Annotated in this window: 189 protein-coding genes, 1 pseudogene and 1 riboswitch (1 of these 191 cut by a window edge); of the genes and pseudogenes, 60 read left to right on the forward strand and 130 right to left on the reverse strand. The window is 50.9% G+C overall.

Features of this window, described 5'->3' with window-relative positions:
• Positions 1-162: 162 nt before the first annotated feature.
• Both AC0LWN_RS17600 and pnpS read right to left on the reverse strand, forming a co-directional pair.
• Positions 163-891 (reverse strand): response regulator transcription factor, encoded by a 729-nt coding sequence (locus AC0LWN_RS17600; protein WP_458963008.1) that lies wholly within the window; start codon positions 889-891, stop codon positions 163-165.
• 390 nt (positions 892-1,281) lie between these two features.
• A complete protein-coding gene (gene pnpS / locus AC0LWN_RS17605) occupies positions 1,282-3,075 on the reverse strand; it encodes a two-component system histidine kinase PnpS (protein WP_474667497.1) in 1,794 nt (597 codons plus the stop codon).
• A 203-nt stretch (positions 3,076-3,278) separates the two neighbouring features.
• On the opposite strand from pnpS, the gene AC0LWN_RS17610 reads away from it, so the two are divergent.
• On the forward strand, positions 3,279-4,286 hold the full coding sequence (locus AC0LWN_RS17610) for a LacI family DNA-binding transcriptional regulator (protein ID WP_474667499.1): 1,008 nt from the start codon (positions 3,279-3,281) through the stop codon (positions 4,284-4,286).
• A gap of 308 nt (positions 4,287-4,594) precedes the next feature.
• On the opposite strand, the gene AC0LWN_RS17615 is transcribed toward AC0LWN_RS17610, so the two are convergent.
• Positions 4,595-4,945 (reverse strand): cupin domain-containing protein, encoded by a 351-nt coding sequence (locus AC0LWN_RS17615; RefSeq protein ID WP_474667501.1) that lies wholly within the window; start codon positions 4,943-4,945, stop codon positions 4,595-4,597.
• A 24-nt stretch (positions 4,946-4,969) separates the two neighbouring features.
• Positions 4,970-5,290, reverse strand: a complete 321-nt coding sequence (locus AC0LWN_RS17620) for a cupin domain-containing protein (RefSeq protein ID WP_474667503.1) — start codon at positions 5,288-5,290, stop codon at positions 4,970-4,972.
• A gap of 160 nt (positions 5,291-5,450) precedes the next feature.
• Here AC0LWN_RS17620 and AC0LWN_RS17625 point away from each other — a divergent pair, with 160 nt between their 5' ends.
• Complete coding sequence (locus AC0LWN_RS17625) at positions 5,451-6,113, forward strand: Crp/Fnr family transcriptional regulator (protein ID WP_474667505.1); 663 nt, start codon at positions 5,451-5,453, stop codon at positions 6,111-6,113.
• Positions 6,114-6,251: 138 nt separating this feature from the next.
• Here AC0LWN_RS17625 and AC0LWN_RS17630 read toward each other — a convergent pair whose 3' ends face one another.
• Entirely contained in the window at positions 6,252-9,227 is a 2,976-nt protein-coding gene (locus AC0LWN_RS17630) for an alpha-amylase family glycosyl hydrolase (RefSeq protein ID WP_474667507.1), read from the reverse strand.
• Positions 9,228-9,616: 389 nt separating this feature from the next.
• The gene (locus AC0LWN_RS17635; protein WP_474667509.1) at positions 9,617-11,269 is read right to left on the reverse strand and encodes a fumarate hydratase; all 1,653 of its coding nucleotides are present in this window, start codon (positions 11,267-11,269) and stop codon (positions 9,617-9,619) included.
• Between the two features lie 104 nt (positions 11,270-11,373).
• Here AC0LWN_RS17635 and yfbR point away from each other — a divergent pair, with 104 nt between their 5' ends.
• Positions 11,374-12,009, forward strand: a complete 636-nt coding sequence (yfbR, locus tag AC0LWN_RS17640; RefSeq protein ID WP_474667512.1) for a 5'-deoxynucleotidase — start codon at positions 11,374-11,376, stop codon at positions 12,007-12,009.
• A gap of 371 nt (positions 12,010-12,380) precedes the next feature.
• Here yfbR and thiH read toward each other — a convergent pair whose 3' ends face one another.
• From thiH to AC0LWN_RS17665, 5 genes are all read right to left on the reverse strand, one after another.
• Positions 12,381-13,481 (reverse strand): 2-iminoacetate synthase ThiH, encoded by a 1,101-nt coding sequence (thiH, locus tag AC0LWN_RS17645; RefSeq protein WP_474667515.1) that lies wholly within the window; start codon positions 13,479-13,481, stop codon positions 12,381-12,383.
• A complete protein-coding gene (locus tag AC0LWN_RS17650) occupies positions 13,468-14,268 on the reverse strand; it encodes a thiazole synthase (protein WP_474667517.1) in 801 nt (266 codons plus the stop codon). The genes thiH and AC0LWN_RS17650 overlap by 14 nt, the downstream gene beginning before the upstream one ends.
• A gap of 38 nt (positions 14,269-14,306) precedes the next feature.
• Complete coding sequence (gene thiS, locus AC0LWN_RS17655; protein ID WP_474667519.1) at positions 14,307-14,510, reverse strand: sulfur carrier protein ThiS; 204 nt, start codon at positions 14,508-14,510, stop codon at positions 14,307-14,309.
• On the reverse strand, positions 14,507-15,181 hold the full coding sequence (locus tag AC0LWN_RS17660; protein WP_474667521.1) for a thiamine phosphate synthase: 675 nt from the start codon (positions 15,179-15,181) through the stop codon (positions 14,507-14,509). Before AC0LWN_RS17660 ends, thiS begins: the two co-directional genes overlap by 4 nt.
• A gap of 104 nt (positions 15,182-15,285) precedes the next feature.
• Positions 15,286-15,388: riboswitch (TPP riboswitch) on the reverse strand.
• Positions 15,389-15,543: 155 nt separating this feature from the next.
• On the reverse strand, positions 15,544-16,410 hold the full coding sequence (locus AC0LWN_RS17665; RefSeq protein WP_474667524.1) for an SDR family oxidoreductase: 867 nt from the start codon (positions 16,408-16,410) through the stop codon (positions 15,544-15,546).
• 320 nt (positions 16,411-16,730) lie between these two features.
• Here AC0LWN_RS17665 and AC0LWN_RS17670 point away from each other — a divergent pair, with 320 nt between their 5' ends.
• Complete coding sequence (locus AC0LWN_RS17670) at positions 16,731-17,156, forward strand: NUDIX hydrolase (RefSeq protein WP_474667526.1); 426 nt, start codon at positions 16,731-16,733, stop codon at positions 17,154-17,156.
• Positions 17,157-17,419: 263 nt separating this feature from the next.
• Here AC0LWN_RS17670 and AC0LWN_RS17675 read toward each other — a convergent pair whose 3' ends face one another.
• The 4 genes from AC0LWN_RS17675 to citZ all read right to left on the reverse strand — a co-directional run bounded on the left by AC0LWN_RS17675 (position 17,420) and on the right by citZ (position 21,429).
• Complete coding sequence (locus AC0LWN_RS17675) at positions 17,420-17,845, reverse strand: hypothetical protein (RefSeq protein WP_458962985.1); 426 nt, start codon at positions 17,843-17,845, stop codon at positions 17,420-17,422.
• A 120-nt stretch (positions 17,846-17,965) separates the two neighbouring features.
• A complete protein-coding gene (gene mdh, locus AC0LWN_RS17680; RefSeq protein ID WP_474667529.1) occupies positions 17,966-18,907 on the reverse strand; it encodes a malate dehydrogenase in 942 nt (313 codons plus the stop codon).
• Between the two features lie 28 nt (positions 18,908-18,935).
• Positions 18,936-20,231, reverse strand: a complete 1,296-nt coding sequence (gene icd / locus AC0LWN_RS17685) for an NADP-dependent isocitrate dehydrogenase (RefSeq protein ID WP_458962983.1) — start codon at positions 20,229-20,231, stop codon at positions 18,936-18,938.
• Between the two features lie 85 nt (positions 20,232-20,316).
• The gene (gene citZ / locus AC0LWN_RS17690; protein ID WP_474667532.1) at positions 20,317-21,429 is read right to left on the reverse strand and encodes a citrate synthase; all 1,113 of its coding nucleotides are present in this window, start codon (positions 21,427-21,429) and stop codon (positions 20,317-20,319) included.
• Positions 21,430-21,809: 380 nt separating this feature from the next.
• Between citZ and ytvI the strand changes: the two genes are divergently transcribed.
• Positions 21,810-22,925, forward strand: a complete 1,116-nt coding sequence (gene ytvI, locus AC0LWN_RS17695; protein WP_474667534.1) for a sporulation integral membrane protein YtvI — start codon at positions 21,810-21,812, stop codon at positions 22,923-22,925.
• Between the two features lie 80 nt (positions 22,926-23,005).
• Here ytvI and AC0LWN_RS17700 read toward each other — a convergent pair whose 3' ends face one another.
• From AC0LWN_RS17700 to AC0LWN_RS17710, 3 genes are read right to left on the reverse strand one after another with little or no spacing between them, the layout of a single operon-like run.
• Positions 23,006-23,404, reverse strand: a complete 399-nt coding sequence (locus AC0LWN_RS17700; RefSeq protein WP_458962980.1) for an FxsA family protein — start codon at positions 23,402-23,404, stop codon at positions 23,006-23,008.
• Positions 23,401-23,937 carry an acyl-CoA thioesterase gene (locus AC0LWN_RS17705; RefSeq protein ID WP_474667537.1) on the reverse strand — a complete coding sequence of 179 codons (537 nt, stop codon included), beginning with the start codon at positions 23,935-23,937 and terminating at the stop codon, positions 23,401-23,403. Before AC0LWN_RS17705 ends, AC0LWN_RS17700 begins: the two co-directional genes overlap by 4 nt.
• Positions 23,938-23,975: 38 nt before the next feature.
• Entirely contained in the window at positions 23,976-25,157 is a 1,182-nt protein-coding gene (locus tag AC0LWN_RS17710; protein ID WP_474667539.1) for an MFS transporter, read from the reverse strand.
• Positions 25,158-25,273: 116 nt separating this feature from the next.
• Here AC0LWN_RS17710 and AC0LWN_RS17715 point away from each other — a divergent pair, with 116 nt between their 5' ends.
• Entirely contained in the window at positions 25,274-26,017 is a 744-nt protein-coding gene (locus tag AC0LWN_RS17715) for a G1 family glutamic endopeptidase (RefSeq protein ID WP_474667541.1), read from the forward strand.
• A 152-nt stretch (positions 26,018-26,169) separates the two neighbouring features.
• Here AC0LWN_RS17715 and tnpB read toward each other — a convergent pair whose 3' ends face one another.
• From tnpB to AC0LWN_RS17750, 7 genes are all read right to left on the reverse strand, one after another.
• Entirely contained in the window at positions 26,170-27,249 is a 1,080-nt protein-coding gene (gene tnpB, locus AC0LWN_RS17720) for an IS200/IS605 family element RNA-guided endonuclease TnpB (protein ID WP_474667543.1), read from the reverse strand.
• A 311-nt stretch (positions 27,250-27,560) separates the two neighbouring features.
• Positions 27,561-28,985 carry a pyruvate kinase gene (gene pyk / locus AC0LWN_RS17725; RefSeq protein WP_474667545.1) on the reverse strand — a complete coding sequence of 475 codons (1,425 nt, stop codon included), beginning with the start codon at positions 28,983-28,985 and terminating at the stop codon, positions 27,561-27,563.
• Between the two features lie 348 nt (positions 28,986-29,333).
• Positions 29,334-30,350, reverse strand: a complete 1,017-nt coding sequence (locus AC0LWN_RS17730) for an acetyl-CoA carboxylase carboxyltransferase subunit alpha (protein ID WP_474667548.1) — start codon at positions 30,348-30,350, stop codon at positions 29,334-29,336.
• 1 nt (position 30,351) lies between these two features.
• Positions 30,352-31,245: an acetyl-CoA carboxylase, carboxyltransferase subunit beta gene (accD, locus tag AC0LWN_RS17735; RefSeq protein WP_458962973.1), complete on the reverse strand. Its 894-nt coding sequence runs from the start codon at positions 31,243-31,245 to the stop codon at positions 30,352-30,354.
• Between the two features lie 75 nt (positions 31,246-31,320).
• On the reverse strand, positions 31,321-31,509 hold the full coding sequence (locus AC0LWN_RS17740; protein WP_019912039.1) for a hypothetical protein: 189 nt from the start codon (positions 31,507-31,509) through the stop codon (positions 31,321-31,323).
• Positions 31,510-31,654: 145 nt separating this feature from the next.
• On the reverse strand, positions 31,655-32,155 hold the full coding sequence (locus AC0LWN_RS17745) for a phosphatidylglycerophosphatase A family protein (protein ID WP_474667551.1): 501 nt from the start codon (positions 32,153-32,155) through the stop codon (positions 31,655-31,657).
• A 74-nt stretch (positions 32,156-32,229) separates the two neighbouring features.
• Positions 32,230-35,898 (reverse strand): DNA polymerase III subunit alpha, encoded by a 3,669-nt coding sequence (locus AC0LWN_RS17750; RefSeq protein WP_474667553.1) that lies wholly within the window; start codon positions 35,896-35,898, stop codon positions 32,230-32,232.
• A 144-nt stretch (positions 35,899-36,042) separates the two neighbouring features.
• Here AC0LWN_RS17750 and AC0LWN_RS17755 point away from each other — a divergent pair, with 144 nt between their 5' ends.
• From AC0LWN_RS17755 to AC0LWN_RS17770, 4 genes are all read left to right on the forward strand, one after another.
• Positions 36,043-36,366 carry a YtrH family sporulation protein gene (locus AC0LWN_RS17755; RefSeq protein ID WP_474667555.1) on the forward strand — a complete coding sequence of 108 codons (324 nt, stop codon included), beginning with the start codon at positions 36,043-36,045 and terminating at the stop codon, positions 36,364-36,366.
• A 7-nt stretch (positions 36,367-36,373) separates the two neighbouring features.
• Positions 36,374-36,877 carry a sporulation membrane protein YtrI gene (locus AC0LWN_RS17760; RefSeq protein WP_474667557.1) on the forward strand — a complete coding sequence of 168 codons (504 nt, stop codon included), beginning with the start codon at positions 36,374-36,376 and terminating at the stop codon, positions 36,875-36,877.
• A 69-nt stretch (positions 36,878-36,946) separates the two neighbouring features.
• Positions 36,947-37,258, forward strand: a complete 312-nt coding sequence (locus tag AC0LWN_RS17765) for a YtpI family protein (RefSeq protein WP_458962969.1) — start codon at positions 36,947-36,949, stop codon at positions 37,256-37,258.
• Between the two features lie 101 nt (positions 37,259-37,359).
• Positions 37,360-37,842 carry a leucine-rich repeat domain-containing protein gene (locus tag AC0LWN_RS17770; protein ID WP_474667559.1) on the forward strand — a complete coding sequence of 161 codons (483 nt, stop codon included), beginning with the start codon at positions 37,360-37,362 and terminating at the stop codon, positions 37,840-37,842.
• Positions 37,843-37,924: 82 nt separating this feature from the next.
• On the opposite strand, the gene AC0LWN_RS17775 is transcribed toward AC0LWN_RS17770, so the two are convergent.
• On the reverse strand, positions 37,925-39,259 hold the full coding sequence (locus AC0LWN_RS17775) for a DRTGG domain-containing protein (RefSeq protein WP_474667561.1): 1,335 nt from the start codon (positions 39,257-39,259) through the stop codon (positions 37,925-37,927).
• Between the two features lie 152 nt (positions 39,260-39,411).
• A complete protein-coding gene (locus AC0LWN_RS17780) occupies positions 39,412-39,699 on the reverse strand; it encodes a hypothetical protein (protein WP_474667563.1) in 288 nt (95 codons plus the stop codon).
• A 175-nt stretch (positions 39,700-39,874) separates the two neighbouring features.
• Here AC0LWN_RS17780 and AC0LWN_RS17785 point away from each other — a divergent pair, with 175 nt between their 5' ends.
• Positions 39,875-40,450 carry an LURP-one-related family protein gene (locus AC0LWN_RS17785; protein WP_474667565.1) on the forward strand — a complete coding sequence of 192 codons (576 nt, stop codon included), beginning with the start codon at positions 39,875-39,877 and terminating at the stop codon, positions 40,448-40,450.
• Between the two features lie 124 nt (positions 40,451-40,574).
• On the opposite strand, the gene AC0LWN_RS17790 is transcribed toward AC0LWN_RS17785, so the two are convergent.
• Positions 40,575-40,919, reverse strand: coding sequence for a YlbF/YmcA family competence regulator (locus AC0LWN_RS17790; protein ID WP_474667567.1), 345 nt, complete (start codon positions 40,917-40,919; stop codon positions 40,575-40,577).
• 235 nt (positions 40,920-41,154) lie between these two features.
• On the opposite strand from AC0LWN_RS17790, the gene AC0LWN_RS17795 reads away from it, so the two are divergent.
• Genes AC0LWN_RS17795 through AC0LWN_RS17820 form a run of 6 tightly spaced genes read left to right on the forward strand, consistent with a single transcriptional unit; the run spans position 41,155 to position 47,860 of the window.
• Positions 41,155-42,522, forward strand: a complete 1,368-nt coding sequence (locus AC0LWN_RS17795; RefSeq protein ID WP_474667569.1) for a YheC/YheD family endospore coat-associated protein — start codon at positions 41,155-41,157, stop codon at positions 42,520-42,522.
• A gap of 10 nt (positions 42,523-42,532) precedes the next feature.
• Positions 42,533-43,699, forward strand: a complete 1,167-nt coding sequence (locus AC0LWN_RS17800) for a YheC/YheD family endospore coat-associated protein (RefSeq protein ID WP_474667571.1) — start codon at positions 42,533-42,535, stop codon at positions 43,697-43,699.
• 13 nt (positions 43,700-43,712) lie between these two features.
• Positions 43,713-45,086, forward strand: a complete 1,374-nt coding sequence (locus tag AC0LWN_RS17805; protein ID WP_474667573.1) for a YheC/YheD family endospore coat-associated protein — start codon at positions 43,713-43,715, stop codon at positions 45,084-45,086.
• On the forward strand, positions 45,083-46,195 hold the full coding sequence (locus AC0LWN_RS17810; RefSeq protein WP_474667575.1) for a YheC/YheD family endospore coat-associated protein: 1,113 nt from the start codon (positions 45,083-45,085) through the stop codon (positions 46,193-46,195). Before AC0LWN_RS17805 ends, AC0LWN_RS17810 begins: the two co-directional genes overlap by 4 nt.
• A 31-nt stretch (positions 46,196-46,226) precedes the next feature.
• Complete coding sequence (locus AC0LWN_RS17815) at positions 46,227-46,748, forward strand: GNAT family N-acetyltransferase (RefSeq protein ID WP_474667577.1); 522 nt, start codon at positions 46,227-46,229, stop codon at positions 46,746-46,748.
• Positions 46,730-47,860 (forward strand): YheC/YheD family endospore coat-associated protein, encoded by a 1,131-nt coding sequence (locus AC0LWN_RS17820; RefSeq protein WP_474667579.1) that lies wholly within the window; start codon positions 46,730-46,732, stop codon positions 47,858-47,860. Before AC0LWN_RS17815 ends, AC0LWN_RS17820 begins: the two co-directional genes overlap by 19 nt.
• Positions 47,861-48,024: 164 nt before the next feature.
• On the opposite strand, the gene mprF is transcribed toward AC0LWN_RS17820, so the two are convergent.
• The 3 genes from mprF to AC0LWN_RS17835 are packed head-to-tail and all read right to left on the reverse strand — an operon-like array spanning position 48,025 to position 52,198.
• Positions 48,025-50,673, reverse strand: a complete 2,649-nt coding sequence (gene mprF / locus AC0LWN_RS17825; protein ID WP_474667581.1) for a bifunctional lysylphosphatidylglycerol flippase/synthetase MprF — start codon at positions 50,671-50,673, stop codon at positions 48,025-48,027.
• A gap of 47 nt (positions 50,674-50,720) precedes the next feature.
• Positions 50,721-51,482, reverse strand: coding sequence for an ABC transporter permease (locus AC0LWN_RS17830; protein WP_474667583.1), 762 nt, complete (start codon positions 51,480-51,482; stop codon positions 50,721-50,723).
• Positions 51,479-52,198 carry an ABC transporter ATP-binding protein gene (locus AC0LWN_RS17835; RefSeq protein WP_474667585.1) on the reverse strand — a complete coding sequence of 240 codons (720 nt, stop codon included), beginning with the start codon at positions 52,196-52,198 and terminating at the stop codon, positions 51,479-51,481. Before AC0LWN_RS17835 ends, AC0LWN_RS17830 begins: the two co-directional genes overlap by 4 nt.
• A 411-nt stretch (positions 52,199-52,609) precedes the next feature.
• Here AC0LWN_RS17835 and AC0LWN_RS17840 point away from each other — a divergent pair, with 411 nt between their 5' ends.
• On the forward strand, positions 52,610-53,467 hold the full coding sequence (locus tag AC0LWN_RS17840) for an alkaline phosphatase family protein (RefSeq protein ID WP_474667587.1): 858 nt from the start codon (positions 52,610-52,612) through the stop codon (positions 53,465-53,467).
• A gap of 21 nt (positions 53,468-53,488) precedes the next feature.
• Here the strand turns inward: AC0LWN_RS17840 and bacA are convergent, their stop codons facing one another.
• The 11 genes from bacA to AC0LWN_RS17895 form a co-directional block, all read right to left on the reverse strand.
• On the reverse strand, positions 53,489-54,307 hold the full coding sequence (bacA, locus tag AC0LWN_RS17845) for an undecaprenyl-diphosphate phosphatase (protein WP_474667589.1): 819 nt from the start codon (positions 54,305-54,307) through the stop codon (positions 53,489-53,491).
• A 108-nt stretch (positions 54,308-54,415) separates the two neighbouring features.
• Complete coding sequence (locus tag AC0LWN_RS17850; protein WP_474667591.1) at positions 54,416-55,354, reverse strand: hypothetical protein; 939 nt, start codon at positions 55,352-55,354, stop codon at positions 54,416-54,418.
• A 107-nt stretch (positions 55,355-55,461) separates the two neighbouring features.
• A complete protein-coding gene (locus AC0LWN_RS17855; protein WP_474667593.1) occupies positions 55,462-56,664 on the reverse strand; it encodes an MFS transporter in 1,203 nt (400 codons plus the stop codon).
• Positions 56,651-57,835: an MGDG synthase family glycosyltransferase gene (locus AC0LWN_RS17860; protein ID WP_474667595.1), complete on the reverse strand. Its 1,185-nt coding sequence runs from the start codon at positions 57,833-57,835 to the stop codon at positions 56,651-56,653. Before AC0LWN_RS17860 ends, AC0LWN_RS17855 begins: the two co-directional genes overlap by 14 nt.
• Positions 57,836-57,937: 102 nt before the next feature.
• The gene (locus tag AC0LWN_RS17865) at positions 57,938-58,693 is read right to left on the reverse strand and encodes a COG4705 family protein (protein WP_474667597.1); all 756 of its coding nucleotides are present in this window, start codon (positions 58,691-58,693) and stop codon (positions 57,938-57,940) included.
• A gap of 2 nt (positions 58,694-58,695) precedes the next feature.
• Positions 58,696-59,445 (reverse strand): DUF2705 family protein, encoded by a 750-nt coding sequence (locus AC0LWN_RS17870; protein ID WP_474667599.1) that lies wholly within the window; start codon positions 59,443-59,445, stop codon positions 58,696-58,698.
• Positions 59,420-60,175, reverse strand: coding sequence for an ABC transporter ATP-binding protein (locus tag AC0LWN_RS17875; protein WP_474667601.1), 756 nt, complete (start codon positions 60,173-60,175; stop codon positions 59,420-59,422). Before AC0LWN_RS17875 ends, AC0LWN_RS17870 begins: the two co-directional genes overlap by 26 nt.
• Positions 60,176-60,361: 186 nt before the next feature.
• Positions 60,362-61,051: a response regulator transcription factor gene (locus AC0LWN_RS17880; protein WP_474667603.1), complete on the reverse strand. Its 690-nt coding sequence runs from the start codon at positions 61,049-61,051 to the stop codon at positions 60,362-60,364.
• Positions 61,048-62,514, reverse strand: a complete 1,467-nt coding sequence (locus AC0LWN_RS17885; protein WP_474667605.1) for a sensor histidine kinase — start codon at positions 62,512-62,514, stop codon at positions 61,048-61,050. The genes AC0LWN_RS17880 and AC0LWN_RS17885 overlap by 4 nt, the downstream gene beginning before the upstream one ends.
• 86 nt (positions 62,515-62,600) lie before the next feature.
• Complete coding sequence (locus AC0LWN_RS17890; protein ID WP_474667607.1) at positions 62,601-63,215, reverse strand: DedA family protein; 615 nt, start codon at positions 63,213-63,215, stop codon at positions 62,601-62,603.
• 20 nt (positions 63,216-63,235) lie between these two features.
• Positions 63,236-63,670, reverse strand: coding sequence for a divergent PAP2 family protein (locus tag AC0LWN_RS17895; RefSeq protein ID WP_474667609.1), 435 nt, complete (start codon positions 63,668-63,670; stop codon positions 63,236-63,238).
• Between the two features lie 281 nt (positions 63,671-63,951).
• Between AC0LWN_RS17895 and AC0LWN_RS17900 the strand changes: the two genes are divergently transcribed.
• Positions 63,952-64,464 (forward strand): C40 family peptidase, encoded by a 513-nt coding sequence (locus tag AC0LWN_RS17900; protein WP_474667611.1) that lies wholly within the window; start codon positions 63,952-63,954, stop codon positions 64,462-64,464.
• A 62-nt stretch (positions 64,465-64,526) separates the two neighbouring features.
• Here the strand turns inward: AC0LWN_RS17900 and AC0LWN_RS17905 are convergent, their stop codons facing one another.
• Entirely contained in the window at positions 64,527-65,900 is a 1,374-nt protein-coding gene (locus tag AC0LWN_RS17905) for a HAMP domain-containing sensor histidine kinase (protein ID WP_474667614.1), read from the reverse strand.
• Positions 65,897-66,595: a response regulator transcription factor gene (locus AC0LWN_RS17910; RefSeq protein ID WP_474667616.1), complete on the reverse strand. Its 699-nt coding sequence runs from the start codon at positions 66,593-66,595 to the stop codon at positions 65,897-65,899. The genes AC0LWN_RS17905 and AC0LWN_RS17910 overlap by 4 nt, the downstream gene beginning before the upstream one ends.
• 184 nt (positions 66,596-66,779) lie before the next feature.
• Between AC0LWN_RS17910 and AC0LWN_RS17915 the strand changes: the two genes are divergently transcribed.
• Complete coding sequence (locus AC0LWN_RS17915) at positions 66,780-67,355, forward strand: undecaprenyl-diphosphatase (protein WP_474667618.1); 576 nt, start codon at positions 66,780-66,782, stop codon at positions 67,353-67,355.
• A 49-nt stretch (positions 67,356-67,404) separates the two neighbouring features.
• Here AC0LWN_RS17915 and AC0LWN_RS17920 read toward each other — a convergent pair whose 3' ends face one another.
• Complete coding sequence (locus tag AC0LWN_RS17920; protein ID WP_474667620.1) at positions 67,405-68,433, reverse strand: glycosyltransferase; 1,029 nt, start codon at positions 68,431-68,433, stop codon at positions 67,405-67,407.
• Between the two features lie 207 nt (positions 68,434-68,640).
• Here AC0LWN_RS17920 and AC0LWN_RS17925 point away from each other — a divergent pair, with 207 nt between their 5' ends.
• The 4 genes from AC0LWN_RS17925 (at position 68,641) to AC0LWN_RS17940 (ending at position 72,350) form a co-directional block, all read left to right on the forward strand.
• Positions 68,641-68,967: a hypothetical protein gene (locus AC0LWN_RS17925; protein ID WP_474667623.1), complete on the forward strand. Its 327-nt coding sequence runs from the start codon at positions 68,641-68,643 to the stop codon at positions 68,965-68,967.
• A gap of 207 nt (positions 68,968-69,174) precedes the next feature.
• Positions 69,175-69,657, forward strand: coding sequence for a class F sortase (locus AC0LWN_RS17930; protein WP_474667626.1), 483 nt, complete (start codon positions 69,175-69,177; stop codon positions 69,655-69,657).
• Complete coding sequence (locus AC0LWN_RS17935; RefSeq protein WP_474667628.1) at positions 69,657-70,787, forward strand: amidase domain-containing protein; 1,131 nt, start codon at positions 69,657-69,659, stop codon at positions 70,785-70,787. The genes AC0LWN_RS17930 and AC0LWN_RS17935 overlap by 1 nt, the downstream gene beginning before the upstream one ends.
• Before the next feature lie 81 nt (positions 70,788-70,868).
• Entirely contained in the window at positions 70,869-72,350 is a 1,482-nt protein-coding gene (locus AC0LWN_RS17940; RefSeq protein ID WP_474667630.1) for an oligosaccharide flippase family protein, read from the forward strand.
• Positions 72,351-72,365: 15 nt separating this feature from the next.
• Here the strand turns inward: AC0LWN_RS17940 and AC0LWN_RS17945 are convergent, their stop codons facing one another.
• Both AC0LWN_RS17945 and AC0LWN_RS17950 read right to left on the reverse strand, forming a co-directional pair.
• Entirely contained in the window at positions 72,366-73,040 is a 675-nt protein-coding gene (locus tag AC0LWN_RS17945) for an HAD family hydrolase (RefSeq protein WP_474667632.1), read from the reverse strand.
• Positions 73,041-73,169: 129 nt separating this feature from the next.
• On the reverse strand, positions 73,170-73,424 hold the full coding sequence (locus AC0LWN_RS17950; protein ID WP_020428768.1) for an AbrB/MazE/SpoVT family DNA-binding domain-containing protein: 255 nt from the start codon (positions 73,422-73,424) through the stop codon (positions 73,170-73,172).
• 299 nt (positions 73,425-73,723) lie between these two features.
• Here AC0LWN_RS17950 and AC0LWN_RS17955 point away from each other — a divergent pair, with 299 nt between their 5' ends.
• Together AC0LWN_RS17955 and AC0LWN_RS17960 are read left to right on the forward strand one after the other, a co-directional pair.
• Positions 73,724-74,143 (forward strand): MarR family winged helix-turn-helix transcriptional regulator, encoded by a 420-nt coding sequence (locus AC0LWN_RS17955; RefSeq protein WP_474667636.1) that lies wholly within the window; start codon positions 73,724-73,726, stop codon positions 74,141-74,143.
• 49 nt (positions 74,144-74,192) lie between these two features.
• Positions 74,193-74,942, forward strand: a complete 750-nt coding sequence (locus AC0LWN_RS17960) for a hypothetical protein (RefSeq protein ID WP_474667638.1) — start codon at positions 74,193-74,195, stop codon at positions 74,940-74,942.
• A 485-nt stretch (positions 74,943-75,427) separates the two neighbouring features.
• Here AC0LWN_RS17960 and AC0LWN_RS17965 read toward each other — a convergent pair whose 3' ends face one another.
• The 10 genes from AC0LWN_RS17965 to AC0LWN_RS18010 form a co-directional block, all read right to left on the reverse strand.
• Positions 75,428-76,357, reverse strand: coding sequence for an alpha/beta hydrolase (locus AC0LWN_RS17965; protein WP_474667640.1), 930 nt, complete (start codon positions 76,355-76,357; stop codon positions 75,428-75,430).
• 36 nt (positions 76,358-76,393) lie between these two features.
• A complete protein-coding gene (locus AC0LWN_RS17970) occupies positions 76,394-77,386 on the reverse strand; it encodes a LacI family DNA-binding transcriptional regulator (RefSeq protein ID WP_474667897.1) in 993 nt (330 codons plus the stop codon).
• Positions 77,387-77,523: 137 nt separating this feature from the next.
• Positions 77,524-78,513 carry a LacI family DNA-binding transcriptional regulator gene (locus AC0LWN_RS17975; protein ID WP_474667642.1) on the reverse strand — a complete coding sequence of 330 codons (990 nt, stop codon included), beginning with the start codon at positions 78,511-78,513 and terminating at the stop codon, positions 77,524-77,526.
• A 65-nt stretch (positions 78,514-78,578) separates the two neighbouring features.
• Positions 78,579-79,403, reverse strand: a complete 825-nt coding sequence (locus AC0LWN_RS17980) for a carbohydrate ABC transporter permease (RefSeq protein ID WP_474667644.1) — start codon at positions 79,401-79,403, stop codon at positions 78,579-78,581.
• Positions 79,403-80,284 carry a carbohydrate ABC transporter permease gene (locus AC0LWN_RS17985; protein ID WP_474667646.1) on the reverse strand — a complete coding sequence of 294 codons (882 nt, stop codon included), beginning with the start codon at positions 80,282-80,284 and terminating at the stop codon, positions 79,403-79,405. The genes AC0LWN_RS17980 and AC0LWN_RS17985 overlap by 1 nt, the downstream gene beginning before the upstream one ends.
• Before the next feature lie 89 nt (positions 80,285-80,373).
• On the reverse strand, positions 80,374-81,738 hold the full coding sequence (locus AC0LWN_RS17990; RefSeq protein ID WP_474667648.1) for an ABC transporter substrate-binding protein: 1,365 nt from the start codon (positions 81,736-81,738) through the stop codon (positions 80,374-80,376).
• 208 nt (positions 81,739-81,946) lie between these two features.
• Entirely contained in the window at positions 81,947-84,046 is a 2,100-nt protein-coding gene (locus tag AC0LWN_RS17995; RefSeq protein ID WP_474667899.1) for a glycoside hydrolase family 36 protein, read from the reverse strand.
• Positions 84,047-84,383: 337 nt separating this feature from the next.
• Positions 84,384-85,715 (reverse strand): ABC transporter substrate-binding protein, encoded by a 1,332-nt coding sequence (locus AC0LWN_RS18000; protein WP_474667650.1) that lies wholly within the window; start codon positions 85,713-85,715, stop codon positions 84,384-84,386.
• Positions 85,716-85,837: 122 nt separating this feature from the next.
• Entirely contained in the window at positions 85,838-87,484 is a 1,647-nt protein-coding gene (locus tag AC0LWN_RS18005) for a response regulator transcription factor (protein ID WP_474667652.1), read from the reverse strand.
• Positions 87,462-89,300 carry a sensor histidine kinase gene (locus AC0LWN_RS18010; protein WP_474667654.1) on the reverse strand — a complete coding sequence of 613 codons (1,839 nt, stop codon included), beginning with the start codon at positions 89,298-89,300 and terminating at the stop codon, positions 87,462-87,464. The genes AC0LWN_RS18005 and AC0LWN_RS18010 overlap by 23 nt, the downstream gene beginning before the upstream one ends.
• Before the next feature lie 230 nt (positions 89,301-89,530).
• Between AC0LWN_RS18010 and AC0LWN_RS18015 the strand changes: the two genes are divergently transcribed.
• Positions 89,531-90,421 carry a carbohydrate ABC transporter permease gene (locus AC0LWN_RS18015; protein WP_474667656.1) on the forward strand — a complete coding sequence of 297 codons (891 nt, stop codon included), beginning with the start codon at positions 89,531-89,533 and terminating at the stop codon, positions 90,419-90,421.
• Complete coding sequence (locus AC0LWN_RS18020) at positions 90,421-91,257, forward strand: carbohydrate ABC transporter permease (RefSeq protein WP_458962922.1); 837 nt, start codon at positions 90,421-90,423, stop codon at positions 91,255-91,257. The genes AC0LWN_RS18015 and AC0LWN_RS18020 overlap by 1 nt, the downstream gene beginning before the upstream one ends.
• Before the next feature lie 282 nt (positions 91,258-91,539).
• Here AC0LWN_RS18020 and AC0LWN_RS18025 read toward each other — a convergent pair whose 3' ends face one another.
• The 7 genes from AC0LWN_RS18025 to galA all read right to left on the reverse strand — a co-directional run bounded on the left by AC0LWN_RS18025 (position 91,540) and on the right by galA (position 103,573).
• On the reverse strand, positions 91,540-93,897 hold the full coding sequence (locus tag AC0LWN_RS18025) for a beta-galactosidase (protein WP_474667659.1): 2,358 nt from the start codon (positions 93,895-93,897) through the stop codon (positions 91,540-91,542).
• A gap of 96 nt (positions 93,898-93,993) precedes the next feature.
• Positions 93,994-95,580, reverse strand: coding sequence for a DUF3502 domain-containing protein (locus AC0LWN_RS18030; protein WP_474667661.1), 1,587 nt, complete (start codon positions 95,578-95,580; stop codon positions 93,994-93,996).
• A gap of 66 nt (positions 95,581-95,646) precedes the next feature.
• Positions 95,647-96,576, reverse strand: a complete 930-nt coding sequence (locus tag AC0LWN_RS18035) for a carbohydrate ABC transporter permease (protein ID WP_474667664.1) — start codon at positions 96,574-96,576, stop codon at positions 95,647-95,649.
• Between the two features lie 17 nt (positions 96,577-96,593).
• On the reverse strand, positions 96,594-97,520 hold the full coding sequence (locus AC0LWN_RS18040; RefSeq protein WP_474667667.1) for an ABC transporter permease: 927 nt from the start codon (positions 97,518-97,520) through the stop codon (positions 96,594-96,596).
• A gap of 185 nt (positions 97,521-97,705) precedes the next feature.
• Complete coding sequence (locus tag AC0LWN_RS18045) at positions 97,706-99,274, reverse strand: response regulator (RefSeq protein WP_474667669.1); 1,569 nt, start codon at positions 99,272-99,274, stop codon at positions 97,706-97,708.
• Between the two features lie 51 nt (positions 99,275-99,325).
• Positions 99,326-101,050 (reverse strand): sensor histidine kinase, encoded by a 1,725-nt coding sequence (locus tag AC0LWN_RS18050; RefSeq protein ID WP_474667671.1) that lies wholly within the window; start codon positions 101,048-101,050, stop codon positions 99,326-99,328.
• A gap of 141 nt (positions 101,051-101,191) precedes the next feature.
• A complete protein-coding gene (gene galA / locus AC0LWN_RS18055) occupies positions 101,192-103,573 on the reverse strand; it encodes a beta-galactosidase GalA (RefSeq protein ID WP_474667673.1) in 2,382 nt (793 codons plus the stop codon).
• 112 nt (positions 103,574-103,685) lie between these two features.
• On the opposite strand from galA, the gene AC0LWN_RS18060 reads away from it, so the two are divergent.
• On the forward strand, positions 103,686-104,576 hold the full coding sequence (locus AC0LWN_RS18060) for an AraC family transcriptional regulator (RefSeq protein ID WP_474667675.1): 891 nt from the start codon (positions 103,686-103,688) through the stop codon (positions 104,574-104,576).
• A 44-nt stretch (positions 104,577-104,620) separates the two neighbouring features.
• Here AC0LWN_RS18060 and AC0LWN_RS18065 read toward each other — a convergent pair whose 3' ends face one another.
• The 4 genes from AC0LWN_RS18065 to AC0LWN_RS18080 all read right to left on the reverse strand — a co-directional run bounded on the left by AC0LWN_RS18065 (position 104,621) and on the right by AC0LWN_RS18080 (position 110,737).
• Positions 104,621-105,616: a CapA family protein gene (locus AC0LWN_RS18065; protein WP_474667901.1), complete on the reverse strand. Its 996-nt coding sequence runs from the start codon at positions 105,614-105,616 to the stop codon at positions 104,621-104,623.
• A 121-nt stretch (positions 105,617-105,737) separates the two neighbouring features.
• A complete protein-coding gene (locus tag AC0LWN_RS18070) occupies positions 105,738-106,397 on the reverse strand; it encodes a class I SAM-dependent methyltransferase (protein WP_474667677.1) in 660 nt (219 codons plus the stop codon).
• 94 nt (positions 106,398-106,491) lie between these two features.
• A complete protein-coding gene (locus tag AC0LWN_RS18075) occupies positions 106,492-107,607 on the reverse strand; it encodes a response regulator (protein ID WP_474667679.1) in 1,116 nt (371 codons plus the stop codon).
• A gap of 25 nt (positions 107,608-107,632) precedes the next feature.
• Positions 107,633-110,737 (reverse strand): hybrid sensor histidine kinase/response regulator, encoded by a 3,105-nt coding sequence (locus AC0LWN_RS18080; protein WP_474667903.1) that lies wholly within the window; start codon positions 110,735-110,737, stop codon positions 107,633-107,635.
• Between the two features lie 147 nt (positions 110,738-110,884).
• On the opposite strand from AC0LWN_RS18080, the gene AC0LWN_RS18085 reads away from it, so the two are divergent.
• Entirely contained in the window at positions 110,885-111,664 is a 780-nt protein-coding gene (locus tag AC0LWN_RS18085; protein WP_474667681.1) for an AraC family transcriptional regulator, read from the forward strand.
• Between the two features lie 295 nt (positions 111,665-111,959).
• Here AC0LWN_RS18085 and AC0LWN_RS18090 read toward each other — a convergent pair whose 3' ends face one another.
• On the reverse strand, positions 111,960-114,890 hold the full coding sequence (locus AC0LWN_RS18090) for a glycosyl hydrolase 115 family protein (RefSeq protein ID WP_474667686.1): 2,931 nt from the start codon (positions 114,888-114,890) through the stop codon (positions 111,960-111,962).
• 213 nt (positions 114,891-115,103) lie between these two features.
• Here AC0LWN_RS18090 and AC0LWN_RS18095 point away from each other — a divergent pair, with 213 nt between their 5' ends.
• Complete coding sequence (locus AC0LWN_RS18095; protein WP_474667688.1) at positions 115,104-116,852, forward strand: SGNH/GDSL hydrolase family protein; 1,749 nt, start codon at positions 115,104-115,106, stop codon at positions 116,850-116,852.
• A gap of 163 nt (positions 116,853-117,015) precedes the next feature.
• On the opposite strand, the gene ptsP is transcribed toward AC0LWN_RS18095, so the two are convergent.
• From ptsP to AC0LWN_RS18115, 4 genes are all read right to left on the reverse strand, one after another.
• Positions 117,016-118,725, reverse strand: coding sequence for a phosphoenolpyruvate--protein phosphotransferase (ptsP, locus tag AC0LWN_RS18100; protein WP_474667690.1), 1,710 nt, complete (start codon positions 118,723-118,725; stop codon positions 117,016-117,018).
• Complete coding sequence (locus AC0LWN_RS18105; RefSeq protein ID WP_458962908.1) at positions 118,718-118,993, reverse strand: HPr family phosphocarrier protein; 276 nt, start codon at positions 118,991-118,993, stop codon at positions 118,718-118,720. The genes ptsP and AC0LWN_RS18105 overlap by 8 nt, the downstream gene beginning before the upstream one ends.
• A 355-nt stretch (positions 118,994-119,348) precedes the next feature.
• Positions 119,349-119,564, reverse strand: a complete 216-nt coding sequence (locus AC0LWN_RS18110) for a hypothetical protein (protein WP_474667693.1) — start codon at positions 119,562-119,564, stop codon at positions 119,349-119,351.
• A gap of 479 nt (positions 119,565-120,043) precedes the next feature.
• Positions 120,044-121,258, reverse strand: a complete 1,215-nt coding sequence (locus tag AC0LWN_RS18115; RefSeq protein WP_474667695.1) for an S-layer homology domain-containing protein — start codon at positions 121,256-121,258, stop codon at positions 120,044-120,046.
• Positions 121,259-121,776: 518 nt separating this feature from the next.
• Here AC0LWN_RS18115 and AC0LWN_RS18120 point away from each other — a divergent pair.
• Both AC0LWN_RS18120 and AC0LWN_RS18125 read left to right on the forward strand, forming a co-directional pair.
• A complete protein-coding gene (locus AC0LWN_RS18120) occupies positions 121,777-123,117 on the forward strand; it encodes a DUF6271 family protein (protein ID WP_474667697.1) in 1,341 nt (446 codons plus the stop codon).
• Entirely contained in the window at positions 123,102-124,358 is a 1,257-nt protein-coding gene (locus AC0LWN_RS18125; protein WP_474667699.1) for a sugar efflux transporter, read from the forward strand. Before AC0LWN_RS18120 ends, AC0LWN_RS18125 begins: the two co-directional genes overlap by 16 nt.
• 118 nt (positions 124,359-124,476) lie before the next feature.
• On the opposite strand, the gene AC0LWN_RS18130 is transcribed toward AC0LWN_RS18125, so the two are convergent.
• A complete protein-coding gene (locus AC0LWN_RS18130) occupies positions 124,477-125,295 on the reverse strand; it encodes a patatin-like phospholipase family protein (protein WP_474667701.1) in 819 nt (272 codons plus the stop codon).
• Between the two features lie 64 nt (positions 125,296-125,359).
• Positions 125,360-126,037 (reverse strand): LexA family transcriptional regulator, encoded by a 678-nt coding sequence (locus tag AC0LWN_RS18135; protein ID WP_474667703.1) that lies wholly within the window; start codon positions 126,035-126,037, stop codon positions 125,360-125,362.
• A 209-nt stretch (positions 126,038-126,246) separates the two neighbouring features.
• Here AC0LWN_RS18135 and AC0LWN_RS18140 point away from each other — a divergent pair, with 209 nt between their 5' ends.
• Complete coding sequence (locus AC0LWN_RS18140; protein WP_474667705.1) at positions 126,247-126,459, forward strand: hypothetical protein; 213 nt, start codon at positions 126,247-126,249, stop codon at positions 126,457-126,459.
• A gap of 76 nt (positions 126,460-126,535) precedes the next feature.
• Here AC0LWN_RS18140 and AC0LWN_RS18145 read toward each other — a convergent pair whose 3' ends face one another.
• From AC0LWN_RS18145 to AC0LWN_RS18165, 5 genes and pseudogenes are all read right to left on the reverse strand, one after another.
• A complete protein-coding gene (locus AC0LWN_RS18145) occupies positions 126,536-127,351 on the reverse strand; it encodes a serine/threonine protein kinase (protein WP_474667707.1) in 816 nt (271 codons plus the stop codon).
• 108 nt (positions 127,352-127,459) lie between these two features.
• Entirely contained in the window at positions 127,460-127,879 is a 420-nt protein-coding gene (gene arsC / locus AC0LWN_RS18150; RefSeq protein ID WP_474667710.1) for an arsenate reductase (thioredoxin), read from the reverse strand.
• A gap of 37 nt (positions 127,880-127,916) precedes the next feature.
• A complete protein-coding gene (locus AC0LWN_RS18155) occupies positions 127,917-128,270 on the reverse strand; it encodes an ArsR/SmtB family transcription factor (RefSeq protein ID WP_474667713.1) in 354 nt (117 codons plus the stop codon).
• A 210-nt stretch (positions 128,271-128,480) separates the two neighbouring features.
• Positions 128,481-128,633, reverse strand: a pseudogene (locus AC0LWN_RS18160) (manganese catalase family protein); the annotation flags it as partial.
• A gap of 55 nt (positions 128,634-128,688) precedes the next feature.
• On the reverse strand, positions 128,689-129,237 hold the full coding sequence (locus AC0LWN_RS18165) for a TetR/AcrR family transcriptional regulator (protein ID WP_474667716.1): 549 nt from the start codon (positions 129,235-129,237) through the stop codon (positions 128,689-128,691).
• A 147-nt stretch (positions 129,238-129,384) separates the two neighbouring features.
• Between AC0LWN_RS18165 and AC0LWN_RS18170 the strand changes: the two genes are divergently transcribed.
• The gene (locus AC0LWN_RS18170) at positions 129,385-130,305 is read left to right on the forward strand and encodes a ketopantoate reductase family protein (protein WP_474667720.1); all 921 of its coding nucleotides are present in this window, start codon (positions 129,385-129,387) and stop codon (positions 130,303-130,305) included.
• 253 nt (positions 130,306-130,558) lie between these two features.
• On the opposite strand, the gene AC0LWN_RS18175 is transcribed toward AC0LWN_RS18170, so the two are convergent.
• The 14 genes from AC0LWN_RS18175 to AC0LWN_RS18240 all read right to left on the reverse strand — a co-directional run bounded on the left by AC0LWN_RS18175 (position 130,559) and on the right by AC0LWN_RS18240 (position 146,984).
• Positions 130,559-131,128 (reverse strand): manganese catalase family protein, encoded by a 570-nt coding sequence (locus AC0LWN_RS18175; RefSeq protein ID WP_474667722.1) that lies wholly within the window; start codon positions 131,126-131,128, stop codon positions 130,559-130,561.
• 57 nt (positions 131,129-131,185) lie between these two features.
• A complete protein-coding gene (locus AC0LWN_RS18180) occupies positions 131,186-131,452 on the reverse strand; it encodes a spore coat protein CotJB (protein ID WP_474667724.1) in 267 nt (88 codons plus the stop codon).
• A gap of 3 nt (positions 131,453-131,455) precedes the next feature.
• Positions 131,456-131,671 carry a spore coat associated protein CotJA gene (locus AC0LWN_RS18185; protein ID WP_474667726.1) on the reverse strand — a complete coding sequence of 72 codons (216 nt, stop codon included), beginning with the start codon at positions 131,669-131,671 and terminating at the stop codon, positions 131,456-131,458.
• A 192-nt stretch (positions 131,672-131,863) separates the two neighbouring features.
• The gene (locus AC0LWN_RS18190) at positions 131,864-133,804 is read right to left on the reverse strand and encodes an alginate lyase family protein (RefSeq protein WP_474667728.1); all 1,941 of its coding nucleotides are present in this window, start codon (positions 133,802-133,804) and stop codon (positions 131,864-131,866) included.
• Positions 133,804-135,195 carry an ABC transporter substrate-binding protein gene (locus AC0LWN_RS18195; RefSeq protein WP_474667730.1) on the reverse strand — a complete coding sequence of 464 codons (1,392 nt, stop codon included), beginning with the start codon at positions 135,193-135,195 and terminating at the stop codon, positions 133,804-133,806. The genes AC0LWN_RS18190 and AC0LWN_RS18195 overlap by 1 nt, the downstream gene beginning before the upstream one ends.
• A 115-nt stretch (positions 135,196-135,310) precedes the next feature.
• On the reverse strand, positions 135,311-136,906 hold the full coding sequence (locus tag AC0LWN_RS18200) for a response regulator (protein ID WP_474667732.1): 1,596 nt from the start codon (positions 136,904-136,906) through the stop codon (positions 135,311-135,313).
• Positions 136,903-138,678 carry a sensor histidine kinase gene (locus AC0LWN_RS18205; RefSeq protein WP_474667734.1) on the reverse strand — a complete coding sequence of 592 codons (1,776 nt, stop codon included), beginning with the start codon at positions 138,676-138,678 and terminating at the stop codon, positions 136,903-136,905. Before AC0LWN_RS18205 ends, AC0LWN_RS18200 begins: the two co-directional genes overlap by 4 nt.
• A gap of 6 nt (positions 138,679-138,684) precedes the next feature.
• Positions 138,685-139,518 carry a carbohydrate ABC transporter permease gene (locus AC0LWN_RS18210; RefSeq protein WP_458962887.1) on the reverse strand — a complete coding sequence of 278 codons (834 nt, stop codon included), beginning with the start codon at positions 139,516-139,518 and terminating at the stop codon, positions 138,685-138,687.
• Positions 139,519-139,536: 18 nt separating this feature from the next.
• On the reverse strand, positions 139,537-140,421 hold the full coding sequence (locus AC0LWN_RS18215) for a carbohydrate ABC transporter permease (RefSeq protein ID WP_474667737.1): 885 nt from the start codon (positions 140,419-140,421) through the stop codon (positions 139,537-139,539).
• A gap of 277 nt (positions 140,422-140,698) precedes the next feature.
• Positions 140,699-142,057, reverse strand: coding sequence for a hemolysin family protein (locus tag AC0LWN_RS18220; protein ID WP_474667739.1), 1,359 nt, complete (start codon positions 142,055-142,057; stop codon positions 140,699-140,701).
• Between the two features lie 18 nt (positions 142,058-142,075).
• A complete protein-coding gene (yfkAB, locus tag AC0LWN_RS18225; protein ID WP_474667741.1) occupies positions 142,076-143,212 on the reverse strand; it encodes a radical SAM/CxCxxxxC motif protein YfkAB in 1,137 nt (378 codons plus the stop codon).
• A gap of 204 nt (positions 143,213-143,416) precedes the next feature.
• Positions 143,417-144,520, reverse strand: a complete 1,104-nt coding sequence (locus AC0LWN_RS18230; protein ID WP_474667743.1) for an HD-GYP domain-containing protein — start codon at positions 144,518-144,520, stop codon at positions 143,417-143,419.
• Positions 144,521-144,638: 118 nt separating this feature from the next.
• Positions 144,639-145,466, reverse strand: a complete 828-nt coding sequence (locus tag AC0LWN_RS18235) for an undecaprenyl-diphosphate phosphatase (RefSeq protein WP_458962882.1) — start codon at positions 145,464-145,466, stop codon at positions 144,639-144,641.
• 78 nt (positions 145,467-145,544) lie between these two features.
• Positions 145,545-146,984 carry a bifunctional metallophosphatase/5'-nucleotidase gene (locus AC0LWN_RS18240; protein WP_474667746.1) on the reverse strand — a complete coding sequence of 480 codons (1,440 nt, stop codon included), beginning with the start codon at positions 146,982-146,984 and terminating at the stop codon, positions 145,545-145,547.
• 149 nt (positions 146,985-147,133) lie between these two features.
• On the opposite strand from AC0LWN_RS18240, the gene AC0LWN_RS18245 reads away from it, so the two are divergent.
• Positions 147,134-147,841 (forward strand): molybdenum cofactor biosynthesis protein, encoded by a 708-nt coding sequence (locus tag AC0LWN_RS18245; RefSeq protein WP_474667747.1) that lies wholly within the window; start codon positions 147,134-147,136, stop codon positions 147,839-147,841.
• 88 nt (positions 147,842-147,929) lie between these two features.
• Entirely contained in the window at positions 147,930-148,970 is a 1,041-nt protein-coding gene (locus AC0LWN_RS18250; protein WP_474667749.1) for an HD-GYP domain-containing protein, read from the forward strand.
• Between the two features lie 233 nt (positions 148,971-149,203).
• Here the strand turns inward: AC0LWN_RS18250 and AC0LWN_RS18255 are convergent, their stop codons facing one another.
• The 4 genes from AC0LWN_RS18255 to licT all read right to left on the reverse strand — a co-directional run bounded on the left by AC0LWN_RS18255 (position 149,204) and on the right by licT (position 154,051).
• On the reverse strand, positions 149,204-149,332 hold the full coding sequence (locus tag AC0LWN_RS18255) for a hypothetical protein (RefSeq protein WP_474667751.1): 129 nt from the start codon (positions 149,330-149,332) through the stop codon (positions 149,204-149,206).
• A gap of 295 nt (positions 149,333-149,627) precedes the next feature.
• Positions 149,628-151,085 (reverse strand): glycoside hydrolase family 1 protein, encoded by a 1,458-nt coding sequence (locus AC0LWN_RS18260; protein WP_474667753.1) that lies wholly within the window; start codon positions 151,083-151,085, stop codon positions 149,628-149,630.
• A gap of 45 nt (positions 151,086-151,130) precedes the next feature.
• Positions 151,131-152,987, reverse strand: coding sequence for a beta-glucoside-specific PTS transporter subunit IIABC (locus tag AC0LWN_RS18265; RefSeq protein WP_474667755.1), 1,857 nt, complete (start codon positions 152,985-152,987; stop codon positions 151,131-151,133).
• A 218-nt stretch (positions 152,988-153,205) separates the two neighbouring features.
• Positions 153,206-154,051 (reverse strand): BglG family transcription antiterminator LicT, encoded by an 846-nt coding sequence (gene licT / locus AC0LWN_RS18270; protein ID WP_474667757.1) that lies wholly within the window; start codon positions 154,049-154,051, stop codon positions 153,206-153,208.
• A gap of 600 nt (positions 154,052-154,651) precedes the next feature.
• Here licT and AC0LWN_RS18275 point away from each other — a divergent pair.
• Entirely contained in the window at positions 154,652-154,900 is a 249-nt protein-coding gene (locus AC0LWN_RS18275; RefSeq protein ID WP_474667759.1) for a DUF7667 family protein, read from the forward strand.
• A 380-nt stretch (positions 154,901-155,280) separates the two neighbouring features.
• Here AC0LWN_RS18275 and AC0LWN_RS18280 read toward each other — a convergent pair whose 3' ends face one another.
• The 11 genes from AC0LWN_RS18280 to AC0LWN_RS18330 all read right to left on the reverse strand — a co-directional run bounded on the left by AC0LWN_RS18280 (position 155,281) and on the right by AC0LWN_RS18330 (position 166,486).
• The gene (locus tag AC0LWN_RS18280; RefSeq protein WP_474667761.1) at positions 155,281-157,143 is read right to left on the reverse strand and encodes an ABC transporter ATP-binding protein; all 1,863 of its coding nucleotides are present in this window, start codon (positions 157,141-157,143) and stop codon (positions 155,281-155,283) included.
• The gene (locus AC0LWN_RS18285) at positions 157,140-158,909 is read right to left on the reverse strand and encodes an ABC transporter ATP-binding protein (RefSeq protein ID WP_458962873.1); all 1,770 of its coding nucleotides are present in this window, start codon (positions 158,907-158,909) and stop codon (positions 157,140-157,142) included. The genes AC0LWN_RS18280 and AC0LWN_RS18285 overlap by 4 nt, the downstream gene beginning before the upstream one ends.
• Positions 158,910-158,920: 11 nt before the next feature.
• Entirely contained in the window at positions 158,921-159,133 is a 213-nt protein-coding gene (locus AC0LWN_RS18290; protein ID WP_474667764.1) for a hypothetical protein, read from the reverse strand.
• A 171-nt stretch (positions 159,134-159,304) separates the two neighbouring features.
• On the reverse strand, positions 159,305-159,682 hold the full coding sequence (locus AC0LWN_RS18295) for a VOC family protein (protein WP_474667766.1): 378 nt from the start codon (positions 159,680-159,682) through the stop codon (positions 159,305-159,307).
• A gap of 368 nt (positions 159,683-160,050) precedes the next feature.
• Positions 160,051-161,448 (reverse strand): Fe-S cluster assembly protein SufB, encoded by a 1,398-nt coding sequence (gene sufB / locus AC0LWN_RS18300; protein ID WP_474667768.1) that lies wholly within the window; start codon positions 161,446-161,448, stop codon positions 160,051-160,053.
• A gap of 18 nt (positions 161,449-161,466) precedes the next feature.
• A complete protein-coding gene (gene sufU, locus AC0LWN_RS18305) occupies positions 161,467-161,904 on the reverse strand; it encodes a Fe-S cluster assembly sulfur transfer protein SufU (RefSeq protein WP_474667770.1) in 438 nt (145 codons plus the stop codon).
• Entirely contained in the window at positions 161,891-163,117 is a 1,227-nt protein-coding gene (locus tag AC0LWN_RS18310; RefSeq protein WP_474667772.1) for a cysteine desulfurase, read from the reverse strand. The genes sufU and AC0LWN_RS18310 overlap by 14 nt, the downstream gene beginning before the upstream one ends.
• A complete protein-coding gene (sufD, locus tag AC0LWN_RS18315) occupies positions 163,114-164,415 on the reverse strand; it encodes a Fe-S cluster assembly protein SufD (RefSeq protein ID WP_474667774.1) in 1,302 nt (433 codons plus the stop codon). The genes AC0LWN_RS18310 and sufD overlap by 4 nt, the downstream gene beginning before the upstream one ends.
• A 27-nt stretch (positions 164,416-164,442) precedes the next feature.
• Positions 164,443-165,225, reverse strand: a complete 783-nt coding sequence (gene sufC, locus AC0LWN_RS18320; RefSeq protein WP_458962867.1) for a Fe-S cluster assembly ATPase SufC — start codon at positions 165,223-165,225, stop codon at positions 164,443-164,445.
• A 280-nt stretch (positions 165,226-165,505) separates the two neighbouring features.
• Positions 165,506-165,967 carry a Dps family protein gene (locus tag AC0LWN_RS18325; protein ID WP_474667777.1) on the reverse strand — a complete coding sequence of 154 codons (462 nt, stop codon included), beginning with the start codon at positions 165,965-165,967 and terminating at the stop codon, positions 165,506-165,508.
• A gap of 216 nt (positions 165,968-166,183) precedes the next feature.
• The gene (locus AC0LWN_RS18330) at positions 166,184-166,486 is read right to left on the reverse strand and encodes a YunC family protein (RefSeq protein WP_474667779.1); all 303 of its coding nucleotides are present in this window, start codon (positions 166,484-166,486) and stop codon (positions 166,184-166,186) included.
• Positions 166,487-166,711: 225 nt separating this feature from the next.
• On the opposite strand from AC0LWN_RS18330, the gene AC0LWN_RS18335 reads away from it, so the two are divergent.
• Positions 166,712-167,236: a hypothetical protein gene (locus AC0LWN_RS18335; protein WP_474667781.1), complete on the forward strand. Its 525-nt coding sequence runs from the start codon at positions 166,712-166,714 to the stop codon at positions 167,234-167,236.
• Between the two features lie 91 nt (positions 167,237-167,327).
• Here AC0LWN_RS18335 and AC0LWN_RS18340 read toward each other — a convergent pair whose 3' ends face one another.
• Complete coding sequence (locus AC0LWN_RS18340) at positions 167,328-167,705, reverse strand: DUF423 domain-containing protein (protein ID WP_474667783.1); 378 nt, start codon at positions 167,703-167,705, stop codon at positions 167,328-167,330.
• Positions 167,706-167,878: 173 nt separating this feature from the next.
• Between AC0LWN_RS18340 and AC0LWN_RS18345 the strand changes: the two genes are divergently transcribed.
• From AC0LWN_RS18345 to yhbH, 5 genes are all read left to right on the forward strand, one after another.
• Complete coding sequence (locus AC0LWN_RS18345; RefSeq protein ID WP_458962862.1) at positions 167,879-168,244, forward strand: hypothetical protein; 366 nt, start codon at positions 167,879-167,881, stop codon at positions 168,242-168,244.
• Positions 168,245-168,459: 215 nt separating this feature from the next.
• Positions 168,460-169,113, forward strand: a complete 654-nt coding sequence (locus AC0LWN_RS18350; RefSeq protein WP_474667785.1) for a class I SAM-dependent methyltransferase — start codon at positions 168,460-168,462, stop codon at positions 169,111-169,113.
• 130 nt (positions 169,114-169,243) lie between these two features.
• Complete coding sequence (locus tag AC0LWN_RS18355) at positions 169,244-175,957, forward strand: DUF7507 domain-containing protein (protein ID WP_474667905.1); 6,714 nt, start codon at positions 169,244-169,246, stop codon at positions 175,955-175,957.
• A complete protein-coding gene (locus AC0LWN_RS18360) occupies positions 175,954-177,645 on the forward strand; it encodes a hypothetical protein (RefSeq protein ID WP_474667787.1) in 1,692 nt (563 codons plus the stop codon). The genes AC0LWN_RS18355 and AC0LWN_RS18360 overlap by 4 nt, the downstream gene beginning before the upstream one ends.
• Positions 177,646-177,752: 107 nt before the next feature.
• Positions 177,753-178,913, forward strand: coding sequence for a sporulation protein YhbH (gene yhbH / locus AC0LWN_RS18365; protein WP_458963411.1), 1,161 nt, complete (start codon positions 177,753-177,755; stop codon positions 178,911-178,913).
• 66 nt (positions 178,914-178,979) lie between these two features.
• Here the strand turns inward: yhbH and AC0LWN_RS18370 are convergent, their stop codons facing one another.
• From AC0LWN_RS18370 to AC0LWN_RS18400, 7 genes are all read right to left on the reverse strand, one after another.
• Positions 178,980-179,876 (reverse strand): stalk domain-containing protein, encoded by an 897-nt coding sequence (locus AC0LWN_RS18370; protein WP_474667789.1) that lies wholly within the window; start codon positions 179,874-179,876, stop codon positions 178,980-178,982.
• 94 nt (positions 179,877-179,970) lie between these two features.
• On the reverse strand, positions 179,971-181,476 hold the full coding sequence (gene melA, locus AC0LWN_RS18375; protein WP_474667791.1) for an alpha-glucosidase/alpha-galactosidase: 1,506 nt from the start codon (positions 181,474-181,476) through the stop codon (positions 179,971-179,973).
• A gap of 108 nt (positions 181,477-181,584) precedes the next feature.
• Positions 181,585-182,526 carry a helix-turn-helix transcriptional regulator gene (locus AC0LWN_RS18380; protein ID WP_474667907.1) on the reverse strand — a complete coding sequence of 314 codons (942 nt, stop codon included), beginning with the start codon at positions 182,524-182,526 and terminating at the stop codon, positions 181,585-181,587.
• A gap of 188 nt (positions 182,527-182,714) precedes the next feature.
• The gene (locus tag AC0LWN_RS18385; RefSeq protein WP_474667793.1) at positions 182,715-184,778 is read right to left on the reverse strand and encodes a methyl-accepting chemotaxis protein; all 2,064 of its coding nucleotides are present in this window, start codon (positions 184,776-184,778) and stop codon (positions 182,715-182,717) included.
• A 142-nt stretch (positions 184,779-184,920) separates the two neighbouring features.
• Positions 184,921-185,769, reverse strand: coding sequence for a sugar ABC transporter permease (locus AC0LWN_RS18390; RefSeq protein WP_474667795.1), 849 nt, complete (start codon positions 185,767-185,769; stop codon positions 184,921-184,923).
• Entirely contained in the window at positions 185,766-187,079 is a 1,314-nt protein-coding gene (locus AC0LWN_RS18395; protein ID WP_474667797.1) for a carbohydrate ABC transporter permease, read from the reverse strand. The genes AC0LWN_RS18390 and AC0LWN_RS18395 overlap by 4 nt, the downstream gene beginning before the upstream one ends.
• Positions 187,080-187,189: 110 nt before the next feature.
• The gene (locus tag AC0LWN_RS18400; protein ID WP_474667799.1) at positions 187,190-188,515 is read right to left on the reverse strand and encodes a sugar ABC transporter substrate-binding protein; all 1,326 of its coding nucleotides are present in this window, start codon (positions 188,513-188,515) and stop codon (positions 187,190-187,192) included.
• Positions 188,516-189,219: 704 nt separating this feature from the next.
• On the opposite strand from AC0LWN_RS18400, the gene AC0LWN_RS18405 reads away from it, so the two are divergent.
• Positions 189,220-190,965: an alpha-glycosidase gene (locus AC0LWN_RS18405; protein WP_474667801.1), complete on the forward strand. Its 1,746-nt coding sequence runs from the start codon at positions 189,220-189,222 to the stop codon at positions 190,963-190,965.
• Positions 190,966-191,464: 499 nt separating this feature from the next.
• On the opposite strand, the gene AC0LWN_RS18410 is transcribed toward AC0LWN_RS18405, so the two are convergent.
• On the reverse strand, positions 191,465-199,117 hold the full coding sequence (locus AC0LWN_RS18410; RefSeq protein ID WP_474667803.1) for a pullulanase: 7,653 nt from the start codon (positions 199,115-199,117) through the stop codon (positions 191,465-191,467).
• Between the two features lie 604 nt (positions 199,118-199,721).
• On the opposite strand from AC0LWN_RS18410, the gene AC0LWN_RS18415 reads away from it, so the two are divergent.
• The 6 genes from AC0LWN_RS18415 to AC0LWN_RS18440 all read left to right on the forward strand — a co-directional run bounded on the left by AC0LWN_RS18415 (position 199,722) and on the right by AC0LWN_RS18440 (position 208,306).
• Complete coding sequence (locus tag AC0LWN_RS18415) at positions 199,722-200,759, forward strand: LacI family DNA-binding transcriptional regulator (RefSeq protein ID WP_474667805.1); 1,038 nt, start codon at positions 199,722-199,724, stop codon at positions 200,757-200,759.
• A gap of 200 nt (positions 200,760-200,959) precedes the next feature.
• Entirely contained in the window at positions 200,960-201,622 is a 663-nt protein-coding gene (pgmB, locus tag AC0LWN_RS18420) for a beta-phosphoglucomutase (protein ID WP_474667807.1), read from the forward strand.
• Positions 201,623-201,931: 309 nt separating this feature from the next.
• Entirely contained in the window at positions 201,932-204,250 is a 2,319-nt protein-coding gene (locus AC0LWN_RS18425) for a glycoside hydrolase family 65 protein (RefSeq protein WP_474667809.1), read from the forward strand.
• Positions 204,251-204,527: 277 nt separating this feature from the next.
• Entirely contained in the window at positions 204,528-206,216 is a 1,689-nt protein-coding gene (locus tag AC0LWN_RS18430; protein WP_474667811.1) for a glycoside hydrolase family 13 protein, read from the forward strand.
• 120 nt (positions 206,217-206,336) lie between these two features.
• Positions 206,337-207,197, forward strand: a complete 861-nt coding sequence (locus tag AC0LWN_RS18435; RefSeq protein ID WP_474667813.1) for an AraC family transcriptional regulator — start codon at positions 206,337-206,339, stop codon at positions 207,195-207,197.
• A gap of 263 nt (positions 207,198-207,460) precedes the next feature.
• Positions 207,461-208,306 (forward strand): DegV family protein, encoded by an 846-nt coding sequence (locus tag AC0LWN_RS18440; RefSeq protein ID WP_474667815.1) that lies wholly within the window; start codon positions 207,461-207,463, stop codon positions 208,304-208,306.
• Between the two features lie 409 nt (positions 208,307-208,715).
• Here the strand turns inward: AC0LWN_RS18440 and AC0LWN_RS18445 are convergent, their stop codons facing one another.
• The 7 genes from AC0LWN_RS18445 to AC0LWN_RS18475 form a co-directional block, all read right to left on the reverse strand.
• Positions 208,716-210,410 (reverse strand): ATP-binding protein, encoded by a 1,695-nt coding sequence (locus AC0LWN_RS18445; RefSeq protein ID WP_474667817.1) that lies wholly within the window; start codon positions 210,408-210,410, stop codon positions 208,716-208,718.
• A 264-nt stretch (positions 210,411-210,674) separates the two neighbouring features.
• Complete coding sequence (locus tag AC0LWN_RS18450) at positions 210,675-211,376, reverse strand: ABC transporter permease (protein WP_474667819.1); 702 nt, start codon at positions 211,374-211,376, stop codon at positions 210,675-210,677.
• 6 nt (positions 211,377-211,382) lie between these two features.
• Positions 211,383-212,075, reverse strand: a complete 693-nt coding sequence (locus tag AC0LWN_RS18455) for an ABC transporter permease (protein ID WP_474667821.1) — start codon at positions 212,073-212,075, stop codon at positions 211,383-211,385.
• Positions 212,076-212,090: 15 nt separating this feature from the next.
• Positions 212,091-212,789: an ABC transporter permease gene (locus AC0LWN_RS18460; protein ID WP_474667823.1), complete on the reverse strand. Its 699-nt coding sequence runs from the start codon at positions 212,787-212,789 to the stop codon at positions 212,091-212,093.
• Positions 212,782-213,699 carry an ABC transporter ATP-binding protein gene (locus AC0LWN_RS18465; RefSeq protein ID WP_474667825.1) on the reverse strand — a complete coding sequence of 306 codons (918 nt, stop codon included), beginning with the start codon at positions 213,697-213,699 and terminating at the stop codon, positions 212,782-212,784. Before AC0LWN_RS18465 ends, AC0LWN_RS18460 begins: the two co-directional genes overlap by 8 nt.
• A 108-nt stretch (positions 213,700-213,807) precedes the next feature.
• Positions 213,808-214,743, reverse strand: a complete 936-nt coding sequence (locus tag AC0LWN_RS18470; RefSeq protein ID WP_474667827.1) for a sensor histidine kinase — start codon at positions 214,741-214,743, stop codon at positions 213,808-213,810.
• Positions 214,740-215,468, reverse strand: coding sequence for a response regulator transcription factor (locus tag AC0LWN_RS18475; RefSeq protein ID WP_474667829.1), 729 nt, complete (start codon positions 215,466-215,468; stop codon positions 214,740-214,742). Before AC0LWN_RS18475 ends, AC0LWN_RS18470 begins: the two co-directional genes overlap by 4 nt.
• Before the next feature lie 167 nt (positions 215,469-215,635).
• Here AC0LWN_RS18475 and AC0LWN_RS18480 point away from each other — a divergent pair, with 167 nt between their 5' ends.
• The 4 genes from AC0LWN_RS18480 (at position 215,636) to AC0LWN_RS18495 (ending at position 219,190) form a co-directional block, all read left to right on the forward strand.
• Positions 215,636-216,595, forward strand: a complete 960-nt coding sequence (locus AC0LWN_RS18480) for a phosphodiester glycosidase family protein (protein WP_474667831.1) — start codon at positions 215,636-215,638, stop codon at positions 216,593-216,595.
• An 8-nt stretch (positions 216,596-216,603) separates the two neighbouring features.
• Positions 216,604-217,617 carry a GtrA family protein gene (locus tag AC0LWN_RS18485; RefSeq protein ID WP_474667833.1) on the forward strand — a complete coding sequence of 338 codons (1,014 nt, stop codon included), beginning with the start codon at positions 216,604-216,606 and terminating at the stop codon, positions 217,615-217,617.
• 191 nt (positions 217,618-217,808) lie between these two features.
• The gene (locus AC0LWN_RS18490; RefSeq protein WP_474667835.1) at positions 217,809-218,420 is read left to right on the forward strand and encodes a CPBP family intramembrane glutamic endopeptidase; all 612 of its coding nucleotides are present in this window, start codon (positions 217,809-217,811) and stop codon (positions 218,418-218,420) included.
• A gap of 26 nt (positions 218,421-218,446) precedes the next feature.
• Positions 218,447-219,190 carry a MerR family transcriptional regulator gene (locus tag AC0LWN_RS18495; protein ID WP_474667837.1) on the forward strand — a complete coding sequence of 248 codons (744 nt, stop codon included), beginning with the start codon at positions 218,447-218,449 and terminating at the stop codon, positions 219,188-219,190.
• A 49-nt stretch (positions 219,191-219,239) separates the two neighbouring features.
• On the opposite strand, the gene AC0LWN_RS18500 is transcribed toward AC0LWN_RS18495, so the two are convergent.
• The gene (locus AC0LWN_RS18500) at positions 219,240-219,539 is read right to left on the reverse strand and encodes a VWA domain-containing protein (protein ID WP_474667839.1); all 300 of its coding nucleotides are present in this window, start codon (positions 219,537-219,539) and stop codon (positions 219,240-219,242) included.
• 321 nt (positions 219,540-219,860) lie between these two features.
• Here AC0LWN_RS18500 and AC0LWN_RS18505 point away from each other — a divergent pair, with 321 nt between their 5' ends.
• The 3 genes from AC0LWN_RS18505 to AC0LWN_RS18515 all read left to right on the forward strand — a co-directional run bounded on the left by AC0LWN_RS18505 (position 219,861) and on the right by AC0LWN_RS18515 (position 224,394).
• Positions 219,861-222,005, forward strand: coding sequence for an alpha-amylase family glycosyl hydrolase (locus AC0LWN_RS18505; protein WP_474667841.1), 2,145 nt, complete (start codon positions 219,861-219,863; stop codon positions 222,003-222,005).
• Positions 222,006-222,170: 165 nt separating this feature from the next.
• On the forward strand, positions 222,171-222,557 hold the full coding sequence (locus tag AC0LWN_RS18510) for a hypothetical protein (protein ID WP_474667843.1): 387 nt from the start codon (positions 222,171-222,173) through the stop codon (positions 222,555-222,557).
• A gap of 442 nt (positions 222,558-222,999) precedes the next feature.
• Positions 223,000-224,394 (forward strand): SpoVR family protein, encoded by a 1,395-nt coding sequence (locus AC0LWN_RS18515; protein ID WP_474667845.1) that lies wholly within the window; start codon positions 223,000-223,002, stop codon positions 224,392-224,394.
• Between the two features lie 599 nt (positions 224,395-224,993).
• On the opposite strand, the gene AC0LWN_RS18520 is transcribed toward AC0LWN_RS18515, so the two are convergent.
• Positions 224,994-225,893 carry an AraC family transcriptional regulator gene (locus AC0LWN_RS18520; RefSeq protein WP_474667847.1) on the reverse strand — a complete coding sequence of 300 codons (900 nt, stop codon included), beginning with the start codon at positions 225,891-225,893 and terminating at the stop codon, positions 224,994-224,996.
• Positions 225,894-226,066: 173 nt separating this feature from the next.
• On the opposite strand from AC0LWN_RS18520, the gene AC0LWN_RS18525 reads away from it, so the two are divergent.
• Positions 226,067-226,552 carry a DinB family protein gene (locus AC0LWN_RS18525; RefSeq protein ID WP_474667849.1) on the forward strand — a complete coding sequence of 162 codons (486 nt, stop codon included), beginning with the start codon at positions 226,067-226,069 and terminating at the stop codon, positions 226,550-226,552.
• Positions 226,553-226,700: 148 nt separating this feature from the next.
• Here the strand turns inward: AC0LWN_RS18525 and AC0LWN_RS18530 are convergent, their stop codons facing one another.
• From AC0LWN_RS18530 to AC0LWN_RS18540, 3 genes are read right to left on the reverse strand one after another with little or no spacing between them, the layout of a single operon-like run.
• Positions 226,701-227,828, reverse strand: a complete 1,128-nt coding sequence (locus tag AC0LWN_RS18530) for a glycoside hydrolase family 88/105 protein (protein WP_474667851.1) — start codon at positions 227,826-227,828, stop codon at positions 226,701-226,703.
• Between the two features lie 42 nt (positions 227,829-227,870).
• On the reverse strand, positions 227,871-228,899 hold the full coding sequence (locus AC0LWN_RS18535; protein ID WP_474667853.1) for a dienelactone hydrolase family protein: 1,029 nt from the start codon (positions 228,897-228,899) through the stop codon (positions 227,871-227,873).
• 40 nt (positions 228,900-228,939) lie between these two features.
• Positions 228,940-229,830 (reverse strand): pectinesterase family protein, encoded by an 891-nt coding sequence (locus AC0LWN_RS18540; protein ID WP_474667855.1) that lies wholly within the window; start codon positions 229,828-229,830, stop codon positions 228,940-228,942.
• 73 nt (positions 229,831-229,903) lie between these two features.
• Here AC0LWN_RS18540 and AC0LWN_RS18545 point away from each other — a divergent pair, with 73 nt between their 5' ends.
• A protein-coding gene (locus AC0LWN_RS18545; RefSeq protein WP_474667857.1) for a helix-turn-helix transcriptional regulator crosses the window boundary here: on the forward strand, positions 229,904-230,686 show its 5' portion. It continues 87 nt past the right edge of the window; 783 of the gene's 870 nt are visible here — the first part of the coding sequence; its start codon is at positions 229,904-229,906; the stop codon falls past the right edge of the window.

A 230,686-nucleotide genomic window follows, 5' to 3' on the forward strand; every position in this document is an offset into this window, starting at 1 on the left:
GTACCTCAGGCCGTGCTTTTGCCCCCGGCTTCCTTCAGATTCCACCTCGCGATGGACACCCTTGCCCTTGGCTAACGGTAGGCGCTTGCCAGCCCCCGCTCGGGACTTTCACCCTAGAGATGACGCCCATGCTGGGCGTACTCAAAAAAGAACGCCGTCATCTCAAATGACAGGCGTTCTTTTTTTGTTCACAACCAGTTTATAGCCTACCCCCCGGATAGAATCAATATGCACCGATTCCGGGTCCAGCTCGAGCTTCTTGCGCAGGGAGCTGACATGAACATCCACCGTGCGCTGTCCGCCGATATAGTCAAAACCCCAGACGGCATTCATCAGATCATCCCGGGTAAGCACCACACCCGGCTTGCGGGCCAGATACAGCAGAACCTCGAATTCCTTAGGCCGCAGATTGATGCTCTGTCCGCCCAGCGACACCTCATACCGTTCAGGGTAAATTTCCAGTTGGCCCAGAATAATAGTTGAAGCGGCCACAGCAGCTTCCGGCTGCACCTCCTCGGCCATCCCGGATATCCGGCGCAGCACCGCACTGACCCGGGCGAGCAGCTCCGATACGCCAAAAGGCTTGGTAATATAGTCATCGGCGCCGGATTTCAGTCCGCGGACTACATCCTCTTCAGCATTTTTGGCGGTTAGCACGATAACAGGCGTACGGATGCCCTGACCGCGCAGTTTATCCAGAATATCAATTCCGTTCATACCAGGCAGCATGAGATCCAATACGATTAAATCAAAAGGTTCTCTAGTCGCACGGTCGTATCCTGCCGTTCCATGATCCTCCACCGTCACCTCATAGCCTTCCTGCGTCAAATTATAGGACAGCAGCCGGGCAAGTGTCGGTTCATCTTCAATGACAAGCAATCGTTGTGCCATAGGTTCCCCCGTCTTCATATGTTTTAAAATTTACAAAACTGTTGGCATGCCCATCATATCACCAGAATGTTAAGCCGGTGTAAAATAATTAAGCTTTCATTATATTTCCGCGCTATAAATTTAATACTATACTGCTTGCCAGAAACGCTCAAGATGCCCGTCCCTGCCTTAATTGTATTTGCTACAACTAAAAATTCCATTTTTAGCACTGGAACCAATTTAATTGTAATCTGTACATTTAAACAGGCAGCGATGCAGCAAAAGAGGACCTTTCGCCAATTTTAACTGTACGGAGTACATTTATTGGTAAAAATGCGGCTTACGCCTGCTTTTTAACTGCACAAATTACAATTATCCAGCGCCCGCCACTCCAAAAGCCAGCCTCCCAGCCTACTCCGCTTCATCCTGCAGCAGCGGGAGTTCAAGGATGAAGGAGCTGCCGATGCCGAGGTCGCTCTCTACTGAGATTGAGCCGCGGTGCAGCTCTACCAGATGCTTGACAATCGACAGCCCCAGACCGGTTCCGCCGGAGCTTCTGGATCTCGCTTTGTCCACCCGGTAGAACCGCTCGAAGATCCGGGGCAGATCCTTGCGCGGAATGCCCATCCCGGTATCTCTGACGGTAAAGACAACCGTTTCCGTGCCATCGGTCTTCTGCCCGTTAACAACGGTTACCTTCACGCTTCCCCCTTCGTGCGTATAATTGATTGCATTGGAGAGCAGATTCATGAAAATCTGTCGCAGCTTGTCCTCATCGCCCTCCACGAACAGCTCTGCAGGCACATCTGCACTAAGACTGATATTCTTCTTCTCCGCAACCTTGCTCATCGTCTCCAGCATAGAATCGAAAAATTCAATCAGATGTACAGGCGAGCATTCCAGCTGCACACGTTTGGATTCAATTTTGGACAGCTCCAGAATATCTCCGATCAGACGGTTCAGACGCTCATTCTCATCATAAATAATCTGCAGAAAAGAGCGGGCGGTCTTCTCGTCCGTCACACCGCCGCCGAGCAGCGTCTCGGCAAAGCCTTTGACAGCGGCAACCGGAGTCTTCAGCTCATGGGACACGTTGGCCACGAACTCACTGCGCATTTTTTCCAGACGGCGGATTTCCGTAACCTCCTGCAGCAGGAACAGCATCCCCCGGCAGGCGCCGTCCTGCATCATTGGAACGCCATCCAGCCGCACAATCCGCTCCGCAGGGTTATAGATGCTCCGCTCTTCATGAATCGGCTCCTTGCGGGAAACGCCCTCCTCAATCAGACGGGTAAGCTCATAATGATGCTTCAGCTCCTTATAGGAGTGTCCGGTCATCTCGCTGTTCTTCACATCCAGCAGCCGCTCCGAGGCACGGTTCAGCAGCGCAATCTCACCTTCGGCATTGATCATGACAATCCCGCCGGTCATGTTGTCCAGCACGCTCTGCAGTAGATCCTCGTTGTCGCGGATCGTCTTAAGCTGGGCCTGCAGGCTGTCCGCCATGGCATTGATCGCGTTCGCGAGCTGCCCGACCTCATCCTTGCGCCGCATCGGTACTCTGGCATCGTAGTCCAAGTCGGTAATGCGGCGGGCCACCCTTGTAATCTGCTCAAGCGGTGAGGTCATACTGGAAGCTACCTTGTAGCTGACAAAGGTCGCCGCGATGAACAGCAGCACAAGTCCGCCGGCCATAATCATCCAGGCACGGTTCAGCCCCTCCGTCACAGCGTCGAGGCCCATAGAAAGACGGATATAGCCGTCAAAGCCCTGATCCGAGACAACGGCTCCGGCCACATAAAGCATTTTACGGTCCAGCGTGTCGCTGTAGCGGATCGCCCGGCCAATTCCTTCCTTGGCTGCAAGCACTTCCTCTTCACGGGTCGAGTGGTTGTCCATTTCCAGCGGGTTCTTCTCTGAATCACCGATAACTTTGCCATCCTTAGTAATAAAGGTTATTCGTGAATTGGTCAGCTTGGCGATACGTTTAGCCTCCGCCGTGTAGTAAGTCATAGCATCCGGACCGTTCATATCAATGAATTTGAAGGTGCCAGAGAGCAATTTTATTTCCCGGGACATGTTCTCTTCGAGCGCTGAAATATGGGAGTTCTTAAACAATTGTGCCATAGTTATACCGGCGCCGATCATGGATATTCCAATCAGTGCCATCAGTATGACCGTGAGGCGAATGCGAAACGGTTTCATCAGAATTAGTCCTCTTTCTTATCATTATGTCCTTGAGAACATCCTACCTTCATTTTCGCCAAAATACCAGTTCCTCAAAGATTATCAACGCAGTGTAAACTTGAGAGGAGCTTAAAGCCGAATAGAGGCCTTTTTGAAATTATGGTATTATGACAAGCAGAAGCTCATGCTCACAAAAATGTTAAAGTTCGCGAGGGAAGCCGATGAAAGTAACAATTTCGGATGTTGCCAAAGCCGCCAATGTGGCTAAATCCACCGTCTCCAAGGTGCTGAACGATTCTCCCAAAATATCCGCCGAAACCAAGCTCAGAGTCCGCGAGATCATGAAGCAAATGAATTATACGCCAAGCAGTATAGCTACAGGTCTAGCCAGACAAAGAAGCCATACGGTCGGGCTGCTGGTGGACATGTCCAAGGAAAGCGAATTCCTCAACCAGTTCTTTTACAATATTATCGGGGGGATTGAGAGTGTAATCGGACCTCTGAAATATGAATTAACGATCTGCAATGTCCAGCATAATGATGAGGAAGGCCATTTCCTGAACAGGCTTGTGCTGAACCAGCGTGTCGACGGCATTATTGCCAACAACTCGGTGCTGACCAAAGAGCTGTCCATGGAGCTGGACCGGCTGGACTTCCCCTATGTCTCCATCGGTGAGATTGATGCTCCCGCAAGCTGGGTGGATTTCGACAATGAAGCCGGGGGCAGAATGCTGACCAGCCATCTATTGCAGCAGGGTTATGCCAGACCCGCTTTTATTGGCGGAGAACGGGATGAGCGGATTTTCACCCGGAGACTAAGCGGCTATCTTCAGGCTTTGCAGCAGGCAGGACTCAGCGCCCGGGAGGACTGGACTGTAAACGTCCGGGCTGACGAGCATGAGGGTTACCGGGCTGCACGGGAGCTTTTATCATCTGAAGAACGCCCTGACTCTGTTGTATGCATGACCAACTATGTCGCCTTCGGTGTGCTGAAAGCCGCCCGCGAGCTGGGAATTGAAGTTCCCGCACAGCTTGGCGTTGCCGCTTTTGACGAGTATCCCTTGTCGCGTTATACGACTCCTCCACTCACCTCGCTGAATATAGATACCTTCAGGCTTGGCGTAACCTCCGGCCAGTGGCTGATGGAGCGTATTCAGGGCAGCGGTATGGCATCACGGCAAATGCAGCTGGAGCCGGAGCTTATTGTGCGGGAGTCCTCTGCGAGATAACAGCTAACTTCACATTAAAAATCCGGATGTTTTCCAGAATTTGATGAATAAGCTGCCAGTTCCTGCCCGCAACAAAAAGAGGCCGTATTTGGCCTCTTTTTGCGCCGCAAGGGTCGCTCCGTATGGGAACGCCCCGGTAGCTACGTATTATTTTCTACTGCTGACTACGATATAATTTAGACTTTTGATACATTCACCCGGATGATGCCTCTCAAGGAATCCACCAGACCTTCGGGAGTGCTCGGAGTCAGCATAATATCATGAGTCAACAAACCCCGCCCGGCTTCAGAACCCCGCCTCCCTGATCTCTATTCTTTGTCCGGCTTGACTACCGTCAGCAGCATGTGAAAAGCTTCCCGCGCCTGCAGCGCATGTGGAATCTCCGAAGGCATCACAATGGATTCCCCCTGCGAGACAGTATATTGCTGATCGCCAATCGTAATTTCAGCCACGCCCGACAGTATCTGAACCAGCGCATCCCCTTTTGTCGTATGCATCTTAATGCCTTCCCCTTGGTCCAAAGAGAATAACGTCATGCCCAGATTCGGGCGCTGCACCAGTGTCATGCTTGAGGTTTGATTAGGGGCTACCGGGATCAGCTCGTCCAGCTTCATGACCTGCGAGTGCGGCAGCTTTTTGATATATTGGCTGTTTTCCATATGGATCATGCTCCTCTTCTTCTGTTAATTTAACCCATTCACTTGCACAAACTTGCATCTGGCCGGCGCCTCGATAGAGTGCTCCGTATTCCTTGTAATTGCGAAGAATTCGCCTGCGCTAACGGCAACAGGTTGCCCTTGAAGCGTTAGATTCAGTTGTCCTTCCAGCACATAGATGACTTTCGTATTCGGCGAGGATTCGTTGCTGATGCTCTCACCGGAATCCATTGCGTACAGCAGCAGATCCATATTGACCCCGCTTGCCAGCGTACGGCTCGTAATTTGCCGGTCACGGTATATCACCAAATCGCGTAAATTTACTGCCTGCTCAAAGGGAATGTTCATAGCAGCCTCCTAACTTTTGCAAAAATAGCAGTCACAACTTGCAAAATGAACTATAATGATCTTAGCAAGTCATTGAGAATGTTTATCAATTACTGAAAGTATAGCAGAGCTTACGCTAATTTTCGGTTGCCATGGCAACAGGAGGTGACAATTTTCGAAAATGTACAGTAATATGTTTAAGGAAACGGCGTTGTTCAAAGGTTTTTCCGAGCAGGAGATTGTTCAGTCCCTAGCCTGTCTGGGCGGGTACAGCCAAACCTACCGGAAGAAAGAGATTATTATCAACAATGAGGAGCAACTGCATTCGATTGGGGTCGTTCTGCAGGGCACCCTGTTCATGTGCAAGGAAGATCCTATGGGGATGCGGTTTATTTTTTCGGAGCTAAATGCAGGGGCCATTGTCGGGGAAACGGCGCTTCATGCCGGCCAGCAGCAGACAGGCTATGAGATAACGGCGGCAACTGATTGCGAAGTGCTGTTCATTCGGATTGATCAGATCGTGCGTCCCGGCCAGGTGATTTGCACGCTGAGAGCCAGGATTATTGAGAATCTCGTCAGCCTTATTCTGCACAAGAATCAGGAACTATATGACAAGCTGGACATCGTGACGCATAAAAATCTTCGCAACAAAATTCTCTATTACTTGCAGCAGCAGGCGAAAAAAAATAACAGCCCCAGCTTTACCATTCCTTTTTCGCGGGAGGAGCTGGCCTATTACCTGGGTGTGGACAGAAGCGCCTTGTCCCGCGAGCTAAGCCGGATGAAGGCAGAAGGTGTCCTCACCTATTCCCGCAATGCCTTCCGGCTTCTTCAAAGTGAATAACGGGTCTCTTCGTTCGCTGCCGGACCAAGCCGGCAATCCGATAAAAATGACCGAAAACACAAGAGCAGCGATCCTCCAATAATGGGAGAATCGCTGCTTTGCTGTCTTTTTGCGGTTATTAAATGGACTGGGCTGTCTCTATAGATCCTTCCAGCGCTGCACGGTCAAGGAGACGGTCTGGGCCCCGCCTGCCGGGGTCAATGTCCGGTTCGCGATATCTGCGCCGCTGGAGGCCGTCTCGACGGTCGCCCAGCTTCCGCGTGTAATCTTATACTGCACTGCCGTTCCGGCTGGCAGGCTCAGTGTAATCGAGTACACTCCATCGCTGCCTTTGGTCAGTTGATAAGCGGGGTCCGCCGCATTCCAACTGTTAAATGAGCCTGTCAGGAAGACTGGTCCGCTTGCAGGCGTCGAGCCGGGAACGCTGACCCGGAACGTCACGCTGTCTGCCTGGGGTTCACCTGCTGCAATGCTGCCGTTCACCAGACTCCAGACCCCTGAGGCAAAATGATAATTATTGCCGCCGTTATTGTCCCAGGTACCGCTGCCGTTATTAAAGGCTGCGGTCAGCCCTGATGCACCTTCCAACGGGAGCGTAATGGATTTGTAGCCTGAGAACGCAGAAGCCTGCATCTGTGTTCCCGGTGCTGTGGTCCACACCGTCGAACCGTCTACCTTATAATGGATATAAGAGTTCGTATACGCTGTATTCTTGTAATAAATCGTCGCCGTGTTGCCTACAGGTGTCGCGGTTGGCGTCGCTGTCGGCGTAACCGTTGGTGTTACTGTTGGCGTTGGTGTCGGTGTAGTCGTTGGTGTAGGTGTTGGCGCTACTGTTGGCGTTGGTGTTGGTGTTACCGTCGGCGTTGGCGTTGGTGAAGCCGTTGGTGTCACCGGTCCGCCTGGCTGAATGCTTCCGGTTGGCGTATAGGTCCAGGTGCCGGTGCCGAACAGATAGTTACTGCCGCCGTTGCTGTCCCAAGTGCCGCTGCCATTGTTGAAGCAGGCTTCGAGCTGAGAGGCTGAGCCAATGTTAATCGTAATTTTATTGTAGCCCGGTACTTCAGATACCGGTATCGCTACACCCGGTGCTGTCGTCCACGTTCCTCCTGCCGGACGGTAATGAATGTATGGCGTAGTGTAGCCCTGCTTGTAATAGATGGTTACATTATTTCCGGCAGGAGTGGTCACCAGAGCTGCTGCGCTGAGTGCCGACAGATTGCCTGCCGCATCAAAAGCTTTTACCTTATAGCTGTAGCTCGTTTGCGCTGACAACCCGTTGTCGGTGTAAGAGGTTGTGGCAGAGGTTCCCACCTTCACCCCATCACGGTAAATCTCATAGCCGGTTACCCCGACATTGTCAGTGGAAGCCGACCAGCTTACGAGCGCACTGGATGCATTCTGCACTATGGCCGTCACATTTCCCGGGACAGTCGGTGCTTCAGTATCCACAATAGGCTGCGTCTTGGAATAGATTTTGGCTGAGTTTGCATCCACCGTTACGGTAATTTGCTTGCCGGTTGCGCCGCCTGATTGAACGGTTACCGTGTCGGATGTATTCAATTGATTAATCAGAACAGTTCCAACAGCCAGCGTACTCTCTGCACGCAGCGGAATGGTGACTGTCTGCGATCCGCTGGATTTGTTGCTGAATACGGAGATAACCTCCTGGCCCACATTAGTTCCGCTGTCTACACGGCGGGAGAACGCGTACAAATTCTGGGCAGACCACATTTCACGCTGGGTGCCTGTGCGGAGCGCCGGATTGTTTTTGCGGATTTCATTCAGTTTGGCAATATGCTTGTAGGTGTTCGTGTTCTCATTAAAATAGTTCTGCAGAACATTGCCGTTCGCATCCCGCTTCACCATCGACCAGCGGTTCCAGGTATCGGCGATTCCGCCTGTCATAATCTGGCCGTTGCCATTGCCTTTATTCTGTTCCGTGCCCTGGAAGACCACCGGTGTTCCGCGTACGGTGAAGATGAAGGACAGCGCGTTCTGCAGCTTCTCAACGCTGCCTCCGGCTTCCGTCAGGAACCGGTTACGGTCATGATTGTCGATAAATGTAACCATATGGTTCGCATTTCCGTTGTAATAGGAATCTTGGGCTAGTGTGCTTTTGATATTGGAGTCAAAAGACTGCCCGTAAGCGAAGCTGTTCAGCACCGAGAAGAACATCGGGAAATCGAGCATGCCCCATTCCTTGTTGTTGCCTACCCAGCGGGAGACGAATTCCGCATTTCCGTCAAAATTCTCGCCGAACGTGTTGACTCCGAGCAGATTCTGCAATTCGCCGATATCCGTCGGCTTGATCAGCTTCGCAGCATCAACGCGGGCGCCGTCCGCTCCCGTGTAGTCAAACCAGCCTTTAATAGAATTGAATATGGCCTGCTTGGCGGCTGGAACGTCAAAGTCGATATCATCCAGCCCGCCAAGATCGTGATTCTCTAAATAATCCTGGGCCCATTGATCATATCTTCCGTCTGCCAGCGACCAGTTGATATCTCCATTATGGTGATACCAGGCCGGGTTATTGAAAGGCGCTGCCGGCTGCAAAGCCGGTATATCATAATAAGCCTGCGTACCCAGCATGTAGTCTCCGACATGGTTCGGAACTACGTCAATAATGACCTTAATTCCGAGCGCATGTGCGGAGTCCACCAGTTCCTTAAGCTTCTCTTTGGTTCCAAAATAGGGATTCGCAGCGTTAGGATTTTTTACGTTATAGCCGTGGTAGGCTGTGTTTTTCCCTGTACCGTTGTTATCGCGGTTAGTCATCTGCGGCTCTGCAACCGGAGAGATCCAAATAGCGGTGTATCCCATGTTGTGAATGTAGGGCAGCTTGTCGATAACTCCCTGCCAGTCCCCGCCCTTCATATAACGGAAATCTTCCTCAGAGTTCTCACCATAACGAATGGCGGCTCCGGTGGCGTTGTTGGAGGAATCCCCATCATTAAAACGGTCAACCATGATCTGATAAATCGTGTCGTTCTCGGTAACGGTCCCGATGCTGGCCGCTTCGGCCTTTGCGGGCGGCAGCACAAACAAATTCGTCGTGATAGAAAGAACCATAGACATGATTAGAACCGGAACAAGCCAAAATTTGCGTTTCATTCCTCATCTCCCTCTCATATGAGCACATTAGAACTTTACTGCCTGTGAATACACTTCCCTCACTTGCAAGACAACTGTTGCAGGACCATGCTACAGGATGGGAAACCGGTTTCCTTCTAAAAATTAACATGCTTATGTATGCGTTGTCAAGCTTAAAAATATCGTTGATAGATTAAGGATTTTGCTAGAAATGGAAGCCCGGTTTAGGCCATAACTTTAATAAATTTGCACCAAGGAGAAACGGCTACGGCGTCCTTAGAAGGACGGTATCCGTTTCAGCGAGAAATATAAGGATAAAGTATAGCGTGAAACTTATACTTTCTTATATTTAAAAAAAGCCTTCCCCCATTAAATCCGGAGGAAGACTTCCTGCATACATATGGCTTGCTTTATTTGAATACCGGTTCCCGGAACTGGGCCAGCTTGGCGGCAGAATCCTTCTCTACGTCGGCATGCAGGCTGTTGCCGTGCGCGTCCATAGTAACGATGGCGGCGAAGCCGTCCACCTGTAAATGCCACATCGCCTCCGGGATTCCGAATTCCATGAAATCGACGCCATCCACCTGCTTGATGCATTCGGCGTAATATTGCGCTGCTCCGCCAATCGCATTGAGATAGACACCCCCATGCTCCTGCAGCGCCTTCAGCGTCTTGGGACCCATTCCCCCCTTGCCAATGACCGCACGGATGCCGAATTTACGCATGATATCGCCTTGGTAAGGCTCCTCGCGGATGCTTGTGGTTGGGCCCGCAGCCTTCACATGCCAGCCCTCGTCATCCTTCAGCATCACTGGCCCGCAGTGGTAAATCACCGCCCCATTCAGATCAACCGGCGATTCGTGATCCATCAGATACTTATGCAGCGCATCGCGTCCGGTGTGCATCTCCCCAGAGAGTATTACAACATCGCCTACCCGCAGACTGCGGATGTCTTCCTCGCTGATCGGTGTAGTCAGGCGGATCTCACGGGACTGTTCAGCCGTCCCTTCCCCGGGCTTGGATTCAGTTCCTCCAGTCGTTTCCGCTGCAGGGATCGTGGCATCCCCGGGAACGGCCCCAGAGGCTCCGCCACCCACAGTAACCGCCACCGGTTCAGGTATAGCAGCCGGTACGGAGCTGTCATCAGCCTCAACAGATATTCCCGTGCCGCTCTCATACAGCCATTCCTTGATGTTGCCGGTCGCCGGATCAACAAGTACCCCCTGGCGGCGGAACGCCCAGCAATTATAAGCAACCGAGACGAAAAAGCTGGCCGGAAGCCGGTTCATCACACCGATCTTGCAGCCCAGCAGCGTAACCTCACCGCCGAAGCCCATCGTGCCGATGCCCAGCTTGTTGGCATTCTCCATAATATATTCTTCCAGCTTGCCGAGGTCTTGGTTGGGGTTGATATCCTCTACCTTGCGGAACAACTGTTTCTTCGCCAGCTCATAGCCAGTTGTCCGGTCACCGCCAATACCGACGCCAATGAAGCCTGCGCTGCAGCCCTGACCCTGTGCCTGGTATACAGCATGGAGAATACATTTGCGGATTCCATCAAGATCGCGGCCCGCTTTGCCCAGCCCCTCCAGATCTGCCGGAAGGCTGTACTGGATATTTTTATTCTCACAGCCGCCGCCCTTCAGAATGAGCCGGACATCCACATCTTCTTCTTCCCACTGCTCGAAATGAATCACCGGTGTACCCGCGCCAAGGTTGTCTCCGCTATTCTCGCCGGTAAGCGAATCTACAGAGTTGGGGCGCAGCTTGCCGTTCTTCGTGGCCCGGATAATGGCGTTATGAATGTCCTTCTTCATCTCAATCTGATTGATGCCCACCGGCGTATGAATGATGAAGGTCGGCATCCCTGTATCCTGACAGATCGGCGAGACTTGGAGTTCAGCCATGCCGATATTCTGCGCAATGGTGGTGAGCGCCAAGCCAGACCGGGTCGCCCGGTCCTCCATAGCGCGACCTTTCGCTACCGCCCGGCGCACATCGCCCGGCAGATTCGTGGAGGTCTCTACGATCAGATTATACACGCTGTCTTCAAAATGCTGCATCCTTAGTCCAGCTCCTCTCCATACGTTCGCGGTTGTCCAAACTCTGTTACAATTAGTTATTATCATAACATATTAAGCCACGTATGAAAGGGGTTACCTAAAAATTGAATTACCATTTTTCCGCCTATCTGTACCGGCTGCAGTATATTCAGCGCTGGAGCCTCATGCGCAGCACCGCTCCTGAAAATGTCGCACAGCACTCGTTCCATGTAGCCCTGCTGGCGCATATGCTCTGCTCCATCGGCAATGTCCACTTCGCCCGGTCACTGAACGCCGACCGGGCCGCCGCAATGGCGCTGTTTCACGACGCCGCCGAGGTCTTCACCGGCGACATCGCCACGCCGGTGAAGCATAACAACCCGCGTCTGCTGTCCAGCTTCCGCGAGATGGAGCGGATCGCCGCCGAACGGCTGGCGGCGATGATACCGCCGGAGCTTGCGGCCGTCTACACGCCGCTCCTGCAGCCGCAGATCAGCCCTCCCGGCTCCGGGGATGCCGGGCTGCTGCGTTATGTCAAAGCGGCGGATCACCTGGACGCCTATCTGAAATGCGTCTGGGAGGTCGCCGCAGGCAACCGTGAATTCGCCGCCGCCAAGGAGCAGACCGCCGCGAAGCTGCGCGCGCTGGCAATGCCGGAGATGGAGTACTTCCTGACCCATATGGCTCCGGGCTTTGAAATGTCCCTGGATGAGCTGTCCGCCGGAATGGGTGGGAACGAATCCGTGGAAAATGGCGAATAGCAGTAAAGGGTAGCGGACCTGCGAATGAAGCGGGAACACTGCCCTCAATTTTCGTGAGTGGACGCACCATAGGAATATCTCCTTGACCGCAACCAGGTTTGTCAGAGGGTTCAACCCTGGTTCAACCAGGGTTCAGCATGCGTTCAGCCGAGCTGAAAAAGTTAGGTGGAATTAGTAGAACTAATTCACAGCTTTCTGCTCCACAGCAGGGTTTAGTGGGATTTCCTCCAAATATTTCGGCTAAAATCAGGGACTGAAGGCACATACAGCTGGATTAGGTTTCCTTTTTCCCACTTGCGGTATGAGGAAACTAGGAGCGCCCGTTTTAGGTTTACTTTTTCCACTTAAGCCTCCTTTATAATTACCAAGATCTAGTAAAAATCCCAATCCTTGAATACCGGCTGCAGACCATTTGCCTCCAGCATATCCACAATTGCAGGCACACTCCGTTCATCCGAGATTTCGAACTGCGGAGTACCGCCTTCCTGGGTATGGCCTCCTACCTCTGTAGAGACTCCCGCCGACATTTTGGTGATTCCCAAATGAATCAGATGATCACGCAAGGCAGCCGGCTCCCGGGTGGATAAGGTAAGGCCGGCACGCGGCAGAAACAGGCGGTAAGCCAGAATAATTTGCACCAGCGCACGGTCGGTTACATCACTGTCCGGGTTGAACTCGCCCAAATACGGGCGGAACCGCGGAGCGGAGAGGCCGATTTCGCATTCGGGATATTTGTTCTGCAAATAACGTGCATGCATCGCGGTCATAAAGGCTTCCTGCCGCCAGTCATACATCCCGAGGAGAGCACCGATGTTCACCGAGCGGAACCCGGCCTGGCAGCCCCGTTCAGGCGCATCCAGACGGTTGCGGTAGACCCGCTTGGGACCCTTGACATGCAGCTTGCGGTACGTCTCCTGATGATAGACCTCCTGATACAGCGTCAAGCCGTCCACTCCAGCCTCCCTAAGCTCCTTATATTCCTCCGTGGACAGCGGGTTCACCTCGATGCTGATGGAAGAGAAATATTTGCGGAGGATTTCCACGCATTCCTTCACGTAGGAGGCCGGACTTTCCCTGCGGGATTCCCCAGTAAGCAGCAGGATGTGCCGGAGACCTGTGGCGGAAATCGCCCGTCCCTCTTGCCCCACCTGCTCCGACGTCAATCTTTTTCGCGGAAAATCATATATGGAGCTAAAGCTGCAATAAGTGCAGTGATTCACGCAGAAGTCGGCGAGATACATCGGTGTGAACATCTGCATGACATGTCCAAAATGCGAACGGGTCAGCTGCTGCGCACGCTGGGCCATCTCCTCCAGACAAGTCTCCGCAGCCGGGGACAGCAGGGCTTGAAGATCCCGCTCTTCCAGATGCTCCTTGCGGATTGCCCGCCTCACATCCTCCACCTGATATGCTTTCCATAAAGCTTCGTAAGGAAGCTGCTCCAGACGGGTCAGTGTCTCATAAAAGCTCATGTTCCTCCCCCATTTCCGTAAGGCACTGCAGAAAACCCGTCAAGGGCGAAGATGCTACGGCAGTCTCTTCCACCGGCCCTAGTCCGGCCAAGTAGGCTTTGCGGCCTGCGGTTACCGCATCGCGGAACGCTTCGGCCATCAGCAGCGGATCACGGGCCGTAGCGATAGCCGTGTTAAGCAGCACAGCCGCTGCGCCAAGCTCCATCGCCTCTGCTGCTTCGGACGGCTTGCCGATTCCCGCGTCCACAATAATGGGAAGCTCCACCTCGGCAATCAGAATCCGCAGCAGCTCCTTCGTCTTCAAGCCACGGTTCGAGCCTATCGGGGAGCCAAGCGGCATGATGGCGGCGGCTCCCGCCTTCTTCATCTGAATGGCTGCTGACAGATCCGGGCTCATATACGGAAGCACTACGAAGCCGTCAGCGGCCAGAATTTCCGTAGCCCGAATCGTCTCCAGGTTATCCGGCAGCAGATACTTCTGATCGTTAATGATCTCAATCTTGACCCAATTGCCAAGGCCGGCCGCTCTAGCCAGTCTCGCAATGCGCACCGCCTCTTCAGCAGTTCTAGCCCCTGAGGTATTGGGCAGCAGCGTCATATGGGCAGGAATATGGCTGACAATATTGTCTTTGCTCTCCGGATCAACCCGGCGCAGAGCAACCGTAATCACCTGTGAGCCTGAACGTGCGATGACCTCGGGAATCAGAGTGTTCCGGCTATATTTTCCTGTACCTATGAATAAACGGCTGGATAAAGAAATGCCGCCAATAATCAATGGATCTAACATGAACCCGCCTCCTGATAAATATTTTTGTTCACAATAGCTCAGCCCCCGCCTACAAAATGCACCAGCTCTATCCGGTCGCCTTCGCTGAGCAGCGTTTCTCCGTAATTGTCTTTGGGGACAATCTCACCGTTCAGCTCCACAATTACAAGCCTTCCGTTCCACTCAGGGAGGCATAGCAGGTCGGCCAATGTCCGGCAGTCTTCTGCATACACCCCGGCTTTCCCATTAATGATCAGCTTCACGCCTGTTCACCTCCTCCGCCAAAAGAATCAGCGATATTCACAGCCGCCGCGCTGGAATTATTCTGCACCGCCGCTCTGTAAGCCTTAGCGGCAGCCACAGGATCTGCGCTGCTGCAAATGCCGGACATCACCGCAATCCCTGCGGCGCCCTGCCGCACAATCCGGCCAGCGTTGCCCGGTTCAATCCCGCCGATGGCAATCAGGGGAATGCTGCTGCCCCGCACGGCTGCTCTCAGCAGATCAAGGCCACGCTCTTGCTGTCCCCGCTTGCAAGCTGTGGCAAACACATGCCCGAACAGGCAGTAATCCGCCCCCTGTTCTCCCGCTTCTGCGGCCTCCTCCGCAGAATGCACCGACCTCCCCAGCCGCAGGCCGGGAGCAGCGGCGCGGGCAGCAGCAGGCGGCAGGCTGTGCCAGGCAAGCTGGACACCGCCCGCGCCGGCCGCAAGGGCAACATCAAGACGGTCATTAATGATCAGCTTGGCCGCTGAGATTCCCGCCCTGATCAATTGCTCCGTCAGGTTCAGCAGCTCCCGGGCGGACAAATGCTTTTCCCGCAGATGGATATAATCCACAAGTGGATGCACAGCCGCAGCAAGTGCAATCAACCGCTCCGGCCCAAGCTTCCCGTCCGAAATCAAATGAATTTCAGCCAAGCGGTTCACCTTCATTCATTGTTGTTGCTGCAACACCAAACACAAAAAAACCGCCCCCAGCAATAGGAGGCAGTCGGAAATATATACAGGAATACGGGCTGAAGGATAAGCCCCGCTGCAGTCATTCGTTCACACTTTCCTACGCTGGTATAAACCAGATCAGGTTCAAAGGGTCCGAACGGTCAGGTTCGTCTCAGCCTTGCGGCACCCCTAGTGGCAAATTCATATTCAGTTGCTGACGTGCTTCATATTAACATAGTTTTCCTCGAAAAAGCTATAGAAATGATATGAGAAGTTACCAATGAGCATGCGCAGCAAAAAGAGCGGACCGCAGAGGTACGCTCTTACACCTGATTTATAGAGCATCAATGCTCCTGTTAGCCGTTTATAATCTCGCCGCCATTGACATGAATCACCTGTCCGCTTACATAGGATGAATCCTCAGAAGCGAGATAGACATAGGCGGGTGCCAGCTCCTCCGGTTGGCCGGGGCGTTTCATCGGCTGTGTGCCGCCGAACTCGCTGACCTTCTTGGCGTCAAAGGAAGACGGGATAAGCGGAGTCCAGACTGGACCCGGCGCGACAGCGTTGACACGAATGCCCTGTTCCGCCAGATTCATCGAGAGTGACCGGGTGAAGCTGAGAATTGCGCCTTTGGTGGACGAATAGTCCAGCAGCTGCGGGCTGCCCCTATAGGCCGTGATGGAGGTCGTGTTGATGATCGTGGAGCCTTTTTTCAGATGGGGCATTGCCGCCTTGGTCAAGTAGAACATAGAGAAAATATTCGTGCGGAAGGTACGTTCAAGCTGCTCGGAAGTGATATTCTCAATCTTGTCCTGCGGATGCTGCTCGGCGGCATTGTTGATCAGGATGTCCAGCTTGCCCAGTCCGTCCACCGTCTTTTTAATCAGATCCTGGCAGAAGGCTTCCACACCGATATCACCGGCTACCAAAATACATTTGCGGCCTTCCTGCTCCACCTGGCGTTTGGTCTCTTCGGCATCCGAATGCTCATTCAGATAAGAAACAACGACATCCGCGCCTTCCTTGGCAAAATGAACAGCCACCGCGCGCCCAATGCCGCTGTCACCCCCAGTAATAAGCGCCGCCTTGCCCAGCAGCTTGCCTGCCGCCTTATAGGCTGACGTCTCGAATTCCGGCAGTGGCTTCATCTGGCTCTCAATCCCGGGCTGTTGCTTCTGCTCCTGCGGGGGTAAGGTTTGTGTGGCTTGATTGTTTGGCATGATCCTTGTCTCCTTTCGCTGTGCAACTATGGAAGTAGCATCATCGTTTTAGGATGGCTTATGGGGCTTGGATTATGCGTCGGGTGTGCTGTAAAACTTGAAGACAAAGGCGGACGCTACCGCTCCTACAGTTCCAAACTTCCCCTCCGCCACTTCTGCCTTTTGGTAGTTCTTTAGTTCAGCTTATATAGCTGAATTATCTTTACCACATACAGTCGTTTTTCGTGAAGACACCAGATATAATTTAGAGAACATTGTGTTTGTCAGGCATGGAGATTTGGACGGAACAACGAGGTTAGGTTAAGGAGGCAGGCACATTTATGACCAGAAATTCAAGGAGCATCGTCGTTGCCGTCAAAGGAGTTATTGTGCATAAAGGCAAAATTCTGCTTGTACAGCGCGCTGCGGAGGATTCTGTAGGGGCAGGGAGTTGGGAATGCCCGGGAGGGAAAATTGAATTCGGAGAAGGCCTGGAGGCCGCGCTGGTGCGGGAGATCAGGGAGGAGACCGGGCTTACGGTAGCTGTAGGAGCACTTTTATATGCATCCTCCTTTCTGAGCGATCCGGGCAGGCAGCTAGTCATCATCACCTACCTGTGCCGGTCACAAGAAGATACAGTACTGCTCTCGGAAGAGCATGCGGCTTATAAATGGAGCACCAAGCTTGAGGCTCAGACCCTGCTGCCGCCCGGCATCCTGGAGGAATTTGAGAAAAGTAATGTGTTTGCGCTGGAGGAGCTGCTGTGAGCAACAACTATACTACAAGAAGAGGGGGTCCCATGAGCCATGAAGTGGCTGCCTGGAACCCCCTCGTTTTTAGCAGGATAGGCTTGAGTACTTATGAGGACGCTTTCCCGCTATCTTCCTGAAACGTCTGTCCCAGCCTAGAATAGAGAGCGAATTTACCGCTATTTTGATGTTCACTTCATGTTCACACTCGTTCCGGCATTGACACGAAAATAGCTCTTTCCTCCCCCTCCTGACGTCAACCACTGATTGCCCGGTTCAGCTTAAATAATATGTCTGTACACCATAAAAAACATCATCACAATCAGCACGACCATCAGCAGCAGGCTCATGGTGCGCAGCTTTGCAGTGTGGGCCGTAACATCACGGTTCTCGCGCATTCCGGCTGCGGCCAGGCGCAGCGGCTTGCCCATAATCCCGCCCAGGGCGAACATTGCGAGCAGCAGTACAACCACAACAACCATCCAGGCTACGGTATAATCCCCCTTCGAGATCATATAACCGCCAGTCAGCAATTGAACAACCAGCCCGTATTGAGCGAAGCGGTTAAAGCCGCCAATTGCGCTCAGTGTTCCCTCCTTGGCTGGAGCGGACAGCTTTGCCGTGCTGCTCAGAATAAACGGCAGAACCAGATAGAAACCAAGTGCCAGTGTCCCGATCATATGTAAGAAAAAGAAAATCCGATCCATACTATACTCTCCTCACTTTTCGCTGTGATATAAGTTACATTACTATTATACCCAACCAAATAGCAGATGAAAAGAAAAGCCCTCATTTCTTAATAGCAAATGAGGGCTTCTAGCCGGAATTTAGATTGTAACTACTGCAGTAATCGCACGTATTGAATCGGCAGACTTATCCAGGGCCGCTTTCTCTTCCGGCGTCAGCTCCAGCTCATAAATCTTCCCAATGCCATCCGCACCCAGCAGCGCCGGAACTCCCATGAACAGACTATCATAGCCGTATTCCCCTTCAAGCAGGGCGATCACAGGAATAATCCGTTTCTTGTCCTTCAGTATCGCTTCTGCCATCTGCACCAGCGAAGCCGCAGGCGCATAATAGGCGCTGCCGTTGCCGAGCAGGCTGACGATTTCACCGCCGCCGACACGCGTGCGCTGCACAATCTCGGCAATCCGCTGTGCAGGAATCAGCGTCTCAATCGGAATGCCGCTGACACTGGAGTAGCGGACCAGCGGAACCATGTCATCCCCGTGGCCGCCCAGCACAAAGCCGCGCACATCCTCCACAGACACGTTAAGCTCCTGCGCGATGAAGGTACAATAACGCGCGGTATCCAGCACGCCGGATTGGCCAATGACGCGGTTCTTAGGAAAGCCCAGCGTCTTGTAGGCCACATAAGTCATAGCATCCACCGGGTTGCTCAGAATGATGACAATGGATTCGGGAGCGACCCGCTTCACATTCTCACAGACTGATTTCACGATGGAAGCATTCGTATTCACGAGATCATCGCGGCTCATGCCCGGCTTGCGGGCAACGCCCGCCGTGACAATCACAACATCGGAATCTGCCGCATCCTCATAGCTTGAGGTTCCCGTAATCTGGCTGCTGAACCTCAGCACAGGACCGGCCTCCAGCATGTCCAGCGCCTTGCCTTTGGTCGGATTCTCAAGCTGGGGAATATCCAGCAGCACCACGTCGCCGAGCTCCTTCTGTGCAATCATAAGCGCCGTGGTAGCGCCGGTAGAACCGGCGCCCACGACAGTAATTTTATTGCGTTTGATGGCCACTCGTCATCCTCCTGAAAGATTGATCGGCTTACAGATGCTTGATGATTTCGTCAGCAAACGCCGAGCATTTCAGCTCCGTTGCACCTTCCATTTGGCGGGCAAAATCATAAGTAACCGTCTTGTTATTGATCGCTGTGCTCATGCCTTTATAGATCAGGTCAGCCGCTTCCTGCCAGCCCAGATGCTCCAGCAGCATGACCCCGGACAGGATCACCGAACCCGGATTCACTACGTCCTTGTCAGCATATTTCGGCGCAGTACCATGAGTAGCTTCAAAGATAGCGTGCCCGGTAACATAGTTGATATTCGCTCCCGGAGCGATGCCGATGCCGCCAATTTGCGCAGCCAGCGCGTCGGACAAATAGTCGCCGTTCAGGTTCAGCGTAGCAATCACATCGAAATCGGTTGGACGGGTCAGTACCTGCTGCAGGGCGATGTCCGCAATCGCATCCTTGATGATGATTTTGCCGGCCGCTTCCGCTTCCTTCTGAGCCGCATTCGCCGCAGCCTCACCATCACGTTCCTTGATGGCATCATATTGATTCCAGGTGAAGACATGCTCGCCGAACTCCTGCTCAGCGACTTCATAACCCCAGTTCTTAAACGCGCCTTCTGTGAATTTCATGATGTTGCCTTTATGAACCAGCGTTACGCTCTTGCGTCCGTGCTTGATGGCATATTCAACTGCAGAGCGGACCAGACGCTTGGAGCCTTCCGAGGATACCGGCTTGATGCCGATACCGGATGTTTCCGGGAAGCGGATTTTGTTCACGCCCAGCTCTTGCTGCAGGAATTCGATCACTTTCTTCACTTCGGCAGAGCCTTCCTTATATTCGATGCCGGCATAAATATCCTCCGTATTCTCACGGAAAATAACCATGTCCACCAGCTCAGGATGCTTCACCGGCGAAGGAACGCCGTCGAAATAGCGGACCGGACGCAGACACACATACAGATCCAGCTCCTGGCGCAGCGCCACGTTCAGAGAGCGGATGCCTCCCCCGATTGGCGTAGTCAGCGGTCCCTTGATCGCCACAATATATTCACGGATCGCCTCCAGCGTATCATTCGGCAGCCATTCACCATATGTATTGAAGGCTTTTTCACCGGCAAACACTTCGTACCAGGCAATCTGCTTCGCACCGCCGTAAGCCTTGGCTACTGCAGCATCCAGCACCCGTTTGGAGGCTTTCCAAATGTCGCGGCCTGTACCGTCACCCTCAATGAACGGGATGATCGGATGATCCGGAACGAGCAGCTTGCCGTCTTCGATTGTAATTTGTTCGCCTTCTGTCGGCAGATCGTATTTTTCCAGTTTCAACATTTGTAGATATCCTCCTAAAAGTTTTGTGAGTTTGGTTTATATTTCATTCTACTAAAGGGGTATAGCGGCCCGCAAGGGCCGCTTTTTATCTCTCGTCAACCGGAATGTACTTTTGTTCGGACAAACCTGTGTATTCTGCACGCGGACGAATGATGCGGTTGTCTACATATTGCTCCAGAATATGTGCGGTCCATCCCGAAGTACGGCTGATCGCAAAGATCGGCGTAAACAGCTCCCGGTCAATGCCTAGCTGCGTGTAAACCGAAGCCGAATAAAAATCCACATTAGGCTTAAGTCCCTTCTGCCCTGTGATCAGCTCCTCGATCTTCACCGACATGTCGTACAGCGTCGTGTCATTCTTCATCATTCCCAGCTCGTAGGACATCTTCATGAGATGTTTGGCGCGCGGATCGCCGTTCTTGTAGACACGGTGTCCGAAGCCCATCACCTTCTCACGGCGTTCCAGCTTGCCCCGGATGTACGGCTCCACGTTATCCAGGCTGCCGATCTCCTCCAGCATCTTCATCACGGCCTCATTCGCCCCGCCATGCAGCGGCCCCTTAAGCGCGCCGATTGCCGAAGTTACGCCGGAATAAATATCGGAGAGCGTAGCTACAGTTACCCGGCCGGCAAATGTGGAAGCGTTCAGCTCATGATCGGCATGGAGCACAAGTGCGGCGTCCAGCGCTTTGATGGATACGATATCCGGCTGTTTGCCCCACAGCATATACAGGAAATTCTCGGCAAGCGAAACGCCGTCCTTTGGCGCAATAGGCTCAAGACCCTTGCGTATCCGCGACAGTGCGGCGACCACCGTCGGAATCTGCGCCTGCAGCTTCACCGCCTTGGTTTCATTCGCTTCACGGCTCATGTCGTCTGCCGCTTCGTCGTACAGAGCAAGGCTGGATACAGCCGTACGCAGCGCCGCCATCGTGTTGGCTTCTTTGGGATACAGCTTCATTTGCGCGATTACCTGCTCCGGGATCTTGGCGAACGCACTAAGATCACGCTGCAGCGCGTGAAGCTCGGGAGTCGTCGGAAGATTGCCGAACCACAGCAGATATGCGGTCTCTTCGAAGGTGGCATTTGCCGCAAGATCATCAATATCGTAACCACGGTAAGTGAGCACGCCGTCCACAATCGAACTGATCGAGGAGGTAGCGGCAACGATGCCTTCCAGTCCTTTAGTAGCTGTCATGGTATATCTCTCCTTTGCCAACAAGAGTATAAAAGCCGTTTTGAGCTCATGAAAACATTTACATTTTAAGGTATCATAACTTTCTAAAAAATAGTCGAAATGAGCTCCTGCAGAGAATGCAACGAAATTTTGGCTTTGAACCTTACATAATCATACCGGATTTTGACGGTTATGTGAACAACGTGGAAGCTTTACACCGCATTAAATGATTTTATCGGAGAGATAGAAAAAAACTTCTGGCTATTTTGATTCATGTTTGCGCTTTCAGGTTATATGGAGCGTCGTTCAACATCTGGTAGTCTTTATATCCAAGCTTTGAATATATATAAGACGAGCCGTTTTTCGGGGCGCTGGCAGCCTTACCTGGAGGGGATAAATTGATGGACTCATTGGTATTAAAAAGAGTACTGCGCGGCCTGTGGGTCGTCCTCGCCGCCGCGTCGCTGCTGCTTGCGGTATATGTGCTGCTGCCGCTGGTCTACCCGCTGCTGCTCGCCTATCTGCTAGCCTACCTGATCCATCCGCTGGTGCTGATCCTCAGAGGCTTCAAGCTTCCGCGCTGGCTGGCCGTATCCTTGTCGCTGCTGTTCTATATCGGGGGCACCCTGCTTGTACTGACTGCGCTGATCACAAGGCTTGTCAAGGAGCTGATCGTGCTGCTCCAGACCTTCGATCTTCATACCGATAAGTGGCGGGAACTGCTATTGTCCGTCAGCCGCAATGCCAGCATTCAAAATATTATTAACCAAATCAACCAGTTCTACCACGATAACCCGAATTATCACGCCACCATTGACAGCAATATCAGCCGGACCACGGAAACGGTGGGCCAGGCCGTGACACAGCTTATCACCGGATTCTTCAACATGATCCTGAAGCTGGTCTCCGCCCTGCCAAGCATAGGCACCATTCTTGTCGTCGTAGTTTTATCCGCTTTTTTTCTCAGCACCGGCTGGGAGCGGCATAATGCTAAGCTGAATGCGCTTGTACCCGCGCCTCTGCGAAGGCCGGTGGCCGATATCTGGGAAGGTCTGCGCAAAGCGCTGTTCGGCTACCTGCGGGCGCAGCTTGTGCTCATCTCCATTACAGCCGTTATTGTCATCATCGGTCTGCTGCTGCTGGGTGTGGATTCCGCCTTCGCCATTGGACTGACCATCGGAATGGTCGATCTGTTCCCTTATCTCGGCGTAGGCATTGTGCTGCTCCCTTGGGCGGTTTATTCCTACATGACAGGCAATCTGGCGCTTGGCATCGGGCTGTCAGTGCTCTATGCCGTGATCCTGATCACCCGCCAGGTGCTCGAACCGAAGGTGCTTGCCAGCAGCATTGGCCTTGATCCGCTTGCCATGCTGATCGGTATGTACGCAGGCATGCAGCTATTCGGCATGCTCGGCCTTCTCCTCGGTCCGGTGATACTGGTCGTCCTCGACGCCTTCAACCGGGCCGGTGTTTTCCGCGCGCTGCGCAGCTACATCGTCAGCGGCAGGCTGCATTAGCTTAGGGCATCTGCCCAAGCAATGCAAAATAGGCGTTCTGCTGCATCATCTGCAGCAGAACGCCTGGCGGCACTTTCACCTTATCTGCGGTAAAAGGTGAAGGTGCCGTTTTTCATTTTTTTCTCAATCCACTTCAACAGAAAAACCCGGTACAGCGGCCGGGTCAGCGGAAACACCAGAGTAAAGCCGACGATATCCGTCACGAATCCTGGAAGAATCAGCAGCAGACCGCCAAAAAATATGCACAGGCCGTCCAGCATGGTCCGTCCCGGCACCCGGCCTTCCTGCATCTGCGTCTTGCTGTCCAGCAGCACCTTCTTGCCTTCGAACCTCATCATTAAGAAGCCGATCACGGAGGAAGCCAGCATGAGCAGCAGTGTTTTGGGCGCTCCCAGAAAACCTGCCACATAAATAAACCCGAATAATTCCACGGCTGGGATAATAAATAATGCAGCCCACAGCCATTTGCTTCTTATCATTCTGCTCCTCCTTCTTTCCTTAGCGCCATCGTTATGGCGTAAAACAATTCCGGCAGCACCCGGTCCAGCCTAACAGGCTTCCAGTCCATATTCAGCCACACATGGCTCGTTGAGCCGGTAACCAGCAGCTCTCCTGGCAACCGCTGAAGGCCTGACGGCACGGAAAGCTCCGCATGCGCAGCAGCATCTGAACTCCCGCCCGCTTCCGGCTCTGCCAGCCTCCGGATTTCATATTCGTATACCACCCTCAACGCCGAGAAGGTCGTAAGCCTCGCATACACGGCGATAAGATCATCATAGCGCGCCGGACTTTTAAATTGCAAATCTGCGGACGTGACAGGCAGAAGCACCCCCATGCTCTCAAGCGAACGGTAGGCAAAACCCAGCTCGCGGAACATCTCGGTGCGTCCAGTCTCAAACCAGCTCAAATAATTGGCATGATACACCACACCCATTTGGTCGGTTTCCTGATATCGTACACGAAAGGCAGTGCCATGCCAGCGGCTGGTCAATACCGGATTACGTGATTCCATCTGTAAATGCCCCTTTCTGTATTAACAGCCCCGGTACTCTAAGCCCCGGTCCCCTTCGAAGCCACAGGCAGCGGGATGCTGCCCCGCGTGCTTCGGGCTACATAGAAAAGCAAAAGCGCTCCCGCCGATGAGCTGAGCATGCAGGACAGATTCATCAGCCCCACACCGCCTTGCTCCAGCAAAATTCCGTTCAGCAGATTGCCCAGAATCCCCGCAAAGCCGGAGAACACAATATTGAACACGCTTTGGCCCGTAGCCTGCATCTCCGGTAACGTAATCTGGGACACATATTCGACCGCAGCGATATAAAAGAGCCCAAAAGACAAGCCATGCAGTACCTGCACAGCAACCATCACCACAGGACTCGGAAAGGCGACCTGAATTCCCCACCGCAGCACATAGATCAGCGCCCCAAGCAGCAGTGTGCGCTCCCTGCCCAGCTTCCTGATGATCTTAGAGGCATACAGCATGGAGGGAACGTTGGTTACAGAAGCGATGAAGAGCGCAATTCCGGCATAGCTTGTTGAACCCCCGACAGATTGAAAGGCCAGCACAAAGTATGTGCCAAAAGCCGTCATCGTCTGGTTCACCAAAAAGCTTCCGCCCAGAAAGGCCAAAAAGATTTTGTTACCCAGCAGCTTTTTGATCCCCTTGGAGAACGACTGGCTCATCATGCGGTTCTCTTCCGCCTCCTTAGGCAGGGTGAGCGCAAAAATGACGGCAACGCCATTGAGTAGCAGATACGGCAGCCAGATCGTGGACACGGAAAAATGCGATACATACTGCGACCCCACAAAGGCGCCTACGGCCGCTCCTATGCTCATCATCATCCGGATGCTTCCATAGGTGGCCCCCGCCTGATTCGCTGCTGCAATGGCGTAAGAATCGGCTATAGGAGCTTGTGTAGATGAGAAGATGGTTGCCACCGTGTAGACCACCAGCAATACGATGAAATATTCCGATTGGTACAATGTTGCCAGCACAGCCGGCACTGCCACACTCAGAATAAGTACAAGCCGGGTCTGGTTATTACGGTCGGAAATGACTCCCCAAAGAAGCTGAATACAGATCGCAATCAGTGTGCCTGTCGCCATCAGCATACCAATTTGGCTGCTGTCCAGTCCATTATGCTTCAAAAGAAGCGTAAGATACGAGCCAAACGAGCCGCCGGCGAGTCCCAGAAAAAGATAAAATCCGCGCAGATTGAGCATTTTTTTCATTTGTGCGATAGGTCCTCTCTATTCCTTTTTAACGGAATACCCATACTTCAAATCCATCTGCCGCATTTAATAGAGCAGCAAACTATAAATCCTTATATCGTAAAGGCGGTGGATCTGTGAGCAAAGCTGATCTTTCAAAGCGCACCCGGCCCTGTGTCACGGCTAAAGCCCATAAGAACAAAGCTCAAAGCACCGGTTTTGGCTGGGTCTCCAGCAACTGGAGCGGATATGCCATCTCCGGCAAAAAGGGTGCCTTCAGACAAATATCCGGCGATTGGATTGTCCCTTTTATCAAAGCCACTTCCAAAACCGCTTATTCCTCAGCCTGGATTGGGATTGACGGCTTCAAGAACAGCAATCTGATCCAGACGGGAACCGGCCATGAATCCATTAACGGGGTAGTCCACTATTACGCCTGGTGGGAAATCCTCCCTGCTGCGGAAACGGTAATCCCGTTGCCTGTCTCGCCAGGGGACCATATGCGGGCTTCTATCACCAAGGAAAGCAGCGGCAAATGGCTCATCACCCTCCGCAATCTCAGCAGGCAATGGACCTTCCGCACATTCCAGCGTTACACCGGACCGCAATCCTCCGCAGAATGGATTATGGAAGCTCCCCAGGTGGGAGGCAAGATCGGAGCACTTAGCAAAATGACTACCACCAGATTCTTCCGCTGCAGTGTGAACGGCAAAAGCCCGAGGCTGACGCCTGCCGACAGCGGAATCATGGTTCAGAACAAGATTACGGTAGCCGTGCCTTCCAGTCCCAGTGCAAACGGTGATGCTTTTAATGTCAAACGAGTCTATCGTAAAGGAAAACCTCTGGTTCACTCCAGAAGCCCTATTTTTGTCCGGTCTTAATTGTACTTTTCCCCAAACTCTCAATTCAATATATAACAATTCTGAAATGTGAACTACACGCCACATAAAAGGTGGGTGCTTCTTGGTCAATAGAGCTACTGCTCCAAGTTTATCCAAGCTTAGAGGATAGTTCCTATCCCGATCAGTGCAATTTACATTGCTAATTTCAGAAGATTTACAGCCGCATTCCTATCTCTGTCGTGTTGTGAACTACATTCAGGACATGTCCATTCACGGACAGCAAGGTTTTTCACTTCTGCATTTTTGTATCCACAGCAGGAACATAATTGGCTGCTTGCATAGTTTTTTGGCGCAATCATCACTGTTCTTCCGTACCACTTTGCTTTATATTCGAGCATCGCTCGAAACATGCTCCACGATACTTCAGAAATGGCTTTAGCTAATTTGTGATTCTGCATCATGTTCTTTACACGTAAGTCTTCCATCACGATCACTTGGTTATCGCGTATCATTTGGGTTGACGTTTTGTGCAAGAAGTCTTTACGCTGATTGGCTATTTTTTCATGAAGCTTGGCAACCTTCAATATTGCTTTAGCTCGGTTATGGCTCCCTTTCTTCTTTCGCGATAAGTCCTTTTGCAGCTTGGCTAATCGTTGTTCAGATTTACGTAGATGTTTCGGATTTGCGATCACTTCACCACCCGAAGTCACCGCAAAGTCTTTCAATCCTAGATCAACGCCAATCTTGTTTTCTGTTTCTGGCAAAGGGGCTATCTCTGTTTCTACCAATACGGATGCAAAGTATTTTCCTGATGGTGTCTTGGATATCGTGCAGGATTTGATCCGCCCCGTAAATGGACGATGTACCTTGATTCGGATTCTTGTCTTTAGCTTCGGAATTTTTATCGTTCCATCTTTAATGACTATCGTTCCGTTTTGATTGTTCGTTTTGAAGCTATTATTGTTCGTCTTCTTGCTTTTGAATTTAGGGGAGCCTATGCTCTTATCCCGAAAAAAATTCTTATAGGCTTTCTCCAGGTTGAGCTGGACGTTTGCTAATGCAAGGCTGTCCACTTCTTTCAGCCACGGGAATGCTTTCTTGTACCTGGCAGGTGTATTGTGGAGCATTTTCTCCGTTTGTTTATAGTGTTCGATCTTATCCGCAAGCATTTTGTTGTAGATAAAACGGGCACATCCGAACACCTTGGCTAGATATTGCTGTTGCTCATGGGTGGGATAGATCCGGTATTTATACGCTTTAAGTACTGACAATGCCACGCAACTCCTTTCCAGGAATTTACGAGTTCATTATAGCACGAATGTTCGTATGTAAGGATGCTGAATTTCGATAAGAAAGACCGTTGCCATTCATCCCACCACTTTAGAAATAGGGAAATTCTGATGGTTAAAACAGCCCGCAAAACCACCCAGGTGCCGACTGACGTATCGCCACAGAAGATGATAATGGGGCTGGCATAAGAATTGACACAGTAGCTTCTCTATTTGACAAAAAAAGCAATGGCATCTTGCACCATTGCTTTTTTGTATTCAGTCAAACATGGTAAAGAGCATTTTTCCCGAGATTAGTTAGCAGGAATAGTGTCTACTTTTACCAGGTTAGTGGAGCCGGAGCGTCCGAGCGGGATACCTGCTGTAATCACAACAAGATCGCCTGCATTAACCAGACCGGATGCTTTGCCGCCTTTAACAGCAGTTTCCAGCAGTTCGTCTGTCGAAGTCGCTTCAAGTCCGTGAACCGGAGTTACGCCCCATACGAGAGCCAGCTGACGCATTGTTCTTTCTTGAGTCGTCACCGCGATGATCGGCGATTTAGGACGGTATTTGGAAACCACACGTGCTGTGTGTCCTGTTACAGTTGAAGAAATAATAGCTTTAGCATTCAGATCCAGAGCGGAAATCGCTACGGATTGGCTGATCGCTTCAGTTACTGTTGTTTCTTGAGCAATTTGCTGCTTCATGAAGATTTCGCGGTGGTTCAGAGCAGATTCAGCTTTCTCAGCAATGCGGGACATTGTGAGAACGGATTCTACCGGATATTTCCCGGCAGCAGTTTCACCGGACAGCATGATTGCATCTGTTCCGTCAAAGATAGCGTTCGCTACGTCACTCGCTTCAGCGCGGGTAGGACGCGGGTTGCGCTGCATGGAATCCAGCATTTGTGTAGCTGTGATAACCGGTTTGCCGGCGATGTTGCATTTTTGAATCATCAGCTTTTGAGCCAGAGGCACATCTTCAGCAGGGATTTCCACGCCAAGGTCGCCGCGGGCAACCATCAGGCCGTCGGAAGCTGCCAGAATTTCATCAAGGTTGTCAACACCTTGCTGGTTTTCGATTTTGGAAATGATTTGGATGTGGGAAGCATTGTGCTTCTCAAGCAGTGCACGGATTTCCTGAACGTCGCTGGCTTTGCGAACGAAGGAAGCGGCGATAAAATCGATGTCCTGTTCGATCCCAAAAATGATATCGTTGGTGTCTTTTTCCGTAATGCCCGGCAAGGAGATGGCAACTCCTGGTACGTTAACGCCTTTTTTGCTCTTGATTGTACCACCGTTAACAATGCGGGTCTTGATTTCTGTGCCTTGAATGTCAACAACGGTAAGTCCGATAAGACCATCGTCGATGAGGATAGTCGATCCTACTTGAACATCGTTAGGAAGGTCGCTGTACGTGACAGAGATACGGTTTTGGTTGCCAAGGATTTCTTCCGTAGTCAATGTCAGGTACTCATCCTGAACCAGTTCAATCGGTTCTACTTCCAGCTTGCCTGTGCGAATTTCTGGTCCTTTGGTATCGAGCAGGATTGCAACAGTCTTACCAAGCTCCTGGGAAGCCTGACGGATCGTTCTGATCCGGCTGCCGTGCTCTTCAAAATCGCCGTGGGAGAAGTTCAGACGGGCTACATTCATACCGGCCAAAATCAATTTTTTGATGTTCTCCAACGATTCGCTAGCAGGACCAATCGTACATACAATTTTACTTTTCCGCATTAGGTTTTCCTCCGTTTTTTCGTTCTCTCTGTCTCACTTTTTCCAACTACAAAATCTACTATAAGGCTTGTCGTTTGCATAGGAACTTTATCACATGAACCTTTAACTGCGCCCTTATGAATATTACTGCAACTTGGGCACAAAATCAATGTTGAAGCATCTTTTCATTGTAAATTAACGTCGAATTTTCAAAGAAAGCGCACAAAATAAAATAACCCCGCAAATTGCACGGGATTATTTTTACGCCAATAAATGTAATCTGCTTCCAGTTTCATCTATGGACTAAAAAAGCGAATTTATGTGTGAAAGTGCAAACGAACAAAGCCTGCATCCGGTAAAATACAGGGCCTACTCCACGCTCTGCACTTCTTCTTCCTCTTCTCCTTCTTCTGCGGCAACGAACTCTGTTCCGCCTTCGGCAAACTTACCGATTTTGCGGAATTTCAAATAACGGTCCTCTTTGAGTTCAGCACAGTCCATAGCCGACAGCTCCTGCAAATGACGCCATACGGCATCCTTGATTGCCGCCGCCGTTGCCTCGTAATCACGGTGGGCGCCGCCTCTCGGCTCAGGCACAATCTCCTCAATAACTTCCATATCCAGCAGGTCGGCTGCCGTAATCTTCATGGCTTCTGCGGCCTGCTCCGCCTTAGAGGCATCCTTCCAAAGGATTGACGCCGCTCCGTTCGGGGAGATTACCGAATAAATCGCATGCTCCAGCATGAGTACACGGTTGCCTACAGCCAAAGCCAGCGCTCCGCCGCTGCCGCCTTCACCGATCACAATAGAGATCACAGGAACAGCAAGCTGGGACATCTCATACAGGTTTCTGGCAATCGCCTCGGACTGGCCTCTTTCCTCTGCCGTATTGCCGGGGTAAGCCCCCTTGGTGTCGATAAAGGTAATGACCGGACGGCCGAACTTCTCGGCCTGCTTCATCAAACGAAGCGATTTGCGGAACCCTTCAGGATGCGCGCTGCCGAAGAAACGCGCAATATTGTCCTTAGTATCCTTGCCGCGCTGCTGGCCGATTACTGTTACGGGAACTCCGTTCAGCTTGGCGATACCGCCAACTACAGCAAGATCATCACCGAACAGACGGTCGCCATGCAGCTCAATATAATCAGTAAAAATCAGCCCCATCAGATCAAGCGAGGTGGGACGGTTGTGATGCCGTGCCAGATGCATCTTCTGCGAAGGCGATATATTGGAATAAATCTCATCCTCTAGCACGCGGTAGCGTTCCTCAAGCCGGGCGACCTCATCGCTGAAATCAATCCCCTTCTCTTCGCCGAACTGCTTCAGCTCAGCAATTTTCTTGCGCATTTCCAGTAGAGGCATTTCAAAAGGCAACTCTCCCGCCAACCTAAAATCCCCCTTTCACGTCATGCAGGTCCAGCAGCTTGGTCAATGTGGCGCGCATTTCCTTGCGGTGCACCACGAGATCAAGCTGTCCGTGCTGAAGATTAAATTCAGCGGTCTGGAAATCCTCAGGAAGCTTCTGGCGGATCGTCTGCTCAATGACAATCCGGCCGGCAAAACCAAATACGGCTCCCGGCTCGGCAATGATAATATCACCAAGACTGGCAAAGCTCGCGGATACACCGCCCGTGGTCGGATCGGTAATCACCGAGATATACAGTCCGCCCACCTCGCCAAACCGGGCGAGCGCCGCACTTGTCTTGGCCATCTGCATCAGGCTCAGAATACTCTCCTGCATCCGGGCTCCGCCCGAAGTCGAAAAGATCAGCAGCGGGAGTCTCTTCTCGGTAGCTTCTTCAACCGCGCGGGTAATCTTCTCGCCCACAACCGAACCCATACTGCCGGTAAAAAATTCAAAATTCATCACAGCCACAATGACAGGATGTCCGCCAATGGTGCCTTGTCCCGTAATTACAGCATCAACCTGTCCGGTTTTGGACTGCTGCTGCTCCAGCTTAGAAGCATAGCCGGGGAACTGCAACGGATCTACGGATGCCATTTCGCTGTCAAACTCAACAAACCCTTCCGGGTCCAGCGTCATTGCGATCCGCTCCGAAGCGTTCAGACGCATATGGTAGCCGCAGGAAGGGCATACCTTCAGGTTCTTCTCCAGCTCCTTGCTGTACTGGATCGTTCCGCATTTGCTGCATTTGCTCATTAAGCCCTCGGGAATCTCCCGTTTGGGGCGTTCGCCTTCCGCCGCTCCGCCGCTCCGCTCCAGACGTTCTGAAGGAATAGTCGCGTACTTCCGTTTTTTCTGAAATAAATCTTTGAACAAGGATCGCACCTCTTCAGCCGTTTATTTGCGCATTCAGCAGCTTGCCGCTGTCATAACTGCTCACTTGATGTATATTCAGGGATGCAGAATCAGATTAAGGACTTCCTGCACTTCCTCAAGCTCACCCGAAGGAACCAGAATCTCAAACTGCTGCTTGGACATATTGACCGGACGGCATTTTATCAGAAAGCCTTCTTCCGTAAGCTTGCTCTGAATCATATCCGCCACTTTGGCGGTTGGAGCTATATAAATTACCGTCCACATGCCTTGCAAAGCCTCCCTAATCTTAATTCCCAGCCGTATCCCGTATAATGGAATCATGATAACACAGTTTTCTTTTTTCCCGCAACAGGAGCGGAGTGAAGGAACAGGGGCAGGAGGCTGCATTCAGCAATTCCAGGCCAGGCAATTATTCCGTATCGGCGCTATAAGGATATACCTTGGCTCCCTCATGCCCGTGGGCAATTCTGGCCGATGCCGCCGCTGCAATTCCGGCAACAAGATCATCCAAAAACACGTGAATGCCTCCCTTATCCGCATTCAGCTCACCGATGATTCCAAGCTTTATTTTGTCGAGATAACCGAAGCCTGTCAGCCCTATCATTCCATATACCCCCGTGATGCCGAGCGCCAGGGTCTCGTCCGCGCCATACAGCGATTCATCCGCCTCCATCACCGCCTGCAGCGGCTGGGGAAGAAGCTTCTTCTCCGCTAGTTCATCGAGTGCGACGCCAGTCATGAGCGTGTACTGGACCTCTCTTTTGCCGAGGACCGATTGGACACTCGCAAGACACTCGTCCTTCGTTAATTCAGCATAATAGGCCGACTGCAAAATATATACGATCTCGGCAATGGACGTCAGTGACACTCCCCTGCGCTCCAGCAGCTCCGCTGCCATTTGATATGACATGGTAATATTCCCCTTTCCGCACGGGACAATGCCCTGTGGTTTCCTAATGTATGCGGAAAGGGGCAGAAATGTTCTTATTTTATTCTTACCGTTCCGGCTCCCATCATTGTCTCGATAGCCGCGATTAGCTCCTCCGAGGGCTTGATCCGGTAGCCGTCGCTGAGCGCCAGCAGCCGCTGGTCGCGCTCGTAGAACAGCAGGGTAGCTGCCGGACCGGGATGGCGCTGCAGCAGCGCCTGGAGGCGCGACAGCAGCGCCGGGTTCTCAGCAGCCTGCGTGATCTTGATAAAGACACGCTGGCCGCTCTCCGCCGCGTCTGTGCCATCCGCGGCGGACGTGGACGCCGCAGGCGCAGGCGCAGCCGCGCGCGGCGCAGTGGCAGGCGCAGCAGCTCCGCCGGCTGCGCCGCTGCGGGAGGCGCCGGGGCTGCCGGCGCCTGTCCGTGCTGCCGGAGCCCCGCCGGGCACTCCGGCTGTGGCCGCCCGGCCCGCGCCTGCGGCCCGGGCGGCGGCTGCGCTGCGGCGCTGCAGCAGGCCGCGGAGCGTGTCCGCGCCAAGCGGCGCGACCTCTTCGGCCAGCAGCTTGAAGCCCTCGTCCTCCTGCTGCACCTTGGCGCGCAGGGCCAGCAGCGCGCCCTTCACGATCAGGGCGCGGCTGCGTTTCCACACCTCAGGGAAGAGCACGACCTCGCAGCGCTCGATCTGGTCTTCCCATTCCACGAAGGCCATCGCCTTGCCGGCCTTCGTAGTGATTTCCTTGACGGACACGACCATGCCCGCTGTCACGGCCTGGCTCTCGTCCGCCGCTTCGCCCAGATCCATCAGCCGCTGCATCCCCGGCTCCTCCAGCAGCTCCGCAGCATCGTCGAGCGGATGCCCGGAGAGGTAGAGCCCGAGCAGCTCGCGCTCCAGCTCCAATTGCTGCGTGACCGTGAAATTCGGGATATCCGGGTAACGGATCTCCCAGTTCGGCGTTTCTATCAAATCGTCGAAGAGCTGAATCTGCAGCTCGTCGCGCTCCTTGCGCCACTTCGTTGCAGCTTCTACCGTCTCATCCAGCATCGCGAGCAGCTGCGCCCGGTGTCCCGGCAGCCGGTCAAAAGCTCCGGCCTGCAGCAGAGACTCTATGACGCGCTTGTTGCAGACTCGCAGATCTACGCGGCGGCAGAAGTCAAGCAGGCTGTCGAACGGACGCTCCTTGCGCACCTCCATGATGTTCTCCACAGCAAGTGTGCCGACATTCTTGACCGCCGCCAGTCCAAAGCGGATATGCCCTGTGCCTTCGCCCGGAACGGGAGTGAACAGCACACCGCTCTCGTTGACATCCGGCGGCAATACACCGATGCCGCTGCGCCGGCATTCCAGCACATATTCCGCCACCTTGCGGTGGACGCCCATCACAGCGGTCAGCATCGCCGCCATGAACTGCACGGGATAATGGGCCTTGAGGTAGGCCGTCTGGAAGGCCAGCACGCCATAGGCTGCTGCGTGGGCACGCGGGAAGCCGTAGTTGGCGAAGCGCACGATCATATCATAGACGGCATTGGCATCCGCCTCCGTATAGCCCATCTGAAGACTGCCCTGCACGAAGTGGCCCCGCTCCTTGTCCAGCGTCTCCCGCTTCTTCTTGGAGACCGCACGGCGCAGCAGATCCGCTTCACCGAGCGAGAAGCCTGCCATCCGCGAGGCAATCTGCATGATCTGCTCCTGATAGACGATAATCCCGTAAGTATCATCCAGAATCTGCTTCAGATCGGCATGCGGGTACTCCACTTCGATCTCCCCATGCTTGCCTGCAATATATTTAGGAATAAACTCCATCGGGCCGGGCCGGTACAGCGCCACCACAGAGACGATATCCTCGAAGCCCGTAGGCTTCATATCCTTCAGCACACGCCGCACCCCCGCCGACTCGAGCTGGAAGACGCCGGTCGTCTCACCCGCTCCCAGCATCTCGTACGTCAGCGGATCATGGTCGGGAATGCTGCGGAAATCAGGCACGCTGCCGGTCATTTCCCTGATCCAGTTCATGCAGCGCTCAATAATCGACAGGGTGCGCAGCCCGAGAAAATCCATCTTCAGCAGCCCGATGCTCTCCAGATGCTCCATCGAATACTGGGTCAGCGCCGTGCTCTCGTTGCCGGCCTGCAGCGGCACGTTGTCAGTCAGCGGCCCCTTGGAGATCACAACTCCTGCCGCATGGGTCGATGCATGGCGGGGCATGCCCTCAACCTTCATCGCCATGTCAAGCAGGTCCCTGATCTTCGGATTGCCTTCGTACAGCGCCTTCAGATCCGTGCTCTCCTCCAGCGCCCGGGTGATGCTGATCCCAAGGTACCCCGGAATCAGCTTCGCCGCTTTGTCCACCTCGTTATACGGCAGATTCAGCACACGCCCTACGTCCCGCACAGCCGCTCTCGCCGCCATCGTTCCGAAGGTGATAATCTGCGCCACATGCTCCTTGCCGTATTTATCCACCACATAAGCGATAACCTCATCGCGCCGCTCATCGCTGAAGTCGATGTCGATATCCGGCATCGTAATGCGCTCGGGGTTGAGGAACCGCTCAAAGAGCAGATTGTACTTCAGCGGGTCCACATCGGTAATTCGCAGGCAATAGGCGGTCAAGCTGCCGGCGGAGGAGCCTCTTCCCGGGCCGGTAACAATCCCCTGCCGGTGGCAGAAGGCGATGAAGTCCCAGACGATCAGAAAATAATCGCTGAACCCCATGTTCTCAATAACACCCAGCTCATAGGCCAGCCTCGCCCCGGCGGCATCCCTCTCTTCCTGGGAGGACCAGCGCGGCGTGTCCGCATAGCGGGCTTCCAGCCCGCTCCAGCACAGCTCGCGGAGGTAGGTCGCGGCATCCTTTCCCTCCGGCAGCGGAGAATACGCCGGCAGGATATGCTCGCCGAAGGTTAGCTCCAGATTGCACTTCTCAGCAATCACCGCTGTATTACTAATCGCCTCAGGCACATGCGGGAACAATGCGGCCATTTGCTCTCCGCTCTTGAGGAACAACTGCTCCGTTCCGATCTTCAGGCGCTCATCATCATCCACTGTCTTGCCGGTCCCGATGCAGATCAGCACGTCTTGAACTTCGGCATCCTCCTTGGCGAGATAATGGACATCGTTCGTAACCACCAGCGGGATGCCGCATTCGGCGGCGAGCGCGATCAGCTGCGGGTTGACCCGCTTTTGCTCAGGAATTCCGTGATCCTGCAGCTCCAGGTAGAAGTCCTCGCCAAAAATCGCCTTATACCGCAGCGCCGCCCTGCGCGCCTCTTCCTCCCGTCCGTGCAGCAGATGCTGCGGCACCTCGCCGCCGAGACAGGCGCTGAGGCAGATGATGCCCTCCGCATGCGCTGCCAGGGCTTCCATATCAATGCGCGGCTTGTAGTGCTGTCCCTCCAGATGACCGATAGACACCAGCCGCATCAGGTTTTTGTATCCGGTCTCATTCTTCGCGAGCAGAATCAGATGGTAAATGGGCTGATCCTTGCGGCTGCCCCGCTCCCGGCGGGAGCCTGCCGTCAAATAGGCTTCACAGCCGATGATCGGCTTGATGCCGCTGGCCTTGCACGCTTTATAGAAGGGGATGGCTCCGTACATCACTCCATGATCCGTAAGCGCAAGCGACGTCATGCCGTATTCGCCGGCCCGGCGCACCAGGTCCGTAATGCGCGCCGCCCCGTCCAGTAAACTGTATTCGCTGTGCACATGCAAATGCACGAAAGGGCTCATATCCCCACATCCCTTCAGGTTCCAAAATCAAAGCATAAGATGTAACTATTTTATCATATTAGAGGGGGAGCCGCCCATAGAATGAAGAAAGAGCACAAGGACAGGCTGCGTCAAGAGCGGCCTTGTTCGGAAAGGGGCCTTGTAATGAACGTTTTTTTGAGCAAAGCCGTTCTCGATTTCTTTATCGCCTTCGGGATTGTGCTGGGTGGGGCGATGCTGGGCGGCATGGGAGCCGTAGTCTCGCTGCAGCCGCCGACACAAACCATGCTGGATGTGGCCGACCGGATCAAAATCTGGGCGCTTGCCGCCGCCGTCGGCGGAACCATCGACCCGATGCGGGTCATTGAGAGCAACATGGTAGACGGCAATCTCTCCCCCGCCATCAAGCAGGTCCTCTACCTGGTCTTCGCCTTCCTGGGCGCCCATATGGGCAGCGAGCTGGTCAAATGGGTGTGCGGCAAGGGGTGAGCAGGCCATGAGGGTTCCACCGTTCCGGTATTACCGCCGATTTTCGCAAATTTCTGCAGTATTCGTATTAGGGATGGTCGTGGGCAGCATCATGTACAATGCGGTTTTTCATATGGGCTATGATGTGCTATGGCAGAACAATCTGGACATGCGTATGCAGATCGACCAATATCAGAAGGACATCAAGACGCTCAAGAAATACAACAACACCTCTACCGTCATCCGGGAAATCAAGCTCCGCACGGAGGACAGCAAGTTAAAGGAAGACACAGCCGCGCTCGACCCCGTAACCGTGAAGGAAATCATCAGCCGCATGAGCAGAGACCTGGAGCCTATGCGCGGGCGCAGTATGTTCGACATTGACAGCGATGGCAAGCTGGCCCGGCTGCTGCTGGACGGCAAAATCTATACCGTGCGCGAGAAGGAATATTCGGTTCGAATCCGCACCATGCTCGTCATGGAGGGCGTGCTGCAAATTTGGGTCGAAATCAGTCCCTATAAACGCAGTTGAGAACAATCGTGTTACAATAGATGGCAGATAACGGCTTTTTTACATTTGGCTAAAAGGAGCTGCCTGTCCATGATTCTGCTGATCAAGTATTTGCTGTTTGTCCTTATGATGGTCTTTATGATCGGTGCCGCTGTCTACAGCTTCTCTTCCCGCAGAGCGCAGGACCCTCTGGAAAAAGGCATAAAACGCTCTATCATGAACATCATGCTCGGCGGCATGCTTGTATCGCTCTCTCTAATCTGCATGTTTATGTTCCGCGGCTCCACAAGCAATATCATTGTCGAGGCACTTTTTCTGCTGATCGGGGCGTTCAACATCTTCTCCGGGCTGCGCAGCTATGGATTTTACAGCCGGAACCGAAGGAACAATAGCCAAGCATAGAGGAGGAAATGTAGTGAAACTCAATTTGTCCCACAATAATCTGACTTCTTTGCCGAAAATAGCTTTTGCCCTGAGTGAGATTGTGGATTTGAATCTGCAAAATGATAGATTTCGGCCATAATCAAATAGAAGCCATTCCACCGGAAATCGGCAGCCTGGCCCATTTGGAGGACTATCTTTATCTTCATAATAATTTGATCCAGACCATACCTATAGAAATCGGGAAGCTCGCCAAGCTAAAATATTTGAATCTGAGCGATAACCCTTTTAACGAATTGCCGGGCGAAATTGGCAGTCTTTCCAAGCTGGTAGAGCTTCGTGTGATGAATACGCAATTAAGCGCATTACCTGAGGCATTCGGCGGTCTGGCCCAAATTCGGGAGCTGCATCTGAAAAATAACCGGCTGACTGCTCTTCCTGAGAGCATTGGAGGACTTGCTAATTTATTGGAGCTGGATTTAAGAAGCAACTGCCTGCTGGAAATCAAGGGGCTTGAGCGCTTGGATTTGAGGTGGAATCACGGGCTGAACGTCCCAAATTGGCTGCACAAATTAGAGGATAACGGCTGCATTATATATTTGTAATTTAAGGCATTGCAAAGAAGACTATTCCGAGCTGACAGCCAGTCTGGAATAGTCTTCTTTGTGTATTCATGTACTGCCGCCGTCAGTTATGGTCAATCGACTGCAGCATGAGTACAGCCTTGGCTACCAGGGTATCCAAGTGGCTGATTTCAATCTCCAGCTTGCAGGTACGGCGGCTGATTTCCAGCAGCTTGGGCATCACAATGATTGAATGCTCAATCTGCACCGGCCGGATAAAATAGGTGGACATATTGTCAAGCACATAATCGTTGCCAGTAATATCCTTGGCCGCCTTGAAAGCGGAGAGGGTCATCAGTGTTGACAATACGCCTTCGGAAATGGTCCCGAGATCCGTCGCCATCTGCGGTGTAATGAAGCCGTGGAAAAAAAGTCTGCCCTCCTCATCCCGCTCATCGGCAAAGCCGTTCCAGATCAGATGGTCGAACGTCTCTCCGAGCTGCGGCTGGTTGCTGACATCGCGCAGGCTCTGCAGCACCTCTCTGCGGGTGAGCGAACCGACCAGCTTGCGGTTGCGGTCGACAATCGGCAGGAAGTCGATGCCCTCCCACATCATAATCTGCGCCGCCGAAGCCAGCGAGGTCTGCAGTGCCGCGGTGATCGGGCTGCGGACCATGGCCTTCTCGATGCTCTGCCCTTCGGCAAGCTCCTCCACATCACGGCGGCCCACGATGCCAATGACCCGGTTCCACTCATCGGTAACCGGGAAGCGCTGCTCGCCGCTGTCCAGCGAGAGCTGCCGCAGCTCACTGACCGTGCTGGTTATTTTCAGCGTATTGAGGCGGGGCTTGCTGTCTACAATATCTTCAACCAGCATGATTTTCTTCTTGATCAACCGGTCAAAAATCGCCCGGTTAATCATCGAAGCTACGGTAAACGTATCATGCCGGGAGGAAATCACGGGCAAATCCAGCTCGTCGGCCAGCGCTTTTACCTCACGGCTTGTCCCAAAGCCCCCGGTTACGAGCACCCCCGCGCCCTGCTCCAGCGCAAGCGAATGCGCATCATCGCGGTTCCCCACAATCAGCAGGCTGTCCGCATCGATATAACGGACCATGGCATCGACCTTCATCGCGCCGATCACATATTTATGAAGATGCTTGTTCAGCCCGTTCACTCCGCCAAGCACATGTCCCTCTACGATGTCGACTACATCACCAAAGGTGAGCTGGTCGGAAATGTTGCGCGGTTTCTTCTCCACCCGGACTGTGCCGATCCGCTCCTTCGTAATGACGATGCCGAGATTCTCCGCCTCCTTCACCGCACGGTAAGCCGTGCCTTCGCTGACACCCATTTCCTTCGCCAGCTTGCGGACGGATATCTTGGTCCCTACCTTCAGGCTTTCGATGTGCTGCAGCAGTTGTTCATGTTTTGTGATATTATCCCCTTGACCTTCCAACTGTTACACCCCCATGCTCCGATCTGTACTACTCTGTACCCATTATACACGGTGGGGACGCAGAAGCACAACAGATTGGCCGAGCATTGTGACGAGCAAGGGGCGCGCCGTGGGCGGTTTTACCAGGGAGCCTATCATATTTTTAAGAGAGGTTAAGATTTTTGCGATACTCTCGCCGGTTCTTCATTCCACTTGCCCTGCCACTGCTCCAGCTTATGCTTGCGGACCGCTTCAAGCCGCTTCTGCTTCTCTTCATCCACCCCAATGATGAAATGCAGGTGCGAAGCGATGACCAGAAAGGCAAAAATGCACCAGACCACACCGAAGCCCAGTGCCCAGCTTGGTCCGCTCTGAAAAGACAGCTGCGGCAAAGCGTAGAGAAGCATGGCCAGCGCCGCCAGCATGTAGACGACATGCTTGAATTTGTTTCTTTTTTTCATGGATGACAGCTCCTTCTTTCTAAAGGGTTGTTCAATTGAATCTATATCTCTACTCTATGAACAGGCTGCCGGAATTATGAGATAAGCCGGGAAAAAATATGGAGAGTGCAGGCTTTGGCATAGCACGAACGGCTGCGATATGAGATGATGTAGGCATTTCAGGGAGGGATTCTATTTGAATAATGCATTTAGTTACTCAGAGTACATTATCCGTAAAAAGGTGTTCTCTATCATGGGAGCCAAGCTGCATATCTACAATTGCTCGGAGGAGCTTGTGATGTATTCGCAGATGAAAGCGTTCAAGCTGAAGGAGGACATCGCCCTTTATACCGATGAGAGCATGACAAAAGAGCTGCTGCGCATCAAGGCCCGGAATGTGATTGATTTCAGCGCTACGTATGACGTGCATGATTCAGAGACCGGTGAGCATCTCGGCTCGCTGCGCCGCAAAGGGCTCAAATCCATCGTGAAGGACGAATGGATTCTTCTGGACAGCAAGGATACCGAAATCGGATTGATTAAGGAAAACAGTACAGCGATGGCGCTCCTGCGGCGGCTCATCACGCTGATTCCGCAGAAATATAATGTTGAGCTTGGGAACACCACCATTCCCGCCTTCCGCCAGAACTTCAATCCCTTCGTCACTAAAATCATCGCCGACTTCTCCGAGGACCGCAAAGGGGAGCTCGACCGCCGACTCGGTCTGGCCGCCGGAATTCTGCTCTGCGCTGTGGAGGGCAAGCAGGATTAGGGCGGCGACGCCCGTAATCTGAAGCTCTGACACAACAGGAGGGTGCTCCAGCAGCCAAATGTGGCTGAGGGACACCCTCCTGTTGCTTGCGCACGGCTTGTACCAGCCGTATAGACGGCGAAACCTATTGTGCGCCGCCGTACATCTCCGATAAGCTATCGGTAATAATTTTGTTCACATCCTCAATGACCACGCTGAGACGGCGTTCCGCATCGAACAGACGGCGGATGCCTAGGTTCAGGTTCAGCACCTCGAACAGCTTCTCCATCTTCCCCATTTCCTCCTGCGGAGGCATCTCTCCGTTCATCATCCGCTGCTGCAGCTCAATCTGATTCTGGCGGAAGTTATCCAGCATCCGCTTGCTTTCCGGGTCCGCCTCAATCACCTTCATCGCATTTCTGATGTCCGTTACCTCGCTGCTGTCCTTAATGGCCCGCGCCAATTCATGCGCCTTGTCAATTACGTTCATTATTATTCCTCCTAAAATTTTGTGAGCATTTACTTCTCCGGGTTCACTTCGAACATAATTCACTTCGGAAGCATCTGCTTTTGTTCTTTCCAAACGAGGGATTTAATCCGCCCGGCACGGCTTTTTCAAGATTAGGTCAATCACCAAGGGTCAGATGTCTCCATATGATGAATGATATGTAATCCTTAAGCTTCATATTGCCGGCATCATGCTGCCTACCGGAAGGAGATCCAAGATGTCTAAGTTCAAGATCCCGGTCCAAACGGTCCACTCGGGCATCCTGCAGGAAAACACTGTAATGCTTGGCGACAAATCAATGAAGAGGCTCAAAATTCCGGCAAACGGGACACTCCAGCTCACCTTCGGCTCTTTCCGGCAGGAGGTCACAGTCATTCCGGTTCCCAAAGCCGACAGCCTGCGCATAAGTGAGGCGCTGGCGCGGCGGCTTGGACTCAGACAACGGCTTACGCTTAATGTGTCCTACACCTCGGGAAGCCGCATTCTGCGGCTCGGGCCGTTAATTGGAGTGCTGGTAAGCCGCGACCATCCGGATAATCCCGACAGGCTGTTCGGTCCGATCACTATGTTCTGCCGGGAGCTGACCAATGCCTGCCATGCACAGGGCGCCTATGTATATTTCTTCACCCCGGAAGCACTGGAATCGCGCAGCTCTTCCGTTCAGGGCTGGGTATACGACGAGGGCTGGCGAAAGCTGACTCTTCCTGTAGCCGATGTGATCAACAATCGGCTTACATCACGAAAGGTTGAGAACAAACCTAGCGTACAGCATTTTCTGGCGGATGTAAAATCCCGCTATGGCACACATTTTTTCAATGAAAAGTTCCTTGACAAGACAGAGGTTTTTGAAGCGCTTGCCCAAGATACCGCCCTGCAGCGGTATTTGCCGGAATCCCATACCCTGAAAGGCTTCGCCACCCTGAAGAAGATGTGCAACAGCCATTCCAGTGTATTTCTCAAGCCTGTTCGCGGCAGTCTTGGCAAAGGTATTCTACGCATTTCCAGGGAAGAAGGCGGCGGCTACCGGCTGCTGTCCACCACACCGCTGGGCACACGTAAGATCAGCTTTCCCACTCTGGCAAAGCTGTTCCAAGCCATCGCCCCCAAGATGAAAACCACCCGCTACCAGATCCAACAAGGCTTGCCTTTAATGGAGCTGGGACGGCGTCCGGTTGATTTCCGGGCGCTTGTGCAGAAGAACGGCACCGGCAAATGGGGGGTTACCTCCATTGTCGCCCGTACCGCCGGAAGCAATCACTTTGTCTCGAATCTGGCCCGCGGCGGGACACTCAGCACAGTGCGGGAGGCCATCTCCAAAAGCAATCTGCCCGCCGGCGTGAAGGAGAGCACACAGCTTCAGCTTCCCCGGGCAGCGCTGGCTATTGCCAGAGGCGTCGAAACCTATATTCCCGCGCATTTCGGAGAGCTTGGAATTGATCTCGCCCTCGATCAATCGGGAAGAATATGGCTTCTGGAGGTTAATTCCAAGCCATCCAAGAATGACAACACACCGCTGAACGATCAGAAGATCAGACCTTCCGTCAAACAAATGATTTTATATTGCCGCTATCTGGCCGGGTTATAAGGAGGACATCATGACGGAAACAGCAATGGGGTTCCTGGGCATCATGACAGGCCGCCGCCAAGGAAATCCCCCTATCTCGGAGCCGGAGTTCTGCACTCATTTATGCCGGGCGGCCCCGCTGTATGATCTCAAGGTCCTCGTGTTTCACCCGGATGGCGTATCCAGGGACGGGCGATCCATAAGCGGCTATACCTGGAATGAGGGGCAATGGGAGCCTACGCTGGCTTCTCCTCCCGACGTGCTCTATAACCGCTGCTTGTATTCAAGTCCGAAGGAAAAAAGAGCTGCTGCCACGGCCCTTGCCGCTCTTTCACACTCCCTTCCCTGGTCGCGCGGACTGCCCGATAAATGGCGCGTATATGAAATTTTGCGGCAAAGCCGCAAAGCTGCTGCCATGCTGCCTGAGACCAGGCTCTACAAGGGGACCCGGGAGCTCGCCATAATGCTTGCGGAAAGAGAGCAAGGCGTTTTCCTGAAGCCCAAAGCCGGCTCGCATGGCAAACGCACCCTGCACGCCGTACGCTTGCCGCAAAAGAGCGGCGGGGGAATCCGTGTACGCGGAAGGGACGGAGCAAACGAATTTTTTCAGCATGTATTCGGCACGCTGGGTGAAGGTCTGGGCTGGGTCCATGATTTCATCGGCTCACGCCGCTATATAATACAGCCTTACCTGCACCTGACCAGCAGCCTTGGACAGCCGTTCGATGTGCGCGTGCTCATGCAAAAAAACGGCCGCGGGGCCTGGATGCTTACCGGTATGGCCGTACGCCTCGGAAACCGCGGCTCGCTCACCTCGAATCTGCATGGCGGCGGAACTGCAGTGTCTCCCCTGCCCTTCCTGACAGATGAATATGGAAATTACGGAAATGAGTTGCTCCAAGAACTTGCCGCAGCCGCAGCGCTGCTGCCTCCCCTGCTGGAAGAAGCCTGCGGCAGACTGGGGGAGCTTGGCCTGGATTTTGGCCTTGATGCCGGTGGCAGAATCTATCTGCTTGAAGCCAATTCCAAGCCAGGGCGCACGGTATTCCGGCTGACGGGCGACCGCCGGGCTGCTAAGCTCGCCGCCGAGAACCCGCTGCGCTATGCGCGTCATCTGCTTCTTGCGTCAGCGGCAAATCAGAGATTTGCCGGCGGACCGCTCCGTTACAAACGGGAGAATGATATCAATGGTTCCTAAGGAGGATTCATAAATGGGTCTCACTTTTTGCAATGTGCATTTCACCAAGCAGCCCCAAAGAGTAGTCTATGTTTCGGGTGAACTGATGAAAAGCCTGAAACTGTCCGGCAAGAAAAACATCCGCCTGCGGCTCGGCAAGGATGCGGTACCGGCAACGATCAAGCCGATCAAACGCGCCGGAAAGCATCTGTTCCTCGCCTCGGGCGTAAAGAGCGCAATTAAAATCCCGAAATCAGGCGGCATCTTTCTCCGTAATCTGCAGAATGATGAGGTTCAGCTCGGGCCGCTTGTCGGTGTGTTGTCTGACGGCCCCGCCTCCTCGTCGCAGCCTTTTGGCTCCCGGACCGGCTTCATCAAGCAGCTGCTGCGCGAAGGCAGCAACAAATGCTACATCTTCGCCTTCACACCGCGTGACATAGACTGGCAGCAGGAGCGGGTGAACGGCTATTTTCTGAACGCAAGCGGCAAATTCGAGCGCAAGCAGGTCCCTCTGCCGGATGTCGTCTATAACCGGCTGCCCAGCCGCAAAGCCGAGACCTCACCATACATCAACCAACTCCGCGAGAGGTTCGCGCGTAAGAGAATTCCATACTTCAACTGGAGCTTTTTCAATAAATCGGATATTTACCAGTTACTGGAGAATGACAGCACAGCAGGCCGCTACGTGCCTGAAACGCACAGCAACCCGAGTGCGGAGCAGATGCGCGACATGCTCGACCGGCATCATTTCGTGTATTACAAACCTTCAGCCGGCAGCCTGGGACACGGAATATACCGCCTGACCTATCTCCCGAAGAAGGGCTACTTTGCCCGTTACCGGCGGGACGGCAAAAATGTGCTGCTGCGCTTTGCCAGCTTTGACAGCCTGATGAGGATGCTGCGCAGCCGGCATGGCCAAAACCTGCAGAACTATGTGGTGCAGCAGGGCATCCGCCTCATTGAAATTGACAGTTGCCCGATTGACTTCCGCTTTCACATGCACAAGAACGGCAGCAACCAATGGGTAGTCGTCGGGATCGGTGCCAAAAAAGCCGGTCGGGGCAGCGTCACCACGCATCTTAAGAACGGCGGAGCACTGCTCACCCCGCAGCAGGCCTTGGGCCGCGTCTTCGGAGCCAGGGCGGACGAAGTGCTCCAGCGGGCCAAGACTACAGCCGTAAGACTGGCTGAATCTCTGGAAATCCAGCACCGGCATCTGCTCGGTGAAATCGGCTTTGACCTTGGCATTGACCAGGATGAGGATATCTGGATGTTCGAGGCTAACGCCAAGCCGGGACGCTCAATCTTCCGCCATCCTTCACTGCGTGCTGAAGGCAAAGCTTCCGTTGAACACATTCTGGAGCATTGTCTGTACCTCAGCAAATTCCGCAGGAGGGATGAACTGTGAGCATCCGTTACCCGGACCCCGGCAAACCTGTTATCGCCATCCTGACCACCAGCGACAGACTGCGGCAATTTCGCGGGAACCGGAGAAATTTCCGCGACATCATCCGCACCGGTAAAGACATGGGTTATCTTGTGTATGTCGTCACTGTCCGCGATCTGAAGCTGGAGGATAAAGTTGTGAACGGCTATGTTCCTTCCGCAAGCGGCAAACTTTGGTACAGCATTCCTATGCCGTTGCCGCAGGTCATTTACAACCGGATCCCGAATCGCGACGATGAGGAGAAGTCGCTTGTCGCCCGCAAAATATCCGAGTGCCTGATGCATCCGGATATCCATCTTTATAATCCAAATTTTTTTAATAAATGGCATCTATTCGAATGGCTGAAGGAATCGCGCGCTACCTCGAAGCATGTGCCCAAAACGAGACGGCTGCGCAGCGCGAATACACTGATTGCCATGCTGAAAAATCACGACAGCCTCTACCTCAAGCCGGAGAGCGGCAAAGCCGGTAAAGGAATCATGCGGCTGAAATACCGTTCGGACACTCTAATGCCCTACCGGCTGCAGATTCAGAGCGGCAAAAAAAATGTGACCTACAAAGCAGCCTCCATTGACCGTCTCTGGGCGCGAATCAGCAAGGAGAAAGGGACCTCCCGCTATATTGTGCAGCAGGCCATCGGGCTCGCCACGTACCACGGGCGCCCCTTTGATCTGCGTGCGCTGCTGCAGAAGAACGGCAGAGGCGCCTGGGCGGTGACCGGCATCGGCGCGAGGCTGGCCGGAGCCCGAAGCATCACCACCCATGTACCGCGCGGCGGCAGTATCGAGGAGCCCGCGAATATGCTGGAAGCAACCTTCGGGGAGGAGCGGACGATAGCGATTCTGAAGAATGTCCCCACCACCGCGCTGCTGATTGCCCGGCAGATTGAACGGGCCTCCGAAACAATGCTTGGAGAGATGTCGATGGATCTAGGCGTGGATGAGGAAGGCGGACTGTGGTTTTTTGAGGCCAACTCCCGGCCAATGAAATTCGATGAGCCGGCGATCCGCAAGCTGTCGCTGGAACGGATCTTTCAATTTAGCCAGCATCTCTCCCGCCAAAGCAAGTAGCGACAGAAACCTGTAAAGGAAGTGACACACCATGCAGATATCCTCCATCTATGACAGTGACCCGGGACGGTGGAAATCCAGGCTGGCCGGTCTGCTGGAGTTCTTGAGGGAATACGGGGAGCAGCGGATCACGCTTCGCGGATGCAGGGTGCTGGCCCGTTTGACGCCGGAGCAGCTCGCTGTGCCCGGCGTATCCCTGCTGGTCGCCACTTTGCGCGGCCAGAACGGACGCCAGCTCGCTGGCGTCAGCTTTGTGTCCGGCTACGGCAAGGAAGCCTGCCTTGTCGCTGTCCATCCCTTATACCGGAACAGACATACCGGGACAGCACTGTTAACCGGGCAGCTCAAACGGCTCGGCCGCCTGGAGTGCGCCGTAGCCAGCGATAACGCCGCCAGCCTGAAGATGTGCTTCAATAGCGGGCTTGCTGCAGTGGCGCTGACAACAGGCCCAACCGGAAAGCCTACCCTGCTGTTCCGTTCGCCGCTGCCGTCCGGCAGCCATAAGGCAAATCTTCCACAAGAAGGTGAACTCCTGTGCCAGAGCCCGTCTTAGGCATCCTCACGTTGTATTTAAATGAAGCCAAGCAGCTCGAAGAAAAGGCCGTATACCGGCGGATGATTATTGAAGGCAGCCGAATGGGCCTGGATGTTTTTGTCTTCACCCCTGCCGATGTGCATGCCAGCAAAGAGCTGATCCATGCGCTTGTCTTCGATCCCAAAAGCGGAAGCTGGTCCCGTAAATGGCGTTCCTTCCCGAATATGATCTATGACCGCTGCCGGATTCAGCGCAGCCAGCGGTTCCAGCAGCTGCTGCGCTTCCGCGCGCGTTATAACCACCTGACCTTTCTCAACCGGCCGCTGCGCAATAAGTGGACGATACACCAGACCTTCTCGCAGCGCAGCCGTTTCCGGCAGCATCTGCCGGAAACCCTGCTCTATCAATCCTCGGCCGATCTGCACCGGATGCTGAAACTCAGTCCGGTCGTCTATGTCAAGCCGATTAACGGCACCGGCGGACGCGGCATCCTGCGGATTGAACGGCAGCAGAATGGCAAGAACCTCTTCGATATCCAGGGCCGCCGCCAGAACCGGCAGATCATCGCCCCCCGCAAGGTGTCGCTCTCCCGTCTGGACTCCATCGTGCGCCAGTGGTGCCTTGCCGGACGCTTCCTGGTGCAGCAGGGCATCCCGCTGCGCCTGCCCAGCGGACGTTACCATGACTACCGCATGCTCGTGCAAAAGAACGGCCAGGGCGCCTGGGAGCTGACCGGCATCGCCGGCAGAGTCGGCGCCGCCCGCAGTGTGACCTCCAACCTCCACGGCGGCGGTCACGCCATCCGTGCGGAGAAGCTGCTGAAGATGTGGCTCGGCGGTCAGGAGAAGGCTGACAAAACCATGAAAACCGCAGAGAAGCTGGGGATAGATGCAGCCGCCTTCCTGGAAGAGAGCTTCGGCACCCTCTGCGAGCTGGCACTGGACCTTGCCATTAACCGCGAGGGCAAAATATACGTGCTGGAGGTCAACCCCAAGCCGGCCCGCGAGGTCTTCGCCCGCTCGGGCGACAGCGCCACCTACCGCAAAGCGCTCCAGCGCCCGCTGGAATATGCGATGTGGGTATATAAGAACAAGAACACGCCGAGTTCGGATAAGACCGCTGAGGATTAGAAGAAAGGTACTCGAAAACAAACAACCGCCCTTCGCATTCATACGAAGGGCGGTTGTTTAACGATTAACTTCTCTTCTAATATTGATGAGATAATATAAAGTCAAAATAAATTGGATGATTAAATCGGGATTTGAGGAGGAAAATGAATAGACAGCCAGTCCAATCATTCTTTTCTCGGCCGGCGGGAAATGAGCCTTACCAGCTCCAGCAGAAGGACCGGCAGCGAAACCGAAGAGGGGTACGCGAGATAGCGGGGCTCCCAGACCGGCGAGAACTTTTCTTTGTATTTTCTAAGTCCCAGGAATCCATACCAATGGCCTCCATGCTTAAAAACTAAATGGGCAAGCTTCTCTTCCCGGATGGCGGACTGAGTTTGCCCTACGCTTGATAGCGGGGCCATGCCTAAATTAAAGTATGCATACCCCTGTTCCTTCGCCCATTTTAATAGGCTGACGAATAAATGATCCATTGTTCCATTAGGCGTAACCGGAAGATGGCGCATGAGATCCACTGACAGTGTGTTGCCATTATCGTAGCCGGGGGCCAAAGAGGCAAACGCAATGATCTCACCACCCGGACTAGACAATAAACTGAGTGTGGATTGCTGCAGGTAGTCCTCATCGAACCAGCCGAGCGAGAATCCCTTTTCCTTTTTTCCATCCAGCCACTTTTGCGAAATTTCATACATCTGTTTCATTAAATCATCTGGATGAGGAGGCTGCACCACCTCAAAACGGAAGCCTTCACGTTCGAACCGGTTAGTAACACTGCGCAGATTTGCGTTTGGTTTACCGCTAAGAGTAAAGTGCTCCAAAGAAACCAAAGCCTCTTCACCCAATTTAAAGAAACGGTAGCCGTTCTCATGATAAATTGGAAGGTAATGCGGAGAAACCTGATAGAACACAACCGTCAAATCATAAAGGTCTGCATAACGCTGACTTTCCTGAATGGCATCACTGACCAAATTCTCTTTGCCAATGGGATCACCAAGAACGACGAATTCCCTGCGGACAACAGCATAGGGGATCAACACCTGATCGTTGCATGCCCAAAAAAAGCTTTTATCGCCGGCAAATAGTACGTGGGTCAGCAGGTTGCCTTGTTCGTGCTCAAGGAATCTGTGCAATCTGGCCAGTTCTGCAGCAGAAGCCCCTTTATTGGCTAACCGGTTTGGCCTGAGAATAAAAAAAAGTGTGATCAGCAGCCAGGCCATTACCAGACCTGCGATTGCAGCGGCAGCATGCTGTGTCGGATTAATAAGCCACATTAGCTTCGTATTCGAAGGCCAATGCTTTAGGATCGCAGGCGGAATCCCTGTAGCAATCAAATCGTAGACATAGGCAGCCAGAAGTGTTACAAGCCCCCAAAGGGCCGCTTTTCCTGGGTCAACGGGTGTAGCGACCCTGAAAAATCGGTTTCGTGATATCCACAGCAGCAATGCCACGATGAGCAGGAAGATAGCTTCCTCAAAATCAAACGCCTTGGTAAATGTGAACAGAGCACCGGCACAAAGAAAGAAAAGGGTCAGCCGGTACGCCCGCTTTACCCGATGCGAAATTCCCCAGGAAAGTACGAGCAGCAACAGGCCAATGATTACGCTTAATTGATGGGATAATCTCATCAGTGGAGCCGACAGCAGCTCCTCGGCAAATTGCAGCCGATTGAGCAGGCCGGGTGTAGCTGCAGAGAGTAAAAGCACGATGCCGCTTGCAAATACAAGTTTGCCCAGCGACCAGGCCCCGATCTCCCCGACAACTCCGAGCCGGGTTGGAAATAGCCATATCTTTTGCCAGTTGTTCAACACGCTCTCGTAGCCCGCATTGTCCCGCCCGTCCTCTCCTTCACGGCCCCTGGCAAAATCAAATGCTGCTAGAATAAGACCGATCCCCCAGGGGAAAAGGTAGTACAGCAAACGGAATAGAACAAGGACGGCTGCCGTCTTGTCGGATGGGTAACCCAATTGTTGGAGGCCCAGCAGCGCGGTTAAATCGAAGCCGCCAATACCGCCCGGAGCCATACTGAGCAGGCCGGTAATCGCTGAGAGTGTATAGATGCCAAGTGCCTGTGCAAGAGAAAGTGCGGGAAGAAAGCAGGAGCCGATGAGCCAGAACGAGATACCCGCAAAGGCCCACTCCAAAAGGGAAGCGCCGACAGAGGCTGCGATTGTAGCTGCATCCATCCGGGGCAGATTCCGGTTCAGCCACTTTGCGTAAAAGGACGTACGCTGCAATATCAAGTATCCAGGCAAATACAAGGCGGCTGCCCATACCGCATAGATCGTCCAGGGATGAGATTGCAGGACAGGCTGCATAGGCAGTATGCCGAGAATGCCAGCCCAGGAGAGTACAGAAAGGCCGGTTATTGTAATTGTGGAGAGGAAGGCGATGGATGCAGTAATGGTCTGCGCAGGAATTTTCCGCTTGCGGTATAGGAATGTCCGCAAAGCGGCTCCGGCAATCCCGGAGAAACCGATGACACTATTGGAGGTATTAGCGATCCATGCATATCGGAAGGTCTCCCAGGGACTGAGCGGAATTTGGAAATGACGCCGGAGAACAAAATCGTATAGACCAACCGCTGCAACCGCGATCAGCGCAAATCCAAACAGCAGAAGTACAGTCGCCGGCTTCATATGGTGAAGAATGTGAAGAGTGCCGGCCCAGTCAATTCTCCGAAACTCCTTCTGCCCTTCCCAGTAAATGAACAGAATCACCGCTGCAGGAATAATGATCTGAACCAGCTTATAACGGTAAAGAGCTGAGAATAGCTGTACAATCTGCAATCGTCGAAGAATTTCCCGGAACCTTTTCATAGGCGCGCCTCGCTTTCTTCACCTATAGTTCCCCATTTGCATAGTGCTTAATCCACAGCTCCCGGCAGCTTAAGCCGCAGATCGGCGGTGAAGAACAGCCGGTAGATGAGCACGCTCAAGAGCATACTTGTAACTGCGGCGGAAGCGGTGAAGGAGAATACAATCAGAATCTGGTAGCGCACGGCTATGACCGGATCGGCTCCGGCAATAATCATCCCGGTCATCATGCCGGGGAGCTGCACAAGGCCTACCGTCTTCATGCCGTCTATCGTCGGGATCATACTGAATTTCACGGCTCTTGCCCTGACCTTCTGCATAGCCTGCTGAGCCGTAGCTCCAAGCGACAGCAGTGTTTCAATTTCCCCCTTGTTCTGCTGCATTTCATGCTTGAGGTGGTTGATGAACAGCCCGGAGACAACCATTGCGCTGCCGATGGTCATTCCGCTGATTGGAATGATATACTGCGGGGTGGCTTTGATAATATGCAGCCCGAGCAATATCCCCATCATCAGAAGCTCCATCGCTGAGATCGCCACGGCAATTCTCCAGACCAGTCCGGGCAGTCCTTTTCCCCGCTTGGCTGCATTCCATGAGGCGACACCGATCATAAAGACTATAATCAGGACGACATAAATAATATGCTCCGCCTGGAAAATAAACTGCAGCACATAACCAACCGCCAGGAGCTGAACCGCTGACCGGATGGTTCCAACAGCAATGTCTTTTTCCAGGCCGAGCTTTTGCCAGATGGAGACCAGCATCGTCCCCATAACAAACAGAAGCGTAAAGCTTAATGCGGTTAATGTCATGGATGCACGGCTCCTTCTACGGGCTGATCAAAGAAAGCAGCGCTGCTGTATTCCTGCAATCCGCCTTTGTCCATAACCCATGTCCGATTGCTGATTCTATGGGCCTGCTCCAGATCATGGGTAACCCAAATCAGGGTTGTCCCTTCTTCCTTATGGCGGTTCAGCAATAGTGCTTCGACCTTCCTTGTGCTGTCAGCATCCAGTGAAGCTGTGGCCTCATCCAGCAAAAGAATGCTAGGCCGAAGCAGCAGCGTGCGGATCAATGAGATGCGCTGTTTCTCTCCGCCGGAGCAATCCTCCGCTTTTTTGGCAAGGTCCAGGTGGTCAAGTCCAAGCTGTTCCATAAGCTGCGCACCAAGTGCAGCATCATAGGGCTGTCCATGCAGCCTGCTGACCGTACGCAAATTATCCTCGATGCTGCCGGGCAGCATTACCGCTTGTTGGGCTACATAGGCAACAGCCATTCTCCATTCACGCGAATTCGAGTTTTTATAGGAATTGCCGTTCAGCAGCAAATCCCCTTCGTCCGGTATGTCCAGCAAAGCTAGTATCCGCAGCAGCGTGCTTTTACCCTGTCCGGAAGCGCCGATAAGCGCAACCCGTTCCGGCTTGGTGATCTCAGCAGCGATATTCGAGAACAAATACCTGTCCGTCCCCTGCGCCCCGGCCTCCCAATGAAATTTGGCCAGATTATGTATTTCAAATACAGCACTCACTGTGCCTCTCCCCTCTCATAACAAATCAATATAAGTTGAACTTAAGATTTTCATATTGGGGTCTGGTCGTAACTACGGGGAATGTTTGGACTTCCGGCCGCTGCCCGTCTGCAGATTTCTTGATTTATACCGCTCTTCGCGGTGGAAATCCGCAGACAGCCTAATCATACGGCCAGCTTTCCTACGGAAAGCTCTTAGGCGGTCGCTATCGCTCCGTAAGTATCCAAACTTCCCCTCCGCACTCCTCCCCTTTTTATGATTTTTCAAGTTCAACTTAGCTATCTATAATCAGCACCCTATATTATAAGCATTCAGGCCATCATATGCATTCGGCTAGTTAAGAAAATTTTAATATGTTCAGTCTAATATGAAAGAGTATTCCAGCAAACTGCCCAGAAAAGAGGAGGAAATATGTTTAAATCGAAATTGATCATAGCTTCAATAGCTTTGTGCACTTTGGGAGCGAGTTCCCTCGTTCATCCCGGCTCAGTAACTGCTGCCGGGCCGGCTCCGGCTTCAAAATCTGCGTATGATCATATTGTCATTGTCGTCGAAGAAAATCATTCCTCACACAAAATTCTGAACAATCCCTCAGCTCCATATATGAACAGCTTGGCCAAACAAGGCTTGAGCCTCACCAATCACTATGCCATCACACATCCAAGCCAGCCGAATTATATTGAGCTGTTCTCCGGCTCCAATCAGGGCGTGACAGACGATTTGTCCCATCCCCGGACGAACCATGCAAATTTGGCTTCTGAGCTTATTGATCACGGGTATACCTTTGGCGGCTATTCAGAAGGTCTGCCCAAGGTGGGATACACCGGCTCTTATGACCTGAGAACAAAATATGCAAAAAAACATAACCCCTGGGTTAATTTCTCCAATCTGCCGTCCAGCATCAACATGCCGTTAACCAGCTTCCCCAAGGATTTCAATCAGCTTCCGACCGTTTCTTTTGTCATACCGAATCTAAATAATGATATGCATGACGGCAGCATTAAAACAGCGGATCAGTGGCTCAAGACTCATCTGTCCGCCTATGCCGACTGGGCCGCTAACCACAATAGCCTTCTTATTGTTACCTGGGATGAAGACGATATGAGCGAGCATAACAAAATACCAACCTTTATAGTTGGCGCTGACGTCAAGAAAGGCTCTTATACCATAAAAACAAATCATTACTCATTGCTCCGCACCCTTGAAGATATGTATGGACTGAACACCCTTGGAAAAAGCAAAGCTGCCCAGCCCATCAAAATAAGGTAAGAATGCAGAACAAGCCCCGAATTATTTGCTGATCAGATAGATCAGGAATACCGCAGCAAGCACAAACCGGTAGTAAGCAAACGGTGCTAGCTTCAGCCGTTCAAGCAGCTTCAGGAAGGTAATCACGGCGAGCAGGGCAACGACAAAGGCGACAATAAATCCGGTGATAAAAAATCCGGCGTCGGCTGCCGTTAAGGTGTGGTAGCTTTTTAGCAGCTCATAGCCGCTTGCGGCAACCATCATCGGAATGGCAATGAGGAAGGAGAAATTGGTTGCGGCTTTGTAGCCCGCACCTGCCAGCAGACCCCCGGCAATCGTCGCTCCCGAACGGGAGAAGCCCGGCCACAGGGACAAGCATTGGAACAAACCGATAGTTACCGCTTGCTTGTAGGATAGCTGATCAATGTTCTCTGCCTGTATTGCAGTGCGTTTGTATTGACCAAGCAGCATGAACAAGCCGCCCAGCACAAGTCCTGCGAGAACTGTATAGGGAGAGAACAAATACGTTTTGATGAAGGAGTGCAGGACGAGTCCCAGCACCATGGCGGGCAAGCAGGCCAGGATAACATGGATCAGGTTCAATTTCTGCTTCGGATTCGTATTTCCGTTCCCGGAATCCACTTTTACTACACCCAGCAAGCCAAGAATCCGCCGCCAGTAAATGACGGCCACGGCAAGAATGGCTCCAAGCTGAATGATGATTTCGAAGGTATCGGCTTTTTCTCCGGTGAATCCAAGGAGCTCACCACTTAATATGAGGTGGCCTGTGGAGGATACCGGCAGGAATTCCGTAATCCCCTCGACAATGCCTTGAATGATCGCAATGATGTAATTATGCATGTATAGATGGCTCCTCTCTGCTGAAATTGTTGATGGGGCTATTCATAGAAGCGCGGATAAGAACAATACTGCTCTTATCCGCGTTTTGTTTTGACTGCTTAACCTGGATTATTCGTGGTGTCTGCCCTCATGATCGTCCTTCACCTGCTGCACGTGTTTGCCGCTTAAGTCAATGGAATCAGGAGTTGTTCCATTAATTGCAGACAACTGGACATCCAGGCTTGCAGTTAATGAATGGGAAGCTCCCTTGGCATCCTGTCCGGTAAATGTGATGGCAAACTGCTGGCGCTGAATTTCATTGGCTGGATTCACTACCGCATGCATGCTGATGTTTTGAATCTGCACGCCATCTGTCAGAGCAATATCCTTGGCGCTAAGCAGATTTTGCCGGAACAGCTCCTCAGGCTCACCTTGCTTCGCTGCATTGCCGCTCTTTGTGGAATGCTCCCATTTGGACTGATCCGCCAGATGCTTGAAAGCAACCGGTGCGAGGGCCTGCACCACAGCCGGGATTTGTGCGCTGTCCAGCTGAAGCGAAATATCCTTGGAACCATTGCTGCCCGTAGTGGAGGTGATCTCATTCTTCAAATTTCCGATCAATGCATCAATGACCGTTTCTTCCTGAGAGCTGAACCACTTCTCATCCTTGGTCTCCTTCCCGGCCTCCCGATCATCCTTCTCTGCCTTGTCCTGCTTCACATAATAAACATCCGAAGCATCGCTCTTCCAGACTTGCCCGTCAGGCTGACTGTAAAGGCTGATGGTCTGTGTGCCTGCTTTCCCGCTGATCTTGACGGTTCCGCTCACGGCTTCATTGTGCCGGCTTGCCTTCAAGCTGCTCTGGGCCTCGCTAAGCAGGGAACCATTGTCCTTAAGAACAGCATCCGCCTGAATCGTAACACTTGTGAGATTCTGTGCGGTATTCTTAAGCGCAGCCTTGTAATCCTCATAACCCGAGGTTCCTGCAAATGCCGTAAGTCCGGTGGCTAACATAACAGCACCGCTAATCCCAACCGCGCTTCCGGTCAACAGCCACTTTTTCTTCATTCCTTAACCTTCCTTCCACTGCTGAATTTATCTTGCAAGTAAAGCCTAAGCGATAATCCTAAATTCGCAGTGAAGAGACTATTAAATAAATCTTAAATTATAGCGGATTACGGATTTATTTCAGCCAGCTTCTCCCTGCGGGCAAATAAACGTGCGGGCGACAGCAGATAGACAACACTGATGACCCCGAACAGAATGGCGCTGACCCGAAAAGGCAGCAATTCATTCCCGACGCTTGCCAGCCAGCTGCCGATTAATGGACCAACAACCACGCCTAACCCTTCTATGGAGAACAGCAGCCCCCAGCTTATCCCCGCCGCATCTTCAGGGATATAGCGGGCCATCAGAGCATTCCAGGAAGGCAGCAGAGCCGCATAGGCGCATCCAAGCAGCAGCGATAGCCCGATAGCTCCGCCGAAGGAGCTGACCCCGGTCAAGCCGAACAAGGCTACTGAGAAAATACCGAAGCCAAGCACCAAGAACCATCTTCCGCCTGCATGATCGAACCATTTGCCCATAGGAACCAGCAGCAGAACAACGCCTGCCCCGCCTGTTAACAGCACAATGGACAATTGGGAATGAGAGAGGCCCAGATATTTCACAGCGTAGCTGGTTAAGAAGGGCACAAGCATTCCGCCTGCAGTGGTCTGCAGCAGCATGCCAGGGAGCAGAAAGCCGCCCTTTTTCACTTTGTCCCACAATGCGCCGAACTGCTCTCCCAAGGAGGCGTGTATCCGCGTTACAGTTGTCTTTTCCAGATGTACAAAAGCGGCAATGACCCAGCCTGCGGTAAGGAATAGGACAATAATCCAAAGCGCCAGCGGGAGACTCCGGCCGATGATCAGATTCATCGTTACCGGACCGAGGCCGAGACCCGCCATCCAATAGACATACAGGGTTCCCATCCGCTGCGCCCGGTTATCTTCCTTGACCTGGCTCATGCAAATAATCCAGATCGGAGACAGCCCTGCCCCGAGACAAGCGGAGGCGCCAATAAGAATCCATGCGCTGTGAGTTGTTACCATAAGCAGGAGACCGATGAAGCCCAGCAGAAATCCGCCATGCAGCACCAGCCTTCCCGGAAATCTGTCCAGCAGATAACCAACCAGCCCTTTAATGAGGCTGTCGGTCAAGTAATGAACGGATACCGCGATTCCGACAACGGATGCGGACAGTCCCCAGCCCATTAGCGAGTAAGCCGGCAAATAAGCGACCAGAACAGCCCCTCTGACCCACTCTATGAAAAAAAGAATGACAGCCAGCAGGGTAAAGGACGTCATCTGTCCTGCTCTTGCTTTAGAGATACCCATGAATGGTTTGCACCTGCCCTTCAAGGAGTTGCTGCGCCGCCTGCTCGGCGAACGGCTGCCGCTGCTCGATAACATCCAAAGCTTCGGTGACAATCCGCTCCGCAGAAGCTTTTCGTGCAAATTCTCTCATAAATTGTTTTCTTTGTTCTCTATACCCGGGATCTTCAAGTTGATGAAGCTGTGAGATCAATTGTTCTTCATCGAGTGCCACATCAATAATCTGCTCACTTGCCAGCGCCGCTGCATTACCTGCCTCCTGACCGGGGAGCGGACGATAGACGATGACCGGAAGGAGCTGGGAAAGCGCCTCCGTCAGCGTGATGCCGCCGGCCTTGGTCAGCAGGCATGAGGAGATGTGCATCAGCTCATGCATCCTGTCGGTGTAGCCCAGAACATGGACCCGGTCATTAGCCTTGAATATGCTCTCAGTAGCTGCCCTGAGCTTATGATTATTCCCGCACACGACAATGACATCGAAGCCGGATTGATCCAGCACGCTGTGGATTAGGCCGCTGATATTCGACAGCACGCCATATGCGCCTGCCGCCAGCAGAAGATACCGCCGGGTGCCATCCAGCCCATGCTTCGCGAGAAGCTCTTCACGATCCTGAACTTGTTCAAACGGATGGCGCACCGGAATACCGCTGACAACGAGCGTATCCTCTGCGGCTCCTGCTGCAAGCAGGGCCGTCTTCAGCCGCTCTGATGCAACAAAATACTTCGTGGTATGCGGATGCATCCATCTCCCATGCAGGACGTAATCCGTCATGACGGTAAATACCGGAACCTGGCTGTCCGTTTCTTCCGCAAGCTGGGCAGCGGCTAGATACGGAAAGGTGTGGATAATGACATCCGGACGCAGTCCTTCAAGCAATTGCCGCACCTTCCGTTTCCCCAGGGAGTGGAGCAGCTTGCCCATCGCGCGTCCCGGCTTCATGCTGCTCGTTATTTCATATAGCAGCCCATAGAGCTCTTGAGCAGGAAAGGTGCTGTTCAAATAGAATCTCCGCGAAAGCTCATTGAGCCGGGGATTAACTTCAGCGAACAGGTCTACGGTATAAACCCGGTCCATTCCTCTAACTTTAAAAGAATGTTCGATAGCTTCCGCCACTTTGACATGACCATCTCCAAATTTGGAGGTCACAATAAGCACTACAGGATTCCGGTTCATAGAAAGCTCCTTTTTTCTCTTGGCCTTCTTTAACTCTAACCCTTAATCGTAAAAGGATAGTGAAGGGATTCTTAATGGAGTATTAACTCTGGGAACAAATTTTTACAGTGAAAGCTGGTCTTTCCTTGTTTTCGTCAAGTATAGAACCAGACCCAGAATGATTACGACAAAGATAATGCTGGTTCCGGTCGTACCCAGCTCAAGTCCGCCTTCGCTGCGGGGCTGCGACAGATAATCACCCAGCGATGCCCCCATTGGACGGGTCAATATATAAGCTATCCAGAAGGCTATGACAGCATTCAGCTTGAAGCGGAAGTGCGCCAGAGTTACAACGCCAATGAGTGCGGCAAAAATAAGTGCCGAGACCAAGTAACCGAGGCTCAGGCTTTCAGCGACAAGGTCTCCGGCTGCGGTTCCCAGCGCAAAAGTAAAGAGAATGGCCAGCCAGTAAAAGGCCTCCCGCTTTTTGGTGGTAATGGAGTGAATCGAGAGCGTCTTCTCGCTTGCGAACCAAGCCACAAAAGTCACCGCCAGCGCCAGTGAAAAGAAAATCGTGGTCGTTTCCAGCGGAACTCCGAGATTGTCTACAAGGTTGTCCGTAATAAGTGTTCCTACCACACTGATCATCACGACGGCCAGCCAATAAATTGAGGGCACGTATTTCGTGGTGGACATCTGAAAGAACAGAGAGATTACCAGCAGCCCGGTCATCACCAGAGTTGTGAGGGTCAAGCCCCAATTGAGATTGAAATTCAGAAAATCTGCTGCTGTTTCTCCCACTGTCGTGGCCATAATTTTGATGATCCAGAAAAAAATCGTAACCTGCGGAACCTTGTTCCATAGTTGGCGTTCATTCATAGCTATACCTCCTTGCGTTCGAATAGAATATAGCCCAGCGTGGAAAACATTAGCAGCCCGGCCAGCAGAAATAATGAAGTATTGGCGAGTCTGCCTGTGGAAACGGTATGGCTTAACCATAATGAATACCAGTCTGTATACGAGGTGATTGAAAAATAGGAGAACCCGTTTAAGAAGTAAGGAACGGTTTTGCCTCCGGTGTATAACAGAATGGAAAAGACCAGAAATCCGCCGGCGCTGCGAAAAAATTGAGCGGTGAATACGAACAACGCTGCAAGAGAGCACATGGACAGAAACGCTGCTGCGTAGGCTTTCAGCATACTGAAGAGATTGAGGCCACCTGTACCGGGAGTGCCGAACAGCAGGTTGCACAGAGTGCTTACCGTTCCCAGGAGCAGTAGCAGAGCGCCGATGGCGATGCCGAGGGCAAGGAATTTGGCGGTGTATGCCCCGAGCCTTGTGATTGGCCGCAGCAGGGCCAGCTTCAATGTGCGTGATGATATTTCCTGCGGAAACAAATCGGCAATCTCCACAATCATGAACAGAGGAATCACGAACAAAGTATAGATCTCCAGCATTTGAGCGGGATAGGAAGGACTGACTGCCACAAGCCCCAGAACTGGCTGCAGAGAATGGAACAGCCCAATCAGCAGTATTGGAATAATGACGGATACCAGAAGAAAGAAAATCGTTTTTTTGCGGTAGATCATGAGCTGCAATTCGTTTCTAAGTCCTGCTGTCAGGCCGTCCATTATCCATCAGCTCCTTTCTCTTTTCCAGCACGGAAATGTAGTACTGCTCAAGAGAAGTGTTATCCGTAAGCAGCTCATGCACATTGCCTTCACGTACCAGCACGCCTTGATGCAGAATCCCCACCCTGTTGCAGAGCTGCTCCAGCTCATGAATCATGTGGCTGGAAATCAGGAAGGTGATCCCTTGCTCAGCGGATAATTGCTTAACCAGGGCCCGGAAATGAACCACACCTTCGATATCCAGCCCGTTCGTCGGCTCATCCCAGATCACAAATTCCGGGTGGTGCAGGATAGACGAGGCCATTGCCAGCTTTTGCTTCATTCCGGTGGAGAAGTGCCTGATTTTGTCCTTGGCAAAAGCGGCAAGCCCCACGGCCTCAAGCACTTCATCAATCCGCTGCGGCGAAAGCTCTGGATAAAAGCTCGCATTCAGCTTCAAATATTGACCCGCTGTGACATAATCATAGAAATCAGCCGATTCGATCATACAGCCCACCTTTCTCATATTCGCAGAGAAGGCTTGCTCCAGCTCTTGTCCGAACAACGAAATGCTCCCAAAGCTCGGAGAGATCAGGCCGGTCAGCATTTTGAGAAGCGTGGTTTTACCGGCACCGTTCGGTCCCAGCAATCCGTAAATATCTCCCTTGCGCAGCTCCAGATCCACACCGCTGATCCCCCTGCCGTTCCGGAACTCTTTGCTTACACCTGTTAGCTTGGCTATACTTTCCATAACTTATCCCCCTTGGCGCAACTTAAGCCCTATTCCGTAAATATTCCCGCACAATCAGAGTAAAGGATAAATCTAAAGTGCCTGTGAACAGACCCTTAAATAATTCTTAACTCCAGAGCACGCAAAAAAAGCCAAAGCATCATCCCGAAGGTGATCTCTGGCTTGACTGGTTACAATATTAGAGTGTTAGGAGCGAAACCGGTAGCCGGCGCCCCAAAGAGTCTCAATGTATAGCGGACTTGCAGAATCCTCTTCAATTTTCTCGCGGAGCTTGCGGATATGCACGGTAACCGTCTGGGTATCCCCCAAGGAGTCAACGCCCCATAACCGCTCAAAGAGCTGATCCTTGCTGAAGACATGATTGGGATGTTGAGCCAGAAAATAGAGCAGATCAAACTCCTTCGTGGTCAGCGAAACCTCCTCATCCCTGACAAAAGCGCGGCGGGAGTCCGGATTCAGCCTGAGCTCCCTGATTTCCAGTTCGCTAGTGGATGATCCGCGGCCTTTCAGGCGGTCATAACGGGATAGATGGGCTTTGACTCTGGCCACCAGCTCCGCAGGCTTGAAGGGCTTGGTTATATAATCATCTGCGCCAAGGCCAAGGCCGCGCACGATATCAATATCCTCCCGTCTGGCGGTGACCATAAGAATGGGAATATCCAGCTCGTCGCGGATTTTTTTGCATACCTCGAAGCCGTTCAGCTTGGGCAGCATGACATCCAGTACAATTAATTCGTATTTTCCGCTCAGACCCAGTTCCAGGCCCTGCTCTCCATTTACGGCGATTTCAGTCTCATATCCGTTCATCTCCAGATAATCACGCTGGAGCTCGGCAATCGAAGGCTCATCTTCCACTATCAGTATCGTTCGCTTCACTGTCCTGCGCCTCCTTCTTCAATCGGTAAAACAATGCGGATCACCGTGCCCTCGCCTTCCCGGCTATCCGCATAAATAGCTCCCCCATGCTCCGTAAGGATCTGCTTGGCGATGGCAAGGCCCAGGCCGCTGCCGCCGGTATTGGTATTTCTGGACTGCTCAGCCCGGTAAAAACGTTCAAAGATATGCCCGGCCGCCTCCGGCGGAATCCCCGGTCCATTATCGCCAATCGCCAGAGTAAAGCGATTCCCCTCTACCCAGGTCTGAACCGTGATTCTTTTCTCAGGCTTATCCATATACTTCAGACTGTTCTGAATGATGTTGCCAAGCACACGTTTGAACGAATCGCGGTCTACCGACACCCTTGCTGCTTCCCCGCCATTCATAGCAATGTGCAGCTCCACCTCGCGTTTTTCCAGCTCCACCTTCAGCTCCTCAGCCCAGTCGTTCAGGTAAGGCAGAATAAATACAGACTCGAAGGAAAAGGGCAGCTTCTGCATGTCCAGCTTCGAGTACAGGAACAGCTCATCAATCAAATGGTCCATCTCACCGGCCTTGGCGGCGATGGTCCGCATGTATTTTTCATTTTTTTCCGGTGAATCTGCCACGCCTTCGAGTATCCCATCGACATAACCTTTAATGGCAGTAATCGGTGTCTTCAGATCATGAGAAATATTCGTAATCAGCTCTTTGCGGTTCGTCTCATATTGCTGCTGCACAAGAAGCGACTGCTGAAGTCTGGACCTCATCTCCTCAAAAGCCATCCCGAGCTGCCCCAGCTCATCCTTGCCGCCAATCTCTACCTTGAAATCGAGGTCCCCTTCACTCACCCGCCGGGCCGCTCTGCGCAGCTCCAGCAAGGGACGGATAATCTTTCTTGACATATAGGTCGTCAGCAGCGTATGGGTCAGCAGGAGGATGACTACGGTGCTCAGAAACAGAATCGGGAAAAAAGTTCTCACAAAGTGAACCAAAGGATCAATGGTGCTCACCAGAAAAATGCTGACCGGCTCTGAATTATTGGCTAACATATCAAATTGGGCGATTTGATACCAGTCATTGTTATATTTCAGCCGAAAAGGTTCGTTATGAGATCCGGCTTCCTTGAAGTCCGGCAATTCCCCGGTTAACCCTTGTTTCTGCAGGAGATCCGCTGAAGCGTACAGTGTCTTGCTCCCGGACCGGATAAATATAGAAGTATTCTTCTTAAGCATATCTGCCGATAATTCATCCAGAAAAGAGGTATCTGTCAGCAAATTCGAATTTTGCATGAAGGTATGCTTGATGAGATTGCGGGTATCGCTTTCTTCCATGCCTTCAAATCTATTCTCATACGTGCTTTTCAGGGTTTGCACATCCCCGTGATAGACAATGGTCAGCAGCATGGCTGTCAGAAAAAGCAAAAACAGCGGTACCACCAGCATTGCCGCGTAGGACAGGAGAAATTTCAAACGAATGGACATATCCGGTAATCACCCTGCCTTTTTAGTTCCTATCATACGACATTTCACCCGGCATCCGAAAGTCATGCCGGAGTAGTAAGGGCGTTCTAAGCGGCCCGTTCTTTTTTTCTCCGCAACAGCCACCAAGCTAGTAGTAGCACCACTACTCCGCAAACCGCATAGCTGATTGGGCGCAAATACTGCTCCACAATACTCCAATTTCCTCCCAGCCGGTATCCCAGATAGACAAGAGCTATGTTCCAAGGGATACAGCCAAGCGAGGTGAACACTATAAACTTCCAGCCCTTCATCCCGGCAATCCCTGCCGGCAAGGAGATAAACGTCCGTATAAAAGGCAGCATCCGTGTGAAGAATACGGTCCCTTCTCCAAAACGCGCAAACCAGCGCTCCGCCTGCTCCATATGATGCGCATTCAGCAGGATGTATTTTCCGTATTTATCCAGCAGCCGCCTGCCGCCTGCTCTGCCAGCATAATAGGCAATCATTGACCCGATGAGGTTCCCGACAACCCCGGCAACAACAACCTCCACAAATGAAAGTGATCCCTGGGCAACCAGAAAACCGCCGCTGAGCATAATTACCTCGCTGGGAATTGGGATGCAGGCGCTCTCCAGAATCATTCCGATCCAAATCCCCCAAATTCCTAATGTATTTACCAGACTCAGGGCGGTTTCTGATATCCAGGCCAACAATTGATGCATTAGCTTTCACTCCGTTTCATTTAGACGATAATATTCAAAATAAAGCTGACTGTGACGCCCAGCACCATTCCGGCCAACACTTCAAGAGGCCGATGTCCAAGAAGCTCCTTAAGCGGTTCCGGCGGTTTCTCGTCACTTGTAATCTGCGTTATACGATTTAAAAGAGCAGCATGCATCCCTGCGTGGCGGCGAATCCCGGCGGCATCGTACATTGTAATTGTGCATACAACCGCAGCAATGGCAAACAAAGAAGAATCAAAACCATTTAAAATTCCTACAGACGCAGCCAGTGAAGCTGCCGCCGCCGAATGGGAGCTTGGCATTCCTCCCGTACTGAAAGCCAGTGACGGGTTCCAGCTTCCAGTGTGAAAAAAATTCAGGGGCACCTTGATCCCCTGGGCTAAGATCATTGAGATCAGGGCGGATACAAGGGGGAAATTGTAGATATTAGGCAACGTCGTTAAACCTCCTGTAATCAACTCGGTCCGTCTGTTAAATGTAATCCTCAAGTATAAACTGGTCGTGAAGCGTTTCTTAAGCGTTTCTTAATTTATTCATCCTGATCCTTATTTTCTGTCAATAAGAAGCAGATGAGAAAATTCTCATCGTACTCTAATAAAAGGCGGGAAAAGCAGACGTATTCAGCTATCCATCAGCACTTGGTAAATGTTGTTGAATTTAAGTGTGATAGAGTTTATTCAGGTGATCACCCTAACAAAACAATGGGAGGCAACATATGAATACAGCTTACAAAAAAAGACGTTTCCGCAAGTTTGGTATTGGAGTCAGCTTAGGGATAGCCTTGCTTTCAGCAGGGACAGGTTTTTTGGATAACACAAATATGGCTTATGCAGCTACAGCTACAGCTACATCTACATCTACATCTATTGCGGATCAAATCATCTCGACAGGCCTGAAATATCAAGGGGTTCCTTATCAATTCGGAGCTAAGTCCGGAAGAACCGATGTTTTCGACTGCTCCTCTTTTACGCAGTTTGTATTTAAACAGAGTGGAATATCTCTTCCGCGCTCTTCCAGACAGCAGTCCACTGTCGGCACATTCGTACCGAGGGATCAGCTTCAGCCGGGAGACCTTGTATTCTTCTATTCCCCTATTCATCATGTCGCCATTTATATGGGCGATGGAAAATTGCTGCACACGTTCGGAAAAGGTGGAGTCACGATCACTTCTCTGAATACCGGCTGGTGGAACTCCCACTACGCAACAGCGCGCAGAGTCTTGCCTTAAGGGAGGACAAGCCGTCTCTGTTTACATACAGAGACGGCTTGTTTGTCTATCTGGAGCTATACCTAAGGGTCAGGCATTCTGGATGGACGAACTGCCGGAAGCTTCACAATAACCTCGGTTCCAGTACCCTCATTGCTCTCAATTTGAATCCAGCCGTGATGCTCCTCCACTATCGACTTGGCAATGGGCAAGCCCAGGCCTGTTCCCCCTGTTTTTCTGTGACGCGAACTGTCGGTACGGTAAAACCGTTCAAATACATGCTTTACCTCTCCCAAGGGGATGCCAATTCCATAATCCTTAACGATGAATTGAGCGTACTCGGCTTGTTTAGATATATGTATTTCTACCGGGGCTGTGCTGTATTTCAAGGCGTTGTCCAGCAAAATTATCAATAGCTGCTTTATTTTACTGTGATCCGCTTGGATAACAATCTCCTTTTCCTTTACATGCAGGATGATTTTCCTCGTGCTTAACTGCCTGAAGTGGGCTATCACTTGCTTACAGGTTTGTATTAGCTCCTCAGCTTCGAGAGTTAATTGTCCGCCTTGCTGGGAGGAAGCCAGATTGAGCAACTGTTGTGTCATCACTCTCATGCGTTTAGTTTCCTCATAAATGGAGCTTACCGCCTCCTCCTGCACCTTTTCATCATGTGTTCCCCAGCGTCTAAGCATATTCGAATACCCTTCTATGATCATTAGTGTTGTATTGAGCTCATGGGAGGCATCGGAAACAAACTGCTGCTGGCTCCAGAAGCTCTCCTCCAGCCTGTCCATCATCCGGTTAAACGTTTCTGCCATTTCAAAAAGCTCATCAGCACTTTGCCCCTTAACCGGGATCTTCTTAAAGGTCAGACTGCGTTCGATCTCCTTCATCGTCCGTATACTGCTTGAAATGGGCTTCACAACCGTACGGGAAAGCACGCTTCCACCCAGCATGCCCAGAAGCACGGCTCCGAAGGTGGTGAATGTCAGTGTCGTAACCAGAATACGGATATTGGTCTCCAAGTCCTCCTGCTTCTCTGCGATCTCAAACCTGGTCAAGCTGCCATTGGAGGTGACCACAGGAATACAGACCACAAGTATCCGTTTGCCCTCTTTCTGTAGAAGCTTGATGCCTTTAGTAGAGCTATAGTTAACCGGTACCCCATCCAGATTATAATCAGCACCATTCGAGATATTGCGTATGGCAGTTGAACCGGCTACAGTTATCCGAATCACGTTATCTTCTGTTAATGAATCGTTAAGCAATGAATTCTGAGCTTTCTCATTCAAGAATATCGCTTGTTCCACAATAGGCTCCCATTTGCCCAGCAGCATTTCACCCGCATTTTGGGCGGCATTATTAATAAATAATGAATACACTGCGACATCTACACACAATAAAATGCCAATAAGCAAAAGAGTGGTCAGTAAAGTGATTTTGGTTCCAAGCTTCACTCCTCCCCCTCCTTGATACAATAACCGACCCCGCGGATGGTTTTGATCAGCTTGTTTTTGAACCCGGAATCAATCTTTTTTCTAACATAAAGGATATAGACATCGACTACATTGGTATCTCCGACAAAATCAAAACCCCAAACATGATGAATAATCTGCTCACGGCTCAGTACATGGTTTTTGTTCTCTGTCAAATAAACCAATAGATCGAACTCCTTGGGGGTAAGCTCAATCTTCTGCCCTTCACGGACCACATCTCTCGTGTTTTTGTCAATGATTAAATTTTCAATTTGAATAAGGGATGGGGGCTTCACTGGAGAAGGGAGGCTCCCGCGAAGTCTGATATTGGCTCTGATTCTGGCCAGCAGCTCCTCAATTTCAAATGGCTTCGTAATGTAATCATTAGCCCCCTGATCTAACCCGGCTACTTTTTCAGAAGTGGTATTGCGGGCAGTTACCAGAATCACAGGAGTAAAAGCATCCACTTTCCTTAATCTTCTTAAGACTTCCACTCCGTTAAGTTCAGGAAGCATGATATCAAGAATAATGAGCTCCCATTCTTGACTGAGTGCTTTCTCTAATCCCTCCCTGCCGGTTTCGGCAATTTCCACATGATAACCCTCATGAGTCAGCTCCAGTTCCAGAAGCCGGGAGATTTTTGCTTCATCGTCTATAACCAGGATGGACTGCTCCACATTCACTTCCTCCTTTGCTTAACCTGAAAAATGGACAGGAACCACCCGCTTGGGAGTAGTATCCTGTCCAGTGTAATTTCTTATTCATCAGCTGTTTCCATATTCATTCTTAAGATTAATTTAAGAGATCATTAATAATTGCAGATTATAATTCAAAATAAAAACAGTAAGGATGAGAACCTTAATGAACTATCAGTTATTTCAAATTGTCAATAATTTTGCCGGTAAATGGGATTTCATTGATGATGTAATGGAGTTTTGTGCACAGGATATTGTATGGGTGATGATTGCTATGATCGGTATTTTATGGTTCACCCATAAGGAGAAATATCAGCAGTACGCATTCTATGCTCTTCTGTCCGCAGCGGTCGCTCTGGCAATAGCAGCTTTATGGATATCTCCTGAGGTCAATCAGCCTCGTCCATTTGTACTCCATGTTGTGCACCAGCTGATTCCACACAGTGCAGATGCTTCTTTTCCAAGCGATCATTCCACGCTCGCCTTTTCACTTGCGTTCAGCCTCTTGTTCGCAGACCGGAAATGGGGAACACTGGCCTTGGCTATGGCATGCATAACCGGATTTGCCCGTGTGTATGTCGGAGTACATTACCCCGGAGATATTGCAGGATCAGCCGTACTCGCCGCTCTAATCAGCTTTTTGGTTTATACAATGCGCTCCCGCTTGAATCCCGTTGTAACCCTGTTAATCGGAATCTACAACAAAGTCATATCCACGCTGCCTAAATTATCCCATAAATAAACAGCAAAAAAACAAACGGCATGGCCCCTGAATCGGAGCATGCCGTTTGTTAATCGTATACTGGATGGATATTTTTATTACCGGATTCTCTCTTAAGAACTTCGTGATATATCCTTAAATAACTATCTGTCATCTTCTTATTGGTGAATCTTGTATGAACATATGCTCTCAAGAGGTGCGGAGCAGGATATTTCTTCTGCCTTACCTTTAGTACCATCTCACTCACAGTATTGCATATCAGATAAGGAAATCCGGATAATACTTCCGGCACTGCACCTTTTCTGAGTGCCAGCACCGGAGTGCCGCAAGCCATGCTTTCAACCATTACAAGACCGAAGGGTTCTTCCCATAATGACGTGAACAGCACACATTCCGCATGTTTGATTAGCTGTTGCTTTACTTTTCCGCCAACAGGTCCAGCATAATGGATATTCGGATTTTTCCGGATGCGGGGCATAACTTCAGTGCGAAAAAACTTGGAGTTTTTCACAGGGCCGGCGATAATCAGCTTCTTCCCCGTCTTTTCAGCAACTTGTATGGCCTGCAGAACCCCCTTGTTGCGAATAATCCTGCCTAAAAACAACATGTATTTATGTTTATCTGTACTAAATTCATATTCACCAGGATTTATCCCATTATAAACATATAAGCCTTTGTTGTTCCCCAATATCCGGCGGGCACGCTTACTTACGTATACTGGATACTTAACGCGCCGCTTGACCGGGATATGGACTGTGCACACCGTAGGAATCCTAGGATTAACTGTGCCAAGCGCGGAACGGAACGAATGGTCATGGATAATATCCGTCCGCTCAGGAATTTTGCTCAGCACAAATCTTGCGAGGCCTCCGTGCCTAAGCCCCTTAGGATAAGTGATAAGCTTTGCCTTGCTCCTGCTCCCAGAAGCTGCAAATAAATAGACCTCATGTCCCCGTCTGATCAGTTCCTCTGTCAGCTCATAAACAATTTTCTCAGTCCCTCCCTTAACGGAAGGCAGGGGCTGGGCCTGTGGATAATTTGAAATTACTTGTATAATCGTTAATTTTTTATTTTTGGGAAGCTTAACGGACTTTTCCATTACAACCGAGCTCCCTTCAGCTCTTCGTTTTTATCCTGCGGGTTCAGGGATACATTAAGCTATGCAATAAAACAAATCTTGACCGGGCACCGGATGACATCCAGTAATGCCGGGAATTTTGACTGGTGGCATTATTTGACTAACTAAAAATCGGGTTTTGGGCAATATTAATTTCGGGGAAAAACTCTTCGAGGAGGAATTTATTTAATGAAAAAGTTGTCTGTAGCGATCTTGTCGGTATGTTTGATGATGAGCGCCGCTTCTGTGGTACAAGCTGCTCCTGTTGAAACAAAACATGAGCTAAAGCATGAGAAGAAATTACATGCCGAAAACGTCCACAAAGCAAAAGTGCACAAAGAGCATGCTAAGAAAATGCACACGCATGCTAAAGGACTCAAGGCAAAAAGCATGGAAGGGAAAATTCTGAAGGAAAAAGCCCTGAAGGCAAAAAGCATGAAAGCTAAGAGCATTAAAGCCAAAGCAACCAAAATGCCAAAATCCGGCTTCGGCGGTGCCAGCGAGCAAATGGAATAGGAGGATGAAAGAGGGCGAATCTCACTTCTCCCTCTTTCTTTTCTACACATGAAAAAAGGGATATCCGTATTTTTTTTGATATTCATTTGTCTCAGTCTTGCCGGCTGCTTCGAATCCCCATCCGGCAACAAGGAACAGCAGGAAGCAATGATTCCCGAATCCTCACCGTCCTTACCGCCCTCGCCGGTGCCGACGGAGAAGCCCAAAATGTCGAAACTCCAACAGACCGAGATTCTTCCAGTGAAATTTTTGCCGGTCCGGATGGAGATTCCTTCGATCTCAGTGAAGGCAGCAATCAAGCCTGTTACTATTCTGACCAATGGTCAAATGGATGTGCCCAAGGACACCAAAGTGGCGGGTATTCTGTATCCGGGAATTTTAGCCGGGGAAAAGGGAAACGTTATTATCGACGGGCATGTGGACAGCTACACAGGTCCGGCGGTGTTCTATAAATTGAAGAGGCTGAAACCGGGAGACCGGATTATTGTCTCCGACAAGAAAAACCACAAGCTGGCCTATACTGTTGAGTCGGCAGAGATCTTTGCTCCGGCACAAGCGCCGGTGGAGCGGATATTCGGCAAGACGGAGGAATACCGCCTGAATCTTATCACCTGTACGGGAAGGTACAGCAGAAAGAAAAAGGAACATGAACACAGGTTAGTCATCTTTGCGAAGATAGGTGATAAATGATGAAGCAGTTCAGAAGAAACAGGTGTCTGCGTGCAGCAGCCATTGTAATAATATTAGCGGCAGCTATGTATTCTCCGCTCCCAAAGGCGGCAGCAGATTCAGATAAGCATGAAATTGAATCAACGCTGAACCAAATTTTCAAGGACAGGGCGGAGGTGTTGCTCCACCCTCAGTCGGAGGTCATTAACAAGTATTATATTCCGGAAAAATTAAGCCAAATGGCGCTGGAGCATGAGCGTTCACGGGCCGAGTATGTAAATAGCTGGGCAGCAAAAAGAACCATTAAACTGACAAGCTCAGAGTCCGGCATTCGTATCATCCGTCAGAGCATCATTGGCGATATGGTCAAAATTTCCCTGGTTCAATCACATAAAGTAGGATATGTATACATCAATAAAGTGATGACGCCGGAACAGGTTTTCGGTGTTGGAACGAGGCATTTTCTCACATTAAAGAAAGATGGCGGTACGTGGAAGATTGCACGGGAATGGTATCTTGATCCGCTGGATGAGGACCCCCGCAAAATTGCGGATGGACCGGAGAGAACAGCTTCATCACCCAAAGCCAAATTGGAGCCGGTTGACGGTAAAAAATATAAGCGCAAGCGTGCCGTGCAATATGCCCATAAATATGCCGGTGCCGCATGGGGCGCAGGAAATCAGCATCACTATAACAAAAAGTATTTGGATTACACGGGTAAAGGCGGCGACTGCACCAATTTTGCTTCACAGGTCATCGGGGATCAGGAGGAGGGCGGAGGCTTGCCCATTGCAGGCGGGTGGCGGTATTTTGCCAATTCAGGCGGTACACAAACCTGGGTGCAAACCGATGCATTCAGTAATTTCCTTACCAGGTCCGGCTATGGCAAGCTTATTGCCAAGGGCGATTACAAGCATATCGTAACTCCTTCGCAAAAACACCCGGAGGGTGCGGTTTCAGAGCTTCAGCCTGGTGATCTTATCGGTTATATTCTGCGCCATAACGATACGGACCATTTCTCCGTCGTTGTCGGCTTTGATGATCACGGCTATCCTCTGGTCAACTCCCACACAGCAGACCGCTACCGGGTGCCCTTTGATCTGGGCTGGGACCGGAATACCAAGTATCAATTGTTTCACATCAGGGATTAGTAAATTGATGCTTGTCAGCATAACACAGGTTTATCGTAATACAGTAGATATATAAACCTATGCTGTTGTGCTGGAGGAAATATGAGAATACCCCGGCTTTTAAAGCAGTCCGCAATCAGGGCCGGCGCCATGCTGCTAGTAAAATTGATCGGACTGGCCGGCCGTGTGGTCCTGACCCGGCTGGTTGGCGCAGAAGGAATCGGACTTTACCAAATTGCCTATTCATTCTATGGCTTCGTGCTTATGCTGACAGGCGGCATACCCACGACACTTGCCATTGCAACCGCAAAAACGCCCTCACAAGGCTGGAAATTCCTGAAGATCATCACGCTATGCATGATTCTTTCAGGAGGAATAATCAGTCTCGTGATTTACAGCAATTCATCTGTGATCTCCGGTTTGCTTGGCAATCCGTCCCTGGAGTACGCGGTCCGCAGTCTGGCTCCTTCCATCTTTGCAGTTCCGCTGCTAAGTCTGGCAAGAGGATATCTGCAAGGAATTAAGCAAATCGGAGTTATTGCATGGTCGGAGATCGCCGAGCAGGCATCCAGATTTTTGTTCATGCTGCTCATTATCTGGCAGCTGGGGTGGCTTGGAATTGAGCGGGCAGTAGGCTATGGACTATATGGCACTCTGATTGGGGCTGTAATCTCGTTCACCCTGCTGACCGTTTATATTTCTCTGAACAACAAGAAGATCACCTTTATCGAGCCTTTTCACCGGCCTCTGCCCCTGATATGGTTCGTCAAAACTTCACTTGTTATTTCAGCCACACGTATGCTTATCCCGGCTTCGGAATTCATTGATGCTCTTCTTATTCCAAACCGGCTGCTGGCAGCGGGATACAGCACCTCCGAAGCGACTGCAATATACGGAGTGATCTACGGTATGGCGGTCATTATCGTGTATTCCCCCACGCTTCTGACCGGAGCCCTCAGTCATACTGTATCCATGCATATTGCCGCCGCCTGGCAGCAGGGAAATCAGAAAAGAGTGGCCAGCCTTTCAAGCCTGGCGCTTTATGCCTGCTGGTTATGGGGACTGGTCTGCGGATTGTTTTTGTTCGTGTATGCGGATGAGCTGTCCTTCTTTATCTTTAATACCGCGCGCGTTAACCAGGTGATCCGATATCTGGCGCTCATTCCGCTTATCGTGGGCTTCCGGGAAATCTCAACCAGCATTTTATGGGCAAAGGATATTCGCAAAAATCCATTTTTCGGGCTTTTATCAGGAATCATTTGTGCTGTCATTATCCAGTATTTTCTGGTTGCGCTCCCGGGGTTCAGCTACAAGGGGGCTGCTGCCGGAATACTCATGCTGGAGCTGGTTGCCGCCTGCTGGAATTTCAGAGTACTGCACCGCAGTGAGGCAGGCCTGAAGCAGATCCTGCTCCCGCTGCTGTACGATCTTGCCTTTGTATTCATCACGTTATCAGCACTGACACGATTGTTTCACCACTCCGCTGAAATCTTAAGCTTGTGGCGTTTTCTGTCTATGAGCTGCTTATATTTTACAATCTCAGGGGTGTACATGTATTTTCGTTCCATACGAAAGATGCTATAGCTTCGGGCAGAAGCCTTATTCCGCGTTGTCGTACAGCGCGATCAGTTCATCGAAGGCGGATATAATTACGTCAGAGCCTTTCAGCTCATCCTGCCGTCCGAAACCTGCGTAGGCACAGCCGATGACCGTCTGCCCGTTGCCTTTGCCGGCCTCCACATCAGACGAGCGGTCACCGACCATCCAGGCATCCTTGATGCCGTTATCGTCCAGCAGAATGCGCAGCAGCTCGGTTTTGGTCGCAGTGCCTTGTCCGCCTGCGCTGTAGAGTCCATCGAACAGTCCCTTCAGCTTATGCACCACAACAATGCTGTCAATGTAGTCCTTCAGCCCATTGCTGGCTACGAACAGCTTCACACCACGCTCATGCAGCGCCGCAAGAGTCTCAGTTACCTTCGGATACAGTAATGTGCCTCCGGCTTCCAGTCCTTCAACCTCCAGCTGCAGCAGCAGCTCATCGGCACGGCGGTGAACGGCTTCATCGACATCCGGCATCACTCTCTTCCAGATATCCCTCAATACCATGCCCAGGCTGCTTAGAATCAGCTCTTCAGGCGGAGTCGGCCCGTGATACAGCCCCTCCGCGCGCAGCGCATCAAACATTTTATGATAAGCTGGCAAAAGCAGGCTCTCCGTCTGAAACAGTGTTCCATCCATATCAAAGATTATTGCTTCCGGTTTCTTCAGTTTCATGAACGACCCATCCCTTTCATTATTTTTACATAGGCCTATGATATAGGACAAAAGGGACCGGAAGCAAGCACCATTACGGCACTGTTCCGGTCCCTTCTGTTATAAGCCTTGGGATGTTGGGTAATCAGATTATACGCGGTCGAAGCTCGCGATCAATTCGTCAAGCACATCTTTGCTGACCATTTTGCCTTTGAAGTTGATCAGATTTTCCGCACTTCCGGAGAAAATGCAGGTAGGCTCATATTTTCTGAGAATGATCTTTTCGCCGTCGACAAAAATTTCAAGCGGGTCTTTTATGTCAATTCCCATCGTTCTGCGAAGTTCAATCGGAATCACGATACGTCCCAGTTCATCTACTTTTCTTACAATACCTGTTGCTTTCATCTTTGCATCCTCCCTTGAAATATCACTTATATAATCATTGGTGTTAAAAGCTATAAACGCTTCTAAAAAGTTGAAATGATTACTTTATATCTGCATTGTAAGGTGCTATTTCTTTCCTGTCAATTTTATTTCTACATCTTTTGATATTAATCGACAAAAAATTCGACAAAATTTTGAGCGCATTCGACAAAATACTGATTTTAGGCCTGATCTGGCAGTTATTATATAGACCTCTCCACTTGACAGTAAAGTTATACCTTCTATATATTTTAATCACTATATTAAATTGGAGTGTTTCCATGAGCGCAGAAGCAGAGAAAGAACAAGCCATTTATAGAGTCATGGATAATATGGCCAGTGTACAGCAGAAATCACAGGCTTTCGTAGACCTGATATCTAAGCGGGAATCGCTATCCCAGAACCAAATCATGTTAATGTTCCAGCTTCAGCTCACGGGGAGCTTGAATATAACAGATATTGCTGAAAGATTCATGATTACGCCTGGAGCCGCTTCGTTCATGTGCGATAAACTGGAGGACCAGGGATTTGTCGAAAGAATCCGGACGAAGGAAGACCGCAGAGTGGTCAAAATCGTTCTCACAGAACAAGGAGCTGAGCGTATCCGTTCCCTATTTGATGCATTCGAGGCGGCTGATCTCGACAAAATATCCAAGACGCTGCAGAAGATCAATGACCTGATGGGCGACATTGTAAAATAAGTAAATATTCTATAGAACGCACTGCACTCTCTGCATGAGGTGCAGTTTTTTGTGTGCTATTCAAATTTATTATATTGATTATATATTTCAATTAATATATATTTTAGTTACTAAAATAAATGAAAATGGGGTGAACCTCAAAATGCCCAATCCAGTTCAATTTATAGAACCTCCGGTGAAAGTACGCGGGTCCCTGATACGGCGGGGAAATATGGAGGCTTCTCTGGTGAACGTTGTTGGACATTTGCATGTTGAAGGTGATTTGAAAGCAGAGGAGCTGAAGATAAAAGGTGAATGCTCCATTGGACATTCCTGCCAAGCGAATGAAGTAGCCATCCTCGGAAGTCTTCGGACTAAGTCCCTTCGGACAGGACGGGTTAACTCTTCAGGATACTTATCTGTAACACAAGAAGCGGCTGCAGAAGATTTTCGAGCGGACGGCAGTGTGCGGATCAACAGCTTGTCCTGCGCCAGAACAATTCATATTCGCCTGGGTTCAAGATGCATGATTAAACACATGACGGCTGGAAAGAACATTACCATATCGCCTTCTTCCAGGTTGATTAATCTTTTGATGAGCCCATTTCGGAGATTAAGCTGTGAGACCATTGAAGGTGCGGCAGTTAAGTTGTATCGGACGACAGCCAGCATCGTCAGCGGGGAGGATATCATCATTGGACCCGGATGCATTATTCAAGAAGTCCGTTATAGCAGAACGCTTACAGTTGATTCCAAATCACGAGTAGACAAAATCGTCCAGATCAATGGTACCGGAGGATTGTATGAGACACTACTCTAATTCAAGGCCTTATATACTAAAATTCATCGCAAAAAGCTGTGTCATCTTATTTTTCGTGCCGATTCTTGGTACTTGGTTAGCGGGGAGTGCAATTTGTGCTCTTATTGCTCCGATTGCAGGCGTGCTGCGAACCTTGGGGGTGAGCGGCATAGGAATGAGGATATCCCCCGGTTACTCCTTGCCGGTTATGTTCAGCATTCCATTTGGCCTATGTCTAGCCTTAGTACTTTGGATATCATTTTATTACACAAGACGCTTATTGCGGATATGCCTAAAGTTTATACAAAGCTAAATCAGTTGAACTTGAAGAAAAATTGGAGACGGGCAGCGGCCGGAAGTCCAAACATTCCACGTAGTTACGACCAGACCCCAATATGAAAATCTATAGTTCAACTGATATAGCTAAAATCCCTCCGTGAATTGGTCGAATTCCTTCCCGCTCACGAAGGGTCTTCATTACACCTCGCACACATTGCGGAATCGAATCAGCTTAAGGCTCTTGCCAATGCGTTGACATAATCCGTTCTGGCGCGCCTGCTAACCTCAGCGTCCGGAACAACGTGTTCAAAGCCATGATAGCCGCCGGGATACAGATGAAATTCCACATCGACACCGGCCTGTGCCAATCGGGCGACATATTCAATCGTCTCATCCCGAAATGGATCAAGCTGTCCAATACACGTATAGGCGGGAGGCAGACCGGTCAAATTATTTGAGCGGCTGGGCGCTGCGTAAGGAGATACATTGTCGCCGGCAGGTCCTCCAAGATACATCTCCCACGCGGCCAGATTGTTGGCCCGGTTCCAGACCGCCGGATCGGTAATTTCATGGCTGGAAGGCGTAACATTCCGCTCGTCGATCATCGGATACAGCGGCATCTGGAAGCAGAGGGAAGGACCGCCCTTGTCCCGGGCCATTAGCGCCAAGGCTGCGGCCAGCCCGCCTCCAGCGCTCGCCCCGCCAACTGCGAGCCGGGACAAATCTACATTGAGATCATTGCCCGGTTCAGCCAGCCAGCACAATGCTGCATAGCTATCCTCAATGGCTGCCGGAAACGGATGCTCAGGCGCAAGCCGGTAATCAGGCGATACAATGATACAGCCCGCTGCCTCTACAAAGCTTTCGCATAACGCATCATCTCCGCTTGGGTAACCAAGCACATAACCGCCGCCGTGAGTCCAGAGCAGCGCTGGCAGCGCGGTTCCATCCCGCTGAGCCGGTTCATAGATTCTGACCGGTATCTGATTCGAATCGGCTACCGGCAGAGTGCGTTCCGTAATTCGAACGAACTCCGACTTTTCAGCAGGCGGTTGAACAAACTGCCGGGCCGAAGCCAGATCTCCGGGCAAATGGAGCGGCGGCAATTGCGATATCCCTTTTTTTAATTCCGGGGCTACTCTGTTCATAAAATCCATCTATAATTCCTCCATTATGTTTCGTATTCCGAACACTCAAGTCGTTCCCTTCTCGAGCAATTTGACCGGAAGAACGGTCTCAAGCGGTGCCTGTTCGCCCGCGATCTGCTGAAGCAGATACGTGACTGCCAGTTCTCCCATTGTCTTGATTGGCTGCTCAATGGTAGTTAAATCATCCACGTTGCCAAAAGAAATTCCATCATACCCAATCACCTTTACTTCATCGGGAACGGCTTTGCCAATCTTTCTGCAATTCTTCAACACTTGTAATGCCAGCATATCGCTGCTGGCAAATACACCGTCAATATCGGGATGTTCCTGAAATAAGCGGCAGACCAGTTCCTCGTACTCCTTGTATTTAAAGCCGTTCAGATCCGTTTGTTTAACGATGAACTCAACGTCTGTTCCGCTCACTTGTCCCAGAAAAGCGTCATGCCTCTGCTTGGCCAGTAGGTTAAGCCGTAAATTCCCGCTAATATATGCTATCTTTTTACAATTTTTCTTTAATAGCAGCTTGGTCGCCAATACCCCTCCATGGTAATTATCAGAGGAAATAAAAGGAATTGATTTTGAAATTTGCCGATCCAAAGTTACTAGTGGAAGGTTAATTGACATATAATCCTCCACTCTCATCGTATGGCTGCCCATTATAATTCCATCAACCTGACTGGCTCTCAGCAAATCGATATACTCCTTCTCTTTTTTCTTGTGGAGCAAGGAATTGCACAGCATCAGCTTATACCCCTGATCGTAGGCGTAGGATTCAATGTGCTTGGTTAATTCTCCGAAGAACGGATGAGAAATATCAGGAATGATAAGACCTATGACATTGGATTTTTTGCGCAGCAAAGACCGCGCCAGCTCATTCGGCTGGTAATTCATCTCCTCCATGGCTTCACTTACTCTTTTCTTCAGCCCATCGCTTAAATATCCCCGGTTGTTGAGAACACGGGAAATTGTCGTGACCGATACTCCCACTTTCTCTGCAATATCTTTAATCGTTACACCCATCCATAACCTCCTTTCCAGAATAAGTTCTCTACATCCACTATGTTAACCGGTTAATACACAAGATGAGGCACAGCCTCACAGGAAGAATCCGGCCTCTTCTGCGCTGACCCTGTGAAGTTTCTCCCTCTGGCAGAGAGACCGCCACTGCTCTTGTCTTATGTCGTACCCCGCTCAATAAGAGTAACCGGAAACGTGCTCTGCATGTGAATTTCTTCACCCTCGATTTGCTTAACAACTAACTGAATCATGTATTCGCTCATTTCCCGAACCGGTTGTCTGACCGTGCTAAGATGCGGCGTAATCAGGGATGCGAGCTGAACGTCATCGTACCCGACGATTCTGATCTCTGAAGGGATGTCTTTCTTAAGTTGATGACAAGCATGAATGACCTTGGCAGCAATCACATCGCTACTGGCGAATACACCGTCTATTTCTGGATGTTCTTGTAAAAAACGGACAATTGCACACTCATTCTCGCTGTCATCCATTCCTTCTTCTTCTAGTTGAAAGTGCAGGGGTTCTATTCCTGCGTTCTTCAGCTCTGCATCATATCCCTGCCCTCTCCCGCTAGCCAACATAGCCTGGTGATAAGGACCGTCTATTCCACGATAGATGAAAACCGGTTTGCGGCAGCCTTTATCAATTAATAATTTTGTAGCGAGTTTGCCGCCTTCAAAATTGTCTGAGGTAACGACAGGAACATCCTCAGATAAAACGCGGTCGAATGAGACAATTGGCAGGTTCAAGTGAAGATAATGCTGGACATCCAGCACAGCACTGCCCATGATAATTGCGTCGACTTGATTCTTCTTCAGCATGTCGATGTAATCGGCTTCCTTGGAGACATTGCGGTTGGAATTGCACAGCAGCAGTTTATAGCCCTTTTGATCCGCGAAATACTCAAGGTAATAGGTTAGCTCGGCAAAAAAAGGATGCGCAACCGTAGGTATAATCAGTCCGATCATATTTGATTTCTTTTTGAACAGCGCCCGGGCCATTTCGTTCGGCTGATAATTCAGCTCTTTCATAACCTGATACACTTTTTCCCTGGTCTCCTGACTGATATAACCCCGATTATTGAGCACACGAGAAACCGTGTTAACAGAGAGACCAGCCTGTTTTGCGACGTCTTTAATTTTTGGCATAAAGACCACCTTGCTTTTTTATCCAATTATAAATTAAATCCGGGTTTATTTCAGCAAGAAAACGCTTATTTCAAAGCCCCTTCCGTAATGCCCTTAATGATTTGCTTTTGTAAAAATAGATAGATGATCAGCACAGGAATGATCGTCATAATGAGCCCGGCCATTAAAGGCGCGTAATCAACGGAATAGGAAGAAAAGAAGGCATAGGTTGACAGCGGCAACGTTTTCTGGTCTGAAGACAGCAGCACAAGGCTCGGCAGCAAATAATCATTCCAAATCCAAAGCACGTCCAAGACAAGCAGCGTTACGAAAACCGGCTTTAACAAAGGCAACACGACACTAAAAAACGTTCTCAGCCTTGAGCTGCCTTCGATAAAAGCAGATTCCTCCAGCTCATAGGGAATTCCTTTGATGAATCCGTGAAAGGTAAATACGCCAAAGGGAACCCCGAATCCCAAATACATAAACAACAAGGTCATTTTATTGTTTAGCAGATCCATATTCCCATATAGCATAACCAGAGGAATCATAAGCACCTGAAATGGAAGCGCCATTGAGGCCAGCATAAGGAAAAACAGGAATGCATTTAACTTCCATCTATAGCGCACAAACAAATACCCTGTCATCGCCGAAAAAATAATGATAGTGAATACAGCAACGGCGGTGATGATGAGCGAATTCATAAATCCCTGCAAAAAGTCCATGTCCTTAAATGCACTTGCATAGTTATCAAATTTTAACGTTGTAGGCAACGACAAAGGATTTTCAAAGAATTGCTGCGTTGTTTTGAAAGAGTTCATTACAATCAGCAGGAAGGGAGTCAAAAATGCAAGCAACAACATATACAAAAACACCGTTTTTAGCCGAGAGTTGAGCCGCTGAGCATTCATTATGATTCCACCTCCAATTTCTTGAGCAGATAAGATTGAGTCAGCGCTATGATTGCTACGACAGCGAACAAGACGACGGCTTCCGCCTGACCGATGCCATATTGATTGGACAGGAAGGCCTTTTGAACTATATGGTAAGTGGCGAGCTCGGTCGAATTGAAGGGTCCGCCTTTGGTCAAGGAAAGGTTGATGTCATAAGTCAGGAATGAACGGGACAGCGAAATGAATATGCAGATCACGATCGCCGGAACCGTAAGCGGAAGTATGATTTTACGAATAACCGAGGAACGGCTGGCCCCGTCAATGCTGGCTGCTTCCAGAACGTCAGTCGGAACACCTGTAAATCCGGCAATATATATGATCATTAGATAACCGACCAATTGCCAGGCCGTCGCAATGATGAGTGCCCAGAACGCAGTCTGTGTGTCTGTCAGCCAGGATGTGGAAAATAGTTCCCATCCATATTTATTGCCTAAGTAAGGCAACACCTGCGAGAACAAGGTTTGCCATAAATATCCGAGGACGATACCGCCGACCAGGTTGGGGGTGAAGAAGCCTGTGCGGAGCCACTGCTCCCCTCTCCCTCCTCTGGTTAGCGCCAGAGCGATGAAAAATGCAAATAAATTAGCGATAAGCACGGTGAAGAATACAAATTTTAGGGTGAACCATAGTTGGCCAAGGAAGATTTTATCGTGAAACACCTCTGAGTAGTTTGCAAAACCGATGAAGCTGCTGTCGGCAGTTCTAACATCCCAATTCGTAAAGGTCAAATATAAGCCGACAACGAATGGTATAACAACAACAGCGGCAAACGCAAATACGGAGGGACCGCCGAATACCAGAAATGTTCCTACGTTCTTTAAGGATAACTTGTTCTTCATAGTGCTTCCCCCTTTCTTGAAGAAAAGATGGGCTGAGGCTGCGTCTCAGACCCATCTATTCATTTCAAAACAACGAAGTAAATGAACCTCTATTTTCCCGCATATGTTTTCCAGTAATCCTGAACCTCTTGCGCAAGTCCTTGGCGGTCAATCTTTCCTACCAGGTACTTTTGCATAGATGCCCCGGTCTTAGCCCAATAATCCTGCGGCAAATAGTTGATTACACCGATGTTGATCGTTTTCCCTTGGTCCACATAGCTGCTTACGGCATCTGAAATCACGTTGCTGCCTTTTGCTTTGAGATCCTTGTAAGGCATGGACAGCCCCATTTTAGTAATGATTGCATCCTGGCCCTGCTGGCTTGTCAATGTCCATTCGATAAACGCTTTTGCCGCTTCCTGCTGTTCAGGCGTTGATCCGGAATTGTCAATCGCGAACAGCTTCGGTTCGCTGTATGCCACTTGAGAGTTGCCAAAATCGCTCGGATTATTGCTGATCGGCAACGGAATGATACCGAATTCTTTATCACGGCCATCAAGTGTACCGATTACAGCCCAGGTCCAGTCTCCCATGAAGTAGAATGCGGAAGCTCCCTTTGCAAAATCTGCGCTGTCTTTATTGTAATCTGCGACAAGCGGATCGCTTTTGCGGGCATTGTACTTCTTCAGCAAGTCAAAGGTGTCCATTAGACCGGTAAATTGCGGATTGTCTGTAAGATTGACCTTTCCATTCTTCAGTTCTTCTACAAATTTGCGATTGTCATCTACCTTTTGCGATTGCAAAGAATAGGTCAGGCCCAGATAATGAGCCCCTAAAGACCAGTCCGCTCCGTGAATCATCACCGGTGCTGTACCTGCGGCTTCGATCTTCTTAAAAAGCGCTTCCAAATCGTTGCGGGTCTTTACCGATGCGGGATCAAAGGCTCCCCCAATGGCTGCCTCTACCGCCCGTTTGTTGTACAACAAGCCGTATCCTTGAGCCGTCCAAGGAATACCTAGGAACTTCCCGTCGAGCAACGCGCCCTCAATAGCCCCCGGCTTGGTCAGCCCTTCATATTTGGCCTTCTCAGGCTCCAAATCGAGAAATTTGTCCTTATATTGCAGAATGGTTCCCGGATCGAGGTTGGCAATAGTAGCGGGATTTCCCGAGGCCAGCAGCGATTGGAACTTTTCAAGCTGTGCTCCTCCAATTGGCGTCGGAATGAGTTCAATGGTCACATTCGGATTAAGCTCATGATACGTCTTAAATAGCTCCTCGAACACAGTATTGGCTTCGGCAGAGGTATTAAAGAACGTAAGCTTGACGTCCTTGGAAGTCTGCTGCGTCTGCGCTTCTCCCTTCGCCGGCTCCCCGGTTGCTGCCGCAGAGTTGTTTGTAGAATTGCTCTTGGAACATCCAGCCAACAAACTGAGCACCAAAGCCAAACAGATTGTGAAACTTGCTCCCTTTCTCATTTTCAAATCACTCTCCCCTTACATTCTGTTTTGAATGCGCATTCATTTGCGATGCACCTTTATATTAACCGGTTAACATGTTTATGTCAACGGGTTATCACATTATAAAATTGAGTGTCTAGTCCATACAAAATCCCCCTTCGTTACGGGAGCTGATGCCCGTTCACGAAGGGGGATTGCTGACCCGGCCGTTACAGCCGGGCTTGCCTTAAGAAGAATGAACTTCAAATAATCTGGCTGTTCTCCCGGGTGGAAGAGATACGGTTAGTATGCCTTCCGTCTTGTCCCAGCTCCATTCCGAGCGGTGCTGCTGCGGATAGGCGCACCTTACAGCCGCCTCCTGCCCCTTAAGCTCGGCGATTGGCAGCTTCACCTCATCTTCCTCTCCGGCAATCCGCCAGACCGCGAGGTAGCGCGTATCGCCGTGGCGCAGGCCAAAGCTGACCCACTGGTCTTCGCTGTCCGGCAAGCCCAGCGGCCAGAACGGAGTCGCTTGCGGGATGTGGGCGCGGATGGATTTGTAATAATCCAGCGCTTCCTTCACCAGCTCCCGCCGCCGTGGCTCCAGCTCGGCCAGGTGGCCGCTCTGGTGTACACGAAGCAGCAGCGCGTTGACCATGTTGAAGATGACCTCTTCATCATCACCCTCGCGCAGCGGATAGGACCACACCGCAGATTGCTCCGGTGTGAGGGCCATCGGCGAGCCTGCGGCAATCGCCGCGTACTGCACATAGTCCTCCTGGTCACTGGTGGACTGGATGCTGTGCCGGCTGAGCATGGCATAGTCCATGCGCATACCGCCGCTGGAGCAATTCTCAATGACCAGCTTCGGATAACGGGCAAAAATGCTGTCTAGCCAGGCCAGATAAGCACGGTTATGCTGCAGCAGCCCATCACCGAAGCTGTCTGCGTCCGTCTCTGTACCGATACCGGCATTGATATTGTAGTCCATCTTGATGTAACCGACTCCATACTCCTCCACCAGCCTTGCAATTACACTATCAGCATGCTGAATAACCTTCGGATTCCGGTAATCGAGCTGATAGCGGCTGCGGTCCTTGACCCGTTTGCCATGTCGCATGAAGAACCAGCTATCGTCCGTCTCCGCCAGCTTCGGACTGTTGATTCCCATAACCTCCATTTCCAGCCACAGGCCGGGAATCAGCCCTTTGCTGCGGATGTAATCCAGCACAACCTTGATCCCTTCCGGGAACCGCTCAATGGAAGGCTCCCACTGGCCCACTCCATCCCACCACTCTCCGGGCGCATACCAGCCCGCGTCGATGCAGAAATATTCGCACCCGACATCAGCAGCGGCATCAATCAGGGGCAGAAGCTTCTCTGTTGTCGGACTTCCCCACAGACAATTCATATAGTCATTAAAAATGATCCGCAGCAGCTCGTTATCCTCATTCGGCCGGCGGATAATCCGGCGGTAGGCGGTAAGCTGCTCCGCCGCGCCCTCGATGCCTCCCTGGACAGCTCCTACAGCGACCGGAACCGAAGTGAACTCTTCTCCCGGTGCAAGCTTCAGCCACCAGTGGTTGTCATGCTCGGTCGGTCCGCTGACCAGCAGCGTAAGCTGGTCGTACTGGTCGGTCAGCTCCCAGTGCCACGAGCCATTATGCTCGATCTGCCAGAACAGGCTGCTCCCGCTCTCCTTGTTGTGCAGAATTGCCATCGGCAGCAGCTCTGCCGCCGACCAGGAGCCTGTGTTGCTGGCAGCGATGCGCTTGGAGCCGCGGTCAGCCAGATGAGACATCCCCAGCTCCGGCAGCCGGTAGGTCCGCCACTGCAGCTCGCTCTGCCAACCGCTGTGGGCAAGCGTAACCTCGATTTTATCATTGCGGTCACCACTGCCCTCTTTGTCCACACCTGTAAGCGCAAATGTTGAAAGGTATTCTACGGCTGCTTCAGCAGTCCCTTCATTCTTCAGCACCGTCCAGCAGCGTACCGTCTGCACGCCGTTATAGAACTGCAGATGCTGCACCGCTTGGATTCCGGTCACCGGATCAGCCAGCGTAATCTCAAGCTTGCGGCCAAGCGTATTCACGCTGTCATGATGGCCGCCATATATCATCCGCAGCCCCGGATACGACGCCCGGTGCGTACGGCCGTGATATTCATCCCGGTCCTCCCCCGAGAGCTGCAGCTCCAGCAGCCGGAACCCCGGCTTATGCTTGTCCGCAATCAACCCAGCCTCCAAAGGCGCTGCGCCAAAATGCAGCAGCCGTACATCCTGCTCTTCCGTAATTTCAATCGTAAGATAAAGTCCGTTCTCGGCAATCTCGATGAGCTTGCTGTCCATCATTAATTTGGCCTCCTGACAAATGTTGGTGTCTCCCCTGATTATAAAGTCTTCCTTTGTATTCGTAACTGAAGATTTTTATTGCTGTTGTACAAGTGAAGAAGTAGCGGAGGGGAAGTTTGGAATTGGAGGAGCGTTAGCGTCCGCCTTTATGTTTGGATTTCTACTGCGGCCAGCAGATTAAATCAGGAAATCCAAACATAACAGCGGCCGGAAATCCAAACATTCCCCGCAGTTACGGCTATTCACCGCGCACTCCCCCCTCACACAACAAAGGACGGCCCCCTCGGTAAATGAATCTTACCTTCAAGGCCGTCCTAAGATAATTGACTAAGCTTTATTGCCCGGCCGATCCGAATTGAATCCAGGCTTTTTGAATTTCGTCAATGGCTTGATCTTTGGTTTTGCTGCCGCCGATATAAGCCTGCATCAATTCACCAAATTTCTGGTGGAACGTATCCAGCGAATAGTTGACCGACAGGTCGCCGGATTTTTCGGTTTTGAGGATTTCGTTCATTTCCTTAGGCATCTGCAGGTCAGGCATCGGAGCATCCTTGATTGGCGGGATAACCTTAGCCACTGTGGAGAACCAGCTCTTGCCGTAGTCGGAAGTGTACAGCCAGTTGAAGAAATCAATCGTTTCCTTCACTACAGGGGAATCCTTGTTGATACGCAGCGCCTGGTCTGCACCAGTGATGATCTGGGATTGCTCTGGTTTGTCGCTGACCGGGTAACCTGCGATGCCAAGGTCAAAGTCAGGGGTGATCTTCTTGATCGCTTCCTCATCCCATGCGCCTTTACCGGTCATAAATGCCGCCTTGCCCAGGGCAAAGTCGCTGACTTCAGCATTGCTGTCGCGTTCCAGAGGCTTGTCTGTTCCGTGTTTAACAGTAGTGTCAATGAAGTTGAAGAAGTTGTTGTACAGCACCGGATGATCCTTGAACGTTGTTTTGCCGGCGATAAAGTTGCCTACAAGCGTCTTGGCATCAATTCCGGCATCCGTAGCAGCCGCATCCACGAAGTGCTGGAAGATGTGCTTCCAGACCCACCACTCTTTATAAGCGTTGGCGAACGGGGTGATGCCCTTGGCTTCCAGCTTGGTAATGGCATCATCCATTTGTGCGGTGGTCTTTGGAACCTCAGTGATGCCTGCATCGGCCAGCAGCTTTTTGTTATACATCAGGACGAACAGGTTGCCTTTAACCGGAAGTCCGAGCACTTTGCCGTCCGAGGAGGTCATATTAGAGCGGACCGCATCGGTCATTGCGGCTGCCAGCGGTTCATTCGTCAGATCTGCACTGTATTCGGCAAAGGTGTCGATATCTCCGCCGGCTGTAGTCTGGAATACGTCAGGTGTGCTGCCTGCGGCAATTTTGGATTTGAGCACCGTATTGTAGTCCGCCTGCATAATTTCCAGATTGATGGTTACATTCGGCTTCACTTTTTTGTATTCGGCAATATAAGCGTTGAAGGCATCAGTGTACTCTGGAGATGCGGTGAACATATTAATCGTGACAGGTTTGGAAGTATCAGTAGCTGTGTTAGCCGCTGCATTTGTTCCCCCTGCGTTGTTAGCGGCATTATTGGTGTTGTTGCCACCGCAGCCAGCCAGTAGTCCGCCAGCAAGCAGCAGACTTGCGGATAATGCCATAAATCTTTTACCCTTCATGATGTTGCCCCCTTTTCCTCATGTTTCTTGTGGTCTTGGTGCTATTTTAAATAAAAAGAAAAAGGATAAGAATGTACATAAGTGATCTTATGAGGGTAAAAAAGTGTGCTCATGTAACCGTTTCACTTTTCTCCCTCCAAGTGCAGCAGCCGAAATTCAGAAGGTGAACATTCATAGTAGTTGCGGAACGCCTTGCTGAAATAGTTCTTGTCCTTATACCCCAGCATCTCGGAAATATCCTGGATCTTGAGCGCGGGATCGGACAGCAAATCCTTGGCCTTGTCCATTCTGACCTTCTGCACATACTCATGAATCCCATACCCGTACTGCCCCTTGAACAGCTTCATCAAGTATTCTCTGCTCAGGAAATATTTATCCGTGAACAGCGATATTTTAATATTCTCGAAATAGTGGTTATCAATGTACGCTTTAATATTTTCCAGCACACTGCTGCGGTCTCCGGCCAGCGATCTGCTGATTTCTCCGGCGTATACATCCAGAATGCGGCTCAGCACACCCTCAAACTCTCCGAAGGTGGCAAAATCACTGCTGATGCCAAGCCCGCGCAGCCCCTTGCTTTTGCCGCTGCGCAGCCGCTCTGGAACCGCCTCAAGCTGAGTGGCGATATCCCCCAGCAAAATGATGAATTCCTGAATCCGCCGGTCGGCTTCATCCAGGCTGAAATACTCCGCGGCCTTCCACTTCCGCGTGAATTCACTGAGAATGCTCTTCGCGTGGTTGACGTTTCCGCTCTCCAGGGCATTCAGAATCATCGGCATCCGTCCCGTCAGGGAAGGAGCGTCCTTGGCTGCAGGCTTCGCAGATCCGCTGCTTGCGACTATATTCTCCTTCAGATTCAGCAAATCTATTCCATCCAGCGCGCCTTTGGCATGCTCGTAGGACTGGGCGATCTCCATCACATCGCTGTAGGACTGCCCAATGCCTCCCGCACAGACCATGCCGAACAGCTCCTTCAATGTAGAGACTGCCTTCTTCATATGATGCAACGAGAGAAACGCCGCCTCTTCCCCGTAGCTCCCCTTCAAGGTGAAAATCGCGATGAACTCCCGTTCACTTCTGGGGCTGGCGAAGCTGAAGGCCTCGAAATGGCCGTCGCTGTTCTCGTTGATGACATTGGTTACGGCAAAATGCAGCAGATCCCGGTCCTCATGGAACCGGTCATGGCGTACCTGCTCCAGATTCAGCATCCTTAACACGCCTACGGTAAAATGATTGCCCGGCGTGTCCGCACCGATCAGCGGCAGAAAAGCTTCATTGGACTGGTTCTTGAAGCTGCGCTCAATGATGGAGAGATACATCTTCTCCTTCAGCTTCGGAAGGGACATGTTCAAGGTAATGTTGCGGCTGATGAACTCGCTCTCCTTCTTGCGTTTGGCTTCCAGCACATCGACTGACTTGCGCAGAGCGGCATTAAGATCATTCCGGTTCACCGGCTTCAGCAGGTAATCCACCACCTTGGAGCGGATGGCCTGCCGGGTATATTCAAAATCGTTGTAGCCGCTGATGACAATCAGCAGCAGATCAGGGAATTCGCGTTCAGCGATTTGCAGGAGCTGGCTTCCGCTGAGCTCCGGCATCTTCATGTCCACCAGCGCCAGGTCAATCTTGTGCTGCCGCAGAAGCTCCAGCCCCATCTTGCCGTCCGTCGCCTCCAGCACCTGATCAACACCCAGGCCCTCCCAATCCCCAAGAATATTAATCGCCTCGCGCAGCGGCTCTTCATCATCAATAATCAGTACTTTGTACATGTTGTCCCAGCCCTCCCCGCGGTAACCGCATATCCATTCGTGTGCCCTGCTCATCGCTTGCAATCGTAAGTCCAGCTTCTTCTCCATATAAGAGCTTTAGGCGTGTGTTCAAATTTTTAAGACCGATGCTGTCGTCCTTCTCTTCGGGTTCCCCTGCGCGGTCTTCCCACTGGATCTGCAGCGAGCTGAGCACCTGCTCAAGCCGCTCTGCGCTGATGCCCGGCCCGTCATCCAGCACGGAGATTACGCTGTGAGTAGACGTAATATGGGCCTCAATCCGGATTGTGACCGTACTAGACACCTTCTCCAGCGCATGCTTGATGCAGTTCTCCACCAGGGTCTGAATCGACAGCTTGGGAATTCTCAGCGCAAGCAGGCTGTCATTCCAGTCGTAGGCCACCTGCATACGGTTCCCGAAGCGGGCCTTCTGCAGCGCCAGATAACGTTCAATATGCTTCAGCTCCTCACTGGCCTGCACCACATCTTTTCCGCTGATGCAATACCTCAGGGTGAGGGCCAGATTATCGACCATTTCAACGATATCATCATTGTTGTTCTTGAGCGCCTTAGTGGAAATCGCTTGCAGCGCATTGTACAGAAAATGCGGATTGATCTCGGCCTCCAGCGCCTTGAGGACGGCGTTTTTCTCAACAATTTTCATTTTGTAGCGCTCGTTGATCAGCTCGTTTGTCCGCTCCACCATCTTGTTGAAGTGGCGGGACAGATACGCAATCTCGTCATTCCCCTCCACTACGGCTTCGGCGTCGAAGCTGCCGGTGCTGAAGCGTTTCATCTGCAGGGACAGATGCTTCAGCGGGCTGGTGATTTTATTGGAGGTGAAGCTGACCAGAATAACGGACACAATCAGGAACAGCAGACCAATCGAATAGCTTAATATGCGCGTGGTGGTCGCTGCTTCATAGATTTTTTTGTACGGAATCGGCTTGATGAGCTTCCAGCCTTCTTTTTTGCTGATGTCATAGATCACCAGGTATTTCTCCCTGTTGTAGGACCACGTCACACGCCCGCCAAGGGCCGGCGTAAGCAGCTTAAGCAGCCCCGCAGCTTCACTGTTCCGGTAAAATTCCGGGTTATCCACCACAAACGGCTCATTGTCCGGGCTGACATACATCAGATGCTCCCCCGTGCTGAACGGGATATCCTTCATAATCTCATCCGTCACACTGGAATTGAAATACAGCGACAGGACCGCCTGCGGCTCCCGGGACACAATCGAACGCAGCAGCCGGTGATAGCCCATGAAGCTTTTATCTGAATTAACGGGATAATCCGCACTTTTTTCCAGCTCCGATCTGTCTTTGACAAAAGACTGGTACGAACGGTTAAAGGGGCTTGCCAGCGCACGCTTGTACCACGAAAGATTCTCGATGGACGGGTGCTCGGCCTCCCGCACGGTAATATTATAGTTCTCCTTAGTGACATAATAGTATTTATGCTTCTTGATCACGTACAGGTAGATGGCCTCCAGATCATTGCGGGAAAAATAAAGATTCTTCAAATAATCCTCCACATACATCTTGGACGCGTAGTCCTCCGATTCATGCAGGAGCGCATAGTTGAACTCGTCATAGGAAATTTGCGGCAGGGACAATTGCCCAATGCCATCCAGGTAGCTCTCCAGATTGCGGCCGACCAGAAGCAGGTTGTTGCTCGTGCTGGAGATGCTGTTGTTCACCGATTCCTTGCGCAGCATTCCATAGGAAATGAACGTGAGCGAGGTTACGACCAGGATGATAATGATCGTGAACAGGAGTATGAGCTTATTCGCCAGACGGCGTGAAATCCGCTCCAGCAAAGGCTCGAACAGCTTGTACAGAGTTGTTTTGATGATGCCCTACCTCCTTCTCGCATGAACTTTGAGGGACAAGGTTCAGTTCACCTTTTTACCCCTAAGTGTACTCTTAAATCCATTTTTGAGTATAGGGGTCTGCTCTATAATACACAATATAGACTAACCGGAATGGTTATGTGTGGCAAGCAAGCACAATACTCCCACCACCCTATAAACAAAGAAGAGGTGCAACCATGTTAAAAACACTCGGCAGAAAATGGCGCGAAAAACTGGACTTCGGGCTGTTCACACTCCCCGTTCTGATCTGTATCGCGATTGCGTTCTACATTCCGTTTGTGATGACCATCCGCTACTCCATGACAAAGTGGAACGGGATCTCCAAGCATCCCAAATTTGTCGGCCTGGATAATTTCCAGCAGATTTTTACGGGGGACAGCAACTTTGCCAATTCGGCGTGGTTCACAATCAAATACGCGCTGCTCTACATCGTGATTGTTAATGTGCTGGCGATTCTGCTGGCTGTACTGCTCGATATGAAGCTGAAGTCCACCTCCTGGCTGAGAGCGGCCTTCTTTATCCCTTATATCCTCAGTCTTGTGATTGTCGGCTTCATCTGGAAATTCATCTTCATGCAGGGCTTCAACTCGCTGGGCGCCAGCACAGGCTGGTCGTTCTTCGGCTTAAGCTGGCTGGGGACGCCGGGGCTTGCTTTTATCTCCATATTAGGGGTTTCGATCTGGCAGTCCATCGGTTTCTATCTGGTTATCTATATTGCGGGCCTGCAGTCCGTGCCGGACGATCTCAAGGAAGCGGCCACCGTTGACGGTGCCGGACCTGTGCGGAGATTCTTCAGCATCACGCTGCCGCTGCTTGCTCCATCCATCACCATCTCGGTCTTTATGGCGCTGACCAACTCCATCAAGGTGTTCGACGTCATTCTGTCGCTGACCGGCGGCGGTCCGGGCGGAACTACCTACAGTATCGCTTATGATATTTACCGGGATACCTTCCAGAACAATCTGTACGGATATGGTACAGCGAAAGCGCTGATTCTGTTCCTGGCCGTCCTGGTCGTGACAGTGATCCAGCTTACAGTCTTCAAACGGAGAGAGGTTGAGGCATAATGAAAACAAACAACAGCAAAGCAGGCCGGATCATCCTGGAGGTTGTTCTGGTGCTCCTCTCCCTTGTGTTTCTGTATCCGCTTTTCCTGACGATTATCAACTCGTTAAAAAGCTTCAGCGAGGTCATGACCGATGTAATCGCCCTGCCGAAGCATCTGGCGCTCAGCAACTACTCGTATGTATGGAAGTTTATTAACTATCCGAGATTGTTCCTGAACAACTTTGTCATTACCGGCCTTGGCCTGCTCGGCATCGTGTTTATTTCCTCCATCGCGGCCTATAAGCTGGCACGGACAAAATCCAGACTGAGCGGTGTCATTTACTTCCTGTGCATTATGCCGATGCTGATTCCGTTCCAATCCATCATGCTGACCGTACTGCAGACTGCCAAAAACCTGAATCTCTCTGAAAGCACCTGGGGGCTGGGACTGCTGTATTGGGGCTTCGGCGCTCCGCTGGCCGTATTCATCTATCATGGCTTTGTTAAGGGGATTCCGGCAGAAATTGATGAAAGCGCCACGATTGACGGGGCTTCCAGCTTCCGGCTGTTCTTCAGTGTCATCTTCCCGCTGCTCAAATCGGTAACGACGACCATCGTCATCATCGACGTGATGTGGATCTGGAATGACTTCCTGCTCCCGCTGCTGATGGTTAACGGCTCGCCGGATACGAAAACTCTGACTCTGGCTGCTTACACCTTCGTAGGGCAGTATACCTCAGACTGGCAATATGCGATGACCGCAATGGTTATGGCCGTGCTGCCTTCCATCATCGTGTTCATCTTCCTGCAAAAGTACATCGTGAAGGGCGTTGTCGCCGGAGCGGTGAAGGGGTAATCTTATATGTAGACAAATGGAAACGGCTGCGCCGTCCTTAACTGGACAGCGCAGCCGTTTTAATATTTTAGTGGAAAAAGTGAACTTAAATCTAGCCCATCTAATCTCTAGCAAGCGCTTGTGGGAAAAAGTACACCTAATCTGGCCGATTCGCACCATTCTAGGTGAAATCGAATCAATTAAGTTTACTAATTCCCACTAATACTGTTGTGGAAAGGGTTTTGAGCACATTTAAGTGTACTAATTCCACTTCACTACATTGGATTTCCGTCTCCGAATTGCCTACCCTGTCAACGCCACCCGGTAGACCGGAACAGCCGTAACGCGGTGGAAGACTGCCGTTGCTTCGCCGGTGAACTGTTGCTCTGCCGCCATAGCGGCACCTGCGACGACAGTCATCACCCCTTTGCGCAGCGGCGTGGTCTCCAGAATAACTTCCCCGCTGTGAATCGTATCCCGGAACCGGGACAAACCGATTTCCCAAGGGAGCCCGTTGTAGAAATGGTCATGAAATAATTGGCCTTCAGCGAAGGCGTAACCTACATTGCCTGTATAGTCGATGCTGAGCAGCACATCTTCTACACCCGCTAGCGCATCCGAAGCGATGTGCAGGGCCAGCTTATGCTCATGGATTTGCCGGGTCTCAAGCCTGATCTCCTTCACAGGCACCTCCAGATCATAGCTCAAGAACCACTCCTCTCTCCGCTGCGCTATGGAGCAGGCTGCTTGTGCCGTCTTCCATTCAGACACGGCCCCCGGAATTGCCGCGTACTCCCGGAAGGAGAAGCTGCTCTGGCCGGTGCTGAAGAACTCGATACCTTCCGCTGTCTGAACCAGAGGGATTTCCGAGAATATAATTCTTGTTGACTGGCCGTCCTTCATCTCCCACAGGGTTGAAGCTTCCTTTGCATTCATGACGTAAATGCGAAGCTCTCTGGCCCCTGCCTGAGTAATACGGATCATCGCAGAGCCGTCATGCGGAATCAGGACGGAATAGCTGCCGTCCGCTTCCTGCTCCGCGGCTCCGCTATCGGCTGTCAGGCCGGTGATTCCCTGCCCATCGAGCAGAAACTCCCCATCCACACCCTCCGGCATGGAGAAGAAATAAGTGGCTGCTTCGGCAGACTCCACCACAGTTACCGGCTGTGCCGTAGCATAGCGGAGGTTCAGCCCATCCAGAGTGAAGTTGAACGGGAAGAGGAACGAAGCGTTCCTCCGCACAGTAAGCGAACTTTTTCTTGGGAAGCTAAGCGTCTCCTCTGCCAGTTCCACCTCAAACCGGACATCCTCATGCGTGTCCATCTCCACATGATCCTGATAGTTATTCACGAACAGGAACCCGGCCTTTCCGTCTGTGCGGACCGCGTACCGCAGCGTATGCGGGTCTTCAGGGGTAATAGATACCGCAGTTTGCGGAAGCACTGTTGCCATAGGCATCAGGCGCTCCGCAAACTGGCGGAGAAAATAATGCAGCGGACGCAGCAGATGATTGGAGTCCCGGATCTGTCCGAATTCACCGATAGGAGCCTGAAAATCATAGGTGATTCGCGGTGTGGTGCTCTCATTTAGATAACCTGTCTTCCCTACCGGATTCGTTCCTCCGTGAAACATGTAGTAGCCGACAAAGTTGCAGCCTCCGGCAATTTTCATCAGACTCATCGCCATTACGCTCTCCGGCTCTACCTGGAAACGCGAAAGATACCAGGTCTGCATGCCCCCGCCCATCTCACAGCAGGCAAAAGGATATTTCGTTCTGCGGTACGGCGGATTGTATTCCCCGGTCTCCGCCTGCTCATCATGATAATTCATGAATACATACTCCGCTGTCGGCTTCTGGTCAGGATTCTGCCCGCTGATGCTCCAGGGGGTATAGGCATAACCGCCATAGAGCGGAAGCACCTCATCTTCCAGAAACGGCGCATCGCCCCAGCCTGTGCTGGTATAGATGGGCGCGTCCATTCCCGCCTCAATTGCATACTGCTTCAGAATGCGCATATGCTCAGATCCGGCTTCGCCTCCGGTTCCTCCGCTCAAATATTCATCGCCTTGCTTCGCGGTCAGCTCCCACAGGGCAGCAGCGGCATTGAACTCATTCTCAAGCTGGATGCCGATCACAGGCCCGCCGTCCTTGAACATCAGCCCTGCGGACTGTGCCCCGATCTCATGGAACAGCCGGCGGACATAGCGCAGGTAACCTTCATCATTGGAGCGGACATCAAATGCGCGTCCGAATAGCCAATCCGGCAAACCTCCATTGCGGACCTCCCCGTGGCAGAACGGGCCAACACGCAGGATCACATACAGCCCGTTACGCGCACAGAGCCGGATGAATTCCCGCAGATTCCGGTTGTCCTGCCATTCGAACGTTCCTTCGAGCTCCTCATGATGGTTCCAGAAAATATAGGTAGCTACTATATTAATCCCGGAAATCTTCATTTTACGGATTTCCGTCTCCCAATCGGCCCGTGGATAACGGGAATAATGGAACTCGCCGCAAACGGCAAAATAAGGCTTGCCGTTCAGCTCCATATAATAATTGGTAAAGCTGATTTGCTCACCCTGCGGATTGCTTCCACCCAGCCGCAGCGTCGATGGATAAATTTCTTTCGGGGAAATCCCGGCCAATATTTTATATTCCATGTTCAGAGCTCCTTTTCTTCTGAATAACAAAAATGGGCTGCCCCAAAGCTATGCCTTGGAGCAGCCCGGAAGCCGTTACATAAGCTTCACTTTCAATTAGCTATTTTTTTGCGCAGCGAGGAAGGCGTCGATTTGGGTTTGCATTTCAGCTTGAACCTTGTCAATGCCAGCGGATTTCAACTGCTGAATCAGGTCGGCTTGACCTTTGTCGATATCATCAATCAAACCGTATTCGAGCGGAATAGCATAACGCAGCATTACGTTGCCGATGTTCGCCACTTCGTTCTTCACCTTAGTGGAGTCGAAAACAAAGGTTTCCAGCGGGAAGTGGTAGATGCTGGACTGCCAGCCCTTGAACATATTGTCAGCTTCCACAGGATACGAAGCATCTTGACGGTTCAGCGAAGAGTTCCAGCCCCAGTTCGAGAAGCCAGTGTAATTGGCAGCCGCAGGGCCTGCAGTGAACTTAGTATCGCCATCAGGATTGTAGTTGCTTCCGGCAATGCCGTACATCGTCAAATCATGAATTTCCTTGTCATTTTGCAGAAGATCAATCAGCATCAGAGAACGCTCTGCATTCTTGGAAGTGGCGTGGATCGCCATACCGTTCTGGGTTGAAATGGCGGCGATTTTCTTCTTATCCGGAGTAAGGTCGGCAATCGCCAGTTCTACATCCGGTTTGTCGCGGCGCATTTCAGCAAGGTTGGCTGCCACTGTTCCCAGGTTATGAGCATAAGAGGAGACTTTGCCTGCTTTGATATCCTGCCATACATCGTTTTTGTTGCTGACTACGTTTTTGGACCATGCGCCGTTATCGGCAAGATCTTTATAGTAAGTAAGCAATTGTTTGAACTCAGGAGTGTCATAGATATTAAATACTTTACCGGATGCATCGTCCAGCTTGTAGGCCAGCGGCGTCAGGTTCGGATCTACCAGGTTGAAGTTGTTGTTCTGCTCAAGCAGGGTCTGGTCAAGCTCATGCCATTTCCAGCCATCGGCAGGTTTGGCGCCGTAAGCGGTGATGCCTTTTTCATTCTTAGCAACCGTTTTCAAGTAATTGGCATAGGTTTCAGGACTGTTGATTTCCGGCAGATTGTATTTCTTGCGCAGGTCTTCACGATAGAGTACTACTTTGTCGGTAACCTCAACGTTATTGTTCGGAACCATGTAGAGCTTGCCATCCACTTTCGCTTGTTCCCAGGATACCTTAGGCATAGCTTCCCAGGTTTTCGGCATGTACTTGGACAGCATGTCATCTGTCAGCTCCAGGAATCCGCCTTTGAGCGCCTGATCGTTGTAGAAGGCCCAGTTCGCAGTGTACACAAGGTCGAAATCTTCATTGGCGGCAAATTTCAGCGGGTACTTCTGTGTCCAGTCAGACCAATCGAGGAATTCTGCATCCACAGTCGCATTGATTTTTTCTTTCAGCTTTTTGTTCAGCTCGCCGAATACTTTATCGTAGTCGCCAGGCTGGCCGCCAATCAGCAGCATTTTGAGTTTAACTTCCTTGGAGGTGTCAGGAGCGCCGGAATTCGCGGCTGCTCCCTCCGTAGCGGTTGCTCCTGCGTTTGTTGCTTCCGCAGCTGTATTGTTGTTGTTGCCGCCTCCGCATGCACTTAGTACTGTGCCAAGCATCAATACTGTCGCCAGCGTAGCTGTTAGTTTCTTCTTTTTGTTAGCCATGACCGATGTTTCCCCCTAATCGAATAGTTGGTTTACATTTCTATTGATAACCAGGTTGCCCTGAGATCATCCTTTAACTGCGCCGATAGTTAAACCTTGTACAAAATACTTTTGAATGAAGGGATAAGCAAGCAGGATAGGTCCTGTAGCCACGATGGTCATCGCCATCTTCAAGCTTTCGGTAGGCAGATCAGAGTTCACTACCGCACCCGAGGCCATCATTGCCTTACGCATGCCATCCATATTGCCAAGCATTTTGTAGAGATAATATTGAAGCGGCATTAATTCGGACTTGGAAACAAAGAGCAGTGCGTTGTACCAGTCATTCCAGTAGGCAAGGGCGATGAACAGGCCGATGGTCGCCAGTGCAGGCTTGGACAGCGGAACAATCAGCTGCAGGAAGATGCGAAAGTCGCCCGCTCCGTCAATCTTGGCGGATTCCGTAATTGCATCCGGGATGCTGCTCATGAACGACTTCATAACGATAATGTAGAAGACATTGAGCATCATAGGCAGAATCAGCACTACCAGCGTGTCTTTGAGATGCAGGTAGTTGACGATCATCAGATACCAAGGTACAAGACCGCCGCTGAACAATGTAGTGAAGAAGAAGAAGAATGAGAAACGTCCACGCCATTTGAAATCTCTCCGGGACAGCACGTATGCCGTCATGGAAGTCAGAAACAGGCCGAGCACAGTACCGATTACCGTAACACTGATCGTCACACCGTAAGCTCTGAGCATTTCAGCCGGATATTTGAACAGCAAGCTGTAGGCTTCCGTCGAAAACTTCGAAGGGATTAACTGGAATCCTTTCTCAATAATTGTGCTCTCCTCGCTCAGAGAGGAGGACACCACCAGAATGAAAGGAAAGATACAGAATATGGCGAGCACCGAAAGTGTCGTGTATCCGATGATTGACAGCAGCAGCCGGTCTTTATTGCCGCGCCCGCGGCGTACCTCCGTAGTTTGGATATTTGCAGCAGTTGAACTCATGGCGTTACCTCCTTTTCCTAGAATAGAGCACGGTCTTTATCGTATTTGCGTACTGCGTAGTTGGCAAGCATAATCGTTACAAAACCAAGCAGTGATTGATAGAAGCCAGCCGCAGCGGACATTCCAATTTCATTTGAAGTCGTGAGTGAACGGAATACGAAGGTGTCGATGACGTCGGTGGATGAGAACAGCAGCCCGTTGTTGCCGACCATGTTGTAGAACATCCCGAAATCTCCACGGAAGATATTGCCGATCGCCAGCAGAACCAGAATGATGACTGTAGGAAGCAGGTTCGGAACCGTAATCTTCAGAATACGCTGGAAAATATTCGCCCCGTCAATTTCAGCCGCCTCATACATCTCGGTATCAATGCTGGTGATAGCCGCCAGATACATGATCGTTCCGTAGCCCAGCGTCTTCCAGGCGGATACAACGACGAGGATAACCGGCCAGTAAGCGGCTGTGTTGTAAATGTCGACCGGCTGCATGCCGAGTCCCTTCAGCAATACGTTGATTGTACCTACATCGAAGTTGAACAGGTTATAGGCGATAGCTCCAACCACAACCCAGGAAATGAAGTAAGGCAGGAACAATACCGTCTGTGTCAGCTTCCGGAACCATTTGCCCGCAACCTCGAACAGCAGGATCGCTGCAAAGATCTGAAGCACGTTGTTGACAACGATAAAAGCTATATTGTAGAGCGCCGTGTTCCGTGTTACGCGCCAGGCGTCGCCGGAATCAAAGAAAAATTTGAAGTTGTCCAGTCCATTCCACGGGCTGCCGAAAACACCGCCTGTGTAATTAAATTGCTTAAATGCCAGCACAATACCCGCCATAGGCACGTAAGCGAACAACAGGAAGAACAATACCGCAGGCACCAGCATCAAGAGCAGCGATCTATACTTCTTGACATCGTCCCAGAATCCATGTTGTTTCTGTTTCATCTCGAATCCCCTTCCCTCTCACTGTTTCTCTATGGCTTTATTATAAAGAACCGTTTAAGTGGCGGGGATTAAGCCTATCAACTAAAACTAATACTTTTTCAACGATCAGTGAAAATGTATAGGTTGCCGTTCTCACAAAAGTTGCCTCGGCCAAATGACAAGCAGCCGGGGCAACGATCGGAACGCTATATTTTATTCTTCTTACGGTATTCCCCCGGCGTCATGCCCGTCGTCTGCTTGAACTGTCGGTTAAAATAAATGATATTCTTGTAGCCCATGCGCTCGGCGATTTCATAGATTTTGAGCGTCGGGTCGCTCAGCAGCTCAGATACGCGGCTGGTCTTGCGCTCATTTAGGTATTCGCTGAACGGCACCCCGTATTCTTCCTTGAACAGATATCCTAAATAATTCGGTGTGAAGTCGAAGTGGGCGGCAACCTCTTTCAAGGTGATCTTCTTCTCCAGATTCTCCTCCACATAACGCATAATCTCATCAATCAGCTTGCGCTTCTGCCGCTGCCGTTTCACGTACAGCAGCTCCGACAGCTCGAAGAATCTGCGCCGCATCCAGGACAGGATATCGTGAATCGTCTCGAACTGGAACAGGATATCCGGCTGATGAGATTCCCACTGGAGCAGCTCATACAGATTCTCGTTCTGCTGCTGCAGATCGGCATGGAGCTTCGAGGTAATGCGGATAATCAGCTCGTAGACATCCTTTTTACCCGCCAGCATATCTTTGGTGAACAGCTCCATCAGATGATCATCTATCGCCACCAGATCATATTGGATAATGGCCTCCAGCAGAAGGTCCACCGTCTTTTCAATCTGCGCCCCGGGCGTTCCTCTCGGCGATGATTCTGTCGTATCGCGGATCAGACGGTTCTTGCCCAGCAGCCACTTGGCACTCAGCGCAGCCTGTGCCTGCTGGTAGGATTCATGCAGCTCAGCTTCTTCGGTTGCGTAACGTCCGACGCCGACGGTTACCGTGCAGGGAGAGGCCGCCGCCACCTTGCGGATAAGCTCCTCCAGCAAAGGCAGGAAGCTCTCCTGCACTAGTGTCGCCAGAATAACAAAGCGGGTATGGTGAACGGCGATCAAGGTACCCAGCTTCGCGTCTTCGGCAAAGGCTTTGATGAGCTCGGCAATTTGCCGCGTGATGCTCCGGGCCTCCTCCTCGGACAGATCACGCAGCTTCCATTCCAAATCGTCAATCTCCACGATTGCCGCCGCAGCGCCCTTCTGCAGCAGCGGAGTCAGGATGCTGCGCAGATGCGGCTCTGCGGGATTAGGAGAAGACTCATCGAGCCAGCGCAGGAGCAGCTCCTTGTTCACTAGGGACAGAGCTTCGCTGAAGGAGCGGTCCTGCTCCCGTTCCTGCTCCATTTTGGCGCATAATGAACCCAGCATTTCGTACAAATCTTTATCCTGCACAGGCTTAAGCAAATAGCCGGAGGCGTTGATCTCAATCGCTTCTTTGGCATAGCTGAAATCCTCATGCCCGCTGATGAACACAATCTTGGTCTTCGGACTCAGTACCTTCGCTCTGCGCGCGAATTCGGTTCCAGTCATGATCGGCATCCGTATGTCCGACAAAATAATATCAATCCGTTCCTCTTCCATAATCTTAAGTGCATTGAAGCCGCTGCTCGCGGTACCCACTACCGTAATATTAAGTCCGCTGGCAAGCACTCTGCGCCGCAGCCACTCCAGATCTATCGCTTCATCGTCAACCAGCAATACATTGATGCTCATATCGAAACTTTCCTCCTGTAATTAGGCAAGATGCAGCTTGCGGGACTCTTTTCACAAGAGCTCCTCGTTATCCATAAGCCCGGCGGGCATTAGAAGCCGAACGGTTGTACCGCCTCCAAAAATACTTGCAATAGTGACGCCGTATGCGTCTCCGTATCTGAGCTTGATCCGCTCGTCCACATTTTTCACCCCGTAACCTCCGGCCTGACTTGACCCCTTCATCATCCGGTCGAGCGTTTCGGGACGCATGCCGATTCCGTTGTCGATGACCTTCAGCTCGATATTGTCGCCAATCCGTCTGCCGGTTAAGCGGATCGCAATCGTCTCTCCAAACCATGCATGCTTGAACACATTCTCCACGAACGGCTGCAGCACCAGCTTAATCACCCGCATCTGCAGAATCTCCTCGTCCACATCCACATAGACGGAGAAGGCATCCGCATATTTGACCTGCTGGATTTCAAGATACGTGGCAACCTGCTCCAGCTCTTTTTCCAGTTCGATGTACACGTTGCCCTGGTTCAGCGTCAGGCGGTAAAAACGCGAGAGTCCCTGCACCATTTCCGTGACCTTGCCGATTTCTCCGAGATTCGCTAGGCTGCTTATGGTCGAAAGAGTATTATACAGGAAATGCGGATTAATCTGCGCCTGCAGGGCTTCCAGCTCCGCCTGCTTCTTCTGGATACCCTGCACATAGACGCTGTTGATCAGCTCCTGAATATTGGTGGCCATGACATTGAAGGAATCCGCGATCTGCACAAATTCATCATTGCCGGAGAAGCGGATGCGCTTCTGGAAGTTCCCTTCCTGAAAAGCACGCACCAGCCCCACGATGCGGCTCATCTTGCGCCCGGAAAGACGGGCAACCGCATATCCGATAACTGTCATCACCAGGAAGCTGAGCGCGCACACCGCAACAATTACCCGGCGCAGCCTGCCGGCATCCTTCGTCAGATATGAACTCGGCACCAAAGATTCGATAACAAAGCTGCTGCCGGGAATCTGCTCATGCAGACTGAGAAAATTCTCGCTTCCAGCATCATAATTAGCCTTGCCGCGCTGGAACAGGATGCCGCCAGTAGACTCGTCCACAAGCCGGAGGGTAATCCCCTCCTCCAGGGGGAAGGTGTCAAAACCGCCGAACAGATCCTCCAGAGATACGGTGATGCGCACATAACCGATCACGGTTTTGTAATCGCTGAAGTTGACCAGTCTGCGGACATGCGAAATGTTATCCAGCTTCTGGTCTGTATCAATCTGCAGCCACAGATTATCCCGTTTCGAATCCTTGAGGGACTGGTACCAGTCGGTTCCGGCAATGTCCTGAAGCGGCAGGATATAATAATCGCTGTCAATAATCGGATCATTCAGATTGTCCCCGGATACAATGTTGAGCTTACTGTTTGGTGTATAGAGCATGAACCGGATCTTGTTCCCGAACAGCTGCAGCGGTGCAGTTATCTGGGGAACTATCTCATCGAGCATAGCCAGATAAATTTCAAACGGCGTCCCCTTCAGTTCAAGTGCGCGTTGGAAGGGCTGACTCCCGAACAGGTTGTCCGACATTCTCTGAATCTCATCCATCTGGTAGCGGATATTGGTCCTTGCCTGCTCCATCCCTGTTCTTATGTTCGACTCCGCCATCTCCGTCCGGGAATCGGTCAGCATGGAGTAGGAGATGTATCCGATGACCACATCGGTCAGCAGAACAAGCAGGAGATAGGGAATCATCATTTTGTAGGTAAAAGGCATGTATTTCTTGAGCTTAGGCATCATTAGCGAAACATCCTCTGTATGAATTCGGTATGTCTATATTATCGTTCCCCCACCCAGAAATAAATAGGCTGCGGTAAGAAGATAAATTGTGAGACGTCAAAAAAACGCCGGAATTTCTTCCGGCGCCAAGTTTATTTTCAATTAAATGGAATCTCCGGAGGTTGTATGCAAATCAGCTTCTGCGGTTGCCAGCCCCGTAGAGACGGCTCGCACCGTAATAGCTCCCGCTTCTGAAGAAGACTGGATCAGGGCCAGGCACCAGCCGTTAAAAGCCCGCCGTACCGCCGCCTTATCCGGCTCATGACTGCTGGGATTGCCATTGCCTACTCCAAGCAGATGCCCTGCTCCCTCCACTTCAAACCGGATCTCATTGTCGGCCGTCGGAACAACATGCCCTTGCCTGTCCACAATAGCCACGCGAACCGGAATGGTGTCCGCCCCGTCCGCTTTTCCCGCCAAGCGGTCCGGGACCAAGCGGATTTGATAGGGCTGGCCTGCTGTAACGACCGCTTTCTCGGCAACCGGCAGGCCGCCGCGTTTCCCTATTGCTTTTAATTCCCCCGGCTCATACATAACCTCCCACGACAAATACCCGGTCCGGTTCACCTGTTGCTCACCCAGACTTGCACCATTCAGGAACAGCTCTACAGTGTCGGTATTGGAGAATACCCGCACCTCCACCGGCTTGCCTTCTGACCCCGGCCAATTCCAATGTGGGAACACGTGAACCATCGGCTCATCCTTCCAGACCGCCTGCATGTAATAGTAGCTGTCTTTCGGGAACCCGCAGGTGTCCATCAGCCCGAAATGCGAGTTCACACACGGCCACAGATAAGGTGTCGGCTCGCCCCGGTAATCGAACCCGGTCCACATGAAAACCCCGGTGAGAAAACGGTTGTTCACCATATCTGTCCAGGCCTGCTGCGGACTGCAGCCCCATGAAGGAACATTCGTGCCATATTCGGAGCAGTAACCCCGCACCGGATCGTCCTCATAGATTCCCCGGGTCGTGGTATAGCTGGCACATTCGCTGCCGATGATCACGCGCTCCGGATACCGCTCATGGTCGCGGATATCAAGATGGTCCCGGTGTCCATAATTGTAGCCTGTAATGTCAACAACATCATTGTAGCCATTCTCGTTCCAGCCATGATTCATGGCAGCGGAAGTCGGCCGCGTCGGGTCTATTCTTCTTGCGGTTTCCGCCAGGGTCTTCAGAATGCGCATGCCCGTTACAGTTCCTTCGAGCACCTCCTCATTCTCCAGGTTCCAGATGATCACAGAAGGATGATTGCGGTCCCGGTAGAGCATCCGCTTCAACTGAGACAGTCCGTTTGGACTGCTGTCAAGTTTGCGGTTCTCGTCCATCACCAGCATGCCGATCCGGTCGCAGATATCCAGCAGCTCGGGGGTCGGAGGATGGTGCGCACTGCGGTAGCTATTTGAGCCCATTTCCTTCAGCAGCTTCAGCTTGTATTCAATCAGACTGTCCGGAAGCGCAACCCCCACTCCGGCAAAATCCTGATGGTTGCAGGTTCCTTTAATGAGATGAGGCTCCCCGTTCAGGAAAAAGCCTTCCTCTGCATCAAAACGGATGCTGCGGATGCCGAACACCGTCTCATACCGGTCAACCTCGATCCCGCCATTTCTCACAATAGATACCGCCTTATATAAGCAAGGTGTGTCTGGAGACCAAAGTGCCGGCTGCTCCACCTTAAATATCTGCTCCAGCTCCGTCTCGCCATACCAGTCCACATTCACTTGCGCCGCTCCGCCGCAGACCCGCTTTCCGGCAGCATCGTAAATCTCCGTATGCAGCGAGACTGACCGTTCCCCGGCATATTCATTGCAGATGCGGGTGCTCACATGCACCACAGCCTGCTGCTGCGCGACCTCCGGTGTCGTAATATAAGTTCCATACTCGGCTACATGCAGGCGGTCCGTCTGTTCCAGCCAGACATGGCGGTATATGCCGCAGCCCTCATACCACCAGCCCTCACATTCTGTTGCATCCACCTTAACAAGAATGACGTTCCGGCCTTCTTCACCATAACGAAGTACATCCGACAAATCATAGGCGAATCCGATATATCCTCCCCTATGCTCACCGATCAAATGTCCATTGACCCACACTGTGCTTAAGCCCGACACTCCGTCGAAGCGGACTGCCCACTTGCGTCCGGCTCCCTCTGCCGGAAGCTCGAAGCTTTTGCGGTAAAAGCCTACTCCCCCCGGCAAATATCCGTGGCTGCCGTCTCTTGAACCCAGCGACTCATCCTGCACATACTGCTGTTCCACACACCAGTCATGCGGCAGACTCACGTTCTGCCACTCCAATTGCCGCTGGCCCATCCCTTTATCGTTAAAAGCAATATCCAGCCATTCGCCCTCCTGGTAGGAACCACAGTCGGAAATACCGCCTGTCATCCCCGCCTTGACGGCAAGTGGAATATGGATATCCCCTTTGTAAAAGCTCCAATTCTCATCAAACAAGCTTCTGCTTCTCCCTGCTTCCAAGCTCACCTTGCTAACGCCTCCTTACTGGACTATATTCATATAGTAGATTAGATTATCAATAAACAGTTAGCACAATGCTATTACGATATAGCACAATTTGAATGTGAGGGATAATTCTATGCTGTTTCCGTTCCGCCTGTCCTCCGATGATCAGAACCCGAGATTGCCGCTGGCCCTGTACAATATCGGCTGCCATGCACAGCATCCCATCTCCCGGCCATCCGGTTATCTTGTGCCGCAGTGCTTCATTGCTTTCGAAGGCAAAGGCCGTGTCCGGTTCAAGGATGGAAAAACACTGACCCTGGAAGCCGGACAAGCACTGATTCTGCCTACCGGTCAGCCGCATGAGTACTTTCCGCTGCCTGGGGCCCCTTGGATGGTTGGCTACATCGGGTTCAAGGGCAGAATTGCCGAAGAGCTCATCCGCGGCTGCGGTCTGCCGTTCAGCACAGCGATCCCGCTGAGCGATGCAAAGGCGCTGATGGCTCCTCTGAAGCTGCTCTGGGAGCTTGCGGACCAAGCGGAATCGTCCCGGGCCTCGCACATTTCCAGCCAGCTTTATTCCTTTTTCCTGCTGCTCGCGGATCTGGCGGAGCTGCCCTCCGTCCCTGTCTCTCTTCCGGGAAGCCGCCCTGCGGAGGAGGCGCTGCGGCGGGCCACCGGATATATGCAGGAGCATTTCACCGAAACCCTGCAGATGTCCAATATTGCCCATGTTGTGGGCTATTCGGTCCAGCATTTCATGCGGATTTTCCGTGAAGCCTATGGCATTACTCCTCATGCGTACTTACAAGGCCTGCGGCTGAACCAGGCTGTAAAGTGGATGGAGACGCAGCCGGACATGCCCATCAAGGAAATCGCCGGCCGCCTGGGGCTGGAGCCCAATTATTTCATCCGCGCCTTCAAGAAAGCTTATGGAACAGCGCCGGGGGCCTACCGGGAGGAGCTGTGGAAATCCGCCAGCAGGGGCAGCATCCTCTCTTCCACAAACAAAGACCCAAGCGATTAGAACAACTAATCGCCTGGGCCTTTGCATAACATCTTCAGTTCAGCTCAAAGCTTCTCGCTTACCTCTCCATTCGCAGCAATTCTCGCATTGAACGAGAGCTGATTCAGCCGCTTGATGGTGTCTTTATTGTAGGCATCGCCCATAAAATTAGGCTGTCCGCCGATAATCTTGACCGGAGTAACCCTGCTGGTCACACCATCATTGGCGATGTTAAATTGGACCAGCATCGAATGCAACGTTTTGTCGCCGCCGCGTGTGGAGCGGTTGAAGACAAAGTTGCCCAACGAATAATAGATTGGCTTGTGCTTGTAGTATTCAATCCCCATCAGACAATGGCTGTGCGCACCGAGAATCATATCCGCCCCGCTGTCGATCATCTGCTTTGCCAGTGTCCGGGCATATTTCTCGGGATAGTCCTTAAACTCCGTATTCCAGTGGACATATACAATGGTGTAGTCGTTCTCCTTCGCCGATTTCTTAATCGCGCCCAGCAGCGGCTCGGGCGTATAGGCGGAAGCAGCACCGGGGTGGCTTTTACCAGCATACCAGGAAGGACTGGAGAGCACGCGGCTAGTGCCGAGCACGGCGATCTTTTTGCCTTTAACCGTCCGGGTGTAAGGCTTGAACGCTTCATCGCTGTCCTTGCCTGCTCCGGTATGCCCAATCTTGTATTTATCGAGATGAATGAGCGTATCCAGCATAGCGTTCTGTCCGAAATCCAGAATATGATTATTGGCCAAAGTTACGCCATCAATCCCCGCGTAGTTCAGTCCCGCAAGCGCCGCCGGCTTGGAGCGAAACGCAAAGGTTTTCTCCGCCGCCTGCCCTCTTACAGATACCGGTGTCTCCAGGTTGGCAAAGGCAATGTCCGCTTGCTTCAGAACAGGCGCTACCTTAACAAAAGGAAAGTTGACGCCATATCTCTCGATCTGATCGCCGACAAATCCATCCAGCAGAATGTCACCGGCAAAAGCAAGGGTGATGTTCTCCCGGGTTGAAGCCCCCTCACTGAACACAGCCGGTGACGGAAGCAACAGAATGAACAGGATAGTAATGAATGCAAATCTGCGCAAAATTGTGTGACCCCTCTCTATTTGTAAAATCTGCAACTATTCTACTACAATAGAGAGAGAAAATCCAAATAAATGGTAGATTAAGAGATTAGGCCTGCCCCTTCTTGAGCACCGCCCGGAAACAGCTCAGCCCGCCTGATTCCCCGGAACGCACGGCATCCCCCGGAAGCATGAAATCCGTCTCACCCCAATACTGAAATCCGGCCTGCAGCAATAAATCATTCATCCTCTGCAGATTAACGGTCGGATATTCAAAGGTCAGCACAAGCAGCCCTTCTCCGTTCAGCGTGCGGTGAAACTCCTGTATGGCTCGTACAGAATCCTCCAGTGATAAATGCTCCAGGACGGAGATGCAAAAGATCGTATCAAAGCTCTCATCCGCATACGGAAGCGCAGTAAGGTCGGTCTGGGCCAGATGGAGCCTGGGCGTCCGGCTGGCCTGAGCAAGCTGCACCGCTTCTTCGCCGATCTCATCAGCAATTTCCTGCATAATCGCATCCCACGATAGAATCCGCGCATCAATATCACAGGCGTGAACCTCCGCACTGCGGCCTGCGAGATAGAACTTGAGCGGCTCTGCAATACCGCTCGCAGCATCAAGCACTACATCATGAGGCGAAATGAAATTTGTACACCATTCGTACTCATAAGGGCGGCTCCACCAGGATTCCGGCAGCTCATAAACGAGCTGCTCGCGGCGGGCATCGTCATACACAAAGAAACGGGAAACATACGGATGTGTCGGCATGGCCAGGACTCCTTTTAGAGGTAATTCGGTAGTGAGAGTATATTCAGGAATCTCCGTTTCATGCCATAACCTTACATCTGCCGCCGGGATACGCTTAACCTAAATAAGCTGCAACCCTGTTTCTCAGCTCCCCGGAGGGCTCCAGTCCAAGCTCCTTGCGGTATGCCGTTTCGAAGTTTTCATAGAGTCTGATGATTTTCTCCTTCTTCCCGTGCTTGCTGTAAATGTCGAATAAGAGCTGAAGCATGTCCTCCTGCAGCGGATAGTGCGCCAGGTACGCATCCAGCCGCTCTTCCGCTTTACTAGAGTTCCGGGAAGCCAGGTCTCTAGCAACCAGCCAGCGAACCAGTGCCGTATACTGCTTGAAATACGCCTCTTCCAGCGATATTTTCCATAAATAGGGTTTCCCCTCGAACAGCGGTCCCCGATACAGGGAAATGAGCTGTTCCGCCTGATCCGCTTCTATTCTCCCTTCGGCAGATAGATTCTGCAGCCGCTGAAAGATCTGCACATCATATTCCTTACTTCCGGCCTCCAGCACGTACCCGTCGTTCACTTTCTGAATGCTCATGCCAAAATCATTTTCCTTCAGCACTTTTTTCAGAAGATAGAGTGTATTATGTAAATTCGACGATCCCCGCTCATCCTGCATGTCCGGCCACAGCAAATCCGTCAGCTTCCATTTGCTGATGTACCGCCCCGGGTGGCACAGGAAATAAGCAAACAGCTCCTCTGCCCGGCGTGTCCGGAAGTGAACCGGCTGGCCCGCTGAATTGCGGACGTCAAATCCGCCGAAGCAGCAGATCGTTGGACCCGTTACCTGCTGTTCAAGGGGGGCGGCCGTTCCCAGGCGCTTGAGCAGACGTTCCGTAACCCTTTTGATCGCACCCATCGTCACAGGCTTGAGGATATAATCAAGAGCGGACACCTCGAAGGCTTCCAGCGCATAATTCTTGTAGGCTGTAGTGAACACGATTTCCGTGGACTCCATGAGCTTGTGAACCCTGCCCGCCAGCTCAAGCCCATTCATCTTCGGCATCTCCACGTCAATGAAGATCACGTCCGGCTTCAGCTCCGGCAGACTGGCAAGCGCCTCCAGGGGACTAGTGAAGGCTCCGACAATCGTGTAATCCGAATTACGCCCAATAAGCACCTTCATTAAATCAAGAATCGGCTGCTCGTCTTCAACAATAACGGCTCGAAACATCATATCTCCCGTCCTTTCTCCTCAGCAATTACCGGTAGATGCTCATCTCACCGTTCCCGCCCGCAGTACTGCGGTTAGCTGGCAGATACATCATCACCTTGGTCCCGCCTCCCGGCTCGGAGTGAATCGTCAAGCTGGCCCCGGAGATAACATCCAGCCGCTTGCGAATATTATGAATGCCGATGCTTCCGCCAAGCTGTCCGTTTCCCGTTAATTGATACAGCAGGTCATTAGGGATGCCCACGCCATCATCTTCAATCGTAACCTTCATATAACCCTCACCCGCTTGAATCTTGAGCGATACCAAGCCCTGCCCCTCTTTCTCAAACAGCCCGTGCCGGATCGCATTCTCTACAAAAGGCTGGATGCATAGTGAAGGAATTTCAACGGAGCCGAGCCCTTCGTCCACCTGACACACAAAATCGAAACGTTCCCCGAACCGGGCCTGCTCAATCTCCACGTAAGCCTGAATCAGCTCCAGCTCACGGTGCAGAGGAACAACCAGGGTAGAGCGGTCCATATCGAGAATAAAACGGATATACTGGCTGAGCATGGACAGCAGATAGGCTGCCTTCTCCCCATCGGTATAACAGAATGAAATGATGCTGCTCATAGCGTTATACAGAAAATGCGGCTTGATCTGGGCCTGGTGAAAAGCCTGCTCGTTGCGTATAGCATCCCGTATCGAAGTCTTCATGGCAATCAGGGTCTGGATCCGGGCGATCAGGGTTTCACCGTCAAAAGGCTTGGTCACATAATCATTCGCACCAGCCCGGAAGCCAAGGGCAATATCCGCCGGCGAGTCCTTGACGGTGGCGAACAGAATCGGCAGGTCAAGAATGGAATGATGTCTGCGCAGCGTCCGGCAAAGCTCAATACCGGAGGTTCCGGGCATCATCACGTCCAGAATGACCAGATCCACATTCGGATGCTGCTGCATTTTGACCACTGCTTCTTTGGCCGAGAACGCAGTGATCACATTATAATGATGCCGGCCAAGAAGGTTGAGCAGTATATGAATGTTCGACGCTTCATCATCGACAATAAGAATCGTATACCCGCTCCGGTCAATTATATCAAGCGAAGTACGCTCATATGAAGCATGCTTTTCCATAGCTCCGGCGGCAGCCGTTTCGCGGTAGCCCGGGATCTGCTCCACATACGGCAGTGTAAAAATCATCCGCGTCCCCTTGCCGAGCTCCGACCAATCCACGCGGATTTCTCCGCCCATCCGTTCCACCAGCTTTCTGCTGATGTACAGACCAACTCCCATCCCTGTATATCCGTCCTGCGGCAGCGGCTGATCCACCTGCTCAAAATATTCAAATATCGCATTATACTTATCTTCAGGTATCCCTGTTCCAGTGTCCTCAACTGTAATCGAGACCTGGTTGCCGAGCGTCCTTGCAGCAATGACAATCGACCCTCTATCCGTATGCTTGATAGCATTGTGTACCAGATTGTACATCACCTGCCGCAGCCGGCTGTCATCGGCCAGAACCCAAATATCCGGTTCAACCCTGTTATCCAGATGAACTTCCTTGCCCGCAAGCTCGAATTGCAGCACGTCAAAGACGATTTGCGAGGCCACCCTCAGATCAACTACCGTTCTCTGCAGGCGCAGCTCCCCATGCTTCAGGCGGCTGACATCTATCAAATCCTGGATCAGCATCGACAGCTTCGTTGACGTATCCTTGATCAGCCAGAGATTCTGCTTTTGACTGTCCTGCAGATTCTCTTCCCCATCCTCCAGCAAAAATGAAGTCATATTCATAATGCCATGCAGCGGCGTTTTGATCTCATGCGAGGTGTTCATCAGGAACTCATCCTTAAGCTGGTTCGAGACCAGCAGTTGACGGGACAGAACCTCTGTTTTGTCATAGGCATTGGAGAACCTTACGGCGAGCAAAGTGTTGATCAGAATAATAAAAGCAATGATTCCGAATCTTCCCGCCAAATCGCTCTGCACAATATTTTCCGAATACAGGCTTCCGTCAACGAGGGAGATCATCAGCGCGATAGCCCCGCCAATAAACAGCAGCAGCTCTGCCCGGTCCGCCGCATGGCTCTGCCTGCGGAAATATAAATACACCATTCTCATGATGATGCCAACTACGACGACTGTGAGATACAGCATGAAAAAATATTTCACACTGATATGTACAGAATACGGCAGAAACAGAACCGCAATGAGATACAGAACAAATGGCGAGAGGATCAGTCTAAGCCGCTTGGGCGCCATCAGACCGGGTTCCACAGTACAAAAGAACACAATAATAACGGACCCGCCGAGGAACTGGCTGATCTCCAGCAGCTTATAAGCAATGTCGAACGGAAAGCCCGGAAGCAGCCGCTGAAATATTTTTTCTCCATATAGAGAGCTTTGTAAGGCAAGCAGCAGCAGATACAAACCGCTAAGCAGATACTCCTTCTCCCTGCGCCCCACAAAAAAGAAGCTGAAATGGTATGCGCCGAACATGCTCAAGACCAGAATGATGCCGATATCGACGCCAAGCTGGATAGTGTTCACCCGGGTAATATCCTCTTGTGTGCCAAAAGGAATCGGGTTCACAATCCCTCCGGTGACAAAGTTGAAGTTGGACACTTGAAGCACAATGTCAACCGTCCTGGAATTGGCATGAAAAAATACAGTATACGGTGTATTCCCCGGCTTAAATGAGCCGCTGTCCTCCGCTGGCAGTCCGCTCTCTCCTGCCTGTTTGCCGTTGATGAACAGCTTCTGGGACATGCGGATGCTTTTTATTTTCAGGCCGAGCACCTCATCCGCCTGCTTCAGTTTCACCTGGAGACGATAGGTTCCGTAGCCCTTACGGTGCATCCCGCCGTCTTCACTTTTGCCTTTCCAGGTACCGGGGACGGATAAATAGGCGGCCTTTGGATGGCTTCCTTGCTGAAAATCTGCCGGACTCAGCAGCTTATTTTCATAGAATTCCCATTCTCCATCCAGATTGACCCGGCCTTGCTCCTCCAAATCCCAGGAGGTCAAATCCAGCACGCCCTGCCGCGCCTGCGGAAGATTGCGGCTTGTGCCGGTTTGGGAATAGAGCATCAATAACAGTGAAAAGGTAAAGATAAAAAACGAACATATCCCCGCAATTCTGCGGACATTCACAATTCTCAATATGCGAGGCCCCTCTCACTATGTATAGCTCTATCTATTTTACCGCAGAGCGCTCACAAAAATCTCGCAAAATCCGCCCGTCTATTTATCATTCGAATCCGGGATGCTATGATTTATTGGAAGGAGGAAGTGAGGGTAATGCACATTAGTAAATATGAGAATCTTGTACCGAATATTTGCCTCTTCGTTGACCGCAGATCATTTCCGGACTGGCAGATTGTCAGCAGCAAGATTGATTTCCATGATCTTACGTTCATCGTCGAAGGAGAATCAACCTACTCTATTAACGGGGAGAAGTTCACGGCCACAGCCGGCGATATGCTCTATGTTCCTTCCGGCAGCGTCCGGGAAGCCGTAACCTCCAAAGAAGCGCCGATGCATTCCTTCGCCTTTAATTTCTTCTGGGAGGGGGCGGACAATCACGTGCGGCTCCCTTTTGCGCCAGTAACCAAGAACTGGATGACAAAAGAGATTGTGGAGGACATCAGAGAATTCTCACATGTCTGGATGGGCAAGCAGCCCTTCTACAGAATGAAAGCCCGGGCCATATTCCAATTGATTGTGTATCGTCTGCTCAGCATCGCCCACCATCAGGAGGCACCTCTCCTTGATCCGCGGGTCCATAAAGCGATGACCTATATCATGGACCACTATTCGGAGGACGTCACGATTGGCAGCCTGGCCGATTTGGTCGGCCTGAATCCCGTATATCTGGGCAAGCTGTTCAAGCAGAACACCGGGTCAACCTGCAAGGAATTCATGAACAGGGTGCGGGTGAACAACGCCGAAATGATTCTCTCGGCAGGTGGGTTCAATGTTACGGAAGTAGCGGAGCACTGCGGTTATCATGATGTTGCCTATTTCAGCAATGTCTTCAAGCATATAAAAGGATACCCTCCGTCATCCGCCTTGAAATAACGGAGGGTATGGTTCTTTCTTTGACCCGGCTATATAAGTTAAACTTTAGATTTTCATATTAGGGATCTGGTCGTGACTACAGGGAATGTTTGGACTTCCGGCCGCTGTTGTCTACAGATTTCTTGATTCATACCGCTGTTCGCGGTGGAAATCCGTAGACAGCTTATGCTTACGACGCCAGCTTTCCTACGGAAAGCTCTCAGGCGGTCGCTATCGCTCCTACAGTTCCAAACTTCCCCTCCGCACTCCTACCTTTTTTATGATTTTTTTAATTCAACTTATATAGACCAAGACCTTAACGTACGGGCTGTCCGGTATAGAAGCTCTCCTGTGGCCCCAGGTACGAATAAGGGAGCGGAAGTGCGGACAGCACAAGCTTTTGCAGAACAAGTCCGGCATCGAGGCCGTAAAAGCGGAGGGTATGCATGCCTTTTGCCAAAGGATGCCGGGTGGTCACGGTATGAATATTGTCCATAACTGCGCGGCACCACGGTTCATTGTCATGATTGCCGCCCTCATAATCCGCCGGCAGGGCGTCAACAATCACCGGCGTTTCGCTGTCAAAGCCTGCTGCATATTTCAAGCCGCTGACCGGCGACAGATGATTTGTTGGCGCAATATAAGCGGTCAAGCTGTAATCCCCGTCCCGATGCACAAGAATCCGGTACTCCAGATATGGCGCATGCTCCGGTTGTCCAAAAGAGGCATCGTGCGGATACATTTTGACCGAAGATAACGAACGTCCATAGTTCCCGATAATTTTCCACTCGACCCCGGATTTGGATACGCGGCATAACGCATGCTCCGCCTCCATCGACACTACATCATGGGCTTCAATAAATGTCATCGGCGGCACATCCTGAATGTCGGTCCACTCCACGGCTGCCGTCACCTTCACGGTTTCGCCAGCGCCGGAGAAAGTAATTTCACCTGACGAAGTCCCTGCTGCTTTTTCCCAATCTACAGTAACCTGAATTGTCTCTCCTGTATCAAGCCATCCCCGGGTCTTTTCGAGCCTGATCCAGTCCGCGCTGCACTCCGCCTCATACTCAAATCCCGCTTCTCCGCCATTGCTGATCGTAATGTCATACGTCTCTTGCTGCAGATTTGTAAACACCGGAAGACTGGCTGTACCCGACACATACGCTTGCTCCGTTCCCTCCACAGCAATAATCATCTGAGGGCACTTGGCCGGGATTATTGTGCTTGCCTTCGGATATTTCCACCCTTTCGCATCCCAGTTGACATACCCTACGTGGGGAGAGCTCATCATACCCTGCCATTTGCCTCCCGAAATCCCGGTGTTATAGACCCGTTCCAGTTCCTTGTCCCGCTCGATGGCTTCATTTGCCAGCTTGGCATAGGTGTTCGCAAGTACACTGCCGCGTTTGGCGTAAAGGCTGCTCAGTCCCGCATAGATGTGCATTTTGACCACATTTGCCGAAGCTACAGCAGGGTAATAGACGAGCTGGAAGTAGGCATCCTTATGTGATTCCGGGATCAACGTATAGAATTTATCAGCCGCATTTTCGATTTCGAGCGCTTGCTGCAGGACTCTCTGCGCCTCATGGTCATGGACCGGGCTGAAGGTAGAAGGTGTGATAATTTCCGGTTTGCGCCGGCCGTTCATCCGGGTGTAATCCGATAATAACTGTGCGATTCCTTCTATCGTCTCAGCTTCCAGGCCTAATCCAAACTGCTGCTTCACCCACCGCTTGGTATATTCCGCAGTCCGGTTGATGGCTTCAGTTCCCCATGCGTCAAAATCATATGCCAAATCCAGAAAGTAAGCTATCGGCAATTCCATCGGCTTCAGGTCTCCGACATTGACGATCCACACATCGCGGATACCGTAATCGAACGCCATGGACATTTGCTCCCAAATCTTCTCAAGCGGAATGGTATTCACCCATTCATAGGAATGGGGGCCGCCGTGATAGTCAAAATGGTAGTACATCCCCCAGCCCGCGCTGCGCTGCTGCTCACGACCCGCCGGAATTTTGCGGAGATTGCCGAAGTTGTCGTCTGCCAGCAGAATCGTAACATCATCCAGGACATCCCAGTCCTTGAGCCCCTCCACCTCGGCTGTGCCGTACCAATATTTCTCGACCTCCTTATAGACGGCTAAGATTTGCGGCGCCTGATCCAGATTGTACTTCTTAAGCAGCTCCTTCTGCGTCAGGATGATGTCCTTCAGCAGCTCAATATTTTCCCGGTCAGAGCCTTCCAGCGCAGAATCTTCCTCCCCGCGCATGCCTAGTGTAATCAGGTTGTGAAAGTCCTTGTTGCGCTTTATTCCGTCTTCCCAGAAGGCAGTGATGGCTTGTTTGTTCCGGGCAAAATCCCACAAATTGCTGCTTCCGTACTGCTGGTGTACCTTCTGCCATTCGCTGCCGGCCCGGAACAAAGGCTCATGATGGGAGGTTCCCATGATAATGCCATATTCCTCTGCATGACGGGCATTGGCAATCGGGCTGCTTTTACCGTTCAGGCTGAACTCGGCGCTCCACATGGCTGGCCATAAATAGTTCCCCTTCAGTCTAAGGATCAGCTCAAACACCTTGTCGTAGAACTCTTCGTTGAAATCGCCGAACGCCTGGGTCACCCAAGAGCCTAAGGACGGCCAATCGTCGTTCAGGAAGATCCCTCTATATTTTACGGATGGTTCTTTGGAGGTAATATTGAGCTGGCTTGCGGAAAGGGTCAGGAGCGGCTTCTTCTCCGGGACAACATCTCCCCAATATACCCACGGACTGACTCCGATCATTTCGGAAATCGAATAGATGCCGTAGATCGTCCCCCGCTTATCACTGCCCGCTATAACAAGTGCCTGATCCACTCCTGCAATCGGACGCCCAATCAACTGGATACGGTAGCATTCCCTCTTGCCTTGTATGGAGGATACATCCAAAACGCCCTCCGCGATTAATGAATCAATAACCTCATTGCTGCCAATGGACCCGGCGATGATCACCGTTCCATCCAGCGCTTCAATTTGTGTGAAAAGTTCAGGCAGAGCCCCGGTTACCAGTTGCACATCTGTGGCGAACGACCCCGCCACCCGGCGCAATCCGTCATAATCCTCCCCCTTGGGGTCCAGGTACAGCTTGGCCGCTTTTCCCTGCTTCACCAGCGTCAAAGCCTTGACTGCCGAGTACTCCGGCTGCTCCGCCAAGCTGCCTGATCCTTCTGCTCCTCCGGCTTCCACAGCGCGATTCGTTGTCATTGAAATCTCTCTCCTTGGCATCCTTTATTTCAAATATTTAGGTGCATTTATTCTTAGGCACATTATATAAGTAAAGCGATTTCAATCACCATGTGAAAACTAGAAACTTTTTGTAATAATTAAAGGAAATCCGTTTTGCTCGTTGAGCTGTACCTGAATCCATGACTATAATAAAAAAGTTGAGAACGCATTCACAATCGTCAGAAAGCGGGGATGGTCGAAGTGGAACACAATAACAGCTTCATTGCCAGCGGTCAAATGGAAGGTCCAAAAGCACCCAAGGACCCGGCGGAGAGAAGAAGCGGATTTTTCGTGCTGTTCGAAACAGCGATTGAGGCCACAGCCCGGGCCGAGGGCAGGCCTTCACAGGAAATCTATCTGGAAGGCAACTATCTGATAGATAAAGCCAGATATATCGGCGGAGTCACGGATGAGCAGATGCTGGCTCTTCTCTCCAGCTGGAGCGGATTCCGCAGATTAGTTCACAGTATCGGGGTGTCGGTGAAGACGGCGAATAGAGAGTCAGAGGTCTCTTTTCTTCTCCAGAATTGGGGTAGAACGAGCAAATATGAAACGGGAACCCGGCTGCTGCTTCCATGCCCTGGCGATGGAACCGAAATCATCCTCAAGCTGGAGGATGTCGCATGGTCCGAGGATGATGAAGCTCCCGGCAAATATGCCTTTGAATTCAGCCGCGAAGGCGAGCTGGCAACGGCGAGCATTATTTTCTATCTGCATGACGGCTACACTGTGCCTGAACTGACAGTTGAATCTCTAGTCCCGTTTGGTTCGAAGGAATACCGGGATATGATCGCGAAGTCTTTGCTGCATTCAGGCAATAATAGAAGGCTGAAAGCCTCTCTGGAGAAGGCGGCAAAAGGCGAGGACGTCACCATCGCCTATATCGGCGGTTCCATCACTCAGGGCGCGGGGGCCAAGCCGATACATACCGAATGTTATGCCTATCAGTCCTATTTAAGATTCAAGGAGCTGTTCGGCAAGGACGGCGGAGAGAACATTCATTTTGTGAAGGCCGGAGTAGGCGGAACGCCGTCGGAGCTTGGGGTTATCCGCTATGAAAGAGATGTTCTCAGGGACGGTGCTGTGACGCCGGACATCGTGGTGGTGGAATTCGCGGTCAACGACGAGGGCGATGAAACGAAGGGCAATTGCTTTGAAAGCCTCATCCTGAAAATCCTTGCCGCCGAGAACAGCCCGGCCGTCATTCTCCTGTTCAGCGTATTTGTGAATGACTGGAATCTGCAGGACCGCCTCTCCCCCGTGGGCAGACACTACAATCTCCCTATGGTCAGCGTAAAGGACGCGGTAACTGAGCAGTTCCGGCTAAGCAAATCTGAGGGCAACATCATCTCGAAACGGCAATTTTTCTATGATATCTATCATCCGACAAATGACGGCCACCAGGTAATGGCCGATTGTCTCGCCCACTTGTTCTCCGAAACCTATAAATCGCCAACGGACGGCGAAGATATCACGCTGGATCAACCGCCGGTTCTTGGGAATGATTTTGCCGGCACCCGTTTGCTGGACCGCAAAAGCCTAATTGACACTGCCAGCATTGAGGCAGGCGGTTTCTCGGAGACCGATACGGAATTGCAGATGGTTGAAATGGATGCCAACCCCTTCGGGACTGCGGAATTTCCACATAACTGGCTGCATACAGCTTCGTCCGGCCAGATCAGCTTCAAGCTGACGATAACAAGCAAAAACCTCATCCTCGTATACAAGGATTCAGGCAGCCCAGAGTTCGGAAAGGCGGATATTTTCGTGGACGGCAAGCTTGTGCTCACCGCTGATCCGCATGTGAACAACTGGACACACTGCAACCCGGTCATTTTGTACCAATATGAAAATAGTCAGGAGCACGTAGTAGAAATCAGAATGGCGGCTGAGGATCAGGACAAATGCTTCACGATTCTGGGCTTCGGCTATAGCGAGTAACGCAAAAGTGCAAAAAAAAAGCCGACATCTTCCTGCGAGGATGTCGGCTATATAAGTTGAACTTAAGGAAATCCAAACCTAACATGAAAATCTAAAGTTCAGCTTATATAGAGTGATTTGGAAAAAGTGAGTTCAAAAGAAAGAATAACGGGTAGCCCAATGACTACTTGATCGCTTGCACCAGCGCAGCTACTTCCTCAGCAGTGCCGAGCTGCAGTGCTTTGGCCGCAAGCTCCTTCATGTCTGCAGCCGACAGCTTGGAAATCTGACTGCGCGCCGGCAGAATGGAGGTTGCACTCATGCTGAATTCGTCGAGGCCAAGGCCCAGCAGCAGCGGAATCGCGGTGGCATCACCGGCCATCTCGCCGCACATCCCGGCCCACTTGCCCTCTGCGTGTGCTGCATCAATTACGTTTTTAATTAATCGCAGGATTGCCGGATTGTATGGCTGGTACAAGTATGATACCTGCTCATTCATACGGTCGGCAGCCATCGTATATTGAATCAGATCGTTCGTACCAATACTGAAGAAATCAACTTCCTTCGCAAATTGGTCTGCCAGCACGGCAGTAGAAGGAATCTCTACCATAATCCCGAGCTGAATGTGATCCGATACTTCCTTGCCTTCTTCACGGAGCTTCGCCTTCTCTTCCAGCAGTAAATCGCGGGCTGCACGGAATTCACCAAGGGTGGCAATCATGGGGAACATAATGCGGAGATCGCCATGAACGCTTGCTCTCAGCAAGGCACGAAGCTGTGTACGGAAGATATCCTGGCGGTCCAGACAAAGACGAATGGCACGGAAGCCGAGAAATGGATTCATTTCCTTCGGAAGCTCCAGATAAGGCAGCTCCTTATCGCCGCCGATATCCAGCGTACGGACGACTACCGGCTTGCCGTTCATATTCTCAAGCACTGTACGGTAGGCGTTATATTGGATTTCCTCAGACGGCAGCTTATCGCGGCCCATATAGAGGAACTCGGTACGGTAGAGGCCTACGCCTTCCCCGCCGTTCTCGATGACGCCTGCAACATCATTCGGCGTACCGATATTCGCCGCAAGCTCGACATGCTTGCCGTCAGCGGATACCGTAGGCTCCTCGCGCAGCTTCCGCCATTCAGCGATCTGCAGATTGTAAGCCTCCTGCTTGCGGATGTATTCGGCAACCTCGGTTTCACCCGGATTTATGAGAACGTCTCCACTCAGTCCGTCAACAATCACAAGATCTCCGGCTTTAACCTCAGACATCACATTTTTGGTGCCGACTACCGCCGGAATTTCCAGGGAACGGGCCATGATCGCCGAATGAGAGGTGCGTCCGCCAATGTTGGTCGTGAAGCCCTTTACATATTTGCGGTTGAGCTGCGCCGTATCCGATGGAGTCAAATCCTCGGCAATCACAATGACCTCTTCGCTGATCTCCGCAGGGCTTACGTAGGAAATCCCCAGCAGGTGGTTCAGCATTCGCTTGGTCACATCGCGCATATCGGCTGCGCGTTCCTGCAGATAGGTGTTTTTCATGTTCTCGAACATTGCGATGAACTGATTGGCGACCTCCTGCAAGGCATAATCCGCATTTACCGCTTCCTCACGGATTTTATCCATCACCGGACTGATCAGCTCGGGATCTTCCAGAATCAGCAGATGGGATTCAAAAATCTCCGCCTTCTTCTCGCCCAATTCTGCCAGCGTGCGTTCTTTAATCCGCTGAAGCTCGCCTTTGGAGGTCTCCAGAGCACGCTCCAGCTTGGCAACCTCAGCTTCCACATCGCTCACGGAAGATTTCGTGATCGTATAATCCGGATGCTTCAGGATGAACGCGCGGGCTACGGCAATGCCTGCGGAAGCCGCGATTCCTGAAATCTTACTCATGGAGCTCGCCCAGCCCTTCCTTAATCATTACATCCTCAAGTGCGCCAAGCGCTTCGGCTTCCTGGCCGCCTGCAGTAATCAGGGTCAGAGTATCACCTGTTTCCAGTCCCAAAGACAATACGCCGAGAATGGACTTCAGTGTAACCTTCTTGCCTTTGGCTTCTGCAAACGCCTCAGTGTCCTTGAATTTGGTGGCTGTATTAACCAGCGCTGTGGCCGGACGTGCGTGAATTCCGTCTTCGTCAATAATTCTGAAAGTTTTTTGCATAATAATCTCTCACTCTCTTTCTGTTCGGTATGGGATAATATAAGATTTCTGCCGCAGGAAGCCTGAGTATTCCCTATTCCGTGCAGCCATTTCCGGCACTGTTATAATACAAAAAAGGCAAAACCATACCCAAGAATAAAGGTAGTGGTTTTGCCTGATTTAACAGTAACAACCCGAAAATATTCACTTATATTTTATAGCATAACTCTTGGGATTTGGCAAATCAAGCATCACTCAGCCCCTGCCCCAGTATAATAGATCAGCTCTTGAACAGCGGTAGAAATAGCTTCACCAGATTCATCAGTTTGTTTATCTGCATTTGATTGCTCTCATATTCGAAGATCATAACTAGCAATTATTTCAGTTTATCAATTATTCCACTAACTCCAAGCATAATCGCACTACTAAATACATCAGTGTAATTTTTATAATCATCTGATTTGGCTATTATGGTGTCGAAAACATCTTTCAACTTGCCATCAATTATTAAAGTGAGCCCTTCTACCTGTTCCTCACTTCCCTCTTTACCGAACATGTCTTTCATTATCGTAAAGGTGTGTGCTCTACTCATTGTTGCCTCCTTGTAAAAATAAATTACTACCATGGATTACCCAGTAACGATAGTCCTCAGCTCAGCTTTCGATCGAAAAACCCTTTACATTACTAGGAGATTCCGTAATTAGACTCGGAGCCTCAAGAGGAATATATGTGCCCGTGGCTCGAATCTCTACACCAGGATCCAGAAACTCACCAGAGACAACTTGACCCGAAGCAGGCTCGGTACATGCTACTGTCGGGGCACCAGGTGTTGGTCCGGTGTGGGAAGGTCCCATTAGTAACCTCATAGACATTTGGGTAACGGTAGGTAGAGGATTTGATTTCAAATTTGTACCATCTGTTTTGAACAATACTTCTTCTGTACCTGCGGCGTTTGTTTCAACTGGCTTAAATTGCAGAAAAAAGATCAAAAAAAACAACTGTGATAAAAAACAATATATTTATCAATGCTATGATTTTTGACCGTTTTAATTTCAAGATCCCTGACCTCCCTTATTTCTTATATGGACCTGCAATATTTAAGATTTCATTTCGTAAGATATAGAAAGCTGAAAATGACGGAACCTTTATCCAAACAATTATTTTTCCATCTTGTACCCAACCACTTTTCGGCAGTATAGTCATAGGTAAATCAAAAGGTACCTTCTGAAAGACCAAAGCTTGAGAATTCAGATTTCCATTCACGAAGGATTTTCTATCCAGATTGGTAGTACCTAGAACTTCGGCTGTAAAAAAAGTAGTTTTTGAGTATCTTGTGGCATCTTTATTGAAATTTATATGGGCTTTCGAATAGATCAAGTAACTATTCATGTATTTCTCAGTTATTCTAATTCCATTTGTGGTATTATCAGCCGTGTTTTTCCATTTCAGCGTTGATACATCAGGGATAAGATCTAAATTGGGATCATTTTTATCAGCTAAATCTATTGCAATCAGCGCATCTAATTGCGCACTATAAAGACCATCTTTAGAAGTGATTTTCATCTTCTCTTCTTTCCAAAGGTCTGCTGCATTAACATCTTTAACAGGATCACCCGTAGTGAATATATCCGGCATAACAGTAAATATATTTGTCCCATGCCAGAGCAATTCTGCATTTGACACAGCATACTTATCCGGTTTAAGAGTGCTTCCTGCATTTGTGCTTAAAATCCGTTCAATAATTACAACCGATTGTGCCCTTGTTGTACTCTCCGTTTCCCCCAGCCTTCCTTTTCCCAATCCCGATATTAATCCCGACTTTGTAGCCAGATACATCCACTTATCGTCTTCCGTTGTCTTTAATCCAGTCGCCCGGGCAGCGATACGCGCCATCTCTTGACGGGTTATCTTTTTATTCCATTCAGTGTCCGAATTGGCAAAATCACTTTTGGTGTAGAAGTCTGCTTGTTCTGCTGCTGTTACATAACTTTCATACCATTTCCCTGTAGTCTCCTCCACTGGTTGTCCGGTCGCTGTCACAACCATTTTGATAAATTCTGCGCGGGTTACATTGGCATTAGGCATAAATAGCCCCCCGGGATATCCGACTACATAACCTTTGTTTACCGCCGTATCAATTCCTGATTTCGCCCAATGATTAGAGGGAATGTCACTGAACTTAACGGAGGCTGCTTTGACTTCAGAATTAGATGACGAGACCATACAAACAGTGAGCAGCAAGACGAACGGGACTGCTTTTTTACTTATTTTCATTAGAGTATTCATATGAATAATTCCTCTCATAATTAATATAGACAAGCCTTAGGGAGTACGACCTTATGTATTTAAACATTGAGTTCCTATCGAACCGCACAATCCTCAATAAAACACCCTTTTTGCACCACCTCCTTGGGATCGAACAGAGTCACAATCACAGTAGCCCCAGACAGTACACAGCTTTCTCCGTAAGCGATATTCCTCTTGAATTCTGGGTGCCCATAAGTGCTTTACACTGCATCACTGCACCACTGCCGAGGGAATTGGCATCTGGCAGTTCTCACCTGTACTTTTTTCGCTTGCAGGCGCCGAGCTTCGTTCACATTGCAATGTATTGCTAAATATATCAGATCCCCCCTTATTATCGGATTTATTTCCCAATATTTTATTCCCCTTCATATAAAACAGTACCCCTTTTCACAATGGATACTACGCTACATGGCAATCTATCAATTCCGCATTTTTTTCATATATGCTATAATCTTCCTGTTTCTAACCTATCTATTTTATAGGAGATGATCCATTTAATGTTTGCCATCCCAACCAATCGCCTGGTATTGCCTGCTGTCCAATCTGTAATCATTGAAATGACATCCATGCGGAAACGGGGAATTGATCCGGAAGAGTTAATCATTCTTGATAATGGCCCCTCTCAGGTAGTGGAGAGAAACAAAAGAGACCTCGAAGCACTTCAGAAAACTACCCCGATTCGCATTATTCACCATGATATCAATGACCAATTAGAGTGGATTCGAGAACTGGCTGAGCATGGGCAATGGGATATTGCTGAATTAATCCGATTGCTCTATCCTCACCCGGAGGAAGTCGATTACGGCAAGGTTTTTAATATGCTTTATCTCGCTGCTGCCAGATATGGACGCAAGGTCATTCATCGCAGAGATTCGGATTGCTATACTCCATTGGGCGATGAGAGCTTGTATCCGGTCTGGGGGGAAAATCAGTTTATCGGTAAAAAAGTATCCGAAGTGCTTCATATGGCGGATACCTGCGAGCGCCTTACCGATGAATTGTTAACCGAAGAAATCTGGATCGCAGGCAGCGATTATACCGGGGATTGGAACGTGAATCTTGAGCTGCTTCAGCAGCGTAACACACAAACGTTAAATGAATTTCTGACCCTCTTAAGCATTCCCGACGCCCGGATTCCGGCTTATATTGACGCAAAATACAGTGATAATGAACTGAACTTCCGTACACGCCCGTTACTGATAACCTGCGGGCAGCTTCCAGATATCCCTGAGATTGTCCCCAATTATCCTGAATGCGGAAATATAGCGATGATGGAGATTTTCAAGTGGATTCCCAATTTCATTGGCTCCCGTTGTATCGGATTCGATTACCACACTTATATACTCGGCGCCCTGTTAAAAGTACCCGCAGTCTATCATACTAAGCGGAATATTCATGCCCATGATTACAGCCGCAAGCAGCAGGATGGGACCTTGAACTATTGGAGAGGCATCGCAAAGCTGGCCGATTACAATTTGTTCATAACGGAATTCCGCAACAGCTATTTGCATCGGCTGGCCCCTCCTGAAGCGAATGGTTTTCACATTCTCCGGGATACCGGACCCTCCACTTTAGTAGATATGCTATCTGAATGCCTGATGAATCTGGACAGAAAGACAAGATTAGGTTTGGTCCACGACCTCGCACACAAAATTCTGCTGCCCTCTGGCCTGGCTGAATATCGCTTGGTTGCTGAGGAGCTGGAGCGCGGTGCAAGCCGTCTGATTGATGAGCTGGATGATGATTATAGAAGAAGCATTAAGCTGCAAAAGATCTGGAGAGAGTTAATCCAGCTTTCTGAGCGAATGGGAAGCGAGTCCAGATGCAGCGTATATTAAATAAAATACTGGACTATTCGGCAGAATCGAGGAGTATTCCGGCATATCTGCCTGCCTTGGCATGCACTTTTCTTATGGGAGTCGGGTTCTCATTGACTATGACATTCATGCCCTTGTTCGGAATGCAGCAAATTGGCATGAGCTCATGGAGGCTGGGGATATTTCTGACCGTCTCGTCTATGTTCGAAGTGGGGGTGGCCAGTTGGATCGGCAGGTTATCTGACAGATGGCTTAGCCGAAAAACCATAATACTGGCAGCATCGGCAGCAGCTATCATTGGCTATTCTCTTTTTGCAATACTTGAGAACTATTACGCACTGCTGGTCGTATCCATTTCATTCATTGCTCTGGCGACCTCTGTTTTTCCGCAAATCTTCGCCTATGTAAGGGATGCAGCCACAACGGTGAACAAGGATGCTTCCATCGCGATATCTCTGCAAAGAACCTTATTTTCCTTGTCGTGGGTAGTAGGCCCCCTGCTTGCCCCGTTGTTGATCAGGAAGCGGGATTATGGCCCGTTATTCCTATTTGTTGCGGGTCTTTATGCTGTAATAGCGATAATTGCATTTGTGTATCTTGCCAGCTATAATCGCCCTGCCGCAACTGATATCGACCGCGCTTCGGCACGGACAAAGAATAATCATCAAACGGGACGCTGGCTGCTGTGGATTTCCATCTCGGCCTTCATGATTTTCGAGACCAGTAATGCTATGTCAGGAATTGCCTTGCCTTTGCTTACCACGGTTAATATTCATGCTACAGATCAAACCGTCGGCTGGCTGGTTGGACTGAACGCTCTGCTGCAAATCCCGTTTATGCTTGGCTTTGGCCTGTTGGCTAACCGGTACGGCAATTCGTTGATCATGAAAACCGCCGGTGTGTTTGGCATTCTTTATTTTGTTCTGTCGGCAAGTGCAGATTCGGCCTGGACGCTGGCAGCTTGCCAAATTCTGAATGCTGCCTACGTATCCATTATACTGGGCGTCGGCCTTAACTTTTGTCAGGAGCTGATCCCTGAATCCCCTGGAACCGCAACAACGCTGTATTCCAATGCTACAACCATCGGACTTATGCTCGGCGGTTTTATGGCAGGAAGTATTGGGGAGTGGCTGGGGAACAGGGCGATCTTCATCGCCTGTGCCGCCTTGGCCGGCCTTGGACTTGCGCTGATTAACAGCACAGGCCTTCTAAGTAATATGAAAGCTCCTATGAAGAAAACAGAAACGTTACCCAATAACTAACCTGTTGAAAAGCCAGCAGCCTCGTGAGAGGCTGCTGGTTCACGTTCGTTGCCAATACCCCCGGATTACATTCAACTTTTAACCCCAAGAAACCCAAAAACCCGGCATGCTGCTGCCTTTAGCCTCTATCCGATTCTCTAATCAGATGATTTTCTTTTGCTATACGGATTTGCCGCTCAAGCTCTTCAATGCTTTGTTCCGCAGCTTCCTCTCCCGCCTTGATGCATTCCAGTGATTTGGTAAAGTCAAAAGCCGCGAAAGTTCCAACGTCGGGCCGGATCACAAAGTCAGCCAGCTTCAGACTGGCATGCTTGCGTTCCGCCGTCATCAGGCTGTATGAGCGGTACACCACTTCGACCATATTGCGCGGCGGCTTGTTCTCATGTTCTCTCGCCACATCCACGGCAATAACAAAGCAGATATCCCCGGCCAGCGCTTCCTCCACCGGCAAATTGTTCAATACCCCACCGTCGACCAGCATTTTATCCCCCTCCATCAGCGGCGCAAAAACACCCGGAAACGCGGTGGTGGCTCTGAGGACAGTGCCGAGATCCCCTTGATCCAGCACCACCTGCTTTCCTGTCATCAGATCAACCGCGATGGCTCTGAACTCAATTGGAAATTGTTCGATCGGCAAGCCGTATTTGCCGTGCCTGCGCAGCAATTCGTTGATCGTATTATGAACTGCATTGCCGGCAAGCAAGCCGCGGTGACGAATACCAACATCGAGCAGCCGGTATTTGGGTGTACTGAGCAGCAATTGCTCAATATCTCCAGCGGAGACACCTGCCGCGTACAAGCCTCCAATAGCCCCGCCCATGCTCGTACCCACAATGCGGTCTATCCGGATTCCATGACGCTCAAAAGCTTTCAACACGCCGATATGCGCAAGTCCTCTGACGGCTCCACCGCCCAGAACAAGTCCTATTTTTCCCATAATACACTCCACCCCCGCCAAAAAACACAAAAGACCCAAAAACTAACGAAAAGCAAAAGCTCTCTCAAGCTAAAGCTTCGTGCAGCATATTTGACAACAATCGTTGCTCCTGATTGGACAACTGGTCCATGATACGGAGAAATTCGGATACCAGCTCTGTGAACTCGTTGCCAAGCTCGTCATTGATCGTTTGAATGATAGTGCCGAGAACCGTCCCCACAAACATCAGGGTTCTATTCTCGCTGCTCGGTGTTTTGCTTACCACCAGGCGGATCAACGTTTCAGTTTTACCGCCAAGCTTCTTCACATAAACAAGCAGCAGGCCAAGAATATAGCCGCAAAACTCGATGCTGGATGCCTTGGAAGGGATTTCGTTCATCATTCTTCGGATCAGATCGTTCACACTGCCGCTCTTTACGCTCTGCAGCAGCTTGTGGATATGGGCCACCGTCTGCTCCCAGTCCGCCGGATTAAAGGAATCGCTCCGGTTTTGCTTGAACAGCTCGGACGCCTTGACCGTGGGCGAGAACACTACCTGCGAACGGCCGGTTTCCTTGGAATTCACTTCATAGCTCCGTGTTACAAAGCCGAGTTTTTCGATTTCCTTCAGCATGTCATAGGCAGTCCATTTGCTGACTCCCAATGAACGGGCCAATGTCTCATAATGAATAGGCAAGCGGGTACGCTGATACAGTTCTACCAGTTGTCCCAACAGTTGCAGCCTTCGCTTCGTAAGCGGCATTGATGTTCACCTCAAGCGTTTTTGGGTTTTTTGTGTTCATATTACCATTAGCATTTCCACCCGTCAACTCGCTCCGAAGCTGTGGCTGGTAAATTGGGCTTACGCTGCCGCTGAAATCACGAAACCCGCAGGTATGGATAGCGTACTAAAGGGTAATTAAAGAATAAGGCCGTGCTAATACGGCTTAATCTAACTAAGGAGGAAACAGAATGTTCAAAAAAATTCTCGGCAAAGTACTTCACTCCGTAGAGCACTCCCGCCATGAAGGGCATCACAGATATTCAAGCAGCCATAAAGGGAGGCCTGTATACAACAGACATTCCAGCAGCAGCCACGGATACAAACGCTACTCGTCTTCGGACTCCCGCCACGGGGGAAATGGACATAAATATTATAAAAATCGCTACGGCAGCTCAAGCTGATCCTTACTTGGTCAATGTGCATGAAGTAAAAGGCGTCTTTCAGCCTTTGGCTGAAGACGCCTTTTTTGTGCAGGAATCACCGCAGACGCTCATATAAAGCCTCAGCCTCACGGACAAAAAAAGCTGTATCTGAATAGGGCTCCTGCTCTCCCAGAAGCCGGGAAAGGATATGCAGCATTTCAGGCGACAAATTGAGCTCTTCCCGCCAGCTCCGCTCCGCTTTTTCCGGCTCAGGCCGGTAACTTGAATACAGCATGAACAGCATTAATTGTCCAATGTCATACAAATCTGAAGCGATAACAGGCGGCATCCGTTTCGGCATCTCCTCAGCCTTCGGCTTCCGCCGCTCAAGCACCGTTTCCGCCTCCCCGATCCGTCTCGCCAATCCGAAATCAATTAAGTACAAGTCTTCATTCCGGAGGATCACATTAGGTATCCGCAGATCAAGGTGAACAATCCCTCGCGAATGAACATGGGCTACCAGTTCCATCAGTCTCAAGATCACGGCCAGGCACTCCCGCTCACCGTAGACGATGTGCTCATCAAAGATCAAATCCTCCAGCGTCTTTCCCTCAATATAATCGGTTACCAGCCAGTTAGAGCCCTTGTACTCAAAATAATCACGGCACGTTGGAATGTTGGGATGATTCATTGACCGTAAGACATTACATTCCTTGCCAAGCATAGCCCGGCCCACCTTTTTCTTGCTCGGTCTGGACTGTTTGACGGCAAGAAAAGCTCCATCCGTAAGGTCGCAGCACCGGTAAGTAAGCCCGTAGCTTCCTTCCCCGAGCAGGGATTCCACCTTATACCGTTCACCGATCCGCGCTCCTTTCGAAAGTGGATAATCCTTCCAGGCCCGCAGGAACCTGCGCCACCTTTCAAATGCCATTGCCCTTTCTCCCCCTCCGTTCTCCATTAGAGTATAGGATGCTGAAAACGAGCCTCTAGAATCGCTTCTAAGGCCCGTTCCACGTTCAGGAAGATATAATGTAACCTGTTATTCCCCAGTTTCTGCAAATTGCTTGATCCGTTCGCCTACTTGATCCCGTACCCTCTGGAATACTGCCCATTTCTCTTCTTCTGTACCCTGTGCTTTGGCTGGATCGTCGAATCCCCAATGTTCCCGCTGTACCTTCGGTGGTGTAATCGGGCATTTGTCCGCAGCATCCCCACACAATGTCACAACTAAATCCGCATTATTCAAAAGCTCCGGGTCAATAATATCTGACGTTTGTCCTGAGATATCAATATCAACTTCAGCCATCGCTTGTACTGCTTTTGGATTCAGGCCATGAGCTTCGATACCAGCACTGTATACATTCCAGTTATCGTTTAGATATTTCTTCGCCCAGCCTTCCGCCATCTGGCTGCGGCAAGAGTTTCCTGTGCACAGAAAGTATAGTGTTTTCTTGTCCATGTTCTCATAATCCCCTTTATATTAAAGACTCCTTGGATTAATGCAGTACTTCACAGCAAACCGTCACCGGCGTTTTATTGAGCATTGCCAGAATCGTGGGCGTATCCGGCGTAAACTGAAGTATGGCCTGGATATGGGGTTTGTCCTCAACGTTAAGAGAATAATGGACCCATTGCCCTTTCTTTTGCTCCTTGACGATTCCTTTGCTTCTTAATCTCCGCAGATGCTGGCTGATTGCGGGCTGTGAGATGTCAAAAATCTCAACAAATTCACACACGCACCATTCCCGCTCCTTTAGTAGAGACAGCATCAAAAGACGCGTTCTATCCCCTAACAGCTTCAGGTCATCAGCGAATTCGGTCATATCTGCTATAACATCGGTTTCGTCCATGCCAGTCCCTCCATCTCCAAATACATAAGTACATACTTATATACTAAAGCAGGAGCTTAGGATTGACAACCCTCAGGACCGTAACACACTGGGCACAGATTTCACAACAGTCACCCGGCAGGTTGGTGAAGACCAAATAGAGAGCGCAGATTTGTTAATTCTCCGGCTCTCTATCCTCAAGCTATCTAATTGCTTCGTGTTACCTTTTTTTCAAAAAACCTTCTTCTTATCCCGCTCATTAATAATAATCTGCACTGATTCCTTGAACCGCAGCGCATGAATAATCTCCCGCTGCCGCAGAAATTTCAGGCTGCCCTGCAGATCCACGTCATCTGTCATGTCGATCAGCCACTGTAAACTGGCTTATGCGAGCTTTTTTATTGTACTACACAATGATTGGGTTTGAATGGTAGATTTATTATTTAGAATAGGGCGTAATCCCTTTTGTATACAGGTTGTCCACTAACTTGAAAAATTCTTCTGACGATAAGTCCTTTTGTCGCTGGAGCCAAAGACGAAATAAAGAAAGAGATGTTGAGAGGTAAAACTCAATCAAGTACGGCGTTATGGAATGGTTTTGCGGAAAGTTAAATTCCAATCTATCCAAGGTGATTTCTCTTTTTAAGCGATTTAAAAAACGAGTGCTTCCATAATCGCCCAAGAGTGCATTTAGAACCGCGAGATGCTCCCTGTTGTCCAAACAATGGAACGCATTTTGAACCGTATGAATAGATAACTCTTTATTCGCCAATTCCTCTTTTATATAGTTCAATAAATCATTTTCAACAAAGTCTAACAGTTCGTAAATATCAGTAAAGTATTGATAAAATGTGCTGCGGTTATATCCCGACTTATTCGCAATCTCTTGAATCGAGATTTTTTCAATCGGCTTTTGGCTATATAGCTCACAAAAAACATCTATAAAAGTTTGTTTTGTTTTCTCCGTTATTTCGGGCTGCTTTTTCATTTAATCCTCCTATTGCGAACAAGAATATCATCCGACAAATAATAAAAAACTGATGGTTGATGAAGAAATTATAAAGATTTATGATTACATCATACAACATGTTGTCTGATAATCAAAAGAAATTGTTAATAGATAAAGGTGGTTTTTATGTCAGCAAAACAAAATAGAGTTTTAATTTTTGGTGCAGGTGTTATAGGCAGCGCATACGCAATCAAATTCATTGAAGCAGGGATAGACGTCACTCTGTTTGCACGTTCTAATAGATTTACAACATTGAAAGAAAATGGCCTGCAATATAATGAAAAAGGTACGGTTAAATCTATAAAAGTAAATGTCATTGATACGGTTGAAAATGATGATGTATATGATTTTATTTTCGTTACAGTTCGTTACGATCGATCCGAATCAGCGTTGTTAGCATTAAAAGACAATCAAAGCAAAAATATTGTTACGATGATTAGCAATTCAATTGGATTTTCTTCGTGGCTGGATATTGTTGGAGATAGACTTTTACCAGCTTTCCCCGGTGCCGGCGGACAGATTAAAGATGGAATTTTGTATGCCCGGTTTCCACCAAAGGTTCTAGTGGCTACTATGTTTGGAGAAATTAGTGGTTTAGTGACAGAACGTACAGAAAACCTCGCAAAATTATTTAAAACAGCAAAACTTCCCTACGCAATTAATCAGGATATGAAAGCTTATCTAATCACACATTCAGTATCTGATATTGCTATGCTTAGTGCTTTACGTTCTGAAGATAAGATCATTGATGAAAAAAAAGCTAAAACCAGAAAAAAGGCACATAAAATTACAATCACATTAAAAACGTATTTAAAGGCAATCCAAAAAGCTGGCATTGCTATTAATCCATCTGCACTTAAAATTGTGCTTAAATTCCCTAATTTGATTTTGGATTTTTTCTTTATGATATGGCTCCGGACTAAAATGGTTAAGGATATGATGTTGCCGGATTATGCGAGTAGCGCAAACAATGAAATTGTGCAGTTGAATAACGATTTATTGAAGTTTTTAAATCAAAATGATATCGATCTGGAAATACATGCTTAGTGATTTCCGTTCGTTCCAAATAAGCACACGCTTATACGCCGAGAAAGGGCGTTGCCTACAGGGATCGGCTGTCATTTTCTCAACTAAAGGGAAAGATAGTTGAAAATCAATCGTGACGGTCAAAAAAGCCCTGTTGAACTAGCCAGAGCCAGATTGTATGTACTCGTGGGGAAAAAGAAGAGCCGCAGATGTACAACACCTGCGGCCCTTAACAAGCTATATATTTATTATTTACTTCCGTCTGTACATCTTGTCAGAACACCTTCTTCTGATCCCTATCCTCAATAATAATCTGCACCGACTCCTTAAATCTCAGCGCATGAATAATCTCCCGCTCCCGCAAAAATTTAAGGCTGTCCTGCAGATCCACGTCATCTGTCATGTCGATCAGCCACTGGTATGTAGCCCGGGCCTTTTCTTCGGCGGCAATGTCCTCGTACAGATCCGCGAGCGGATCGCCCTTAGCCGCGATATAAGTTGTGGTGAACGGCATGCCTGCAGCGTTGTTGTAGAAAAGAGCATGATCCCGCGTCGCATAGTTCGGGCCGAGTCCGGCGGCTTCGAGTTCGCTGATTGAGGCGTCTTTTGTTAATTTATATATCATGGTGGCAATCATCTCAAGGTGGGCAAATTCCTCAGTCGAAATATCCGTTAATACCCCTATTACTTTGTCTGGTATTGCATACCGCTGGTTCATATAACGCAGCGCCGCCGCCAGCTCTCCGTCCGCGCCGCCGTACTGCTCCATTAGATAGCGCGCCATCCGCACGTCGCATTTGCTGACACGTACCGGATATTGCAGCTTTTTCTCATATATCCACATTCGGGCACACCCCTTCTAAAAGTTTGTCAGCATACTCTCCATGTATAGCTCAGCAGTCTACACCTGCCAAGGCCACGGAGTCTGGTTCCATTCCCAGGGGCATTTGGAGTAAGCGCGGCCGAAGTTCTGCAATGGACCATACAGCTCCTGGAACTGGTTCGCCAGCCGGGTACGCTCTTGCGTCAGTTGGTTGAACTGCTCTATGGCCTTTAGATCCTCAGGATGAGTATTCAAATACAGGTTCAGCTCCACCAGGGCAAAGTCGAGGGTTTGCAGTTGCTCCAGCATCTCATAATAACGCGGTTCGCAAGGATTTGCTTCCATAGACTACTTGCCTCCTTTGCTCTTCGATTCATACGGGCTGAACAGCGCAGGCCAGAGCGTCCCCGCTCTCAAGGCTTCGGGCAACGTAAACTGCGGCAGATTGGGCGGCTGAAAATTAATGAACTGATTCGGCGGCACAACATAGGTTTTGCACGGCACCGGCGGGCATGGATCGAACGGTCCCCTGAACGGTATCCATACACGTTCCTCAGAATTCATGTTTGTTCCTCCTTGTATCATTTTAGATTCATAACGGAATGAACACAGTACTCTGTAACTAAGTCTATGATCTGCGCCCAGTCCGTAGACCAATGGAAGCAACAGCAAAAAAACGCCCCAAGAACCTATACGGCCTCGGGACGCTCCACTCCATCAATTTATCTCTTTTTTGGGCTTCGATGCGGCTTTGTCTTAGTCTTGCTGCAGATTCCAGAGAATCTGTTCTCCATCCACCCTGATATCCAATCTGCGGCTCCCGCAGCTTAACGAGAGGTTCACTGCCTGATCCGTATGCTTCAGCTCAAAGCCCTCCATCAGCCAGCCCTCTTCATCAGCCGCGAGGTTCATATCCTGCGGAAGAACAACCGTAGCAATTCCCGCGTTTCCTTGGGTCGCCAGCTTGGCGGCAATCGCTATGCTCTCCTGCTTGGAGCCGTAGATCTCCGATACCCAGCTCTGCCCGGATTCGATCTGCGGCCCCTCCGGCAGCGGGTCTTGCCCTCCGCCGGCTGTCCAGTAAATCCGCAGGCCCACCAGGCTTTCCGGATAATATATTGTTGCCGCCGAATGTGGCGTTACATTAGCAACGCTGCAGATTACCGCCCCGGGATGAAGCTGGAAGCGCTGCTGCACCTCATGACTTCCCTCACCGTCCAGCCAGTCTATAATCAGCAGCAGCGGCACAGCTTTGCCCAGCAGCAGCCACCGGCGGTGCATCACCGGCTGCTCCAGCCGCATATAGCCATTATGCGAAGCGTCGATGAACTCGTAGTCCGCTGTGCTTTCACGGCGATGAGTCTGGCATTCTGCCAAAGGCAGACCCCATTGCTGTGTAGACACGTACGGTGTCTGATCCAGCCCGTCCACAAGAATGGTATTATGCGCGGCGGTGCTTTTGAAATAATGTCTCCATTCGCCTTCTTCATAGGTGTATCTCCCGGGATCGAGGAAGATAAGCTGCCGCTTCCAGTACCATTCCAGATTCAGCGCGTCCGCGTGGCCGTGTGCGCCTCCCATCGGCGCCGCGTCGAAGAAGAGATACTGGTTATTGTCCCGCAGCATGTAATATCCGGTCTGCGGAAAAGCCTGGCTGACCGCTTGCACCTCTACTATCTTCTGCAATTCGGCAGCGCGTCTGTATTGCTCAGCGCCGAACAGCCATAGGAACTCAGAGCTGACTGCTCCCTGGGCGATTAGCTCCTCATCCTCCAGAATCGCTCCGAGGAAGGCCACCCGCTCCCTTCCGTTGCTGACCCAGTCCGAGTCGCCAATCGCTGTGGAGCGTTGATCCGGGCGGATCATCGCCAGCGAGAAGGACGCCATCCGCCGCAGTTGACGGCCATATGTTTCAGGAAAGGGATGTCCGGCGAGCTTCCCCAGCAGATAAGGGGTGCCGAACATTTCGATGCTGGCATCATGATAGTGGGTAGTCAGCTCCGATTGGACCCCTTCCGGGCCAATCTGATAATGCTGGCACAGCTCCAGACGTTCTACGGCGAGCTGGCGCCAATACGGCGCCCGTTCATGAAGATCATGGAACTCGGCGATCATGGACAAGCCCTGCATGTGCATAATGGCATGATTGATCTCTGTCCCGCCCAGATAGCGGGTCAAATAATCGGCATGCTGCTCAAGAGCAGCATGAAGCTCTGAGGTGAAGGCAGCGTCAAGCAGCTCACTTGCTTCCATGTAGGCATAAGCTGAAATCCACGACTGCACCCGAAGGCCGGTTTCCAGCAGCCGCCACGGACCGGGCTGCTGGAAGTACACCGCCTCTTCATATGGGAGCACCGGAGGCGGATTCTGGGTGCACCATCCACGGAAATGCCGGATATAGGTGCGGACGTATTTCTCGTCTTTCGTGAGCAGATAGGCTTTGCCCAGGTCAAGCATATGCCAATGCCGGTTAATACCCCAGATGAACTCAGGATCATTCGACGGATTATACAGCCAGTCAATTTCATCCCCCATATATATCCAGGTAGTAAGATCATTGGTGTAGGGGATCATCAGCTCATTGCCGCAGGCCCGGTCTGCAATGAGCAGTGAGGCGTCAGCAAGCGCCGGATATTCCTCGCGGTATAGCCGGGCAGCCTGCTCCAGCTCTTTATGGGTTAGATAATAAGTGCTCATTATTCTTTCGACAGCTTCCCTTGCAGATTGACTGAGCTGAAGCTTGGATCTGCCTTGATGGTTGTCAAGCCGGACTCCCGGGCTTTCTTGAGTGCGTCGTTGTAGCGCGTGTTCAGATCCGTGATCACCTTGTCCACATCTCCGCCGGCAAGAACGAATTTCGAGAATTCCTCCGCCCATTTAGAGCCTTCCACCTGGCTCTCTGTAGCTACCGTAGGATTTGCAGGGTAGAGAGCGTCGTATTTCTTAGGAAGGAAGCCTTCAATGCCTTTGATTTCCGGTTTCTTGCCTTTCTCCAGAACTGCCGGGATCAGGGATACGCCATAACCGTTCTCGTAGTATGCGGTCTGAAGATCCAGGCTGTAGACATACTCCATGAATTTCCAGGCTGCATCCTTATTGGCAGAGTCATTGCTGATGCCGATGTAGGACCCGCCGACGATTTGTACAGCGCCCTTAATCGTGCCGTCTTCCGTTGGCGGCTGTGCTGCTGCCCAGTCGATCTCTGTCGGGAACTGCTCCTTGTAGACCCCAGGCTCGCCGGAGTGATTGAAGTACATGCCGATTTTGCCCTGGGCGAATTGCGCACGCAGCGGGTCAATGTCAAGGCTCTCCACACCCGGAAGCATGCTGCCGTCCTCCATCATCTGGCGTAGCGCAAGAGCCGCACCCTTATACATACTGAAATCATATTCACCTGTAACATAATTGAAGCCGTCCACACCTACAGTTGTGCTTGCAGGCGCAATGGTATTAGCTGGCCGGAAGAAGCCGCTTGAGCCTTTGAAGGGGCTTGCAAAACCGTAGATGCCCTTGCTCTTGCCCATTTCTGTAATCTTCTTCGCATCAGCCACCAGCTCGTCCAGCGTTGCCGGCGGATTCGCAATACCGGCTTCCTTGAACAGATCCTTGTTGTAAATCAGCCGCCAGGTCTGTCCGGTATTAGGCAGTGTATATATCTTTCCGTCGATTTCATTCTTATGGTCAATCAAGGTCGATTCAAAGGTCTTCTTCATCTCGTCGCTCATATAATCATTAATCGGAGTCAGATAACCTTTCTTGACATAGGTCTGAAAATCATCAATTTGCAGCACATCAGGAGCCTGCTTGCTGGCAAAAGCAATATCGACAGCCTGCGGGTAGTTATCGCCCATAACACTCATTTCAACTTCAATATTATCTTTATTCGTCTTGTTGAACTCATCCACCTTCGCTTGCATGAATTCTGCGTCATGACGGTCCGGCGTCCAGTAGACAACCTTCGTCTTTGATGAATCGGACGGGCCTGCTGAATCCGTTTTCTCATTCTTTGCACTATTCGTCGATGAACAGGCAACCAAGGCCAATGTAAGAAAGGCATTTCCTGCTACTGCGAACCATTTCTTTTGCATTTTCATTCCCCCCGGATTATTAGTTTGGGATACCACTAGCCATCCCTTGCTAATAGGATACAAGGTGTTATATGACATGTGAGTATGGTATTTCAACTGCGGTAGAGTGGGGAATTCATCTTTTCTTCAGGTTCATCTGCTCAAAATACTGCTGGCGGAAGGTAGAAGGCGTAACTCCGCAGTGCTTTTTGAACATTTCACTGAAATAGGGACGGTCCTCATAGCCGAGCTGCGCGGAGATGAGCTGCACCTGAATACCCTCCATCAGCCATTCCTTCGCCTTCTCGATCCGCACATTGGCGATATAGCTGGCAAGCGTCATTGACGTCTCCTTCTTGAACAGATTCGCCAGATAGCTTGGGCTGATATGCACCGCCTTGGCGCAGCTATTCACCGTCAGATTCGTATTCAAATGCTGGTCAATATACAGCTTCACTTGACTAATGAGCTGTGAATGATCCTTAAGCTGCCGGCTCAGCATCAATTCGCAGGAGAACTCGCAGAAATCCGCCAATGCCTGCATCCAGCCGGAGTAATTCTGCCGCTGCTGGCTCTGCACTTGCGAGAGCTTCGCTTCCAGCTCCTCATGCTGCTCCTCTTTTATCAGCCCCAATATCGTTCTGTATACCGCTGAGATCAAGGTCTGGAATAGCTGGATAATTGCCGCCGGGTCCGGCGATCCGGCCTGCAGAACCCACGTCAGGAAGATTTCATCCAGCCTTTCGCGCATCTGCTCCTTGCTGCCGCTGCGGAGTGCGTACAGCAAATCCCGCTCCTTCTCGGGAGAGTAGCGCGGCACAGGGCACTCCAGATCAAGATTGGCATAGCTGTGCACACTGGCGCCAGTGCTGTAGAAGCTGTACTCCAGCGCTTTTTGCGCTTCCATGTATGCCGCTTGCATACCGGCAGGCTCATTCTTGACCAGACTAATCCCCACAGAGAAGGGGTACAGGCCCATGCTTTTCAAGGAAGCCTCGCACTGCTTAAGCAGCCGCTCCCCGTCACTGTCAGCCGTGCTCCGCACCAGCGCTACCAGGCGATGCCCGCTCTCCTGAAGCAGAATCGACGGCGCTATCGCTGTGAGCAGACTCTCCATTTGTGTCCTGTCAGCTTCTTTCCAGCCCGGCTTGTTCGGAGAAGCTTCCGGTTCCAGCACCAGCACCTGGTAGGAAGGCAGCAGCTCGCTTAAGCCATGCTCACGCCAGTGCTCATGCGAATTTACGCCAGCACCCTGGTGCAGCAGACCACGCAGATACTCATCGCGAAGATGATGTTTGCTTCTCAGCACCTCCTGCTCCAGACGAAGCAGCTTGTCCGCCTTCTCCCGCTCCAGTTCTATGGATTTGCGGACCTTCAGCACGCTCTGCACCACCTGATTCCGCGTAAAGGGCTTAAGCAAATAATCGGTGGCGCCAAGACGCACCGCTTCCTGCGCATATTCAAAATTATTGAAGCCGCTCATAAAGATCACCTTGGTGGGCAGCTCCTCCCTCACGATCTCGCGGATCATGTCACAGCCGCCCAATTTGGGCATACAAATGTCGGTAAGGACGATATCAGGCCGAAGCTCCCTGATCATTCTGAGCCCCTTCTCGCCGTCTCCTGCCGTTCCTATAACTTCAATCCCATGCTCTGCCCAGGGGATCTGATAAGCTACACCGCTCACAACCATTTGGATATCATCCATCACACACATAGTCAGAACACTCATGATAACCCCTCCTTGGGTAGTGGAATCGTGATTGCAACCATAGTCTCCACATGGGGAACGCTCGCAAAGCGGAGCGAAGCAAGGTCACCGTAATTTAGCTGCAATCTGCTGTAAATGTTATACAAGGCATAGCTGGAGTGTCCTTCGAACCGCTGCTTCGCCTGCAGATTCAGCTTGCCTGCGTCGAAGCCGTGGCCGTTGTCCTTAACCTGCAGCTCAAGACAATCCCCGATTCGCAGTGCTTCAATGATTATATGCCCCGGTTCATCCATGTCCTTGAAGCCGTGCAGAATCGAATTCTCAACCAGCGGCTGCAGCAGAATTTTCAGAATAGGGGCCTGAAGCAGCCCGGGGTCATCCGGTACATGAAGAGAATAAGTGAACAGATTATCATAGCACTGCTGCTGCAGCAGCATATACTGCTCCACATGATCCAGCTCTTGCTGGAGTGTTGTCATATCGTGCCCATTGTTCAGCCCAAGCCGGAACAGCATGGACAGCGAGACAATCATTTCGCCAACCTGCTCACTCCGTCCGCTCTCGCTTTTCCACAGAATCGTGTTAAGCGTATTATATAGAAAATGCGGATTGATCTGGGCCTGAAGCGCCTTAATCTCGAACTTCAGCTTCTCCTCCTCCGAAATCTTGATCTCCTCGATCAAATTCTCGATCTGCGCCAGCATCCGGTTGAAGCGATGCCCGATTACGCCCACCTCGTCCTCATATCTGCTCTCGAACCGCACCTCCAGATCATTATTCTCGACCCGAAGCATCAGATTGTACAGCTTGTGCAGCGGTTTCAAGAGCAGCTTCGACAAGAATCTGGAGAACATCAGCGCCACGGCCATACACACAATCATAATGATGAGGATCAGCCAGCGGATTTGCCGCATAGGTCCCAGCAGATTCCCCTTCGTCTGGACACTCACCAGCACCCAATCCTTATTCGTGCTAAGCGCGGAGAAGTTGATCAATTGCTCGTCCTCACTGTTGGCATAGGTGAAGGCCCCCTGCTCCTTGTCGCCGATATTCTTCAGAAAGGCCGCATCCGCGAATTCGTTAAGCGCGGGGAAGGACGCGCTGGTGACAGGTGAACCATCTCTTTTTAGCAAAAAAAGCCTAATCTGATCATCGATCAAATTCTGCTCAATCACATTTCGGATATAGTCTTCTTTATAATTTACCATCAGGAACACGCCAGGCAGATTATAGTTATTGAGCGTATTGCGCAGCGGGCGCAGAATAAGGGAGATCACATGCTTCTTCCCCTGAAACAAAGTATCCTCGTGCCCGGGTACCCAATGCACATTCCAGGATTCGTCCTTTAGCTCCTGCTGATACAGCAAATTAAATCTTCCCCGGCTGAGAACCGTATCCTTCGTCGCATAGAATTCCCCGACAGGTGTAACAAGCAGTGCGGATTCCACCGCCGGCTCCACCTGCCTCAGCTGCGCGAAGGGCGTCTGAAGCAGGGAGAGATTCTGGTAAAAGTGCTCGAAGCTGCCGCTTCGCACATCGGACATAACCTTGCTGTAGCTTTCACTCATCATCATTGAATAAGGAGAAACAATCATATGCCGCATGCTTTCATCCAGAGCCTGTACCGATTTGTTCAGCATCGTCTGCTTCAGCTTCAGCGAATTCTCCTGGATGACATCCGCGGCAAAATTATACGAGAATAATCCCGTCGCGCTGATGCACAGAAAAGTTAGCAGAATGTACAGGATCTGTATGCGGTTCTTGAGCGACAGCTTGTAGAAGCTCCACTTCATCCTTCATCATCCTTTTACGGCACCGAGTGTAACCTGCATGAATGATTTGTTGGCAAAAAGATAGACGGCCAGAAGCGGCAGTATGGAAATGCAGGCGCCTGCAAGCATCAGTTGGGATTCGGAAGCCGCGCCGATGCCGTATCTCAGGTTCGCCAGCCCTACGGGCAGTGTCTGCAGCGCCGGATTGCTCAGTGTGAACACCAGCGGCAATATATATTCATTCCATGAATTCTGGAACACGCTGAGACCCGCCACCGCCAGCGCCGGGCGAAGCAAGGGCAGTATAATTCTCCAAAACACTGCCGAAGGCCTGCAGCCGTCAATCCATGCCGCCTCATCCAGTTCACGCGGGATATTCTTCAGGAAGCCGATCATCATAAAATAAGTAGCCGCATGGGCACTTATTAGAATAAGAATGACGCCCCAGAGCGATTTTTGCAAGCCTATCAGAATCATTAAATCAAATTGCGGACGCAGCACCACCGCACCGATTGAGATGAACAGCGTGCTCGCCAGGAGGCCGGTAAATATTTTTTTCCCCGGAAAAGAAGCGCGGTCCACGGCATACGCCGCCATTGCCGACACAAGCAGCGAGCCTATAGTTGTCATTGTGCTGACAAACATGCTGTTCCAGGTAAACCGTGAGAAGTTCGCGGTCTTCCAGGCTGTAGCGTAGTTGCCGAACTCCCAGGTAGTTGGCAGAATCTTCGCGCCTGTTGTCAGCTCCAGATTCGTCTTCAGCGAGCCAAAGATCACGACAATAATGGGAAACAAGGTGATGGCGGCACTGACAAGAAGGAAAATCCACAGAATGGTTTTTCCCAGCAATTTCTGTACCATAGATTAATCCTCCCCGGCTTAATATATATTGCTCATCTTTTTGGAAAAATAGAAGTAGATCATCGTTACCACACCTACAATGAGCGCCGTTACAAAGCCGACCGCACTGCCGTAGCCCAATTGCTGCTGCGTCTGCACTTCCGGTGAAATCGGGAACAGCAGCTTGAACAGATACAGATACATAACCTCAGTCTTGTTATAAGGCCCCCCTTGGGTCAAGACCATAATGCTCTCGTAGCCCTTCAAAGAAATCGTAATTGCGAGCATAATGATCATCTGCATAACCGGTCCCAGCAGCGGAATTGTAATGCTCCACAGCTTTCTTGCTTCGGTCGCCCCGTCTATGGATGCAGCTTCATACAGATCCTCCGGTATGCCCTGCAGTCCGGCGAGGAAGAGCAGCATATAGTTCCCGACAGCTCCCCAGATGGCAATCATGATTGTAGTCAGCATCGCATACTTAGGTCCCAGCCAGCTCACCGGCTCGCTCACCAGGTGATATTTCATCAGGAACTGGTTCAGCACGCCGTTGTACGAATTAAAGATAATGAAGAATACAATGGACATTACCGATGCGCTGAAAACCGTAGGCAGATAGTAAATCCCCCGGAGCAGCGTGCGCCCTCTGATCTTCCGGTTCAGAATAAATGCGAAGATCAGCGACAGCGGAATCGTGATCACCAGTTTTCCCACCGCATAAATCCCCGTGTTCAGCACCGAATTCCAGAATTCATCATCCCGCATCAGACGGGAGAAGTTGTCCAGTCCGATAAACACAGGCTCCCCATACCCTTGATAGTTGTAGAACATATATCGGAGAGCCCAGAGAAGTGGATAGACGCCTAACACCAGCGTCAGTAACAAGCTTGGAAAAATAAACATATACGCTGTCCTTTTGCTCATCCTTCAAACCCCCTCTTTTTCACTTGAGAAAAGTATATAAGAGAGAGGATAGGTGGCGAGATAGGCGTATCAACTTTATGATGTAGGATAATATTACTTTGATTTTTGGAGTAAGCGCTTTTAAAATTGAGGATTTTGTAAAATACGTCATGAAACCTGCCATCAGATGATTTTCAGCAAAAAAAACCCCACCCGCGCAAGTGCATTCAGCTCTTACGCAAGGTGGGGCTATAGGAAATTCTATATCCGGCGAACCGGCTTCACCCAGCCGTTCGTGTTATTCGCTGTCCTGATCCCCCGCAGACTCTTCCTCTACAGGCTCCGGAGGCGGTTCCCGGTGGATATTGATTCTTGTGATCCGCAGGCGGGTAGCTTCTTCTACTTCAAAAACAACATTGTCGAGCACCACCCGTTTGCCTTTGGACGGATTGCCCTCCAGCTCCTTGAACAGCCAGCCGCCGATAGAATCGACTTCTTCATCTTCAATGACCACACCGGTCAGATCATTCACATCCTCAATCAGCATGCGGCCTTCTACAGAGATGTATTCGCCATTGCGTTCCACGCTCGGACGTTCATCCTCGAACTCATCGTGCAGATCGCCGACAATTTCCTCAAGGATTTCCTCTGCGGTCAGGAGACCTGCGGTTCCGCCGTATTCATCCACAACTAATGTAAGCTGCGCTTTATTCTTCTGCATGATCCGCAGCGCATGGCTGATCTCAATGGATTCCGGCACATTCAGGATCGGACGGACCAGCGAGGCCAGGTCATTCTGCTGCTCCGGCGGCGCAAACAGCAGATCCGTAATATGAATGAAGCCGATAATCCGGTCCTTATCCTCAAAAGCCACCGGATAGCGGGAATGCTTCGTCTCTGTAATAATCCGCATATTCTCTTCCAGTGAAAGATTGCTGTATAACACATCCATATCTGTACGGGGAAGCATCACTTCGCGGGCCAGCAGATCGGAGAATTCAAAGATGTTATCCATCAGCTTCATCTCATCCTTATCAATGACCCCGCTTTTGGCGCTCTGATTCATAAGGATACGGATTTCTTCTTCCGAGTGGGCGGCCTCGGCTTCACTTGCCGGCTCTACGCCCACCATCCGCAGCAGCGCATTGGCCGATGTATTCAGCACCCAGATAAAGGGCAGGAACAGATTATAGAAGAACATCAGCGGCGCAGACAGCAGCAGCGCGGAGCCTTCAGTTTTTTGAATAGCCAGGGACTTTGGCGCAAGCTCACCCAGCACAATATGTAAGAAAGTTATGATCGAAAAACCTACAACTACGGATACTGTGGAAATCAGCGTGTGATCGGTAACACCAAGCTGGGACATCAGCGGCTCTACCAGCAGCTCGGAGATGGCCGGTTCCCCGACCCACCCGAGCCCCAGTGAAGCAAGCGTAATCCCGAACTGGGTAGCTGATAGATACGCATCCAGCTTTTTGTTGACCTTCAGCGCATATCCGGCCATCTTGTTGCCTTCGGAGACAAGCTGCGTCAGGCGCGACTGCCTCACCTTCACAAGCGAGAATTCCGCTGCAACAAAAATGCCGTTCATTAATACGAGCACCAGAACCAGCAAAAGATTGAGCAGCAATCTCCCTACTTCAAATTCCGTATGCACAATAACAACGCCCCATTTCTACAAAGTGATCGCTTTTCTGGATTTGAAATCGACCTTTGGATAATACATATCGGCGACGAGAAGATTCGGTCCGCAGCAGCTTGCCTCATCACAGTGGCAATTCACCTTCTGATTCAGCGGATGCTTCATCTGCCATTCGGCAAAGATATCATCCAGCTTGGCGCTGCCAATGTTGCCGAAGGCAGAAATATCAGCAAAATCCGTCACAAACACATCGCCCGTGAACAGATTGACATTCACCCGGTTTCTGCCGTCCGGATCATTGCGCAGAGTGACATTCTTCTCGCTGCGCAGTCTGCGCAGAAGCTTCTGGTCCTCCTCCAGAAAGCTGCAGGCGAAGAAAGGAAGTGTGCCGAACAGCATCCACATTTCAGGATTACGCTTCTCAAGCAGGGCGTAAATCGCCTCTCTCATTTCCTTCAGTGACAGTACTGGAAGCGAGGAAGCAAAACTGGAAGCATACATCGGATGCACCTCATGGCGTCTTGCCCCCATATCGCCAATGAGCTTATGGATTTCCGGCAGCTTCTTATGCGTCCGGTAATTGATCATGGACTCCGCGGAAATCAGCATGCCGTCGCTGCTGAGACGCCGGGAATTGTCAAGCATAGTATCATAGAGCCGGTACGCGGCTTCTTTGGAGACCGGATGGCCGCTGTTCGCAAAACCGACCTCATGGAAGTCATCCCCGTTCACATAATTGAAAGAGATATGCATGACATCCAGATACGGAAGCAATTGTTCGTAACGCGCATAAGGCATGGTGAGGTTGGAGTTGATCTGCGATCTTACTCCGCGCTCCCGGGCATATTTCAGCAGCGGCACAATGATGTTCTCCACCGTAGAGGCGCGGAACATCGGCTCGCCGCCCGTAATGCTGATCGTTTGCAGATGTTCTACCTCCTCCAGACGGTCCAGCATCTGCTTAAGCGGCAGCATTTCTCCTTCTCTAACTGTCAGGCTGTCGCCAACCGCACAGTGCTCACAGCGCATGTTGCACAGATTGGTAACCGTCATCTCCACACTGGTCAGCACATGCCGTCCATGCTTGCGAAGTGATGTGATCGGGTCCCAAGGATCAAAGCCCGGCGACAGCTCCTTCATTGTTGTTGATGATGGTTCTAATAGACTCATTTCCTGATGCTCCTTCGATGCATATTCCTTATTATTAACCCAAAATAATGTAAAAAGAACGGTAACTTACCCTATATCATACCACGATTGGGCAAAAAACCCCATTTCAGCCTCTGATTTTAACGCAAAAAAAAGCGGGGCTGAAAACGGTGCTTCCGCAGCCATGCGGTTCCCCGTTTTCTTTCCTCGCTGCCTGACGGTGAATCAGGTGGATTTTACCACAGCCCCATCCCCATCGTTCACATCCACAATCACTACTGAAAGCACACTGCCAAGGTCACGCTCAAAGGGAACAACAGGCTCTCCCTCAGGACCATTCAGCACACGCACAACCGGCCTGTGGGGCGTAGAGGGATCAATCTTGACCACCACGCCGCTCTCCCCCGTGCTGAGCTTTACACTCAGACCGAGCGGATAGATCGCTACACGGTCTCTGAACAGCTCAAGCTGCTTCTGCTCATACAGCGTTCCTGAACCTACATAGAGCGCTTCTACCGCCTGATGCGGAAGCATGGCTTTTTTGTAGACCCGGTTCGATGTCATGGCATCATACGAATCCGCTACCCCCAGCCATTTGGCATACTCATGGATTTGCGGACCGGTCAGCCCGCGCGGATAACCCGAGCCGTCGATGCGTTCGTGATGCTGCAAGGCGCAATGCGCCGCAAGCAGAGGAATATTCGGCTCCTCCTTGAGAATCCGGTAGCCGATTTCGGTATGGGCCTGCATATGGCGGAATTCCTCATCGCTGAGCATGCCGGGCTTTTGGATGATTTTGAGGGGAATCTGCGTTTTGCCGATGTCATGCAGCAGCGACCCCAGGCCGATAACCTGAAGCTCCTCTCTGCTGTACCCGTAGGCTATTCCAAGCACCAGTGTATACAGGCAAACATTCAGAGAGTGAGCATACAGATAGTTGTCCGCCGTGTGCATGTCCATCAGCATGATCATCGGATCTTCCTGGGTAGCCAAATCATCCAGAATGGAGTTCATCACCTTGGAGAATTTCTTGTCCAGATGATAGAAGCCCTTGGTAATGCCGGAAGCGCCGGACATCTGCTGGAACTCATTCCTGATGACCTTCAGCGCCTGATTGCGCGTCTCATCCTGCAGCATACCGGCAATAACGACATCCTCCGTGATGGAATCCTCTATATAGATATAACCGATGCCGATATTAGCCAGCCGCTTAATCAGGGCATCAGTAAGCTCCACTCCATCTGCGAGCAGAACCAGACCTTCATCATTATATATTTTTTTACCCAGCTTCATACCCGCCTGAAGCCGGTTCACGGATACTAGACGCAACTTGGCTCACTCCTGCCTTTAACGGTAAAATGCTATTCTGCTATTGATCCCCGGGTGTTACTCTGTGTATATACCGTTACCATGAGCGTTCAGTCAAGAGCTAAGGGGGAAGATATTATTAACGCATAATGAACAGCCAGAACACAGCGGCCAGGATAAAACGGTAAATCGCGAAATGGGTCGGTCTGATCTTTTGGATCAGCTTCATGAACGCCACCACGACAAGATAGGCGACAACAAACGAAATCACGAAGCCAATAGCGAAATCCCAAATCGTATCTTTTGTAAAATATTGAAAAGAATCAAGCAACTCATACCCTGAAGCCGCACACATGATCGGAATCGCAATCAGGAACGAAAAGTCCGCCGAAGCCTTATAGCTGACCCCGCTCAGCATCCCCCCTGAAATCGTGGAGCCGGAACGGGAGAACCCTGGCCACAGCACGGAAATGATCTGATAAATGCCGATGGCAAGCGCCTGCCCGTAAGATAAATCATCAAGCTCATGCGCAGTGATACGAATTTTGCGTTTGTTCACCCACTCCGCTATGATCATCAGAATCCCGCCGGCAACAAGCGCCCAGAGTACAGTAGTCGCTCCGAAGAGACTCTTAATGAAATCACGGGCGAAAAAAGCTACCGCAAGCGCCGGCACAATCCCGAGAATCACATGGATCAGATTCAGTCTATTGGCAGGCATTACACCGCCTCTAGCTGTGCGGCTGCGGCCGATACCCAGCAAATTAAGCACCCGCTGGCGGTACACCAGAGCGATAGCGAGGATTGCCCCGAGCTGGATGACAATTTCATAGGTCTTCATGATCGGTGACTGCTCATCAAATCCCAAAAGCTTGGTCGTTAAAATCATGTGTCCCGTGGATGATACCGGGATAAATTCAGTTATGCCTTCTACGATTGCTAGTATAATTGCTGTAATTGTATCCATTTTATCCTCCTGATCTTGAGAAAATGAAACCTGGTGCAGCTATTGCCCTGCATTGCATATAAAGTGTGACCAAAACGATTAGGTAACCCTGCTCTCCCAGCGGACAGCCATACATTCATCAAGACTCCCCGGCCGCTGCAGCTCCATCCGCAGCAGATCCCGCAAAAAGTTGGGCAGCAAAAAAACAGCTTCACTTCCATTAGCAATACTCTCATACCCAGCCCGAAAAGTGAACATGTCCAACGTCCCGACTTGATAAACGGCATTATCATCCAGCGTTTCCCCACCCACAAAAATGGCAATACCGTTATCATACGGCATGGCCCCTGGATCGTACAGGATTTTTAATCCATCCACAGCAAGGCTGCCGAGCAGCTTCCCCCGGAATCCATAACCGAATATAGCCTTGTCGTAGAATTCTTCAGTCAGGCTCTGCGTGAGGGCTGTGCGGATATCCTTGCCCCTCAGATTGAGAATGCAAGCGTTGACCGGCGATGGACACAGCGCATGGAGCATGCCTGAAGTAATGTTGCCTTGCGGCAGAGGTCCAAGCAGTTGCCCGCTGTTGACCAGCGACAGCGTTGTGCCTGTGAAGCGACGGACGGCCTGGGCCAGCAGATTGCCAAAGGGGGATTCCCCAGCCGTATCAAGCCTAAGCTCACGGTCGGTAATTGCAACGGTCTCTTGAAGAACTTCACGCCCATGAACCAAATGCAGCGCTGCTGCAGGTGCAATAATCTGTTCGCTAAGCCCGGGATCAACTGCGAGGCACTCACCTTCAGCCAGCCTGAAGGCTTCGCTCGCACCGGCCCGCTCAAATCTCAGGACTCCGACATAACGGCCGAATTTGCCCGCGCCGCAGACAGCAGTTCCGTTAATCATCTCCGGCGTCTCCAGCATATGATGCGTATGTCCGCCCAGAATGGCATGTACCCCCTCCAGCCGCTCTGCGAGCTGCCGGTCCGCCGGAAGCCCTAGATGGGAAAGCACAATCAGCAGATCCACCTGCGGAGCCAGAAGCTCGCATTGCTCACGAAGCGCAGCTTCCGGGTCCAGCGTCTCCCAGCCGAGCAATCCGTAAAAGGCAGTAAACGCCGCTGTAGCTCCCGTAACACCGATCCTGATGCCGTCCCTGTCGAGTATGGCGTGGCGCTTCATCCAGCCGGGAGGTTCTCCGGTGGAGCTCTCCAGGATGTTACAGCATACAACCGGGCACTGAATGCCAGAATATAGTGCAGATAGAATCTCATGGGAGAAGGTCAGTCCTTCATTATTGCCGATGGTAACGGCATCATATCCGGTCAGGTTGATCATATCAATATTTGCCTGTCCCATCGTGCCTTCGGTCTCTACGGCGGCCCGGTCCATATGATCGCCTATATCCATCAGCAGCACAGGCCCTGCTCCGGCAGCGGTCTTCAGCTTGGCCATCTCTGCGGCAATGGGACTCATCATTTCAAAGTGGCTGTGTATATCATTGGTATGAAGTATGGTGATTTTTTGTGCAGCAGGCTCCATGAGCTAGTCCCCTCCCACCTGAAAATCCGTTTCTATGAGCGGCAGGCTTGTAATCTTACAGTGCCTAGCATAACATTTTCAGGCCCAATATGGTATATTGGAATCATTATTGAGTCTATTAACTAAGCATATTCCGAGGTGAATCAAGCATGCATGTAACAATCCGTCTGTTCGCCGGTCTGGCCGAAGCTTTCGGCTCCTCCTCGCTGGCTTTTCACTCCCCTGAGACCCCGCTGACTGCCGGAAGATTGAAGGAACTGCTCTGCGAATCCTACCCGGACGCGGCGCCGCAGATCAATGTATCATTAGTAGCTATTGACCATGAGTATGCGCCGGATGACTCTGTCATCTCCGAAGCTGCCGAGGTTGCACTTATTCCTCCCGTATCCGGGGGAGAACCTGTAAGTGAAGAAACTCCGGACGGACTGTTCTGTATTACGGGTCAGCCCTTGAACGGAGAATCCCTTCTGGACAAAGTGCTGGATGCCAATCACGGAGCAACACTCCTCTTCGTCGGCACGACAAGAGAGATGACCGGCACCCAGCGTACGACGGCGCTGCATTACGAAGCTTACGTTCCAATGGCGCTGACCAAGCTGCAGGAGATCGGCAGTGAGGTCGGTGAGCGGTGGGATGCCCGCTGTGCGATTGCCCACCGTACCGGGCTTGTAGGCTTGAAGGAAGCAAGCGTCATAATAGCCGTATCCGCCGCGCACCGTGACATCTGTTATGAGGCCAGCCGGTATGCCATCGAGAAGCTGAAAGCCTCAGTTCCCGTATGGAAAAAGGACATCGGCGAGTCCGGTGAACAGTGGCTTGGAGCAGATCCCAAAGCGAAAGAATTCCGCCTTCCTTAGAACATGCCGCTTAACATTTTTAATCATTGAATATTTCCGATTTTGTTGCTATGCTGGAAAAAATCGTTAAGATAAGGTGGCATATTCATTGAGAGTACACGTTTCAGATCTTAAACCGGGTAATTATCTGCGAATGGATACCTTTAGCTCCACAGGGCTGCATGTATTACCCAAAGGATCACTGCTCCAATACGAAGAGATTGCCAAGCTCATGCAGCATGGAGTGGATTATGTTGATATCGAAGCTGTCCAGGAGGAGCCTGCTCTATCCAGCAGACCTTCCATCACCCGGGAAGCTTCCGGCAGTTTCGATACCATGATCGAAGGCTTTGAATCGGTATATATGGAAGCGTTAACCAAAGGAAGCTTCAACCAGTCGGTTGTGGATGATATCCTACAGCCTTCGCTTCAATCCTTCGACAAACACAAGGATGTGGTCTCATTACTGCTGCTGCTTGACCGGGAAGACAATTATACCTATAACCATTCCCTTCAAGTGGGTATGCTCTCTTACTACATAGCATCATGGCTTGGATATTCCAAGAAGGAATGCTACGAGATCGGCCGGGCCGGATATTTAATAGATATCGGCAAATGCCGGATTTCTCCTGACATTCTGAGCAAGCCGGGCAAGCTGACTCCGGCGGAATTCGACGAAGTCAAACTACATACGATTTACGGCTATGAAATTATCCGCAACTCTATGGACGACCCCTATACCGCCCTGGTCGCGCTTCAGCATCATGAACGCGAGGATGGTTCCGGGTATCCCCACCACCTTACCAAAGATGATATTCACCCGTATGCCCAGATTGCCGCTGTAGCGGACATTTACAGCGCTATGACCTCCCACCGGATCTATCAGTCGAAGCAGGAGCTGATCTCTGTACTGCACGAGATCAACACCCTCAGCTTCGGCAAGCTGAACGGCAAGCCGGTGCAAGCCTTCATCCAGCATTTGATGCCCAACTTTATCGGTAAGCATGTGCTGCTGAGCACTGGAGACATGGGCGTCATTATCATGAACAATCCGCTTGACGTCTTCCGTCCGCTTGTGCAGACCGGAGGCAAATTCCTTGACCTGGCCAAAGAGCGTAAAGTTACGATTGTGGAGATTTATATGGAGTAGGGGGGCGAACCCTCTGGACACCCGGAAGCTTGGCGGAAATCTGCGGCTGTGGCGGACGGAAGGAATGCTAGCGGGCCGAGCCGCCTTGAAGCTCCCTGCTTTGCTGCGCAAAGGGCGGGAGCTTCAAAGCTTTACTGCGCAGGTTGCCCCGGGAGTTCCTCCACGGGGCTGAGCGTTTGCGGAATCGCCTACTTGTGAGCAGGGGTCGCGAACGTGTATCCAATTTTTCAACCTCAGTATTTACCCGCAAGCAAACAGGAGGTTCCCTCGCCGGAGACGGCTTTGGGAACCTCCTGTTCTTTTCGTACAACGTTACTGCGCCGCTCTGCTGGTCCAGACGCATTCAATTGTACTTTGTACATCAGATGCCGCCTAAATCCGCGTGAAAACGCACTCTATTGTACTCTGTACAGCAGAATTCAGCGGAAATGTGCTTTTGATCAGAAAATCCGGAAATCTACTGCATGAAATACATCAGATTGCAATTTACCGCAGAACGATGAACATTCTACTGTAGAAAGTGCAATCATTCAGCATAAGCCGTATAGTAGGGCAGACATACACGTTGCAAATTTCAAGCTCAGCCTGCATAACTGCAATTGTAAGTGCCTGCCAAATTACCTGTCTCAGTACAGCAGCCTACACTACGGGCTAGTCCTATAGCTCCTCGCCATTGCTGGCGATAACTTTTTTGTACCAGTGGAAAGAATCCTTCTTCGAACGGTTCAGCGTTCCGTTGCCGTCGTCGTCCAGGTCCACATAGATGAACCCGTAACGCTTCGACATCTCGGAGGTAGACATGCTTACCAGGTCAATCGGTCCCCAGCTTGTGTAGCCAATCAGCTCTACACCGTCCAGAACCGCTTCCTTCATCTGGGCGATATGCTGTCTGAGATAGTCAATCCGGTAGCTGTCATGGATCGAGCCGTCGGCTTCCACCTTGTCATAAGCGCCGAGGCCATTCTCCACGATGAACAAAGGCTTCTGATAGCGGTCGTACATCGTATTCAGCATTATCCGCAGCCCGATCGGGTCAATCTGCCAGCCCCATTCCGAAGCCTTCAGATACGGGTTCTTCACGCCGCCGAACAGGTTGCCCTGCGCACGTTCTCCTTCAGGGCTATTTGACACGGTAAGCGTCATATAGTAGCTGAACGCCACATAATCAACAGTGTACAGCTTCAGAATCTCATCGTCGCCCGGCTCTTTGTGGAGAACGACATTATTTTCAGCGAAAAATCGGTCCATATACTTAGGATATTCTCCGCGTGAATGCACATCCGTGAAAAAGAGATTCATCTGGTTCTCATGCTGGTTGAGCCGTACATCCTCAGGGTTGCAGGTATTGGCATAGCTCTCCATCCGGGCCAGCATGCAGCCCATTTGCGATCCCGGGATGATCTCATGCACCAGCTTGGTTGCAAGCGCACTTGCTACGAATTGATGATGAAGCGCCTGATAGATCGTCTGCAGCTTGTTCTCCACACGGTCAATGACCACGCCGCCCCCAGTGAAAGGACTTAGCGTCATCATATTGATTTCATTAAAGGTAATCCAGTATTTCACTTTATCTTTGTAGCGACGGAACACCGTCTCGGCATAGCGGGTAAAACATGAGATCACCTCGCGCGAAGCCCAGCCGTTGTATTTCTGCGTCAGACCGAGCGGTGTTTCGTAGTGGGCCAGGGTAACCAGCGGCTCGATGCCGTATTTATGCAGCTCATCAAATACATTGTCATAGAACTGCAAGCCCGCTTCATTCGGCTCCGCATCATCTCCATTCGGGAAGATACGCGCCCAGTTGATCGACAGGCGGAAGACCTTGAAGCCCATCTCGGCAAATAAGGCGATATCTTCCTTATAGCGGTGATAGAAATCCACCCCTTCGCGTTTCGGAAACCGGGCGGTGAACTCTCCGGACAGAATTTGCTCGATCCGCTCTGAATTAATTTCAATGGCATGGTCATTGCTCCGCTGCGCCTTGGGTACATAAGCTACCATATCCGCACTGGACAAGCCTTTGCCATCGGCATCGAATGCGCCTTCCAATTGGTTCGCAGCCGTGGCTCCGCCCCATAGGAAGTTATCTGGAAATCCTTTTTGTACTGTGGTCATAATGATACTCCTCTCCTCGGGTTCTGCTGATACAGCAAGTAATGTCTAATTGATTAATGTAAATAAAGTCTCGCCGTTCTTGACTTCCGTACCCGTGTTCATGAGCACATCCAGATAGCCGGCGGAGTTGGTGACAATAACCGGTGTTGCTGTGACGAACCCGGCCGCGCGGATCGCTTCCACATCAAACTCCAGCAGAAGCTGTCCCTGCTCCACTCGTTCTCCTTCTTTTACTTTTTTATTAAAATGCTGGCCCTTCAGCTTCACCGTGTTGACGCCCACATGTATCAGCAGCTCCGCTCCACCCTCGGAAGTGATGCCAATGGCATGCCCTGTCGGAAATACGGTTGTCACTACTCCATTTACTGGAGAAGTCAGTACGCCGGAGGACGGCTCAATCACAATCCCTTTTCCCATCGCACCCGAGGCAAAAGCTTCATCCGGTGTGCTGTCCAGCGGCAGCAGCTTCCCGGATAACGGGCTAACAATCAATTCTTTGTCAATCCGTGTGCCCTCCTGCTTCACAACCGGTTCGGACGGCTTCTGTGCAGCCTCTTCTTCCGGGTCGTCAAATCCAAGCACAAACACCAGGATCATCGCTAATACAAAAGCCACCACGATTCCGATAGCCGCCCAAGCGAACCCGGTACCGAAATAGGTCGGCAGAGCAAGCAGCCCCGGCAACGCGAAGGCAATAGCTCTGGAGCCTCCAGTAGCGATAATTGCACCGCCAACTGCCCCGGAAATACAAGCGTAGATGAACGGCTTTTTGAACTTCAGCGTTACACCGTAAATGGTTGGTTCCGTGATTCCGAATACAGCGGACAGTGTAGAAGAACCGGCTAATGCTTTTAGCTGGGAGTTCTTTGACTTCAGGAACACGCCGAATACCGCACCGGCTTGCGAGAGAACAGCGGCGGCCAGAATCGGCAGCATGGTGTCATAGCCGAGTGTTGCAATATTGCTGAGCATAATCGGAACAAAACCCCAGTGTACGCCAAAGATAACGAACACCTGCCAGAATGCGCCGGCGATAGCGCCTGCTACGAGCGGACTGAGATTGTACAGCCAGGTGTAACCGGAAGCGAGTCCTTCACTGATCAGCGAGCCCACAGGGCCAAAGGCCAGGAAGGTAAGCGGAATAACAATCAGCAATGCGAACATCGGCACCAGGATATTGCGGACCGATTCATGGATGATGGAACGGAACCATTTTTCTATATAAGACTGCACCCACACCGCCAAAATAATCGGAATGACGCTGGAGGAATAGTTGATCAGCACGATCGGTATTCCCAAAAAGCCCAGCTTGTCTGGAGCGCCGACCGCAGCAATCACCGCCGGGTAAATCAGCGCTCCAGCGATGGCAACCGATACAAATTGATTAGCCTTGAACTTGCGTGCCGCCGTAATCGCCAGAAACACAGGAAGGAAGTAAAACACACTATCGGACGCCGCATTCAGAATCAGGTAGGTTCCGCTGGTGTTGCTGATCCACTTCAAGGACAGGATCAATGCCAGCAGCCCTTTGAGTACCCCTGCTCCGGCCAATGCCCCAAGAATAGGTGAAAAGATACTGGAGATGATGTCAACCGCTTTGCCCAGGATACCTGTGCTCTCGGATTCGTCACCTTTGCCGCTTCTGTCCGCATCCTGCAAAGAGGTTTCCTTCATAATCTGATCGTAGACCTGACCGACATTGTTGCCGATGACGACCTGGAACTGGCCGCTGCTCTCGACAACTGTAATGACTCCCGGAGTTTTTTCCAGCGCGGCTTTATCCGCTTTACCGGAATCTTTAAGCTTGAATCTCAAGCGGGTTGCGCAGTGAAACACAGAATTGACATTGGATTCACCGCCAACGAGCGTAATGATCTGTTTGGACAAGTCTTTGTTGCTCATATGGTTTGCTCCTTTTTGGATCGTAATAATTGTGGACGTTGCGTTAGGATTAGGATGTGCCAGCAGTTATCCTCATATCCACCGCAAACAAGAAAAACCTGAACTCACAGCAAAAAGGAAACGTCAGCACACGCCCATTTTGCCATCAGTTCAGGTTTTGCCTGCATTACCAGTAACACCCTGTCAGATGATCATTATTCTGTTCTATCCGTTCTATTCTACTCCAAGCTGTTGCGTTCAGTCACACGCTGGATATGAATGGTGAGGTAGACGTATTCGTCTTTACTCAAGCTCTGGCCATAGGTTTTTTCGATGTAATCATTGATTTTGTTCGCGCATTCAAACGCTTTGACGTAGGTCAGCTTCACTTGATTGTATAGGAAATCCTCCCCGCTGTTACTCGTCTCCTTCTTCAACACCCGCATGGAAAAATACTGCAAATGCGTCAGAAACCGCGAATAGTTAAGCGAGCTCTCGTCCAGCACCACCTTGTAATGGTAAGTAACAATGTTCAGAATATTCTGGACAATTTCCGTCATTTTGATGGTGGACTTCATTTCATTCCCGTCCATCCTCGCGTTCACCAAATGCAAGGCGATAAATCCAGCCTCATCCTCGCCAAGCGCAAGCCCGGTAGCCTTCTCAATAATCTTCAGTGCGTCCATCCCAATCGAAAATTCCTTCTTATAGAAACGTTTGATCTCGAACAGCATCGCATTCTTGAGTGTGATCCCTTTCTCATAACGCTGGACAGCAAAATGAATATGATCCGTAAGGGTCAGGTACAGATTATCGTTAAGCTCCTTGCCCAGAACCCCGTTAGCATACGTTACGATTTCATTGGCCAATTCCAGATGAGCCACAGGTATATCATTCAACAGCTCCGTTAGCCGCGCCGTAAATTCGTTTTCATTCAGCAGAAAAATTTTGTCCACCTTCGCCGGATCAACATAATCCCCCGCCACCTTATTGAAGGAAATGCCTCTGCCCATTACGATAACTTCCTTACCCTTCTGGTTTTTCGTTAACAGCACGTTGTTGTTGAGCACCTTTTCAATAATCATCTGTAGTCACCCCCCATCACATAGTTTGTACAAAAAAAGCCTAAGTTGATCCCAATATCATTTAATAAAATGATACTCGTATCAGCTTAGGCATTGCCCGCATTACCGGTCACAATCCTGTATTACTGCTATTGTAGCATAAATAAAAGCGATTTCAATATTTTTTTATTATTTATTTTTGGAAAATTCTTAAGTTCCGCATTCGCCCTGGGTTTGGAGCGCTTGTGCTGTGGTTAGGCTAGTAACAGATAGTGAATGCTTACGAAGCTATATAAGCAGTACTTTAGATTTTAATTACGGAGTTAGTCGTGACTGCGGGGAATGTTTGGACTTCCGGCCGCTGTTATGTTTGGATTTCCTGATTTTATTCCGCTGGCAGCGGTAGAAATCCAAACATAAAGGCGGACGCATTCGCTCCTCCAGTTCCAAACTTCCCCTCCGTCACTTCCGTCCTTTTTATTTTTTCAAGTTCAGCTTATTTAGTTTGTACGATGCTATTCAACGAAGATATCCTAACAAACTAAGCAATGCTTTCGAAGCTAATTTTGCTCGACGTTGTTCATGGATGCTTAGGCTTGCAAAACTTTAAGGAGGTAAAATATGCTCACCATTCATGAGCGGCTGGCAGAGCTGTATATGATAAGCCGGAAGCGGATGCTTACGGCAGATGAGGAAACCGAGCAGCAGCACTGTCTGCAGGCCAATGCGAGGTACTGCTGGGAAATGGCGCGGCTGAACAATGAAGCTCATCTCGCGGCACACACCGAAGACACTCAGTGGCAGCAAGACATCAGCGCGCAGTTGTTCGAGGTGCGTATGACCGGAAAAACAGGTAACCGCAGTAAGTAAGTATTCGGAATTAAGCTTGTACTAGAATGAGAACAACGACAAAAGCCGCTTAAACACCAGGGAGAACGCGCCATGATCAAAGGAATTCGCGAGATACACATCAACTCCTTCTCCCCCTAACTGCATTTCATACAACTAAAAAGTAATATTTCCCCGCTATCCCAGTGTTAGTTGTACTTTGTACATTTAAATATACTCATTTCACTAAAAAAAGGGCCGTCCGCCATTTTTAAGTGTACTAAATACAATTATCACCAAAAATATGGTATCACGCGCTATTTTAATTGCAGCAAATACAATTAGCTGCTCTGACGCATACGCACTATAGGCTGAAAAAAAACAGCCCTCACCGCACATGTGCCGGAAAGGGCCGTTTCTGCTTACAAGAAGCGGAATTGCGCTTCTATCAAGCCGTTATAAATCCCCTCATGCGCCGTAAGCTCGGCGTGGGTCCCTTCTTCCTTGATCTCTCCGTGGTCGAGGACAACAATCTTGTCCGCATGGCGGATGGTTGACAGCCGGTGGGCTACGATGAAGGACGTCCGGCCCTGAAGCAGAATCTTCAGCGCCTCCTGAATCTTGACCTCCGTCTCCGTATCAATGCTTGCGGTCGCTTCATCCAGGATCAGGATGCGGGGGTTGGCCAGCAGCGCCCGGGCGAAGGACAGAAGTTGCCGCTGCCCCATAGAGAGCGCGCTTCCGCGCTCCTCTACCTCAGTCTCATATCCGCCAGGCAGCTTGCTGATGAAATCATGGGCGTCTACTGCCCTCGCGGCATCCTCGACTTCCTGATCCGTAGCATCCAGCCGCCCGAATCGGATATTATCACGGATCGTTCCCGAGAAAATAAAGGTATCCTGGAGCACGATACCGATCTGCTCCCGCAGGCTTTGCAGGGTAACATCACGGACATCCCTGCCGTCAATGGTGATGCTGCCGCTCTTAACATCGTAGAACCGGCTGATCAGGTTAATGATCGTGCTTTTGCCTGAGCCGGTGTGCCCGACAAGCGCGATAGATTGGCCGGCTTTGACGTCGAGGTCAATGCCTTTGAGCGCCGCACGGCCTTTTTCATATTCAAAGACTACCTTATCGAACCTGATGTCACCCTCAATCTTCGGCAGCGAGGCCGCATCCGCCTTGTCTTGCACAGTAGGCTGCTCATCCAGATATTCAAATATCCGCTCAGAGGAAGCCATCGCCACCAGCAGCTGGTTGTACATCTGGCCCAGACGGTTGATCGGGTCCCAGAAGTTGCTGACATAGGTGCTGAACGCAACCAGAAAACCGACCGTAAGCTCTCCCGACTGAATCAGGTAAGCCCCGAACCAGAACAGAATCATCGTTCCGAAGCCTCCGGTAATTTCGATAATCGGGCCAAATGCCTGGTTCATTGCCGAAGCCCTGTTCCACGATTTACGGTTATCCTTGTTCATGGCATCGAAATAATTCATATTTTCCTGTTCCTGGGTGTAGGCCTGAGTCACTCTGATCCCCTGAATGGATTCGTTCAGATGGGAATTGATCCGCGAGTTCTTCATCCGCACATCCTGCCAGGCAATCCGAATCTTCTGGCGCAGCTTGGTGGATACGAAGAACATAATCGGAACGGTAATCATCACCGCAAGCCCCAGCTTCCAGTTAATGAGCAGCAAGATTACCATAATGCCGATTAGCTGCACGCTGTCGATCATCAGATTGACGACCCCGTTCGTGAAAAGGTCCTGCAAGGAGTTAATATCATTGGTCACCCGCACCAGTACAGATCCCGCCGGGCGTTTGTCAAAAAAGTTGAACGACAGCTTTTGAATATGCCGGAACAGGTCTGAGCGCAGGTCGTAAATCACCCGTTGTCCAATCACATTCGTATATTTGATCCGGTAGACCCCGGCGACCCACTGAATCAGATACAGTACAATTACAGTGACCGTTAATGTGTACAGCAGTGACAGGCTGGGATGACCGTCCTTGGGAGCAATCGCTTTATCAATAGCCATACTCGTCAAGTATGGGACTGTCAGCTTCGTAATCGTGCCAAGAATCATTAGCGCCGATACCAAAGGCAGCATCTGCTTGGCATAGGGCTTCATATAACTGAACAGCCTCGTGAACTGCTTCCAGTCAAAAGCCTTGTCGATAACATCATCGTCCTTGTACACGAACCGTTCTTCCAGGGTCTGTGCCTCAGCTGCTGCGGCTGGCTTTAGAGCTGCATTCTTTCCTTGGTTGGCTTCGAGCTTCATGCCGGATCACCTGCCCCTCTTCCGTTGTCTCTGGCCAAAAAATCGGCGTATTGAATCCGGTAGACATCCTGGTAAGGACCGGGAACCTTAATCAGCTCATGGTGCGTACCCTGCTGAACCATTTTCCCTTCATTCATTACAATAATCTGATCGGCATGCCGCAAGGAGGAAATCCGGTGAGCAATAATCAGGGTGGTCCGTCCGCGCATAACCTCCTGGAAGCCAGCCTGAATCTCATGCTCCGTCTCCATATCAACGGCGCTGGTCGCGTCATCGAGGATAAGGATACGCGGATTTTTGAGCAGGGCTCTGGCAATTGCAATCCGCTGCTTTTGCCCACCGGACAGTCCCATTCCCCGTTCACCGACTACCGTATCATAGCCTTCAGGCATCTCCATGATGAAATCATGCGCCTTCGCAAGCTCGGCGGCACGGATAATCTCCTCCATGCTGACGTTCTTAAGACCATAAGCAATATTATTGCGGATGGAGGAGGAGAACAGGAATGTCTCCTGGAACACCGTGGCAATCTGCGACCTTAAGCTGCGTACCTGGTACTCACGAATGTCCACGCCATCAAGCGTAATGCTGCCTTCATTCACGTCATAAGCCCGCATCATCAGTTGAATCACCGTCGATTTGCCGGACCCGGTTCCCCCCAGGAATCCGATTACAGCCCCGGGCTTCGCCTCGAAATGGATATCCTTGACGGCTGGCATTTTGTTTCCGTAAGCAAAGGTCACATGGTTAAAAGCTACCTCGCCCTTCACTTCCGCAGGCACAAGCTCGCGGGCGTTGTCCTTATCCTTCACGTCAATCTGCTGATTAAGCACTTCTAGTACACGTTCTCCCGAAGCCTTGGATTGCGTATAGTTATTGATATGGAAGCCAAGACCCCATACAGGGCCGATAATATACCAAATTAAGCTGAAAAAGGCTACAAGCTCACCAAGCGACATATAATCCTTGATGACCAGCGTTCCGCCAACCCCCAGCAATATCGCTACACTCACTGAAGCCAAAAACTCCATGGCGGGAAAAAACTTGCTCCACAATTCAGCGGCAAAAATCTGATTATCCTTATAGCGTTCATTCCGGTGCGAGAACTTCTCTACCTCGAAACCTTCTCTGGCAAAAGATTTGACGGTCCGCACACCGGTAACATTCTCCTGAACAGCCGTTGTAAGAGAGCTGAGCGCAAGCCGCATCTCCTGAAAGGCCGGGTGAATCTTCGATTCAAACCGGAAGGCGACCGCAGCCAGAAACGGCATAGTGATCAAAGTGACCAGCGTAAGCTGCCAATTGATCGTGAACATCATAATAGAGCCAAACAGCACCATAAAAAATACATTCAGCAATTGGGCGAATCCGAAGCCGATAAACAGCCGGATTGCCTCAAGATCCCCGGTCAGCCGGGACATCAGGTCACCAGTCTTCGCTGTGTCATAATAGCGGAAAGACAGAAATTGCAGCTTCTCATAACAAGCGTTGCGCAGCCGGTAGGCGAGGAAATTTCCCAGCCTCCCTCCATAAAAACCATGGGCAAACTGCAGGCACGCCTTAACAAAAACTACTGCCAGTACACTGAGAGCGAGTACGGGCACCTCAGAAAACTTCAGGGGAACAATAACATCATCAATCAAACGCCTTAACAAATTTGGGGTTATAAGCCCCACTGCAGTTGCGGCAGCCAAGCAGACAATCGAAAGAATCAAATAATGCAGCTTCTCCCGATAAAAGCCCCGCAGTTGCCTGAGAACGTCCATATCTCTCCTCCTCAAAGCTTTACGAAGTAAAGCTCGCTTCGTAAGCATATCTTTTTTAGCGCTTCCATTTTAGGGACTTTATGCAGTTTATCAAACCTGTTTCTATGCAGCAAAGGGGAGAAATCACCATTTTTCCGGTTTTTTCCGAAAAAAGCAGGCTTAATCAGCAGGAAAAGGACGGCTGCAGCTTTAATTGCTTCCATTTCCTCGGAAATACTGCTCAATTAAGATTCTCCAAGATTCTGGGTATTTTCGTGTTCGCAGAGGATGCACTTTTTATGTATTTTCTGTATAGTTATTCTTTTTTTCGTCTATCAAAAGAAAACGGACTGCTCCATCGGCAGATTATATTATCTGCCGATGGAACAGCCCGCTATATTCGTTGGTATTCCGATTTATTGTTTTTTCTCCATTACAGCAAAGTAATTATTTTCAGTATCTGCGAAGTTAAACACTCTGCCAGAGGGAAGCTCTACAATTTCTCCAACTGTAACATTTTTGCCCGTCAAATCACGATATAACTGATCGAGATTCTCCGTAAAGTACATTAAAGAAGGTGTCCCCAGATTCATTTCAGGATTCATTTTGGCAACGAACTCTTTATTATGAAGAACAATGCTGGTTGCTGCACCTTTAGGAGCAACCTCGATAAATCTCATCGGGCCATTGGTTTCATCCGAAATCACCTCGAACCCTAGCTTTTCTGTCCAGAAATCTCTGGATTCCTCTTGGTTATTCACATACAACATAACTTGGCCAATTTTATTAATCATTAATTGATACACTCCTTATATGGATTAATTTATCGGGTCAGGCACGAATTGCTGATTACAATATACCTCGCAGGGAATATTCCTGTCAAGGAATATTAAATTTGAACTTTCCTTTATAAATATTAAGGTGACTGTGTATACAGCTCATGACTCAACATTCAGCATCTCATCGAGGAGCCGTATTTAGGGTTCCCTTATTATTTGCTCCCTTTACCTTAATTAATCCGAAGATGGTCCAAACAATAGAAGAAGACGAACTCAAAAAGTTCGCCTTCTACATTAAGAGGTAAATTTGAATCGGCACGAAATCAGCACGAAGTCTCTTTACCTCAATTCCAAATCCTTATAGCTACAATCATTTTCAAATATTATCCGATAGAACCTTCCATTTCGAACTTGATGAGGCGGTTCATTTCCACCGCGTATTCCATCGGCAGCTCTTTGGTGAATGGCTCGATGAAGCCCATAATGATCATTTGCGTTGCGTCGGCCTCCGTGAGACCGCGGCTCATCAGATAGAACAACTGCTCTTCGGAGACCTTGGAGACAGTCGCTTCATGCTCAAGCACGATATTGTCGTTCATGATCTCATTGTAAGGAATCGTATCCGAGGTGGATTGGTTATCCAAAATGAGCGTATCGCATTTGATGTTCGACTTCGCACCCTCTGCCTGACGGCCGAAGGAGGCAAGACCGCGGTAAGTTACCTTGCCGCCGTGCTTGCTGATCGACTTGGAGACGATGGTGGATGTCGTGTCCGGTGCCAGATGGATCATCTTCGCACCGGCATCCTGATGCTGGTCTTTACCGGCTACGGCAATGGACAGCACCGAGCCTTTGGCTCCGCGTCCTTTAAGCACAACGGCAGGATATTTCATCGTCAGCTTGGAGCCGATGTTGCCGTCCACCCATTCCATTGTGGCATTTTCTTCGGCTATCGCACGTTTGGTTACGAGATTGTAGATGTTCGGCGCCCAGTTCTGGATCGTTGTATAACGAACACGGGCGTTCTTCATGCACAGAATCTCAACAACTGCGCTGTGCAGCGAGTTCGTGCTGTAGATTGGAGCCGTACAGCCTTCTACATAATGCACGAAGCTGTCTTCGTCAGCCAGGATCAGCGTACGCTCGAACTGGCCCATGTTCTCGGAGTTGATGCGGAAGTAAGCCTGCAAAGGCACCTCGCACTTCACACCCTTCGGCACGTAAATGAAGCTGCCGCCCGACCAGACTGCACTGTTGAGCGCAGCGAACTTGTTATCTGCCGGAGGAATAATCGTCCCAAAATATTTCTTGAACAGCTCTGGATGCTCACGCAGCGCAGTATCCGTATCGGTAAAGATTACGCCCTGATCCTCCAGCGTCTTCTGCATGCTGTGATAGACAACCTCAGATTCATACTGTGCCGAGACACCAGCGAGGAACTTCTGCTCCGCTTCCGGAATCCCCAGCTTGTCGAAGGTTTCCTTGATCTCGGAAGGCACTTCCTCCCAAGTCTTGCCCTGCTTCTCCGAAGGGCGGACATAATATTGGATATCGTCGAAATCCAGATCGTCCAGGTTGCCTCCCCACGTAGGCATAGGCATCTTGCGGAATTGCTCCAGAGATTTCAGGCGGAAATTGAGCATCCACTCCGGTTCATTTTTGATTGCGGAAATTTCCTTCACAATTTCGGCCGTAAGTCCTTTACCAGACTGAAATATCGACTTGTGCTCGTCACGGAATCCGAACTGGTATTCCTCCATATCAGGCGCTTTCTTAGCCATGGTGTCAGCCTCCTTGTTTTAATGTTCTTGGTGATGTTCTTCAACATCAATGCCTTTGCGCAGCGCGTTCCATGCGAGTGTCGCACATTTGATCCGCGCCGGAAATTTATTAACACCGGAAAGGGCTTCGATATCTTCATATTCTTCAAAATCCACTGTTTCACCCTTCATCAGAGAGGAGAAACGGTCAGCCAGCTCAAGCGCATGCTGGGTGGTCTGGCCTTTGACCGCCTCCGTCATCATGGACGCCGACGACATGCTGATCGAACAGCCTTCGCCGCTGTAACGGGCATCCTTGACGATACCGTCCTCCACCTTAAGCTGAAGCGTAATGCGGTCGCCGCAGGTAGGGTTGTTCAGCTCGATTTTCAGCGCGTCATCTGTAAATGAACCGCGATTCCGGGGATTTTTATAATGATCCATAATTACACGTCTATACAAATCATCCAAGTTCATAGGCGAAATACTCCTTTGCCTTGATTAAAGCTTGGACCAGCGCATCTACATCCTGTTCGGAATTGTACAGGTAGAAGCTGGCCCGGGCTGTTGAGCTGACCTGCAGCCAGCGCATCAGCGGCTGGCAGCAGTGGTGTCCGGCACGGACAGCGATGCCCTCCGCATCCAGCACAGTAGCCACATCATGCGGGTGGACATCCCCAAGATTGAAGGTGACCACACCGACCTGACGGCTGCGCGGGCCATAAATCGTAAGACCATCAACCTCCGAGAGACGCTCCTCCGCATACGCGGCAAGCTTCATCTCATGGCGGTGGATTTCGTCCATACCGATCTCCTGCAGGAAATCAATCGCTGCGCCGAGGCCCACAGCACCGGCAATAATCGGTGTGCCGCCTTCGAACTTCCAGGGAAGCTCTTTCCAGGTGGATTCATACAGACCGACATCATCAATCATTTCGCCGCCGAATTCAACCGGCTCCATCGCTTCAAGCAAAGCCTTCTTGCCGTACAAGGCGCCAATGCCGGTAGGCGCAAGCATCTTGTGGCCGGACAATGCGTAGAAGTCGCAATCCAGATCCTGAACATCCACCTTCATATGCGGTGTGCTCTGCGCCCCGTCAACGACGATCACAGCACCGTGGCGGTGAGCGATAGCGGCCAGCTCTTTTACAGGGTGGGTAACGCCCATAACATTGGAGACATATGCGATGGCAACGATCTTAGTCTTATCCGTAATCGTCTGCTCCGCGTCCTCAAGCGTAATGGTTCCATCCTTCTGCAGCGGGATGAATTTCAGGGTTGCCCCTGTCTTCTTCGCGAGCTGCTGCCAAGGAATGAAGTTGCTGTGATGCTCCATCTGGGTAATCACGATCTCATCGCCTTCACCCACATGAGCCGGGCCGTAAGAAGCGGCCACAAGATTCAAAGCCGTCGTTGTACCCCGTGTGAAAATAATCTCCTTCGTGCTGCGGGCATGAAGGAATTTGGCCAGCTTCTCGCGGGCTCCTTCATAAGCGTCCGTTGCCCGGCTGCCCAGAGTATGAACACCACGGTGCACGTTGGCGTTATCCCATTCATAATAGGATTTGACCGCCTCAATGACCGAGCGCGGCTTCTGCGAGGTCGCCGCACTGTCCAGATACACTAAAGGATGCCCGTTGACATTCTGGTTCAGTATGGGGAACTGCTCCCGGATGGCACTGTTAATCATTGGCCTAACTTCCTTTCCACAAGAGATTGGAGCTGATTGCGCAGTCCCTCCAGTGGAATTTGCGACACAACAGGAGCCAGGAAGCCGTATATGATCAGAGTTTCTGCTTCATGCCGTGAAATTCCGCGGGACATCAGGTAGTACACCTGCTCGAAATTGACCTGTCCTACGGAAGCGGCATGGCCTGCTGTTACATCGTCTTCGTCAATAAGCAGAATCGGGTTGGCGTCGCCGCGCGCTTTTGGACTCAGCATCAGAACCTTTTCCGTCTGCTGGCCGTCGGCCCGGGTCGCGCCCTTCTCGATCTTCGTAATTCCGTTAATAATGGAAGTCGCCGAATCCCGCATAACTGCACGGGTGATCATGTCACTAGGCGTGCTTTTGCCGAAATGCTGGGCCTGTGTAGTGTAGCTGAGCTTCTGCGAGCCTGATCCCACTGCGATCACTTTGGCATCGGAGCTTGCTCCGTTGCCTTTCAGCACCGACTTGGTGTCGCTGGCTGTATCGCCGTAGTTCATCTCGCCGACAATCCATTCAATGGTTCCGTCTTTATCAACAACGGCACGCCGGTAAGTTACGTCTGTTGTGTCCTCGCCAAGCTGGTGCACTGTTGCATAACGGACTTTGGCTCCCGAACCCACGAATACTTCGACTGCACCGTTATGCAGTCCGGCTTCGGTTTTGTCCGACACATAGTTGTCGACATAAGTAACTGAGCTGTTTGCTTCGGCTACAATCAGAATATGCGGTACAAAAGCGGCTTCGGCATCATCGGTGAGCAGAACCGCCTGCAGCGGAGTCTCAATAACAACATTCTTCGGAACATAGAGGAATACTCCGCCGTTCCAGAGTGCCACATGCAGCGCGGCTATGGAATGCTCATCAGGCAGTACAGCAGTGTGCAGGTAACGCTGCACCAAATCGCCATGCTCTTTGGCTGCAGTCTGCAAATCGGTGAAAATAACGCCTTGTGCAGCAAGCTCAGGCGCGAGCCGAACATAGGCAGCACCCGAGTTGCGCTGAATAATCAGGCTGCCTTCTTCCTGGCCTTTAATCAAGTCGGCAATGGAAGCTGGTGCTTCGCTGAGAGCCGTAATGGCTTGGCCTGCCTTGTAGCTTCCATAGTTATTTACATTCCAGCGGTCAATCCGCGTCTTTTCCAGTTTTGGCAGTGCAAGCCCTGCGGCCAGCTCCAGTGCCTTCAAACGGCTGATCTTCAGCCATTCCGGCTCGCCGCTACTCTGCGACAACTCACTGAGCAGCTTTGCATCCACCGGAAGAATGGTTTGCGTCGTCATAAGTGATTTCCTCCTTCCTGGCGTCTCTTAAGCTTCTTGTCCTACCGTCTCGTCTTCAATGCCAAGCTCTTCCTTCACCCATTCATAGCCTTCTGCTTCCAAGCGCTCTGCGAGTTCAGGGCCACCGGATTTCACGATCCGGCCCTGCATCATCACATGAACGAAATCAGGTTTGATGTAGTTAAGCAAACGCTGGTAGTGTGTAATTACCAGGAAGCCGCGTTCCGGACTGCGCATGGAGTTGACGCCTTCGGCGACAATCTTGAGCGCGTCAATATCAAGGCCGGAGTCAATTTCGTCGAGGATGACGATTTTGGGGTCCAGCATCATCATTTGGAGAATTTCGTTACGTTTCTTCTCACCGCCGGAGAAGCCTTCATTCAAATAGCGGTGCAGGAACTCAGGGTTCATATCCAGTTCCTTCATCTTGGCTTCCATCAGGCGGATGAAGCGGATCAAGGAGATTTCATTTCCCTCTTCACGGCGGGCATTAATCGCGCTGCGCAGGAAGTCGGAGTTCGTAACACCGCTGATTTCGCTCGGATACTGCATAGCCAGGAACAAACCGGCGCGCGCCCGTTCATCCACCGCCATTTCCAGCAGGTCTTCGCCTTCCAGCACGGCAGTACCTTCCGTAACCTCGTACTTCGGGTGGCCCATCAGAGCCGAAGCCAGTGTACTTTTACCAGTACCGTTCGGTCCCATGATGGCGTGAATTTCGCCGCCTTTCATCTGAAGGTTAATCCCCTTCAAAATTTCCTTTCCTTCAATCGACGCCTTCAGTCCTTCAATGACAAATTCTGCTGCCATAATTAATATTCCCTCCACTCATCAATTTGCGAAATCAGAAAGTCGTATTGTAACAGGAAATCCCTGATTGCCAGCACAATTAGATTTTATATCACATTAAAATAATTATAAATTGAATCATAATGATTATCAATGATTCTCACTAATTTTATTACAAAGAATATTTTTTTACAAACATCTCTTTTCATTCCCCTGTCTATTTCAGAGGCCAAACAAAAATAAAGCCTCCGCGCGGGAGGCTCATCTGCTATTCGCATTTGCAACTGTCGCTAAAGTACCATCAGCCAAGGAATGTACGCAGCATCCACTGGCTTTTCTCCAGATCGCTGCGGATTTTGATGAACAGATCGGCCGTTGGGTGATCGCTGGCCTGCTCTGCCAGTTCAATGCCTTCTGTAAGCTCTTCAGCTATGGTAGCGAAGTCTTCGATCAGCGACTGGACCATCCCGCGGGCGTCCTCTTTACCGGTAGCTTCCTGAATGGAGGCGAGCTCTAAATATTCTTTCAGCGTAGCCGCGGGGCTGCCTTTGATGCTCAGCAGGCGTTCAGCCACCTCGTCCATTTTGAGTGTAACATCATCATACAGCTCTTCAAATTTCACATGCAGGGTGAAAAATTGCTCCCCTTTCACATACCAGTGAAAATTATGAAGCTTAACGTACAGCACATTCAAATTTGCAACCTCACGGTTAAGGACTTGTTCCAGTGAAGTGGCACTAGCTTTTTTAGTTGTTTTAGACATAAATGATCCCTTCCTTATCCATAATTTAGCCGGCTGCTAGTCATGGTTCGGCAGCAGTTGTCTATATTCAAATTACCCTTTTGCATACAAGACGAAACAAATGTCCTTATGCAGGCGCTATTTACATAGGATGATCCAAGTCAGAATTCCTTATGCTAAAAAGAGGCCCAGAATGGCCCCTTTTTACTTTCATCTGAACAAATGCAAGAGCTCTCCCTACACCATAAGGAGCAGGGCCTCAGCCCCGGTCATTCCCGGTACAATCCCAAGCTTCTCCGCTTCATGGGTAACAGACTCCAGCGGGGCGGCAAGCAGCTCTGGCAAGGTGCGCACACCAACCGCACGGGCGGCAATAATCTGCCGGTCGCTAAGCTTCTGATTAAGCAGGCCCACATCAAGCGCCCCGCACATGATATAGCCCCGGCTTGTGCTGATAGACAGCAGCGTTGTTTTGGGAAGTTTCACTTCGACGCCAACGAATTTATGATCGCCTACAGTAACAGGTTCAATTGTAACCATTTTGCAGTACCTCCTATTTTCTCATTCCGCTCCCTGCACGATTTATTTGTATGCTTCAGCCCCGGTCAGGGTGTGAAGGATGGGCCTTTTTCCCAAATAAAATGAAGGGCCCAAAGTCCCTTTTTTCAAGCGTCGAGGTATATGCTTATTGGTTAATTAATGGTATAGTTTATATACTTTAATAATTTGTTTTGAATTGTGTCTAACGACAAAGCTGGGGGATCTATGGACAAGAAACTACAACACACGGACGGCAATTATTTATTTAACGTCGACATCTTGATTAATGCCCGTACTAACCCGCTTGCACTGCAATATCTTCTTGAAATGTTGAACAGCAGCGACAAAATTACCGATTTCAACATTAACTCAGGACTTGAGCTCGGAAGAACGATTGACACCCTTCTCCGTTCTGCAAAGCTTGCTCTGAATCATGAGTCGGCTCCTGCAACTCAAATTCCACTTAAATTGCCAGTGAAGCAGGCGGACAAGCAGACAGAACTGCCTGCACCCAAAAGCCCCCCTACAGGCACCCCAGGAGAATCACCTGCGGATGTGTACGGAAAAATCAGATCATACATCCAGAACAATCAACTGGTCCGGCTCCGGACGAACCGCCAAGGCAAGCAGGTATCCATGCCCTGCCGGATCCTGAACTTTGATGAAGCGGCCAATTCAATAAGCGTCTACCATGTAGACGAGAAGCACGTGTACACCTTTAAGCTCAATGAAATTGATGAATTTCTGTAAAATCACAGCTAGAATACACAAGCAGACAAGCACCTGCCCAGGACCTTTTTCCTTGGGAGGTGCTTGTCTTATTTAGCGAACATGCCAGTCTTCAATTTTTACGGGAAAAGGCTTCGAAAGCCAGGCAAAGCCAGCCGGCAATAAAGCACACACCGCCAAGGGGGGTGATCGCTCCGAGCACCTTGATACCCGTGATACTCAGTATATACAGGCTGCCGGAGAACAAAATGATTCCCAGACCAAGCAGCCGCCCCGCCCAGAGCAGCCGGGGGCTTTCGCCCCATTGTCCGGCAACGAGGCCAATAAGAATCAGGCCTAGTGCATGAATCATATGGTAGTGCACACCGGTCTCGTACACCTGAAGATAATCCTCACTAATCACCGGCTTGAGCATATGCGCTCCGAACGCGCCTATCGCCACAGACAGCATGGCCAGCAAGGCTCCCCAGGCTATAAATCTTCGTTGCATGGATATACAGCTCCTTAGTATTGGATTTCCCTTATCTTAACTTACGGGCACCGCTTATTTCCAGCGCAGGGCGCTATGGAACTTTTTGCAAACAAACGCTTGCATTTGCCTCTGTCTTATGGAAAAGTGGATAATGTAAAATTATTCATCTAATCTAGTAGGGAGTGCCGCCAATGGAAGAACCAAACAAATATGATCTCAAACATTCGGGACCCGGCATTGCTTCATTCGTGATTGCCCTGGTTACAATTATCGGTTACATTATCACCTTTGTATCTGTAGGCGTTCAGGCTTCTTCAATTCTGAATGAGAACAACCAGTTCGTCTCCGATTCCGCAAAGACGATTATGTACCTTGGATTGTCCGTGCTAATCCTTGCAGCGGTTAACGTAATCGGGGGCGTCATCGGCATTATTGGACTCAGCCTGCGCAGCCGCCGCAAGGTATTCGCAATCATCGGCACCATTATTAATGGTGTCATCCTCCTGCTGTTCATGCTGATGATTGCAACCGTTCTGGTAAATGCAGGCTCCGCATAACGCATAACACCATAACCCCGTGGACATCATTGCTGGTGCAGCACAAGGACCGTTTCCGGTAACATTCGGGAGCGGTTCTTTGTATTTTCCTAATATCGCTGCTGCGATTCCCATTTGCCTGGCGAATAGGCACCTGCCCGAAGCATAGAGCCCTGGCATTAATACAATGGTGGAGAGTCCATAATTTACAACATCCCTTGAAGGAGTGGTTCCCTTTGAAAATAGATATCGGCTGCGGGTCAGCCAAAGAGTCAGGATATCTGGGAATTGACCGTACGGACTGCCCTGGAGTGGACATCGTCTGCGATATCAATGAAGGAATTCCGCTGCCGGACAATACTGCCGAATTCGTCATGGCCAGCCGTGTACTGCCGTATGTAACCGATTTGTTTGCGGTAATGGCGGAGATCCACCGGATCAGCAGCCATAAGGCTGTCGTTTGTATCCTGGCCCCCTATGCCCACAGTTTCCCTCATGCCTCCAATCCTCTGTTCAAGCAGAAATTTGACGAATATACTCCCCGGTACTTCACAAGCTGCTTTTCCCAGCCCTCCTTCGGGCTGTGCTCCCCGGAAATTGCCGATTATCCGGTGCCGGCGCCGCCCTTTGATTTCCGGCTGCTGCGGATGGAGCTGTTCTATCAATATCCTTTTGACGATACTCTGTACGAAGCCGAGGAGCTGGAGGTTCTAAAGACCCTTCAAGCCAATGTGGTTCATGAGATTATGTACCATTTGGCTGTAGTCAAGCGCAAGATCACCCTTGAAGAGCTTGAAGCCATGAGCAGAAACCGTTACCCCGAGCCGCGGGTAATTCTGGAGCGAAGACATCAGCCGCAGAACAGACATAATTTCCCTCGGATAAACTAACCTTGGTCAAACATTTCCAGCCGAACTGAACATAGGCTAATATAGTACAGAAATTCACACCGTCCCGATGCTTAAGACGGTCTGTTTTTTTACGTGATCTATACAGCTTCTGTGCAAGGAGGTGAAAATCATTCCTCTTGTCGTTCGGGCTACGATCAATGCGACCGGAGCCATCACGTTCACAGGCAATACGCTGGGACTGAGCCGCTCTGACACAGCCGGTGTTCCGGGCACGCTGGACAGTATCGGGGGGTTCACGACAGTCAACACAGCATCCGTATACGGGACGTACCCCGCCGGCACCACAAGCCTGTATCAAAGCAATAGCTCTGCGGCCATCCTGACGATTCCCTCCGGAAGCACAGTGCTCTATGCTGAACTGATCTGGGGCGGCTCTTATATCAACGGTTCGGTTAATCTCACTTCGGCGATCAATAATCCTGTAACTTTTATCAATCCTGCGGGAACCAGCTTCAGCATCACACCGGATGCGGCTACCAGCAATACGGTAGACCTCGGAAACGGAGCTTCCGCTTATGTCCGTTCAGCGAACGTAACCAGCATTATTCAGGCAGGCGGAGCAGGGACGTATACGACCGGAGGCGTAGTCGGCACCATTGTCATCAGTAACGATTCCACCGCCAACCATGCCGGCTGGACGCTCGGGGTAATCTATCAGAATCCGTCGCTCCCCTTCCGCAACATGTCGCTGCGGGCAGGTGCTGTGCTGGTGCAGGCCAGCTCTGATCCGGTTGTCACCACGATCACCGGATTCGCTACTCCGGTATCCGGTGCATTGGGCGGACGTATTCTGTTCAGCGCCCAGGAAGGCGATGCCAACCGTTCAGGAGACCAGGCGCTTTTTGGACCTACCTCTGCCACGCAGGCGGCACTGTCGGGTCCCAACAATTTTTCCACCAATTTTTTCGCTTCACAAATTAATAATGACGCCGGAGCGCTGAACACCACCGGGACCTTTGGAACACGCAACCAGACCAACGGCAGCCCCGGCACGAACATCACTGGCGGACGTCAAGGCTGGGATATCACCAATGTCGATGTTTCAGCAAGGCTTGTGAACAACCAGTCTTCAGCGCTGTTAACCTTAACCACATCGGGCGATGCTTACGTCGTCAATGGAAATGCACTTCAGATTGATATCAATGCTCCCAAAATTACTTTAACCAAAAACTCAAATGTAACCGGAACAATCGTCGGCGATACCGTGACTTATACGGTAATCACCAGCAATACGGGCACTGCCAGCGCAACCAGCGCCGTCCTGTCAGATGTCCTGCCGTCAGGCTTAACCTTTGTAGCCGGCAGCGTCGTCGTAGCCGGTGTATCCAAAGCTTCCTACGATATAACTGCCGGCATTCCCTTGGGAACTTTAGCATTTGGGACATCAGTAACTGTTACATATCAAGCCAAGGTCACCTTATTGCCCGGCGCGCAGATTGTCGCCAATACAGCGGTTGTTGCATTTTCGTTTCAAAGTGTAGCTGGCGGAACGATTGTGACCGGGGTCATCCCTTCCAATACAAAATCTTTGCCTGTCTATTCACCTATTCTCGGGATTGTCAAAAGCGCAAACACCACCAACGCAACCGTCGGCGATCAAATTACCTATACACTGCAAATTGCCAATACCGGCAACATCGCCGCGGCCACCACGATAACAGATAACATTCCGGGCGGAAGCTCCTATGTTGCCGGCAGCTTTACGGTCAATGGAACTCCGGTAGCCGGCAACCCGGCCACAGGCATAGCCATAGGAACAATTGCCGCAGGAGCAAGCTCTACCGTCCAATTCCGCGTGTTGGTGGGCAGTCTGCCTTCACCGCCTCAGCTCGTCGATCAGGCAACTGCAGCCTATACTTTTCTGGTCCCTGATGGCCGTACGGTAGCAGGATCTGCCGCCTCCAACACCCTTACAATTCCTGTGACGCTGCCGAACGTAGCCGTAGTCAAAAGCGCAAGTCTGCCTGACGTTGCCGTAGGCGATATTTTGCTCTATACCTCTGTCATTAGCAATAACGGAATTGCCGCAGTTACGAATGTAGTGTTGTCCGATCCTATTCCCGCCGGGAGCACCTTTCTGGCAGGAAGCGTCACAGTTGGCGGATCAACTCGGGCCACTGCCGATCCAGGCACGGGGATCACCGTAGGGACTATTGCGGCTGGAGCCAGTGTAACGGTCATTTTTCAGGTAACTGTGACTTCCGTCCCCTCACCGGCACAGCTCAGCAACCGCTCATCAGCCTCTTACAGTTCGGGAGCCTTTACTGCAATAACGCAATCCAATACCACTGCTACACCTGTATATCAACCGGTAATTGGCATTGTGAAGAGTGCAAATACAGCCAGCGCTACTGTAGGAGCAAATGTACTGTATACACTGCAAGTGCAAAATTCGGGAAATCTGGCCTCCACGGTTATTCTAAGCGACAGCATTCCGGCTGGCTCATCTTTTGTGGCCGGGAGCGTAACGGTAAATGGCGTCGTCCGTCCTGCGGATTCGCCGTTAAGCGGAATATCGCTGGGGGCTGTGGCTCCCGGAGCAACAGTTCCTGTCACTTTCCTGGTCGCTGTTCAGTCGCTGCCCTCCCCTGCCGTTTTGAACAATCAGGCAAGCAGCAGCTACACCTACCAATTGCCTAGCGGCCGTTCCTTCTCAGGGGGCAGTCTGTCCAATACAGTCAGCCTTCCGGTGTCTGCTCCGGGAATCACAATTCTCAAAAGCGCCAATCTGGCAGACGTCGCTGTGGGAGAAAATATTACCTATACAGCAGCGGTCTCGAATCCCAGTGGTGTAGCTGTGGGCAATGTAGTCCTGTCCGATCCCATTCCTGCAGGAGGGGTATTCGTAGCCGGAAGTGTAACCGTGAACGGGTCCACTTTCTCCTCAGCCAATCCGGGCGCGGGTATCGCACTTGGAACCATTGCGCCAGGAGCTACAGTTACCGTTGCTTTCCAAGTGAATGCCGCTTTCTTGCCGAGTCCGGCCGTGTTCAGTAACAGGGCCAGCGCTTCTTTTTCAGCAGGAGCTTTCAATGGAACAGCTTTGTCGAACACAGTGACTACCCCGATCTTCACACCGGTAATCAGTCTGGTCAAAAGCGCAAATGCCGCGCAGGCCTCCGTGGGCAGTTCTTTGTCCTACACGGTCCTTGTCAGTAACACCGGCAATATCGCCGCCAGCCTGAATCTCACCGACACCCTGCCGCCACAGGCAGCTTTTGAAACCAACAGTGTGAGCATCGGCGGCACGCCGCTGCCGGGGTACAGCCCTCTAACCGGTATTCCGGTCGGTCCGCTCGCACCTGGCGGCAGTGCTGCCGTTTCTTTTCTCGTCACCGTTACAGGGCTGCCTCCCGGCCAGCAGCTTCTGAATACAGCCGCTGCCGATTATAGCTACACGTTGCCGGACGGCCGTCAGCTCGGAGGAAATGCTGTATCGAACATGCTGGCTGTCCCTGTCTCCGCTCCCAATGTCAGCATCGTAAAAAGCGTGAATGCAATCGACGCCGTTCCCGGCGACATTCTTACATTCACCTCCGTGCTCACCAACAACAGCATTGCTGCTGTCAGCCATGTCATTCTCAGTGATCCTCTGCCTGAGAATGCGGCTTTCATTCCCGGAACCGTAATTGTGGGCGGCATCCCCCAGCCGCTATCAGTTCCGTCTGCCGGCATTCCAATCGGCAATATGGGCCCAGGGGCCTCAGTTGCCGTAACATTCGAGGTGAGAATAACCATGCCGATTCCTTCACAGATTAACAACCAGTCAACTGTCAGCTTTACCTCCGGTGTTTTCTCGGGCTCATCATCTTCCAACACCACGACCACACCGGTAACCCAGCCGCAAATCTCCTTGGTGAAAAGCTCCGACAATCTCAACAAATCGGTCGGCGATACTGTTGTCTACACGATTGTAGTCAGCAATACCGGGAACCTGGCCGCAGATGTCATGCTGACGGACAACATCCCGGCAGGCACTGTATTTGATCCTAACAGTGTAATCGTCGGCAACTTTCCACAGCCGGGAGCAGCACCGGCTACCGGGATCGCAGTAGGTACCGTCGCTCCCGGAGCCAACGTTACCGTAAGCTTCACCGTCATTATTGTCTCACTTCCTTCCCCGCAACAGCTTGTTAACCAGGCTGCCACTACCTACACTTTTACTCCTCCTGACGGTCGTCTGCTGTCCGGCACAGCGGTATCAAATATTGTAACGATAACGGTCTCAGCACCCGATGTTACCGTAGTGAAGAGCACCCTATCCACAGCGGCGGCTCTAGGGGATACGATTACTTATTCCGTAAGCATCACCAATGCTGGCCTGGAGCCTGTGAACAGCGTGCTGCTCAGTGATCCAACTCCACCCGGAACAACCTTTGTAACTGGCAGTGTAACAGTGAACGATACTTCTTTTCCAAGCGCCAACCCGACTACCGGAGTATCTATTGGAACGCTGGCAGTCGGCACCGCTGCCACAGTTACTTACAAAGTAAAGGTCACCTCTGCTCCTGCCAGCGCTTCAATCAACAATCAGGCAACAGTTACGTATACATCCGGCGTTGCTTTTTCAGGCTCAACCTTCTCCAATCCGGTTAGCATTCCTTATCTTCAGCCTGTGATCACAGCGGCCAAGAGCGCCAGTACAGCGAATGCCACTGTCGGCGACACCGTAACGTACACACTGACCGTCCGCAACACTGGCAACTATGCAGCTAGTCTAACGGTAACAGATGATATTCCGGCCGGTACCACATTCGTGGTCAACAGTGTGCTGATTAATGGGCTGCCGCTGTCCCAGGCCGATCCTTCAACCGGAATCGCAGCAGGAACTATTGCTCCGGGGGCAACCGTAGCGGTTGCTTTCTCAGTAGTCATTACCTCGCTGCCCTCGCCGCAGCTGCTCGTCAACAAAGGAACTGTGGCTTACAGCTTCACTTTGCCGGACGAACGGACACTCGGCGGTTCGGTTATTTCCAACACTGTTACGATCCCAGTCTCAAATCCCAATCTCGCCGTCCTCAAATCCACTGAAACAACAGCAACCACTCTGAATGACACAATCATCTATTCTGTAACTCTGACCAATAACGGTATTTCTGCCGTCAACAACGTTGTATTTACAGATGCGCTGCCTGCTGGTACGGCTTTTGTTCCCGGCAGCGTGAAGGTGGATGACATTACACGTCCAAGCGCCTCACCGGCAACCGGAGTCACCATAGGCAGCATTGCAACAGCCGCTTCAGTAACGGTAACTTTCAGTGTAACTGTAACCTCACTTCCAGCAAACGGGCTGCTAAGCAATCAATCCTCAGTCAGCTTCACCTCAGGCGCGCTCTCAAGTGTAGCCTTCTCCAATACAGTAACAACACCGGTCTACCAGCCGGTTGTTAGTGCAGTCAAAAGCTCAAGCTCCGTAAATGCAACAGTAGGGGATACGATTACCTATACTGTGAATGTCAGCAATACCGGCAATTATGCAGCTGCGGCAACTTTAACCGATACCATTCCAGCGGGGACTACCCTGATTCCAAACAGTGTGCAGATTAATGGGTTCCCCTCCCCTGGCGCCAATCCGGCTACCGGAATCACACTTGGCTCCATCGCAGCCGGGGCAAGTCTGACTGTAGTTTTCTCAGTCGTGATCGTTACACTGCCGGTTAGTCAGCAGTTAAGCAACCAGGCTACGATTTCCTACTCGTATGTCCTTCCAGATAACCGGACCTTTAATCAACACATTGTTTCTAATGTCAATCTGATCTCCGTATCCTCGCCTAATGTCCAGGTGATTAAAAGCTCCACGGCTGCCGATGCCGTTATCGGGGATACCATCACTTACAGACTTACCGTTTCTAACAACGGCATAGAGGCCATTAATAACGTCGTTCTCAGCGACCCCCTTCCGGGCGGAGCCTCCTTTGTCGCAGGCAGCGTGGTTGTTGGCAGCACTCCGCTTCCCGCAGCCAATCCAGCTAACGGTATTGCTCTGGGTACAATTGCACCGGGCGATTCGATGGTTATCCTATTCAAGATTCTGGTTAATGCGCTGCCTGCTTCGACCACGCTGAGCAACCAGGCTTCTGTAAACTTCACCTCTGGCGCTTTCTCAGGGGTCACTTACTCCAATACATTCATTACCCCGGTATATCAGCCGTTCATTAACATTGTGAAAAGCGCGAATACTGTTAGCGCAACAGTCGGAGATACAGTCACTTACTTCCTGAATGTCACCAACACCGGTAATCTGGCAGCAAATGTCACGATTACAGATTCCATACCAGCAGGTGCTGTGTTTGTTCCAAACAGTATACTCGTGAACGGTTCAGCCCTGCCGGGAGCCGACCCGACAAGCGGAATCAATATTGGCGCGGTGGCACCAGGAGCAACCGTAATTGTATCCATCAGTCTTCAGATTACTGTGGCTTCTTTACCTCCAACACAGCAGCTTGTCAACCAGGCTTCTTCCAGCTTTACCTTCACTCCGCCGGACGGCCGTCTGCTCTCAGGCTCTTCGCTTTCGAACGTTCTGGTTATTCCGGTATCCTCTCCAGACGTAACTGCAGTCAAGAGCACTTCTGCTATTGATGCAGTAGTCGGAGATGTTATAACGTATACCATTGTGGTTACCAATAACGGAATTGAGTCCGTCAACCATGTAGTGCTGGTTGACCCTATTCCGGCCGGCAGCCAGTTTGTCACAGGAAGTGTGGTAGTAGATACGGCTGCCCGTCCTGATGCGAACCCGGGCTCAGGCATTGTTATCGGGACGATCGCGGCTGGCGCTTTCTCAACAGTAATCTTCAAGGTAAAGGTCGTTGCGTCATGAGCACAGACCCATACCTCCAACCTGTAGTCAGCAATCAATCCATTGTCCTGTTCAACTCGGCTGCAGGGGCGGATGCGATATCTTATTCCAACACCGTCAATACCATGGTTGTTGGCCCTGTTCTTTCCTTGTTAAAAAGCGCGGATAAATCAAGCGTCTCCCTGGGGGAGACGCTGATCTACACCCTCGTCACCAGAAATGACGGCAATGTAGCTGCACTGGCTACCCTTACAGATGCCCTTCCAGCCGGAGTAGTCTTTATTTCCAACAGCGTACTGAGAGACGGAGTGCCCCTGCCCGGGGCATCGCCGTCTTTCGGCATTCCGCTGGGAACTATATTTCCACAGACCGAGGTTCGTATTGTCTTTCAGGTTATCGTCATCTCATTGCCTCCTTCGCTGGAGCTAAGCAACAAGGCCAGAGCAACTTATTCATTTGCCACTCCCGAAGGGAGGGAGGGGCAGGGCGAGATTTCCTCCAACAATGTACGGGTCTCCCTGATCCCTTATCAGCTCTCTTTGCTGCTGTCGGCAAGCACGCTTACTACTTTTGTTGGCGATGCTGTAACCTATACCCTGCAGTTGAGGAATGAGGGAACCCGCCATCTCACTGGCATTCTCGCAGCCATTCCAGTACCGGACGGAGCCATCTTCATTCCTGGCAGCGTCATCGCCGGCGGCATTTATTTGCCGGACGCAGATCCTGAGCAGGGAATACAGCTTGGAGCCTTGAATGCAGGTGCGGCTGCCGACATTTCCTTCAGCGTGCGGATTGCATCGCTGCCTTTCACAATGGACCCGGCGCTGGTCACCCATGCACTTGTCACCTATGGAGCCGAAGGCTCTACGGAAACAAGCAAGAGCAATAGTATCGCATTATCCGTTGTTCAATCAGGTATTTCCGTTAGTCTAAAGGTCGATCTGTACAGTGCAGCTCCAGGCGATAAACTTCGCTATGAGTTCACCATCCGAAACAGAGGGAATTTGGCCGTAACAGCGGTACTCACCAATGTCATTCCAGCAGGCACGCTATTTGTCTGGGACAGCGTTAATGTGAATGGAACTCCCCGGAAGGACATCCGTCCCGGAGAAGGGATTCAGCTCGGTACTTTAACTGCCGGCTCTACGGCCATAGTGAATGTTCTGGTCGCCATCCCTGCCGCTATAGGCATCGCCCAGACCCCAGCCATTCAAAATCAGGGAAACGTACAATATACATTCGCCCTTCCCGACGGACGGAATGTAAGAGAGACTGCGCGCTCCAACGCTGCAACCACTTTACTGCTCTCCCCGGTCATTTCTGTTGAAATGGCGGGCGAGCCTTCAATCATCGAGCACAGCGACATCGCCAGGTTCGGCATCGTTGTTGCCAACAGCGGAAATTATCCCGCCGATGTAACTATAATTCAGATCCTTCCTCAAGGATGCATCCTGGAGCCGGACATGGTTACGATCAGCACGCTCCCGTCACCTGGTACTCCATACAACGGCACAGTGCCCCTCGGAGAACTGCAGCCAGGCCAAACCGTGAAGCTCAGCTACTCCGTCAGGATCAACCCGGCCTTTATGGGCCTTGTCCTCCAGGGTTTCTCAACCGCGTTATATCTCTACACCATTGACGGGCGCAGATACTCCGGCGAGGTCCGTTCGAACAGCTATAAACTCATCATCGAAGAAATCAGTGAATAAGTCAGTTCACATATCCCCCATCCCCATGAATATACTTTAGTTACAACCTGCCGCTTCAGTTGCCGCTTGTGCCTGTACCGATTTATATTCCTTGGGAGGTGGTCATCCTGCCGCAATCATCAGATCATTATGCATTTGTCGTATCCAAAGAAGACTGGTCCCTTCACCGCAAAGGCCATCAGGATCAGGAGCGTCACCAGCAAAAAGTCAGAGACGCCATTAAGGATAATCTGCCCGACCTCGTAACCGAAGAGAACATTATTATGTCTGACGGCAAGCAAATCGTGAAGGTGCCGATCCGCAGTCTGGATGAGTACCGGATTATCTACAACTTCCGCAAGCAAAAGCATGTCGGCCAAGGGGACGGCGACAGCCAGGTCGGAGATGTGCTCGGCCGGGATTCCCAGTCTGCCCAGCCGGGCAAAGGTGACAAAGCCGGTGATCAGCCGGGCCAGGATACAATAGAAGCGGAGGTGGATCTGGAAGATCTGGAGGATATTTTGTTCGAGGATATGGAGCTGCCGCATCTGGTCCCCAGAACACAAGAAGAAATCGAGGTCAAGTCCATCGTCTTCAACGATATCCGCAAGAAAGGCATGATGTCCAACATCGACAAGAAGCGGACCCTGCTTGAGAACCTTCGGCGGAACGCCAGCAATGGCAACCCCGGCATCCACCACATCAGCCCGGACGATCTGCGCTACAAAACCTGGGATGATATCACCGTACCTCATTCCAATGCGGTCATTATTGCGATGATGGACACCTCAGGCTCTATGGGCACTTTTGAAAAATATTGCGCCCGCAGCTTCTTCTTCTGGATGACCCGCTTTCTGCGCCGCCAGTACGAGAAGGTGGAGATTGTATTTCTGGCTCACCATACGGAGGCGAAGGAGGTCAGCGAGCATGATTTCTTCACCCGCGGCGAGAGCGGGGGAACCATCTGCTCCTCCGCCTACCAGAAGGCGCTGGAGATTATCGACAGCCGTTACCCGCCATCCAAATACAACATTTATCCGTTCCATTTCTCCGATGGCGACAATCTTACCTCAGACAATGAGCGCTGTGTGAAGCTGATCGGCGAGCTGCTGAAGCGGAGCAACATGTTCGGCTATGGCGAAGTCAATCAATACAACCGCAGCAGCACCTTGATGTCCGCCTACCGCCACCTCAAGCAGGAGCAGTTCATGCATTATGTGATCAAGGATAAGAAGGAAGTCTATCAGGCGCTGAAGACCTTTTTTGGCAAAAAGCACACTGTGCAGTAAGAAAAGACCTCTACCCGGAAAGGTGGAGGTCTTTTGCTGCCGATATCCTTTTGAACAATATGACAGTTATTCGTCACTTAATAAAAGCTCACCATGCAGCACAGTATCCCCCTTGTTATCCAAATACCATTTGCCATTGGAGGCCTTAACAACCGATTTAAGATAATAAAATAGTTCTATCACAGAACTTTTATCATCCTTGTCACGGACAGTATAAACAAAATAGAGTGTGGCCTTATTCGGTCCATATGAGACAATGGTCGCCTGCTTCTTGGTATACTCCAGCTCGTGTTTGAGAAAGTTGTATTCCAGCAGCCGCTTGACCTGATCTTTGCTCAGATTCTGATTGGTATAATGTGCTTCAGGAGAGCGATCCACCGCCATCAGCGCCAGTGCATCCTCATCGTTCATTGCTTGTATATATTTATCAAGCAATGTATAAATGGCTGCCTTGTCGGCATCCGGAACAGCCGCTCCCTTATTGGCAGGGGAGAGATAATCGGGAGACTCTGCTTCAATCTGGTAGACATCAATATTTTTATGAACGGCATCATAATTCATTCTGATATTGGAGGTAGCATTGAACAAATGATTCATAACCAGTACATTGGCTCCGGAACCCAGTATCATTGGAGCATCTTTACTGTAGGTAAATTCACGGCCGTTAAGAAAGGTCTTCCCCGATTTAAGATCAATCTTGTAGGAAGTATCCCCCGAATCTGCTGTAATCACCTTTTTGGCCGCATCGTAGTTGAACTTGAATCCTAAAGCCAGCACAACACTGCGGAACTCGATGTACACTCTGCCCCCTTGTACGATAGGAGCAGCCTTCGGATGGATTTCCTCGCTCTGGACGAAGACACGGATCGTCTTCACGTTGGATGCCGCTGCGGAGGCTGCTGCTGGACCCAAAGACATAACTGTCAGAACGAAGGTCAGAAAGAACACTGCAATCTTATTCATATTTAATTTCTTCATTAATTACCTTATACCCCCATTATAATTAAAATCACCCTTTCTACTTTATCGGCAACTTCTATGTAATTCCTTTGAAGTCCTAATTAACCTTCTCTCGGTCCTTGCCCTTGTCGGATTCACCAGCGTTCTTGTTGGCCGCTTCACGGTCCAGCATCATCTCGTCCACTGTCTTCACCTTCAGCCGCGCTGCCCCGGCATTACCAGCCTGTGTCGGCACAAGGTTACCGGAAGCAAGACGCGTCTTGGCTTCAGCAATCGCTGCGCCATATTGCGGCAGCCACTGCTCTCCGGCTACTAGCATCTCATCGACCATCTGCCAGATTTCCTTCGGATTGCAGACAGCTCCGACGAGCGGGTCCATCATAAAGGCCTGACGCAGCAGCTTGTCGTCGCCATGCACCGCAGCCTCAACAGCCAGGCGCTGAACCGAGATGCTGACATTGCACACGGCAGCGGGGCCAAGCGGCAGTTCACCGACGAGCGGCATCGAGATGCCGTTATGATCGATATAACCCGGCGCTTCAATGACGGCATCATCGGGCAGATTGGCGATAACACCATTGTTGACTACATTGAAATGCCCTCTGTACACCCGGCCGGTCTCCAGACCTTCAATAATGTAGGAGCCATGCTCCTCTCCCCGGTTCTCAGATGTATATTCCAGCGCAGGGTCCTTCATCCAATTGGGAAAATCCGTCTCGAACCAGTTGCGGCCCTCCGTGCAGATCCGCAAGTAGCCGCCCGTTTCGCCATTGATCCAGCATCCCAGGTCAATCCAGTCCATAATCTCGGCGCTGCGCTTGCGGTACCACGGCACATACTCGCTGAGATGGCCGTTCGACTCAGTGCTGTAATAGCCGAAACGGCGCAGCATATCAATCCGCACCTTTTCTGTCCGGCTGAATTCCGGGTGCTTCTCGAAGGCTTCAAGCAGGCCGGCCGTCAGATCCTTGCCGTTATGCTTCGCGGAAATATACCAGGTCTGGTGATTGATCCCGGCGCAAATAATATCCACCTCGGATTTCTCCAGCCCGTAGACCTCGGCAATCTGCTGATGCCCATGCTGTACCCCGTGGCATAAGCCAATCGTCCGCACGCCGCCGTATTTGTTGCAGGCCCAGGTGAGCATCGCCATCGGATTCGAGTAATTGAGCAGCAGCACATCCGGTGCAGCTACCTCGCGGATATCCCGGCAAATCTCCATCATCTCCGCAATCCCGCGCTGCCCGTACATGATGCCGCCAGCGCATAAGGTATCACCCACACACTGGTCCACACCATACTTCAGCGGAATGTCCACATCGGTCGCAAACGCCTCCAGCCCGCCCATACGAATAGTGCAAAATACGTACTTAGCATCCTTAAGTGCTGCTCTGCGGTCCGTTGTCGGCTGAATCTCAATCTTCAGGCCATTCTCTTTGATATCACGCTGGCACAGCTCGGTGACCATCTGCAGGTTATGGGAATTAATATCCATGAACGAGACTTCGATTTCCTTGAATTCCGGTACAGTCAAGAGATCGCGCAGCAAACCCCTGGTAAATCCAATACTGCCCGCCCCGATAAAAGCTACTTTAAAAGACATTGTCCTCAGCCTCCCAATGAATGAATTGTTCCTGTCCATTGTAGCAAGGAGGCTGAAGTAAGCGTAGCCAATATCATGACCAATTCAGCGGCAAGCTGTCAACAATCCTCACCTTTCTTCGAGTTCCGGCTGATTATCTGTCCAAGAAAAGCGCTCCAGTGAATTCCGGTACTCCACCGGAGTGCAGCGGGCATACTTCTTGAACAGGAGGTGAAAATACTGCCGGCTGCTGATGCCGACATAATCGGCGATTTCCGCCACGGGAATCTCACTTTGCCCAAGCAGCATCCGGGCCTTCTCCATCCGCAGCATGTTCAAATAATCGGTCAGCGTCCGTCCGGTATGCGCCCGGAAGATCCGGTGCAGATAGCCGGGGTGGAGGTTCACCTCGGCAGCAACCTCCTTGACCTGAATGCCGCGGTCATAGTTCTGGTGCAGGAACTCAATCGCCCGCCGCACATAGAGCTGAGACGGCTGCTGGCTTGCCTGCAGTTGTTCGCGCCGCAGCCTGGAAAGGCGCAGCAGCAGCTCGGAGAACAGCAGCGGGATCATCATTCCGCCATGTCCGCCGGCTTGTCCGTCTCCATCTATGCCATGCCGGTCCAGCTCCAGCACCAGTGACTTCAGCACATGGAATACCTCTTCCGGATCCGATAACACTAGACTGGAAAAGGGTTCCCGCAGCAGCGCCTCCAGATCTCCCTCTTCGCAGGCCAGTCTGCCGATGGAGGGGCCCGCGCCCGTGTACGCCGTGAAGCCAAATTCGACATTCAGCATCCGGCAGGATGCTCCCTCCTCCACAATCAGCCGGTGCGGGACATTGGCATCAAGCATAATCAGCTCTCCCCGCTTCAGGCGGAAGCGCTCCTCCGCATCCGCACCCTGCCGTACATCGACCACACAGCTCCCTGAGATCAGGTACATAATCTCCGTTGAGTTATGCTGATGGTAGGCCATCGTATATGGATTCCACTGCTTATAATAGTAAGCAAAAAAATGCGGACCATACTCTCCGTCCAGCAAAGCCTGCTGGAACAGACTTCCGTTCATTTCCGGCAAGGAAGTCCCCTCCTCTCTGTCAGCAAGACATTCATGTTCATTCTGTATACGACAAGTGTATCCCTTGAGCCTTTCCGGGACAAGCAGCGGCCATGGAAACGAAGAAGCAGCCACGCCAAAAAACCCCCGCCCTGCCGTAGATACACGGCAGTACAGGGGCAAGTTTACCTATATTTCACCTATGTTTCCCCATGAAAAGAAACCATCGACTGCTTCAGCTCCTCGGCCAGCGCCTCCAGCTTGCCGGACAAGGCCACCAGCTCCTCGCTCACAATGAACTGCTGCGAGGACATCGAGGCCACTTCCTGCGTGGAAGCGCTCGTCTGCTGCACAACCGCCTGGACACTGGACATGGATTCCCCGAGCAGCTGCTGGCACTCCGTCAGCTCCGTAATGGAAGCCAGCGACTGCTTCAGATAGCCGATGAAATGCTCCATTTCCGCCCGGACGTTCTCAAATATAATTGAAGATTCCCGGACGGAGGAAATCTGTTCACGGAACAGCGGAGCTGTCTCGCCTACGGCCTGAACCGTTTTTTCGATATGGCTGCTGATCTCTTCCGTAATCCGCGATACCGAGGCAATGGACTCATTGGACTCATTCGCCAGCCCGCGGATTTCGTCGGCGATAACAATAAAACCTCTCCCGGCAGCCCCGGCTCTGACCGCTTCTATCGAAGCATTAAGGGCCAGAATATTCGTCTGCTTATTGACGGCGATCATCGGCGCGAGAATGCTGCGGATCAGTTGGGTGCTTTCTCTGAGCCTTACCGAATTCTCCTGGATCAAATCCATCATCTTCACCGTGGATTCGCTCTGGGCAACCAGTGTCTTCATCATTTCTGCCCCCTGGTCGCTGACGGCAATCACCTGTTCTGCCGAGGTGTTCATCACTGTATTGATCTCCGCCACTTCGCCAATCTGGAGGCTCATCATTTCCACGCTGCGGTTGCTGCTCTCGGCCTCTGCTGCCAGACTAGCCGCTCCACCGGCAATTTCGCCGGTTGCCGCCGCCACTTCTCTGGCATGGGCAGAAATCGCGCCGGACGCGCTTACCAATTGCGCCGAGGTGCCTAGAACCTCTGACGCCGAGCGGCTGCTCTGTCCGGCCAGCCGGGAAATCTGCTCCATCATTTTGTTGAAGCTGTGGCCGAGCCGTCCAATCTCATCCTGCCCCTTGAAATTTGTACGCACTTGAAGGTTGCCTTGCTCGCCTTCTTCCATAAGCCGGACGAGCTTGCCGAGCGGCCGGCCGATCAGACGCACCAGAATGTAGCCGATCAAGAGAGCAATTACAACCGCCGCCAGCACCACCAGCAAAGTAATGTACAGCAGCCTGTCCGCAGATTTGGTGAAATCGCTGACCGGAGCATACCCCATCAGCGTCCATTTCGCCGTAGCAAGAGGCTGATAGACTACAAGCTGCGGCGTCCCCTGCTCGTTCCCGGCGGTAAAGGAAAGCTTCCGCTCTGCTGCGGACTTGTCTTCTGCAGGCTTTATGTACGAAGCTTGTCCAAGCAGGGCGTTGTCTGAGCCATATACAATACTTCCCGCCGGATCGAGGATACGAATTTCACCGGATTGCCCGATATGCAGATTGGACAGGACATCTGTGAGCGCCTTGCCTCTGATCTCAATCAGCATATAATACTCCGCTTCGGGATGTTCGATATTCCGCAGCAGCCGGCCCATCGTCATTGAGGATTGGTTATACACATCGAAGAAGCCTTTGGCCCGCACCGGAAACCAGACGGGCTTTCCCTTGGCTGCATCAATCTGCTTCACTCTCGCGAGGATTCCCTCATCGCTGCGGACGGCGCTGATGCCTGTCGATTTGTAAGACTCGGCATCCACCAGGCTACGCGAGACCAGCCGGATGCCGAGCAGGCGCTCATCGGAGCCCTTGACCGAATCCAGCTTGCGGCGAATCCGGTCTTCAGCCTCCACCTTTGCTACTGTCCCGGTCCCTGAACTGTTTACCGTTTCCATATCCGCTTTTAATGCAGAATCCACAGCGAACTGCCTTGAGAGTGCTTCATATTCTGCAAAGAGGAAATCCAGCTTGTCCGCCGCCTGTACAATCGACTGGGAAGACGCCGCCGCAACCTTATCCGTGATGATTCCTTTGGCGACAGAATATGAGGTCAGGCCCAGGACGGAGGACAGCAGTACGGTGGTACAGAATAAAATGACGAACAATTTGACGCCTACCGATCTAAAGCTTATATGTAGCGGCCGTTTCATTGCACTCTCTCCTCACCTAAAGCAGAAACGGCTTAGCCGTCCTTTAAAGGAACGGTACCGTTTCAGCTAGAAATAGAAAGGTACAGCCCTTAGTAGACCACATAAAGGCTGTACCCTGTTTTTCATTGATGCAGGAACGGAATTATCCTTTGCTGGCGCCCGCGGTTAAGCCATCAACGAGCAGACGCTGCAGGAAGCCAAACAGAATCATAATCGGCACAGAAATCAGTACGGCACCCGCTGAGAACAGCGTGAAATTGGAGTTCTGCATCGTATTGACCATATCCCACATCCCGACAGCGACCGTCCAATTCTCCTTCGTCCGCAGAATCAGCTTGGCGAAGATGAAATCCACCCAAGGGCCGACAAATTGGGTCAGCGCCATATAGGTGATCATCGGACGGGAGAGCGGAAGAATAATCCGGGCAAAAATCCCGAAATTGCTTGCTCCGTCAATACGGGCCGCTTCATCCAGTGAACGCGGGATTGTATCGAGAAACCCTTTGGCAATCAGCGTACCGCCGAGCGGCGCTCCTGCCGCATAGACGATAATCAGCGCCAGATGCGTATCCAGCAGGTGGAACTCTTTTAGCAGCAGATAGATTGCGATCATGCTCATAAATCCCGGGAACATCCCGAGAATGAGCAGGGTCGACATCGTTGTTTTCCGGCTTTTGAAGCGGAATCTGGATAGGGCATAGCTGGTCAGCAGCGTCAGCACTACCCCGATCAGCATGGAGAACACTGCAATCTTGAGCGTGTTGCCATACCATGTTCCGAACATATAGATTGGCGAAGTAAACAGCTCTTTGTAGTGGGCGAGGGTGAAATGCTCAGGGATGAGCGTTTTGCTGTACAAGGATTTACCCGGCCGGAAGGATGCCAAAAGTATCCAGAGTGCCGGATAGATCGCAGCAATCGCCAGAGCAACCAGAACGATATAACTGAGACTTAAGCGAATAAAGTTCGCAAACTTGCGTCCGATCATCATTGAATCATGTCCTCCTCTTGGAATGATCTGGTCCGGCGGTAATTGTACAGGGAGAACCCGGCTACAATGATGAAGAGAATGATACCTATCGCGGAAGCCATATTATTTTTGTTCTGATCCAGCGTCAGCTTGTATAGCCACGTTACCAGCAAGTCCGTTGAGCCGGCGTACTGATAATTTCCGTTGACCGGATTGCCCCCCGTCAGCAGGTAGATCGCATTAAAGTTGTTGATATTGCCGGCAAATTGCATAATCAGCGTAGGCGCGGTGGAGAAAAGCACCATCGGCAGCGTAATAATGCGGAACTTCTGATAATTGGTAGCCCCATCCACTTCGGCCGCCTCGTACATATCACGCGGGATCGTAGTCAGCACACCCATAATCAGCAGCATGGAGACTGGAATCCCTACCCACATATTAACGACAATAACCGTTACCTTGGCCCAGAACGGATCGGTCAGCCACGGCAGACCGCCCAGTCCGAAGTAGCCCAGATACTGGTTGATCGGACCAAACTGCCCGTTGAACAGATTGCGCATCATCAGCAGGGAAATCATCTGCGGGATGGCATACGGCACAATCAGAATCAGTCTCCACAGACCCTTGAAGCGGATGCCCTTCTGGTTGATCAGCAGAGCAACGAGCATCCCGCCGAAGTAAGTCGTTACAGTCGACAGAACCGCCCAGATGATCGTCCAGGTCAGTACCCCGTAGAAGGTATGGCTCCAGGATTTCAGGACAAGCAGGTTGCGGAAGGTTTCAAAACCGACCCAATCCACCAGCTTCGCCGGCGGGATATGATCCGGTGCGGCGTAGTTTGTAAAAGCCAGCATGATCATAAAAATAATCGGCATGATGGTAAAGAACAGAATGCCCAGCCCCGGCAGAAGCAAAAAGCTCTGGGCAAATTTGTAATCCAACACGTAGCGCACAGATTGTTTGAATGTATTCGATGGACGACCGGCTTCGCGTTCTTCTCCGGTCTTATAAGCATCCCTAATATTCATATACCAGGCAATCAGGAATAACACTAAGAACAGCAGGGTAATCAAGCTTTCAATCAAAATAACGATGGAATGGTCCCCGGGAACCATTTTGGCGATTCCCTTTACCTTTTCCAAATGGCTTGGAGTGTCCCCGAGTGTAGTGACGCCCCAAAAAGCCCTTCCCAAATTAGCAACGAAATAGACCAAAGCCATTGCCTCTACGGCAATAAAAATAAGTCCCTTGATGAATTGGCGGTTATATATTTGTCCCAATCCCATGAAAATAGTCGACAGTATTGCGGCTCTATTGCGGTGTCGCTGCATTTCCCTTCCGTTCTCCTCTCCGCGTGGAATTCAGGCAACCGCCCGCCGCTAGAGGCGGCGGGCGAGTTGACTCCACTGTGTGCTAGTGGTTTGCTGTTTGAAGATGACTGTTATTTAGCAGTTGCACCGTTATTGAGGTCTTTGATCTGCTGTACAGCTTTGTCCATAGCCGCTTTAGGATCAGCATTGTTATCCCAGATTTCCGGAAGCGCCGCATTTACAGGGCTCCATACGTTGCCCATTTCAGGAATGGACGGCATTGGCTGGGAGTTCTTGGCCTGCTCTGCAAAAGCGGAGATATACGGATCACCAGTAATCTGCGGGTCCTTCAGCGCTTCGTTGTTGGTTGGAATCGAGCCGATCAATTTATTGAGCAGAAGCTGTGCATCTTTGGTCGAAGCAAATTCAGCATACAGTTTAGCTGCATTCGGATATTGCGTATAGGCATTTACACCGAAAATTTTGATACCAGAGAAAGTGATTGCGGTTTTGCCGTCGATCGTAGGAACCGGAGCAACACCCAGTTTGTCGCCGAGCGCTTCTTTATAGGCTGCAAGCTCCCAAGGACCGGTCATATCCATAGCAACATCGCCGGAGCTGAACAAGCTGCGTTTAATGTCGGCGCTGATATCACCGCTCTTGATTGGCAGTGCTTCTTTCAATTTGACGTAAGTTTTCAGACCTTCAATGGCACCTTCGTTGTTCAGGCCAATGTCGTCTTTGTCAGTACCGTTTTTACCGAACAGGTAACCGCCCGTAGTGGCAATGAAGGGATAACCAAAGTACATGTTGCCGACTTCCCACATAATTCCATATTTGTTCTTGGCTTTGTCCGTGAACGTTTTGCTGAAGGCAAGAACGTCATCGAAGGTTTTTGGAGCTTCTTTAACCAAGGATTTGTTGTAATAGAGCGCATAGGTTTCTGCCGCTCTTGGGTAGCCATACAGCTCGCCGCCGAAGGAGGAGCCCACAATGGAAGCTTCGGTGTTGTCAGCTTTGGTCTGTTCAGCGAAGACATCATTTGGCAGCAGCAAGCTCGCACTTACAGCTTTACCGAGATTGTCATGCGGAATCAGGACTACGTCCGCTGCCAGGCCGGAAGGACCATCCTGAGTCAGCTTGCCTACCTGATCCGGCGGTGCAACCTCTTCGATTTTCACTGGGACATTATATTTGGCTGTGAATTGTTTCGCGATTTCTTCAGCAAAGGGTCTTTCCTCTTTACTCTCCCATACGAGCAGGGAAGCGCCGTCTTCCGGTGTGATTTCAGCGGCTGCTGTAGCATTACCAGCTGGTGCGTTTGTTGCTGCCGCATTATCCTTTGGAGCGTTCGTTGCCGCAGTATTCCCTCCATTGTTGTTGCCCGAGCTGCACGCCGTAATGGATGCTACCATGGAGAATGCTGCTGTGAGAACCATGAGCTTTTTCAAATTCATTGCATAAACCCCTCCTAATTATTGTATCTGGCTTTGTTGCTGCGGCTGTTCCAGGAGTTGCGCAAACGATTTCAGAGGAGTCAAAAAAAATGTATGTTTTTCTGAATGACCCTTCCTGTATACGCTTCAACAAGTTCTGGAAAGCGCTTCATTACTAAATTCATAATACAACAGTAAAACGGATTGTAAAAACGTTTGCACATAGTGTATTCGCTCAAATTACGCTAATTTCGAAAGATATCAACCCAATATCTCCCTATTTCGCAGGAAATCTCTTACTTTCTTTGATTTAAACCGATTTATCCGCCTATTCCCATTTATTAGTATTTTTTATTTCATAAAAGATTGATTTTCATAACATTTCACTTCTTTTTTTCAAGAGAAAACCGGTTTTCCGTCATGCGACATTTTGTGCAATTGTTTGAACTAAAGTATTGAACGCTAAATTATTCCGTGCTATAATCCAAAACATTATAAGCGGCCTGCCTGCTTCATTAACAAACAACTAAAAGGCAATGTTACTTCAAAAAAAGGTACAACCTCGGACAAGCTACCCGGCGGCGGTTGTGCCTATTTGTTATGGACACAGAACGAGCCTGCTGATCCAGCTCAGGGATTCGCCCTGCAAGGCCTCCGAAGCCAGTTTTGCTTGATGTTGTTCAGGTTGCTTATGCTCACAACACCACTTTTAGGAGGAATCATCAATGTTACTGGAAGCTGTCTACCACCGCCCGCGTTTGAACTGGTCTTATGCCTATGATCACGATACGATTCATCTGCGCCTGCGTGCCAAAAAAGGGGATTTGACCGAGGTCTTCGCCTGGGCCGGCGATAAATATGCCTGGGATGCCACCAAAGAGCTGATTCCGATGACGCTGTTCACCTCTGACGCGATGTTCGATTATTGGGAATGCTCCTCGGTGCCTCTGTATCGGCGGCTGAAATATGGTTTTCTGCTGCAAAAAGGGCATGAACGGATCTGGATGACCGAAAGTGATTTCCAGACAGAGCGCCCGGCGAATCCGAACCGGCTGTTTGAATTTCCGTACATAAACCGCGGGGACGTATTTACTCCTCCAGCCTGGGTGAAGGACGCTGTTTTTTATCAAATTTTCCCTGAACGGTTCGCGAATGGCGACGCCATCCTGAATCCGGCAAATGTACAGCCTTGGGGCGATACGCCTACACCGGTGAACTTCTTCGGCGGCGACCTGCAAGGGGTCATGGACCACCTGGATCATTTAAGCGAGCTTGGCATTACCGGCATCTATTTCACGCCGATCTTCACCGCCACGACCAACCACAAATATGATACGGAAGACTACATGACGGTTGATCCGCATTTTGGTGACGTACAGACGCTGAAAAAGCTGGTCGCCGCATGCCACGAACGCGGCATCCGCGTGCTGCTGGACGCTGTATTCAACCATTCCGGCCGCACCTTCGCCCCGTTTGTGGATGTGCTGGAGAAAGGCGAAGCGTCTGAGTACAAGGACTGGTTCCATATCCGCGAGTTTCCGCTGCAGGTGGTGGACAGCATCCCAACCTACGATGCTTTTGCCTTCGAGCCGCTGATGCCGAAGCTGAATACCGAGAATCCGAAGGTGAAGGAATACTTGCTTAAGGTCGCCGAGTATTGGATCACTGAGGTCGGCATTGACGGCTGGCGGCTGGATGTGGCGAACGAGGTGGATCATGAATTCTGGCGCGATTTCCGCAAAGTTGTAAAACGTGCGAATCCCGAGGCCTACATCCTGGGTGAAATCTGGCATGAATCAGCCCCTTGGCTGGAAGGCGATAAATTCGACGCGGTGATGAACTATCCATTCACCGATGCCGTACTCGATTTCTTCGTTTACGGCCTACTTGATGCCGAAGGCTTCGCCAACGCCATCGGCAAGCAGCTGTCACGTTACCCGCTGCAGGCCAGTGAGGTTGCCTTCAACCTGCTGGACAGCCATGACACTCCTCGACTGTTAACCGTAGCCGAAGGGGACAAGAACAAGATGAAGCTCGCTGCATTGTTCCAGTTCACCTTCATGGGCACGCCTTGTATTTATTACGGGGATGAGATCGGAATGGACGGCGAAGGCGATCCGGGCTGCCGCAAATGCATGGAGTGGAATCCCGAGAAGCAGGACCGCGAACTGTTCAGCTACTACCGCAAGCTGATCGAGATCCGCGGCAATCATCCTGCGCTCCGCACCGGCGCCTTCACCTTCCTGGAAGCCGGACCGCAGGGCAGCAAGCTGGCCTATGAGCGCCGACTGGGCGATGACATTATTGTGGTGCTGGTCAACACAGAAGAAACCGCCCAGACCTTCCGCATCGACGTGGAGGACCGCAACTGGGAGAACCTGTTCACCGGCGATTCGCTGCGCGCCGAGCGCGGCAAGCTGTCGCTCAAGCTGCCTGCTTACGGATACGCAGTGCTTAAAGCGCTGATGTAAGGATAGGAGAACTAAGGGTACGGCAGCTCATGTGGCGACAGTACCGTCATTCATCCATAGTATCCGGCATGTGGGGGCCCCTTCGTGGAATAGGTACCACTAATCGAACTCATCTGGCTCATGGAGGGCCCTTAGTGGGAAAAAAGACAACTAATTCAAAATATCCGGCTTTTGGAGGGCGCTTAGTGGGAAAAAGTATCACTAATTCGGCCGAAATCGGCCGGATATGGTGAAACGGCTTAAATTAGGTGTACAAATTCCACTAAAAGTCCGTTGCAGCCAGATTTTCAGCCAATTAGTTTTACTTTTTCCACTTGGCGTCAGCTCCCTGTCAGCCATACTGTGTTCTACGGGCATCAAGAACAGCAATCGCTTCTGCAAGGACTTATATTTCGTCATACACAGCACAAACGGCACTCTTCGAGAAGAAGAGTGCCGTTTGTGTTATTCGATAGCTAATACGTACTGCCGAGAAGCCAGCAGGTTCGCTGAGCCATGCCTATTTGCCGAGCAGCTTGTAAATCACCTGGGCGCTTTCGGCCCGGGTCATCCATGCTTTAGGGGCAAATTGGTTGTTCGTTCTGCCCTGTAGCAGTCCCAGCTCCGCTGCGGCATTCACATAAGAAGCCGCCCAGCCGCTGATCTCGGAAGAATCAGTAAACCGCACACTGCCATTCGCCAGGTCAAGCTTCTTGCCCTGTTTGACCTCCAGCGTGCGGATGGCCATGACAGCCATTTCCTCGCGGCTGATCACAGCATCCGGGGCGAACAGGTCTTTGCCGCGTCCGGCAACAATACCCTGGCTGACCGCTGCCGCCACATAGGAAGAGTACCATGCGTCCGGCTTGACATCAGTAAATGCGGCCTGCCCTTCCGCCTTCAGCCCGAGCGCGCGCACGAGCAGAGCAGTAAATTCTGCACGGGTGACGTTGTTCTTCGGCTTGAACTCGGAAACGGTAACCCCGGTCACGATCTGCTTCGCACTGAGCGATTTGATCGCCGGAGCCGCCCAATAGGCTGCGGGAACATCCTTAAAGGATTTGTTGACCTCAAGCGCTGCATACTTGCTGAAATGGGTAACTTGAGCAGTAAGCACATCATCTTGCAGTGTGCCCCCCACATATTCTAATTTACCGTTATCGCCCAGGTAGTAGACACCAAGCAATGCCTTGTCTGGACTTCCTTTTAGCTTGAAGGCAAGTGTAACCGGCTCTGCAAACGTGGTTACCGGAATAACCGTACCGTCTTTGCGGACAATGCTGAGGGTAAGCTCATACACACCAGAGGCAGCCGCCACCGCCGTATTGTCCTTGTTCAATCCTTCAAGCAGAAGACTTGCCGCACTGCCTTGAAGCGGAATCATGCGCAGCTCAATATGAGCACCGTCCGCATCCCCTCCGGTCACTGTCCCTTGCACCTTGCTAAGAGCCTTGGCAGGCAGGGTTACAGAAAGCTCCGCCGTTTTAAGCAGCAAATCATTAGTTCCCAGCAATTGCGCAGCCTGAAGCGGGAGCAGTACCGCCTGTTTGCCTGCTGCAATCTCCACTTCCACCTTGCCATCCTTAGCGTTCTTCAGACTGTCCGCACTCACAAGCTGTGTACCCTCAGCAGGAGTCGCCGTTGGCGCAGCAGCCGAAGTCGAAACAGGCGCAGGCGTTGGTGTAGCTGTAGGCGTTGGCGTTGGTTTCACCGTCGGTGTCGGTGTTGGCGTTGGCGTAGGTGTCACCTTAGGCACAGCCGCCAAAATAACCGTTCCTCCGGCATCCCTGCCCGGCAGTTCAACCGTAATCTTTTGATCTTGCGGTACCGTATAGATTTTGCCGCTGTACTCATCGGCAACCACAGTCTGTGCAGCAAAAGGAACCGGAATGCTGGCAGCTACAGCCGCCGTCTTCGTGTTAATGACTGTAACGATGCTCTCGTTTCCGTATTGCTTCGCAAAAGCCAGGTAGCCCAGCTCATCCGAACCGGCCAGCTTTGTGCGCACACCTTTGGAATACAGCTTGGAGTACTTGGCACGGATGTTCAGCAGCTTCTGGTAGTGATCGTGAAGTCCCTGCTCCGCCGTAAGCTGATCCCACGGCATATCTCCGCGGTTCTCGCTGAACTCTCCTTTTGACATATCTCCGGCATTCGCTCCAGACCGTCCCAGCTCTTCCCCGTAGTAAATAACCGGCTGGCCTTTGGCCGTGATCTGCAGGGCGGCTGCGATCTTCAGCTTGCCCTTGTCTCCGTCCACATAATTGGACAGGAAGCCGTTCTCATCATGGCTGCTCAGGAATTGGGCCATCATTTTGGTATTGTCCATTTGTGCTTCCCGGTTCTGCAGGTATGCATCCACATCTCCGATTTTACCATTTGCAAAATCCCTGGCAGCATTCTTGAAGCCGAAATCCAGCAGACTGTCCATCTGGCCGGACTGCAGATTGCCGCCGTCATTGTCCAGCGTGCCTCCGTAAAATTCACCAACCAGCTTGAACTTTGGATCTATGGCGGTCAGCGCATTTTTGAAGGCTTTCCAGGTTGTATCCTCCACATGCTTAACCGTATCCACACGGAAATAATCAATCGTATCGCCGCGTTTCGTCCGCGCATTATCCAGCCAAGCGGTCTGCCAATTAATCAGCTTCTCGCGCACCGCCGGGTCTTCGGTCTTAAAGTCCGGCAGTCCGGCTAACTCGCCTTTGACCGGATCAGTGTCCGCCGATGTGCCGTCTGTGCGCAGCATGCCGTCAAAGCGAGCCTTATCCTCAGCCGTAACGCCTGCATAATTGTCTCCTGCCTTCAGGCCATAACCGGCGTGATTGAGCACAACATCCACCATAATCTTGATGCCCTTGTCATGGGCCTTCTCAATCAGCTCCTTGAAGGTTGCCATATCGCCAAGATGCTCGTCAAGCTGTGTGAAATCCTTGGCCCAATAGCCATGATAAGCATACTGCTTGCCGCCGAAATCAATGCCCTTGTTGAAATCAATATTGTCCACAATCGGCGTAATCCAGAGTGTATTGATACCCAGCTTCTGCAAATAATCCAGATTGTCGATCATTCCCCGGAAATCTCCCCCGTGGTAGGCTTCCAGATGTGTTTTATCAACATCGGCGTTATTCGAAGCATCCCCGTCCTTGAACCGGTCAGTAAGCGCGAAGTAGATTCGGGCCTCATCCCAGTCAAAATCAAGCTTATCATCCGTGTACGTTCTAGCTTTCACTTCAACTGCAGCAGTGCCTTTATGCGTATTCCCATATTGATCAAGCAGGGTAATCGGGATATTCTTGATTCCCGCCGCGACGCTGTCCTTGACCGCAATCGTCTGCTTCATCAGCGTGGTATCAAGCTTCACTGCGCCTGGTCCGCCAAGGGCAGTCAGATCCATATAGCCGTCCACATAAGACACATCTTCCGAAGAAGAAGCTTTCACTGTAATCACTGCATTTTCATTCGAGGTGACGGCTTTCGGCTGAACCGCTGCCTCGATGGTTACTTGCGGAATGTGATAGACGGCTGCCGATTCGCCATTCACCGTGTTTTTCGGGTCCGTCAGTTCTTCGGTTACGCCATCCCTGGTAATCAGGAAAGTGTACTTGTACGTGCCTTCCTGCACATTTTTCAGTTGATAGCTGAACCACTCCTTGGCTGCATCGTATTCCATTGGATATGCCGTGCCGTTTACTTTTACCTTTGCTTCACTGATCGCAGCCATATTATCACTGCGGAACAGGGCATCATCCCGATACCGGAAGGTAATAGTTCCGTCTTTCATCACAGGGCCGTTAATGGCCGGCTTGATGTCAAGCTCCTTCACCATACTGGTTACAATCACTTTGGTAAAAGCTTCGCCAGCACTCAGCGGAATGTTCCGGTCGTCCGGATAATCCTGCTTCCCGGTGTTCCAGTCCGTTCCCTTGCGCAGCACAAACCCCATACTCGTGGCATTCGGCGCCACCTCAATCAGCACGCTGGCCTTGCCATCCTTGAAGGTAGTGAAGTCGATCTGATCGTTCTTGACCCCCGTATTCCACACCCAGAGGTTCCAGTCCTTATAGTCCTTGTCTTCACGGACATAGGTGAGCTGAACATAACGCTTGTTGTCTACGGCATCCTTGGTGACTTCAACAGTGATTTTGCTCGAGAGTCCGCCGTAGGAAACGGTAATTGTGGCTGTTCCCGCCTTGATTCCTTTGATCAGCCCCTTGCTAGTCACTATAGCGATTTCCGGCTTATCCGAGACATAGGCTGCAGTATTCGTCACCGTTCTGGAGCTGCCGTCATCATATTTGGCCGTTACAGCCGCTTGACGGGTGCTGCCAATTTGCAGCTTATAGCCCGAGCTGTCCGCTGACAGGGAAGTCAGGGCAGCAGCAGCGGCATCCTTGCGGATGACCACAGCGGTCAAAGGTTCAAGAGTAATCGAACCCGCTGTTAATGTGAAGCCGCTCCGGCTCGCCGCAGGAATCGCCTGATTCCCGGCTTCATCGTTATCCACAAGCACCTGCCCTCCGGTCAAATCCTCGGAAAGAGTCAGGGTTCTTGCAGTATTGTCCCCGTTCACAAAGACATAATAAAGTCCGGTTCCATCGGTTGCTTTATTCTTGTAGCCGATCACCAGATCGGTTGCCTTGATCTCCGGTGCAGTGATCAGGCTGACATTCGAGTCCACCAGACTTTTGTCGCCAAGCCGGAAGGCATCGGTCGATTGTCTCAGCTTAATGAGTCCCGAGGTGTAGGATCTGGTTGTATTTTGCACAGGATATTTGTCTTTGTCCGTCGCTTTCGCCCAGTCGAACATGTTGACCGCATCCGAAGAATCGTAGGAATCGTGAATAAAATAACCAAACGATTTCCCGTTCTCATCCTTCATCTCGGTATACTTCTGTTCGGGAACCCCTGCTGCCTTCCACTGCTTCGTGCGCCCATACTCCTGGCCTGCCTGCAGGAAGGCGGTCCCTTGAGACGTCAGCTCCAGCAGATTGCCGAGCCTGATCCGTTTCTGTATTTCCAGCTCATTCTCTGCAATTGCCGGGTCCTTCTTGATGGATTGCGCAATGACATCATGCAATGTCAGATTGTCGTGGGCCTCGATGTATGGCACAACATCGCCTGGATCATCCGCCGGAATGTTGGAGGGCTGGCCCTTGATATTGTTCAGGATCGTAGCGATGGAACGCGCACCGCCCGTAATAAATCTCGGCTCGCCTTCCGAGCCATAGCCGGACTTCAGCTCATTGCGGAATTCATCGGAGAATACGCCGACGCTGTCCGTCTTATCCATCCATGCCTGATCTGCGCCTTTGCCGGCCAGTGCCGGATCGGAGGCGTCCCCGCCGAAGGTTTTCCAGCCTTCACCGATGAACAGCGCCTTCGGGTTGATGGTTTCTGCGGCATCATAGGCCGCTTGAACCGCGTCTGCTGTCGCGTCGCCCATCATGTCCCAGCGCATGCCGTCGATTTTATATTCGCTGAACCAGTATTTCACCGAATCCACCATCAGCTTCTCGGCCATCTTATGGCTGGTCGCCAGATTGTTGCCGAACCCGCCAATGAAATTGCCGTTCGCATCCTGAAAGGCGTAATAATTCGGCACGATATCATTCAGGAAATCCTTTTTGGCCATATGGGTGTACACGACATCGAGAATGACCCCCATTCCCGCCTGATGCACGGCATCAATAAGGCCCTTCAGCTCCTTGATCCGTTCTTCGGGATCAGCAGGCTTCTGCGAATAGGCGCCATCCGGCGAGAAATAGCTCTGCGGATCATAACCCCAGTTGTATTCATTGTTCTGGGTCGAATAGGCCGATTCCCTGTTGCCCATCTTCGTTTCGTCCCCATAATACCAGGCCATGACCGGCATGAGCTGAATATGAGTCACACCTAAGGATTTAATATAATCCAGCTTCTTCTCAAAAGCCGCATACGAGCCCCAGCGTTCGCCGCCCAGCTCGCTTTCAATCGAAATATCGGAGGTGAAATCCCGTACGTGGACTTCATAAATGACGGCATCCTCACGCTTCTCGTAGCCAGGAATATCCCCTGCCCGGAAATCCGGCGGATTCGTCCCGCTCAAGTCAACAATAGCCGCTTTGCCGACCGTATCGCCATCCGGCCCCGCCGCACCCGTGGTGTCCACAGTGAACACAGCTATTGATTTGGCATAAGGATCAAGCACCGGCTTGCTTACTCCGTTATTGGTCACCTCGTACTGGTAGTAGTAGCCGCGCACATCCCCGGCTCCGCCCGGAGCGTCCAGGTCAGACGGCTTCAGCTCTGCCGACCAGACCCCTTTAGCGCCTTGGGTTAAGCTGATCTGGCCTACCTGCTTGGCTGCATCTGTCTTGCTGTACACATTTGCAACCACACTGCTGGCCATCGGAGCCCACAGCTTCAGTGTCGCGGACTTGGCCGCCGGATGATAGGTGGCTCCCAGATCATCACCTGTGTAATTGTACATTTCATCAAGCATTCTCCAGCCTGCGGAAGCGGATACACTTTTCCCCGAATAGGTTACATTCAGCGGAGCTTTATCCAGCTCGAAGGCCGCCGTATCCACTTCTACCGCAGATTTGCTTTTAATGGTCACGGCAGTAACGGCAATTGGAGCACCTTCCTTGTCCTGTACAGTAATCGCTGACTTTAATCCTGCCGCGTCCAGACCGTCCGTCAATGTGAAGGTAAGCAGGATTTTGCTGGTGGACAGCACTTCTGCCGCTGCCAGACTGACCGGCTGCTCGCCAAAAGGAGACACATATACTTGATTATCTCCCTGCTTGATCCAGAGCTGATTATAGCGGTCCAGCAGGCTGAATGTTTTGTCGCCTCCATCTTTGTCGCCGCTCGCACGATTCACAACGACAAAGCCCATTTTCTTGGCGTTCGCTTTGAGCGGAATGTCTACATAAGCACCATAGGAGTCGGTATGTTCAGCTAGAAAAGGAACTGCATCTCCCGGCCAGGTTACCGGCAGCGAAGCCACGTCATCCCACAGCCACAAGCCGTACTGGCTATGATTGCTGTCCGTTCTCATGTAATGAACACGCACGGTATCCGCAGGAAGCACTACGGGTTCATAAGGCGTTACGGTATCCGAACCCTGCTTGATCCATATCTCATTCGTCTGCGGTGTATTGATCGTAAAAAGCTTGTCGCCCCCGTCCTTGTCCTGCGTGCTGCGGTTGACGACGAGGAACGAGATTTTCTTGGCGCCGGCCTTCAGCGGAACATCGACATAAGCACCATAAGTATCGGTCTGCCCTTCAGGAAACGGGGCTGCGCCGGCCGGCCAGTTCCCGGAAGGTGAGGCCACATCGTCCCACAGCCACAAGCCCTGATCGGCGTAGTCACCCGCAGTCCGGTTATAGTGAATCCGCATATGGTCCTGCGGTACGGGAACAACCTTTCCCGGATCGGACGGAGCTGTAAAAGCTGCGCTGACCCCGTGATCCTTCGCACTATACTTAAAAGTCACTTTCAGATCAGCAGGAAGCTTCAGGGTCAAGTCCTTGTCCGGATAGAGCATATCCGCGTCTGTTGAATCTCCGGGAACAAATACCCGATAGGTATACTCACCTTTGGGAAGCTGGGCCGTCCGCTCATAGATTCCATCCAAATCAGGATCTGACAAAGTGGTCCCTGCATCAGCCGGAGAAGAATCCTTGGCATCTCCCAGCTCTGTTTGCAGCGTTCCGGTCAGCCTCGGCAGCTTTCCCTCCGCAATCGGTGTGTAATACGTAGAATCCGCGATTTTCTTGGTGATGTCGTTATAGTAAAAGGTGACATTAGTTTCGGCTGTGAGAGTGAGCTGGATATTGCCGTCTTTATCAGTTCCGCCCGGATTAGTATAGCTGCCGTATCCGTAGCTCTCATCCCAGGTGCCGTTAAGAGCAACCTTGTATTCATAGACTCCTGCAGGCAATTTGCCTGTAAACTGGTACAATCCATTGTCCACATAGGTCATTTGCGTCACAGTGGCAGCAGGATTCCAATCCCCTGTCGGCTCAGCTTCCGTCGATAATTCCGATTGAAGATTGCCTACCAGCACAGCCTTGGTTGCCGCTGCATTCACATGGACCGGACCAAAAGAAAAAGAGGATAACACCAGAATAACGATCATGCTGATGGCGAATATTTTTTTGCCCCATAATGCCAATCTCATTTGCTTCAATCCCTCCAAAACATAGATTTTTCCTTGCAGCTGCATCAGGCAGCAGATGATCAAGGAATCGCCTTCTCCGGCTATTTGCGGCTCCTCAGGCCCGTCAAGATCAGCCCCCTCCTGTCAAGAAAATGAATGAAGCCATGTGCAACACTCCCATTCAATGCGCAAACGTTTGCAAAAATAAGCGACAGGTACGATTCAACAATCCATCTATTTGGAGTGAAAAAGATACCTGCCCAAAACCATATACTGTAAGCGCTTTATATTATGTTCACCATACTAATGCTGGACTTCCGTTGTTGTCAACTAGCAATTTACGATCCATATCCTGTTCAATAACAAAACATATGAAGCAAGATTTCATGTAGTGTTGCACAAATGAGGCGCAGATAATTGCACACTTTTGCACATTTTCAATATTTTTTGCATTGATTTTGAAATTAAGTTTATTGGGGTTAGTGTGATGAATAGCTGCTCCGAATCCCCCGCCTCCGCTCCATCTTGCCGCAAGCGGCCTTCCGAAAGACTTTCACTATTTACAATTATGAGCACTTCGATTAATATTACTGTGTAAAGCAAACGGTTCCATGAGGAGGTTTCTATGACAGTTACCATCAAGGACGTGGCTAAGAAAGCGGGAGTTTCTCCCTCCACAGTATCCCGGGTGTTGTCAGGCCATCCAAGAATTAGCCTAGAAACTTCCCGTAAGGTCAAAGTGATTATGGAAGAAATGGGCTACACTCCGAATATGATGGCCAAGAGTCTGGTTTCGAAGACTACGAACAGCATTTGCATCATTCTTCCGAAACCGGCTGAAGAGCTGTTCTCCAATTTGTTTTTTATGGAATTGATCCGTGGGATTGTCACACAATCCAGCCGTTCCGGCTATGATGTGCTGCTCAGCTCCGGAGCAAACGAAAAGGAAGAGCTTGAAGCCGTGTCCCGCCTGCTCAAGGGCCGCCGTGTTGACGGCGTTATTCTGCTGTATTCACGCAAAGACGATGCGGTAATTGATTTTCTGGAATCAGGTGGCTACCCTTTTGTTCTGATAGGGCGAAGCGACCGCTATGAGAATATTTTATCGGTGGATAATGATAATATCATGGCTGCATTCGATGCTACGAACCACTTGATTTCTATGGGTCATGAACGTATTGGCTTTGTCAGCGGGCCGCCGAACCTCATCGTTTCGCGCGACCGGCTTGAAGGCTACCGCAGGGCGATGCATGACAGCGGACTCGAGATGCGGGAAGAATGGATCGTCGAAGGCGAATTTTTGCAGGACAGCGGATACCGGGCGATGTCATTTTTCATGAATCTCCCGAACCGCCCTACAGCACTGGTCGCAGTAGATGATATGGTCTCTTTCGGCGTACTGCGTGGACTGAATGAACTGAAATACAAGGTTCCTGATGATCTGGCGATTGTCAGCTTTAACAACATTCCGCTCTCGGAATTGTCCAGTCCGCCGATCAGCAGTATCGACATCGGAATTTATCATCTTGGCTACACGGCCTCCCAGGTGCTGATCCAGAGCATTCAGAAGCCGGATAACCATGACGGATATACGAACCGGTTCGTGATTCCCCACCGCTTAATCGTAAGAGAGTCTTCCATGCATTCTCCAGCGAAGAAATGATCACACAAGTAGAAACGGCTTCGCCGTCCTTAGAAGGACGGTATCCGTTTCAGCGAGAAATATAAGGATAAAGTATAGGGTGAAACTTATACTTTCTTATATTTGAACAAGATAAATGAAGCTGCTCAACGCTTCATTTATTTTTTCGAACTTTGTACAAACGTTTGCGCTACATATAAAACTTTTTAGGAGGTTTCAACATGCCAGAAATTAAAGCCTGCCTGTTCGACTTGGACGGCGTGCTCGTCGACACCGCCAAATATCATTTTATCGCCTGGAGAGAGCTGGCCGAGCAGCTCGGCTTTGTCTTCACCGAGCAGGACAATGAACGCCTCAAGGGTGTTAGCCGTGCCGCTTCGCTGAATATTCTGCTGGAAATCGGCGGACTTGTACTGGATGAAGAGAAAAAAGCGCAGCTCGCCGAGCAGAAGAACAACCGCTACGTCGAATACATCTCCAAGATGGACAGCTCGGAGATTCTGCCGGGTGCGCTGGCATTCCTTAAGGAATGCCGCGACCAGGGCATTAAGGTCGCTCTCGGCTCCGCCAGCAAAAACGCAATGACCATCCTGAACAACACCGGCCTGACTCCCTATTTCGATGCCATCATTGACGGTACACATACCAGCGCCGCGAAGCCCGAGCCTGAGGTCTTCCTCCTTGGAGCCAAGGCCCTCTCAGTTGCTCCCGCGCATTGCGTCGTCTTCGAAGATGCCGAAGCGGGCATCACCGCCGCTATCCGCGCCGGCATGAGCAGCGTCGGCATCGGTTCGCCAGCGACGCTGGCTCAGGCGAATCTCGTCGTCCCTTCCCTTGAGCAGATCAGCGTTGCAGCCCTGCGGGAATCATTTGCAGCAGTTTGACGAACATTAACAGTTATAGGTAATGTGAGTCCCTTCTGCCCTACTCTTTATAGAATGAATTAAAAATACGTTATTAGGGTTTCGGTGACGAAGCCGCGGAGCAGAAGTTTGGAACTGGAGGAGCGTTAGCGTCCGCCTTTATAATCAGATTTCTTCCGCTGCAATCGGCCTCAAATAGAGAAATCTGATTATAACAGCGGCCGGAAGTCCAAACATTCTGCGCAGTGGCGCCGCTGTCACCGGAATTCTAATTCAACTGTTTTGATTCATTATATATCCTCATCCCCCATTTAAAAGGAGCCGGTAACCATGAAACAATATTTAAAAATCGACGAATGGTCCATCATTGAAGAATCCTTTGATCCTCAGACTCAGGAAATTTCCGAAAGCGTCTTTAGCATCGGAAACGGGTATATGGGCGGCCGCGCCAACTTTGAAGAAAAGTACAGCGGCCCAAGCCTGCAAGGCAGCTACATGGCCGGTGTCTACTACCCGGACAAAACACGGGTCGGCTGGTGGAAAAACGGTTATCCTGAGTATTTTGCCAAAGTGCTGAACAGCACCAACTGGATCGGCATCAACATTGACATCGACGGCGTTCCGCTCGACTTGGCGGCTTGCACCGTTAGCGAATTCCGCCGGGTGCTCAACATGAAGGGCGGCACGCTCTTCCGCAGCTTCACAGCCACAACCGCAGAAGGCAAAGAGGTCAAGGTTGAGAGCATCCGTATGGTCAGCATGGCCCGCCGCGAGATCGGTGCGATCCGCTATTCGATCATCCCGGTTAATTTTGCCGGAGAAATAACCGTTACCCCATACCTCGACGGCGACATCAAGAACAAAGACTCCAACTATGACGAGAAATTCTGGAACGAAGTTGAGAAACAAGCGAATCCGGACGGCGGACATCTTACACTGAAGACGAAAAAGCTGGATTTTCACGTAACCTCAGCCTACCTCTTCGACATTCTGGTTAACGGTGAAAAATTCGCAGGCGAAGCCGAAGCCATCCAGCAGGAGAAATATGTAGGCAGCAAGGCTAAGCTCACGGTACAGGCCGGTGATCAGGTTGTTATTTATAAATACGCCGCGAATGTCACCTCCCGCAATTATGGTCTGGGACAATTGGTCGATGCCGCACATACCCTGCTGCACAGCGCACGCGAAGCCGGATTTGTGGAGCTTTTGACTGAACAGGCCGAGGTCTGGAAGGATAAGTGGAAGGAAAGCGACATTATCATTGAAGGTGATGTGTCCGCACAGCAGGCGATCCGTTTTAACATTTTCCAGTTGAATCAGACCTATACGGGTGAAGACGACCGGCTTAACATTGGACCGAAGGGCTTTACCGGGGAAAAATACGGCGGCAGCACCTACTGGGATACGGAAGCGTATTGCGTGCCGTTCTACTTGAGCACCGCCGACTCCACGATTGCCCGCAATCTGCTGATCTACCGCTACAAGCATCTGGAAAAAGCCAAGGAAAACGCCCGTAAGCTCGGCTTCAAAAAAGGCGCGCTCTACCCAATGGTCACGATGAACGGCGAGGAATGCCACAATGAGTGGGAGATTACTTTTGAAGAGATCCACCGTAACGGCGCAATCGCTTATGCGATCTATAACTATGTGAACTACACCGGAGACAAAGCTTATCTCGGCCAATACGGCCTTGAGGTGCTGGTGGAAATCTCCCGCTTCTGGGAGGAGCGCGTCCACTATGTGCCCCACAAGGACAAATATGTCATGCTGGGCGTAACGGGTCCGAACGAATACGAGAACAACGTCAACAATAACTGGTATACGAACCGGATTGCCGCCTGGACGATGGAATATACGCTGGAAGCTTTGGCATATCTGCAGGAGAATGAGTCCGCCCGTTATGCGGAGCTTGTCGACAAGCTTGGACTGCTGAAGAACGAAACGGCGCAGTGGAATGAGATTATCGCCAAAATGTACTATCCGGCCGATGAAGAACGCGGCATCTTCCTGCAGCAGGACGGCTTCCTCGACAAAGAACTCATTCAGGTCAAGGATCTGCAGCCGGAGAACCTGCCGCTTAACCAAAAATGGTCCTGGGACCGCATCCTGCGTTCCTGCTTCATCAAACAGGCCGATGTGCTGCAGGGATTATATTTCCTCGGCGACCGCTATGATCTGGATACCAAAAAACGCAACTTCGACTTCTATGAGCCGATTACCGTACATGAGTCCTCGCTCTCCCCTTGTATTCATGCGATTCTCGCCTGTGAGCTGGGCTACAAGGACAAGGCTTATGAAATGTACCTGCGTACTTCAAGACTCGATCTCGACAACTACAACAACGATACGGAAGACGGCTGCCATACCACAAGCATGGCGGGAACCTGGATGTCGATTGTGCACGGCTTCGGCGGGCTCCGCGTACAGGAAGACCGGCTGATCCTGAAGCCTTCCAACCCGGGACACTGGACCTCTTATTCGTTCAAGATCATGTTCCGCGGCTCCCGGCTCCAGGTCAACGTTACCGATGCACAGGTTACCGTTGTCAACGAAACCGATATCCCGGCGTCCATCACGATTCATGGCAAGGAGTATACTGTGAACGGGCTGAGCAGCATCACTGCTGCAGGCTCCTCCGTTGCGGTGTAAATCTTGCCTACAGCCCCAGAGCCTGCTTTGGGGCTTTTAATATCAGTTCCACTGGAAAATTGAATCAGCAAGAAAGGCGGAGGGGAAATTTGGAAGTGTAGGAGCGTTAGCGTCCGCCTTTGTTCTCGGATTTCATCCATAATATTGAACATTAAATATAGAAATCCGAGAACAACAGCGGCCGAAACTCCAAACTTTCCCCGGAGCCGACCTAGTTGCTGATTCCATTTTACAATCTATCTTATATTAAAATCCCATTCAAAGGAGCTAGTTTCATATGAACAGAACCTTTTGGAAAGAAGCCGTAGTCTATCAAATCTATCCGCGCAGCTTTCAGGACAGCAACGGAGACGGAATCGGGGACCTGCAGGGGATCATCTCGCGCCTCGACTATTTGCAGAAGCTGGGGGTCGATGTGGTCTGGCTGTCACCGGTCTACAAATCGCCGAACGACGATAACGGGTATGATATCAGCGATTATGAGAATATTATGGATGAATTCGGCACACTGAAAGACTGGGAGGAGCTGCTGGAAGGACTGCATGCACGCGGGATCAAGCTGATGATGGACCTTGTTATCAACCATTCCTCGGATGAGCATGCCTGGTTCGCAGAGTCCCGTTCCTCCAAGGATAATCCGTACCGCGATTACTATATCTGGCGTCCTGGCGATCCAAACGGCGAAGCCCCCAACAACTGGAGCTCGATCTTCAGCGGACCGGCCTGGGAGCTGGATGAGAGCACCGGGGAATACTACCTGCATCTGTTCTCCCGCAAGCAGCCGGATCTCAATTGGGAGAACCCGAAGCTCCGCGAGGCGCTCTACAAGATGATTGCCTTTTGGCTGGATAAAGGGGTGGACGGACTGCGGATGGACGTAATCAATATGATCTCCAAGGTCGAAGGGTTGCCTTCCGCACACAGAGAGGGGCTTGCTCCCGGGGAACTGGCCAGCGGCGGTGAGTATTTTATGAACGGCCCGCGCGTCCATGAATACCTGCAGGAGATGAACCGTAAGGTGCTCTCCAAATATGATATTATGACAGTCGGCGAAACTCCGGGGGCCTCAGTAGAGGATGCTATTCTATACACGGATGAGGATCGGCATGAGCTGCAGATGGTTTTCCAATTCGAGCATATGGATATCGACGCAGGTCCCGGCGGCAAATGGGATGTCGCCCCTTGGAATCTGACCAAGCTGCGCGATATTTTGCATAAATGGCAGGTTGGCCTGGCAGACCGCGGCTGGAACAGCCTGTACCTGAACAACCATGATCAGCCCCGTATGGTCTCACGGTTCGGCAATGACCAGGAATACCGCGTGATTTCCGCCAAAATGCTAGCCACCATGCTGCATACACTCAAAGGCACGCCGTATATTTACCAAGGCGAAGAAATCGGCATGATCAACGTGCAGTTTTCGGCGCTGGAAGACTATCAGGATATCGAAATACACAATATGTACCGGGAAAAGGTAACCGAAGGCGGCGCGGATCATCAGTCCGTTCTGCAGGCCATCCATACCAAAGGCCGCGACAATGCCCGCACGCCGATGCAGTGGGATGCCTCTCCAAATGCCGGCTTCACGGGCGGAACCCCGTGGCTGAAGCTCAATCCGAGCTATGAGACTATCAATGTGGAACAGGCGCTGGCCGACCCGGATTCAGTCTTTTATTACTATCAGAAGCTGATCCGCCTGCGCAAAGAGCATCTCATTATGGTGTACGGAGAATACAAGCTGCTCCTGCCGGAGCATGAGAACATTTACGCTTATACCCGGACTCTGGAGAATGAGCAGTGGCTGGTGCTGCTTAATTTCAGCGAAATGCCGCAAACGGTGGAGCTGCTGGAAGAACTGAACGCCGTCACCGAAACCATCATCAGCAATTATCCTGAACAGCCGGCGGCAATGGACCGGGGAACGCTGCGCCCTTATGAAGCCAGAGTCTGCCGTCTCGAGGGCTGACTCGTTTTTCCTCTTGAGCTATACTATAGGCATGCACCGAAACCTGTCTTCAATGAGCACAGAATAACAGGACTGCTCCTCACTGGCATGATAGTATGGATTCAAAGGGAGATGGCAAATTTGGAATGGCTGATCCGCATGAAAAATGCGCTGGATTATATGGAAAGCAAGATGACGGAGCCAATGCGCATCGAAGACGTTGCCAAGGTGGCTCATGTCTCTCCTTATCATTTCCAGCGTATGTTCGGCATGCTGACCGGAGTTACGGTAGCTGACTATATCCGTAAGCGCAGATTAACCTTGGCGGCTCAAGAGCTGGCTATTTCGAAAATCAGGGTGCTGGATGTGGCGCTGAAATACGGATATGACTCCCCCGAGGCATTCACCAAAGCATTCCGTAAGGCGCATGGGCTTACCCCCTCTGCCGCGCGTGAGCCCGGGGTGCAGCTAAAAGCGTTCCCCCGCCTTTCCTTCCATCTATCATTGAAGGGAGATCAGGAAATGGAATACAAGATCGTGGAGAAAGAAGCTTTTACCGTAATCGGCAAATCAATGGAGGTTACGACCCGGGACGGAGAAAATTTACGCAGAATTCCTGAGTTCTGGAACGAAACCAATGCCGATGGAACTTCGGATAAGCTGGTGGAGATTGGCGGCGATAAGGATCTGTTCGGCATTTGTATGAGCATGGACATGGAAAAGGAGCTTCTGTCCTACTGGATCGGTGTGGAAGGAACGCCTGAGACCGACCCGCAGGGCTATGAGACCGCAGTCGTTCCGGCAGCAAGCTGGGCTGTGTTTACTTCAGTTGGCCCTATGCCGCATGCGATCCAAAACGTTTGGCAGCGGATTTTCCAGGAATGGTTCCCGTCAACAGGCTATGAGCATGCCGGCGGCCCCGAGTTCGAGCTGTATCCGATGGGCGACACCGGTGCGGAGGATTATGTCTGCGAAGTGTGGATTCCGGTAGTGAAGAAGTAAGCTTAACAGAATAATAGATTTGTCCTTAAGATCAACTGCCAGTGCAGTTGGTCTTGTTTTAAAATATAAGATTTTATATGTTTCACGCTATAAATTATCCTTCTATTTCTCGCTGAAACGGATACCGTCCTTTTTAGGAAAGCGTAGCCGTTTCTACTTGTATTATTTTTGTTTTGAGAATCCGGACAGGCTTGGTATAATTACAGATTATAGGACTTACATTACGGAATAATGTCATCCGAGAATCGGTGAAGGAGAAACCCATGTCTATCGTAAAAATCTTTTCAGACAGCACTTCCGATTTGCCGCAAGGCTGGAAGGAAACATATGATATCGGCATCGTACCGCTTTATGTCGTGTTCGAAGACGCTACTTACAAGGACGGTGTGGACATTACGCCAGAGGAAGTGTACCGCAAGGTAGCCGCGAAGGGTGCTCTGCCGAAGACGGCAGCACCATCGCCAGCGGATTTCATCGCTGCTTTTGAGCCGGTGATCAGCAGCGGAGGAGATATCGTCTACATCAGCCTCTCCTCTGGCCTTTCCTCTACATATCAGAATGCCCTGCTGGCTGCGGGTGAGTTCCCTGAAGGACGCGTGCAGGTCGTTGACTCCAAAACGCTGTGCTGCGGAATTGCCCTGCTGGTGATGAAGGCTGTCCGTGCGGCAGCGAAAGGCCAGAGTGCCAAGGAAATTGCCGCCATGCTTGAGCAGTGCCGTGACCGGGTGGAGACGGAATTTGTTGTGGACACGCTCGACTACCTGTACATGGGCGGACGCTGCTCCGGTATGACGAACTTCATCGGCAGTCTGCTCAAGATCCGGCCTGTACTGCGGCTGGTGGACGGTGCCATTGTGCCGGTCAGCAAAGTTCGCGGCAAGAAGGAGAAGGCTGTCGAGCAAATGCTGCAGCATGCCCTGGCCAATGCCGACCATATGGACAAGGAGCTGCTCATTGTCGTCCACACCCTTGCGGAAGAGGATGCCAAGTTTCTGGAGAAGGCTCTGCGTGAGCAAACCGCTGTCGAGGAGATTGCCATCGCTCATGCCGGCTGCGTCATCGGAAGCCACTGCGGTCCCGCTACAGTAGGCCTCATGTATATTCACTAGGAGATTTCGAATCCGTACTCCCAGCTATTTCGGGGTGACGGGTTCTTTTTTATGCATACTTTGACTGCTTATAAGAGCTCACGGAGCTGGGTGCTACATGGATTTTCTCCAGTTAATTTTCTGCATTATGCCCTTTTTCGGGATTATAGTGGAATGTATCCACTTACATTTAGGAGAAAACCTAAAATAAGCCAAAGTACGGATCATTCGATTTTTTTAGTTTTACTTTTTCCACTTCGGTCTGGAGAGTACCCATAATAGAGCTAAATTAGTGGTACAAATTCCACTCCACACTATTGCATCTGCCATAACCTGCTGCTGAATTTTCACCGGAATAGCGCAGCAAAGGGACCCTCAGCACAAAAAAACAGCAAGTCTCCGGCATAGGAGTCTTGCTGCTGTCTACAGTTCAATTCGAAGTAATCTCCGCCCCGGTCTCTTCCGCTTGCTCCTCCTCTTCCTTGAGAAAAGGCAGCATGAAGCGGAAGGTGGAGCCCCGGCCCTCTTCGCTTTCCACAAAAATCGTTCCGCCCATCAGCTCAACAAGCTGCTTGCAGATCGCAAGGCCCAGCCCCGTGCCGCCGTATTTGCGGTTAATGAGCGGATGGAGCTGGGAGAAGGATTGGAACAGCAGATTCAGCTTGCTGTCAGCGATCCCCACACCCGTATCACGAACCGAAAATTCCAGCAAATATTCCGGGGAAGCCGGAAGCAGAATGTTCTTCACCGACAGAGTGACACTGCCCCGCTCTGTGAACTTCAGCGCATTGCCGACAAGATTGACAATGATCTGCCGCAAGCGGCTGGGATCGGTGGTTACAATTGCCGGAACGCTGGTATCTGCCCACCACCGCAAGGCCAGCTTCTTCTCTTCCGCCTTGGGGGTGAATAAATCAATGATGTTCTCCAGCATCTCCCGAAGATCAAACTTCTCCGATTCCAGTTGCATTTTGCCGGCTTCCATTTTGCTGAAATCCAGAATGTCATTCAGAATCTTGAGCAGATTGTAGCTGCTGCTGCGCAGAATTTCGGCATAGGTCCGCTGCTCCTCCTCAAGCTCGGTCTCCAGCAGCAGATCGGCCATTCCGATCATTCCGTTCATAGGTGTGCGGATCTCATGGCTCATCATTGCCAGGAAGTCTGCCTTGGCCTGGGCCGCCTGCTCGGCTGTTTCCTTGGCCTGAAGAATCTCCCTTTCATTCGTAACGTCACTGAAGGAGACCACTACGCCGCAGATGATTCCTTTATCCAGAAGAGGGGCAATCCGGTAGCTGACAAAAAAGCTGGTGCCGTCCTTCCGCCAGAAAATCTCCTCTCTCTTAATGCGGGTAACGCCGTCTTGCAGGGTCAGCCAGATCGGGCATTCAAACTTCATATACCTTGATCCGTCTGCGCGGACATAATGAATCTGATCAATGAGATTTATGCCCGCCAGCTCAGAAGGCGTGTAGCCGAGCATGTCCGCTCCCTCGCGGTTGATAAAGATCGTCCGGCCCTCCGTATCCAGTCCGAAAATCCCGGTGGAGACAGAATTCAGAATCAGGCTGAGATGTCTGTCTTCCGCCATTTCCAGCACAAGCTCCGCTTTCTGCAGCTCCTGCGCTTCAGCTTTGTCCCGTACCCGTTCCCGCTCCCATCCTTCTGCACCGGCATCCATACATTCCATAATTGTCTCTTCGCATGTGAGCAGTCTGCGGAACCAAATCTGAAGCGGAACAGGCAGTAAGCGGCCCGCATCATACCGGATGATAGCATATACACCGGCAATTCCTTCTGCAGCTTTTACCGGAACATACGTAATAGCAGCAGGGCTGCTGTCTTCGCCCACTTCCGGCTCCAGTTCAAATCCGGAGGTTATGCCCCCGAGTGCAGCAGCAAAATGCTCCTCTCCAGGCATATGCAGCCGGATTCCAGCCGAGGGGTCCTTCGAAAGCTTATTCGTGATGCCAGTATCAGGCGCAGACCCAAAAGCACGGTTGCTGTCCACGTAGCGCCCCTGCCGATCCAGAACTATAATTAGGTCGGGATGATGATCAAATAACACTTTGTAAGCACTTTCCTCAGAAAGCACCCGGCCCAGAATGGAAGCCCATTCTTTTTGCATAGCCCACCTCCTGTACTGCATCAGCCCTGCACTCTATCCAAAGCCTCAAGCATAATCTATATCATATGTATCTTAAGTCTGTGAATCTCATGAACTATTAATTATTATAGCAAAAAAAATGCGGCTGGTCGCCAAAAAACATTGGTATAATGCGGTTTTGAACGAAAAAAAACTCCTGCGAAATAAGGCAAGCATGCTGTCTGCATTCTTGCCTAATCCTCACAGAAGGCTCGGGTTAGCTGAAGCGGAGATTTACATTACTGCTTATGCGATATCTTCAGTCTCAATATTGCGAATCGCCAGGTAGACAATGCCTGCACCAAGCAGACTGAGAGCGATGGAAACCCCAAGCAGGTTGCCTATCTGGAACTCATCAGAGCCGGAAGAGACAAAACTTGCAACCAGCACTGAGGCTACAATTGTAGCGGACACGGATTTTTTGCGCATCCCGAAATACAAAGGGATTAAGGCGATTAAGGCCGCACACACCGCATCCGTACCTATCCGGATCAACTGGGACGGAAGCATTGACATCTGCAGTGGTTCCGGGACGAAATGGATGAAGGAATTCATACTTGCCAGAACAGCGATAATTACGACATCCGACAGGATAATACTGATCAATGTGAACAGGAACACGATGAGAATTTTGGCAATCATCAGCTTCTTGCGCGGGATGGGATACATGAAGAGTACTGTGATCGTATTGTTCTTGTACTCGTTAATAACCAACTTGCCTAGCAGTACAGAGGCGAAAATAATAAATGCAGCTTTGACAAGAGCATACAACATTTCGAATATCTTTGGAAAAGTGTTGAATTCTCCCCCGTTTGCGTACCGGTCATCGAAAATAACCAGAATCATTATGCCGAGAATGCAAAGGATAACAATAGCAAAGGCTTTGAGTATGCCTGTCAGCTTGTTTTTATGGATTTCCAGTTGCATCAGCTTGAGCAATGTCTTCATCCCCCATTATGCAATATCCTTATGCTCAATGTTGTGAATCGCCAGATAGGCCATGCCTATGCCAAGCAGACTGAGGAAGATGGAGACCCCAAACTGGTTGCCCATCCGGAAATCGCCGAAGCCGGCAGAGATCAGACTTGTGACCAGCACTGCGGAAACAATTGTAGCGGGCACGGATTTTTTGCGCATCCCGAAGTACAAAGGAATTAAGGCGATTCCAGCCGCATATATCGCATCCGTGCCTATCCGAATTAACTGAGACGGAAGAAGCGACATCTGCAGTTGTCCCGGAACCACATGGACGAAAGAATTAATACTTACCAGAAGAGCGTTAAGTACGATATCCGACAGGAGAATACTAATCAATGTGAACACGAACACGATGAGAATTTTGGCGATCATCAGCTTCTTGCGCGGGATGGGATACATAAAGAGAACGGTGATCGTGTTGTTCTTGTACTCGTCAATAACCAGCTTGCCTAACAGAACAGAGGCGAAGATAATAAATGCAGCTTTGGTAAAAACATATACCCCTTCGAACATTTCAGGATAGGTGTCAAATTCTCCCCCGCTATCACTACGGTCAATGAAAATAACCAGGATCATAAAGACAAGAATGGCAAGGTTAACAATGGTCCAGCTTTTGAGCATGCCTGCCAGCTTGTTTTTACGGATTTCCAGTTGAATCAGCTTAAGCAATGCCTTCACCCCCCATTATGCAATATCTTTATGCTCTATGTTACGGATCGACAGGTAGGCAATGCCTGCGCCAAGCAGCCCCAGAGAGATCGAAACTCCTACCAGATCGCCCAGCCTGAAATTGTCATTGCCGAAGCTGGAGGCAATCAGGCTGACAAGCAGCACTGCAGTGACGATGGTCGCCGGTACGGATTTTTTGCGCATCCCGATGTATAAAGGAATCAATCCCACCCCTGCCGCATATACCGCTTCAGCGCCTATCCGGACCATCTCTGAAAGAATCGCAGTCAAGTCCAGCTGTCCCGGGATCGCATGGGTGAACGAATTAATACCGATCAGGACAGCGTTAAGCACAATATCCGAGACCAAAATACTGATAAAAGTGAACACGTACACGATAATGATTTTGGCAGCCATGAGCTTTTTGCGGGCGATAGGATACATGAAGAGTAAGGTAATGGTATTGTTCTTATACTCTTCAATCACCAGCTTGCCCAGCATTACCGAAGCAAACACCAGAAAGGTCGCTTTGACAAAAACATAGACGGCTTCGAACATCTCTGCATAAGACTTGAATTCACCACCGCCTTCACCCGTGTCAACGTAAGTCATCAGCAGCAGAAAGGCAAGAATCACTACATTGGCAATCACCACGCCTTTGAGCATGCCTGTCAGCTTGTTCTTGCGGATTTCCAGTTGAATCAGCTTAAGCAATGCCTTCACCCCCCATCAGTTCCATAAAATGATCTTCCAGCGAGTGATACTTCTTGCTCAGGCTTTCCAGCTCCACATTCGCTTCGGCCAGTGCCTTGTTCAGCTCAAGCTGTTGCACACCATCGTAAATCCGTATTGTGCGGGGGTCCAGCACTTTGAAGTTGGATAACCCCAGCTTATGCTCCAGGATATATACAACCTTATTGCATTCACTGCTAATCAGCTCGATATATTGCGTGTTTTGGCTTCGGATCGTCTCCATTGTCACTTCCTCAACAAGAATCCCTTCGCGGATGACGCCAATCGTGTCAGCGATCTGCTCGACCTCGCCCAGAATGTGACTGGAGATTAGCAGCGTCATTCCGTATTCCCGGCTCAGCATGCGGAACACCTCGCGCAGCTCCTTAATTCCAAGCGGGTCCAGCCCGTTGATCGGCTCATCCAGAATGAGCAGCTCCGGCTTCGTCATCACCGCCCGGGCAATGCCCAGCCGCTGCTTCATCCCCAGGGAGAACTGCTTGACTGCTTTTTTGTCTACGCCTGTAAGCTTCACCAGCTCCAGCGCTTCTTCCATCGCCTTGGCATCGTAATAGCCCATATACTCACCGTGCAGCTTCAGATTCTCTCTGGCCGTCAGCTTGTCATAGAACACCGGATATTCAATAATGCAGCCCATGCGTTTCAGCATTTCGTAGGACTGATCCGTCATTTTCTCGCCGAAAAATTCAATCTCGCCCGCTGTCGGCTTCACCAGATTGGTGATCATTTTCATTACCGTGGTTTTGCCCGCGCCGTTCGGTCCCAGGAACCCGTAAATTTCACCCTGCTTAATATTCATATTCACGTTCTTCACAGCTTCTTTGCCCTGATATACTTTCGTTAAATCGCGCGTCCGCAGTATAGTGGTCATTTCCGTTATCTCCTTTGGCTTCTTCGTTTGTCTTCTTGGTTCTTATTGTACACAGCGGAATTTTCTTTTTTATTACCTGAATCTTACGAAAATCTTAAGCTGTGAAGTTTAGAAGGTCAGCCTGCGAAAAGACAGCGTAAATGCCGTTTTGACATACGGTTTGCTGGTCAGGGTAATAGTACCGTTCATCTGCTCAGTCAGTCTTTTGGTGATGGTCAGACCCAGGCCGCTGCCCTGATAGTCCCGGTTGCGCGAATCCTCCAGAGTATAGAGCCGCTCGAAAACCTTGTCCTGATGGCCTTCAGTAATCCCCTTACCCCGGTCCCACACCTCTATGCACACTTGTCCCCCTGTGCTATACAGCTTAAGTCCAAGCACCTTGCCGGCATCCCCGTACTTGATCGCGTTGGACAGCAGATTGGACAGCACCCGGTCCAGCGCCTCCTCATTGCCCATGATGTACATCGCCTCATCCGGGATCTCAATCTCCACCTCGCTGCCCTTGGCGCTTAGAATATCGTAAAAGGACAAAATATTCCTCCGGCAGACCTCGCCCAGCTCCACCCGTGAGAGCGCGATTTCCTTATCCCCCGACTCCAGCTTGGCCAGATCAAAAAAGCGGTTCATCAGCCCGATCACTTCTCCCGCCTTCCCGTGAATCGTCCACAGAATGCGTTCCCGCTCCTCCTCCGTTATTGACTCATCATGGAGAATCGTTTCAATATAGCCGAGCACCACCGTCAGGGGGGTCTTGAGATCATGGGAGATATTCGCCAGCATGCTCCGCATCGACTTTTCCAGCCGGGCCAGCTCTACCGCTCCCTTGTGGTTAAAATCCAGCAGCCGGTTCAGATCGGTAAGCAGTTGTTGCAGATGGGGATCGCTATTGAATAGTAGCAGCCTTTCATGCGAGCCCCGGTCCATAATGCTCTCCAGCTTGGTATGAACATATTCGAGCCGGCGCGAATGCTCCCGCAAACGCAGGTATTGCCACAGGATCACTAGCAGGAGCAGAGCAACCACCGCAATGAAAATAGCAGTCATTCCAGCACATCCCCCAGCTTGTAGCCGATGCCCCATAATGTTTTGATGTACTCAGGCTTCGAGGGGTCATCCTCAATTTTTTCGCGCAATCTGCGCATATGTACATTAATGACATTCTCGTCTCCGTAATAATCGTCTTCCCAGACGATGCTGTAAATCTGCGCTTTAGTATACACACGGCCGGGGCTGCCTGCGAACAGCCGCAGGATATGGAATTCCTTCGCGGTCAGCTTGACCTCCTCCCCGTTCTTGAGCACCGAGAAATTATCGAGGTCCACTGTAAGGCCGCGCAGCGAAATAACGTTGGCTGTCTCCCGGGCGGAAGCCGCCTCCTGGTCTTTGCTGCCCGCTGCGGCATATCCGGCCCGGCGGATCGCCGCCTTCACCCGTGCCGCCAGCTCGATCATCGAGAACGGCTTCGTTATATAATCATCCGCGCCAAAGCCGAGGCCCAGCGCCTTGTCCACATCACTGTCCTTGGCCGACATGATCAGCACAGGCACCAGGCTCCCGCTCCGTATTGTCTGCAGCACATCCGTCCCGCTCCGTTTCGGGAGCATCAGGTCCAGCAGAACTAGATCGTAGGCGCCGCCGCGGCGAAACAGCTTTTCCGCAGCCTCTCCGTCAAACGCCGTCTCAACCTCATACCCCTCTTTTACCAAATAGGAACGCACCATCTCGCTTATCGCTTCATCATCTTCTATCAGCAGCACACGCTGTGGCATGAAATAACCTCCCTGGACTCTAAAATACACTTTTTAAAGTATACCAAGCTTTATCTTGACTGTGCAGCATTAAAAGCTTGTTCAATGATTCGTTCCCATTTCAGTTTCACTAAAGGTATCCCGCGTATCATGCTCCTTAAGAACTTATGTGATGAGGTGATGCTTCAATGATGAAGAAAGACAAGAAAAAAAGACTGAGCTTTAGACAAAAGCTGTGGACTGTGGTTATCGTGGTCCTCCTCGGTATCGGCGCAGTGATATATAGTCTGGCGGACCGCTACCTGATTGAGCATGTCGAAGTCGTCGTAGCGGATGATACAGCCGCAGCCGGCAGCTCAAGCGATTCAGCCGCAACAGCCGCCAAGGTTAATGCGACTTCGGATGACTGGAACTACAGCAGCGACGATATTCAGATCGGGATTGACAAGGTGCAGACCGGGATCGGTTCAGACCAGATCACTTATTTTGTCGCGGATGTGGTCCTGAAGAACGCCAGCAGCCTGCGCTCCGCATTTGCCGACAACAGCTTCGGCACGAATATTGTGGAGGATACGTCGGTGATTGCTTCCGGGAACAATGCGATTTTTGCCATCAATGGCGATTACTACGGCTTCCGTGACGATGGAGTCATAATCCGAAACGGTACCGTGTACCGGGATGATCCCGTGCGGGATGCGATGGCACTGTTCAATGACGGAACGATGCAGACCTATAACGAAGATGAAGGTTCTTCCTCCGAGCTGCTGGCACAAGGGGTCACCAATACCCTCTCCTTCGGACCGATTCTGATTCAGGACGGCAAGATCACCAGTGATTTCAGCAATGTGCAGATTGACACCAATTTCGGCAACCGCTCCATTCAAAATGCAAATCCCCGCACCGCGATTGGCATGATTGCACCGAACCATTATGTATTCGTCGTAGTTGACGGACGCAAGGAAGGGTACAGCCGCGGAATGACTCTTGCCGAGCTGGCAGATCTCATGAAAGACCTCGGAGCCACGGAAGCCTACAATCTGGACGGCGGCGGTTCCTCCACCATGTACTTCATGGGACGGGTCGTGAATAACCCGCAGGGCAAGAACCAGGAGCGGGGCGTCAGCGACATACTTTATATCAAGGAGTGACCACACACATGACTATACTTATTCCTGCCTATGAACCGGATGAGCGGCTGCTGGATTTGATTGTAGAGCTGCAAAAGTACAAGCTTGAACCTATCGTACTCGTAGATGATGGAAGCGGACCGGCTTACCGCAGAATTTTCGAGATGGCTGAGGCGTTCGGCTGTACGGTCCTGACACATTCCGTCAACCTCGGAAAAGGGCACGCCTTGAAAACAGGGTTCCGGTACATCCAGAAGGCCGGATTGTCTGGCCCTGTGGTCTGCGCGGATAGTGACGGGCAGCATCTTCCCCATGATATCAAACGAATTGTCGGGGTGCTCCAGAACCAGACTTCCCCCGGGATTGTGCTCGGCAGCCGCCGTTTCAGCGGGACTATCCCCCTGCGCAGCCGTTTCGGGAACTCCGTCACCCGGGCGGTCTTCGCCCTCACTACAGGCACCAAAATCTATGATACGCAGACCGGGCTGCGCGGCTTCCCCCTCTCCATGCTCGATTGGCTGTGCCAGATTCCCGGCAATCGTTTCGAATATGAGATGAACATGCTGCTGACCGCCCATAGAGAGGGCTATACCATAACAGAGGAATACATTGATACGGTGTATCTGGACCATAACAAATCATCTCATTTCCGGCCGCTGGCCGATTCTTTCCGGATTTATCTGCCGATTCTCATGTTCAGCACATCTTCTCTGGTGTCAGCCCTGCTCGACTTCGCGCTGCTGTTCCTGTTCCAGAGCCTCACCGGCAACCTGTTCCTGTCCGTAGCAGCCGCAAGATTGTGCAGCTCCATCTTCAACTATTCGATGAACCGGAGATATGTATTCACGGGCGGAAAAACCTCCAAGATCCAGCAGTCGCTGCCCAAATACTTTGCGCTGGTGATCCTGGTACTACTGTTCAACTACGGGCTGCTCTATTTCTACAATGAAAAGCTCATTATCCCGCTCGCCGCCGCCAAGCTGCTGACTGAGGTCTCGATCTTTCTGTTCAGCTACTGGGCGCAGCGGAGGTTTGTGTATTGATGTGCAGAGGTTAGAATTTTTTCATAGAGTCGTCAACTTCCGGTTGGTTTGTAGGGTACAAACATTTTACCGGGTTGACGGCTCTTTTTTTACCATTTTGTGTGTACCAGTACATTTGAAAAAGCTGTTGCGGGGGACGCTACGTCACAATCTACAATGAATAAAAAGTTAGTTAAAAGGAGTTTATAATTATGACTGAAATCCATGCAAAGGAACAGTATAAAATGCTGTTGAAAGCGTCGTTGCCACTCTCATCATTTCTTTTTATCGGATTAGTTATTATTGGAATATTTAAGCGGGGAGAAATGCTGCCATTTATAGCTTCCTTATTTATACCAAACGAAATTAGTATTTTATCCGCAATCATAATTGGTCTTGTTTCTAGTTTTTTTATAACTACTATTGTTCTGGTGATATTCACCAAAACAAGAACGGAACTCCCTAAAACCGAGGGATCAGATATTATTAAAAAAGTAATGATCAGACCAAGTGGAATAGCTGTAGCTGCAATAGGTGGCGGTGTCTTTGAAGAATTCTTTTTTAGAGGTGTCCTAATAGGATTATTTACTGGATACTCTTTGATAGTAGATTGGCTCGTCATTCTAATAAGCACTTTTCTATTTTGGATAATACATGTTCCCCAATATAAAAGTGCCACGGGTATCCTTATAGGTGTGTTTGTAAATGGTTTAATTTTTGCATTACTCTTTTATTATACCGGGTCGTTAATTCCACCAATACTTGCCCATACGATTTATAATACTGCTATCGGAATTATTCTGGCTAGAAAATACAAGAAGTGATTTTTTTGAAGAGAGAGGGAAATTAGATGAAATTGACGGTGAGCAAATTTGCAAAGCTGGCGGACACAACGGTTCGTACATTACGACATTATCGGCAGCTTGGAATATTAGTGCCCTCACAAAAAAATGAAAATGATCATTATATATATGTAAATGAGGATTTTAAAAGGCTGCATGAAATCCAATTGTTGCAAAGTCTGGGTCTTTCATTAAATGAAATTAAAGTCTGTCTGGAAAATCCGCAATATTCTTTTGACGAAATAATTAGAGTTCAAGAACAATCACTAAAACAGAGGAGAGAAGCCATTGATTGTTCTTTAGCATTAATTGAACGAATAAAATTGTTAACTGAACAAGATCAAATAAATGAATTAAACACAGAAATACTTATGCTGCTTATGAATTCCATGCGTGTTGAGGAGGCTCAGAAAAAGCTGCTCCAAAAGTATGTCTCTACAGATATTATTGAGAAGGTATTCCCGGAGGATATCTCTAAGCAAAAATACTTGGATGGACAAGTATACAATTTGTTATTGCTTGTCCATCGAGCCATCGTAAACGATCTTAAGCCAGATCATCCTATCGTACAGCAACAGTTGCAAGAATTAGCTTTAGATGCTCCATTAAATCATCTGTTTTTCAATGACGGGGTAAAGAACGAAGAACTGTATAAAAACGTAAAACCTTATGAGTCGCTGCTGCCTAAGCATACCATGGATTTTTTAACAGAAGCATTTGAGGTAATGCATAAGGAGTTGAACCTGCCCTAAAAAAGAAGTGCGATTCAAGAGTCTCCCCTCAAATTGCACTTCACCAGTACTAGACGATGAATCCCTTTGCCCGGGCTTGCGGAATCCATGCAGCAAATTCTTTAATCATTTTACGGTACATTACGGTATCATCTTGTCCTTCAACATCGTATGCCGCAAAGAATCCAGCATTGTCCAGAACGCGATTTTGCAAATCATCCAGCTTTTTCAGGTAATCAAATCCTTGATACCCTATACCAATGAATTGGAAGATTCCATCCTCAAAATAATCCCGCATAGAACCGGAAATGTCCAGAACTACGTATACTTCAGCCTGCTGACCATCAAGACTGAGTTCTTGTTTTACCAAATTAACTTTAGATATTTCCTTCTGGAATAGATTGTACTCACGGTTCTCCAATATATAAAAATGTATTTTTTATAAATAATCCCATTTTAGTCATTGACTTGATCCTGATAGAGTGGTATTTTGGTGAGGAAACCGGTTTCCTGTCATTATTTGCATACAGTTCACCGTGAAACAGGCAGATGCTGAAGAAGAAGAAAGTAAGTGGTAAGTGGTTATTGGCTATACCTGCCGGCTCCAAGCGGTTGCGCACCCGCTTTTCTAGAGGCAGAGCAGGACCGATCCGATGATTAAAGGCGGAACATTTGAAAGGAGAGTTGAATTATGAAATCGTATTCAAAGCTTTTGACGACCCTATCGCTTTCAATGAGCATGGTACTGGGTGCCGCATTGCCCGCATGGGCTTCCCCGGATACAAGCGTTGATAACAAACTTGATTACAGTACGGACGTTGTTTATCAAATTGTAACCGACCGGTTCTCAGACGGCAATTCGTCTAACAATCCGACAGGTTCTGCATTTAGCAGCGATCGTTCCAATTTAAAGCTGTATTTTGGGGGAGACTGGCAGGGAATCATCAACAAAATCAATGACGGCTACCTGACTGGTATGGGAGTTACGGCAATTTGGATTTCTCAGCCTGTGGAGAACATCACCTCTGTCATTAACTATTCCGGTGTTAACAACACAGCTTATCATGGTTATTGGCCCCGGGATTTCAAAAAAACCAATGCCGCCTTCGGGAGCTTCACCGATTTTCAAAACCTGATCTCCACGGCGCATGCGAATAACATCAAGGTCATTATCGACTTTGCTCCAAACCATACCAGCCCGGCTTCGTCCACGAACGCAAGCTTTGCCGAGAATGGCAAGCTGTATAATAACGGCACGTTGCTCGGAGCTTATGGAAGCGACTCCAGCGGTTTGTTCCATCACAACGGCGGCACGGATTTTTCCACCATTGAAGACGGCATTTACAGAAACCTCTATGATCTGGCGGACATCAATCAAAATAACAGCACGATTGACAACTATTTCAAGGAAGCCATAGACCTCTGGCTTGGCCTCGGTGTAGACGGCATCAGATTTGATGCGGTGAAGCATATGCCATTCGGCTGGCAAAAAAGCTATGTCTCCTCCATCTATAGCGGCAGTCATCCGGTGTTCACCTTCGGCGAATGGTTCCTTGGCACTGACGAAACCAGTACGGACAATGTCAATTTTGCCAACAACAGTGGTATGAACCTGCTTGACTTCGCATACGCTCAGGAGGTTCGGGAAGTATTCAAGGACAAATCGGAAACTATGAACGATCTCAACTCCGTGTTAGCCTCTACCGCATCCAGCTATAATTATATTAATAATATGGTAACCTTTATCGACAATCATGATATGGACCGCTTCCAGGTGGCAGGTTCCAGCACGCGGCCAACCGAACAAGCACTGGCGCTCACACTGACATCCCGCGGAGTACCGGCCATCTACTATGGTACCGAACAATACATGACCGGCGTTGGTGATCCGAATAACCGGGCCATGATGACAGGGTTTAACACCAACACAACAGCTTACAAGCTGATTAAAGCCTTGGCCCCGCTGCGCAAGTCCAATCCCGCTATCGCTTACGGAACGACCACACAGCGCTGGGTCAATGACGACGTCTACATTTATGAACGGAAATTCGGCAAAAGCGTGGCCCTCGTTGCCATCAACCGCAACACGTCCACCCCTTATCCGATTTCGAACCTGTTATCGTCGCTGCCTGCGGGCACCTATTCGGATGTGCTGGGCGGCCTGTTAAACGGCAATTCAATTACCGTTGGCAGCAGCGGCTCCGTCACCAATTTCACGCTTGCGGCCGGAGGAACAGCTGTTTGGCAATATGGGGCGGCAGAGACATCGCCGACCATTGCCAATGTCGGACCGACAATGGGCAAACCGGGCAACACCGTAACGATTGACGGCCGCGGCTTCGGCAGCACAGCGGGCACGGTTTATTTCGGCACTACGGCTGTCACCGGTTCAAACATTGTGAGCTGGGAAGACTCCCAGATTAAAGTGAAAATCCCAAGTGTCGCTGCCGGCAAGACGAATGTATCGGTAGCCACATCTTCCAGTACGAAGAGCAATGCCTTCAGCAATTTCAACGTACTGACGGCCGATCAGGTCACCGTGCGCTTTAAAGTCAACAACGCCACCACAGCCCTTGGAACAAGTGTATACCTGGTCGGCAATGTAGCCGAGCTTGGTGCCTGGAACACCTCTGGTGCGATTGGCCCAATGTACAACGTAGTTGAAGCATCCTATCCAACATGGTATTTCGACGTCAGCGTACCGGCAGGGACGGCACTGCAGTTCAAGTTCATCAAGTCGAACGGCACCACCGTCAACTGGGAGGGCGGTAGCAACCATACGTATACGTCACCAACCAGCGGCGTAGGAACAGTGACTGTCGACTGGCAAAATTAAACGGGTGCCATCAGCACGGAAATAAGGGATTGGCAGAGTTTGTTATCGCCAAGGCGCTTACGAAAAAAGGCTCTCTACAAACGATAAGGTATCGTTTGTGGAGAGCTTATTAATTAGCCATTATCTGATACAATGAAAGGACAAACCGAACTGGAGGTGCCAGCCATGCAATGGGAAGAAGTTCGTAAGATTTATCCCGATCAATACGTCAAGCTGCAAATCCTTGCTTCTCATACCGAAGGCAACACCAAGTTTATTGATGAAGTCGCACTGATCCGTGCCATTCAGGACCCGAAAGAGGCGACCAAAGAGCTGCTTCAATCTAGGGATGGCATGATCGTGTCTCACACTGCAAACGAAGAACTAAAGGTTGAGATTCGCACCCTTCGTGGCTTGCAATTGAAAATAACCCCTCAATTTTTCAAAGATAAGAATGTGCTGCATCAGCTTCAACAGGCTGAAGAAGATCGAAAAAATGGAATCTTTACTTATAGTGACGACGAAGAGGAGTTTGCACAGTTGCTTGCTGAGCCCAAAGATAAAAACAAGTAATAAAGCCGCTGCTTCCTCATTTAACTGATACATTCTCAACGTGATTGCACTTTGTACAATAGAATACTCATTAAAAGACGGTCAACGGCGTTCTATTGTATTTTGTACAATTGATTGTTGGTATTTCAGGCCCCAAATGAACTTTTCACAAAAATCTAATGTAGAGAGTGCAATAGTTTCTGTTTTCCGGTTGATTTGAAGCTAGACTGCTGCAGAAAGTACAATAGATTGGTTTTTGAATTCCCTCATCCTTTACGATAGTTTCATACTTCAAGATATTCTCAGCAAAATCCTGCCACCCCAGAGACTCTTCAGAACGTCATACCCCTCTCCTCCTCCCCATATACATAAAAAGAACAGTTCCGGGCGTTGTCGCGGAACCTTTGCGGCCTTGTCAGAATAGGTTGCAGCATACAGCCAAGCTGGAGGGGGAGATGAGATCATGCCCGGAGATGAGATTAGGGCACTGGAGCGGGCGATTGCCGAGATTACGGAGATTGCTTCCGGGTTCGGGCTGGATTTTTACCCGATGCGCTATGAAATATGCCCTGCCGATATTATTTATACCTTTGGTGCCTACGGGATGCCTACGCGGTTCGGGCACTGGAGCTTCGGAAAAACGTTTCATAAAATGAAGTCGCAATATGATTTCGGACTCAGCAAAATATACGAGCTTGTCATTAACTCCAACCCCTGCTACGCCTTCCTGCTGGACGGCAACTCGCTTGTCCAGAACAAGCTGATCGTGGCGCATGTGCTGGCGCACTGCGATTTTTTCAAGAACAATATGCGCTTCTCGATGTCCAACCGCGACATGGTCGAGAGCATGTCGGCCACGGCGGACCGGATCGCCGGCTATTCTGTCACCTACGGCACGGATGCCGTAGAGAGCTTCATCGACTCCGTGCTGGCGGTTCAGGAGCACATCGACCCCAGCCTGATCCAGCCGCGCAAGCTGGGCAAAACCCACCTGCTGGAAGCCAAGATGAAGGAGCGCAAGGACGCCTCATCCGGCGGCTCTGGTCCGGCGAATCCTTATGATGAGCTGTGGAATCTGGATAAGGACAATGCTGCTCCCCCGGAGCCGGATTCCGCAGGCAAACGCGCCTTCCCGCCAGAGCCTGAGAAGGATATCGTCTGGTTCATCCAGCAATATTCCACGTCGCTGGAGGATTGGCAGCGCGACATCATGACCATGCTGCGTGACGAAATGCTCTACTTCTGGCCGCAGATGGAGACAAAGATCATGAACGAAGGCTGGGCCTCCTTCTGGCATCAGCGGATCATGCGTGAGCTGGATCTGACACCGGAGGAGACGGTCGAATATGCCAAGCTGAATTCCGCGGTTGTGCAGCCCTCCCGCCAGAGCCTGAATCCGTATTATCTGGGGCTGAAAATCTTCGAGGACATCGAACGCCGCTGGGACCGCGACAAAATGTTCGAGGTGCGTGAGCTGGACTCTGACATCTCTTTTATCCGCAGCTATCTGTCGAAGGAATTGGTCAATGACCTGGACCTGTATGTCTTCGAGAAGAAAGGCCCGGAATGGAAAATCACCGACAAGGCCTGGGAAAATGTCCGCGACCAGCTCGTACTCGCCCGGGTCAACGGCGGCTCGCCGTACCTTGTCATTCAGGACGCCGACTACGAGCGCAACGGCGAGCTGCTGATCGTGCACCGCTACGAGAGCATCGAGCTGGACCTGAAATACCTGGAGCGCACGCTCCCGCACATCTATGCCCTGTGGGGCCGTACCGTACACCTGCAAACTGTGGTCGAAGACAAAAAAGCCCTTTTTACCTATGACGGCAAAAAGGTGCAGCGGAAGTTTATGTAGTAGAGGTTGGAATAACAGGGCAAAGGCTGTGTAGGTGAGAGTAACGGAGGGAATTTTGGAACTGTAGGAGCGATAGCGTCCGCCTGAGAGCTTTCCGTAGGAAAGCTAGCATCGTAAGCATAAGCTGTCTCCGGATTTAATCCGCAAGCGGATATAATCAAATAAATCCGGAGACAACAGCGGCCGTAAGTCCAAACATTCCCGCAGTTACGGCATCCACCTCACAGCCTTTGCCGCGCAGATTTTCAAGTTGTGTAGAGCTCGCCTCACTGCAGTTGGAGAGCTCTACAGGCAAGGCCCGCCAGCACACAAATGTGCGCTGCGGGCCTTTTCCCGGTTGCTACCCCCAGCGACCGGGAAAATAGGATTAACAGCGCAAAGGCTGTGAAGGTGAGAGTAACGGAGGGAATTTTGGAACTGTAGGAGCGTCAGCGTCCGCCTGAGAGCTTTCCGTAGGAAAGCTAGCATCGTAAGCATAAGCTGTCTCCGGATTTAATCCGCAAGCGGATATAATCAAGTAAATCCGGAGACAACAGCGGCCGAAAGTCCAAACATTCCCGCAGTTACGGTATCCACCGCACAGCCTTTGCCTCTAAACCCTATTTTCCCACCCGCACCCTAACCGGAACATAAATCTCCATCACCGTATCCACCCGGGAATGGCAGCGCTCGTCGTAATACTCAAAATCCAGCTTGTCTTCATCATAGTCATAGCCGCTGGCCAGGAACCATTCCTCGAAAATATACTTCCAGGTGCTCTTGATCACCTGCACAAACGCCTCTTGCCCTTTTCCCTCCGAAGTATCCACGGGCGGTGTGGTGAAGACCGCGTATTCCGCCTCCGGCACAGCCGCCGTAAGCATGTCTCCGGTGATCCGGCTGAAGTCCTCCACAATCACCCCCAGCAGATAAGTGGCATTGCCGCTCACAGTGCCGGGAATACATAAACCAACCTCTCCGTGCTTGGGCGGATTCAGAATGTCGTACATTTTCGATTCCAGATTTTCACCTTCATAATTGCTCCAGAAAGAAGCGATATCCTTCGTAAATAGTCCTTCCGCCACATTCGTATGAATACCGTAGCCCGCAACACGGAAGCCCGGTTTTTTTACAAATACAGGTTCCATCATATACCCTCCGATTTTTAAAATAGGTTCATCCTTATCCCGCAGAAATCCTTCCATCCGCGCCGCATATTGGGAGGGACTGTAGCCAAAAGCTTTGCGGAACGCCTTCGCGAACCCGCTCTGCGTCTCAAAGCCATAATCCAGCGCAATATCAATAATCCGCCTGCCGCTGAACAGCTCGACCGCTGCCAGAGACAGCTTCCGGCTCCGCACATACTCCATCACCGGCATGTCCTTGCACAGACTGAACACCCGGCAAAAATGATACAGCGAGTACCCGGCCTCCGCCGCAATGTCCTCGGCTGTCAGATTTTTTTTAATATTGTTCTCTATATATTCAATAGAGCGTTCGATATCCTTACTGTAGTTCAAGCAGCCACCCAGCCTTTCCCCGATCGGTGATTTCATTATAGCAACTGGCTGCATCCGGAGCTGTTCCTGTTTTGCTAAGCCGCTTCAATTGTAACCTGACAGGCTGTAGTCAAGTTAAATCAGGTATAGTAAGTACTATATTCTGGATTTATATTTGAACTGGAGGAGACGTTATGGCAGCAAAAACAAAAGAACAATTAGAATTGGAATACCAGTCTTTCATTCCTTACATTGAATCGCTGGATGCCCTTGCAGATGCACACTGGGAAGCGCCTATCGAGGCTGGCAAATGGTCATTAAAAGAGATGCTCTGCCACATCATGCTGTGGGACAAATACTTCTACGAAGAGGCATTCGCCAAAGTGAAGGAAGGTCAGCCGCTGACAGTAACACATCAGAACTTCAATGAGTTCAACGCCCGGGCTATTGAATACGCAAAGCCTCTGAACAAACAGACGGCCATCCAGCAATTTGTGCAGTACCGGAAGAAGATTCTAGATGTCATTGTGCCATCGGGCGAGGAAGAATTCGCGAAAATCCATTTGGACGGGGACCGCAAGAAATTCAGTTTCCGGGGGTATCTGAGAGACTTTATTCCGCATGACAAACACCATAAGAAACAAATGGAGCAATACATACAATCCATCACCGGCAAGTGAACCAGCCAATCATAGACAAGGTGTTTCACACCGGAGGACAAGCTCTTCCGCAAAAAAAGAAGCGTATCTCATGTTGCAGGAGGTACGCTTCTGTACTGCTCACTATAGGTTACTCATAGGCATTCGGCCCGGTCTTCATGCAGGCTGTTCAGACCTCATCGCGATACCGCTCCACTTCAAGCGACGCCAGTAAGAAAGGAGCCACCCCCATCGGAGCATCAGACACTACAGCCTCGGAAATGTAATAGTCGTAGGAGCCGTTGCGGTCCTTGCTTAGACCTGCCCCGTGGCAAATCTGATGCAAATGAACCCCCTGTTCATCCTCACTGGTCAAATGCGCCTGTATCCCTTCATAGCCTTTCAGCATCGCATCTTTGAAAGAAGGCTCCAGATACCGCAGCCGCAGCCCTTTGGCCATCGCATATACAAACATGCAGGAGCCGGTGGCTTCGAGATAGTTGCCTTTGCGCCCCGCTTGATCCAGCACCTGATACCAAAGGCCGGTCTCCTTGTCTTGAACATCCACAAGCGCTCCGCACATGCGCTGGAAAATCCCGATGATGGTTCCACGCTGCGGATGTGTAACAGGAAAATGCTCCAGACAGTCCACTGCAGCCATCGCATACCAGCCCATCGCCCGGCTCCAGAAATGGGAGGACAAGCCGGTGGACGAGTCGGCCCATTCCTGCTCCCGGGATTCATCCCAGCCGTGATAGAGCAGGCCGGTGCGCGGATCGCGGGTTCTGCGCTCAATCAGCAGCAGTTGATGGGCTGCTTCGTTGATCAGCTCCGGGCGTTGAAATACTTTTCCATATTCAGCAAGAAACGGCGACGCCATATACAATCCGTCCAGCCACATCTGGAAGGGATAGATCTTCTTGTGCCAGAACCCGCCTTCCGAGGTGCGGGGATGGCCAATGAGCTGATCTGCCAGCAGATGGGCCGCTTCGGCGTAGCGGGCCTCTCCGGTATTCTGGTACAGCCAGAACAGATTTTTTCCCTGGTTGATCTGGTCCAGGTTGTATTCCTCCAGCGAATAGGTACGGATGGAGCCGTCCTCTCCGATGAAGGTGTCCATATGCCGCTGCATAAATGAGAGATACTCCGGTTCTCCGAGCTGAACTCCGGCCCGGGCCACTGCCATCAGCAGCATGCCAGGGACATATGCCCATCGCTCCAGTACATATTCGTGCTCACCCTTCGCATTACGCGCGCCGAGAATCGTATCTGCGATTTTGCGGGACCACCGTACATCAGTTGCTTGGGTTATACTCATCGCTATTCCTCCTGTCGCTTGTCTGGCAAGCCAAGTTTGATCTTACATACCGGCAAGCTGCTGCCGCAGCCAGGCAAACGCCGGTTCACCATGGATCTCATGCCCTCCTGCAAAAAAATCCGCCTCAATCCGGCCCCCTTGGCCCGCAGCTTCATAAATTTGCTGCAACCGGGCTAAGGCTTGCCTTGCCCCGGCCGGTCCGAACAGTTGATCCGTGTCTCCCGATTCCAGGAACAAGCCGCGCGGTGCAATCAGCCCCAGCAGATCCGGCATTTCCGCCTCCAGCAGAATGCCGGGAATATAGTTGTCCAGACAGTGGTTTCTGGTCAGAATACTGTCTGCAAATGTATTGGCATACCCGCTGACCACAGCGCAGGCAATCCGCTTGTCAAGTGCAGCCGTGAAGCCGGCCACCAGTCCTCCGCCGGAAATCCCCATAATGCCTACCCGTTCTGCGCTAACCTCAACTAGACTCTGTAAATAATCCAGCGCCCGCATGGTTTCGTAGATGCGGTAGCCGGCCATCGTCCGGCCGGCCAGCAGCAGCGCCGAGGACAGGCGGAAGCAGGAATTGCGCCCGGGCTCGCCGCTGGCGAGGTCCTCCTGCAGACGTCTGTCCCCGAAGCCGAGCAGTTCAGGCGCGGCGATGATGAAGCCTTGTCTCACCAGGGACACGGCAAAATCCTTATGCAGCCCCGGATCGCCTTCCCGGTCCGAGCCGTCCGGCTCCAGGCCGATAATCTCCCGGCTGCCGTAGCCGTGTCCGTGAATAGCAAGAACCGCAGGTGCGGGAGAAGAGAGCGGACGGTCCGGGATCAGGAGATAGAGCGGCATGCGCAGCCCCTCGTAGGTAGTGATCTCTACACGCCTCCGGGTATACCCGGGACAATGTGTCTCTTCCAGAAGATCAGGCTGCAGCTCCGCCCGTCTCTCAGGGAAGCCGCCCAGCCGTTCAGCGAAGGCTGCTGCCAGCCCGGCCCGCCACTCTTCATAAGGAATGTCCCCGCGGTAAGCTGAGCTTTGCGGTACAGAATCCGTCAATTGCTTCATGTAATGCTCAAGTAGCTCCATCCGAAGCTGCCTCCTTATCCAATCCGCATTGTGCAGATGTTTAATAGCCTTCAGGATGCCAGCCATCCAGGACAGACAACACCCTATACTCCGCAGCTTCCTGCGGAGTCAGTTGCCGGGACCATGCTGCTCTGTCTGCCGGGCCCGCTCCGGCCCCGCTGCTGCCGAATTCTTCATAGCGGCTGGTCTTCTCCCTGTCCGGCTGCCCCCAATTGTGCCAGCCTTCGCCGATGATTGAACTGTCCATGACCGTACGGATAAAAGCTACATGAGCAAAGGGGCGCCAAGGGCGTCCGAGATAAACCTCGCTCACTCCTTCACCGCCGGTTATCCGGCAGTCAAGAAAGACATATCCGTACTTTGTGCCCTCCGGTGTTGAGGCTGCCGTAATGTATCCCCTCGAGCGCTTATTGTGCAGATGGCAGCGCTCAAACAACGCGGTAGCGGCACCGAATATATAATCCACATCGCCTTCGATATAACATTCGTTATAATATTGTCTGCCTTGTCCTGTGTAGAGTGTATCCTGGTCGCCAAGGAGACGCACACGGCGGAACACCGCCTGCCCGGCATCGACGAAGGCTGCCACCGCTTGCCCGGTGCCAGGACCGGAAGCGTTCCGGATGGTCAGATTCTCAGCCGTGAATCCTTCGGCAAATACATTCAGCGTACCGGACCGGAAGGTTCCCAGCGGCTCTCCATCCGGGCCAAGGGTATGGGCATTGTCAGACCAGGTGATCATCGTGGACTGCGGGTCCTCCCCCAGCAGCAGAATGGGCGGTGCCTCCTTCACTACCGTTACTTTTTCCTCATAAATGCCGGGCCTGATGCGGATAGTAACCTCCGATTGTAATCCGGACGGGATGGAATCCAGCGCCTCCTGCAGACTGGCATATCCTTCTCCGCTGTTCTTCGATACTGTAATTAGCATGTCGGGCTCCTTTCATATCAGCCAGTATTTATTCTATAATAACCTTAACGCTTCGGAAGAGATGAGGAGATTCATGAATAGCGTGAGCAGCGTAAGTCCCAAATATTATATAGAAGAAGAACGGTTCAGCATCCAGCACATGAAACGCAAGGGTGTCACTGCCATGCCCCGGCCCCACAGCCATGAGCTGACCGAGCTGTACTATCTTACAGAAGGTGAGCGCGTATACTTCGTCGACGACCGGGTGGTTACGGTTCATAAGGGCGAGCTGATCCTCATTCCCGGCCGGGAGCTTCATGCTACCGCAAGCTCCGAAATCGCCGAATTCGAACGGATACTGATTAATTATGATCCGGGCCTGCTGCCTGCTCCGCTCCAGGACGAAGCCCAATGGTTCCATCGCCCCAGGTACCGCCTGTTCAGGCTGACCCTGCGGGAGCAGAACGAGGCGGAAAGCCTGCTGCACCGGATGCTGGAAGAATGCCGGCTCCAGCGCCCGTATTACGAGACGGCCGTAGTTACGCTCTTTGCCGAGCTGATGATCCTGCTCCAGCGTTCAGAGAGCACCTCGCAGACCGGGGGAACGAAGCATCCGCTCCACCATCTGGTGACGGATGTTGCGACCTTTATCCGCGACCACTACCGGGAGACATTGACTCTGGAAGAGACAGCGGGGCACTTCTTTATCAGCCCCTCTTACCTGAGCCGGGTCTTCCACCGGCTGACTGGCTTTCATTTCCGGGAATACATCGTTCATGTACGCGTCAGGGAAGCCGAACGTCTCTTAGCCGGAACTTCAGTCAAAATTCAGGAAATCGCTTCCCTGGTCGGATTCGAGCATCTGTCCCACTTCAAC

This window comes from Paenibacillus sp. sgz302115 (assembly GCF_056120445.1).

Bases quoted from the DNA above. Each gene is read 5' to 3' on its own strand.
- AC0LWN_RS17600 (WP_458963008.1), bottom strand. From the start codon at position 891: ATGGCACAACGATTGCTTGTCATTGAAGATGAACCGACACTTGCCCGG.
- pnpS (WP_474667497.1), bottom strand. From the start codon at position 3,075: ATGAAACCGTTTCGCATTCGCCTCACGGTCATACTGATGGCACTGATT.
- AC0LWN_RS17610 (WP_474667499.1), top strand. From the start codon at position 3,279: ATGAAAGTAACAATTTCGGATGTTGCCAAAGCCGCCAATGTGGCTAAA.
- AC0LWN_RS17615 (WP_474667501.1), bottom strand. From the start codon at position 4,945: ATGGAAAACAGCCAATATATCAAAAAGCTGCCGCACTCGCAGGTCATG.
- AC0LWN_RS17620 (WP_474667503.1), bottom strand. From the start codon at position 5,290: ATGAACATTCCCTTTGAGCAGGCAGTAAATTTACGCGATTTGGTGATA.
- AC0LWN_RS17625 (WP_474667505.1), top strand. From the start codon at position 5,451: ATGTACAGTAATATGTTTAAGGAAACGGCGTTGTTCAAAGGTTTTTCC.
- AC0LWN_RS17630 (WP_474667507.1), bottom strand. From the start codon at position 9,227: ATGAAACGCAAATTTTGGCTTGTTCCGGTTCTAATCATGTCTATGGTT.
- AC0LWN_RS17635 (WP_474667509.1), bottom strand. From the start codon at position 11,269: ATGCAGCATTTTGAAGACAGCGTGTATAATCTGATCGTAGAGACCTCC.
- thiH (WP_474667515.1), bottom strand. From the start codon at position 13,481: ATGAGCTTTTATGAGACACTGACCCGTCTGGAGCAGCTTCCTTACGAA.
- AC0LWN_RS17650 (WP_474667517.1), bottom strand. From the start codon at position 14,268: ATGTTAGATCCATTGATTATTGGCGGCATTTCTTTATCCAGCCGTTTA.
- AC0LWN_RS17660 (WP_474667521.1), bottom strand. From the start codon at position 15,181: ATGAAGGTGAACCGCTTGGCTGAAATTCATTTGATTTCGGACGGGAAG.
- AC0LWN_RS17665 (WP_474667524.1), bottom strand. From the start codon at position 16,410: ATGCCAAACAATCAAGCCACACAAACCTTACCCCCGCAGGAGCAGAAG.
- AC0LWN_RS17670 (WP_474667526.1), top strand. From the start codon at position 16,731: ATGACCAGAAATTCAAGGAGCATCGTCGTTGCCGTCAAAGGAGTTATT.
- AC0LWN_RS17675 (WP_458962985.1), bottom strand. From the start codon at position 17,845: ATGGATCGGATTTTCTTTTTCTTACATATGATCGGGACACTGGCACTT.
- icd (WP_458962983.1), bottom strand. From the start codon at position 20,231: ATGTTGAAACTGGAAAAATACGATCTGCCGACAGAAGGCGAACAAATT.
- citZ (WP_474667532.1), bottom strand. From the start codon at position 21,429: ATGACAGCTACTAAAGGACTGGAAGGCATCGTTGCCGCTACCTCCTCG.
- ytvI (WP_474667534.1), top strand. From the start codon at position 21,810: ATGGACTCATTGGTATTAAAAAGAGTACTGCGCGGCCTGTGGGTCGTC.
- AC0LWN_RS17700 (WP_458962980.1), bottom strand. From the start codon at position 23,404: ATGATAAGAAGCAAATGGCTGTGGGCTGCATTATTTATTATCCCAGCC.
- AC0LWN_RS17705 (WP_474667537.1), bottom strand. From the start codon at position 23,937: ATGGAATCACGTAATCCGGTATTGACCAGCCGCTGGCATGGCACTGCC.
- AC0LWN_RS17710 (WP_474667539.1), bottom strand. From the start codon at position 25,157: ATGAAAAAAATGCTCAATCTGCGCGGATTTTATCTTTTTCTGGGACTC.
- pyk (WP_474667545.1), bottom strand. From the start codon at position 28,985: ATGCGGAAAAGTAAAATTGTATGTACGATTGGTCCTGCTAGCGAATCG.
- AC0LWN_RS17740 (WP_019912039.1), bottom strand. From the start codon at position 31,509: ATGTGGACGGTAATTTATATAGCTCCAACCGCCAAAGTGGCGGATATG.
- AC0LWN_RS17745 (WP_474667551.1), bottom strand. From the start codon at position 32,155: ATGTCATATCAAATGGCAGCGGAGCTGCTGGAGCGCAGGGGAGTGTCA.
- AC0LWN_RS17750 (WP_474667553.1), bottom strand. From the start codon at position 35,898: ATGAGCCCTTTCGTGCATTTGCATGTGCACAGCGAATACAGTTTACTG.
- AC0LWN_RS17755 (WP_474667555.1), top strand. From the start codon at position 36,043: ATGAACGTTTTTTTGAGCAAAGCCGTTCTCGATTTCTTTATCGCCTTC.
- AC0LWN_RS17760 (WP_474667557.1), top strand. From the start codon at position 36,374: ATGAGGGTTCCACCGTTCCGGTATTACCGCCGATTTTCGCAAATTTCT.
- AC0LWN_RS17765 (WP_458962969.1), top strand. From the start codon at position 36,947: ATGATTCTGCTGATCAAGTATTTGCTGTTTGTCCTTATGATGGTCTTT.
- AC0LWN_RS17770 (WP_474667559.1), top strand. From the start codon at position 37,360: ATGATAGATTTCGGCCATAATCAAATAGAAGCCATTCCACCGGAAATC.
- AC0LWN_RS17780 (WP_474667563.1), bottom strand. From the start codon at position 39,699: ATGAAAAAAAGAAACAAATTCAAGCATGTCGTCTACATGCTGGCGGCG.
- AC0LWN_RS17790 (WP_474667567.1), bottom strand. From the start codon at position 40,919: ATGAACGTAATTGACAAGGCGCATGAATTGGCGCGGGCCATTAAGGAC.
- AC0LWN_RS17795 (WP_474667569.1), top strand. From the start codon at position 41,155: ATGTCTAAGTTCAAGATCCCGGTCCAAACGGTCCACTCGGGCATCCTG.
- AC0LWN_RS17800 (WP_474667571.1), top strand. From the start codon at position 42,533: ATGACGGAAACAGCAATGGGGTTCCTGGGCATCATGACAGGCCGCCGC.
- AC0LWN_RS17805 (WP_474667573.1), top strand. From the start codon at position 43,713: ATGGGTCTCACTTTTTGCAATGTGCATTTCACCAAGCAGCCCCAAAGA.
- AC0LWN_RS17815 (WP_474667577.1), top strand. From the start codon at position 46,227: ATGCAGATATCCTCCATCTATGACAGTGACCCGGGACGGTGGAAATCC.
- mprF (WP_474667581.1), bottom strand. From the start codon at position 50,673: ATGAAAAGGTTCCGGGAAATTCTTCGACGATTGCAGATTGTACAGCTA.
- AC0LWN_RS17830 (WP_474667583.1), bottom strand. From the start codon at position 51,482: ATGACATTAACCGCATTAAGCTTTACGCTTCTGTTTGTTATGGGGACG.
- AC0LWN_RS17840 (WP_474667587.1), top strand. From the start codon at position 52,610: ATGTTTAAATCGAAATTGATCATAGCTTCAATAGCTTTGTGCACTTTG.
- bacA (WP_474667589.1), bottom strand. From the start codon at position 54,307: ATGCATAATTACATCATTGCGATCATTCAAGGCATTGTCGAGGGGATT.
- AC0LWN_RS17850 (WP_474667591.1), bottom strand. From the start codon at position 55,354: ATGAAGAAAAAGTGGCTGTTGACCGGAAGCGCGGTTGGGATTAGCGGT.
- AC0LWN_RS17855 (WP_474667593.1), bottom strand. From the start codon at position 56,664: ATGGGTATCTCTAAAGCAAGAGCAGGACAGATGACGTCCTTTACCCTG.
- AC0LWN_RS17860 (WP_474667595.1), bottom strand. From the start codon at position 57,835: ATGAACCGGAATCCTGTAGTGCTTATTGTGACCTCCAAATTTGGAGAT.
- AC0LWN_RS17865 (WP_474667597.1), bottom strand. From the start codon at position 58,693: ATGAATGAACGCCAACTATGGAACAAGGTTCCGCAGGTTACGATTTTT.
- AC0LWN_RS17870 (WP_474667599.1), bottom strand. From the start codon at position 59,445: ATGGACGGCCTGACAGCAGGACTTAGAAACGAATTGCAGCTCATGATC.
- AC0LWN_RS17875 (WP_474667601.1), bottom strand. From the start codon at position 60,175: ATGGAAAGTATAGCCAAGCTAACAGGTGTAAGCAAAGAGTTCCGGAAC.
- AC0LWN_RS17885 (WP_474667605.1), bottom strand. From the start codon at position 62,514: ATGTCCATTCGTTTGAAATTTCTCCTGTCCTACGCGGCAATGCTGGTG.
- AC0LWN_RS17890 (WP_474667607.1), bottom strand. From the start codon at position 63,215: ATGCATCAATTGTTGGCCTGGATATCAGAAACCGCCCTGAGTCTGGTA.
- AC0LWN_RS17900 (WP_474667611.1), top strand. From the start codon at position 63,952: ATGAATACAGCTTACAAAAAAAGACGTTTCCGCAAGTTTGGTATTGGA.
- AC0LWN_RS17915 (WP_474667618.1), top strand. From the start codon at position 66,780: ATGAACTATCAGTTATTTCAAATTGTCAATAATTTTGCCGGTAAATGG.
- AC0LWN_RS17920 (WP_474667620.1), bottom strand. From the start codon at position 68,433: ATGGAAAAGTCCGTTAAGCTTCCCAAAAATAAAAAATTAACGATTATA.
- AC0LWN_RS17925 (WP_474667623.1), top strand. From the start codon at position 68,641: ATGAAAAAGTTGTCTGTAGCGATCTTGTCGGTATGTTTGATGATGAGC.
- AC0LWN_RS17930 (WP_474667626.1), top strand. From the start codon at position 69,175: ATGTCGAAACTCCAACAGACCGAGATTCTTCCAGTGAAATTTTTGCCG.
- AC0LWN_RS17935 (WP_474667628.1), top strand. From the start codon at position 69,657: ATGAAGCAGTTCAGAAGAAACAGGTGTCTGCGTGCAGCAGCCATTGTA.
- AC0LWN_RS17940 (WP_474667630.1), top strand. From the start codon at position 70,869: ATGAGAATACCCCGGCTTTTAAAGCAGTCCGCAATCAGGGCCGGCGCC.
- AC0LWN_RS17945 (WP_474667632.1), bottom strand. From the start codon at position 73,040: ATGAAACTGAAGAAACCGGAAGCAATAATCTTTGATATGGATGGAACA.
- AC0LWN_RS17950 (WP_020428768.1), bottom strand. From the start codon at position 73,424: ATGAAAGCAACAGGTATTGTAAGAAAAGTAGATGAACTGGGACGTATC.
- AC0LWN_RS17955 (WP_474667636.1), top strand. From the start codon at position 73,724: ATGAGCGCAGAAGCAGAGAAAGAACAAGCCATTTATAGAGTCATGGAT.
- AC0LWN_RS17965 (WP_474667640.1), bottom strand. From the start codon at position 76,357: ATGGATTTTATGAACAGAGTAGCCCCGGAATTAAAAAAAGGGATATCG.
- AC0LWN_RS17975 (WP_474667642.1), bottom strand. From the start codon at position 78,513: ATGCCAAAAATTAAAGACGTCGCAAAACAGGCTGGTCTCTCTGTTAAC.
- AC0LWN_RS17980 (WP_474667644.1), bottom strand. From the start codon at position 79,403: ATGAATGCTCAGCGGCTCAACTCTCGGCTAAAAACGGTGTTTTTGTAT.
- AC0LWN_RS17985 (WP_474667646.1), bottom strand. From the start codon at position 80,284: ATGAAGAACAAGTTATCCTTAAAGAACGTAGGAACATTTCTGGTATTC.
- AC0LWN_RS17990 (WP_474667648.1), bottom strand. From the start codon at position 81,738: ATGAGAAAGGGAGCAAGTTTCACAATCTGTTTGGCTTTGGTGCTCAGT.
- AC0LWN_RS17995 (WP_474667899.1), bottom strand. From the start codon at position 84,046: ATGGACAGCAAGCTCATCGAGATTGCCGAGAACGGACTTTATCTTACG.
- AC0LWN_RS18000 (WP_474667650.1), bottom strand. From the start codon at position 85,715: ATGAAGGGTAAAAGATTTATGGCATTATCCGCAAGTCTGCTGCTTGCT.
- AC0LWN_RS18005 (WP_474667652.1), bottom strand. From the start codon at position 87,484: ATGTACAAAGTACTGATTATTGATGATGAAGAGCCGCTGCGCGAGGCG.
- AC0LWN_RS18015 (WP_474667656.1), top strand. From the start codon at position 89,531: ATGTTAAAAACACTCGGCAGAAAATGGCGCGAAAAACTGGACTTCGGG.
- AC0LWN_RS18020 (WP_458962922.1), top strand. From the start codon at position 90,421: ATGAAAACAAACAACAGCAAAGCAGGCCGGATCATCCTGGAGGTTGTT.
- AC0LWN_RS18025 (WP_474667659.1), bottom strand. From the start codon at position 93,897: ATGGAATATAAAATATTGGCCGGGATTTCCCCGAAAGAAATTTATCCA.
- AC0LWN_RS18030 (WP_474667661.1), bottom strand. From the start codon at position 95,580: ATGGCTAACAAAAAGAAGAAACTAACAGCTACGCTGGCGACAGTATTG.
- AC0LWN_RS18035 (WP_474667664.1), bottom strand. From the start codon at position 96,576: ATGAGTTCAACTGCTGCAAATATCCAAACTACGGAGGTACGCCGCGGG.
- AC0LWN_RS18040 (WP_474667667.1), bottom strand. From the start codon at position 97,520: ATGAAACAGAAACAACATGGATTCTGGGACGATGTCAAGAAGTATAGA.
- AC0LWN_RS18045 (WP_474667669.1), bottom strand. From the start codon at position 99,274: ATGAGCATCAATGTATTGCTGGTTGACGATGAAGCGATAGATCTGGAG.
- AC0LWN_RS18050 (WP_474667671.1), bottom strand. From the start codon at position 101,050: ATGATGCCTAAGCTCAAGAAATACATGCCTTTTACCTACAAAATGATG.
- AC0LWN_RS18060 (WP_474667675.1), top strand. From the start codon at position 103,686: ATGCTGTTTCCGTTCCGCCTGTCCTCCGATGATCAGAACCCGAGATTG.
- AC0LWN_RS18070 (WP_474667677.1), bottom strand. From the start codon at position 106,397: ATGCCGACACATCCGTATGTTTCCCGTTTCTTTGTGTATGACGATGCC.
- AC0LWN_RS18075 (WP_474667679.1), bottom strand. From the start codon at position 107,607: ATGATGTTTCGAGCCGTTATTGTTGAAGACGAGCAGCCGATTCTTGAT.
- AC0LWN_RS18085 (WP_474667681.1), top strand. From the start codon at position 110,885: ATGCACATTAGTAAATATGAGAATCTTGTACCGAATATTTGCCTCTTC.
- AC0LWN_RS18090 (WP_474667686.1), bottom strand. From the start codon at position 114,890: ATGACAACGAATCGCGCTGTGGAAGCCGGAGGAGCAGAAGGATCAGGC.
- AC0LWN_RS18095 (WP_474667688.1), top strand. From the start codon at position 115,104: ATGGTCGAAGTGGAACACAATAACAGCTTCATTGCCAGCGGTCAAATG.
- ptsP (WP_474667690.1), bottom strand. From the start codon at position 118,725: ATGAGTAAGATTTCAGGAATCGCGGCTTCCGCAGGCATTGCCGTAGCC.
- AC0LWN_RS18105 (WP_458962908.1), bottom strand. From the start codon at position 118,993: ATGCAAAAAACTTTCAGAATTATTGACGAAGACGGAATTCACGCACGT.
- AC0LWN_RS18110 (WP_474667693.1), bottom strand. From the start codon at position 119,564: ATGAGTAGAGCACACACCTTTACGATAATGAAAGACATGTTCGGTAAA.
- AC0LWN_RS18115 (WP_474667695.1), bottom strand. From the start codon at position 121,258: ATGAATACTCTAATGAAAATAAGTAAAAAAGCAGTCCCGTTCGTCTTG.
- AC0LWN_RS18120 (WP_474667697.1), top strand. From the start codon at position 121,777: ATGTTTGCCATCCCAACCAATCGCCTGGTATTGCCTGCTGTCCAATCT.
- AC0LWN_RS18125 (WP_474667699.1), top strand. From the start codon at position 123,102: ATGCAGCGTATATTAAATAAAATACTGGACTATTCGGCAGAATCGAGG.
- AC0LWN_RS18130 (WP_474667701.1), bottom strand. From the start codon at position 125,295: ATGGGAAAAATAGGACTTGTTCTGGGCGGTGGAGCCGTCAGAGGACTT.
- AC0LWN_RS18135 (WP_474667703.1), bottom strand. From the start codon at position 126,037: ATGCCGCTTACGAAGCGAAGGCTGCAACTGTTGGGACAACTGGTAGAA.
- AC0LWN_RS18140 (WP_474667705.1), top strand. From the start codon at position 126,247: ATGTTCAAAAAAATTCTCGGCAAAGTACTTCACTCCGTAGAGCACTCC.
- AC0LWN_RS18145 (WP_474667707.1), bottom strand. From the start codon at position 127,351: ATGGCATTTGAAAGGTGGCGCAGGTTCCTGCGGGCCTGGAAGGATTAT.
- arsC (WP_474667710.1), bottom strand. From the start codon at position 127,879: ATGGACAAGAAAACACTATACTTTCTGTGCACAGGAAACTCTTGCCGC.
- AC0LWN_RS18155 (WP_474667713.1), bottom strand. From the start codon at position 128,270: ATGGACGAAACCGATGTTATAGCAGATATGACCGAATTCGCTGATGAC.
- AC0LWN_RS18165 (WP_474667716.1), bottom strand. From the start codon at position 129,237: ATGAAAAAGCAGCCCGAAATAACGGAGAAAACAAAACAAACTTTTATA.
- AC0LWN_RS18170 (WP_474667720.1), top strand. From the start codon at position 129,385: ATGTCAGCAAAACAAAATAGAGTTTTAATTTTTGGTGCAGGTGTTATA.
- AC0LWN_RS18175 (WP_474667722.1), bottom strand. From the start codon at position 131,128: ATGTGGATATATGAGAAAAAGCTGCAATATCCGGTACGTGTCAGCAAA.
- AC0LWN_RS18180 (WP_474667724.1), bottom strand. From the start codon at position 131,452: ATGGAAGCAAATCCTTGCGAACCGCGTTATTATGAGATGCTGGAGCAA.
- AC0LWN_RS18185 (WP_474667726.1), bottom strand. From the start codon at position 131,671: ATGAATTCTGAGGAACGTGTATGGATACCGTTCAGGGGACCGTTCGAT.
- AC0LWN_RS18190 (WP_474667728.1), bottom strand. From the start codon at position 133,804: ATGAGCACTTATTATCTAACCCATAAAGAGCTGGAGCAGGCTGCCCGG.
- AC0LWN_RS18195 (WP_474667730.1), bottom strand. From the start codon at position 135,195: ATGCAAAAGAAATGGTTCGCAGTAGCAGGAAATGCCTTTCTTACATTG.
- AC0LWN_RS18200 (WP_474667732.1), bottom strand. From the start codon at position 136,906: ATGAGTGTTCTGACTATGTGTGTGATGGATGATATCCAAATGGTTGTG.
- AC0LWN_RS18205 (WP_474667734.1), bottom strand. From the start codon at position 138,678: ATGAAGTGGAGCTTCTACAAGCTGTCGCTCAAGAACCGCATACAGATC.
- AC0LWN_RS18210 (WP_458962887.1), bottom strand. From the start codon at position 139,518: ATGGTACAGAAATTGCTGGGAAAAACCATTCTGTGGATTTTCCTTCTT.
- AC0LWN_RS18215 (WP_474667737.1), bottom strand. From the start codon at position 140,421: ATGAGCAAAAGGACAGCGTATATGTTTATTTTTCCAAGCTTGTTACTG.
- yfkAB (WP_474667741.1), bottom strand. From the start codon at position 143,212: ATGAGTCTATTAGAACCATCATCAACAACAATGAAGGAGCTGTCGCCG.
- AC0LWN_RS18235 (WP_458962882.1), bottom strand. From the start codon at position 145,466: ATGGATACAATTACAGCAATTATACTAGCAATCGTAGAAGGCATAACT.
- AC0LWN_RS18240 (WP_474667746.1), bottom strand. From the start codon at position 146,984: ATGGAGCCTGCTGCACAAAAAATCACCATACTTCATACCAATGATATA.
- AC0LWN_RS18245 (WP_474667747.1), top strand. From the start codon at position 147,134: ATGCATGTAACAATCCGTCTGTTCGCCGGTCTGGCCGAAGCTTTCGGC.
- AC0LWN_RS18255 (WP_474667751.1), bottom strand. From the start codon at position 149,332: ATGTACAAAGTACAATTGAATGCGTCTGGACCAGCAGAGCGGCGCAGT.
- AC0LWN_RS18260 (WP_474667753.1), bottom strand. From the start codon at position 151,085: ATGACCACAGTACAAAAAGGATTTCCAGATAACTTCCTATGGGGCGGA.
- AC0LWN_RS18265 (WP_474667755.1), bottom strand. From the start codon at position 152,987: ATGAGCAACAAAGACTTGTCCAAACAGATCATTACGCTCGTTGGCGGT.
- licT (WP_474667757.1), bottom strand. From the start codon at position 154,051: ATGATTATTGAAAAGGTGCTCAACAACAACGTGCTGTTAACGAAAAAC.
- AC0LWN_RS18275 (WP_474667759.1), top strand. From the start codon at position 154,652: ATGCTCACCATTCATGAGCGGCTGGCAGAGCTGTATATGATAAGCCGG.
- AC0LWN_RS18280 (WP_474667761.1), bottom strand. From the start codon at position 157,143: ATGAAGCTCGAAGCCAACCAAGGAAAGAATGCAGCTCTAAAGCCAGCC.
- AC0LWN_RS18285 (WP_458962873.1), bottom strand. From the start codon at position 158,909: ATGGACGTTCTCAGGCAACTGCGGGGCTTTTATCGGGAGAAGCTGCAT.
- AC0LWN_RS18295 (WP_474667766.1), bottom strand. From the start codon at position 159,682: ATGATTAATAAAATTGGCCAAGTTATGTTGTATGTGAATAACCAAGAG.
- sufB (WP_474667768.1), bottom strand. From the start codon at position 161,448: ATGGCTAAGAAAGCGCCTGATATGGAGGAATACCAGTTCGGATTCCGT.
- sufU (WP_474667770.1), bottom strand. From the start codon at position 161,904: ATGAACTTGGATGATTTGTATAGACGTGTAATTATGGATCATTATAAA.
- AC0LWN_RS18310 (WP_474667772.1), bottom strand. From the start codon at position 163,117: ATGATTAACAGTGCCATCCGGGAGCAGTTCCCCATACTGAACCAGAAT.
- sufD (WP_474667774.1), bottom strand. From the start codon at position 164,415: ATGACGACGCAAACCATTCTTCCGGTGGATGCAAAGCTGCTCAGTGAG.
- sufC (WP_458962867.1), bottom strand. From the start codon at position 165,225: ATGGCAGCAGAATTTGTCATTGAAGGACTGAAGGCGTCGATTGAAGGA.
- AC0LWN_RS18325 (WP_474667777.1), bottom strand. From the start codon at position 165,967: ATGTCTAAAACAACTAAAAAAGCTAGTGCCACTTCACTGGAACAAGTC.
- AC0LWN_RS18330 (WP_474667779.1), bottom strand. From the start codon at position 166,486: ATGGTTACAATTGAACCTGTTACTGTAGGCGATCATAAATTCGTTGGC.
- AC0LWN_RS18335 (WP_474667781.1), top strand. From the start codon at position 166,712: ATGGACAAGAAACTACAACACACGGACGGCAATTATTTATTTAACGTC.
- AC0LWN_RS18340 (WP_474667783.1), bottom strand. From the start codon at position 167,705: ATGCAACGAAGATTTATAGCCTGGGGAGCCTTGCTGGCCATGCTGTCT.
- AC0LWN_RS18345 (WP_458962862.1), top strand. From the start codon at position 167,879: ATGGAAGAACCAAACAAATATGATCTCAAACATTCGGGACCCGGCATT.
- AC0LWN_RS18360 (WP_474667787.1), top strand. From the start codon at position 175,954: ATGAGCACAGACCCATACCTCCAACCTGTAGTCAGCAATCAATCCATT.
- AC0LWN_RS18370 (WP_474667789.1), bottom strand. From the start codon at position 179,876: ATGAATAAGATTGCAGTGTTCTTTCTGACCTTCGTTCTGACAGTTATG.
- melA (WP_474667791.1), bottom strand. From the start codon at position 181,476: ATGTCTTTTAAAGTAGCTTTTATCGGGGCGGGCAGTATTGGATTTACC.
- AC0LWN_RS18380 (WP_474667907.1), bottom strand. From the start codon at position 182,526: ATGAACGGAAGTCTGTTCCAGCAGGCTTTGCTGGACGGAGAGTATGGT.
- AC0LWN_RS18385 (WP_474667793.1), bottom strand. From the start codon at position 184,778: ATGAAACGGCCGCTACATATAAGCTTTAGATCGGTAGGCGTCAAATTG.
- AC0LWN_RS18390 (WP_474667795.1), bottom strand. From the start codon at position 185,769: ATGATGATCGGACGCAAGTTTGCGAACTTTATTCGCTTAAGTCTCAGT.
- AC0LWN_RS18395 (WP_474667797.1), bottom strand. From the start codon at position 187,079: ATGCAGCGACACCGCAATAGAGCCGCAATACTGTCGACTATTTTCATG.
- AC0LWN_RS18400 (WP_474667799.1), bottom strand. From the start codon at position 188,515: ATGAATTTGAAAAAGCTCATGGTTCTCACAGCAGCATTCTCCATGGTA.
- AC0LWN_RS18405 (WP_474667801.1), top strand. From the start codon at position 189,220: ATGTTACTGGAAGCTGTCTACCACCGCCCGCGTTTGAACTGGTCTTAT.
- AC0LWN_RS18410 (WP_474667803.1), bottom strand. From the start codon at position 199,117: ATGAGATTGGCATTATGGGGCAAAAAAATATTCGCCATCAGCATGATC.
- AC0LWN_RS18415 (WP_474667805.1), top strand. From the start codon at position 199,722: ATGACAGTTACCATCAAGGACGTGGCTAAGAAAGCGGGAGTTTCTCCC.
- pgmB (WP_474667807.1), top strand. From the start codon at position 200,960: ATGCCAGAAATTAAAGCCTGCCTGTTCGACTTGGACGGCGTGCTCGTC.
- AC0LWN_RS18425 (WP_474667809.1), top strand. From the start codon at position 201,932: ATGAAACAATATTTAAAAATCGACGAATGGTCCATCATTGAAGAATCC.
- AC0LWN_RS18430 (WP_474667811.1), top strand. From the start codon at position 204,528: ATGAACAGAACCTTTTGGAAAGAAGCCGTAGTCTATCAAATCTATCCG.
- AC0LWN_RS18440 (WP_474667815.1), top strand. From the start codon at position 207,461: ATGTCTATCGTAAAAATCTTTTCAGACAGCACTTCCGATTTGCCGCAA.
- AC0LWN_RS18445 (WP_474667817.1), bottom strand. From the start codon at position 210,410: ATGCAAAAAGAATGGGCTTCCATTCTGGGCCGGGTGCTTTCTGAGGAA.
- AC0LWN_RS18450 (WP_474667819.1), bottom strand. From the start codon at position 211,376: ATGAAGACATTGCTCAAGCTGATGCAACTGGAAATCCATAAAAACAAG.
- AC0LWN_RS18465 (WP_474667825.1), bottom strand. From the start codon at position 213,699: ATGACCACTATACTGCGGACGCGCGATTTAACGAAAGTATATCAGGGC.
- AC0LWN_RS18470 (WP_474667827.1), bottom strand. From the start codon at position 214,743: ATGACTGCTATTTTCATTGCGGTGGTTGCTCTGCTCCTGCTAGTGATC.
- AC0LWN_RS18475 (WP_474667829.1), bottom strand. From the start codon at position 215,468: ATGCCACAGCGTGTGCTGCTGATAGAAGATGATGAAGCGATAAGCGAG.
- AC0LWN_RS18480 (WP_474667831.1), top strand. From the start codon at position 215,636: ATGATGAAGAAAGACAAGAAAAAAAGACTGAGCTTTAGACAAAAGCTG.
- AC0LWN_RS18485 (WP_474667833.1), top strand. From the start codon at position 216,604: ATGACTATACTTATTCCTGCCTATGAACCGGATGAGCGGCTGCTGGAT.
- AC0LWN_RS18490 (WP_474667835.1), top strand. From the start codon at position 217,809: ATGACTGAAATCCATGCAAAGGAACAGTATAAAATGCTGTTGAAAGCG.
- AC0LWN_RS18495 (WP_474667837.1), top strand. From the start codon at position 218,447: ATGAAATTGACGGTGAGCAAATTTGCAAAGCTGGCGGACACAACGGTT.
- AC0LWN_RS18505 (WP_474667841.1), top strand. From the start codon at position 219,861: ATGAAATCGTATTCAAAGCTTTTGACGACCCTATCGCTTTCAATGAGC.
- AC0LWN_RS18510 (WP_474667843.1), top strand. From the start codon at position 222,171: ATGCAATGGGAAGAAGTTCGTAAGATTTATCCCGATCAATACGTCAAG.
- AC0LWN_RS18515 (WP_474667845.1), top strand. From the start codon at position 223,000: ATGCCCGGAGATGAGATTAGGGCACTGGAGCGGGCGATTGCCGAGATT.
- AC0LWN_RS18525 (WP_474667849.1), top strand. From the start codon at position 226,067: ATGGCAGCAAAAACAAAAGAACAATTAGAATTGGAATACCAGTCTTTC.
- AC0LWN_RS18530 (WP_474667851.1), bottom strand. From the start codon at position 227,828: ATGAGTATAACCCAAGCAACTGATGTACGGTGGTCCCGCAAAATCGCA.
- AC0LWN_RS18535 (WP_474667853.1), bottom strand. From the start codon at position 228,899: ATGGAGCTACTTGAGCATTACATGAAGCAATTGACGGATTCTGTACCG.
- AC0LWN_RS18540 (WP_474667855.1), bottom strand. From the start codon at position 229,830: ATGCTAATTACAGTATCGAAGAACAGCGGAGAAGGATATGCCAGTCTG.